Here is a 214,375-nt window from a genome sequence, read left to right as displayed (position 1 = left end):
TGGTGTCTGTGGCACGGGCGGCGACCAGTTGCCGGCAACGCCCCACACCGCACCCGCGCCCCCACAGCGCGTGCTTCGGGCTACCCATTGCCGGTCCGATCTTCTATGGTGACCTGATCCGGTTCGCATGCGGCGAACTCGATAAATCCATGATATCAAAGGCTTAAGGCTCGGATCGAAGCCTTTGGAGGGCGGTTTGACGCGGTATATTTCGACCAGGGGTGAGGCCCCGGTGCTTGGCTTCTGCGATGTGATGCTGACCGGGCTTGCCCGGGACGGTGGGCTCTACGTGCCCGAGACCTGGCCGCAGCTGTCGCACGAGACCATCGCCGGCTTCTTCGGCCGTCCCTATTGGGAGGTCGCGGTCGAGATCGTCAGGCCGTTTGTCGCCGGCGAGATTTCCGACGCCGAGCTCGGCCGCATGGCGAATGAGGCCTATGCCACGTTCCGCCATCCCGCGGTGGTGCCGCTCGATCAGGCCGGCCCGAACCAGTTCCTGCTCGAGCTGTTCCACGGGCCGACGCTGGCGTTCAAGGACGTCGCGATGCAGCTGATCTCGCGGCTGATGGATCACGTGCTGGCCAAGCGCGCGCAGCGTACCACCATCGTGGTCGCAACCTCGGGCGATACCGGGGGCGCCGCGGTCGAAGCGTTTGCCAATCTCGACAATGTCGACCTCGTCGTGCTGTTCCCGAACGGCCGCATCTCCGAGGTGCAGCGCCGCATGATGACGACGACCGGCGCTGCCAACGTCCATGCGCTGGCGATCGAAGGCACGTTCGACGATTGCCAGGCGCTGGTGAAGGAGATGTTCAACAACCATCGCTTCCGTGATGCGGTGGCGCTGTCCGGCGTCAACTCGATCAACTGGGCGCGTATCGTGGCGCAGGTGGTCTATTATTTCACCTCGGCGGTGGCGCTCGGCGCGCCGCAGCGCACGGTCGACTTCACGGTGCCGACCGGCAATTTCGGCGACATCTTCGCCGGCTATGTGGCGAAGCGCATGGGGCTGCCGATCCGCTGGCTGCGGATTGCCGCCAACGTCAACGACATCCTGCCGCGCACGCTGAAGACCGGCAATTACGAGGTGCGCGAGGTGCACGCCACGGCGTCGCCCTCGATGGACATCCAGGTGTCCTCGAATTTCGAGCGGCTGCTGTTCGAGGCGAGCGGCCGCGACGCCGATCAGGTCCGCCGCCTGATGGCCTCGCTGAAGCAGTCCGGCCGCTTCGTACTCCCGGATGCGACGCTGGCCGCGGTGCGCCGCGATTTCGATGCCGGCCGCGCCGACGAGACCGAGACGGCGGCGGCGATCCGCGCCGCCTGGCGCGAGGCCGGCGATCTGGTCGATCCGCATACCGCGGTGGCGCTCGCGGTCGCCGACCGCGACACCTCGGACTCCAAGATCCCGAACATCGTGCTGTCGACCGCGCATGCGGCCAAATTCCCCGACGCGGTCGAGGCCGCCTGCGGCGTGCGTCCGCAGCTGCCGGCCTGGCTCGGCGGGTTGATGACGAAATCCGAACACATGACGGTCATGAAGAATGATTCCGCGGAGGTCGAGCGCTTCGTGTTGTCGGTCAGCCGTGCCGCCAAGCAGGGAGTTGCCTGATGAGCGTTGAAATCACCAAGCTGCCGAGCGGTCTGACCATCGTCACCGACACCATGCCGCATCTGGAAACCGCGGCGCTTGGGGTCTGGGCCGGGGTCGGCGGGCGCGACGAGAAGCCGAACGAGCACGGCATCTCGCATCTGCTCGAACACATGGCGTTCAAGGGCACCGCGCGGCGCTCCTCACGCGAGATCGTCGAGGAGATCGAGGCGGTCGGCGGCGACCTCAATGCCGGCACCTCGACCGAGACCACCGCCTATTATGCACGGGTGATGAAGGCCGACGTGCCGCTGGCGCTCGACGTGCTCTCCGACATCCTCGCCAATCCGTCCTTCGTGCCGGACGAGCTCGAGCGCGAGAAGAGCGTCATCGTGCAGGAGATCGGCGCGGCGCAGGATACGCCCGACGACGTCGTGTTCGAGCACCTCAACGAGCTCTGCTACCCGGACCAGCCGATGGGGCGCTCGCTGCTCGGCACCGCCAAGACGCTGAAGGCCTTCAACCGCGACACGCTGCGCGGCTATCTCTCGACGCATTACCGCGCCCCGGACATGGTGGTGGCCGCCGCCGGCGCCGTCGATCACAAGCGGGTCGTCGAGGACGTGGCGCAGAAATTCGCGAGCTTCGACCCCACACCGGCGCCGAAGCCGCAGCCGGCGATGTTCGGCAAGGGCGGCTCGAAGGTCGTGCACCGCGATCTCGAGCAGGCGCATCTGACGCTGGCGCTCGAAGGCGTGCCGCAGACCGACCTGTCGCTGTTCTCGCTGCAGGTCTTCACCAACACGCTCGGCGGCGGGATGTCGTCGCGGCTGTTCCAGGAGGTGCGCGAGAAGCGCGGGCTGTGCTACTCGATCTACACCTTCCACGCCCCCTACACCGACACCGGCTTCTTCGGCCTCTACACCGGCACCGATCCCGCTGACGCGCCGGAGATGATGGAAGTCATCGTCGACGTCATCAATGACGCCGTGGAAACCCTGACCGAGGCCGAGGTGGCGCGCGCCAAGGCGCAGATGAAGGCCGGGCTGTTGATGGCCTTGGAAAGCTGTTCATCCCGGGCCGAACAGCTGGCACGCCATGTGCTGGCCTATGGCCGGCCGCAGACGGTGGAAGAACTGGTGGCGCGGATCGACGCGGTCAGCGTCGAATCGAGCCGCAACGCCGCCCGCGCGTTGCTGTCGCGCAGCCGACCCGCCGTTGTTGCCCTCGGCAGCGGAAGGGGTCTGGACACGGCGGTGTCTTTTGCGGAAGGATTGACGAAGTCGAAGGCAAAGACGCTGCTGCATTAGAAGTTACCTCTCCCCGCCTGCGGGGAGAGGTCGGATTGCGAAGCAATCCGGGTGAGGGGGTACAGGTCCCCGACAATCGGCTCGCTCGTGGAAGCAGCCCCTCACCCCGACCCTCTCCCCGCAAGGGCGGGGCGAGGGGGAAGTGAGCGGGGGAGTGTTGGGCCATGGCCCTGTTTCGTTTGCCGTCTGGTGGACCCGCTGCACTGATGCCGCGCGGTCACGGGCTGTTGCTGCGTGCGCCGCAAATGTCGGATTTCCCGCAATGGGCGCAATTGCGCGAGTTCAGCCGCGCCTATCTCACCCCATGGGAGCCGATCTGGCCCTCCGACGACCTGACCCGCGCCGGCTTCCGCCGCAGGCTGCGCCGCTACAGCGAGGATATCGCCGCCGACCGCTCCTATCCGTTCATCATCTTCCGCGAATCGGACGGGGTGATGATCGGCGGGATCACGCTCGCCAATGTCCGCCGCGGAATCGTGCAGGCCGGCACGATCGGCTATTGGGTCGGCCTGCCGCACGCCCATCGCGGCTACATGACGACGGCGCTGCGGGTGCTGCTGCCCTCGCTGTTCGGCGAGCTCAATCTGCATCGCATCGAGGCGGCCTGCATCCCCTCCAATGCGTCGTCGATCCGCGTGCTGGAGAAGTGCGGCTTCACCCGAGAGGGTCTGGCGCGGCGCTATCTCTGCATCAACGGGATCTGGCAGGACCATTTGCTGTTCGGCCTGTTGCACGAGGATTTCCGCGGCTGAATCGCAAGCCTGCCGGCTGATGGCCGGCGCCGCCCGGCGCCTTCCAGATGCTTTGCCAGATGCCTTGTTACATGCCCTTCACATGCCTTGGGTTCGCCGCCATTGGCTTGCTATAACGCCCGCGAAACGGGAACTCGGTTTGGAGATTTGAGGATATCGATGGGTGACAGGGTGATCAGGTTCGCGCTCGCGGCAGCGGTATCGATCGGTCTCGGCGCCACCCTGCTACCCTCGGCAGGCTCGGCGCAGTCGCTGAGCGATCGCTTCAAGAGCCTGTTCGGCGGCGGCTCGTCGGATTCGAAGCCGGCGACCCCGGCGGCGCCGCAGCAGCTGAACGACGCCGACGCCGAGTTGACCTGCCCGCCGGTGCAGATCCGCTCCGGGGCCTCGACCTATTCGGTGGCCGCGAACGGCAAGGAGGCGGTCGGCAACGACGTCAAGTTCCTGGCCTCGATCACGCGGACGGCGCGGCAGTGCAACCTGAATGGCGGCGTGATCACCGCCAAGATCGGGATCCAGGGACGGATCATCGTCGGTCCCCAGGGCGCGCCGCCGACCGTTCAGGTGCCGCTGCGCGTCGCCGTGGTGCTGGGCGGCGTCGGCGAGAAGACCATCGCGACCAAGGCCTACACGACCACGGTGCAGATGGACGACAGCGGCAGCGTGCCGTTCAGCCTGGTCGCCGAGGATGTCGTCTATCCGGCGCCGTCGCCGGCCGACAACGACAATTACATCTTCTATATCGGCTTCGATCCGCAGGCCCTGAAGCCGGAACCGAAGCCGCGCGCGCCGCACAAGAAGAAGTAGCAGCAGAGCGTTTTCCAGCGAACTGGGTAGCGGTTCGCGTGAAGACAACGCGTCGAAACAAGAGCGCCCGGCGCGGCGCGGACAGACTTGAACAAAGAAAAAGGCCGACGCGATGATCTCGCGCCGGCCTTTTTTTGGAAGCAGTTGTGCTCGCGTCAGTTCAGCTTGGAGCGGACCTCGGCGATGCCCTTGCCGACGAGGTCGTCGGCAACCGAGCCCTTGACCGACTGCGACAGGATGGTCGAGGCGGCGGTCACGGCGGCGTTGGCCGCGGCGGCGCGGACGTCGGCCACGGCCTGAGCCTCGGCCTGAGCGATCTTGCTCTCGGCGGTCTTGGTCCGCCGGGCGACAAAATCTTCCATCTTGGTCTTGGCTTCAGCCGCGATCCGCTCGGCTTCGGCCTTGGCGTTGGAGATGATGTCCTGGGCCTCGCGCTCCGCGCTGGCGCGGCGCGCCTTGTACTCGCCGAGCAGCTTGTTGGCCTCGTCCTTCAGACGGCGGGCGTCCTCCAGCTCGGCCTTGATGCGCTCGGCACGATGATCGAGCGCCGTCAGCAGGGTGCGATGGACGCCGAGATAGCCGAACACGACCAGCAGAATGACGAAGGCAATCGCAACCCAGGTTTCCGGTTCGTAAAACATCGTCTATCCCTTCAGCGACGCGTCGACGGCGCTGTTGACCGCATTCGCGTCCGGCGTGACGCCGGCGAGTTGCTGGACGATGGCGCCGGCCGCATCCGCCGCGATGCCGCGGACGTTGCTCATGGCGTTGGTCCTCGTCGTTGCGATCTGCTTCTCGGCGTCGGCGAGCTTGGCCGCCAGTTTCTCTTCCAGCGCCTTGCGCTCGACTTCCGAGGCCGCGTTCAGCTTCTCGCGGGTCTCGTTGCCGATCGCCTGCGCGTTGGCGCGCGCATTCGCCAGCTCGGTCTCATAGGCCTTCAGCGCCGCGTCGGACTCGTCCTTCAGCTTCTGCGCCTCGGCCAGATCGCCCTCGATCTTGTTCTGACGTGCATCGATCGTCCCGCCGACGCGCGGCAGTGCGATACGCGACACGATCAGGTAGAGCGCGACAAATGCAATCGCCAGCGACACCAGCTGCGAGGCGTAGTTGGACGAATCGAACGGCGGAAAGGTTCCGCCGTGATGTCCGCCTTCGGCCTCGGTGTGGGCGCCGGCCGCCTGGCCTTTTGCCTCGCCATGACTCTCAGCCATGGAGTTCTCCTGTTGCTGTCATGCGCGCCGCCCTTGGAACGATCCTCGGGCGGCGCGAAGGAAGTGCCGCTCAGAGCGGAACGAACAGCAGGAGCAGCGCGATCAGCAGCGAGAAGATGCCGAGCGCTTCGGTCACGGCGAAGCCGAAGATCAGGTTGCCGAACTGGCCCTGAGCGGCCGAGGGGTTACGCACCGCAGCGGCGAGGTAGTTGCCGAAGATGATGCCCACGCCGACGCCCGCACCGCCCATGCCGATGCACGCGATGCCCGCGCCGATAAGTTTTGCTGCTGCCGGTTCCATTTGTAGCTCCTTGAGAAAGATAGACAGATTGGTGGGTGGAGATTCCCCGGACCGCTTAGTGTCCCGGATGAATGGCGTCGTTGAGGTAGATGCAGGTCAGGATCGCGAACACGTAGGCCTGCAGGAACGCGACCAGCAGTTCGAGGGCGTACAGCGCAATCGTGAGCGCCAGCGGCAGCACGCCGCCGACCCAGCCGAGCGCGCCCAGCGAGAAGCCGAGCATCGCGACGAAGCCCGCGAACACCTTGAGCGCGATGTGGCCGGCCAGCATGTTGGCGAACAGACGAACGCTGTGCGAGACCGGCCGCAGGAAGAACGACAGGACCTCGATGAACATGACCAGCGGCAGGATGTAGATCGGAACGCCGGAGGGGACGAAGATCTTGAAGAATTTCAGACCGTTCTTGTAGAGGCCGTAGAACAGCACGGTGAAGAACACCAGCAGCGCAAGGGCTGCGGTCACGATCAGGTGGCTCGAGATCGTGAAGGTGTAGGGGATCACACCGACGAGGTTCGAGACGCAGAGGAACATGAAGATCGAGAAGATCAGCGGGAAGAACTTCATGCCTTCCGAGCCGGCCGTGCTGCGAATCGTGGTGGCGACGAACTCGTAGGAGATCTCGGCGACCGACTGCAGCCGTCCGGGAACCAGGTCCCGGCCGCTCGCCAGCATCAGCAGCGCAATCAGGAGCACCGCGATGAACATGTAGAGCGACGAATTGGTGAAGGCGATCGTGTGATTGCCGATGTGGCCGAGCGTGAAGAGGGGCTCGATATTGAACTGGTGGATCGGGTCGATTTTCATCCGCGCGGCTCTTGGTCCACCGGCCATCGTGCCGGTAATCGAATTTCAAATGTCGTGACTTCCCGCCAGCGCTCAGCGCTTGCCCGAGGCCACGCCTGCGGACCTCACCACGTTGACCACGCCGGCGACGAAGCCGAGCAGCGTTAACACGATGAAGCCGAATGGCGACGTCGACAGCAAACGGTCGAACCCCCAGCCAATCGCCGCTCCGACGGCAACGCCCGCGATCAGCTCCGAGGAAAGACGAAAACCGAGCGCCATCGCCGAAGCTCTGGCGGCACTGTCCCCGCTTTCAGTACCGGATTGATCAGTCTTGCTCCTGCGGCTGTCGCGAATTTCTGACAACCGATGATCGAGACTTCCGAGCCTTGCGGAAAGCGCAGCTTCGTCAGGAGGCGATTGATCGCGACTTCCATCTGCGCCGTGGTTGGTGTTCTCAGCCATGCTGCAAACACTAACCGATGCCGCGGATGATGGAAATTGCGCCCCGTCCCCGTCAAAAGCCGCGCGGACCATACTTACCGCGTCTAATCAAGTCAAGATTGCGTCGTAACCAGTTATTGCATTGATTCTGTTGGATTTATTTGGAGATATTCAAGGTCAGAGTGACGCAGTGTTCGCAGTGCAACAGCTTGTATGCTTTGAAGCGATGTTGCGTGGCTTTTCCCGCTCTGCTGGGATCATCGAAAGTCGTCGTCCCTCGTGCACTCAAGGTTCCGCATGGCGCGCCAAATCGACTACTACTTCTCGCTGCAATCGCCGTGGGCCTATATCGGCCACAAGCCCTTCACGCGGCTCGTAAGCACTTACGATCTCAAGGTAAATTACCGGCCCGTGCTGCTGGTCGATCTGTTCTCGGAGACCGGCGGGCTGCCGCTCGCCAAGCGTCATCCGGTGCGGCAGCGCTATCGGCTGATCGAGCTGCAGCGCTGGCGCGACAAGCGCGGACTGAATTTTCACCTGCAGCCGGCCAACTGGCCGTTCAACGGGCGCCTCGCCGATGGCGTCGTGATCGCGATGCTCGAAGCCGGGCTCGACCCCGAGCCGTTTCTGCAACGTGCCTATCCGGCAGTCTGGGAGCAGCAGCTCAACCTTGCCGATCCGGCAACGCTGGTGAAGCTCGCCGACGATGCAGGTCTGCCGGGCCGGCAGCTGGTGGAGCGCTCGGGCAGTGACGCTATCAGCGCGGCCTATGAGCAGAATCGGCAGAATGCATTGGACGCCGGCGTGTTCGGCTCGCCCGGATATGTGCTCGATGGCGAAGTGTTCTGGGGCCAGGACCGGATCGAATTGCTCGAGGATGCGTTGAAGTCAGGCCGCAAGCCCTATAGCTCTGTAGTTTAGGGGCAGGAATCAGGTTGAGGCGGAGCAAGCCCATGCCCATCGCGATGTCGTCCTCGAAATTGTCGATCGCAATTGCTGCCATCCTGATCTCGAGCGGTGCGGCATTGGCGCAAACCGCGCCCGATACCGAGAACGGCCGCTACGCGCTGTCGCCGGCCGGCGATGGCTTCCTGCGGCTCGACACCCGCACCGGCGCGGTGTCGACCTGCACCAATTCCAGCGCCGGCTGGGCCTGCTACATGGTGCCCGACGAGCGCGCTGCGCTGGATGCAGAGATCGGGCGCCTGCAGGCCGACAATGACAAATTGAAAGGCGAACTCGCCGCGCGCGCACCGTCGGCCAAGACCGACGAGGCGTTGCCGAAATCGGATCAACTGAAGAAGCCGGAGCCCAAGGTCGCCGAGGGCGAGCGCAAGATCGAGATCCCGCTGCCGAGCGACCGCGACATGGATCGCATGATGTCGTTCGTCGAGCGCGCCTGGCGGCGGCTGATCGAGATGGCCAACCGCGTGCAGCGCGACGTCAACGGCGGCAAGATTTAATCTTGTACTGGCGCTGTTACCACAGCGTCGTCCCGGCGAAAGCCGGGACCCATACGCCGCGGCTTCTCGATTTCGATGGCTCGGAGTTGATGTTTCGCCTAACCAATGAACATCGGTGGTTATGGGTCCCGGCCTTCGCCGGGACGACGTACAGAGAAAGCATAGATGACCTCACCGAAAACTATCACGCGCTCGGCGCCATCCTTCGTCGCGGCAACCAGCATCGTCTCATCGCGCTTGACCGTCGAAACGTCGGGCGCCGGCTTCACCGACATCACGCGCGAGGTCGCCAAATTCCTGCGCGAGGTGCGCGCCGGCGAGGGCGCGGTCACGCTGTTCATCCGTCACACCTCGGCCTCGCTGACGATCCAGGAGAATGCCGATCCGACCGTGCTGGCCGATCTGATGACGGCGCTCGATCGCACAGCGCCGGAAGACGGCGGCTGGCGTCACGACACCGAAGGTCCCGACGACATGCCGGCGCATATCAAGACCATGCTGACGGCGACCTCGCTGCAAGTCCCCGTGCTCGATGGCGAGATGGCGCTCGGCACCTGGCAGGGCATCTATCTGATCGAGCATCGCGCCAGGGCGCACCTGCGCGAGATCGTGCTGCAATTCATCGGCGCCGTGCGCTGACGCGTTCGAACAGCAAACAAAATGACATCGGCCGCGGATCGCTCCGCGGCCGATGCATTTTGAGCGAGGCGTCGACTGGTCAGGTCTTGGTGATGTCGACGTCCTTGGTTTCCGGGATGAACAGCGCGCCGACCACGACGGTGATTGCCGCGAAGATGACCGGATACCAGAGACCGGAGTAGATATCGCCGGTCGAGGCGGTGATCGCGAACGCGGTCGCCGGGAGCAGGCCGCCGAACCAGCCGTTGCCGATATGATAGGGCAGCGACATCGAGGTGTAGCGGATGCGGGTCGGGAACAGTTCGACCAGCATGGCGGCGATCGGGCCGTAGACCATGGTGACGTAGATCACCAGGATGAACAGCAGCCCGATGATCGCGGCCACTTGCGGACGGAAGATGTCGAACGGGTTCGACATCTTCACGATGCCGGCGTCACCCGCCTTCGGATAGCCCGCCGCCTGCACCGCCGCCAGGATGGCGGGGTTCGACGTCTTGGCGTCCGTGTACGGCACCTCCTTGTCGTTGACCGTGATCTTCACGGGCGAGCCGGCCGGGCCCGGCACGGTGGTGTACTTCACGGACGACTGGGCGAGGAAGGCGCGGGCGGTGTCGCAAGGCGCCGAGAAGACGCGGGTGCCGACCGGGTTGAACAGATCGCCGCAGCCGGCGGGATCGGCCACGACCTGCACCTTGATCGTCTCATAGGCCTTTTCCAGCGCCGGGTTGGCGTTGGTCGTGATCATCTTGAAGATCGGGAACAGGGTGAGTGCGCCGATCAGGCAGCCGGCCAGGATGATCGGCTTACGGCCGATCTTGTCCGACAGCGCGCCGAACACCAGGAAGAAGCCGGTGCCGAGCAGCAGCGACCAGGCGATCAGGAGGTTGGCGGTGTAGCCGTCCACCTTCAGGATCGATTGCAGGAAGAACAGCGCGTAGAACTGGCCCGTGTACCAGATCACCGCCTGGCCCATGGTGAGGCCGAGCAAGGCGAGGATCACGATCTTGGCGTTGCTCCAGGTCGCGAAGGCCTCGGTCAGCGGCGCCTTGGAGGTCTTGCCTTCCTCCTTCATCCGCTGGAACACCGGCGATTCGTTCAGTCGCAGACGGATCCAGACCGAGATGCCGAGCAGCAGCACCGACACCAGGAACGGAATACGCCAGCCCCAATCGGCGAAGTCCTTCTCGCCGGTGAAGGTTCGGGTGAACAGGATCACCAGCAGCGACAGGAACAATCCCAGGGTTGCCGTGGTCTGGATGAAGGAGGTGTAGTAGCCGCGCTTGCCCTGTGGCGCATGCTCGGCGACGTAGGTCGCTGCACCGCCATACTCGCCGCCGAGCGCGAGACCCTGCAGCAGGCGGAGCGAGATCAGGATGATCGGCGCGGCGATGCCGATGGTCTTGGCGCTGGGCAACAGACCGACGATGAAGGTCGACATGCCCATGATCAGGATGGTGACGAGGAAGGTGTATTTGCGGCCGACGATGTCGCCGACCCGGCCGAACACGATCGCGCCGAACGGACGAACCAGGAAGCCCGCGGCGAACGCCAGCAACGCGAAGATGTCGCGGGTCGCCGGCGGGTAGTCGGAGAAGAATTGTGCGCCGATGATGCCGGCCAGCGAACCGTAGAGGTAGAAGTCGTACCACTCGAACACGGTGCCGAGCGACGATGCGAGGATGACGAAACGCTCATCCTTCGTCATGCCGGCGGGCCGCGCCGAGGTTGCAGTCATTGTGGACATCTGGATAGCTCCCCCCGAATTATTGCTGATGCTCGCCCCCGGCAGGCGGGTTAGGCCCGAATGAGCCTTAGGCTTAAATTGAGGGTAACATCGCAGTGAAACCGGCCCCAATAAGACTTTTGGCTTTTGCACGCTTGAACTTATCTTTGGAGGCGAGAGCTGGATGGAACGCCCCGGCGTGCGTCTATTGCGGCGCACAAGCTCGGCCGGTTAACTGCGTTGGCATCTGGTATTTTCGAGCCCTTGCGTGATACTGCCGCGCGGGCGACAACCGAACGGCGCGGGCTTGCCCGCTTGTGGGACTGAGATGACTGCTGCTGCCAATACTCATCTTGTCATCGCCGACGACCATCCGCTGTTCCGCGATGCGTTGCGTCAGGCGGTGTCGAGCGTCGTGAGTTCGGCCACGATCAGCGAGGCCGGATCGTTCGAGGACCTGACTGCGCTCCTGGAGCGGGACTCCGAGGTCGACCTGATCCTGCTCGACTTGAGCATGCCGGGGATCAGCGGCTTTTCCGGCCTGATCTATCTGCGGGCGCAATATCCGGCCATCCCGGTGGTCATCGTCTCCGCCAGCGACGATGCCGGAACCATCCGCCGTTCGCTCGACTTCGGCGCCTCCGGTTTCATCCCCAAGCGCTTCGGCGTCGAGACGCTGCGGGATGCCATCATGAAGGTGATGGAGGGCGACGTCTGGGTTCCGCCGGACACCGATCTGTCGGCGGCCGGCGATCCCGACATGACGCGGCTGCGCGACCGTCTGGTCACGCTGACCCCGCAGCAGGTGCGGGTGCTGATGATGCTGTCCGAGGGGTTGCTCAACAAGCAGATCGCCTACGAGCTCGGCGTCTCCGAAGCGACCATCAAGGCCCATGTCTCCGCCATCCTGCAGAAGCTCGGCGTTGAAAGCCGAACCCAAGCCGTGATCGCCGCCGCCAAGATCGCCGGCGGCCAATGGCGCCAGGGCACGCCGTCGACTTAGTCCCGGGCAACTCCAGCTGCGATTGCCGGGCTCGAATCACGGCATTGCGAGCCAACGGGTGGCGCGCATGCGCGCCCGATGGCAGGCGTCCGCGAAGCCGTCCGGCTCTCCACTCAAAGTGCGCGTTGGTCGAAAACCGAGTATCCTGCCCGGCATCGGCCCGTGAGAGGCCGTGTGCTTTGGGGAGAACGCCATGATCTCTGCAATTCGTGTCGCCGGATTGTCTCTGGCCGCCGTAATCCTTCTCGGTGCCAGCGCCTTCAACTGCGCTCAGGCCAAGCCGTTGATGATCGTCGGCTTGGACGAGAAGCTGTTGTGGGACGACGACGGCAAGCCAGTGCTGTCAGCGCCCGGCAAGGATCAAGTGCTGATCGTCGATCTCGCCGATCCCGAGAACCCGAAGATTGCGGCTTCTCTTCCATTGAAGAACTCAGTGGTCGGCCCCCCGGTCAACGTCGCTATCGATCCGACGGGAACAGTGGCGCTGGTCGCGGATTCGGTCGACGTGGTGAAAGAGGGCGACGCTCTTAAGCAGGTGCCGGACAACAAGATTTATGTGATCGATCTCAAGGTGACCCCGCCCAAGCTCGCAGCGACCGTTACTGGCGGAAAGCAGCCGTCAGGGTTGAGCTTCAGTCCCGATGGCAAGATGGCGTTGGTTGCCAACCGCGGGGACAATTCGATCAGCGTACTTTCGGTCAACGGCACTGACGTCAAGATCACCGACACGATATCGATGCCTGACAGTGTCGCGCACGTCGCGTTCGCGCCAGACGGCAAGCACGCGCTGGTCGCGCGTTTTCCCGCGCACAAGATATCGGTGCTCGATATCGCCGGCGACAAAGTTACCTACACCAAGATAGACCTGCCGACCGGCCAATGGCCTTACAACGTCGCAGTGACCCCGAACGGCAAGATCGCGTTGACGTCGGACAATGGCAACGCAGGCGCGTCGGACGGCAGCGTCGACACGACCAGCGTCATCGATCTCGAAGCGAAGCCGCCGCGCATCATCGATCGCGTGGTGGTCGGCGATGGACCAGAAGGGCTTGCCGTCAGCCCGAGGGGGGATCTCGCAGTCTCGGTGATCCTGCGCGGCTCGAACATGAAGAATGCGTTCTTCCATGAGAAGAACGGCAGCGTCTCGATCTTGAAGATCGACGGCAAGAAAGTGAGTAAGACCGGTGATATCGAGGTCGGCGGACTGCCTGAGGCTGCGGTCTTCACCCCCGACGGAAACTACATCCTGGTCGGCAACTATCTCAGCCAGGACTTCTCGATCCTCAAGGTCGACGGCACAAACGTCACCGACACAGGCAAGCGCTTTCAGGTGCCTGGGCACCCGGCGTCGGCCAGAATGGGACCGAACTGAGCCGACGCTTGGTGACCGCCACAGGCCGCCTGCTCCCGCCGGAGGCGACGCAGGGTCTTCGCGGCGCCAGTTCAACCTGATCGCATCGCGCTTTTGAGCGAGACGCGCGCCCGGATCACGCCGCTACTCCGCCGCCACCATCTGCTGCGTCCGCCACTGTCCGAGCAAAGCGCGCAGCGAGGCGGGTTTGACCGGCTTGTTGAGCACGGCGATGTTTTCCTCGCGCGCGGCGGCGCGCACCGCGGGGCTGCGATCGGCGGTGATCAGGATCGCCGGGATGCCGTCGCCGAAGCGGCGGCGGATCTCGCGGATCGCGGCGACGCCGTTGCCGCGATCGAGATGATAGTCGACCAGGACGCCGGTGACGCGGCCGCCGGCGGCCTCGATCGCACTGATCGCGCCTTCGGCATCGAGCACCGCGATCACCTCGGCGTCCCACGCCGTCAGCAGCGTCTTCATGCCGTCGAGGATGGCGGGGTCGTTCTCGATGCAGACGATCAGCGAGCCGCTCATCGGCGTCTTCGACAGCGGCGTGGCGCTGGTGACGGCCGCGGTATGGTTGACCGCGGTCGCGACCGGCACGGTGACCGAGAACGCCGAGCCGCCGCTGACATTGGCCGAGATCGCGATGCGGTGGTTGAGCACGCGCGCCAGCCGTTCGACGATCGATAGTCCAAGACCGAGGCCGCGGGCGATCCGGGCGCCCTGCTCGAGGCGATGGAACTCCTTGAAGATCTCGCCGCGCTTCTGCACGGGGATGCCGACGCCGGTATCGAAGATGCTGATCTGCAGCGCGTCGCCGCGGCGGCGGCAGCCGATCAGCACGCGGCCGCGCGGGGTATATTTGATCGCGTTGGAGATGAAGTTCTGCAGCAGCCGCCGCAGCAGCGAGCGATCGGATTCGACCGGCAGCGAGCAGGCCACGAAGCGCAGATCGAGGCCCTTGTCGCGGGCGATCGGCATGAACTCGATCTCCAGCGAGCGCATCAAATCGGCCATCCGGAAGCTCGTGATCGCCGGCGTCATGGCGCCGGCGTCGAGCCGGGAAATGTCGAGCAGCGCGCCGAGGATGTCCTCGATCGCCTCGAGCGAGTCGTCGATGTTCTCGACCAGGCGCGAATCCTCGCCGCCGTTCTGGCGCTCGACCAGGCTCGTGACGTAGAGGCGCGCCGCATTGAGCGGTTGCAGGATGTCGTGGCTTGCCGCCGCCAGGAAGCGCGTCTTGGAGGCATTGGCGTCTTCGGCGATGCCCTTGGCGAGCGCGAGCTCCGAGTTCAGCCGGGTCAGCTCCTCGGTGCGGTCGCGCACCCGCTTTTCCAGCGTCGCATTGGCGCGCTCCAGCGCCTCGGCGGCCTCGAAGCTCGGCGTCACATCGGAGAAGGTGATGACGAGCCCGCCGCCCGGCATGCGGTTGGCGCGGACCTCGATCACCAAATGGCGGTCGGTGAAGCGTTCCAGATAGGGCTCGCCCTCGGTGGTGTAGGCGCGCAGCCGCAATTGCAGCAGGTTGTCGCTGTCGCCGGCCGGCGGCGGGCTGATCGCGCCCATGAATTCCAGGATCTCGGGCAAGGGTATGCCGAGCTGCACCAGATGCGGCGGCAGGGCGAGCAATTCGGAGAACTGGCGGTTGGAGCAGATCAGCTGCAGATCGGCGTCGAACACCGCGATGCCCTGGCGCACGTGATTGAGCGCGGTCTGCAGGATCTCGCGGTTGAAATGCAGCGCCGCGTGGGAGTCGTCGAGCAGCTTGAGCGCGGCCTTGGCCGACACCGTGCGCCGCTGCAGCAGCAGCGACATCACGAGGCGCGAGGACGCCGCCCCGATCGAGGAGGCGATCAGCCGCTCGGCGTGCTGCAGCAGCTCGAAATCGGCCGGCGCCGACGCCAGCAGCACGACGTTGCGGTCGACGGCGAACGCGGCGAACGCCTCGCGGGTGCGGTCGGGGCCGAGATATTGCGTCACCGTGCTCTCGATGTCCTGCACCGTCACCGTGGTGCGCCAGCGCCGGAAGCTCGGCGCGATCGGGGCCAATGCGTTGGGCACGAACACGTCGGCCTGCAACAGCTCGATGGAAGACGGCGCGCGCGCCAGCGAGAACAGCACATAGGTGAGGATGTTGAGCGCAAGGCTCCACAGCACGCCGTGCAGCAGCGGCGGCAAATCGGCACCGAACAGCGCCTGCGGCCGCAGCGCCTCGATCCCGAACGGCCCGTGTTGCAGCAGCATCAGGCCGGCGGTCGAGTTTTCCAGGAAACTCGGGATGAACAGCGTGTAGAGCCACATCGCGAAGCCGACCAGCATGCCCGCCATCGCGCCGCGCGCGGTGGCCCTGCGCCAGAACAGGCCGCCGAAGAAGGCCGGCGCGAGCTGGGTGATCGCGGCAAAGGACAATAGGCCGATCGCGACCAGCTGGGTGTTGCCGAGCGCGCGATAATAGAAATACGCCATCACCATGATGGCGAAGATCGAGAAGCGGCGCGCCTTCAGGAGGAAATCGCCGAAATCCTTCTGGCCGATGCGGGCGTCGTCGCTGCGCGGCAGCACCAGCGGCAGCACGATGTCGTTGGAAACCATGATCGAGAGCGCGACGCATTCGACGATCACCATCGCGGTCGCCGCCGACAGACCGCCGACGAACACCGCAAGGCTGAGCAATTGCGAATTGCCTTCGATCGGCAGCGCCAGCACGAACATGTCGGCATCGACGGCGCCGAACGGGAAGATGACGAGGCCTGCGATCGCGATCGGGATCACGAACACGTTGATGGCGATGAGGTAGAGCGGGAACAGCCAGCGGGCTCTTGTGACTTCGGCGGGCGTCGAATTCTCGACCACGCTGACATGGAACTGGCGCGGCAGCAGCATCACCGCGCAGAACGACAGCAGCGTCATGATCAGGAAGTTGCCGATCGACGGCACATATTCGATCGCGCGCACCGCCTCCGGCGTCTTCAGGGCGCGCTCGTAGAGCTCGACCGGGGAGAACATCCAGAACGTGACGAAGGCGCCGGCGGCGATGAAGGCGACCAGCTTGACGATGGACTCGGCGGCGATCGCCAGGATCAGCCCGTGCTGGTGCTCGGTCGCGTCGGTGTGGCGGGTGCCGAACAGCACCGCGAACACCGCCATCGCCAGTGTCACCATCAGCGCGATGTCGCCGAGCACTGGGATTTTCGAGAATGCCTGATCCTCGCTCAGGATGGTTTCCAGCGATGAGGCCATCGCCTTGAGCTGCAGCGCGATGTAGGGCACCGAGCCGATGATCGCGATCAGCGCCACGGTGGCGGCGACCGCCTGACTCTTGCCGTAGCGGGCGGCGATGAAGTCGGCGATCGAAGTGATGTTCTGCGACTTGGCGAGCGCGATGACGCGGCGGAGCAGCGGCGTGCACAGCCCGACCATCACGATCGGGCCGACATAGATCGCCAGGAAGTCGACGCTGGTGCGGGTGGCGAAGCCGACCGAGCCGAAGAAGGTCCAGGAGGTGCAGTAGATCGCGAGCGACAGCGGATAGATCCAGTGGCTGGCGCGGCCGCGCTCGCCCGCCGACATCCGGTCGCCGCGGCTGGCAATGAAGAACAACAATCCGATGTAGGCGAACGCCGTGGCGATGACGCCCCAGTCGTGCAGCATTGCTGCTTATCTCCTGTCCCGGCCGCTGGGAGGGCCGGGTCTCAGGATTATAACGCAAAGGGCCGGCCGCGCGATGCACGGCCGGCCCAAATTCGGGACCCGTAACGGATAGGGTTACTCGGCGGCCAGCGACTTCTGGTGCAGCGGCAGGCCGAGCCGGTCCCAGACCTGGAGCAGGGCCTCGGCCAGCCCGTCGATCAGGCCGTCGTCATGGTAGGGCGAGGGCGTGATGCGCAGCCGCTCGGTGCCCTTGGCGACCGTCGGATAGTTGATCGGCTGGATGTAGATGCCATGGTCCTCGAGCAGCAGGTCGGAGGCCCGCTTGCACTTCTCGGGGTCGCCGACGAACAGCGGCACGATATGGGTGTCGCTCGACATCACGGGCAGGCCGGCTGCGGTCAGGATCGCCTTGGTGCGCGCGGCGCGGTCCTGGTGGCGCTCGCGCTCCCAGTTCGAGGTCTTGAGGTGGCGGATCGCAGCCGTCGCGGCCGAGCAGATCGCCGGCGGCAGCGCGGTCGTGAAGATGAAGCCCGGCGCGTAGGACCGCACCGCGTCGATGACCTCGGCCTTGCCCGCGATGTAGCCGCCGAGGCAGCCGAACGCCTTGGCGAGCGTGCCCTCGACGATATCGACCCGGTGCATCACGCCGTCGCGCTCGGCAATGCCGCCGCCGCGCGGGCCGTACATGCCGACCGCATGCACCTCGTCGACATAGGTCATGGCGCCGCATTTCTCGGCGAGATCGCAGATCTTGCCGAGTGGCGCGACGTCGCCGTCCATCGAATAGAGGCTCTCGCAGACGATCAGCTTCGGCCGGTCGGGGCCGGCGGCGATCAACAACTCTTCGAGATGCGCGACGTCGTTGTGGCGGAAGATCTGGCGTTCGCAACCGGCCTGCCGCACGCCCTCGATCATCGAATTGTGGTTCAGGGCGTCCGACAGGATCAGGCAGTTCGGAATCAGCTTGGCGAGCGTCGAGATGCCGGTCTGGTTCGAGACATAGCCCGAGGTGAACAGCAGCGAGGCTTGCTTGCCGTGGAGGTCGGCGAGCTCGGCCTCGAGCTGCACCAGCGGGTGATGGGTGCCCGCGATGTTGCGGGTGCCGCCGGCGCCGGTGCCGACCCGGGTCGCGGTCTCGACCATGGCGCCGACCACCTTGGGGTGCTGGCCCATGCCGAGATAGTCGTTGGAGCACCAGATCACGACGTTGCGGCTGCCCTTCGGCGAATGCCAGGTCGCGTGCGGGAAGCGTCCCGCGATCCGTTCGAGGTCGGCGAAAACCCGGTAGCGCCGCTCGTCATGCAGGCGGTTGAGGGCGGAATTGAAAAACTGGCTGTAATCCATCGGCAAACCCAGAAAGCGGAACCTGACCGGAATAGCTGCTTCTTCTTAGAGCTTTTCCAGCTCTAATGTCCATGCACTGACCCACATCTGGGCATGCGTCGCAGTTGGGCAAATTGCCCTAGGTCGGCGCTTTTCGGTTCGTTTTTGCGCAAATCGACCCGGGCGGCATCGCCGCCCGGGCGCTTCAGGTGGTCCTGAAGCGCAGCATGCCGTCGTCGTGCATCTGGGCCGTCAGGCGGCCCTCGACCAGCATGTAATTGACATGGGCGACCAATTCGCCGGCGGCAAATCCCATCTGGTGCTCGTCCAGCACGTGCTTGTGGAACACCACCGGCACCAGCTCCTTGGAGGTCTGCGGCACCTCGCGGCAGGCCTCGGCGATCAGCCGGCAGCGCTCCTCATGGTGATCGGCGAGCTGCTTGATCCGGGTCTTCAGCCCGTAGAACGGCACGCCATGTCCGGGCAGCACCATCACGTCGTAGGGCAAAGTTGTGGTCAGGCTGGCCAGCGAGGCCAGATATTCGCCGAGCGAGTTCTGCTCGGGCTCGACCGCCCAGACGCTGACATTGGGCGAGATCTTGCTCAGCACCTGGTCGGCGGACAGGAACAGCTTGTCGGCCGCGCAATACAGCATCACCTGGTCGAGCGCGTGTCCGCCGCCGGTGATCACCTTGAAGCGCCTTGTGCCGATTACGACCTCGTCGCCATGGGTCAGGCGGTGATAGGACGGCGGCAGCACCGACACCCGCTTCAGATAATCCTGGCCGCGGCCGAGCAGCTTCTCGGTGAGGTCCTCGTCCATGCCGTGGCGGCGGAAGAACAGCCGCTGCGCGTTGCGCCGCTCCTCGGTGCCGCGGTTCTGGTGATAGACCGATTGCAGGTATTCCACCTGCGACATGAACAGCGGGCAGTCGAAGCGCTCGGTGATCCAGCCGGCGAGACCGACATGGTCGGGATGCGAGTGCGTCACGATCAACCTGTTGACCTTGACGTGCTTCAGCGGCCCGTCGAACAGCGTGGTCCACGCCGCGATCGATTCCTCGTTGCCGAAGCCGGCATCCACCATGGTCCAGCCGTCGCCGTCGGCGAGCAGATAGATGTTCACGTGGTTGAGGCGGAACGGCAGCTTCAGCCGCGCCCACAGCACGCCGGGGGCCACCTCCACGACCTGGTCGTGGCCGGGATGATTTTCCCAGGGGTATCGCAGTGCCTCCGCCGAGGAGGGAAGGCTGTCGGTCTTCTTGTCCATGCTACGGGCTTAGCGGCACATTGCCCGCCGCGCCAGCCGAAAATCAGATGGCCGTCCGGAGAATGGGGCGGCGTGAGCCCGAATTCCGTAGCCCGGATCAACCCGAACAAATCCCACGAATGGAGGTCGTCATTCCGGGGCGATGCGTCAGCATCGAACCCGGAATCTCGAGATTCCGGGTTCGGTCCTGCGGACCGCCCCGGAATGACGTGGACTTCCTACGCCGCCCGGATGTTCGACAGGAAACCGTCGATCTCCGAGCGCAGCACGTCGGCCTCGCGGCGCAGCGCGTCGGAGGCGCTCAGCACCTCGCCGGCCGCGGCGCCGGCCTCGGCCGAGGCGGTCGAGACGCCGACGATGTTGCTCGACACCTCGCTGGTGCCACCGGCGGCGTGCTGGATGTTCCGGGCGATCTCGCGGGTCGCCGCGCCCTGCTCCTCGACGGCGGCGGCGATCGCGGTGGTGACGTCGTTGATCTCGCCGATCGTGCTCGAGATGTTGCGGATCGCGGAGACCGCCGTGGTGGTGACCTCCTGCATGCTGACGATCTGCTGGCGGATCTCCTCGGTCGCCTTGGCGGTCTGGCTCGCGAGGTTCTTCACCTCGGAGGCGACGACGGCAAAGCCGCGGCCGGCTTCGCCGGCGCGCGCCGCCTCGATGGTGGCGTTGAGCGCGAGCAGATTGGTCTGCGAGGCGATGGTCTGGATCAGGTCGACCACGACGCTGATCCGCGCGGCGTTGTCGGCAAGGCCCTGCATGGTGGCGTCGGTGGCGCTGGCTTCCTCCACCGCCTTGCGGGCGATCTCCGCCGAGGTAACGACCTGGCGGCCGATCTCCTGGATCGAGGACGACAGCTCCTCGGTGCCGGCCGACACGGTCTGCACGTTGACCGAGGTCTCCTCGGCGGCCGAAGCCACCGCGTTGACCAGGGCGCTCGACTGGTCGGCGGTCGCCGACATGCTCTGCGCAGTCGACTGCATCGAGTTTGCCGCGGTCTGCAGGCTGCCGAGCGCGTCGCGAACCGTCGATTCGAAGGTCGTGATCTGCGTCTCCATGCGCGAGGCGCGCTCCGCCTTGGCGGTGCGGTCCTTGTTCTGGTTTTCGGTGAGCTCGCGGCTCTCGATCATGCTTTCGCGGAACACCTGCAGCGCGTCGGCCATGACGGCGATCTCGTCGCGCTGGCGGCTCTGCGGGATCTCGGTGTCGAGGTCGCCGTCGGACAACAGCTGCATCGAGCGCTGCAGGCCGCGGATGCGGCGCAGGATGTTGCGCCCGACATAGAGCCAGACGAACAGGAACGAGCCGACCAAGGTCAGCGCGCCGAGGCCGATCATGACCGTGGTCGCGAGCGAGATCTGCTGCCGCGCCTGGAAGGTCGAGGCGTCGGTGTCCTTCTGCACCGCGTCGACCAGCTGCTGGACGCTGATGCCGAGCCCGACATTGAGCTTGCGGGTCTCCTCCAGGATGGTCTGGCCGTAATCGATCGAGTCGAGCTCCTTCTGGCGGACCTTGAACACCCCGGTCTTGCCTTCGCCCAGCACGAGCAGCTTCGAGGCGGTGTCGCGCACGGCGACGATCGCCGGATTGTTCGGCAAATCGTCGAGGTTGGACTTGATGCGTTCGCGGCCCTTCTTGAACTCCGCCTCGATCGCATCGAGCGTCTCGCTGGAATTGGCCGACAGCGCCGCGGTCATGTCGGCGGCCATCAGATTGCCGATCGACAGCACGTTGCTGATCTGGCCGACGGTGCGGGCGGCTTCGGTGGCGTCGTCAGCCGAGACCTCGGCCGAGGCGAGGATCGCGTTGAGTCGGGTCTGCGCGTCCAGCATCGCCGGACCGGCGGCCGAGACGAACGACCCCTGCGCCTTGCGCAGCGCGTTGTACTGCTTGTCGCGCAGCGCGCCGACCTCGAGCCGCTCGCGCGCCGCCGAGATCAGGCTCTTGGTCGCCTCGTCGGTGTTCTTGACGTTTTCCTGCAGCGCGCTGACGACGGATTTGTCGGCGCCGAGTTCGATGATCTCGCCAAGCTTGGCATTGGTCTGCTGCGCGACCTCCTGCACCTTCTTGGTGCGATCGTTCAGTGCATCCTCGCTCTGCACGGCAAGCAGGCCGGGACCCTGGGCTGCGAGCGAGGCGCTCTGCGCGGACAGTTGCAGGCTCGCGGCGAGCCGCGGAATGTCGCGGCCGGAGAGATCGCTCATGGTGCCGCCGAGCTGATGCAGCACGATGCCGGCGCCTGCGCTGATCACGAGCGCCATGCCCGCGATGACCGCGAATGCTGCGAACAGGCTGCCCCTGACGCCCATCTGCGGCAGGTGGATACGCTTGAGATTTGGTTTGCCCAGCTTGAACCGAAACGCCATTGCCCCGTGTCCCCCTGGCCCACTACCCCCGGGCCACTACTCTTGGATGTTTCCCCGGCGCGGGAGTATCGGTGCGGCGGGTTAACAAAATCGCGAAAATTGCGACAATCTGCTGGATTTTTCAGGGCTTCTGCGCACAGGCTTGGTTCGCTGTGCGGAATTGGTGCACGCGATCGGATGCAAAAAAGGCCGGCGCGAGCCGGCCTTTCCACTATTGGTTGTGATGGGTAATTCTCAATAGCGGCCGTAGGCGGGGCCGCCAAGGTTGCCGAGATTGAAGCGGTAGTTGAGGCCGGCCTTCACCGTGTGCTCGTCATTGTGGAAGCTGCCGACCGGCACCAGCGCGCCCGGCGCGGTGAAGCGGCTGTCGCCGAAGTCGTAGTACTGGTACTCGACCTTGGCCGACCAGTTCGGCGCGAACATGTATTCGGCGCCGCCGCCGATGGTCCAGCCGTTGCTGTGGTTGTCGCTGAGCGCGAAGCCGATCGGCGCGCCGCCTGATGTCACCGTTTCGTTGTTGTCGGAATAGGCGTAGCCGCCCTTCACGTAGATCAGGCCCGGGCCCCAGGTGTAGCCGACGCGGCCGGTGATCGAGCCGATGCCGCGCTGGTTGTTGTTGTAGACGTAGCCGCCCGGGAAGATCGCGTTGAGCTGGTGGCCGCCGAGCCAGGAATACTGGCCTTCGACGCCGATCACCCACATCGGCGACAGCTGCCAGTCGTAGCCGGCCTGCACGCCGCCCATGAAGCGGGCGTCGGAATTGGTCAGCGCGAGGCCGTTGAAGGAGTTGTTGCTGCCCGAGAACGCGCCGCCGAGATGGCCGCCGAGATAGAAGCCGGTCCAGTTGTAGAGCGGCGCGGCGTAAACAGGCGCGGGCGCCTTCTGGTAATAGCCACGGGAGCCGAGATCGGCAGCCTGGGCGGTCGCGCCAAAGGCAGCGAGGGCAGCCGCTGCGGCTGCGGTTGCGAGCAGGAACTTCTTCATAAGGCAGTCTCCGGACAAGTCATGAGGCGCAGCGTGAGTGGCGCCATCCATGGCCGAGGGGTTAGACCGCATTTGAATAAAATTTCCCACCGAAAGGCGGCTTGGAGCGTTAAATCGCACCCTTCGCGGTGAAACGTTTTGTTGTGCCTAACGAACGCTTAAGCGGGAATGACAAGAGGGTTAACGCGGCGCGCGCGGCATGGCTCTCCCGTTAACCAAGCCGCGTCTGCCGATCGAGACGCTGGCTAAGGCCTGATGAGATTAGGTTGAGCTGGAACGGCATCGAAAGTTCACCTCTCCCTTGGGAGAGGTCGATTTGCGCAGCAAATCGGGTGAGGGGTTGCGGTCTATCGAGAGAGCAAGAGCCCTCGCCCGGATTGCTGCGCAATCCGACCTCTCCCCACCGGGGAGAGGTGAAGCAAGACCGCGCGAAGCCTATTCGACCAAAACTCATCCCGCTTTAGTCGAGCCGCCTGCGCACGTCGTCGCGGATCTGCTCGCGGAACGCCTGGCGCCGCGCGGCGCGTTCCTTGACCGGCACGTCGTGGCGATCGAACACGTCGAACTTCTCCAGGATCGGATAGTGCTCGCTGGCCATCGCCAGCACGCTCAGCAGGCCGGCGACCTTCGGGGTCGGGCCGGTGACCTCCCACCTGCGGAGCATTTCGGCACCGCCGGCACCCGGCAGTCCGCACAGTTTCGCCATGTCCGCCGCCGTCAGCTTGCGGCCGAGCGCCTCGCCGAGATGTTCGCGCAATTTCCTCAGTTCTGGGCCGGTCACTCTCGGGTCCGCTCCGCGACGAAGGTGTGTGAAGTGAGTCACATGATGTGTTCGAGGTGCGGTCTATACGCCACGCATGCGACTTCTAGAAGGAAACCATCATGCACGGCATCATCGAGAGCCTCAGCCCCGAACACGGACACATCGATTGGAAATGGGTCGGCAGTGTGTTCGCGTTCTATATCGTGCTGGTGATCGGCGGCGTGGGCCTGCTGCTCGGGTATTGATTCATGCGACGCGCGGAAGCGCTCGTTGACGGCAGCCGTCATTTGAGAAGATCCTGGTGCTGCCAGACAGGATTGAACTGTCGACCTCTCCATTACCAATGGAGTGCTCTACCACTGAGCTACGGCAGCATGCCCGGGAAAAATTGAATCGGCCCCATGGGGCCCGTCCAAGCGGGCGGTTCTTGCCACAGGCCTCCCCTTCGCGCAAGCGAAACAGCGCCCCTCCTGCCGGGCAAATCGGCAGAAATCACGTTCCGTGCCGGTGATTTCGACCAATTCGGCCGATTTCGGCCCGATTGGGGTTCCCGACCGTAATGGAATGCGACCGTCCGCCTGCGGCCGAATCATGTCGTGGTGCGCAACTGGCCGACCGGGCAGGGTGCGCGGGCGGCCGCCATTGTCTATGCTTAGCGCGCGCAAAGGCGTCGGCGGTTCGAGAGTTCAGCAATGACGAGTGATCGGGACAGAGGCGGCGGGCAGGCCGGAGCCCGCCTGAAGGATTCGCGGCAGGATCGCCTCAAGCTGGCGCTGCGCGAAAACCTGAAGCGGCGAAAATCCCAGGCGCGCGGTCGCGAGGATGTGGCTTCCGAACCGGCCGACGGCTCGCTAGATCACGCCTCGCCGGATGACGCCGGCGGAAACGAGCCGGGCAAAGTGACGGGTTAAAGCCGCGGTTCTGATCCAATGAGAACTTCGGCATGGCGCAGGTGATGAGGGTACGTCGTTCCGGGGCGCGAAGCGAACCTCAGGTGCGCAATCGCGCACCGGGGAACCTCGAGATTCCGGGTTCGCGCTTCGCACGCCCCGGAATGACGAACGTCAAGGTGAGCAAAGGAAACGGGTCGCCGACATGGCTGCAATCGATGAGACGACGATCAATCGCCTGAACGCAACCGCCTACGCCTTCCCGCGCCATGAACAGACCTTTCCGACCCTGACGGTGCCTGAGATCGAGCGGATGCGCCGCTTCGGCGAGCCGCGGTCATACAAGGATGGCGAGGCGCTGTTCGAGACCGGCGCGCCTGGTCCCGGCATGTTCGTGGTGCTGTCGGGCAGCGTCGCGATCACCCAGCGCGACGGCCTCGGCCGTGTCACGCCGATCATCGACCAGGGGCCGGGCCAGTTTCTCGCCGAGATCGGCCAACTCTCCGGCCGCGCCGCGCTGGTCGACGGCCATGCCGAAGGTGCGGTCGAGACATTGCTGCTGCCGCCCGACCGGCTGCGCGCGCTCTTGGTCGCCGAGGCGGACCTCGGCGAGCGCATCATGCGCGCGCTGATCCTGCGCCGCGTCAGCCTGATCCAGGGCGGCGCCGGCGGACCGGTGCTGATCGGCTCGGCGTCGGTCGGCAACATGGCGCCGCTGCAGAATTTCCTGGCACGCAACGGCCAGCCGCATCACGTGCTCGATCCCGAGGCCGACACCGATGCCGCCGACCTCGTCGCGCGCTATTCTCCGACGCGCGCCGAATTGCCGCTGGTGGTCTGCCCCAACGGCACGGTGCTGCGCAATCCCTCCGAGACCGCGCTTGCGATGGCGCTCGGCATGATCGGCAGCCACGCGGAAGACAGGCTCTATGATGTCGCCGTCGTCGGCAGCGGCCCGGCCGGGCTCGCCACCGCGGTCTATGCGGCCTCCGAAGGGCTGTCGGTTGCGGTGTTCGATTCCCGCGCTTTCGGCGGCCAGGCCGGCGCCAGCGCGCGGATCGAAAACTATCTGGGCTTCCCGACCGGAATCTCCGGGCAGGCGCTTGCCGGGCGCGCCTTCAACCAGGCGCAGAAATTCGGCGCCGAGATGCTGATCCCGGTCTCCGTCAAATCGCTCGACTGTTCGAAGGCTTCGGGCGCGTTCAAGCTCGCCACCGGATGCGGGCACACGCTGCGCGCCAAGTCGGTGGTGGTGGCGAGCGGCGCGCGCTATCGGAGGCCGGCGATCGACCATCTCGAGCGCTATGAGGGCCGCGGCGTCTGGTACTGGGCCTCGCCGATCGAGGCGCGGCTCTGCGCCCAGCAGGATGTCGTATTGGTCGGCGGCGGCAATTCCGCGGGCCAGGCCGCGGTGTTCCTGTCGGCGCATGCCCGCAGGGTCAACATGATGATCCGCGGCGGTGGGCTCGGGGCCAGCATGTCGCGCTATCTGATCGAGCGCATCGAGGCGACGCCGAACATCGAATTGATGTTCAACACCGAGGTGATCGGGCTCGAAGGTGCGGAGACGCTGGAGCGGGTGCGCTGGCGCAGCCGGCTCGCCCCCGACGAGTTCACGATGGATATCCGCAATCTCTTCCTGTTCGTCGGCGCCGATCCGGCCACCGGCTGGCTCGAGGGCTGCGGGGTGCAGGTCGACCGCGGCGGCTTCGTCAAGACCGGCGTGCAGAACGGCGAGGGCGCGCCCGCCGTGCCGCTGCTCGAGACCACGGTGCCCGGCGTGTTCGCGGTCGGCGACGTCCGCTCCGGATCAGTCAAGCGCGTCGGCGGCGCGATCGGCGAGGGCGCGCAGGTCGTCGCCGCCCTGCACGGCTATCTCGCCGATGCCGGCAGCCCGACGCTGTAGGCAGATGGATGCAGACGAGATCTATCTCCGTCATCCTGAGGAGCCGCGCAGCGGCGTCTCGAAGGATGAATCGGCCACAGTGCGGGCCGTGCATCCTTCGAGGCTCGCAAGAGCTCGCACCTCAGGATGACGGGTCAAAAGAGACGTAAAGAGGCCAAAATGACAAAAGGCTGCACCCATATCGCCGGCATCCAGGACGTCACGCCGAGCGCGCGCGGCTGCGAGGAATGCCTGAAGAGCGGCAGCCGCTGGCTGCATTTGCGGATCTGCCGGACCTGCGGCCACGTCGGCTGCTGCGACGACTCGCCGAACCGGCATGCGACGGCGCATTTTCACGCCACCGGCCATCCCGTGATCGAGGGCTACGATCCGCCGGAAGGCTGGGGCTGGTGCTATGTCGACGAGGTGCTGTTCGACCTGTCGAAGCGCGAGACGCCGCATGACGGGCCGATCCCGCGCTATTATTGATTCAAGTTCTCACGACACGCACGTGCTTCTGCGCGCAGCACCGGCGCCAAATCTTTCGGCAAGTGTCGGCATGATTTTCATGAGATGTCGCTCGTCCTGCCATCGAACCATGTAGCAATTTTCAAAGACGCATCGTAACGTAGTGCGGGTTCTCAACGGGGGAGTGCGCTACATGACGACGTTGGTGCTTGTGCACGTCATTATCAGCCTGATTGCAATCATCGCCGGTGTGATCGTGATGTTCGGCCTGCTCGGCTCGCGCGCGATGCCCGGACTGACTGCGATCTTCCTCGTCTTCACGATCCTGACCAGCGCCACCGGCTTCGTGATCCCGCCACTGATCACCGAGAAGGTGCTGCCGTCCCAGATCATCGGCGGCCTCTCGCTGGTGCTGCTCGCGATCGCCTGCATCGCGCTGTATGCGATGCAGCTCAAGGGCGCGTGGCGCCCGATCTATATCGTGACCGCGATGGTCTCGCTCTATCTCAACGTCTTCGTGCTGGTCATCCAGAGCTTCCTCAAGATACCCGCATTGCAGGCGCTGGCGCCGGCAGTGCCGCCGAACCCGCCGTCCGGGCCGGTGTTCGGGGCGGTGCAGGGCATCGTGCTGGTGTTCTTCGTCGTGATGATCATCGGCGCCTGGCGCCGCTTCAGGCCGGTCAATTTCGCCTGATCCTCCTTGTCATTCCGGGGCGACGCGCAGCGTCGAACCCGGAATCTCGCAATCCAAACTTCTGGATTCCGGGTTCACGCTTCGCGTGCCCCGGAATGACGTTTCAACAAGAGGAGCAATCAAATGCCCACCATCACCACCAAAGACGGCGTCGATATCTTCTACAAGGATTGGGGCTCGGGTCAGCCGATCGTGTTCAGCCATGGCTGGCCGCTGTCGTCGGACGACTGGGACGCGCAGATGCTGTTCTTCGTGGGTCACGGCTTCCGCGTCATCGCCCACGACCGCCGCGGCCATGGCCGCTCGGCCCAGGTCGCCGACGGCCATGACATGGACCACTATGCCGACGACCTCGCTTCCGTCACCGCGCATCTCGACCTCAAGAATGCCGTTCACGTCGGCCATTCCACCGGCGGCGGCGAGGTCGTGCACTACATCGCCCGCCACGGCGAGAGCCGGGTGGCGAAGGCGGCGATCATCGCGGCCGTGCCGCCTTTGATGGTGCAGACGCCTGCCAATCCCGGCGGCCTGCCGAAATCGGTGTTCGACGGCCTGCAGGCCCAGGTCGCGGCCAACCGCTCGCAATTCTACCGCGATCTGCCGGCCGGCCCGTTCTACGGCTACAACCGGCCCGGCGCGAAACCGTCGGAAGCCGCGATCCAGAACTGGTGGCGGCAGGGCATGATGGGCGGCGCGAAAGCGCATTACGACGGCATCGTCGCGTTCTCGCAGACCGACTTCACCGAGGACCTGAAGAAGATCAACGTGCCGGTGCTGGTGATGCATGGCGACGACGACCAGATCGTGCCCTACGCCGATTCCGGTCCGCTCTCGGCCAAGCTTCTGAAGAACGGCACGCTGAAGACCTACAAGGGCTTTCCGCACGGCATGCCGACGACGGAAGCCGAGACGATCAACGCGGACCTGCTGGCGTTCATCAAGGGCTGAGGGGCTGGCGCTGCGCGTCGTACGGCTTGTCTCAACGCCGCGCAGCTTTGCTGATGCCTAAGTGAGGAAGCCACCAGCGGCAGGGTTCCCTCCCCCCTTGCGGGGGAGGGTTAGGGAGAGGGGTGGCCACTCGGCGCGCTCTCTCGAAATGCCCTTCGATGATCGGTTGCGAGGCCGATCGCTTCGTCCCGCATCTCGCCCGGGGGCTTACCCCTCTCCCCGGCCCCCGCTACGCAAGTCGGGCCTGCCCGACTTGCGCAATTTACAATGCGCAACCGGGGTAAACCCCGGTTGCGTGGGGGAGGGAGCCTGACGAGCGTGCTCACCTGACGAAGAGTGCCAATGCGCATATGTTCGATCGGGGTCACGCCGCCGTCGTCGGCTCCTTTGCATGGGGTTGTTTTCGATATTTTGCTCGTGCGCGGCCGGTTCCCCCGAGCGGCATTTCCTCGCGGTCGCGTGGTACCTCTGGCTGCCGAACGCGTTATAACCACCATCATGTCCCCACCCGCGCCGCTGAAACTGATCGCCCTCGACGCCGATGACCTCGCGGTGATCTCCGCCCATGTGCAGGACGCCCGCGTCCAGCCCGCCGACATCATCTGGCGCCAGGACGAGAAGCGCCTCGTGGTCGGCCTGAACCGGCTCGACTGGGAACAGACCCTGTCCGGCGGCACCTGCTCGCGGCGGCTGATCGCCGCGCTCAGGTTCGACCGGGTGCTGGCATGCAAGTCGCGCAATATCGACCTCGAAGCCCCGGAAGCGGCCCTGGAGCTGCTCGGGATCGAGTTCTATGCCTCCGACCCGCCCGGCGGCAGCGCGCTGCTGATGTTCGGCCATGGCGGGGCGCTGCGGCTCGATGTCGAGTGCCTGGAGTGCGAATTGACCGATCTCGGGGAGGATGATCTCGGGGTGGCGACGGCTTGATTGGCACGTCATTCCGGGGCGCGAAGCGAACCCGGAATCTCGAGATTCCGGGTCTGGTCCTTCGGACCATCCCGGAATGACAATCCCCAAGGGTTGACGGCCATTATCCGCCGCGCCATTGAGCAGGGACCCAGAGTCCTCTTCAGAAAGCCGCCATGCCCGTTCGCCTGGACCGACAGAGCGCCGATTTTGACCAGCGTTTCCGCGACTTCCTGGCGGCCAAGCGCGAGGTATCGGCGGACGTCGAGCGCGCCACCCGCGCCATTGTCGACGACGTGGCGGCCCGCGGCGACGCGGCGCTGCTCGAGGCGACCAAGAAGTTCGACCGGCTCGATATCGACGCCGCCGGCCTGCGCATCACCGCCGCCGAGATCGACGCTGCGGTCGCGGCCTGCGACCCCAAGACCGTCGAGGCGCTGAAATTCGCGCGCGACCGGATCGAGACCTTCCATCGCCGCCAGCTGCCCAAGGACGAGCGCTTCACCGATGCCGCAGGCGTCGAGCTCGGCTGGCGCTGGAGCGCAGTCGATGCGGTCGGGCTTTACGTGCCCGGCGGCACCGCGGCCTATCCGTCCTCTGTGCTGATGAATGCGGTGCCGGCCAAGGTCGCCGGCGTACCGCGGGTGGTGATGGTGGTGCCGGCCCCGGACGGCAAGCTCAACCCGCTGGTGCTCGCGGCCGCCCATCTCGGCGGTGTCTCCGAGATCTACCGTGTCGGTGGCGCCCAGGCGGTCGCGGCCCTAGCCTATGGCACCGCGTCGATCGCGCCAGTGGCCAAGATCGTCGGGCCCGGCAACGCCTATGTCGCCGCGGCCAAGCGGCTGGTGTTCGGCAAGGTCGGCATCGACATGATCGCCGGCCCCTCCGAGGTGCTGGTCATCGCAGACGACACCGGCAATGCCGACTGGATCGCGGCCGATCTGCTGGCGCAGGCCGAGCACGACGTCAGCGCGCAATCGATCCTGATCACCGATAGCGCGCGGCTCGCCGCCGATGTCGAACGCGCGGTCGAGGCGCAGCTTGCGACGCTGCCGCGTGCGGCGATAGCGCGCGCCTCGTGGGATGATTTCGGCGCCGTCATCAAGGTGGCGAAGCTCGACGACGCGGTCGAGCTCGCCAATGCGATCGCGGCCGAGCATCTCGAGATCATGACCGCGGATGCCGAGGGCCTGTCGAAGAAGGTCCGCAACGCCGGCGCGATTTTCCTCGGGGCCCATACCCCGGAGGCGATCGGCGACTATGTCGGCGGCTCCAACCACGTGCTGCCCACCGCGCGCTCGGCCCGGTTCTCTTCCGGCCTCGGGGTGCTTGACTTCATGAAGCGAACCTCGATCCTGCGGTGCGGGCCGGATCAGCTTCGTGCGCTCGGGCCCGCCGCGATGACGCTCGGTCAGGCCGAGGGTCTCGATGCCCATTCACGTTCCGTCGGATTGCGCCTCAACCTCTCATGAACAAGCCACCAGACGACGAGGATTCCAACAATCGCATCGTCGCGGTGACGCTCGACGAGGAATCGATCGGCCGTTCCGGGCCCGACATCGAGCATGAGCGCGCGATCGCGATCTACGATCTGGTCGAGCAGAACCTGTTCGCGCCCGAAGGCGCCGAGGCCGGGCCCTACACCCTGCATATCGCGATCACCGGCAACCGGCTGATGTTCGATATCAGGAAAGAGGACGGCACGCCGGTCGTCGCGCATCTGTTGTCGCTGACGCCGTTCCGCCGCGTCGTGAAGGACTACTTCATGATCTGCGACAGCTATTACCAGGCGATCCGGACCGCGACGCCGGACAAGATCGAGGCCATCGACATGGGCCGCCGCGGCATCCACGACGAGGGCTCGCGCACGCTGCAGGAGCGGCTCAAGGGCAAGGTGCGCGTCGATTTCGAGACCGCGCGGCGGCTGTTCACGCTGATCACCGTCCTTCATTGGAAAGGCGAGGGCGCATGATCCCGCTTATCCTTACTTCGCCAGACGACGGGGGCGTACCCCGGTCGAAAAAAGCCTGATCGCATGGCAGCGCCAAGCGCGCGCACCCCGCAGGCCGTGCTGTTCGCATGCGCCCACAATGCCGTGCGCTCGCCGATGGCCGAAAGCCTGCTGCAGCACATGTTTCCGCGAGGCCTCTATGTCCGCTCCGCCGGCGTCAGGAAGGGCGAGCTCGATCCGTTCGCGGTCTCGGTCATGGCCGAGTTCGGCCAGGACATTTCCGGGCACAAGCCGCAAACCTTCGAGGAACTCGAGGATTGGGAGGGGCTGAACTTCGACCTCATCATCACGCTGTCGCCGGAAGCGCATCACAAGGCGCTGGATCTGACCAGGACGCTCGCCGCCGATGTCGAGTACTGGCCGACACACGACCCGACCGGCACCAGCGGCAATCGCGAGCAGAAGCTCGCCGCCTATCGCGAGGTCTGCGACGGCCTGTTGATGCGGATCCGCCGCCGCTTTGCCAAGGCCGCGGCGAACCTGTGAAGCGAAGAGGCGGCGTGTTCCGATTCGCAGGACGGCCCCTTGTCGCCAGACTGACAAACAGCTGTGCTTATGGGGCCTTGTCTCCAAGCGGGAGCGCGATTCGCAGCCGGTTCCAAGGTTGTGCATCCATGCCCCATCCGATAGGTTCCGCCCGCGTCCGTCCCCCCGATTCAGCCCAAAAGCCCGCATGCTAGGCCGTCCCAAATTCGTTCTTGCTTCCGGTTCGCCGCGGCGGCTGGCCCTGCTCAACCAGGCCGGTATCGAGCCCGACGCGCTGCGCCCGGCCGATGTCGACGAGACCCCGCGGCGGGGCGAGTTGCCGCGCGCCTGCGCCAATCGCCTGGCGCGCGCGAAGGCGGACGCGGCGCTGAAGTCGGTGCAACTCGACGACGATCTGCGCGGCTCCTTCATCATTTCCGCCGACACCGTGGTGGCGGTCGGCCGCCGCATCCTGCCCAAGGCCAATCTGGTCGACGAGGCCGCGCAGTGCCTGCGGCTGCTGTCGGGCCGCAACCACCGCGTCTACACCGCGATCTGCGTGGTGACGCCGCGCGAAGCGTTCCGCCAGCGCCTGGTCGAGACCCGCGTGCGCTTCAAGCGGCTTAGCGAGGACGACATCCAGGCCTATATCGGCTCCGGCGAATGGCGCGGCAAAGCCGGCGGCTACGCCGTGCAGGGCATCGCCGGATCGTTCGTGGTCAAGATGGTCGGCTCCTACACCAACGTGGTCGGCCTGCCGCTCTACGAGACCGTGACCCTGCTCGGCGGCGAAGGCTTTCCGATCCGCCATGGCTGGCTCAACGCCGTCGCGGTGTGAGGCCGATTAGGATCGATGGCGGTAGCCGCATCGACAGTGCACCTCTCCCGTTGTGGGAGAGGTCGGAATTCAAGCGACAGCTTGAATTCCGGGTGAGGGGTCTGTCTCTGCGGATAGAGACCCCTCATCCGTCGCGCATTTCATGCGCGCCACCTTCGCAATTGCCAGATGATGTACGCTAAACCCCAGCCATGACCGACCAACCCCAATCCCCGGCCACCCCGCGCGCCTGCCCGATCTGCGGCAAGCCGGTCGAGCAGGCCTTCCGCCCGTTCTGTTCGTCCCGCTGCCGCGACGTCGACCTCAACCGCTGGCTGACCGGCCGCTACGTCGTTCCCGGCCGCGAGGACGACGAGGAGGACCCGGAATAGCCAAGATTTCCCAACAAGTTGGGGAAACTTCGGAATGCGGGCCGCGCCCGGCGAAGCGTTTCGCGAAGCCGGGTGGACACAGCGCTCCGACCTCTCTATAAACCGCCCGCTCGCTTCGGCCTTTTCGGTCCTGCGGGTATGCCCAGGTAGCTCAGTTGGTAGAGCATGCGACTGAAAATCGCAGTGTCGGTGGTTCGATCCCGCCCCTGGGCACCAAAACTACGCTTTTTTGTGCGCCAGACTACGATTTTGCGCGATAGCGTCGATAAGCGCCTGGCAGAGGATCAATTTGTGCACGTAGGAGTAGCGCTCGGGGCCAGCCTACGGCGAAAAATTCTGCGGACTATAGTGACGACAAAAAACATTTTCGGGGGTTCGATTCGCTCCCCCGCACCAAGCGTGACCCCCTACTATTGAAAGTGGGTTTCGCGCTGTAGCGGTCTCCTGACACGAACCCCCGCCGCTTGCAGGCTAGACTAGGCGCTGGCGTGGCTGGAGACAGGCGATGCGGCGCTAGACCAGCCGCAATCATGAACTGTTTGATTTAGGTCAAATCCGAAGTCGCGCACAGGCCAAGGCTTCGGTCGGGTGGCCCATCCATTGGTGCGGCATCGCCTAACCAATGCACGGGCACCCTGACTCAGGAGGAACGCCATGCTTCGATGTCTTCTCGCTGCTCTGGCAGCGCTCGTTCTTATCACCGTGAGCTTCATTCCCGATGACGCCTTCGCTCGCCGCGGCGGTGGTGGGGGATTCCGTGGCGGCGGCGGATTTCACGGCGGGGGCATGCGCGCCGGAGGTTTCCACGGCGGCGGCATGCGCGCCGCCCACGTGCACGGTGGCGGATATCGCGTTGCCGGAGGCCGATATGGCGTCGCTGGCCGCGGTTATGGATATCGTCCCATACCGGGTCGCCCGGTAGCGCGTGCGGCAGTCCGCAGAGGGGTTTACCGCGGAGCAGCCTATGGCGCGGCGGCAGCCGGAGCCTACGGCTACTATGGCGGCTACTACAACAGCGGCTGCTATCGAGACGCCAACGGCTATCGGGTCTGCCCGCAGCAGTATCCGTATTGACGCGGGCGGCGAGCGGACCGGTGTACCGTCGTTACAGTCGCCCGCTCTCCGATCCGCCGCTCTTTCTCGGTGTGGGCCAAGCTGCAAAATGGTCCGCGAATGCCGCGAGGTGCGCCTGCAATTCAGTATGCAGTTTGCGCCAAAAGGCGCGTTGCAAAAATGCCGGAGCCTACGTGGACGGTCACTTGCACCGGGCTGTGCGAGCCCGGGGGCACCACATAGAGCGTCATGGCGAATATTGCGTAGATGAATACAAGCAACGCGCCAACAAACCATGCCGAGCGCCCGCTGTTGGTGATAAAGCAGGACGTGACGGTGGCGATCATGACCATGGTCACTGCGCCCGGCCAGAACTGCAAGTCCATTGGTTTCGGACCGACAACGTAGCTTAGGAGCACCAATACCGGCGCAACAAACAGAGCAATCTGAGAAGCGCTTCCGAGCGCAATGCTGACGCTCATGTCGAGGCGGTCCTTGCGCGCCGCAGAAAACGCAACCGCCATTTCCGCCGCAGCACCCACAAGCGCGACTATGATGAAACCGACAAAAGCCGGGCTCAATCCCAAGGTCTCTCCTGCTTTCTGCACCGAACTCACGAATATCTCGCTCACCAAAGCAACTAGCACCGTGACCACTATAAGCGTGCCGACCGCCAGTCCGATCGGCCAACGAGCGTCGCCCGCCTCGCCATGTTCCTCGCTTCCGAACAACTCCTTGTGTGTCTTGAGTGAGAACAGCAGGCCCAGTCCATAGGCACATATCAGCAATACGGCGAGGCCTGTACTGAGCTTCTGGGCCATCACTTCGCCTCGTGCCAGATCAAGGTTGGCAACCGCTGCTGGTGCGAGAAGCGCAATCGTGGCCATCAACAGCAGCGCTGCGTACAGCCGCCCGCCGGCGCGATTGTACTCCTGAACATGATGCCGAAGCCCACCGAGCAGAAATGATGCGCCGAGCATAAAGAGCGAGTTGGTCACGATGGCGCCAGCGATGGATGCCTTGACCAACATGTATTCACCGGCATGAAGCGCGGCGATCGCGATGATTAACTCGGTCAGGTTTCCTAACGTCGCGTTGAGCAAGCCGCCGATCGCATCGCCCGTCTTTTCCGCGACGGTCTCGGTCGCGTGGCTAAGAAGGGCCGCCAATGGCACAATGGCCAAAACAGCGAGTACAAACAGGGCTGTGTGGGCGGACGGGGCTGCATGTTCGGCTACCAGCACGATGGGCACGAAAACGAGCATCCAAAGCAGTGGGTTGTGCCGGATTTCCTTGAGCAGAAGGTTCATCGTGTTGCCCCGTCGAAAGCAGATCGACAGCACCTTCTGAACGCAATGGTCCGCTCGATATTGATTTAGCTCAATCCGACGCCGACCCGCTGGTCATGGCTTAAGCCGGACCGGACCTCATCCGAGCACTTCGCTCGTTGCCGGCCAAGCCACCCGCGGCATTTGGTGAGCAGCGGCCCGGTTCACGCGGTTGGATGGCGCATATGCGCACTATTCTTGGTAAATAGGTGACTAGCTGGTGACCGAACAGAAGGAGGCCGTTGCCATGCACCTTCACACCTATCGGGACAAAAGCCACTCCAGACATTTCAATCTTAGCGGCGGAAGCAGCCACCTGTGGACGATTGACTTGGTCACGGTGACAGGCGAGGCCGTGCTTGCAGTGGGCCTCGCCGGCGCCCTCGTGGCGCTGTGGGTCCACTAGCGGAGCGCGTCTATCCTCGGAGCCCGCATGGCCATAGGTGATCGGTCCTCGACCTCGTCGGTTTGCTCGGTCAAACCAACGACGCGCAATTATTGATCGCCCGTGCTCTCGGCCGGAACCGGGCGCATTTGCTCGTAGGCGTCGTCGAGAAAGTGGTCGAAACTCTCGATTCGGATGAGACCCAGCCGGGGATATTCCATATCGGTGACAGTGTAGAGTGCGACGGCCAGCGTGCCGGCAAAAATCGTCATGTGAATCCAGCTGCGCCCCGCGCCCGCTGCCATCCCAAAACCTGCGAGGAGGGAACAGGCCAGACCAAGCCCAAACAACATGAAGAAGATGATCTGCGGCGGATGCTTTTCCGCTGCGCCGGCGCGCTGACGGGCGACCTCGAAGAGGCTGTTCAGCGCGGGAAGCGACAACCCGCATGCGGGACGGTAGTTCGGTTGCGGGCAGGCCGCCACCGCCGCGTTCCATAGCTGGTTCTTGAGTTCGACGAGCCTGCTTTCCTGCTGGTCGGAAAAATCCTCGGCTCGTTGCAGCAGCAGGAAATCATGCGGCATTCGATAGAGATCGATGCGGGCACGAAGATACTCCTTGAGAAGGCTCTGCAGGTTGCGCGCATCGTCGCCGCCGAAAAGGGCAAGCCTGTCATATGCCGTGGTGGCCGCCGTCGCTTCCTGAATGACCAGTTGTCGCCGGTCGTCGAACCGCTGTAACGCTCCGGAGATGGTGAAAGCCAACAGCAAACCCATCAGGCCGAATATCGCGCCTTCTACGGTTGCCAATCCTCCCACGCCGTCAACGCCGTTTTGCTTGCGATAGCGCGAGCCGAGGTGTCGTCCTAACCGGAGCGCAAGGAGCGCGCCGACGAAAAACAGGGCGGCAATGGCTACGGCGAACAGCAGGAAGACCATGGCCGATCCACATCGAAAGCGAAGCGACAGCGGTTGCGAAATCGATTGTCGCCGGGAATGCCTTCGGAGAGCGGGGGATTGGCGCTCAACCAGTCAAACAGTCGCCTTGCCTTTGCGCAAGCCCTTGACATAGGTCAAGCCAGCGGAACCGACCACGTTGTTGAGCCGCGCGAAAGGGAGCTAGGCGTTTGGTCTCGCCAACTTTAGCGCCAAACGAACGGTTTGCGGGTCGTGCCGCGTGATGGGCACGAAGCCGGCCTTGCTGAAGACCTTCAGCATCGCCGCGTTCTCCGGCAGAACGTCCGCAACGAGTTCCTCGAGGCCGGCCTGCCGTGCGATCCTGGCCAGGTGGCCCATCAATAAAGAGCCGATGCCGCGACCTTGCCATGCATCAACCACGACGAATGCCATTTCGGCGCGTCCCGCTTCAAAGACGACATAGCGCCCGCCGCCGACGATCACGGGGCGACTATGCTCCGTCACTACCGCGACAAGCGCGACATGTTGCTTGAAGTCGACGTTCATGAAGAACGTGCGCTCTTTCTCGGAAAAGTCCCGCTTCGCCACAAAAAATCGTCGATACCGCGACTCCAGGCTGGTGCGCTCGACCGCGGCCAGCATGTCGGCCTCATCTTCTGGCCGAAGCGCCCGGATGTTCACGACTGTACCGTCGCGGAGCGGTTCCGTTTCAGCGTAGTGGGCGGCATTTGGCATGCGCAGCGTTTCTCGTGTTGGCTGATCAGCGTCATGTCGCGTTGCCATTGATCGTCAGCGCTTGACTTAGATCAAAGCCCGTTCTCGCGGTGCACATTCAATGGCTCCCGACGCGGAAATCGGAGCATGGCGATGGACAGGACAACGCTGTCGGGCGATCCGGTATCGGGACTGGTGGCGTCCGCCGTGGAATACATGACGGATGCCGGCCAGCGGAGCGTGCTGTTTCTCGACATTCTACGCCAGCGCGGCGACCAATATCGTGAGCATGTGGCGCAAACTGCTCCGCACGTCCTGAGTTATGCTGCCGAACTGATCATGGACGGTCGCAAGCTCGATGATCCCGTCAACTACGCGCTGGTGCGGATTATCCCTCCCAAGGGCGTCGAGATCGATCTGAAGCGACGACCGTTCGTCGTCGTCGATCCGCGCGCCGGCCACGGTCCCGGTATCGGCGGCTTCAAGGCGGATAGTGAGATCGGCGTCGCCATGAAGGCCGGTCATCCCTGCTACTTCATCGGCTTCTTGCCGGAGCCAATGCCGGGCCAGACCATCGAGCGCATTGCACGGGCAGAAGCGCTATTCCTTGAAAAGGTCATTGCTCTCCATCCGGATGCAAACGGCAAACCCTGTGTCATCGGAAACTGTCAGGCCGGTTGGGCGGTGATGATCCTTGCGTCATTGCGGCCCGAGCTGTTTGGTCCCGTGATTGTGGCGGGAGCGCCGCTGGCCTATTGGGCTGGCGTGCACGGCAAATACCCGATGCGATATTCGGGCGGCCTGCTGGGTGGGAGCTGGCTGACGGCACTCGCTGGCGATCTAGGTGGCGGAAAGTTCGATGGAGCCTGGCTCGTCCAGAACTTCGAGAACCAGAATCCGTCCAACACGCTGTGGACCAAGCAGTACAACGTCTTCTCCAAGGTCGATACGGAGGCGGACCGCTACCTCGAGTTCGAGCGTTGGTGGGGAGGCCACGTCAACCTCAACGCGGAGGAGATCCAGTTCATCGTCGACGAGCTCTTTATCGGCAACAATCTCGCCGCTGGCCGTATCAAGATGTCGGACGGTGAAAGAGTCGACCTGCGCAACATCAGATCGCCAATCGTCGTTTTCTGCTCCAAGGGCGACAATATTACCCCGCCGCAGCAGGCGCTGGACTGGATCCTCGATCTCTACGCCGATGTCGACGAGATCAGGGCCTATGGACAGACGATCGTCTACACGGTCCACGAGACCGTCGGCCACCTCGGCATTTTCGTGTCGGGCGGCGTGGCCAAGAAAGAACACGCGGAGTTTTCCAGCAACATCGACCTGATCGATGTGCTCCCACCCGGCCTCTATGAGGCGACGTTTGAGGCCAAGGGCGCCGAGACGGCAAATGCCGACCTGGCTTTGGGGCAATGGGTGATGCGCTGCGAGGCCCGGACCCTTGACGACCTCAGGGCCATGGGAGGTAACTCGCCGGACGATGAGCGGCGGTTCGAAGCTGCAAAGCGGGTCTCCGAGATCAATCTTGCCGCCTACCGCAAGTTCGTCCAGCCTCTGATCAAGCGCATGGTGACGCCTGAATTGGCCGACTGGATGCGAAACGCCCATCCGCTGCGAGCGCAGTACGAGGCATTCAGCAGCCAGAATCCGTTCATGACCGCCGTCAAGGCGGCCGCCGAACACGTCCGGGACCAACGCAAGCCCGCAAGTTCGAACAATCCGTTCCTGGCGTTCCAGGAAAACATCTCTAACCAGATCGTCCACGCGCTCGACAGCTGGCGCGATTCTCAGGAAGCGCTCAGCGAGGCGGTCTTCCTTGCCGTCTATGGCTCGCCTGCGTTGCAGGCCGCGGTTGGCGTCGATCCGCGTTCGACCCCGTCGCGAAGACAGGAGATGTCAACCGAGTACCGGGGGCGGCTGGAGGCGAGGATCGCGGAGCTGACGTCGCGGGTCGGTGAGGGGGGGCTTCGCGAGGCGGCGATCCGCGCGCTTCTCTATGTCGGTTCGGCGCGCGGCATGGTGGACGAGCGCAGCCTGGAAGCGTTGCGCCAGGTCCGTCGCAACGTACCCGGCAAGCCTCTGACGCTTGCCGAATTCAAAATGCTGGTTCGCGAGCAATTCTTCATGCTTCTCCTGGATCGCGAAGCCGCGCTGGCCGCGATCCCGACACTGCTTCCAGACAATATGAACGACCGGCGGACGGCCTTCGCCGCGATACGCGATGTGCTGTCGGCCAGCACCGCGATTTCGGGTGAGGTGGCCAGCCGATTGAACCGGATCGCCGAGCTGTTCGGTCTGGATGAGAGAGAGGCCGTGGAGAAAGCGTCGAATGTCGCCCCTTTCGACCCCAAGGCAAAGGCGTCGTGACCCGATCTGAGAGTATCCGGAGTGGTGGCACCATGAATGTCATGTCATCCGAGTCGAGCGGTACGGCTCACACCAAGTACGACCGACTGATCGCCGCAGCCAAGGCTGTTCCCCCGGTGCCTACCATTGTGGTTCACCCCTGCGACGAGACGTCGTTGCGCGGCGTCGTGGATAGTGCGCAGGCCGATATCATCAAGCCGCTCTTGGTCGGGCCTGAAGCGAAGATCAAGGCGACCGCGAGCAAGCATGGCCTCGACATTGCCGGCCTCGAGATCGTCGACGAGCCGCACAGCGAGGCCGCGGCCGCCAAGGGTGTCGCGTTGATCCATGCTGCCCGGGGCGAGATGTTGATGAAGGGCAGTCTGCACACCGACGAACTTATGCGGAACGTCACGGCGAAGTCGGTTGGGCTTCGAACCGATCGGCGCATTAGCCACGTTTTCGTGATGGACGTGCCAGCCTACGCCGATACGCTGTTCATCACAGATGCCGCCATCAACATTTTCCCCGATCTGGATGGCAAGCGCGACATCATCCAGAACGCCATCGATCTCTATACCCAAGCCGGCTTTGGAACGCTGCCGCGGGTGGCAATCCTGTCGGCAGTTGAGACCGTGACGTCCAAGATTCCATCGACCATCGAGGCGGCCGCTCTCTGCAAAATGGCCGACCGCGGCCAGATCACCGGCGGTGTGCTTGATGGTCCGCTCGCGTTCGACAATGCCATCGACGTGGAAGCGGCGCGGATCAAGGGCATAAAGTCCGAGGTCGCGGGAAGGGCGCAGATCCTGCTCGTTCCCGACCTCGAGGCCGGCAATATGCTGGCGAAGAATCTGGCTTACTTCGCCAAGGCCGATAGCGCCGGCATCGTGCTCGGGGCCCGGGTTCCGATCGTGCTGACGTCGCGCGCCGATTCACCGAGGGCCAGGATGGCGTCGTGCGCGGTCGCGGCGCTCTATGCCGACGCGCGCCGCCGGCGCGCTCCAACCGTCGCGTGATCGCCATGGACACGATCCTCGTCGTCAATGCCGGTTCGTCCAGCGTAAAATTTCAAATCTTTGCGGTCGACGGGGAGGCCAGGCTGCAACGCCAGATCAAGGGCCAGATGGATGGGATCGGCAGCCGTCCGCGGCTGCGCGCCGCCGCGACCAATGGGGATCCGCTGGCGGACCGAGCCTATCCGATCGAGCGCGTTCCGGACGTGACGGCAGCTCTCGAAGTTGCGGGTATCTGGCTGAAGGACGAGCTTCGCATCAATCCGATCGCGGTCGGACATCGCGTCGTTCATGGCGGTCCCGAGTACGACCGCCCGGTGCGGATCGACCACGGCGTCGTGGCGCGCCTCGAGAAATTTGTGCCATTGGCGCCGCTCCATCAGCCCTACAATCTGGCTCCGATCCGATCACTGTTGACAAATCGTCCGGATCTTCCGCAAGTGGCCTGCTTCGATACCGCATTCCACCGTACGCACGGTGCCTTGGCGGACCACTACGCGGTCCCATTCCTGCTCTATGCCGAGGGCGTGCGGCGTTACGGATTTCACGGGCTCTCGTATGAGTACATTGCCAAAACCTTGAGGCAGGTGGCCCCTGAGGTTGCGAATGGCCGTGTCATCGTCGCACATCTCGGCAACGGCGCCTCGATGTGTGCGATGAAGGACGGGCGCAGCGTCGAAAGCACGATGGGGTTTACGGCGCTCGACGGCCTTCCGATGGGCACGCGGCCAGGACAGATCGATCCAGGCGTTGTGCTCTACCTCATCGCTCGAAAGGGCATGTCGGCCGCCGACGTGCAGACCTTTCTCTATCGCGATTGCGGACTAAAGGGGATGTCCGGCATCAGCAATGACATGCGGGAGTTGCTGGCGAGCGAGGATCCGCATGCGATCCTGGCGATCGAATATTTCGTCCATCGGATCGGCCTGCACGCCGGCATGCTCGCGGCGGCGCTTCAGGGCATCGACGCCTTCGTGTTCACAGCCGGCATTGGCGAGAACTCGGCCGGCATTCGTGCGCGGATCGGGGAGAAGCTGTCGTGGCTCGGCGTTGAGCTCGATGCAGCTGAGAACGCTCGCCATGCCAGATTGATATCGCGCCCTGGCAGCCGCATTCCCGTCTATGTCGTGCCGACCGACGAGGAATTGATGATTGCGCAGCACACCGTGGTGCTGCTGATGAATGGTCAACCGTCCAGTCCCAACCGCGAGAGGGCATCATGATCCCCCAGTTTCCGGAAACCAAGGTCGCATTGAAGGGCAAGAAGGGCCTGATCGTGGGCATCGCCAATGATCAGTCGATTGCCTGGGGCTGCGCGAGGGCGTTTCGCGCGCTCGGCGCGGATCTGGCCGTGACCTATCTGAACGACCGCGCCAGAAAGCATGTCGAGCCGCTCGCGCAGGCGCTGGAGGCCCCGATCTTCTTGCCGCTGGACGTCATGGTGGAAGGGCAGATGGAACAGGTTTTCGAGCGGATCTCGAAGGAGTGGGGTCAGCTTGACTTCCTGCTTCATTCGATCGCGTTCGCGCCGAAGGAGGCCTTGCACGGACGTGTCGTCGACGTCGGCCGCGAGGGCTTTTCGAAGACGATGGAGGTCTCGTGCTGGTCGTTCATGCGCATGGCGCATCTGGCCGAGCCACTGATGAAGAACGGCGGAACGATGTTCACCATGACTTACTACGGCAGCCAGATGGTGGTCGAGAATTACAATGTGATGGGGGTGGCCAAGGCTGCGCTTGAGGCCGCCGTCCGCTACATCGCCGCGGAGCTGGGCCCGAAAGGCATCCGCGTTCACGCGATCTCGCCGGGACCGCTCGCGACACGCGCTGCGTCGGGCATCCCCGAATTCGATGAGCTGATGGACAGGGCCCAGTCCAAGGCGCCGGCGCGCAGCCTTGTCAGCATCGATGACGTTGGGAACGCGACGGCGTTCCTGGCGCTGGATGGCGCCAAGCTGATCACCGGGAGCGTCATGTATATCGACGGCGGCTATCACATCATCGATTGACGGTCGTGGCGACCGGCCGGCGTCAGCGGTAGTGCAGTGCGATCAACTCCGCGACGCAGGCGGGACGCGTGCCGCCTTCGATCTGGATGACGAGGTGGTAGTTCACGCGCAGACCGTCCGGCGGAACGTCCTCCGCTTCCGCAACCGTGACGCGCGCCCGCAGCCTTGATCCGGCCGGCACCGGCGCCAGATAGCGAATCCGGTCGGCCCCGTAATTGAGGGTGTTTCGCAGGCCCTTGAGCCCGACCACGGATCGGATGAACATTGGTGCGAGGCTGAGGGAGAGCAGGCCATGCGCGATGGTCCTCCCTCCGGGAAGCTCGGCCTTGGCGCGCTCCTGGTCGACGTGGATCCACTGCTCGTCGCATGTCGCGTCGGCAAACCGGTTGATGCGATCTTGCGTCACTTCAATCCAGTCGCTGACGCCGATCTCAGTCCCGATAGCGGATTTGATGTCATTGAAGTCGTTGAATATCCGCATGGCTCTGTCCTGATCAAAGCTTCATTTCGGGAACGGTACCCGGAATTGTCAGATCTGCCTCGGTGACCGCCATGACTTCGGCAACGCTGACGCCCGGAGCGGTCTCCATCAGGGTCGCCTTGCCGCCGGCGAAGCCAATCACCGCCAAATCAGTTACGACGAGGTCGACCGGACGCGTCGACGTCAGTGGCAGCGAGCATTTGGCGACGATCTTCGATTTGCCCTTGGCGGCATGCTGCATGGCGACGATGACCCGCCTGGCGCCGCTCACGAGGTCCATCGCTCCGCCCATGCCGGGCACCATCTTGCCAGGGATCATCCAGTTGGCGAGATGTCCGTCCGCATCGACCTGCAGGCCACCGAGCACCGTCACATCGACATGGCCGCCGCGGATCAGCCCAAATGACATTGCGCTGTCGAAGGTCGCGGCGCCCGGCAGCGCACTGATCGGACGTCCGCCGGCGTCGGTCAGCAGGGGATGCGCCATGCCTTGCTCGGGGATGGGGCCGGTGCCGATCAATCCATTCTCCGACTGAAAGAACACCTTGAGATCGGCCGGAACATAGTTGGCAACCAGCGTCGGAATTCCGATACCCAGATTGACAAGGTCGCCGCTGTGAAGCTCTCGCGCGACGCGCCGGGCGATGATGATCTGCGGATCCATGGTTCACCCGTTCGCAATGAGGTAGTCGACAAGGGGCGCCGGCGTCACGACGTGGTCGGGTGCGATGACACCGACTGGCACGATATGCTCGGCTGTCACAATGACGGTCTCGGCCGCCATGGCCATGACCGGGTTGAAATTGCGGGCGGTCAGCGCGTAGGTCAGATTGCCGAGATAGTCGGCGAGGAAGGCATGGACCAGTGCGAATTGCGCCCGCAGTGCGGTTTCCAGCAGGAATGATTTTCCATCCACTTCGATCAACCGTTTGCCGTCTGCGACCAGCGTGCCGACGCCGGTCGGCGTGAGCACGCCGCCCAGACCGCAACCGCCGGCGCGTATGCGCTCGACGAAGGTGCCCTGCGGAATGAGATCGACGGCGATCTGGTTGGCCAGCATTTGCTGCTGAGCTTTCGGATTGAGGCCGATATGCGTGGCGGTCAGGCGCGAGACAAGCGCAGCATCGAACAGCTTGCCGACTCCCTTGCCCGGCGTGGCCGCGTCATTGCTGATCAATGTCAGGCCGGTCTTCTGCTGGCGGACCACTTCGTCGAGCAGACGTTCCGGGGTGCCTACGCCCATGAAGCCGCCGACCATGATGCTGGCCCCGGACGGGATCATCGCAACGGCTTCCTCGACGGAAACTGGATTCATGATGGACACTCCGAACGACGTAGTGCAGCCGATCAACCATTGACTCCGGTTTGCCGCCGACTCTTGATCTGCGTCAAAGCGTCCGGTCATCCCGCGTGCGGGCTGGCGATACCTATGCCTTCGAGTGTTTCAGCCCACAGTCTGCGAACATCGGCGTGGCGCCTCTCGAGAGCCGAGCTGATTGCCGGACGGAACGGCGCCAGTTGCGGTCCCTTCAGAAAGACGATTTGGGCCTGCAGAAGCCGGCCGCTTTCGAATTCGACGCGGCGAAGGGCCGTGACGAAGGCATCATGAGCATTAGCCTCGACCGGAAGCAGGGCCGCGGGCCGTACGCCGGCGTGCACGGCATGCGCGAGAGTGGCCAGATCCGCCGGCAGTGCCAGCGACCGATCCGTGATCCCGTCGACAGCCGCCGGGAGCCAGGCCATTTCCCAAAGCGCGGTCAGGTAACCCAGCGCGGCATCCGGTACCCATGATGTGGCGCGCTGCAGCAGCGATACGAATTCGGCCTCCCGATAAAGCTGCGCGTTCAGCTCGATTTGCCAGGCGGCCTCCAGCCTGATCGGCAATGCCAGCGCATACTGCCGTGCCAGGGCTCCATGGGCCGAGATCAGGAATGCGGCCACGCGCGTCTGCTGCTGCGGTGGCACGCGGCCGTCGGACGTAAGTGGTCCGAGGAATTCGCTCATGGTGCCACTCTCGGGGTGGGAATGGCACGCAAATGATCGTATCCGGGAGGAAACTCCGCCAGCGCGCCGCCGGGCTCTTCGGGAGCGATCCAGATTGACTGGTTGCCGTGCCAGCGGCCTGCCAGCACGTCCTCCGCAAAACGCGCGAGCAGATCCGCCGTGAGGGCGGATTTCTCCAGGGTGAAGGCGTGATAGCCCCTTGGTATGATGACCAGCGAACTATTCGGGATCTGGACGCGGAGCGTTTCGTGCAGGGCGCGCGGCGTCAAGAAGTCGAACTCGCCGTTCAGGATCATGGTCGGAACCTTGATCGCGCCCAGATGTGGTGTCAGCGGGCGAAAGTCGAGGAAGGATTCCATCAGGTTCTGCAGGGCATAGAGGTCGTTGACGAGCCATCCCTGCCGTTTCACCTGGTCGAGCTTTTCGAGCAGCGGCTCGAGCCACGCATCGGAAAGGTTCATGGGCAGGAGCAGATCCTGAAGATACCCGGTACCGCCCAGGATCAGGCCCGTTCGCATGGCGTTGCCGAGCAGAAGAAGTTGGGGAGAGAGCTCGGCAAAGCAGCTCATCGGCACGAGGCCGGCGAGCCGCCCGCTGTGGGCGATTCCGTAGCGTAGCGCGATCAGGCCGCCGAAGCTGATCCCGCTCAGGAAGATCGGGCCATCGCCGAGCTTGTCGATGAGCAGGCCCAGCGCCGCGACCTGGTCGTCCTGACTGATGAAGAGCGCGGGCTTGTCCGAAGCGCCCTGGCCAAGAAGGTCGAATGTAGCGACACGAAAGCGTCGCGCAGTCAGTTTGTCCCGGTAGACGCTCCACAGCTCGGCATATTGTGTCAGTCCGTTGACGAGAACATAGGCGGGTGCGTCCGCCGGCCCGTCGAGCTCATAACGTATCCGATATGAGCCGTGATTGAGGAAGGGCATTGCGGCAACCCGGCGGGTGGTTGAGCTATCGCGATCCTCGGCGCCCGCGATCAAAATCCCTTGAGCTAGATCAAAGCGCCTCCCGTCGACCTGCCTAGCCTTCCGGCGAAACACCTCAGGAGGAAGCCGCCATGGCCGGTAGAAGCGCCATCAAGCATTGCGTCGTCAGCCTGATCGTCCTGCTGGTTGGTACCAGCCTCGCGGTCGCGCAGCCGTTCACGCGCCGCTCGTCGCAGATGCAGCATGATGGGCTGAAGAAGACCGTTGAGATCGCGAACTTCCGCATTGGCGGCAAGTACGATCTCTCTGATCCCTCGAAATGGGAGAATGGCGGCGAGGGCGGCGTCACTCTTGAATCGCTCGGCGCCGGCAAATTGCACACAGCCTATATCGCGATCGGCAATCCGCGGCGCAACGCCGCAGGCGAGATCATCAATGCGGTCGTGATCAATTCCTACTACTCCGGCGACGCCACCGACATGTATGAGCAATGGGTCAAGGGTGCTGCCCTGTCCGGCGGCGTCCCGATCATTGGGCCGGGGCGCCCGATCGACACCGACCGCTATTACGTGATCATGGTCGATCCGCTCGGCACTTGGGGCGCCAGCAAGCCATCCGATGGTCTCGGGATCAAGTTTCCGCAGTACAGCTATTTTGACATGGTGCAGGCGAATTACCGCATGCTGCGCGACGAGCTGAAGGTCGCTCGCGTGGCGCTTGTCACCGGCGTCTCGATGGGCGGCACCCAGACCTATGTCTGGGGCGTCATGCATCCGGAGTTCATCGGCGCCCTGATGCCGATCGGCGGGACGACCCAATCCGACGCCGAGGATCCGGTTGGTAACTGGACGTTCCAGTTAATGACGGCGGCCATCCAGGCCGATCCGGTGTGGCAATCAACCAAGGGTGACTACTACGGTCTCCCCAAGGAGAAGCACCCCGTGCCGGGCCTTGCGTTCGGTTGGTCGGTGCTCGGCCTGACCGGCTACGATTTCGCATATCGCACGACGCAGAGCTTCGCGTCAGTCCAGCCGGAAGTATTCTACTGGGACCCGCCGAACGAGAAAGCAGGGTTGAACGTCACCAACCGTGCCAAGCTCTATGATGCCGTTGATCTGGTCTGGCGCAACCGCGTCGGTGAAACCTACAACATCAATCCCTATCTCGGCCGCATTCAGGCTCGCACCCTGGTGATGCATATCACCAACGACCTCTGGCTGAACTTCAAGCTGGCCGAGCGCGCGGTCGACCGGGTGCCGGGAGCCGATCTGATCGCCGAGGAAAGCCCCGTCGCCCATTACGGCGTGTTTCCGATCATCAATCACCGCAAGAACGATCCCAAATTCGTCGCTTTCATGGACGACGTCGCGAGCCTCGATCGGGCGCAGCAATATGTCGACAAGAACTACCGCGTACCCGGAGTAGCCGCGAATATCGATCCGACGAAGTCGTTCTGGAAGACTTATGTGACCTATCCCTACCCGGTCAAATACGCGACCGCGAAGGACAAGCGCGGTAACGCCTGGCAGATCGGCTACATGGATGAATATTCCGGGACCGACAAGGATCCCAAGGTGCTGGTGATCATCCATGGCAAGGGGGCTTTCGGCGGGCATTACGGCAACATCATGCAGTATGCCTTGCGCAGCGGCCTGCGCGTGATCGTGCCCGACCTGCCGCACTATGGCATGTCGGGCCCCGGCAATCTCGACAAGAGCCCGGCGCGCACCATGCAGGACATGCGCGAAGTCATCTACGACCTCGTCGTCAATCAGCTTGGCGTCAAGACGGCGTATTACCTCGGCCACTCGCTTGGTGGTCAGTTCGTGATGGGTTACGCCCTGACATGGCCAGATGCCGTACAGGGCCTCGCGCTCGAAGCGCCTTCCGGTCTGGAGGAATATCCACGCGACATCACGATCGCCAAGGACAAGAAGGCGCGGCTCTTCGATCCGGTTTTTGATCATGATTTCGACAAGTGGAAGCAGACCTGGGACCAGACCGGAATCCTGGCGGCGGAGATCGCTCGTCCCGAGCAGGCCATCCGTGATTTCTTCTTTTTCAAGAAGCGCGATCCGGAAACCGGTGCCGTGACGGCAGCCAAGAGCGGTTATTTCTTCCGGGACAGCGAATATGCCCGCTTCCACACGGAGCAGCGCGTCGGGCTGACCAAGGGTAACCCCAAGGAGCTCGAGCAGTGGTGCAACGTCTTCATCTACGACATCTATACGATCGGGGCGGAGGTTCAGCAGGACGACCCGAAGAACCTCTACGAGCGGCTCACCCAGATTAAGGCACCGATCTTCCTAGCCTTCGGAGACAAGGAGCCGTTTATCCCGACGCCCGCGTTCAACGGACTGACGGACCTCGGACGTGATGTCATCACGCCGTTCATGACGCGCATGAACAATGCCGGAAACCGGCCGATCCTCAAGATCTATCCGGAGACCGGGCATTTCATCCATACCGACAATCCGGTGGAATTCCCGGTCGACGTGGTGGAGTTTGTGAACAACGGAACGGTCGACACCAGCTCGCCGCTTGGCACGGATCGCATGATCAAGGGGGCGGTAGTTTCCGCGTTGCCGGTAGCGCCGACGCCAGCTGGCGCAGCACCGACGGCCGGACTGAACAAATAGGTAGCGGTCATGTCCTGGGTGCAGGCGGGCGAGGTGCAGCTTGGTTGGCGGGAATGGGGAGAGGGCGACATCACCGTCGTCTTCATCCATGGCAATCTCGCCAGCAAGGACTGGATCGAGCTCGCAGCTCCGCTGTTTCCGAGAGGCCTGCGGGTGATCGGAATCGACTGGCGCGGCTGCGGGGACAGCGACCGACCAGTACCCACGGGCGATTATTCCAACTACTCCATGCAGCAGCATGCGCAAGACATGCTTTCGGCGCTCGATGCCCTCGACATCAGGTTTTGTCATCTGGCGACGCACTCGACCGGAGGGATCATCGCCGCGCGGATGCTCCTGATGCAGCCGGAGCGGTTCGGGCGGGTGTTCGCGCTGGACCCCGTCACTCCGCTCGGCATGTCGTTTAATGCCGATCAGATCGGGCTCTTTCGCGGCATGATGGCGAGCAAGGACTTGACTCGGGCGGTGATGGCGACTGCGGCATCCTCTCTCTTCGTGCCCGACAGTCTTGCGCCGACCGCGGTCCCCCAATTCCGCGATGGAATTGCCGATATTCAGGCGCTGTTCGAGAAGATCCTGCAGCAGACCTTTTCGGTTTCCGAAGGCGTGTGGATCGGGACACCGGTCAATCTCACGCGTGAGCACGAAAGTGGAGAGCTTGGGCGGCGTATGGGGGAGTTGCGCCATCCGCATCTGGTGCTATGGGGCGAATGGGATGGATGGATCGCGCCCAGCGATCTGAAGACGATGGCTGCCGAGATGCCGGACTGCCGGTTCGTGGTGGTGCCAGGCGTGGGGCATTCGATGAATCTCGAATTGCCGGCACTTTATGCTGGATATTTTGGAGCGTGGTTCGGCGGGCTTGCAGGATAGTCGGCATCCGGCGGACTGTCCGAACAGCACATTGCTCGGCGAGCGTTCGGATGGCCTGCGAGCGGGATGTGAAAAGCAACCGGATGTGATCATCTCTCACATGATCAGAGCGTAGAGCAGCGCGGCGGCAACTATCGCCAGCCAGATCAGCGAGAGACGAAAATACAGTAAGTCACGTTCCATGCGAGCGAAATTAGGTCGCTCAGCTGACGCGGTCCTTACATGAATACAACGATGGCCGCGATAATGATGGGACTAAGCCCCAGCATCACGAGCCACGCTTGATAGACTAATTCCTTTGCCATGGTGCAGCCCCGCGGCAGAGCACGAATTTTATTCTGGAATTCTCGACCGAACCAGCGCAGTTTGTGCCAAGAACATGTCTGGATATTTCCGAAATGGGCGGCGAGGCTGGAGCTGGACCTCTATCGAGGCAGGAGCTTGAGGCAGACCGGCGGCAATCTTTGGCCGGTGTACGGCCCTCAGCCTTGGGGAAGGAGGCCTTTGTTCCGGATGAGTGTCTGGGGTCTGGGAGTGTTCGCGCTCGCGTGTCTGGCGCAACACGCGGACGCGTTGCCGCTGACGCCGTTTCGTCACGAAGCCCAGGCACAACGGCACTGTCCCGGCGTCACGGTCGTATGGCTCGATTTTCGAAAGGCGCGCTACTATCTGAAGGGGCAGAAGCAATACGCGACGGGGTTCGACGGCAGCTTCGTCTGCAGACATGAAGCCCGCGCCAGCGGTTATCGACGTTCGCTGCTGGGACTTCGCTGATGGCGCGAAGGCGGGACCGCTTCGCTTCATGCGCTGAGGGGCCTCGCTTGATCTGGATCAAGCCGGATGTGGGGAGGCGGCGGCTACGCTGACGACGTGCTTGCTGACCCTCAACAGAAGGCGCGCTCTTGCGAACGCTGCGGCAGCTCGAGGCCGGTGACGAGTTGATCCAGCTCGTAATCCGGCTTGGCCTGCTGGCGCTGCTGATCTACTGGTCATTCGTTCTTATCGAACCATTCGTGCCGATCCTGGCCTGGAGCGTGGTTCTTGCCGTCGCGCTCTATCCTGTTTTCACCCGGCTTTCGCGCGCGCTAGGCGGCCGTCCCAAGGTCGCTGCGGCGCTTCTGACCGTCATCAGCCTCGGCATCGTCATGGGGGCAGCTGCGTGGCTCGGAGTTGGAGCCGTGGATGGGGTGAAAGATATCGCCGACCAGTTGAGTGCCGGAAGCATCGTCGTTCCGTCTCCGCCGGCTCAGGTCAAGGGGTGGCTCTTGATCGGCGCGCCGCTGTACGAGCTATGGGATCGAGCGTCGACCAATCTGCGGGCCGTGTTGCAGGAGGTCGTTCCGCATTTGAAGCCGCTGGCGGGGACCCTGTTTGCCTTCGCGGGCAACGCCGGCGTAGGAACGCTGAAGTTTCTGGTTGCTGTCGCGCTGGCGGGTTTTCTGTTTCCGAACGGATCGAGGCTCGCCGCCGCTTGCCGGGAATTCCTCTCCCACATTGTGCCCGACCGGAGCGAGCACTTCCTAGATATGGCCGGGGCGACCATACGCGCTGTCGCCCAAGGCGTCATCGGCGTGGCGGTCCTGCAGTCCCTGCTGGCGGGGGTCGGCTTCAAGCTGGCGGGAATTCCGAGCGCGGGCCTGTTGGCGTTCATCGTGATGCTGCTCGCCATTGTGCAGATCGGAGCAGCGATCGTTCTGCTTCCCGTCATCGTCTGGCTCTGGTCGACGAAGGATTTTGCAACGGCGCTGGTTCTAACGCTTTTTTTCCTGGTGGTCGGCGTCCTCGATAATGTGCTCAAGCCGCTCGTGATGGGACGAGGCCTCACCACGCCCACTCTCGTCATCTTCGTCGGCGTGATCGGCGGCACGCTTGCGCATGGCATCGTCGGACTGTTCGTCGGCCCGATCATCCTGGCCGTCGCCTGGGAGCTGATGCTGGCGTGGATGCGGGACCCCGCACGCCTGTCCGGGACATGATCGATGGTGCTTCAACTCCTCATGGGGGGGGCGGTGAGTGCGATCAACATCGCGATCCATTCGCTGATAACCGTCGTCGTGATCGGAGCCTTACGGACCTCTGTTCTTACTGCGGCGGCGCGGGTAGGGCTGCAGCTCGCCGGTGTAATGGTCGCGACCGCCCTGGCGTTGATGCTGGCCCACACCGTGGAGATTGCAGTGTGGGCACTGGCCTACTGGGTGCTTCGCGCCGCGCCTCCCGGTAGCGATCTGCTCTACTTCGCGTTCGTGAACTATACGACGCTCGGCTACGGCGACGTCACGCCGGTGAAGGCGTGGCTCCTGATTGGACCGATGGCGGCGATGAACGGCATCTTGCTGTTCGGCTGGTCAACCGCCGTCCTGTTCGAGGTGCTGCAAAAGACGATCGAACGGCAAACGTCGCTCGTGAAGTCCCCCTAGATCGGGAATCTGGTTTCAGGTGTCCAGCTTTGCCAACTGGTCGCGGTCAACCAGCATGATCTCGCGCTGGTTCGAGCCGAGAAAGTCGAGCGCACCGTAGGCGTGCAGCTTGGACAGGGCACGCGACACGGTTTCCAGCGTCAACCCGAGGTAATCGGCGATGTCGCGACGACACATCGGCAAGGCGACCACGTCAGCCCCCTTCAACCGGCGGTCCATTTCTAGCAGGAAAGCGGCGACCCGCTCCAGCGCCGTCTTGCGGCCCAGAAGCAGCATGTGATCTTCGGCGTGCTGAAGGTTGTTGGTCGTCATGATCAGGAGGTTGTGGGCGAAGGCGGGGTCGGAATGCGCGACGCGCTCGAGACTCAATCGCCTCGTCAGGTGTACCGTGGTGTCCACGACGGCCTCGGCGGTAAAGCGATGAACATCATCATTCTCCAGACCGAAAATGTCCCCGACAAGATGGAAGGCGCCGATTTGGCGGCGCCCGTCGGACAGGAGCTTGTAGCTGCGGACGGCGCCGGAAACGACCTGGTAGACGTACTCCGCCGGTTCCCTCTCGCCGTAGATCTCTGTGCCCCTCCTGTAGTTGAATTGGCTGGTGGAAAAGCTGGCGTGGCTGGTGTTCGGAGTGCCGAGGATGTCTGGGGCGAGAATGCCCGGGGGGAGGCTCGGGCTGGCGTTGACGCGAACAAACATGGGCCAACTCCCTATGCGCGGTAGATTGAGGGCGTCCGCTGCGGCTCGATACCGGGTACGCGCCGTCATCTACGGCAAGCCAACCTTACGTTGCTATTGGCCTTGAGGTCATTGTCCCAAAGGACAGGATATGGATGGTGAAGTTGTGCACCCTATGATGCATACCGCCGTGCGGTTGTTTTCAATTTTCGTCGCGGCGGTCCGATGATAAGCTTGCTGCCGCCACGTCTGCTGGCCGAACGCTATGCACAAGCCAATCTCGCTCCCTGGACTGATCATCTGGTCGGTAGCGTTGCTTTGGCCGGTGAGTCTCCGAGCCCAGCTGGCATGTCTGCATTCCATGTCGGTGTCGGACCAGTCCGAGCGGCGCGGTTCGGTTTACCATCGGCTGTCGTCGGGATTGCGGGTCGAGGTGGTGACCTCAGATCTAGAGCCCGGTGGAATCGGCGTCGTCGTTCTTGTCCCGACCTTAATCGGTTCGGAAGCGGCAAAGCGGCCATTTGGAGCCCCTCCTGATGAACGGCCAGAAGGCGTTCCGTCATCGATCGTCGACCTCGTGAAGCCGATCTTCAACGGGTCACGAATGCAGGGTTGGAACGTCGCGGAATCCGGCCCGCCTGCTGATAGAGAGATCCGCCCTGGCGAACCGTCGTTATTCGAAGAGTATCGGTGGAAGGCAATCGCGCTTGCCGCCGCGCTGCTGATCCAGGCCGTGCTGATCGCGTTTATGCTCCACGAGCGGCAGATGCGGCACAGGGCGGAGGTGGAGTCGCGAAGGCGTATGTCCGAACTTGCCCTTGTCAATCGACAGGCAACGGCGGGGGAGCTTTCCTCGTCGATTGCACATGAGCTCAATCAACCGCTTGGTTCGATCCTGACCAACGCCGAGTCGGCAGAGTTGATTCTGCGCTCGGCAACGCCTGACCTGGAGGAGGTGAAGGAGATCATTTACGACATCAAGCGCGATGATCTACGCGCAAGTGAAGTGATCCGGCGGATGCGGAGCCTCTTGAAACGCACTCCTTTTGAAACAAAGGAGGTCGATCTCAACCAGACCATGCGCGAGGCATTCGAATTCGTGTCGCTTCAGGCCTCTGCTCGTAACGTCGCGTTCTATGTGCAAACCTTCCCGGCTCCACTCCAGGTCAAGGGCGACCCGGTGCAGTTACAGCAGGTTATCCTCAACCTTGTTGTAAACAGTATGGATGCGATGGCGAAGATGCCCTACGGACGCACGATTATCGGTCGCACCGAAGTCAATGGGGGCACGTCGGCCGTAATGTCGATTTCGGATTCGGGGCCCGGGATTCCGCAGGACAAGTTGAATGAAATTTTCGATCCGTTCTACACTACGAAGGAGCAGGGCATGGGAATCGGATTGTCCATCGCTCGGACAATTGTGCTGGCTCATAACGGACAGATCTGGGCAGAGAATCAGTCGGGCGGGGGAGCCGTATTCCATCTTTCCCTGCCACTCGTGGTCTAGGAGGGAATTTTCATTGAGTGTGGGCGCAACTTCTTCGGGGAATGTATCGCCTGAAGAAACGCGGGTGTTGACCTTGAGCCGAACAATGCTTGATCTTGGACGAACGCAGTTTTTTTAGTCAGTGTTCTGCGGTCATCCTTCAACGTCGGATCGGCCGCCCTCCTTTTTGCTGCCAGCCGAGCAGGAGAGACAGTTGCCCGGCTACGTCCATGTGGTTGACGACGATACTTCGTTTCGAACGGCGATCGAGCGACGGCTCAAGCTCGCCGGCTATGATGTCGTGACCTATGCATCGGCCCAGGATTTGCTGGATCGGCTACCGAACAATCACCTGTCGGGATGTATTCTGCTTGACGTTCGCATCCCCGGCCTGAGCGGACCGGAGCTTCAAAGCCGCTTGATTGAGCTGGGTTCGACGCTTCCGATCGTGTTTCTGACCGGGCACGCCGATACCGCGACTACCGTGAAAGCGATCAAGGCGGGCGCCGAGGATTTTTTGACCAAGCCGGTCGCATCGGAGCTGCTGATCGATGCGATCGAGCGTGCCATGGCCCGTCAGACGGTCGCACTTAGTCAACGTCGCAAGCTCGACACGCTGCACGCCCTTGTTTCGACGTTGACTCCGCGGGAGCATCAGGTGTTCGAGCTCATTGTGCGTGGCAAGATTAACAAGCAGATCGCTTACGAGCTTGGAACGACCGAACGTACTGTGAAGGCGCATCGCCATCAGGTAATGGAAAAGATGCAGGTGCAGTCCCTGGCAGAACTGGTCTCGATCGCGGAGCGACTTGGCGTGCTCGATCCAGCGGCGCCACGCCGTTGATACCGGTCGTCGTTGCTTAAAGTCTCGTTTCCTGTCCAAAGGGACAATATGCAAGCGTTTTGACAGGGCGTACGTCAAAAGCAGCCGTGGACCACGGGGAGGGGCGACTGGTCGATGGAATTCGCCCGAAGTGATTGATCCGCAGGTCCAGCCTTGCGGTGTCGGATCAGCATAGAAGCTGGAAAGTAGCCGAGGCTGACCACCTTGCCGCCGCCGCGTCTCGTTTTCGTCGTAGACGACAATCCTTCGATGCTCAGAGGCATCAAGCGACTGCTGAGAGAGCACGGCTTTGCGTCTGAGCTGTTCGAGACCGGCTCGGCTTTGCTGAGACATGATGATTTCCGCAGCGCGGTCTGTCTTATCCTCGATATAAACCTCAGCGATGGCTCTGGCATCGAGCTGCGACATTGCCTCGCGGATCGCGGGGTCAACCTGCCTGTTATTTACATTACCGGGAACGACAATCATGCAACCCGCATGGCGGCGCTGGAGTCGGGATGCATTGCTTATCTGACCAAGCCGTTCCCGGCGCAGGCGCTCATCGAGCCGATTGAGCGGGTCCTGGCGTCATCGTCGTAGTCTGCACACTGCGCGGTCATTCGTCGACGGCCTGATCGAGCGTTTGCGTCGGGGTGCCGTGCCGCACTGCTCCGAACCGCTCGAGCGGTATCGACGTCGTCACCGACAGGATATTGGAGTCGACAACCTCCAGCGCCAGCGCTCGTCCAGACTCCATTTCCGTGACCAGCTTGGGATCGGCGGGGAGGGCCGCGATGCACGCATTGGTGAGGCACCAGGTGTAGGGGATACGGTAGGACTCCTTTTGGTCGACCGAAAGCGTCACACCTGCCTGCAGATACATCCCGACAGGTACGAAGAGCTGTAGCCGCGCGCCGCCGTCCACGCGTTCAATGAGGTCGACGCGGACCGCCGTTTGACCGGTGTCGAACGTGCCGGTTATGCTGGTCCTGCAAAGCATTTTTGCTCCGGCTGCCTTAACGCAGACCTTGCGCCAGTCACCGTATTTGATTTCGCGAGGCGTACGTTCGCCGCGCGTGGGGACTTCAGCTGGGTCCGTCTTGGCGGCATTGCCCGGTGAGGGAGCCTGCTGACCTTGAGCAAGGCTGCAATTGGCGGTCAGCAGCAGGAGTACAGCGAAGGTCGATCCGACAGCGGGCAGGTACTGCGGACGTCGGGAGCGGTACGGGATGCTCATGGTTGCTCCTCCTGGCATGGCTGGACTCTCTACCGAGGTCCGTCCAGAAACCGTTCGACCAGCGGCGACCAGATTGGGATGGCATCAGCAGAGCCAATCAGGAAGTGCCCTTCGTTGCCGAACGGTGGCAGAAGATGATATTCAGCGCGGCCTCCGGCGGCAGTGAAAGCCTCATGCATGCGTTTGGACAATGCCGGGCCGAAGAACGTGTCGTTTTCGATATAGATCCACAGCATGGGAATGCGCGACGTGCGGCCGAACTCAGCGGTGGCTGCGACCAGCTTGTCCGGCGCGCAATTGTTGTTGGGCTTGCCATCGACGCGGCCGCCGCGGCCCGCCGCGAAGGTGATGATGGCCTTGACCTGCGCGGGGTTGAGGCTGGACAGCGCGATCGAGGCCCAGCCACCGGCGGATTGTCCGACCACGATGACGTCCCTCGGCACGATCTGCTTTTCAGCTGCCATATAGTCGATGATCCACAGATCGACCTGCGCTACGGCGAGCCCCGGATCGAGAAAGTTGGGGTTCGTGCACTTGCCGACCTTGGAGAAGAACGGGCCGTAGAGCCCGCGCTCGGCGATGTCGATTGCCGCGGCGCCATATCCCGTGCCGACCGGCGCCACCACGAGATATCCGCGCCGCGCAAACCACATCGCTGCATCGCGAAATTCGACCAGCGGAAAGAAACTCCGCTCCTTCGGATTGAGCGAGACGCCGTGGTTCATGATCGCCAGCGGGAAGGGGCCCTTGCCAACTGGCCGAACCAGATAGGCGAACATCGGAAGCGGCAAGGGCAGCGCCCAGATTTCCTCCTGGATAAGCGGAGCGTTCCCCCGATCATCCGCGCGTGACGGTCCAATCGAGTTCAACAGAAGCGCCAGTAAGGTGACTGCGAGAATTTGGAAGCTTTGCTTGCGCACATCGCGGCACCGCCGATCTTTGCCCTCAACCAGCCGAGTAACGTAGAGGCCGGTGTCCAGAGCGGTGGAAATGGTTCGCCTGACGATGCCCATGGTCACGTTCCCCGCAACACGATTGCGTAGCGACGGAGTCCCGAGAAACCGTGCGGCGGCTTGATCCAGATCAAGCCCAACGGACTTCGAGGGGCGGCTTATGACCGGATGCAGGACCTGCACCACCCGACATCGCTCACATGAGCTCTCTGGATATCGCCGGCCACCAGCCGGTCCGCCGCGACGAGGCGGTGCAGGTCGCGCTCCTGCTGGCATTTGCCGGCGGCTATCTCGACGCCTACACTTGGATGATTCACGGCGTGATGGCGAACGCGCAGACGGCCAACCTCGTCCTGCTGTGGGTACACAGCACAGCGGGCCGTTGGCAGGAGGCGCTCCACTTCGTGCCACCGATCGTCGCGTTCACGATCGGCGTCGTGGTCGCGTCGTGGCTGCGTCATGCCGCTGGGGATCGGGCGAGCATGATCAGCATACTGGTCGAGATCGCGCTGCTGGTGACAGTCAGTGTCCTGCACAATCGGCTGCCCGACCTGGCAGGGACGCTTGGCATCTCATTCGTTGCCGCCATACAGGCTGCGATCTTCACCAAGGTCGAGGGCGCCGTCTACAGTTCGGTGATGATCACCGGAAACTTGCGCCAGGCGATCGAAGGCCTCTTCGCCGCGGCCGCCGGAGGCGGTCAGCCGCGGATGCTCCGTCGCTCGGGTATCTTTGCCAGCGTGTGCGTTGCGTTCGGGGTGGGAGCGGCCATCGGTGCCTTTGCGACGAAGGGGATGCCCAACGTGGCACTCGGCCTTCCCGTGGTCGCGCTGTTGGTCGTGCTGTTGCGCTGCGAGGCCAGGGGCGAAGCTTGACCTAAATCAAGCCGCATTGGTGCGACTGGCGCCAAGGGAGCGTTCGGCCAACGCACAGACGGCGGACATGAGCCTATCCCTGCAGCACGGAAGCTGGCTTCGGTTGTTTCCTCCGGCGACCTGGCTTGCCGAATATCAAGCGTCGTGTCTCAGCTCAGACGCGATCGCGGGCGTCACGCTTGCCGCGTACGCGATCCCGGTGTCGCTGGCCTATGCCGGTCTTGCAGGCCTGCCGCCGCAGGTTGGCATCTACGGGTACCTGCTCGGCGGCGCTGGCTATGCCTTGCTTGGCTCGTCCCGCCAGCTCGCGGTTGGGCCGACATCGGCGATCTCGCTGATGATCGCTGGAGCAGTCGGAGCCTTGGGCGGCGGCGATCCGGTGCGCTACGGGCAGATCGCGAGCCTTGTTGCTTTCTCCGTTGCGGTGCTTTGCCTGCTCGCCTGGCTGTTCAGGTTGAGCCTGCTGGTGCGGTTGATCAGCGACAGCATTCTCGTCGGCTTCAAGGCGGGGGCAGGGCTCACGATTATCATGAGCCAGTTGCCGGGCTTGTTCGGTGTTGCGGGCGGAGGACATCAATTCTTTGATCGGGCGATCCGGCTCGCCGGGCAGCTTGGCGATACCAAGCCGCTCGTGTTGGTCATCGGTCTTGTCGCAATCCTGCTGCTGCTCGTCGGCGAACGGCGGCTGCCGGGAAAGCCCGTCGGCCTTGTTGTGGTGGCCCTGTCGATCCTGGTCGCATCAATTGCTGGCCTGACGGCGCTCGGCGTGCCCGTGACCGGTGAGATCCCGAAGGGGTTGCCGGCCCTCGCGCCGCCGCGCTTTGGTTTGCTCGAGTTCGACGAGCTGTTTCCGGTTGCCGCCGGGTGTCTGGTGCTGGCCTATGTCGAAGGGGTCTCGGCCGCCCGGAGCTTTGCGACCAAACACGGTTACGCGCTCGACGTCAGGCAGGAATTCCTCGGACTGGGCGCCGCAAATCTGGCCGTTGCGTTCGGTCACGGCTATCCAGTCGCGGGCGGCCTGTCGCAATCCGCGGTGAACGACTCGGCTGCGGCGCGCACGCCGCTGTCGCTGGTCTTCTGCTCCGTCACCCTTTCGTTGTGCCTCCTGTTTTTCACCGGCCTTCTCACCAACCTGCCGAAGGCTGTTCTGTCAGCCGTTGTGTTCGCCGCGGTGTACAGGTTGGTCGATATCGGCGCCTTGATGCGGATGTGGCGGATCAGCCGGATCGACTTCTATGCGGCAAGTATCGCCCTGGTTTCGGTGTTGTTCCTCGGCATTCTCGAGGGCGTCCTGCTGGCCGCGCTTGCCTCCATCTTCCTGCTCTTGCTCCGTGCTTCCCAGCCCAACGTTGCTTTCCTCGGCCGCCTTCCGGGCAGTGGGCGCTATTCGGACCGGGCCCGGCACGAGGGTGTCGAGCCCCTGGTCGGCATCATCGCCTTCCGTCCCGAGACTTCGCTCCTCTATGTCAACGCGGAAACCATTCTGGATAGCGTCCTCGCGGCATTGAGGTCATCGCCTGACGTTCGGCTGGTCGTCTGCGATCTCTCGGCGTCGCCTTTCATCGACCTGGCGGGCTCTCAGATGCTGCGCGACCTTCATGCCGAACTGGCGTCCCGCTGCGTCACATTCTGCATCGTTGGCGCCCATGCACAGCTGCGCGAGGTCTTGAAGGCCGACGGCCTCGCGGACAAGACCGACAGCAACGAGTGGATGCGGACGCTCGATAGCGTGCTGAGCGACAGAAAGCCGCCGGCTGAGGGTTGATTGCGGTTCATTCCGCCGCTTCGAGCTTGCCGCGGCTTGACTTGGATCAAGGAGACCGCGTGAGGCGGCCGCACCATCGGCGCAATCAAAAGGAGCGGGAGACCGACCATGCCCATCACCGAACCGACACAGCAGCGCATCGATCAGTTCTTCTCCGGACCGGGCGGACGAGCCGACGACTGGCGGGATCTGCTTGATGCTGCCAAGGCCTGGAGCAAGGGAGGGGATCGCGCCAAGTATGACGCGGCGTTGTCGGGGCTCGCAATCACGGAAGAGTATCACGGCTATCCTGGCGCTCATCTTATGGCTGCCCTGAAGGAAGCCGCCGCGGTCGGCGACGCTGCCAAGTCGCTGGCGCTCGCGACGCGGATCGTGCAGGCGCTGCAGACGAAGTCGTTTCGGCAGCATGCGGGCGACTGGAATGCCGAGGACGAGGGTGATGGTGACGTCCCCGATCTGCTTCCGCCGACTTTTGGCCAGCCCGCGGCACGCCGTCCGTACTTCGAGACACTGATCGTGACAGGCGTGCCGGCCAAGAATTGGCCGGCGCTCGCGGCGGAGTGGCGCAGGCTACGGCGCCCGGTCGATGCATTCATCTATGAGCCGGTCATCGTCGGCAGCCTTGAGGACGCCTTCTGCGCGGCCATGCTCAACCCCAATATCGCGGCGGTGGTGATCAATGAGGGCTTCGGCTGGCGCTCGCGACAAGATGCGCCCGTGCTTCGTGCCATGACGGCCGCCATGGGGCTCAACGAAGAATCCGACGCCTCAGCGCTGCGTCTGGCTCACATCCTGAAGCGGGTCCGCCCGGAGCTTGATCTGTACCTGATGTCCAATCGCGACGTCGAAAGCATGGCCGGTGATCCCGAGGCTGACGTGGTGCGACGTGTGTTCTACTCAGTCGAGGATATCCTGGAGTTGCACCTCTCGATCCTGGAAGGCGTGCAGGACCGATTCGACACGCCGTTCTTCGACAATCTGAAGAAATACGCACAACGGCCGATCGGCACCTTCCACGCGCTGCCGATCGCGCGCGGCAAATCCGTCTTCAAGTCGGACTGGATCCGCGACATGGGCGAATTCTACGGCCTGAATCTGTTCCTGGCCGAGAGCAGCGCAACCACGGGCGGTCTCGACAGTCTGCTGGAGCCGACCGGCACCATCAAGAAAGCGCAGGAGAAGGCGGCGAGGGCGCTCGGCGCCGATCGCGTCTTCTTCGTCACCAATGGCACCTCGACCTCGAACAAGATGGCCGTGCAGGCCCTCCTGGCGCCCGGCGACATCGCGATCGTCGATCGCAACTGCCACAAGTCGCATCACTACGGGATGGTGCTGGCCGGCGCGCAGCCGCTTTACGTCGAAGCGTTCCCGATGACCGAGTATTCGATGTACGGCGCAGTGCCGCTGAAGACGATCAAGCAGGCACTCCTGAGTGCGAAGGCGGATGGCCGGCTCGACCGGGTCAAGATGATCGATCTGACCAACTGCACCTTCGACGGTCACATCTACAACACGCGACGGGTGATGGAGGAATGCCTTGCGATCAAGCCGGACCTGATCTTCCTCTGGGACGAGGCCTGGTTCGGCTTTGCACGATTTTCGCCGTTCCTGCGACGACGCACCGCGATGGGGGCTGCCAACGAGATCGAAGCGTGGATGCGCGATCCGAAATCGGTCGCGGCGTACGAGAAGCAGCAGGCCGAACTCGGCAAGAACCCTTCCGACGAGGTGCTGCTCAAGACCAGGCTGATCCCCGATCCGCGCAAGATCCGGCTGCGCGTCTATCAGACCAACTCCACGCACAAGTCGATGTCGGCGATCCGCCAGGGCTCCATGCTGTCGGTCAAGGACGTCGAATTCCATACGGTGGAGGCGCAGTTCAAGGAGGCCGTCTTCACCCACGCCTCAACCAGTCCGAACCAGCAGCTCATCGCCAGCCTCGACGTGTCGCGACGACAGATGGAGCTGGAGGGTTACGGTCTCGTGGCCAACGCCATGGAGATCGCATTCGCCATCCGGCAGGCCGTCAACAACAATCCGCTGATTTCCAGGTATTTCCGGGTGCTCGGTGCCGATGCCATGGTGCCCGCGCAATATCGCCAGAGCGGCTTCGTCGACTACCTGACGCCCGGCATGAATTGGGCGGCCGCATTGAAGAGCCTGGACGAGGACGAATTCTGCCTCGATCCGACGCGCATGACGCTGGTTTGCGGCACCGCCGGCTTCGACGGCACGCAGTTCAAGGGGCTGTTGGCCAGCCGCTACAACATTCAGGTCAACAAGACCTCGCGCAACTCGGTCCTGATCCAGTCGAATATCAACAACACGCGCAGCGACGTCGCCCATCTCGTGCGAGTGCTGGCGGAGATCGCCGGTGAGGTCGATCGTAGCCTGGCCCAGGGCGGCGCCAATGCCAGGGTCGGCTTCGAGGCACGCGTCGGCAGCCTGATGAAGAATGTGCCCGACCTGCCGAATTTCTCGCATTTCCATCCGAGCTATCGCGGTGACGCCGGCTCCAGGACCAATGAAGGTGACATTCGCGGCGGCTTCTATTCGGCCTATGACGCAGCCGGATGCGAATACATCCGGCTCAACGACCCGGAGATCGACCGTCGCCTGAAGAACGGTCCGGACCTCGTCTCCGCGAACTTCGTGATCCCGTATCCGCCTGGCTTCCCGATCATGGTGCCGGGACAGGTCGTCACCCAGGAGACCATCGACTTCATGCGCAAGCTCGATGTGAAGGAGATCCACGGTTACGACGCAACCGAAGGCCTGAAGCTCGTCAGGACCGAGGCATTGGCGAGAATGGGCAAGCCCAAAGCCGCCGCCGCGCCAGAGTTCAAGGCGGCGTCGTGAGCCGCGGGAGGGGACAGTCATGAAAAGCTTCTTCACGTTCCTGCAGCAGAATCCGTATCTGCTGCTGTTCTTCGTCGTTGGCCTCGCCGTTTGGATCGGCCGAGCCAGCGTCAAGGGCTACGGGCTCGGCATGGTGGCAGGCGCCATCGTGGTGGGTGCCGGTGTTTCGGTTCTGGCGTCGACCTATGGCGTGAAGCTCGAGTTGAACAATTTCGCCAAGAGCCTGTTCTACTATCTGTTCATGTATGGCGTCGGCCTCCGGGTCGGACCGTCCTTCATCAACAGTTTGAAGGGCGACGGTCTGAAATTCTTTGTCCTCGCGCTGGTGTCGAGTGTGCTCGGACTCACGCTCGTCGTGATCGGTGCGAAGTTGTTCCAGTTGCCGGTCGGCGCGGCCGGCGGCATGCTGGCGGGTTCGCAGACCATGTCGGCTGCGATCGGGTCGGCGGAGCAGGCGGTCACATCAGGCGTCGTGAAGTTGCCCGAAGGCATGAAGCCCGAGGAGGCATCCGGCATGATCGCGTTGTCCTACGGCATCACCTACATCTGGGGCACCGTCGGCATCATCCTGATCTGCAAATATCTGCCGCGGTGGTGGGGGGTCGACGCCAGGGCGGCGGCGAAAAAGTACGAGGAAGAGTTCGGCGTCAAGGATCTCGAAGGCGGCGGGCTAACAGGCTATCGCCAATTCGGATTGCGTGCTTACCGGCTCGAAAGCCCCGGGACAATCGGGAAGAGCATTGCCGACTTCCGCAAGACGGATCCCGAATACCGGATCGTCAATGTGCTGCGTGGCGGGCAGCAGATGGGTGCGGATACGGACTTGGTGCTGCAGAAGGGCGACATTATTGCGCTCGGCGGCGCGATCGAGCACCTGACCGAGAAAATGGGCCTCATCGGCCCCGAGGTTGCCGATGCGAAGGCGCTTAACATTCCACTCGATCAGGCCGAGATTCTTGTCACCAACAAGGAGGTCGTTGGGCGGACCTTCGAGTCGTTCCGCGGGGAGGCGGTCGCGGGTCAACTTCAGGTCACCAAGGTCGAACGTGGTGGCGTGACGATCCCGGCCGGTCTCAAGACCGAGTTGCAGCGGATGGACATCGTCTCGGTAGTTGGCCTGAAGTCCGCCGTCAGCGAGCTCGGGGAGATGTGGGGACGCATCGCGCGGACCAACACCTCGACGGACCTGCTCACGCTCGCCGCGGGAATGATTCTCGGCTTCCTGATCGGCCTGATCGAATTCCCGGCGTTCGGCGCCAAGGTCGGGCTTGGCAATGCCGGTGGCCTGCTGCTGTCGGGTGTGATCGTCTCCTCGGTCGTTTCGCGCCTGCGCTTCTTCGGCAATACGCCGAACGCTGCGCGCAACGTGCTGGAGGATCTCGGCCTCGTCGTCTTTGTGGCCATTGTCGGCGTCAATGCTGGTGCGGGACTGCTGTCGCAGTTGACCGGTGCGATTGCGCTGAAGATCTTCATCGCCGGCTTCATTGCCTGCACGATCCCTCCCTTCATCGTCTGGGCGATAGGCTTCCATATCTTCAAGATCAACCCTGCGGTGCTGATGGGTGGCGTCGCCGGCGCGCGGTCGCATTCCGGCCCATGCCGCGAGGCCGCGGTCGAGATCCAGAGTTCCGTGCCCTGGATCGGATTCCCGGTCGGCTACGCCGTGTCAGGAATCTTGCTCACCATCTTCGGCTATTTCGCGATGTTGCTCGCGCAATAGGCGCTGCACCCTGGTCCGCGGAGAAAACATCATGAAGGGTCGTCTACTTGTTGCACTGGTTGCGTCGGTGCTGGGAGTGGCTGGATTTGGCGCGAGGTCGCAGGCCGAAGTCGGATCGGTCGGCGTGATCTTCACCAAGGGTGGCTTCGTGATCGGCGTCGGGGGCGGCGAAGGTGTGCTGACTCTCCGCGGCAGGCACTACCCTTTCACGGTGTCGGGTATGAGCGTCGGATTCACGATCGGCGCCTCGACCACCAAGCTCGTTGGACACGCCTACAATCTGAGGGGACCAGCGTCGATTGAAGGCTCCTACACCGTCGCCGGTGCCGGTGGTGCGATCGCAGCCGGTGCGGGAGGCGTGCAGTTGGTGAACGCCAACGGCGTGATCCTGCAGCTCAGTGGCCCCAAGGTCGGCGCCGAACTGTCGGCCGCTGTGGGCGGGGTCACGATACGGTTGAAGCAGTAGTGAGATGGCGACCAGGCCGCGCCATCACGCGGTCAGTCTCGTCAGTATCTCTCGGCAACCGACTTCATCCCGCGCAGGCTGGTCTGATCGTTATAGCGGCCCTTGCTGGACCGCTTGGGGAGCCTGATCTTGTCGCGCTTCACGCGTCCGTACGGAATGGTGCTCAGGATATGTGAAATACAGTTGAGGCGCGCCCGCCGCTTGTCGTCGGAGCGGATGATGTACCAGGGTGCATGCTTTGAGTTGGTTGTCTTGAACATCAGGTCGCGGGCCCGGGAGTAGTCGTACCAGCGCCGGTAGGATTCCGTGTCCATCGGACTGAGCTTCCATTGTCGCAACGGGTCATCGATCCGCGCGTTGAAACGGCGCTCCTGCTCCTCCATCCCGACCTCGAGCCAGAGCTTGATCAGGATGATGCCGCCCTCGATGATGTATTGCTCCATCTGTGGACAAAGCGAGAGGAACCGCTTGTGCTCCGCCGACGTGCAGAATCCCATCACATATTCGACCCCGGCACGGTTATACCAGCTGCGATCGAAAATGACGATTTCGCCGGCTGCCGGGAATTGTTGCATGTAGCGCTGGATGAAGAGCTGCGACTTCTCGCGATCGGAAGGCGCGGGAAGGGCAACCACGCGGAATACGCGCGGACTGACCTTCTCGGAGAGCGCCTTGATTGTGCCCCCCTTGCCTGCGGCGTCGCGGCCCTCAAACAGGATGATCACGCGCAGCTTGTGCGCCTTCACCCACTCCTGGAGATGGCAGAGCTGGACCTGCAGCTTTTGCAGTTCCTTCTCGTATACCTTGCGCTTCATCTTCTCCGTCGATGCGTCTTTGGCCATGTTCGCCTTGCCCACATTCAAACTGGACTAACAAACTGGACTAATCGCCCCAGGCGAAGATGACGGCGATATCGCCGGGTACACCGCCGGGAAAATCGATGATCTGGTAGCGGATGCGATAGCCGCGCGGCTGCAGGTAATCCGTCCAGAGCTGGTAGATCTCCTTCGGAATCCCGGTCAGGGTTGTCTGCCAACCCGGCTCCATATGATTGATGGCGCGTCCCTTGTCGGTGCAGAGCGTGTTCGGGAAGCGGTAGACTTGAACCTCGGTCAGTCCATTGCGCACCGCACGCTGGATCACGGTCGACGCGAGCTTGATCTTTTCTGGCTCGGTGAGTCCCGACGGCTTGCTCAGCCGTTCGATCAAGGCTTGTTTCTCGACTTCTGCCGCCGCCGCGCGGCGGGCGTATTCCTCGGCCTTCTCTGCTTCCTTGAGCGCAACCTCTTTCTGGATCTCGCGCGCATTTGGGATCAGATCATCGATCTTGTCTGGCATAGCATGGGCCTCCTGGGACCGATTTTTCGCCGAGGCTAGGATCGGATCACTACGCATCCTTGATCCAGATCAAATCTCCTCCGATCGGCGGCTCGCACTGTACCGTCGAGCCGCACGTGGGCTCGAGATCGACGGGGAGAGAAAGCTTGAGCGAGCAGCTTCATCCGCTGGCGCCGCATCATCTGCCGTTTTATCTTGCGCCGCCGGCGAGCGAGACGGACGTCTTAATGGTGGCGATGGGCATTTTCCTGGTCGTCACCGTCCTTTACGTCGGAAATCTCTATTGGCGTCTTCACAGCCTGCCCGAGCGGATGGCGCACAAGTCGGAGAAGCTGCAATTCGAGATCGTCGCCATTCTCGGTCTGATCTCGTTGTTTACGCATATCCATGCGTTCTGGGTGGCGGGATTGCTACTTGCCCTGATCGATATTCCGGATTTCGGGACGCCCTTGCGCAGCATTGCAGGGTCCGTGGAGAAAATCGCCGATGCCTCTGAGGCCAATGCGACGACAGATGAGACGACGAGTGACAAGGCAGAACCGCCGATCGCCAAAGAACCGGGCGTGAAGGAGACTGACATACCCAAGCGCGAGGCGCACGGCCATGTTTGAGCTGATCCTCTGTTCGCTGCTTACGATCCTCCCTGACTATCTCTTTCGCCGCTATGTCCAAGGCAAGCGCTTCGGCAAGGAGATCACGTTCTACTCGGTCTGGTACGAGCTGCGGTGGGGTATCACCGGCTGCCTGATGCTCACGGTCGCGCTGATTACGACGATCTTCTATTTCCATCCTTCGACGACCAGCGCCGCACTGTTTTACCGTACCATCCCGATCCTTCCCGAAGGGTCGGGCCGGGTCGCTGAGGTCAACATTGGATATAGCGCGCCGGTAACCAAGGGTGAGGTGATCTTCCGGCTGGACAGTTCAAAGCAGACAGCCGCCCTGGAGACCGCCAAGCGCAAGATTGCCGAAGTGGACGCCCAATTGGTGGCGGCCGAGGCCGACGTCGTGAAGTCGGAGGCGCAAATCCAGGAGGCCAAGAGCGCATACCAGCAGGCCAAAGACGAACTTGACGTGAAGAGGGATCTGCAACGCCGGAATCCCGGTATTGTGCCGCAGCGTGACATCGAGAAGCTGCAGGTCCTGGTCGATCAACGGCAGGCCGGCATCGATGCCGCGACCGCCGTCAAGCAATCGGCAACGCTGCGTGTTTCGACGCTGTTGCCGGCAGAGAAAGCCAGCGCCGAGGCGGCGCTTGCGCAGGCACAGGTCGATCTCGATAAGACCGTGATCCGGGCCGGCGTCAACGGGCGCGTCGAGCAGTTCTTTCTGCGGGTCGGTGATGTCGTCAATCCACTGATGCGTCCGGCGGGAGTCCTGATTCCGGAGGGCGCAGGGCAGCAGGCGCTCCAGGCGGGCTTCGGCCAGATCGAGGCTCAAGTCCTGAAGGCGGGGATGGTTGCCGAGGCGGCCTGCATCTCAAAGCCATGGGTGATCATCCCGATGGTCATCACCTCGGTTCAGGACTACATCGCCGCCGGTCAGTTCCGCGGCGGAGAGCAGTTGATTGAAGCCCAGAACATCGCGCGGCCGGGCACAATCCTGGTGTTTCTCGAGCCGCTGTACAAGGGGGGCCTGGACGGGGTGACGGCGGGCAGCTCCTGCATCGTCAATGCTTACACGAGCAACCACGAAATCATCTCAGCCAAAGACACCGGCACCGGGCAGGCGTTTGTGTTGCACGCGATCGATGCCGTCGGGCTGGTGCATGCTCTGCTGCTTCGGATCCAGGCGCTGCTACTGCCGATCAAAACCCTGGTCTTGAGCGGCCATTGACCGAACGCAAAATGCCATATGGAGCTTCGGATGAAAGTGTATGCCGGGATTTGTGCATTTGTCGCCTTGATCCTGGCACTACCCGAGAGCGCGCATGCATTCGATCTTACCGGTGCCTGGGCTACCAGCGCGGAACAGTGCGGCAAGGTGTTCGCACGCAAGGGCAGGGCGAACCAGGTTGCGTTCACGAACTTCTCTGGCGTCTATGGTGGCGGCTTCATCGCGGAGCCCAACCGTCTTCGCGGCAAGTTCGAGAATTGCGTGATAAAGTCGCGGAAGGACGACGGCCAGACCATCAATATCGTCGTCGGTTGCGCTTCAGGCATCATGTTGTCCAATGTTCAGTTCTTCCTCAAGACCGTCGACGACGACACCATCACCCGGCAATTCCCGGGCATTGAGGGGATGGAGGTTACGTATCACCGCTGCAAGATCTAGAGACGGACGCGGTCTCCATTGGGGCCTAGTTTGCTAATCCCCGTGCGCGCACCGGTCGAAGTCAAACCGTTCGGGTGAGACGCCATGGATCCGGTCCGATGGCCGCTACCGCTGCGGATCACCCTGGTTGCCGGGCTGGTGCTCCTGCTCGGTGGCGCCGGCATTCTTGGATATCGGTGGTATGGCCGTCCGACGACGCTGACGGTTGCCGCGGGATCGCTCGACGGCGAGGCAACCAAGCTGGTGTCCGCGATTGCCGGGAGGCTCGCCGAATCGGGGGCGCCGGTCCGTCTCAAGCTGGTTCAGACCCCGGGCGCACTTGAGTCGGCCGACCTGTTTGCGTCCGGCAAGGTCGACCTTGCGGTCGTGCGCGGCGACGTCGGCGATCTTTCGCAAGCGCGCGCCGTCGCGGTGCTGGCGCATGCAGTCGTATTATTGGTAGCCCCGCCTAGGACTGCAATATCGGATGTGACGGAATTGAAGCGCTCCACGATCGGCGTGATCGGCGGTGACGCCAACAGGAAGCTTATCAAGGTCCTGACCGACGAATACGACCTGACGCGGGCGGGCGTAACGTTCAAGGCTCTCGCTCCGGCCGATGCGAGGCGAGCTCTCGACGCAAAGGACGTGCGCGCGATCCTGTTGGTGACACCGCTGACGGAAAAGTATCTCTCGCTGTTGCGCGATCTGTTCCCGCACAACGCGCGAACCGGCCCGGCGCTGATCGCCGTGGAGTCTGCGGGGGCGATCGCGGAAAAAGAGCGCGCATATGAAAGCTTCAACGTGCCGAAAGGAACTCTGCGCGGCTCGCCAGCGACTCCTGCTGAGGATCTGACCACGCTCAGGACGTCATTCTATCTGGTGGCCCAGGAGAAGCTCGGCGCCGATCTGATGGGTGACCTGGCGCAGTCCGTGATGAATGCGCGCAGGGATTTGCTCGCGGAGTTACCCATGCTGGCGCAGATCGCGGCGCCTGACACCGCCGCTGACGCTTTCGTGCCGGTGCATCCGGGAGCGGCCGGGTTCTACGACGGCACGCGGGAAAGCTTTCTCGACAAGTGGGGCAACGCGATCTTTCTCGCGCCGATGATCGCCGGCGGGCTGGCTTCGGTGCTGGCGGCGGCGTGGAAGTACATTCGTCCCGTGAAGCCGCAGACCAGGGAGGAGGCGCTCGATGCGCTCTACGCGCTTGGGCCTCGTATCAGGGTAACCAGGCACGCGTCGGATCTGGACGAGATCGAGTGCGAAATCGATCGGCTGCTTCGAACCCAGCGAAGCCGTGCGATCGCGGGCGACCGCACCGTTACGGCGGTGAACATTGCCGCCCATCGTCTGGAGAACCTGATCCATGACCGCCGTGTCCATCTTGCGGCGCAGCAAGTCAGCACTTTCGGCAGCTGAGACAGCGCAACTTTCCTTGATCTCGATCAATGGGGAGCGATGGCCGCAATCGATGCTGGCGCCCGTTGATGTCGATGGAGGTCGCGATGTTTCGTTCGGGCAAGATCCGGCTCGCGCTTGTGTTGCTGTCGGCGATGTCGGCTGCCGTAGTCGCTCAAACCACCAACAATCCTCCGGCACAGACCGCGCAGCCGCCGCAACCATCCAATCAAGCGCAACCGGCTGACCAACTGCTGAAGCCCGAGCAGCTTGAGGCGCTGGTGGCGCCGATTGCGCTCTATCCCGACGCGTTGTTGGCGAACGTGCTGGCGGCTTCGAGCTATCCGCTCGAGGTCGTCCAGGCCGACCGCTGGCTCAGCGCGCGCAAGAACCTCAAGGGCGACGCGCTCAAGGCCGAGGTCGACAAGCAGTCCTGGGACGACAGTGTGAAGGCGTTGGCCGGCACCGCCGCGGTGCTTTCGATGATGAGCGACAAGCTCGACTGGACCAAGAACCTTGGTGACGCCGTGCTCGCACAGCAAGCCGATGTCATGGACGCGATCCAGCGGTTGCGCGCCAAGGCGCAGGCCAACAACAAGCTGGTGACGACCAAGCAACAGAAGGTCAGCGTCCAGACCCAGGAGAACAAGCAAGTGATCGTCATCGAGCAGACCGACCCGGACACGATGTACGTGCCCTATTACGATCCGGCGACGGTCTACGGCGCGTGGCCTTACGCGGAATATCCACCCTACTATTTCGGCTACCCGTCCTATATCGGCGCCGGCGTGATCGCGGCGGGCGTTGCTTTCGGGACCGCTTGGGCGATCGGGCGCTGGGGCAATTACTGGGGCGGTGGCTTCAACTGGGGCAATCGCAATCTCTACGTCAACCACTACAATCGAACGACCAACATCGGAAACAGCTGGCAGCACAATTCCGTGCATCGCCAAGGTGTCCGCTACAACAACACCAACGTCCAGCAGCGCTTCGGCAACAACAATCTGAAAGCCGGTGCGGGAAATCGGATGGATTTCCGCGGCCGCGACGGCCAGCAGGTGCTGCGTCCCGGGCAGGAACGGCCGGGTGGCGGCGATCGTGTCGGCACGGGTGACCGTGGCGGCGAGCGAGCCGCCTCGCGTGATCGGCCCGGTGGTGACCGCACCAATCGTCCAAGCACCGCGGACCGCGCCAAAGCTGGCGATGCTGGCAATCGCGCCAAGACCGCTGACCGCAGCCGTAACGCGGCGGGCGGTGGCGGCGGTCGCGACAATGCATTCAGGAACGTGTCGGCCGGCCGGGCGGCCAACCTCGCATCCGCCCGCGGGCAGATGAGCATGGGCGGACGGGGCGGTGGCGGGTTCGCCGGCGGCGGTGGATTCGCCGGCCGCGGTGGCGGGGGATTCCATGGTGGTGGCTTCCGTGGTGGAGGAGGCGGAGGCTTCCGCGGCGGTGGCGGCGGCAGGCGCTCGGACATCGCGCTAAAGCACGACATCGTCCTGCTCGGCCATCTCGCCAACGGCCTCGGCTATTACCGCTTCAGCTATCTCGGCAGCAGCAAGGCCTATGTCGGCGTGATTGCGCAGCAGGTCGCGCAAGTGATGCCGCAAGCCGTCACGCGCGGCAGCGACGGCTATCTCAGGGTCTATTACGACAGGCTCGGCCTCAAGTTCAGCACCTATCGCGAGTGGCTCGCCGCCGGTGCGCAAATCCCGGCCGGATCGGAGGTGTCGCGATGAGGAGCTTTCCGATGTCTCGATTGAACCATATTGCGTTCGTCAGCGTCGCGACGGCGGCGAGCCTGGCGGTGCTGATCTCCTCAGCTCAGGCGCAACAGGCCTATCAAAGTCCCGAAGACGCCGCCACAGCGCTGGCCGCTGCGGTCAAGACCGGCGAGAAGCGCGCGATCCTGAAGGTGCTGGGCCGCGATGCCGAAGACATCATCGCATCAGGTGATGAAGTCGACGATGCCAGGACCCGCGAGGCCTTCCTGTCCACCTACGATACCAAGCACTCGATCAAGGCGGAAGGCAACAAGAAGGCCACGCTCATCCTCGGTGAGGAGGACTTCCCGTTTCCGATCCCTTTGGTGAACAGCAGGAACGGCTGGGAATTCGATGCGGCCGCGGGTCGCCGCGAGATCCTCTATCGCCGCATCGGCCGCAACGAGCTCGACACCATCCAGAGCTGCCTGGCCTATGTCGATGCCCAGAATGAATATGCGGACAAGGACCGTACCGGCGAGGGACCTGGCGTCTATGCGCAGCGCATCGTCAGCAGCCCCGGCAAGAAGGACGGTCTATTCTGGCGCGATGATCAGGACCCGAGCCCGCTCGGCGAATTTGCGGCGCAGGCGGCCGGCGAAGGCTACAAGGTCGGAGCGGAAGCCGCGCCGTATCACGGCTACTACTACCGGATCCTGCGAGCGCAGGGGTCGGACGCACCCGGCGGCGCCTTGAACTATGTCGTAAAGGGCAAGATGATCGGCGGCTTTGCGCTGATCGCCTATCCGGCGGAGTACGGCAACTCAGGCGTCATGACCTTCTTGGTCAATCACGCCGGCACCGTCTACCAGAAGGATCTCGGCCCGCGCACCGAGTTCCTCGCAAATCGCATCATCGTGTTCGACCCGGACCAGACCTGGAAGAAGGTCGACGTGACCGCTCCTTGAGAGAACGGAACGACAGCCATGTTGAAGTTCATGCTCCGTATCGCGCTGCTCTCGTTGTTCGCGTTGGCGTATTCGCCTCCTTCGTTTGCGCAAGCGATGGGGCACGTTCAAGTCAAGTTTGTGAAGGCGGCCCTATTGATCGGCGGGGGCGGGGGAAGTGGCGTCCTGATCTTTCGAGGACGGCACTATCCCTTTGTCGTGTCCGGCTTCAGCCTTGGCGTATCAGCCGGCGCCTCAGCGACCTGGCTGGAAGGCACCGCATCAGGCATAAAGGATGTGAACGATTTCGTCGGCAGCTATACCGCTGTCGGTGGCGGCGGAGCCTGGGTCGGCGGAGCAGGCGGCATCAGTTTGCGGAATGAACACGGGGTGGTGCTCAATCTGAAGGGACCAAAAGCGGGACTGGAGTTTGCCGCTAACGTTAGTGGCCTCTCGATCTCGCTCAAGTGACTCCGTTGCGACAACGCCGATCAGGCCGGTGGGCTCGCTTCGAGATTACCCGATCAGAGGCAGCGTCACAGAGAAGATGGCGCCTCCGTGGGATTGGTTGTGCGCTGTTATGGTCCCGCCATGCGCCTCCACAATGGTTCGCGCGATAGACAAGCCCATGCCCATTCCGGCGGGCTTCATCGAAAAGAACGGCTCGAATATTTGTTGCAAGTGTTCAGCGGCGATCCCCGGACCCGTATCCGATGTCGAGAATGCCGCGCGATGATCGGAGCGCCAGGTTCGGATGGTGATGATCCGCTCCCGAATGGGCTTGTCTGCGGTGGCGTCGAGCGCGTTGACGATGAGATTTAAAAGGACCTGCTGGAGCTGCGTACGATCGCCATTCACCGGAAGGGGCACCTGAGCCGTCGATCCACGCAGTTGGACGTCCCGGGCGATCGCTAGGCTGGAAACAAAGTCCAACGTTTCGGAAACCACGTCATTGAGATCAAGCGGCTTGATGTCGATCGGAGTCTTCTTCATCAAGCTCCGCACGTGCTGGATGACTTTTCCCGCTCGTTCGTCGTCCCGGCGGATATCGGAAGCGATCTGGAGTAGCTCGCCGATATCTGGCGAAGGTGATGCAAGCATTTTCTCCATCGACTCGGCATTGACCAGGATAGCGCCAAGGGGCTGGTTGAGCTCGTGAGCGATAGAGGCCGTCAATTCGCCGGCCGTCGAGTAGCGGTTTACATGTGCAAGCTCACTCATGCGCTGTCGTAGCTGAATCTCTGCGGAGAGACGTCCTCGTCTCTCGTAAAGCAGAACGGTAATCAGGACCGCCTGCAGGAAGATCGCCAAGAATAGCGCGAGAACCTGCCACCGATACAAATCCCAAGTGCTTGGCGGACGAAAGAGTATTTCGCTGCCCGGAGGCAGCCGGCTTTCAGGAATGCCCCAGCGCTTCAGCTCGCGCCAATCATACTTTGCCGGGCCATATTGCAGAACCGGCGTTCTGATCTCTCCGGCCTTGGTACCCCCAAGTATCCGGGCCGCCACGTCGGCGGCTGCTGTCGAACCCTGTTCGACCGACGTCATCGGTCCGCCCACAATTTCACCCGCGAAGAATGCGTCGTCGTGGGAGAAAATTGGCGCATTGGCCACGGCATGAAGGCGCTTTAGAGCTCGCTCGCCTTCGTGAACTGCGCCGGTTACGTCAATCTGAGGCTGGATCCAAAAGATCGCGCTATCCCTGGGAAGCGTTGCCGCGCGCCTTAGAATTTCCTCGAACGAGAGGTCGTTCCAGAACAGGAGATTGACCCGATCCTTCAGCGGCCCGAGCCGGCTCTGGATCTCTTGGACCCAAAATTGCTCGTTCGGCGAGTTCCCGATGACGACAGCTATGGTTTGTGTCTTTGGCAGCACCTGAAGGATATTTCCAAACAGGGCCGAGATATCGATCCAAACGGGCACCACGGCATCATTGGCGCCAAGTCGCGTTTCTTGGATACGCCGCGCGTCGATGGCGGCGAGCAGCATCGGCGTAGCGGGAAATAGCCCGGCTCGATGCCGCTGTGCAAAGCCAGCGGCCGGTGCTCCAAACGCCACGATCAAGTCAGGAGGGTTATTTAAGTAGAGCGCGTTGAGATACTCAGCAAGTTGCCTCTCGGCGCTCTCACTATCCGGCGCGATTGCTACGGGAAAGGTTTGCACGACGGTCGGTAGAGGCGACTGCCGTTCCAGCTCCTGGCGGAACGCCTTTAGATATTCGCTCCAAGGCTTGAAATTCTGCCCATTCGATTGGAGCACGATGATGTGCTTCGGCTTATCCGCCGCGGTGGCGAGCGATCCTGTGAGGATCACGGCGAAAACAATCAGGACCTTTAACGCCGAGTGCAATTTCCTGAATTCCGTCTCTGAAGCAGCTTATGGCAGCGCGGCGACACCTTCTGATTAGGTGTCAGATCATACTGCTCCAGATCGATGTAGCGGCCTCTGCGATTTTGCGTAGAAGCCATCGATTTTCTGCACCGTAGTTTTGCGGGGATCCTTTGGCGCGCGCAGGGCAGATCCTCAAAGCGCCAGGAAAATCTGCGATTGAATCACGCGACGGCTGCGCGTCAGTCGAGATCAGAAGCGATTGTCGAGATCCGCTAAGAATCGATCCGCTTCCAGCACGTGAGCACCGGCGTCGACGACCATCACATGAGCCTGCCACGGATTGAATTGAGCAACCTAGCCTGATGATAGGTGAGTCAACGCTGCGCGCCTCCCTTGATCAGCATCAGCGTCTTGGGATCGAGCCAGTGGTCGATCCGATCAGCCCAATGCTGCATCAGCTTCGTGCGCGAGCCGATCAGCGCGAGCGGTCCGTGCTTCTTGTAGAGACCTTCTACGGTAGAGTTATCGAGATGCGCGGGCTGCAGCTCGACGACATCGCCACCCCATGCCTTGGCGTCTTTGGTGAGACGGCGTCGAGGAGGTGGTCCGGAATCCGTGGGCACAATGATCAGTCTTGGTGTCAATGCCAAGCAGCCGCAAGCGCTTGTTGAGCGTGTTGTTTGATAGCGGCGCGTCGTTCGAGCAGCAAAACGCGTACCGGCGATGGCCGGTCAGATTCTGAACGCTGCGCAGGATTGCGAGCCGGGCAAAACGTAGCTTTAGAACGTGGGGTCGGAGGACGGATGCCACCTCGAGGAACATGGCGCGCGAAGCTTGAGCTGCTCTACGTCGGACGCGAAAAACGGACGAAAAAACGTGGGTTAGATCGCTACCTGAACCGAATGTCGGTATCGGTGGTTGCGCCTCCAGGATTTGAGCCCAGCCAGGGCCCGAACAAGCTGCAGCTTCCGGCAGGCCGCAACGATGCTTCCCAGCGAGCTAGGCCGGCCAATAACAAGATAGAGCTGTTTCGCGATAGCAAACCTCCGGCAGCATGCCAGGCGCTCACGCCACCATATTAAGGACAAACAGCGCTTCCTCGTGTCGGTGGTTGCGTATGTTTCCCTCCCTGGGCACCAAACTTACGCTTTTCCACGCTAGAATACGATCTTGCACGATTGCGTTCGCAGATGATCTGCTTGAAGAGCGCTCGCGGATTTCTCTCCCCGGATCGATATCGAGAGCCTGTCGACTAGACCCGCAATGCTGCGACCGACAAAGCCGGCCGGCGCTCGCTGCAGCATCCGCGCCGAAAAAGGCCGCGATTAGTCTGAACGGCTAGTCCCAACCAAGTCCAAGACATCGGCCCCGGCGGTCAACTCTTGCGCTTGACGACCTTCTTCGTGCTGCGGTCGTTCGGGGCCGCTGCGCAACAGGCTGTTGCGTCAGCCGCGACCGGATTGCAGAGCTCGGGATGTCCGTCGCAACAGTCGTTCACCAGGGAGGCGATCAATGACCGCATGCCCTCGACGTTTGAGCGGTAGCGCTTCAATTCGCCTTAGGGGCCGGGCGGCGCGGAACGATCGTCATCGGAGTGAACTCATAGACGGCTTGGCCATCCTGGTTGTACATCGTCCATTTCATATTCACCGTACCCTGCTGCTTGCTCTTCGAAGGGTTAAGGCTTTCGACCTCTCCTTCCAAGCGCAGCACATCGCCGGGACGTACTGGCGCCAGCCAGCGCAAGCCGCCTCCAATTCCGATGATCGGATGATCACCGAAAGGGCGGCTTTCCACCAACAACCTCATTGCAAGTGAGGCCGTGTGCCATCCGGATGCCGCAAGGCTCTTGAAGAAGGTTCTGCTGGCCGCTTCTTCATCCAGATGCATCGGCTGCGGGTCAAATTCGGCCGCGAAGCGCTTGATTTCTGAAGCGGTGATCTGAGCTTCACCCGACTTGAACTGCATTCCGACGGAAAGATCATCAACCCACGCAATCGCCGTCATGGGCTTCTCCTTCCTACGGCCTGGATCACTTGCGCCAATCCGCCGTAGCTGTGCGCTAGTTCCGCTGCGCGGTCCAGTAGCCCGAACAGCGCGCGGATCCCGAATGGCCACTCCACGTGCCACGGCCGGAACTGCTTGCGAGCCTGCCCGAACCGGAGGCGTACTTGTCGTGCACGGTCACGGAAGCGCGGACAGCGCCCGAGCGTGCCACATAACCGCTGAACCGCACAAGATTTGGATGCGTGACGATTCCGTTGCTGATGTTGACAGCGAAGTTGTAGGTCGGATCGCATGCGCCTCTCTGCGTCACGAACAGGAGGTCCCAGGATCCGTCATAGGCCGAGCCGGCTTGCGCGACAGTAGTCAGGGCAAGGCAGCCCGCGATGGTAGCGGAAAACAAGAGCGGCTTTATCATCGTCGTTCTCCAAGGCGTTAGTAAGTGTTGGTCATGTACCAATGTTCAGTGCTGCATCTGAAGGTTCATAAGCTCGGGATGCCCCATCATCATGTTCTCGTTCAGATTGGCCATGATCACGAGCGACCCTGCCAGGACCAGGAATACGATGAGCACGCCAAACGCGAGCGCCAGAACGTTGTGGCTGCTGTCCGGTCCGGTCGTGATATGAAGAAAGAATACGAGGTGAACGCCCATTTGTGCGATGGCGAGAACGGTGAGTCCGGCCGGTACGCCAGGTGCCCAGATCGCTGAGGTGTTTGCCACCCAGAAGGACGTGACCGTCAAGATCACAGCCAGCAGCAAACCGAGCGTGTACACGAGAAAGCCGGAGGTTGCATTCTGCTCCGAGGCCGGGATTTTCGGCCTGTCTCCCGGTGCAACATCCCAACGCATTTCAGTCATGGAAGGACTCCCATCAGATAGACAACGGTGAAAATAAGAACCCAGATGATGTCGAGCGCGTGCCAGAACAGGGAGAAGCAGTGCAGGCGGCGCAACACGACGTCCTGAAAACCTCTCAGTGACAGCTGAACCATCATGAGAACCAGCCATGCCAGTCCGACCGTCACGTGCAGCCCGTGACTGCCGACCAGCGTAAAGAATGCGGAAAGAAACGCGCTGCGTTCGGGCGTCGCTCCCAAGGCAATCATGCCCTGGAACTCGTTGAGCTCGAGAGCAAGAAATGCCGCTCCCAGAAGGAACGTCACCACGGCGCCAAGGAAGGTCGCGAGATAACGCTGCGAGTTGATGGCCAAGGACATCATTCCACAGCTGTAGCTGGAGAGCAGGAGAAGGGCAGTCTCCATTGCGACGTTACGCTGGTCAAACAGCTGAGCACCGGTGAGGCCACCTGCGCTCGCCTTTGCAAGCACGGCGTAGCCCGCAAACAGCGCCGAGAACATCACGATGTCACTCAGCAGGAAGATCCAGAACCCAAAGCCGGCGATAATCCGCTTGGGTGCGGGACCCGCCTCGCTGATATCAAGCAGTTCGCCATGGCGGACCGCATCCATCTCAACTGCGACATTCATAGCGAAACCTCCACCGGGTGCGCGCGATCGAACAGAGCGACCTCATCTGCGGGGATCTCGACTTCGTCCTTCGTGCGGAACATGAAGGCGAGCAATGTCGCGACCGCGCCGAGAACTCCGAAGCCTGCCATCCACCAGATATGCCAGATCAGAGCGAAGCCGGTGACCACTGCGAAGAACGCGGTCACGAAGCCGACAGGACTGTTCTTGGGCACTTCGATCGACCGGTACGCGTGCTGCTGCACGGGCAACTCCTGCTTCGCAAGCACGCGCTGCTTGTGCGCCCAGAAAGCATCAAGCCCATCAACACGTGGCAGGACCGCAAAATTCCAGGCCGGAGGCGGTGATGCCGTGGACCATTCCAGAGTGCGGCCGTTCCAGGGATCGCCCGTCGTGTCGCGCAGTTGCTCACGGTGGCGAATGGACACCACGATCTGGACGATCTGACATATGATTCCGGCAAAAATCACGATTGCGCCTACCTCGGCGACCAACAACCATGGTTGCCAGGCGAGAACATCGGAGTGCTGCAGGCGGCGGGGCATACCCATCAGCCCTGTCACGTAGAGCGGCATGAAAGCGAGGTGGAAGCCGATGAACCAGCACCAGAACGCCGCCTTGCCCCAGCGCTCATCCAGCTTGAAGCCGAATGCCTTGGGAAACCAGTAATTGTAGCCGGCTATCGCCCCGAACAGGACGCCCGGGATGATGACGTGATGGAAATGGGCAACCAGGAAAACACTGTTGTGGACCTGCCAATCGACCGCCGGCAACGCCAACAGCACGCCGGTCAAGCCGCCGAACACGAACGTCACCATGAAGCCGATCGTCCACAACACTGGCACCGTGAACCGGACTCGACCGCCGTACATTGTGAACAACCAATTGAAGACTTTGACGCCCGTCGGCACACCGATGATCATGCTAGTGATGCCGAAGAAGGCATTGACACTCGCGCTGGCACCCATCGTGAAGAAATGATGCAGCCAGACCGTGTAGGACAGTACGCAGATCGCCATCGTGGCGAGCACCATCGAGCGATAGCCGAATAGCGATTTACCCGAAAACGTGGCGGCGACCTCGGAATAGACGCCAAATGCAGGCAGGACCAGGATATAGACTTCGGGGTGGCCCCAAACCCAGAACAGGTTCACATACATCATCGCGTTGCCGCCGGCGTCCACCGTAAAGAAGTGAAAGCCGAGATAGCGATCGAGAAGAAGCATCGCGAAAAGCGCGGTGAGCACCGGGAAAGCCGCTACCATCAGTAGGTTCGAAGCGAGCGCCGTCCAGCAGAAGACCGGCATGCGCATGTAACTCATGCCGGGCGCCCGTATCTTCAGAATTGTGGTGACGAAATTGACGCCGCTCAACAAGGTCCCGACGCCGGAGATCTGCAGCGACCAGAGATAGTAGTCGACGCCGACTCCGGGCGAGAATTGCAGTTCGCTAAGCGGCGGATAGGCGAACCAGCCGGTCTTCGCGAATTCGCCTATGGCGAGTGATAGATTCGTGAGAAGAACACCGGACGCGGTGAGCCAGAAGCTGATCGAGTTCATCGTAGGGAACGCGACGTCGCGGGCGCCGAGTTGCAGCGGCACGACAAAGTTCATGAGCCCGATCACAAGCGGCATAGCCACGAAGAAGATCATGATAGTGCCGTGTGCGGAAAAGATTTGGTCGAAATGCTCCGGCGGCAGGTACCCTTGCGCTCCACCGGCGGCGATCCCCTGCTGCGTGCGCATCATGATCCCATCCGCGAAACCCCGCAGCAGCATGACCAGCGCTAGGACGATATACATGACGCCGATGCGCTTGTGGTCGACCGAGGTGATCCACTCTCGCCACAGGTAGCGTACGTAACCCCTCAACGTGACCCATGAAAGGACGGAGACGATGGCGACGACCATCACGCCTACCGTGCCCATGACAATTGGCTGATCGAAAGGAACAGCACTCCAGTCCAGCTTGCCAAGTAAAGTCATCGCTCTGCCCTCATCGATGTGGGATAGCTACGGCACAAAGCATCGTCGGATTGGGTTGAGGACATCCGGATGCTGTCAAACAGACCAGCCGCGACCGAGTGATAGGTGAACGGCGTCACGGCAGCGCTCGGCCTGGCGAGATCGGCATAGGTCTTCAAATCCAGCACCAGTCCAGCGCTGCTGGTCGAAGAGACCCACTGCGCAAAGCGTTCGGAAGGCGTCGCGTCGACTTTGAAGTGCATATCCGCGAAGCCGTCGCCGCTGAAATTTGCGGACAAGCCGCGATACGTTCCAGCGTAATCGGCTCGCATGTTGAGCCGCGTTACCATTCCGGCCATGGTGTAGATTTGGCCGGCGAGCTGCGGCACGAAGAAGCTGTTCATGACGCCCGAGGATGTCAGCTCGAAGCTGACCGGCGTGCCAACCGGAATCGTCAGGTGATTGACGCTCGCAACACCTAGCTCCGGATAGATGAACAGCCATTTCCAGTCGAGCGAGACGGCTTGAACCTTGATAGCTTTCGTCGAAGAAGCAATCGGCTTCGGCGGATCGAGGTCATATGAACTAACCCAGGCGACGGTGCCGACCAGGAGCACCGTCATCAGCGGAACCGACCAGACGAGTAACTCGATACGACCGGAATAGGTGAAATCTGGCCGATAGTGCGCTCGCTCGTTCGATGCGCGGAACCAGAAGGCAACGCCAAGCGTCGCGATCACCACCGGGATCACGATCGCTAGCATGATGCCGGTCGCGTTGATCAGAATTTGCCGTTCGGCTAACGCGATGGGACCCTTCGGATTGAGCACGCCTTCAGTGCAGCCACCGAGTAGCGAGGCGCCGATCAGGACCGAAGCAAGAAGAATGGATCGCATGCTAGACCTCTCGCGTGTTGAGCTTGATTAGGCAGCTTCCGCTGTCAGCGGTGCAGGGCAGGGCATCGGCGTGGGCCCATCCGATGTTGCGGTCAGTGCGCGGGCCTACGTCCCCAAATTCAATCGGTCGCTGTGACTGGTCAGGATTGCAGCAAACAGCGCGAACAAATAGAAAATGGAAAACAGGAACAGCCTGTGAGCATCGCGACGATCGGCTCCAATGCTCCTGTTCAACCGAAGTGCGAACAGGAAGAGAAGTGCGCCGCTGATTGTGGCGATCACGCCATAGATCGCACCTGCAAACCCGAGCACCCAGGGCAGCTCCGAAGCGAGAACGAGGAGGCTGCTATAGATCAGGATCTGACGCGTTGTTGCCGCCCGTCCCGCGACGACCGGCAGCATGGGAACGCCGGCACGGGCATAATCATCGCTGCGATTGAGCGCGAGAGCCCAGAAGTGGGGTGGTGTCCAAAGGAAGATGATGAGGAAAAGCGTCGTCGGCTCGAGCCCCGCGTGCCCGGTCGCCGCCACCCACCCGATCACAGGTGGCAGCGCGCCGGCTGCTCCGCCGATGACAATGTTCTGGGATGTGCTCCGTTTCAGCCACGCCGTGTACACGGCGACATAGAAGACGATCGTGCAGGCCAGCAGCGCAGCTGCAGCGAGGTTTGTTGCTAACGCGAGAGCTGTGACTGCGACAACGCCGAGGACGAGGCCAAAGACAAGCGCCTCGAGCTTCGAGACCTTGCCGCGGGGAATCGGCCGCATCGCGGTACGCGCCATGACCGCATCGATGTCGGCGTCGTACCACATGTTCAGTGCACCGGCGGCGCCGGCGCCGGCTGCGATCGCGAGAATTGCAATGAAGCCAGGGAGTGGATCGAGGCCGGTCGGCGCGATCGTCAATCCGATCACCGCGGTGAACACCGCGAGCCCCATGACACGCGGCTTTGTTAAACTGACAAAATGGGACATCCGTGCGATCCGGTCGGACCGTGAAGACAACCTAAGGCGAGATACCGAAACCGAGATGTTGTTCATGACGGGATCCTCGATCAGAAGCGCTTTGTGACGTCATTGCGACCCGGTCGCGAGGTCTCGCGGCTTTCCCGATATGCGTGACCGAGATACGTCGCGCCGGTCCTGCGCTGTTCGCGGGTCGGTATGCGGTGGCGATCGGAGCACCTCGACGGTCGCGGTGGCTCCGGCAACAAGCTCGCTTCGTGCGGCGGTGTCGAGCGCGATCCGGACTGGAACGCGTTGCGCCAAGCGTACCCAATTGAAGGTAGGATTGACGTTGGCAAGCAAGGTCGAGCCGGCGCTGCGATCGCGGTCTTCGATGCCAGCCGCGACGCTTTCCACGCTCCCGCGCAGCACGTGGTCGCTGCCCAGCAGTCGAACATGGACCGCATCGCCGAGATGGATGCGGGGCAGCTTGGTCTCCTCAAAATAGCCCTCGACTCGTAGCGTGCTGGAATCGAGCAGCGCCATGACGCCCTTGCCAGTCGTGAGATAGGTTCCCGGGCGTAGCTCCATGTTGGTGACGACGCCACTGACGGAGGCGCGCACCTCGCTGCGCTCAAGATTGAGCTTGGCCAGGCCGAGGTCGGCGACGGCTTGGTCATGGGCGGCCTGAGCTTCGCCCTGAGCCGCGATCACCTGATCCAGCCGCTGCTTGGAAACTACCACGTCGGGCGTCAGCGCGCTGTAGCGCTTCAAATCCGCGGTGGCCTCGTCGAGCTGGGCATTCTTACCAAGCAACACCGCCTCAGCTTGCTTCAACGCGATCTCATATCGCGCACGGTCGATTCGGAACAGCACGTCGCCGCGGTTGACTAGCTGATTGTCCTTGACAAGCACCTCTGTCACGAAGCCGGATACGTCGGGCGCAACTGGGACGACGTCAGCCCTTACATGGCCGTCGCGGGTCCATGGCTCGTTCATATAATAGTCCCAGAGCTTGTAGCTCGCCCAAGTCGCGACCAGAAGCAGGAGTATGGTGAGGGAGACGTGGCGGGCCGCATTCAGAACGGGTTTCATGAGACGAGCTCCCTGCAGGCGAAAATGAGGCTGGCGATCACACAGATGTAGAGCGCAAAATTGAACAGCTCGGGGTGCCAGACGTAGCGATAGAGACCGACGCGTACGAAAAGAATGCTGGCCATGCGCATCAAGATGTAGGCAACGACACCCCACAGCAGGAAGCTGGGGAGGATGATGCCAAACAGATCAACTTCGTATCTCATGCGGCTACGCTCCCGTGCTCTGATGTGCGCCGCTGATAGGACATCGAGGTAGGAAACAGGCCGTCGCGAATTCCGGAAAGGCCAATCAGCGCATCGTTGCGGCTCTTGCTCGCGGGCTCCCGCAACGTTGAGGCGATTACTTTGTCAAGCCGGTCGATCAGCTCCTCCGGCAACCGCCCCGCTGTATGTGCCCGGGAAGCCGATGCAAGTCGGTCGAACAGCATGTCGATGCCGGCCAGGGCTGCGCTCGAGAGACCAAGGCTCGCGTGCCTAACGTCGATGATGTTGAGCGCCGTTCGAAGCTGGCGAAGGTTCGCTGCGTCGCTTCGAGCATCTGCCGGAATCACAGCGATGCGTGCGGCAAGCAGCGCGAGACGGTGCTGCATGAGACTTCTGATCTCGGCACGATCCAGCGACGAGCTGCCCACGGCGACCGCGGCAAGCGTGCGCCAGTTGCTCCGCACCAGGCGGTTTGCAATCCAGGCCGCGCCCAGCATGCGAACGATGCCGCACGTTGTGGCCGTGAGCGCGACACCTACCATGAGTGATATGCTGGAGTTGGCGAAGGCACCGAAGTCTGCCGCGTAGGACGACTGCAGGGCCAACTGCACCGACGTGAAGATGGCAAGCCAGGATCCGGCGGATGCGGTCGCCGGCCGCGCTGCCAACCAACCGAACAGCACGTAAGCTGGCGCGAGCGCGACGACCAGCATCTCGAAGGTCGTGATCCTCGGCAATACCCCGAATGTGTAGATCGTGGTGATCGCAATGACGATAACGATTACGCCGAAGAACTTGCGGAATGCCGGCAGGGGATCGTCCAAGCCTGCGAGAAACGACCCTACGAGAGCCGCGAACAGCGCCGCCGATGCCCCATCGGTCCAGCCGGTGGCGATCCAGAATGCGCAGCAGGCGAGAACAGAAAGCGCAGTCGCCGCTGCGGCCCATGACGCGAGCCCGTGGTCGCGGTGCCGGGTGGAGGGGGCCGAAAGATCAAGCGTCACGGCAAGCGCAAGCGAGGTGGGATCGCGTCCATCTGCAATTGCGTCGCGCAGCCGGCGGCAATCCTGCATGATGTCAATGAGATGATGTAGCCGGATGACGAGGCTGGCCGTTGATATCTCGACCCCGTCCGCATCTGCGCCAAGCGGCGGTTGAATTTCGTCGAGCGCCGCGCGCAATCCGTCGGCCTCGTGTCCGTGCTGATCGTCGTTCGCGAGCCAGGTTGCAGTTCTGATGCTGACCTCGACGATGGCTGTCGGAACACGAACATGAGCGTTGAGCGTGTTCTTGCGAGCCTCGATTGATGCGAGCAGCGGAAGCAACAACAGCATCCGTTGCCAAAGCAATTCCAAGCCACGCACGGTATTCGCGGATGTCACGGTCTCGAAGCCGAGATGCCGGCTCAGCTGGTCGATCTCTGCCGCCGTAGCGGCGAGGCGCATGCGTTCGCCGTCGCGCTCCTGATCGCTGCCCTGGCCAGTGAGGACTTCCACGGCGAGCTGGCGCGTGTTGGCGAGCCATGCCTCCGCGCGGTGCGCAATCGCGTCCGTGACGGTGCGCGGCAGCACGATCCTCGATGCGATGCTCGCACAGGTGATGCCGAGCAGGATTTCCTGCACGCGGGCGGTGACGATATCGAAGGTCAACTCGGGCGTCGAAATGATTGGGAAGCCGAGCAGGGCGACGGTGTAGCCGGATAGCATGAAGACGTAGCTGCGCGGGGTGCCGTCAAGCAGCGAGAGGTACAAGCAAATGCCAACCCAGAGTGCTATGCTGAGGCTGAGCAGTTCCGGGGCATCGACGAGGTTAGGAACCAGGATTATAGTAGTCGTCGCGCCAATCAGGGTTCCCAGAATGCGATAGACTGCTTTTGAGGCGGTCGCCCCCGTCAACTCGTTAGAGGCGATGTAGACAGACGCCATTGCCCAGTAGGGACGCGGCATGTCCAGCAAGAGTGCGATCGAGAGCGCCGCCATGGCCGCCGCAAACGTTCTTACCGCGAAGACGGAAGCGGAATGTCGCGACAAGAATGAGGAAAACTGCGTCATGGCAGCGCGCAACGGCAATGGCCGCAAGCAAACTTGTTCTCCCAGCCAATTGCTCTATGAGCCGCTGCGAAACGAACGGAATGCGGACTGCATTTCGGTGGCGAGCAGATCGGGCTGCTCCCACGCCGCGAAGTGAAGGCGCCGGTGACGCGCGTAGCGCGTTCGCGACTCCGCGGCGTTGTCATGCGCACTGCCAAGCCGAACGTTTTGGGAAAGAACGTGCCGAGGCTGACATTGCTCATCATGTCGTCTCCAGCGCAGCTTCTGTCGTGTTGATGGGATCGATCTGCAGGTTGTCCGGTGCAGGAACGGAAGGCGCTTGCGCCGGCTGCGGTCGCGAGCGCCGCGGCATGGCCTTGCGCATGCCTCGCAGACGTCGCGATGCGACAACCCGATTCGCACGCCGCTCGCGCGCGCTAAGGGGAAATACGACGAGAAAGGAGGAAAAGTGCGACCCGAAGCCGTATTCGACCCGACCCCCAAGATTGCTGGCCAGGCCGTCCACCATCTGAAGGCCGCCCGCTGGCCGCAAGCGATCCGCGCGCGATCCGTTGTCAGCGACGATGCAACTGACGACCCCGCCGACGACCGAGAGCTTGATCTTGATCGCACCATCCCGGCCTTCGAAATGTGCGTGCCGCGCGGCGTTGGTCACGAGTTCATGGACGGCCAAAGCGAGACGCCAGCAGCGCTCCGTCTCGAGTGGCAACTTGTCGGCGCTTAGCACGAGACGAATCCCGATCGGCTCGAGCGAGGATCGGCTCAGGCCGACAGCGAGCTTGCGGATGGATTCGGCGGCGTCGACCAGTCCGTGGCGATCCGGCATCGCCAGCTCGCGATGAATCTCGGCATGGTGCTCAAGCAGTTCGATAACGCCTGCAAGCGCGAGCTTGACGGCAGGGTTGTCAGTGCGCAGCACCGAGGCGGAGATTGTATTGATCGTCGAGACGAGGCCGCCGCTGATGCGGTGGGTGAGCGCACGCAGCAGCGTCTGGTCGTCAAATTCGTGAGCAAGTGCTTTGGTGGGCACGCGGGCCTCCTTGGCATTCGGTGGACTGGGCAGGTTTCCGGTCTGGCTCATTTTATGGAGAAACCGGCCTCCGATGACTTTTGCTCGGAGTGCCCTGATGTTGTCATTGCTTGCTGTCGACGCCGGACGGCGGACGGCGCTGCCGCCCTGCGAAGCGCGCCGATCGACGGCAGGCGGTTGCTCAAGAGCGCCACTAGGCCGAAAAATACTCCGAGGAGCGTCGCGAGGGTTTGAAGGTTGGTCAGGTTCACGGGTTCGTCTCCATTACTGATCGATAATCGAATGCGATGCGCGCCCGATCTCCCACGACGCGCGCATCGTTCCTTGCCGATGAAGATATCGATCAATTCCGCCGATCGCCTTGCGTCGACTGCCGTCGTTTTGTCATTCGTTGCTGAAGGTGGGGGGATTGCGATCTTAAGCACCACGAAAGGATCGAAGTAGGCTGCCGGATATCGGTCAGCGACAATGCCGGATGTTGCGATCCAGAGTCGCGGCGGTCCTTATCTGGCGCCATATCGGCCCCTGAATGGGCGGATGGATCCCATGGTTACGGTAATGCCGAAATTGATCCGAATCGCATTGACAGCGGCCACCACGCCCACAGAAAGGGCGCTGCCGTCATCCGACAATCGCGACGGATAGCAGTCAGTGCCGCTCGGCAGAACGCGCCGAAGCGCCGACAGCAGCGAATGACAAAGTCACAGCATCCCACGAAAAGACATGGCGAGCCTATGTGCGGCTAATAATCGCGCACACCCAATATCTCGACACGTTGAACGCAGATCCCGATTCCGTGGAGCGGTCTAGGCCAGGCACATCTCGGGCCCTCCACCAAACCTCCAAAAGGAAGTTAAAATGTTGCTTCATCTGCCAATCGCAATCGCAGCTCTGGTTTCGCCGATTACAGTTTCCGACACGGCTCCGCCAGCATTCGACATTGCAAGAGAGTGCCGTCTCGAAGGCGAATCGATCGAGGCGCCTGATCGATGCTCAAAGGACGAAGCTGATGCGCTCCGACAACTTCAAGCGGAGTGGATGGAGTTTGTCGCCGCCGACAAGACGACTTGCTTAGGTACGATGGTTGGCAGTTTCGCAAGCTATGTCGAACTGTTGACCTGTCTGGAAAACGCAAGGGATGTTCGTGGCGAGGAGAAGATTCCGCGAGGTCCGGTTACCAACCGAAAATTGCAGTCGAGTCGTTAGTGACAAGCTGAGTGAGAGCCGGAAAATTGGCCGATTTCTTTTGTACGGCTAATTTCTCGAGCCAGAGAGCCGTTCGCCAAGCGCCTGCGATATTTGCGCACGGTCGGCCCGTTCTATGGCTTCTTCGGGCTTGGTATCTCTATGTATTTCGCCTCCCAAGGCGCGGGCAGATTGAGTTGGCCGCTAATCGGCAGCCTGGTCCGAATGATCGTTGCCGTTGGCGGCGGATGGATCGTGCTGCGCGTGACGGGATCGACATCGTTGCTGCTCGTCGGCTACGCGGGCGGCATGCTCCTCTATAGCGCCATCATTGCTTCGTCGGTTGCAGCCGGCACCTGGTTTCGGTCCGATGACGGCAAGAAATTGAGCCGGCCGGATCTGTCGTCAGCCTCTTCGGATTGTTAGGGAATGCGGTGGCCCTGCCGACCATCAGGTCATCCTCACCGAATTAGGTCAGCGAACGACGCGGCGTTCGGGCCGGTGCCCGTTCCGATGACGACGACCGTGCTCTCGCTCGACTTGATGGTTCTCTCGGCGGCGAGACTGTCCAAGGCGACGGTGCCGCTCGCGCTGGTGGGCGCCGCGAAAAGACCTTGCCGCGCCAGCCGGCACAACGGCTCACGTGTCCGGGCGACGCGGAATGATCGTCATTGGAGTAAACTCATAAACGGCTTGGCCATCCTGGTTGTACATCGTCCACTTCATGTTCACCGTACCCTGCGGCTTGGTCTTCGATGGCGTGAGGCTTTCGACCTCGCCTTCCAGACGCAGGACGTCGCCAGGACGCACTGGGGCCAGCCAGCGTACACCGCCCCCAATCCCGATGATCGGATGATCACCGAAAGGGCGACTCGACCAATAACCTCATTGCAATTGAAGCCGTGTGCCATCCAGATGCCGCAAGGCCCTTGAAGAATGTCTTGCTGGCGGCTTCTTCATCCAGATGCATCGGCTGCGGGTCGAATTCGGCTGCAAAGCGCTTGATGTCCGGTGCCGTGATTTGGGTCTCGCCACTCTCGAAGCGCATTCCCACGACAAGGTCGTCAAACCACGCTATCGTCATGGCTGCTCCCCGTTTTGACTGTGACCTATACTCAGAAATGGTGTCATCGAAACGTCCTTCAGGATTCTTCGGACCTCCGCGTCCAGACTTCCGATCGGTGCGGATGGTCCCGCGGCGTTACTTCTCGAACATAGTCGCTGCGCTTCCACTCCGGAGCGAGCGATCTTACACCATTGCGGAGCCGAAACTGACCAGGCGCCTGACCCGTCGCCTTCGTGAAGGCTCTGGTGAAATTGGCTTGGCTGGAGAAGCTGAGCGCCAGCGCGATGTCCACCAGCGATCGGTCGCCCTTCGATAGGAGGCCTTTCGCGCGCTCGAGGCGTCTGCCACTGACATAGCGGTGAGGTGACTGCCCCGTCGCCTTCTTGAACGCCCGCGAAAAATGGTACCTGCTCAAGCAGGCGACCGAGGCCATGTTATCAATCGTGAGCTTGCCTTCCAGGTTCGCTTCTACGTGTTCCAGCACACGGAACAATCTGCGTCGGTCCAGCCCTTCTCTAGTGATCCACGACGAAGACTGAGCGGGAGATGGTCCCGTATGCTTTTGAATTAGCCTCGCCGTCATACTCGTAGCCAGAGAGTCGACTAGCAGATCGCCGGCCGAGGTTTGTGCTTGAAGTTCGGACGCAACGGCATGTGCGATTTCCGCCAAAAGCGGATCTTCGAAGGCCAGCTCATATCTCAGGGCCCCGGTGTCTGCCTCATCGATTTTGATGCCGAGGTTATTCGGTGTGAACTGGCTCAAGGGAAGATGAATATGCAGCACTTCAGCCATGTCTGCGTCAATATCGACTACACCTTCCTGCAAGTCAGGAGGAGACAACCAGATTGTATCTCTGCTTGAGATTCTTCGATCTTCGATGCTTGCAGTCCGCCGCGTGACGAACGATTCGTTGCCCCGGAGATCGACGCAGATCTCGACCCCCGACTGCGAACCCCTCCAAGGGATGATGGCTTTCGCATGATTCCGCAACTCGGCCGAGATTCCGGACCAGCCTCGACCTGCGGACGACAGCAACAGCCCCTCGGAACCATATCTCTCCGAGACGGATGGATCAGCCAGTTCTCCGTGGCGTTGCTCCCGCACCACTTTCAACGCCGGCTTCTTCAAGATTGAATCGTTACGATCGATTCTTGTTTGCCGGGCCGATCTTTGTGGAGCAGGCAATGGTTCAAGTCGCCCACGTTCTTGCGCCTGCCGACACGTTCTTGAAGTCGGACCAACCTGATTCTGCAGGCCGCAAACCGGGAACGGCCGAATGCTTACATTCGCGCTCATGCGACATACCCCGAAATGCCGTCCCATAACAACTTCAGTGCCGTCACGATGAGCAATCCGTAGCAGGTACGATAGATCTGGCGCTGATCCAGTACGCCGTGCAGCCGCCAGCCCAGCCACACGCCGGCGGGGATCGCGAGCAGGCAGATCGCCATCAACTTCCACACGCCCATCGTCGGCTTCACCAGCAACAGCCACGGCACTGCCTTGGTCGCGTTGCCGACCGTGAAGAACAGGCTGGTCGTCCCTGCGTAAATCTCCTTGGTGAGTCCGAGGGGCAGAAGATACATCGCCAGTGGAGGGCCACCCGAGTGCGCCACCATGGTGGTCACCCCTGATGCGAAGCCGGCCGTGATCGCCTTCGACGTGGAACGCGGTCGTATGTTGATCTTCCCGCCGCCGGCGAACCAAATTCCAACGAAGATCAGCGTCGTCACTGCCATCACGATCGCAATCGCGCGGTGGTCGAGAAAGCGGAATACCAGGTAGCCGCACGCGATGCCGACCACGAGACCCGGCAGCAGCAAAGCAAGATCCGGCTTCGACCAGGTCGACGGCTTCCAGAAGAACAGCGCAAACAGGTCCATCGCAATGAACAGCGGCGCGAGCAGGCCGCCCGCCGTGACCGGATCCATCACAATCGACAACAGCGGAATGCCGACGATGGAAAAGCCGCCGCCGAAGGCACCCTTCATGAAGCAGATCAGGAAGACGCCGGCGAAGGCGACGGCAATCGTTGTGGCGCTCAGGTCGACTGGGGAGGATATCATCATGACACCTGCTCCCGCTCCGAACGGGCGACGAGACCGTGGACAGCCGCTTCGATCTGGGGCCGTCCGAGCCCGATACCCTGCAGTGCACGGTCGTCGAGCTGGCAAAGCGTCGCAATGGCGGCTCGGCGGATGAAATGGCTCACGACGGCGTCGCAGCAATTGCCGAGAAGTTGAGCCCAGGTACCCGGCGTCTTCGTGACGCCACACGGGGCGATTTTTGAAATGATTGCAGACATTTCGGGCCTCCAATGGGTGGCTGCGGGCAATGCTGCACCGTCGCGACGAACGCTCTTTCGAGCGGTCCGCGTGCTCATCACCGGCAGAAATCTTCGCTAAATCCGTTACAATCGGCTTGACGCGGTCAGAATGACCCGAGACATTGCTCGGTGCAATGTTTACATTGACATCGATTCAATAAACATTGATCTCGGTGCAATCATGTCGAGGTTCGAATATCTGAGGCTGGCGGATGCGATTGCGGGGGAAATCGCCGACGGCACCCTCAAACCGGGCGATCGGCTGCCGCCCCAGCGCAATTTTGCGTATGACCGCAAAATCGCGGTCTCGACGGCTGGCCGGGTCTATGCAGAGCTCCTGCGCCGCGGACTTGTCGTCGGTGAAGTCGGCCGCGGCACCTTCATCTCAGGCGACGCCAAACGCGGCGCCGCAGCGTCAAGTGAGCCGCGCGGCATCCGGATCGATCTCGAGTTCAACTATCCGATGCGTCCCGAGCAGACTGTGCTCGTTGCAAAAAGTCTGGACGGATTGGAGAAACCTGCGGCGCTCGATGAGGCATTGAGGTGGGCGACCAGTGTTGGAACACCGGCGCTGCGAAGCGTAGCAGCCGCCCATCTGACACAGAACGGATGGTCCCCGTCTCCCGAACAACTTGCGTTCGCGGGTAACGGGCGGCAGAGCATTGCCGCGGCGCTCGCGGCCGTCGTTCCCACGGGCGGCCGCTGCGGCGTTGAGGCGTTGACCTATCCCTTCATCAAGGGCATCGCAGCCAGGCTCGGTATTTCACTTGTGCCGCTCGCGATGGATGAAGACGGCCTGCGGCCAGATTCGGTGCAAAAGGCGCATCGTGAGGCCCATCTCTCGGCCATCTACATCCAGCCGGCCATTCAAAATCCTTTGGGTATGACGATGCCAGCGTCGCGGCGCGCCGACATCCTTCGCGTCGTTGAAAAGCTCGCGCTTCCGATCATCGAGGACAATGTCTACGGGTTCTTCGATGACCAAGCCCCACTTGCTGCGCTTGCCCCGGATTCCTGCATCGTCATCGATAGCCTGTCCAAGAGAGTCGCGCCGGGGCTAACCGTGGGGTTCATCGTGTCGCCGCAGCGACTGCGCGAGAGCGTGATGGCCTCGGTGCGTTCCGGTGGCTGGACCGCATCAGGGTTTGCGTTCGCGGCCGCGCAGCGGTTGATGGGCGACGGCACAGTTGCCGAACTGACGAGACTGAGGCGCCTGGACGCGCGCGCGCGTCAGAAACTGGCGATCGGTCGTCTTTCGGGCTTCGAAATCCAAACCAATGAAAAGTGCTTTCATCTGTGGTTGACGTTGCCGGCGCACTGGCGCTCGCAGAGTTTCGTGGCGGCAGCGGCCAGACGGGACATTGCGTTGACGCCTTCAACGTCCTTCGCCGTGACAGCCGGTCATGCGCCGAACGCCGTCAGACTGGCGCTCGCGGCTCCGACTATGGATCAGCTCGATAGCGGCCTCAGCACGCTGGCCGCGATGCTGAGCACTAACGAGGTCGATTTCGATACGACCGAATGAGCGAGGCATGCTGAGCGGGCCGGTTTCGGCTTTGCTCTGCCAACGCTTAGGTCGGGTACGGCATAAATCAATTTGTGATTGGCGCTGAACGATCGCGCTCCAACTGCACGTCAGTCGTCGGCCCGGGCCCGCGGCTGGGCCTTCCGGTCACTAAAACCTCCTTCGATCGACAGCACTAAAGGAAAAAGCGACAGCACGCGGTGCAAAGCGCGCGAACGGTTCTGCTCCTATCTTCAACGCCATCAATTGGAAAAATTCTGAAAGGACAGGAGCACCAAATGAGCCACATTCTCCCCAGCGGCGGCGGCAAGGCCTTGATCAATGTTGACGATACGGCCTTGCTGTTGCTCGACCATCAAGCTGGCTTGCTTCAGACCGTGAAGGACATCACCGTCGCTGAGCTGCGGGCTAATGTCATCGCACTAGCCCGGATCGCGACCCTTCTGAAGATTCCGGTCATCACGACGGCGTCCGTGCCGGAGGGACCGAACGGCCCGCTGATGCCGGAGATCGCCGAGCACGCGCCGCATGCGGTCTATGTCTCGCGCCATGGCCAAGTTAACGCCTGGGACAACGATGCCTATGTCGAGGCCGTTCGCGCGACCGGTAAGAAAACGCTGATCATGGCCGGTGTCTGGACCAGCGTCTGCGTGATGTTCCCCGCGCTGGATGCGAAGGCGGCAGGCTTCAACGTCTATGCGGTGATGGACGCCTCCGGCGACCCCACGGAGTTCGTTTCGCGCACAACGCTCGCGCGCTTCATCCAGGGCGGGATCGTGCCGACCTCGACCAACGCGACCATCTCCGAGCTGCATCGCACGTGGGCGCGGCCCGAAGCGGCGGAGATCGCCGACATCTACACCGTGGCCACCCCGAACTACAGGGCAGTCATGGAGAGCTACGACAACGCAAAGCGCATCGGTTCGTCGGAGAAGCAAGCGGCCTGACGCAGCCTTGCAACGCATCAGATATGTCGCCGGCGCTGCGAGCCGCCGGCGATAAACCTCGAAGCCGGAAAGCGTCATGAAAACCTACGTCTTGTCTCTCGCTGCCGGCGTTCTCATCGGAGTCATCTACAGCCTTCTGAACGTGCGCTCGCCGGCACCGCCGCTGGTGGCGTTGGTAGGACTGCTCGGCATTCTCGTTGGTGAGCAGGCAATCCCGATCGGCAAGCAGATGATGACAGGCTCGGCGCTGTCAGCTGCCTGGCGTCGGGCGAAATGTGCGCCACACATCTTTGGAATGCTGCTGGGCCACGCGGCTGGCAGTGAGCCGTCAACCGTCAAGACTACGGACAAGATCTCATGAGCGCTCCCGATATCATCCTCCATCGCGGACTCTTCGCCACGCTCGACCGCGGCAATCCCGCGGCCACCGCCGTCGCGATCAAGGATGGCGTGTTCACGGCCGTTGGTCACGACAGCGACGTGATGAAGCTGGCCGTCCCCTCGACCAGAGTCATCGATCTCAAGGGACGCCGCGCGCTGCCCGGCCTCATCGACAATCATCTCCACATCATCCGCGGCGGTCTGAACTTCAACATGGAGCTGCGTTGGGATGGCGTGCGCTCGCTCGCAGACGCAATGGCGATGTTGAAGCGGCAAGTGGCGATCACGCCACCACCGCAGTGGGTACGCGTTATCGGTGGCTTCACGGAGCATCAGTTCGTGGAGAAGCGTCTGCCAACCATCGATGAGCTCAATGCGGCCGCGCCCGACACGCCGGTCTTCATCCTGCATCTCTACGACCGCGCCATCCTCAACGCTGCAGCGCTACGTGCGGTCGGCTACACGAAAGATACCCCGGAGCCTCCTGGTGGCGAGATCACGCGCGACGCCAAGGGTAATCCGACCGGACTGCTGCTTGCTAAACCGAACGCCAACATTCTCTACGCGACGCTGGCCAAAGGTCCGAAGCTGCCGTTCGACTACCAGGTCAATTCGACGCGGCACTTCATGCGCGAGCTGAACCGGCTTGGCGTCACCGGCGCGATCGACGCAGGCGGCGGCTTCCAGAATTACCCGGACGATTATGCCGTGATCCAGAAGCTGTCTGACGAAGGGAACCTTACGATTCGCCTTGCCTACAATCTGTTTACGCAGAAGCCGAAGGGCGAGAAGGAGGACTTCCTGAACTGGACCAGCACCTCGAAATACAAGCAAGGCACCGATTATTTCCGTCACAACGGCGCCGGCGAGATGCTGGTGTTCTCGGCCGCCGATTTCGAGGATTTCCGCGTAGCGCGGCCCGACATGCCGCCGGAAATGGAAGGCGAGCTCGAGGACGTCGTGCGTGTGCTGGTACAGAACAAATGGCCGTGGCGGCTGCACGCGACTTACGACGAGACGATCTCACGCGCGCTCAACGTGTTCGAGAAAGTGAACCAGGACACGCCACTGGAAGGCCTGCATTGGTTCTTCGATCACGCCGAGACGATTTCGGATCGGTCGATCGATCGCATTGCCGCGCTTGGCGGCGGCGTCGCGGTGCAGCATCGAATGGCCTATCAGGGCGAATATTTCGTCGAGCGCTATGGTGCTCGGGCCGCGGAAGCAACGCCGCCGGTGAAAAAGATCCTCGACAAGGGTGTCAAGGTGTCCGCCGGCACCGATGCTACGCGCGTCGCCTCCTACAACCCCTGGGTTTCGCTGTCCTGGCTGGTCACGGGCAGGACGGTAGCCGGACTTCGCATTACGCCGCAGCGCAATTGCCTCGATCGCGAGACGGCACTGCGCATGTGGACGGAAAACGTCACCTGGTTCTCCAATGAGGAAGGTAAGAAGGGCCGTATACAGGTCGGTCAGTTCGCGGACCTGATCGTCCCCGATCGCGACTACTTCTCCTGCGCGGAGGACGAGATTGCCGATATCACCAGCGAGTTGACGATCGTCGGCGGCAAGATCGTTTTTGGCGCACGGGATTTCGCTCCCCTCGACAAGGCCGCGCCGCCGCCGGCGATGCCGGACTGGTCGCCGGTGCGGAGCTTCGGCGGCTACGGTGCCTGGGCGGAGAAGGGCCCGGCGCGGGCGGCCAGGATCGAGGCAACCACATTCTGCGGCTGCGCCAACAGTTGCGGCGTCCATGGGCATGATCACGCGCGAGCCTGGTCGAGCCGGGTCCCCGTTGCAGATCTCAAGAGCTTCTGGGGCGCGCTCGGCTGCGCCTGCTGGGCGGTGTGACCATGAGCTGGCTCGATGCGCTCAATGCAACATTGACGTCCTGGCTGGCGCCGGTTTTCTCAACCCCTACGCTGCGCTGGATCGCCACGCTTCTCCTTTGCGGTGCCTATCTGCAGGGCGGACTGACCAAAGCGTTCAATTTCGGCGCCGCGCTCGCCGAGATGAAACAGTTCGGCCTAAGGCCGGCTGCGCCACTCGCGATTGCCGTCATCATGCTGGAGATCGGCGCATCGCTCCTGGTTATGAGCGGCCTCTTTTGTTGGGCCGGCGCGCTCTTGCTGGGAGCATTCACCTTGTTCGCGACCTTTCTGGCCAACCGATTCTGGGATGCGCCACTGCCTAAACGCTATGAAACGGAGAACTCGTTCTTCGAGCATCTTGGTCTGGTCGGAGGTTTTCTTCTGGTCGCAGCGTATGATTTGCACGGGTAGCCGGTGATCGCGTGGTGTTACGATGGAAGAGCTGATCCAACCGACGGCGGTCGATATAGCGCAGCCAACCGTGACGTTTTCGCAGCGTCACCTTCACATGCTGCTGCTCGGCTTCGGCTTTGCGACCGGTATGGAGTTCTATACCGCCGACAGCGTCAATCTTGTGCTTACCGACATCACGGGCAGCTTTGGTGTCTCCGGCGATGAAGCGAGCTGGAGTCTCACCATCTATAGCTCGGCGCTTTTCATGGGCGTGCCGGTTTGCGTCTGGCTCGCCGGCTATATCGGCCACAGGAGCTACATCATCGGCTCCATCCTGCTGTTTGCAGCGGCTTCGATTGCCAGCGTCACCGCCTATAGTTTTCAGACCTTGCTGGTCGCACGCGCCTTCCAAGGGCTTGCGGGAGCAGGCCTCGTAGTCTGGTGGCGCGGGAGCGTATACATGCTGCTGCCCAAGCCGCAGCGCAGTGAAGCCTTGATGCGCGTCTCCACCATGCTTTATCTGTCGAGCGCGTTAGGCATGTTGTTTGCTGGCTACATCACCGATGAGTTCAGTTGGCGGTTGATCTGCGTTCCCAACCTCATCTATGCCGCGGTGGCGATCGCGGTACTGCTGAGATATTTTCCCGATTTGCCGGTGCAGCGGTCGCATGGGCCAACCGATTGGGCAGGCATCGTCCTGATCGCCGTGACGCTGGTCTCGTTGCAGATCATTCTGAGCCGCGGCCACATCGACAACTGGTTCGGATCGCCACGCATCCGCGTGCTGGCCTGGCTCGGCGGCACGGCGCTGGCCCTGTTCGCGATCTGGCAGACCAGCCCACGCAATCGCGCGCCCTTGCTCCGCCTCGAGCTCTTGCTCGACCGTTATGTGCTGTCATCCGCGCTGATTGGCGTGTTTACCGGGATGATCCTGTCGGGCAGCCTTTACATGCTGCCCGAGTTCCTGCGCAACGTAGCCTCGCAGCCGCTCAGCGCGACGCAGACCGGGCGGGTGATGGCGGTGTATGCGCTGACGGCGGCGGCAGTGCGTCCGTTGATCGTTAGCGTCGTCGCCCGCTTCGGGCAGCGCAAGGCGATTTGTGGCGCGCTCCTCTGCCTGATCGCATCGATGCTCCTGATCAACCGCTTCCTCACCAGGGACACGCCGGTTTCCTACTTTTATCTTCCGCTTATGCTCTATGCACTTTGCGTCTCAGCGCTATTGCCTTCGGTCGGCAGCGGCACCGTCGCGCGGATCGAGCAGCACAAGCTGCTTGACGGTGTTTCGCTCTATATGACCTTCCGCCAGTTCGGCGCGGCGCTCGGCGTCGCTGTGCTTACCATCCTGGTGGAGCAGCGCGAGACGCTGCATTCCTCGCGCTTGTTCGATCATCTGAGGGCCTCGAGCCAGGTCGTACGGGAATGGATGACCACGGCCTCGAACACCGTCACCGTGCGCGGCGGCTACTCGGTGATCAGAAGCCATGAGATCGCCACCAAATTGCTTGCCGAAGTCGGGGGCCGCGAGGCAGCGACGCTCGCCTATGCGGACGCCTTCCTGTTCATGGCGCTGATTGGGGTCATTACACTCTGCCTCGTGCCGCTGATCCCGCCGACGCCCGTCGTACCTAAGAAATGAGCCGCATGACAGCAAGCGGAGACCGATTGCCATGACTGACCAAACAACCCTGAGGGAGGCGTCGTCGCCGCCAGTGCCATGGGCCGGCAAACCGGCGGAGCAAAAGCAGGCCGTTGCGCATGACCTGCACTCGCCGCGGCGCGCCCTCGTCGTCGGTGCCACCCTCCTCATCGCGGCGGTGATTGGGTTCTGTTTCTATGTGCCGGAGCTGTGGCAGGTCTCGACCGACGATGCTTATGTCAACGCGCATGTAGTGTCAGTCATGTCCAAGGTTGCCGCCTATGTTTCCAAGCTGCATGTCAACGACAATTCCAAGGCCGCGCAAGACGATCTGCTGCTTGAACTCGATCCGCGCGATTTCGTGGTTGCTGTGGAGATGGCGAACGCCGATCTGAAGAGCGCACAGGCGAACGCCGCGAATATCGAGGCGCAGATCCGCGAGCAGCATGCGATTGTCGCAGAGAGCCAATCGGCCGTTGACGGCGACCGAGCCACGCTCGATTTCGCGCAGCAGCAGCTCGATCGCTACCAGTCGCTGGCGACTTCCGGCTCGGGCACCGTCCAGCGCCTGCAGCAGGCCGAATCCGATGTAGGGCAGCACCGCGCCACGCTGCAGCATGACCTGGCGGCGCTCGATGCGGCCCGCGCCCACGAGGCGGTGCTAGAAACACAATTGGTCCAAGCAAAGGCTGCAACGGAACGGCAGCGGGCAGCGTTCGCCCAGGCTCAGCTCAACCTTTCCTACACCAGCATTCGTGCCAGCGATGCCGGCACTGTTGCTAACAAGACAGTGGAAGTCGGCAATTATGTGCAGCCGGGACAGGTACTGTTCTCAATCGTGCCCGACGAACTTTACATCACCGCCAATTACAAGGAGACGGAACTGACGAATGTCCGTCCTGGCCAGCGGGCAACTGTCCGAGTGGACGCCTTCCCAGGCCTGCGCCTTGAGGGACGCGTCGACAGCATTCAACGGGGCACGGGCGCGCAGTTCGCGCTGCTGCCCCCGGAGAATGCAACCGGTAATTTTGTCAAGGTCGTGCAGCGCGTGCCGGTCAAGATCACTTTCATTGATCCGGGCGAGGCGCTGCGCTGGATCTCTCCGGGCATGTCGGTGGAAGCGAAAATCTACACCGCTACGCCTCCCGCGTATCTTGGTATTCTCGACCGCTAATAACGGTCTAATGTTCCCGCCAGAAGCTCACATAACTGCGAGCGGCACGCTGAGCGATTTGGTCGTTGGCCATACCCCGAGTTGGTCCGAAGCGGTAATCTCCCGTCAACGTCGGCGCAACGTATGGCTCGCGCGGAATGACAAATGCCATTCGGTCAGCCATTGGTGATCGGAGCGAATCCGAAGGTTGACCCATCATTCCGTGGAATTTTAGAAGGTAGATGTGGGTGGCTAGTGCCCAGTGCGTCCAGAATATCGGCTGCAAAAATGCCGGCGCTTGTTAGTGCAAACAATGCCACCAGCATCTTCGGCGAGGCGATGCGAAATGCCGGGGGCACGACTCCAACTACCTAGGCGTCAAGATCAAGCGGGGATGGTAGGAGGCGCTGGCGAGAGGCTCGCCTTTCGCTGGTCTCGGCGACTTACTGGCGACGTCGGCTCGAAGTGAACGAAGCCTGTGCCCACTGCGAAGGAATTACTGCTTGGGCGCCACTGCGCAGCGCATCGATAGTATGGGCGACGAAAATGCCAACGCTCAATATTGTCAGACGCGCTATCATCATTTTCTCGAAACCTTAATTTGACCGGCGATGCTCGGTCGCAGGAAGGTGAAGCTTGGAGTTGACGTGCTGTCTTGTCGCGGATGAGCCGCTTCGGCGACTAACAGCCATGAATGGGCAGGAATGAACACCACGCGTTCGGGCCACTTGTGTTCGGAGCGGATCCGTAGATTGACCTGCTCGTTCGGTGGAACTTCAGAATGTGAATGTTCAACCGGAGCCGGAAGACACCAGTCGGCGGCAAACAGCGCCAAAAGAAGGACGCTCCCTACCCAAACAAAGTATTGACGTATCGGCATGGCAGTAACCTAAGGCAGCGATGATCCACTCGTACTTCTCCGCGCCTGGCGGCTCTCGCTTCACAAACTGGAGCATAGCGAACGCGTCCGGCAGCTGGCTTTGCATTGCGTGCCGTCGGTGTGTCTTTCGTTGCTGAGCGCAAACCGGGAAAGATCTACGTCGCTATCGAGAGGACCGGGTTGACGCTGACATTGTCGGATGGTGAGGTCCTATGTCGCGATCCGAACTGTCGACGGTATTGACCGGGCGCTAGACCCGTCGCCTGCTTGAAGGCGCGCGCAAAATTAGCTTGGCTGGAAAAGCTTAGAGAAAGCGCAATGTCGATCAGCGAGCGATTGCCGCTTATCAACATTGCTTTCGCGTGCTCAAGACGTTTGGCACTGACGTAACTATGCGGCGATTGCCCGACGGACTGTCTGAAGGCCCGTGCGAAATGGTATCGGCTCAGACACGCAATCGATGCCATGTCTTCAACGCAGAGATCGCCTTCCAGGTTTGCTTCTATGTAGTCAAGGACACGAAAGAGCCTGCGCCGATCGAGCCCTCCTCTTGCGTGAAGCGCACAGGACTGGGCGATTGGCGTACTAACGTGCTTTTGAATCAGTCTTGCCGCCATGCTGTTGGTCAGAGACTCGACCAACAGCTTGCCGGCAGATGTTTCGGACTTCAGTTCCGTCGCAATAGCGTGTGCCATCTCGCCAAAAAGTGGATCTTCGAAAGCGGCTTCGTATGTCAGCGCGCCGAGCGATGAAGCATCGATGTCGATACCGAGCTTGCTGGGCGAGAACTGGCTCGGCGAGACATAGAGATGCAGGATGCCCGGCAGGTCTTCGGCGATATCGATCGAGCCTTCGCGCCAACCAGGGGGAGAAAGCCAAATAGTACTGCGGGCCGTCACAATGCAGTCTTCGATGCCTGAGGCCTGTCGCGTGATGCGCGATTTCCTGCCGTGTACGTCGAGGCAAATATGGGTGTCGAATTGCGGGCCCTTCCACGGGATCACGCCCTTGCCATGGCTGCGCAGCTCGGCTGTCAGGCCGGACCAGCCACGATATGCCGAGGATAGCAGTAGCTTCGAGGGACCATGCTTCTCCCAAAAGTCGCCACAGTATGATGGCGCCTCATTTTGGCTCAACATAGCTGCGTCTCCTTGATTTTCCTTCGTAAATCTAGTTTGTATGGATTGTCTGCAGGTAGGGACGGCGCTGCCCTGAACAATTGATCCGGGGAAGCCAAACAATTGGCTTGGGAACGCCACACGCAATGGTGAACAAGCGTACGACCTCGTCGACCTGGATGCGCGGTGTCGCCAACACGCTTTTCGCGCAGGGGCTAGACGTGGCTACGTTGTTCGCGCAAGCCGGACTTCGCATTGAGAATCTGGAGCATGTCGAGTTTCGCTGGCCGACCGAAGGGATCAGCAAGCTTTGGATGATTGCCGCCGAACGCTCAGGCAATCCGGACATCGGGCTGTCCAGTCCGTACGCGCGGCCCAACCACTTTGGCCTCGTTGGCTATGCCATGATGTCGAGCCCGGACCTGGAGACGGGCCTAGCGCGGGCGATCCGCTACAACAGTGTTGTCAGCGATGCTATGATGATCACGCTCGACCCGGGAAAGGGCGGCAAGTGGGCGCGTGTGGAGCTGTTTGGTGGCGAATGTCCGATCCCCCGCCAACGCAACGATTATTTGCTTCTGACCGTCCTGACCTTTTGCCGCTTGATGCTTGGCCGGCCGCCGCAGCTCTTGGCTGCGGCCTTCAGGCACCACCAGCCGAGCTCGCTTGCCGCCTACAATGAAGCCTTCAATGCGCCCCTGCAGTTCGAAGCGCCTTTCAACGGTTTGCTGATCTCCAGGGAAGATCTTGCGAGCAAACTTCCGACCGCCGCCCCCGAACTGGCCGACTTTCACGACCGCATGGCCGAGCAGGCGCTGCGCAGTCTGGAGCACGCCGACGTCAGCCATCGCGCGCGCCAGGCAGTCGCGTGCCGTTTGCTGGACGGAGCGCCGTTGCGCTCGACCATTGCCGCGGCGCTGAACATGAGCGATCACACGTTCCAGCGCCGCCTCACGAGCGAGGGCACCTCGTTCACCAAGCTTGTCGACGAAACGCGGCGTGAGCTCGTACAACAACATCTCGCTGATAGACGGCTGAGCTCCGCCGAGATTGCTTATCTGCTGGGCTATGCCGACCAAAGCACCTTTTTTCGCGCCACCCATCGTTGGTTCGGCGAGTCACCTGGCGAATACCGCGCGCGTGTGACGGCGGGGCCAAGAGCGGCAGATCGTTGAGTCACGCGGCGACTAGAGCCTGATTGCCGTTGAGTGTCTTTCACAAGCGCTGCCTTCAAGTAAGCAGCGAAGGTCCTGCCAAATTCTTCGCCGGCTAGGCGCTCTTTCGCGGCCTTTCACCAGCAGCAAATGAAAAAGGGAAGGCACGCGAAGCGAAGACCGCGAGCGCTCGCTTCCGAGCCGCTGCGATCGCTGTCGCCGGGGGAGGCGCTTTCGATGGTGGCATCAATTTACGGGATCGCCGCCGCTGTCTTCAGCAACGAATGACACAAACAGCAGCACACCAAGAGAAGCTTTCGGCGCAACGCTTCGGTACTTCCATCGCAATACGATAGTCCGAGAATCAAGGCGTGTGGAATTCCCCGCTTGTCACGGAACTTACATCTCGGTCGAACAAGGAGCCATCATGCCGATCACCGCCACGCCAACAACCTTGGCACAAAAGCAGCTGCCGGCGCCGAACAGCGACTTCTACTCGATTTATGAAACCTTGAACGCCGAGGAACTCGCGACAGTGCGAAGGATCCGCGAGTTCATGGAGGAGAAGGTCGCGCCCGTTATCACTAAATACTGGGTTGACGACGCGTTTCCCTTCGAGCTGTTGCCGGCGGTGAAGCAGTTGGGCATCGGTGGGATCGGCCTGCAAGGCTACGGCTGCGCCGGTGGAAGCCAGGCACTGGTGGGCTTTAGCCAAATGGAAATCGCCCGGGTCGATCCTTCGTTCGCGACTTTCGTGGACGTTCACAGTCACTTGGCAATGGGCTCCATTTATCTCAACGGCTCGGAAGAGCAGAAGCGGAAATGGCTGCCGCCGATGGCGCGGTTTGAGAAGATCGGCTGTTTCGGCATGACCGAGCCGCTCGTCGGTTCGGGTGCCGGCGGCGGTATGCTTACTACGGCGAAGCGCGAGGACGACACCTGGATCCTCAACGGCGAGAAGCGTTGGATCGGGAATGCGCCGTGGTGCGATATTTCCATCATCTGGGCGAAGGATGTCGCCGACGGCCAGGTCAAGGGCTTCATCGTCGAGAACAAGACGACGCCCGGCTTCTCTGTCGAGAAGATCGAGAACAAAATCTCCCTAAAGGTCGTCCAGAACGGTCACATCACGTTGAAGAATGTTCGGGTGCCAGAAGAAAATCGCCTCCAGAATGCCAAGTCGTTCCGCGACGCCGCGAACGTCTTGAAGATGACCCGTTACACTGTTGCGTGGATGGCGACCGGCTGCGCGATGGGTGCCTACGAGGCCGCCCTCAAATATTCCCAGGAACGTTCGCAGTTCGGGAAACCGATCGGCTCATTCCAGTTGGTGCAGGATCTGCTCGCCAAGATGATCGCCAACATCACGGCTTCGCAGTGCCTAATCGTCCGCGAAGCGGAGTTGAACGATGCAGGCAAGTTGACGGGCGCCCGTGCATCAGTCGGCAAGGCGTTTTGCACGGCCAAGTGCCGCGAGACTGTCGCTTGGGCCCGCGAGATTCTCGGCGGCAACGGCATTGTGGCTGATTACAAGGTCGCCCGCTTCTTTGCGGATGCTGAACCGCTGTACACGTACGAAGGCACCTATCAGATGCAGAATCTGATTCTCGGTAAGGCCATCACGGGCTTCAGCGCCTACGTGTGACGCAGCGTGGGCCGGCTTTTTTGCTGGCTCGCCCCTTTTCAGAACAGGAGAGATGAACATGGCCTCGTCGCCAGCTGCACTCGTGCCTTCGTCCTTGGCCAAATCGGTCACTTCGCCAGCAACGCTGACGCTGGCGAATGTTGCGTACGAAAAGAAGGGCGCCGTCGCTTACGTGACGGTCAATCGGCCGAAGGTGCTCAATGCACTCAGCCGGGCGACGTGGGCAGATCTGCGGACTGCGTTTGAAGATGCGCGGGATGACGCAGCGGTACGCGGTGTCATTTTGACGGGCGCCGGCGACAAGGCATTCGTAGCGGGCGCCGATATCAGTGAGCTTGCGCAGGCTACGGTGCTTGAAGCGGAACGATTTGCTCGTTTCGGTCTGGAGGTCCTTGATCTGATCGAGAACCTCGGCAAACCGGTCATCGCAGCGATCAATGGCTTTGCTCTTGGAGGTGGCTGCGAGTTGGCGATGGCCTGCACTGGCAGAATTGCGGTGGATCGCGCGAAGTTCGGGCAGCCTGAAGTCAAGCTCGGTGTCATGCCAGGTGGTGGCGGAACGCAGCGTCTACCGAGGTTGGTCGGCAAGGGTCGCGCCCTGATGCTCATTCTGTCGGGAGAGATAATCAGTGCACAGGAGGCCTGGCGCATCGGGCTCGTGAACGAAATCGTTCCGGCGCCGGAGTTGATCGAACGCGCCGAGGCGATCCTGCAGAGCTTCGCATCCAACGCACCGATCGCCGTCAAGCTCTCGCTTGAAGCGGTGAACAAGGGTTTGGAGACAAGCCAGAGCGAAGGCCTGCTTCTTGAGGCTGCCTATTTCGCACTTTGCGCCGCAACCGAGGACAAAGATGAGGGCACGTCCGCCTTTCTTGAAAAGCGCGTGCCGTGGTTCCGCGGGCAGTGAAGAACAGCTCTCCGCTTGTGAAAATCCAGGAATCACCAATGACAAACGACAGCATCTTGTCCGGCCTAAAGGTCTTAGACTTTGCAAGTTACATCGCGGGTCCCAGCGCCGCAGTGATCTTGTCTGACTTTGGAGCGGAGGTTGTCAAAGTGGAGCCACCCGGTGGCGATCCCTGGCGAATGGGGAACAATAGCCCGCCGGAGCCACAAGCAAACGACGCATATCAGTGGCACCTGGCGAACCGCAACAAGCGCGGCATCACGCTCAATCTCAAATCGCCGAGCGCTCGCCCGGTTCTCGAGCGGCTTGTCCGATGGGCCGACGTCCTGATTGTCAATACGCCACATCCCGCGCGGAAGCGATTAGAGCTCGAATACGACGATGTTGTTCAGTGGAATCCGCGCCTGATCTATGCGGACCTCACTGGCTTCGGTGAGAAGGGGCCCGACGCTGATCACCCTGGCTTCGACATCACGTCGTATTGGGCCAGGAGTGGTCTGCTATCCCTGACACGCGATGCCGGCGCGCCTCCGACCTGGCCCGTCGGTGGTAGCGGTGACAATGCGACCGCTGTCGGCCTGTATTCGGCGATCTTGCTGGCGCTTTACCAGCGTGAGCGCAACGGCAGGGGGGCTTACGTCACCACCTCGCTGCTTGCCGAAGGCGTCTGGTCAGCGAGTGTTCCAATCCAGGCCGCGCTTTGCGACGCGGACTTCTTTGTGCATGACCGAAGCCGGCCCGCGAATGCAGTCAAGAATGTGTATCGCGCCTCTGACGGCATTTGGTTCGTTCTCGTTGCCGCAACCAATAAGCTGCCAGTCCTGGCGAAAGCGATCGATCGGATGGATCTTTTGACGGACCCGCGATTCTCCGATCCGGCCAAGCTCCTGCAGAACATGCCGCAGCTGACCGCAATTCTCGACAAAGTATTCGCGTCGCGGCCGATGGCGCACTGGGATGCGGCCTTCAATGACGCACACATCACTTTCGGTGCTGTGAGACAGCCACAGGAAGTCATCAACGATCCGCAGTTGCGGTTGAATGACATCATCGTGCCGCTCGAAGGGGCGGGCGGGAAGCTGACCTCCACAATCAGCAGTCCGATTCAGGTTCATGGAGCCGTCAAAGTACCGGCGAAACGCGCCCCTGAACTTGGTGAGCACAATGAAGAGGTTCTCAAACAGCTCGGGTTTAGCCTGGCCGAGATCGACAGCCTGCGCGCGAGTGGAGCGGTACCGCAAGCTGGTGGCTAACCGGGGGTACCAACGAATCGAGGACCTAAGCTGGAGATTGTCCATGAAGACGGAAACCATTGCCATCCAAGACCGGCCAAGTTCTGCAGCAGGCACCATGACTCCGCGCTTGTTCGTTCTGGAGACATCTGATGGGCAGATCTTCTCGGTCAATCCCGACGGATCCGACAAGAAGGTCATTGTAACAGGTTGCCCGATGCCAGACGGAATCGTGGTCGATGCTGGTGCCGGTCACATTTATTGGACCAACATGGGCGAGTTCAAGCAAAACGATGGCTCGATAGAGCGGGTGGGGCTCGATGGGAAGAACCGCACGATCATCGTGCCTAAAGGCGACACCTTCACGCCCAAGCAGCTCAAACTCGATCTGAGGAATGGCAAGATCTATTGGTGCGATCGCGAGGGAATGCGCGTGATGCGCTGCAATCTCGATGGCTCAACGGTCGAGACGTTGGTTGACACAAGCGGAGGCGACGCTCGCCCCGGTCATGACGCAACGAAGTGGTGTGTGGGAATTGCCGTCGATACCGACCGCGGCCAAATGTACTGGACCCAGAAGGGGTCCGACAATGCTGGAGCCGGTCGCATCCTTCGCGCGAACATCGAAACGCCGACAGGCGAGAATGCGGCCAATCGTAGCGACGTCGAAGTTCTCTACGAGGGATTACCCGAGCCCATCGATCTTGAATTAAATATCGCGAAGCGACTGATCTATTGGACCGACCGAGGCGATCCGCCGCGAGGGAATACGGTCAATCGCGCTCCGATGGACGCGGCTCCCAAAGAGAGGCCCTCGCCCGACATCCTGTTTACGCACTTGATGGAAGGAATTGGAATAGCCGTCGACTACGCGAACGGCCGCATGTTCGTGACCGATCTCGCCGGTTCCATCTATTGCGTAAAGATGGATGGCTCCGGAGAAAAACTCCCCGTCCTCACGCACCAGGGCAACCTCACCGGGGTCGCCTACGCAGAGCTGCCCAACAGGAGCTGAACCATGTCGTACAACAAACCAATCCGCCGAGTTGCCATCGTCGGCGCCGGAGTCATCGGTGCCAGCTGGGCGGCTCAATATCTCGCTCACGGGCTCGACGTCGTCGCCACCGATCCCGCTCCCGGTGCGGAAGCCAATTTGCGCAAGTACGTCGACGAAGCGTGGCCGCACCTCGTCCAGATCGGTCTGTCCCAAGGCGCCTCGCGCGATCGGCTGAGCTTTACGGCGAACATGAAGGACGCTTTGTCGCATGCCGATTTCGTCCAGGAAAACGGACCGGAGCGGCCCGATTTCAAGATGAAGCTGTTCGCAGAGATCGACGATGCGACTCCGATCGACTCAATAATAGCTTCGAGCTCGTCCGGGATCACTGCGAGCGTCATTCAGACAAACTGCGCACATCCGGAGCGTGTTGTCATCGGACATCCGTTCAATCCTCCGCATATCGTTCCGTTGGTCGAAGTCGTCGGCGGAAAACGTACGTCGTCGGAGGCAGTTCAGCGAGCTATGACCTTCTATACTTCGATCGGCAAGAAGCCGATTCATTTGAAAAAGGAGCTTCGCGGTCACGTGGCCAATCGGTTTCAAGCCGCGCTCTACCGGGAGATGCTTTACGTCATTCAGGAAGGCGTCGTCAGCGTCGAGGAGGCTGATGCAGCTGTTTCCTATGGACCAGGTCTTCGCTGGGGAGTGATGGGCCAAAATCTGCAGTGGCACCTCGGCGGCGGCGCGGGTGGGATCAAGCACTGGATGGACCACTTGCTGAATCCTACTGCGGAAATGATGAATGCGCTCGGAACTCCGGACATCACGCCCGAGCTGAGGCAGGAAATCATCGATGGGGTGACACGCGAGGCAGCCGGACGCTCGGTTGATCAGCTCGCGCAGCACGAAAACCAAGTGATCGTCGGGCTCATGCGTCTGCGAGGCATGCATGCCAACCAGGAATTGGAAGGAAACGGTGAAAAATGAAGCGGTTACCTATAATGTTGGTTAGCGCAGTGCTCGCCTCAAATTTGGCTGCAAGTGAGGCGCTTGGCCAGAATTACGACAACGTCGGGCGTTTCGAATCGGACAGCCAAGTCATTGGCGATGGCCGTAGCGTTCGAAAAGATGAGGGACTGCGCTATGGTCCGAGGGACGATTTCGGTGCAAGCCAACCTGAATATGACGTCCAGGATGGCCGCAAGCCTCGCTGCTATTTTCCAGACGAGTGGCCCGAGAGGCCGCCTTGGCCGCCGTTTTGCGATTGAGCATCTGACCGGCAGCCGTCTGTAGCTCTCAGCTTGAATCGGCTCCACTGATTTCTCATCGGCGGTGCTCGCACGCACCGAACGTCGGTACCGCGTGTCTATGGTTCTCAGATTTGAGAGAGGTCAATGCCCGCAGTTCGGACAATTTCGATCGCGACCAGAGCCTATGGCCGCCAAGAGATGTGGAGAGCCAATTTTCTGGAGCGAGCGAAGCACTATCATTTTGCGGCAGCGATGAGCCAAAGCCCTTACGAAATTGAACGCTTCTGCGAGATAGCGGAGATGTTTGAGTTGATGGCTCGCGGGATCCAGCCTGGTCGATTGGATTCTGGTTTCGCATTCAAGAGATGGAGAAGAAGCCGATCCGGCTTTGGAAGGTCGACCAAGGCACTCATGGCGTGGCTGCGTGGCTTCGTCGGAGCGACGAGAGATCGATTCACTGCGCTGCGGGAGCTCGTTCCAAGGCGGAAAGAGAATCACTCATCACGGATGGCCTAGAGCCCACCAACGGCCGCGGGCCGGAAACTGGCTCGGCGTTGGCTGTGAAAGCTGCCAAAAACCCCGATCGCCTTCAGCCCATTTCGCAAGGGAAATCTACGGAGATGGTGGAAGCGGGCCTCTCCCAAGTATTTCGACAACAACAACTCATGGGGGACGACCGAGGCTGTCGAGCGAATGAATGTATCCAATCTTGAAGCGCTTTAGGGCGATCGGCGAGCGGCGGCATCCATTCTGTTCGTGGCTTCATATCAAGCGAGCTTTATCACCGGACCTGTCCTGCCGATCGCCGGCGATGATCTCGGCTATGAGATTGTGGGTAGTCCGCCGATGAATCAGGAGAACACTATGGCAGTCCCTTGTATCATTACCGTTGCAATCACCGGTTCGCTTCCAACCAAAGCTGACAATGCTGCCGTCCCGATCACGATCGCTGAGCAGATCGAATCGACGCAGGAGGCCTTTGAAGCGGGCGCAACGCTTGCGCATTGTCACGTGCGGGACGATGCTGGCAAGCCAACGTCAGATCCCGAACGGTTCGGACGCCTACTGGAAGGTGTCAGAAGGCATTGCCCCGGTATGATCGTGCAACTTTCCACCGGAGGCCGATCGGGCTCCGGGCGCGAGCGCGGTGGTATGCTGCCGCTCAGGGCCGACATGGCGTCCCTCTCGACAGGATCGTGCAATTTCCCTACGCGCGTTTACGAGAACGCGCCGGAACTCGTCGAATGGCTGGCGTCAGAGATGCTGGCTTATGAAGTGAAGCCGGAGATCGAGGCGTTTGATCTCTCGATGATCTTCCAGGCTGTCGCAATGCAGAAGCAGGGCAAGATCAAGGGGCCATTGCATGTCCAATTCGTGATGGGCGTGAAGAATGCTATGCCCGTCGACCGGGAGACGTTTGAGTTCTATGTGAAAACGCTGAAGCGCCTGGCGCCTGACGCGACCTGGACGGGCGCGGGTATCGGGAAGGACCAGATCACGCTCAACGCATGGTCACTCGAACTGGGCGGTCATTGTAGGACCGGGCTTGAGGACAATGTGCGACTAGATCGCGAGCGGCTTGCACCTTCGAACGCCGCGCTCGTCAAGCGAGTCGTCGACCTTTGCGATCGCTACGGGCGACGTCCAGCAACCGTGCAAGAAGCGCGCAAGTTGCTGACGCTCGCGGCGTGATTTCGCCGGCGGATAATTATTCCTTTGCTGAGGCATGTTGGCTCCCAACGCGGATGCAGGATGTTCGAGAGCGACCGTCCGGCGGAGAATGTCTCGAGCCAACTTCTAGCTAAGGCCAGCGCCGAGGCTTGGCACTGTTGGGCTGCTTGCTTCGCGCGACTCGCAACCGGCGTGCCCACTGACCCAGGGCTTCGAGATGCTTTCCCTGCCGCTACAGCGTTCGAAAGGGTGTTGAATCAAGCAAGGGCGTAGGGAAGCTCGATTGCTCACCGATCGCTGCACTGCTGCATTAAGTCGTCTCTAAACACCCGTTAGACGAACCCGCATGACATGCGATTACATTCCGAAAGGGGCGGCCGGTCCTCGGGGGGAAAGGACCGGCCGCGGGGAAGCCCGGCGAGGGACCAAGGGTAGACATGCGCCGGGGACCCAAACTGCGTTTCAGCAAATCTTGACAGATGCGGACGCGTCGCGAGCCATTTTTGGCGCCGGGCCACGCACGGAGATACGGGTGATAGCCATCGCGGTAAGATCGCTCACTCGTCTAGCGACGTTCACCGACCTGCAGACCGACACTGTCCGCGTAATATTGCGTGCATGCCTACTTCAATGCGGCTTGCCAAGTACGAAGGTGAACGGGATCACGAAAAGCTCATCACCTTGGCTGTCGCTGACATGCAAGACCCAGTCACGCCAATCCTCGAGGCTCCGCTCGTTGGTGAAGGATTGGACGAGGCGAGTCGCATGGTCACGCGCTTCAGCGAGATCCTTCACGACGGCACCGTGGTGATCGAGGAAAACCTTCTTCGTATTGGAGCGGTGAAAATATACCTGGGTCATGTCCAATCTCCCGCCTTGGCATCGGCGGCAGCGCGAGCCGCTGCCTTAGCCGCATCAGCGTGCGAAGCGTTCTCTGCTCGGTGGTTGTACAGGTCGGCAAGGGCTTTCAGTTGGTCCGCTACCGCTCGATTGGTCATGGTGCTGGCGGAGTGGAGCAAAGTCTGCGCCGCTTTTCGATATTCATTTCCTCGTCGTGAGATCTGCAACGTCATGATAAACCTCCGTCGGTCGGCGAATGGCGAGATCAATTCGCCGTGGGTTCCTGTTATGCAGAAGTTTTTCGGTCGCGGCTTTGCTCTGGTTGCCGTGATGTTTTCATGGGTTGCTGTCGATGGCGGTCGGTCGGGACCGCGTTTAGCGGGATCCTTCGCGTACGTTGCCGGCGACACTGCGACATTTCGGCGGGCCCGAGTCGCCTTGAAAATTGAGTGACGTCGCCCACGCTCCTGGGCCGGTTAACAAACCCGCATCGTCATCAGAGAGTTCGCAGCTCTGCCTCCGGCAATTGTGTGCGACGGGCTCCGCTTTGGCCAATTCGATTGCGTGAACGTGGTTGGCATTTCGAGACCTCACCACCGCCACGGTCGGCTTTAGTACGAGCGAGGAGACTATTGTCGTGTTTGCCTCCGCAGTCGCCAGCAATGAATGACAAAACCACGGCACGGGATGCAAAACTTCCTGCCGACAGCCTCGCTATGTTCGATGCGATGGAACAAGACGCCTGCCACAGTCGCAGGCCGCGCAACGAATGGAGATCCGAGATGGCCACCGCTACCGCGCCGAAGCCTGCAAAACAGCTTCCGCTGCCGAATAGCGACTTCTTTCAATTCGCTGAGATGCTACCTGACCAGGAGCTCGCGATCGTAAAGAAGGTACGCGCATTCATGGAGACGAAAGTCGCGCCCATCATCAACAAGCACTGGGTCGAGGACTCCTTTCCGTTCGAGCTCCTCCCGTCTTACAAGGAGTTGGGCATCGCTGGTGTCGGAATGAATGGCTATGGCTGCCCGGGCGGAAGTCCCTTGATGGTCGGCTTGGTCGCATTGGAGATCGCGCGAACCGACGTTTCGTTTTGTACCTTCCATGGCGTCCATACCGGTCTTGCGATGAGTTCCATCTACCTCGCCGGCACGGAAGAGCAAAAGCAGAAGTGGCTGCCGCCGATGGCGCGCATGGAAAAGATCGGCTGCTTCGCGCTGACCGAGCCGCTGGTGGGCTCGGGAGCCGGTGGTGGTCTCACGACCACGGCGAAACGCGATGGCGACACCTGGATTCTCAATGGCAAGAAGCGCTGGATCGGCAACGCTCCCTGGTGCGACATCTCGATCGTCTGGGCGCGCGACGTGGCTGATAACCAGGTCAAGGGCTTCATCGTCGCGAACAAGACGACACCCGGGTTTAGCGTCGAGAAGATACAGAACAAGCTCGCGCTGAAGGTGGTGCAGAATGGCCAGATCACGATGACCGACTGCCGCGTCCCAGATGCGAACCGTCTTCAGGGAGGCAAGGGAACGTTTCGCGATGCTGCATTGGTACTGCGAGGCACCCGGCATGGCGTCGGCTGGGAAATCACCGGTGCCCAGATGGGCGCCTACGAAAATGCCCTCAAGTACGCCCAGGAGCGCTTGCAGTTCGGTAAGCCGATCGGATCGTTCCAGCTCATTCAGGAGCTTCTGGCGAAGATGTTAGCCAACATCGTAGCCTGCCAAGGCATGCTGGTCCGCTCGGTGCAACTGGAAACCGAAGGCAAGCTGACGGATGCGCAGGCGGCGATCGTCAAGGCGTTCAGCACAGCCAAGGCCCGAGAAACCGTTGCTTGGGCCCGTGAGGTGCTCGGCGGCAACGGGATTCTGGTCGACTACAACGTGGCGCGCTTCTTTGCCGACACCGAGGCGATCTACTCCTACGAAGGCACCTACCAGATCCAAAACCTGATTGTCGGCAAGGCGATCACCGGGCTCAGCGCCTTCGTTTGATGTTCGCGGCTGGGCCGGCACTGAGCTACCGGCTCACCCCCTCAACCTGGACCAAGGTCGCTGGGCCATTCGAAGGGCCAGCGAAGATCACGGGTCAACTCAGGAGTCAGTCATGCCAGACGAAAACATCTTCTCCGGACTGAAGGTCGCGGATCTGTCGAGCTTCATCGCAGGACCCAGCGCCGCCGTGATCCTCTCCGACTTCGGCGCCGACGTCATCAAGGTCGAGCCGCCGCACGGCGATCCGTGGCGGCATGCGAACAAGACGCCGATTCAACCGCAGTCCGAGGATCCGTATCAGTGGCACCTTGCCAATCGTAATAAGCGCAGCATTGCGCTCGATCTCAAGTCACCGGGCGCACAGCAGGTTATCTTCGAGCTCGCCAACTGGGCCGACGTTTTCATCGTCAACACGCCGCACCATGCGCGCAAGAAGTTGAAGCTCGAATACGATGACGTCGCTGGGTGGAACCCGCGCCTGATCTACGCCGATCTCACCGGATTTGGTGAGAGGGGACCGGACGCCAACTTGCCAGGCTTCGACATCACGTCCTATTGGGCACGCAGCGGTCTGCTGTCGTTGACGCGCGACGCCGGTGCGCCGCCCACCTGGCCGGTAAGCGGCAGCGGCGATAATGCGACAGCCGTTGGCCTCTATTCGGCGATCGTGACTGCGCTCTATCGACGCGAACGGACTGGCAAAGGCTCTTATGTGACCACGTCGCTGTTGGCCGAAGGTGTGTGGGCCGCGAGTGTGTCGATTCAGGGCGCGTTGGCTGGGGCCAAATTTCCCCCGATGCACGACCGCACGCATCCCGCCAACGCCGCGATGAATGTCTATCGTGCCGCTGATGGCACCTGGTTCGTGCTCATCGTCACCCCTGACAAATTCGCGGCGGTCGCAAACGCCATCGGCCGACCGGATCTCTTGACCGATCCGCGCTTTTCCGAACCGGCGCAGCTTCTGGCGAACATGACGCAGCTCACGGCCGTCTTCGACGAAGTATTCGGCGCCCAAGCGATGCCACACTGGCACTCGGTCTTTGCCGGCGTCAACGTCACATTCGGAGAGGTCCGCGGACCACAGGAAGTGATCAACGATCCGCAACTGACCGAAAACGAGATCGTGGTTCCGATCGAAGGCGCGGGTGACAACGTCAGCTCAACGATCAGCAGTCCGATCCAGGTGCACGGCGTCGCGAAGGTTCTGGCTCAGCGCGCGCCCGGCCTGGGCGAGCACACTGAAGAGATCCTCGGTGAGCTGGGCTTCGACGCCAGGAGCATCGAGAGCCTGCGCGAGGACGGTGCCATCCCCCAAGCAGAAAAACGCATACCGCAGACGCTTCGCCAAAGCTGAAGAAGCCACATCATGAGCGCGGCGACCAAGTAGGTCGTCAGCGGCCCCACAAACGCGCGCACCAGGCGCGACTGCAAACACGAAAGGATATCCCATGACCGTACTCCAGGCTGAAAAGACAACGGTCTCATCGGGCGCGGCGCACTCTGGGCGACTGTTCCTGCTCGAACTCAATGCCGGACGGATTCATTCGATGAATGCCGACGGATCGGATCGGAAGGTGATCGTCACGGATTGCCAATTTCCTGACGGCATCGCGGTCGATGCTGCCGCTGGCAACATTTACTGGACCAATATGGGCGTTCCCAGCTTGAACGACGGGTCGATCGAGCGCGCCGACCTCGATGGAACGAACCGCAAGGTCATCGTTGCGCCCGGAGGTACGTACACGCCGAAGCAGCTGCATCTCGATAAGCCGAGCGGTAAACTCTACTGGGGCGATCGCGAAGGAATGCGCGTAATGCGCGCCAACCTCGATGGCTCTCAGATCGAAACGCTCGTGGAGACCGGACGAGGCGATCTCGACCGTCGTGACCAGGCCCGATGGTGCGTCGGCGTAACCATCGACCCTGTGCGTCAGCAGATCTACTGGACCCAAAAAGGTCCGACTAAGGGAAACAGAGGTCGCCTTTGCCGTGCGGGAATCGAGATCCCCAGGGGTCAGACCGGCGCAAACCGATCGGACATTGAACTATTGCTCGATCATCTGCCGGAGCCGATCGACCTCGAGTTAGATATCGGCAGGCGTACGCTTTACTGGACCGACCGTGGCGACCCGCCTCGCGGAAACACAGTAAGTCGCGCGTCGATCGACGCAAAAGTTCTATCGGCGGAGATCGTCGTCAAACATCTGATGGAAGGAATCGGCCTTTCGCTCGATCTCTGGCGTGACCGGATGTTTGTGACCGATTTTGCCGGATCGCTGTACTCCGCCCGCCTGGACGGGTCAGAGGAGCGCACCATTCTCGCGGCCCAGGGCAACCTCACCGGCGTCGCTTACGCAGAAGTCTAAAGCTCGATCGCAGGAGAATTGATCATGTCGAACACCAAGACAATCCGCCGCGTCGCTGTCATCGGCACCGGCGTGATCGGCGCCAGCTGGAGCGCGTTGTTTCTCGCAAAGGGACTGCAGGTCGTCGCGACCGATATCGCGCCTGACGCAGAAATCGCCCTGAGGAAGTTCGTGAAAGCCGCTTGGCCGGCGCTGGAACGGCTGGGTCTCTCGCCCGGCGCATCGCAATCGAACCTGACGTTCACTGCTGACTTCGCAAAAGCACTGGCGGACGCTGACCTCGTCCAGGAGAACGGGCCAGAGCGGCTTGACTTCAAGCAAAAGCTCTATGGCCAGCTCGACGAACTGCTGCCGCCCGACGTGATCATCGCGTCGAGTTCGTCGGGACTCAAGATGAGCGACATTCAATCGGGCGCCGCGTCACATCCGGAGCGCTGTGTCATCGGCCACCCCTTCAATCCGCCGCACTTGATCCCCCTGGTCGAGGTCGTCGGCGGGACCAAGACCTCCGAAGAGACGATCCTGCGCACGATCGAGTTCTACAAGTCGATCGGAAAGAAGGCAGTACGCCTCAACAAGGAAATGCCGGGTCACGTCGCCAACCGGCTGCAGAGCGCCTTGGCGCGCGAGGTCTATTACCTCGTCGCCGAAGATGTACTCAGCGCCGCCGATGTTGACGACGCCCTTTCCTGGGGACCGGGTCTGCGCTGGGGCATCATGGGCAACATGATACTCAATCATCTCGGCGGCGGCCCTGGCGGCATCGAGCACTTCTTTCACCAATTTGCCGGCCCGATGAGTAGTTCGTGGAAGGCCCTTGGCGCACCGGTGCTTACTCCGGAGATCCAGAAGAAGCTCATCGACGGCGTGCATGCCGAAGTCGGCTCGCGTACCATCGAGGAACTTGAGGCCGAGAGGGACGAAATCTTGCTCGGGCTCCTGCAGTTGCGCACGAAACAGCTTGAGACGGTGTCCGCCCCCAAACTGGCAGCCGATCTCCCGACCAACCGCCTACGTAAGGAGGCATGAAAATGCCTGGCATCCATCACGTGACGGCTATTGCCGGTGATCCGGCCAAGAACTTCAACTTTTATACGCGAGATCTCGGCCTGCGATTTGTCAAGAAGACGGTCAATTTCGACGATCCTTCGACCTATCACTTCTACTTCGGTGATGCGACCGGAAGTCCAGGCACCATTCTAACCTTTTTCGTCTGGCCGAAAGCGGTAGCAGGTTCGCGAGGCGGCGGAGAGGTCCATCAGACCGCTTTTCGCGTACCGGTATCATCGCTCGACTACTGGACGAAGCGGCTTGCTGAAAGGGGAGTCGCTTGCCAAGCCATGGAGACACGCTTCAGCGAGCGGATCCTGCCGTTCTCTGACCCGGACGGAATGCGTCTCATGCTCGTCGGGGTCGTCGGCGCCGAAAGCGAGCCCGCCTGGAACAATGACGATATTCCCCAGGAACATGCGATCCGTGGTTTCCATGGCGCGACACTTGTGCTCGATAGCACTGAAAAGACAGGCGCGATATTGACCGATGTTCTTGGCTTTCGCGAGGTAGGTCGCGAAGGAACGCTGATCCGGTTCGCTGCGTCGGGCGAATCGAAGGGCTGTCTGATCGACCTCCAGGAGAAAAAGGGAATCGCACGAGGTCATCAGGGGCTCGGCTCGGTGCATCACATCGCCTTTCGCGCGGTGAATGATGCGGAGCAGGCTGTGATGGTGGGCAAGCTGATATCGGGACATCAAAGACACCCGACAGAGCAGAAGGATCGCAACTATTTCCGCTCGATCTATTTCCGTGAGCCCGGCGGTGTTCTGTTCGAAATAGCAACTGATATTCCGGGGTTCGCCGTCGATGAATCGGTCGAGACGCTTGGACGCAATTTGAAGCTCCCGAGTTTTCTCGAGGCGCGGCGTAGTGAGATCGAAAGAGTGTTGCCCGCCCTCGAAGCGTAGACAAGACGGTCAATACCGCAAACCAGTCGGGCAACTGGCGCCGAGTGGTCAGGACTCTTAATTCAGAGTTCGGCGGAATATGGCAGGATCCACCTAGTCGAGACGACCAGGACGTTCTTGTTCCTGAATTCATCGAAATCGTACTTCTTGGGTATCTTCTGGCGCCTCGATTGCGCGACGCAGAGGCGTCGCTGCTGGAGCCTACACCACTTTGCACGCGCTTTCAGGCAGGCCACCGGGCAAACGCCGCATCGTTTCGTCAGCGTTAGGCGCCTTGAGCGCGCGAAAGCTCTTTTGACAAGCTGCGAACGCTCGATAGTCGACATTGCGCTTTCGCTCGGCTCCTCCAGCCAAGCCAATTTTAAGCGGGCCTTCCGGCAGGCGACAGGTCATGCACCGGACCAATATCGCCAGGCGGTTAGATCTCAACTGTACGAAGTGACGGGCTCCTTTTCCGATCTCGAGCTTTAGCAGGAGGCTGACACTGACGCCTCCGTTGCGCTTCGCGCGTTACAGACCAAAACACCACGAAATGCGATGGAGCGCTGCGACGGTTCTGGCATCTTCCTAACTACCGGAATTAGAATCTGGTCGCGCGAGGCTGCTTTTCGGGCAATCGTGATCAAGCGCTACGGACCCGGGCGATAGAGTTGAGGTCGCATGTGCGCGTTCCACGCCGCACGTTGCGAGTGGTATTCGCGCTGTGGGGCTGACAGCAAGAAGTGACAAAGCGTCATCAATCCAGGCAAAGCCGCCGCTCGTCAAACCACGTACTACTCGCAGTGGGTCCACTCATCCGACCCTCATTCACTCACTTATGGAGAACATCGATGTCGAATCTCAAAAATCTCTCGATGCTGTTGCTGGCGGTCACCACGATCTCGGCTCCGGCAATGGCTCGCGAGAGCCGAGCGGTCGCGCAGCAGACCGTGCCGAGCGTCCGATCGCTCGCGCAGCAGACGACGCGAAGCGCTGTGTACGTCCCGGACGCGGATACTGAAGGGCGCGTATGTGTGCCGGCTCCGCGTGTTGGTGCATTTGCCACCGCGCCGTGGAGCGACAGCAACATTCCCTGCGAGCCGTGATTGGCAATTGATTGGTCGTAGGGTCAATCGAGACGTGAAAAACAGCCGGACGTCCAATCTGATGTCCGGCTGTTTTGCGAAGCGACAAATTGCATTCAGGGAGACTGGAGATCACCTAGCAGACGCCCTATCCCAGCGGCCGCACGCGACGGCCAGACGAATGATTTTGATCAAGATAGCAGGACGATCCCTTACGCGCGTTTCCGCATTGACACCACATTTCCATCACGCCGCGGTACCAGGGACACAACTGCCGCCCTTGCAAGGTCTTCCAAGGCGGTCGCAATGTATTTCGCGTAATGCCGCTCGATCATTTTGACCGAGGTGTTGTGCAATTTGGCAACCTGTTGGATGGGCAAGCCCTTTCGGAGACCGCGCACGATGCTCGAGTGCCGCAAAGCATAGGGGATCACCTCCGGCATACCGGCGCGCTCGCGAATGGCCTTCCAAGGACGTGCAAGTTCGGCTCTTTTCCACGGACCGCGTTCAGACTTCTTCCACGCGATACCTCCCGGCTCCTGTTCATGGATCCACCGCTCGAAAAGAGGTGCATCGCTTGGCCGCCCGACGATTGCGGGTGAAAGCACCTCAATCACGTCGTCACCCACTGGAACCGGGTCTGAGCCGCTGTTGCCGCCACGCCCTTTGTAGGAACCCGGCAGCATCAGACGCCGTGCAGAAACCTGGGCGTCGCCTACGCGCATTCGCCTGACCTGGGCATACCGCGCGCCCGTCGCGGCCAGACATACGATGATCCGATATAGATCGCCATCGAATCCTTGCTCCTGATCGACTTCACACGCAGCCTGAAGGATCGCGCCAACTTTCTCATCCGTGAGAATCTGGTTATCCCGAGCGACCGACAGGTCATCATCATCGATCCGCTCGGCTTTAAAGCCGGCCTTCACAATGGCGAGGAACGCCGGGTTTAGTTTCTTCCGATCTGCGGAAAGCCGCGGCCACGCGGCATTTAGTGCAGCCTTGAGGTCATTGACGAACCGCTGCTTGGTAGTGACCTTTAAGTCCGCCGGTAAACCCTCACGCCAAACTATCAAGTCGGCTTCATTCAAGGCATGCAGATGCACCGATGCGAGAGGAGCAGCGTCCATAGCTTCCTGATTGCCGCGCTTTTCCTGACCAAGGAGGTAGCGCCGAAGCTTCGTACCGGCGTCGGATTGGACGTCGCGACCTGTTCGGCGTCTTTCTCGAGCATCTCGATCCTTGACGTAGGCTTCTACGGCCGATCGCACGGTGGGCGCCGGGCCCGCCGCCTGTGCCGCGGCTTCTGTTCTGGCTCGAGCTACCGCCTCCCGAGCCGTTCTGACGGCCTGTTCAAAGGTTAGAATTCCGTCGGCGGGCCTGTCATTGATGTCATTGGTGATGCCAATTGGCGCCTGTTTGTAATTGCCGCCTTCGTGGTGATTGCGCCAGCGGACAAGCCAAACGCCACCCCGTTTTCCTTTGCGATAGCCCAGATGCGCTTCGGCATCGAGGCGACGCCAATGCACGCCAAGCTCCCCCACCGTGCCAAGCGCTCACGCCACCATACGAAGGACAAACAGCGGTTCTTCGTGTCGGTGGTTGCGTTTGATTCCCTCCCTGGGCGCCACGCTTCGCCCTTGCGGGCTACGCGTGGCGGAGCCGCGCAAGATGACGATGGCGAAGCGTGTCCGGCGTAGCTTGAGCGAAGCGAAAGCGAAGACGGACTTCTCGGTCCCTTAGGCTCCATCCACCTCACGGCAGATTGGCCCGTAGCTTGGATGAACTGATGGCTCGCGCATCGGTGGACTCCGCTACCTACCGATAGTCCTTGTTGTCGATCGCCTTGCCTCCGTCTCCGCCGGTCGGCATGCATTCGACCTGCACGAGGTCGGGATAGAGCTCCCAGGATCGCACCAGGAATTTCCGGCGGACACCGTAGGAGGTGATGACGCAGCGGTTCAGCACCGGGCTGACGGCGGCGGCGACGTAACCGGGATAGAACAGCGAACCGTGGTGGAGGATGCTCCAGAGCTCGTTGAACCAGGTCGAGCGCACCCGGAAGGTCACGGTGTTCTGCTCGGTGCAGGGCAGCGTCTCGCAGCCATAGACCTCGTGGACCTCGAGGCCTTCGGTCTGCGAACCGGAGAGGTTCTGCGAATTGGACAGATACAGCTGCTCATCGTGCCGCACCGTGGCCAGGTACCAGGGCAGGGTCGCCGCGACCGTCACCGCGCCATAGACGAGGTAGCAGACGGCGATCGTCGCCAGGATCATGACGCCGCCGCGCGCCTTGCTGAATTCCGGATCGCCATAGGCGTCCTTGGCGTAGACGCAGCGCGCCCAGAGCGAGCGGTAGCCGGCGAATGTCCATCGCACGAAGCGGTAGAGCCGCCAGGTGACCGGCGCGATCAGCGTCAGGTAGATCCATCCGCAGGAGCGGACGAACTGCGACCAAAACCGGCCGAGCACGGTCAGGTCGCGATGGGCGCGCCCGAGCTCGGACTGGTCGTAGGACTTCTTGGCCTCGTAGGCCTTGGTCTTGAAGTCGGACAGCGTCTTGTCGATGCCGTCCAGCAACGCGTTGGCGTCGTCATGCGGCTTTTCGGTCATGGGGGATCCAGCTCGACGTGAAATGGCGGCTCGTCGCATCGAAGCCGATGTCGAGCGTGCCGGTGAAGGCGGGGTCCGCCATCGTCTTGTCGACGATCATGGCCTCGATGCGTTTGATCCGCCCCGGCAGGCCGCGGGCGCCGATCTCGGGCGAATAGGTCTTGTCGCAGAACTCGCGCAGCTCGGCCTCCGGGAAGCGCACCTCGATCGATTGCGCCGCGTAGAAGGCGTTGATGCGCGAGATTTCGCGGAACACGATCTTCTCGATCGTGTCCATGTTGAGCTTGTGGAACAGGATGATGTTCTCGCGTCCCTCGAAGCGGTTCAGGAATTCGGTCCGGAACGCCTTCTTCAGGTCGCGGATGGTGAGCTCATAGGCTTCTTCCTGGCTCAGATCGCCGGGACCGGGGCCGACCCGCAGCGCATGATCCGCACCGATATTGGTGGTCATCGGCATCACCACATCGCCGAACTCGACCTTGCGGCCGAGATTGTCGCGGCAACGCCCGTCGTCGAGGATGTTGAGGCAGATGTTGAAGATGTCGGGGTGAGCTTTCTCGATTTCGTCCCACAGCATGACCTGATACGGATTGGCCCGCACCGAATTGGTCATCTCGCCGCCGGCCGCGAAGCCGTCATAGCCCGGAGGCGCGCCAATCAGCTTGGTGACGTCGTTCTTCTCCATGAACTCGCCCATGTCGTAGCGGTTCAACGCCTTGTCGGTGTCGAACAGCGCTTCCGCCAGCCCCTTGGCGACCTCGGTCTTGCCGACGCCGCTGGCGCCGCAGAACAGGAACGGCAGCGGCCGGTCGGTGCGCCGCCCCCGCCGCCAGACCTTGACCGCGCGATCGACGTGGTCGAGCACGTCGTCCTGACCGAACACGCGCCGCTTCAGCGAGCCGTGCAGGTTGAGCAGCTTGACGGCGTCGTTCTGCTTGAGCTTGGAGGCATCGATGCCGGAGATCAGCGAGAACTCGTCGATCACCATGTCAGCGGTGAACAGCAGCCGGTCGTTGATCTCCTTGGTGACGGCCTTGTACCTCACCCGGTTCTCGTCGACGGCCGCCTGGGTCCGCGCGATGTCGCCGCGCAGCTGGAGAATCTCGGGCGTCGCATAGCCGGACGCCCTGGCGATCAGGTCGAAGTCGGCATCGCCGGCGGAGGCCTTGCCGGCGGGCTCGTCGAGGTGCCGCTTTTTCTCCTCGTCCTCGAGGGTGCGCAGTTGCGCCTCCATATGCGCGATCGACTTCTCGCCCTCGCGTTGCGCCGCGTAGTAGCCCTTGATCCTGGCCTGGTATTCCGCGAACTCGGCCTTGTGGCGCGCGATCGCGGCGCGCACGGCGGCGGCCTTTGCTTCGCTGCCGGGCGGGGCTCCGCTGGCGGTGAGACGCGCCAGCTCCGCCTCGAGCTCCGCGAGCAGCGGCGGCGTCGAATGCGCCCGCAGCAGATAGCGCGCCATGCCGCGATCGAGCAGGGTGCGGGTGCGGGCGGGCTGCGCCGCGGTGAGCCCGGTGTCGAGCGAGCGATACTTGCTCGTCATGTCGATGGCGGCCTTGACCGCCGCCGGATCGATCCGGACCTCGTAGCTCTCTTCGAGATCTTTCGCGCCGTGCAACGCGATCTCCTCGAGCTCGGCGCCGGCCGGCTCGGTCAGATCCATCAGCGTGAAATGATCGCGGAAATCGGAATGGCACTTGAGGACCTGGGTCAGGTCGGCCTCGCGCACCTCGAGGAAGACCTGCGTCTTCTTCGCCTTCACCATCGCCGTCAACGCGTTGACGATGTGCATCAGCCCGCTGTTGCGCAGCGCGTCGATCAGATCGAGCGTATCCTCGACAATCAGGACGCTGTCGGGGGTGCGGTTCAGGATGGCGAAGATCGCCTTGAACTGCTTGACGATGGCGTCGTTGTCGCCGAGCCCGAACAGGCCGTCGGTGTCGAGCCAGAACAGCCGCTTGTTGACGATGTCGAACGGCGCGTCGGCGTCGGCCTTGCGGGCCTGCAGAGCCAGCGCCAGCGTAGTGATGCCGACGCCGCTCGGGCCGGAGACGATCACGCTGTTGGCTTCCATCCGCGTGAGGATAGTGCACAGTTCCTCGAACTTCTCCGCGCGGCCAACCAGCTTGAAGTTCTTCCGGTTGGCGAGCATGTCGCTGCCGGCGATCAGAAAATTGTCGGCCATGGGGATGTCCATCGGTCAGGCTGCACGCGGGAAGGCCCGGACCGGCATTGCCGGTCCGGGAAGCAAGCTCAGATCTGCCCGAACGTGATCTCCTTGTCGTCGACCGGCTTCGGCGCCGCCGCAGCCGCCGACGCGCCGGGTTCCTTGGCGTCCATGCCGATGCTCTCCTGCAATCGCGCGCGGACCGTGGCGGTGACATCGCTGAGCTCGCCGAGCCGGCTCTGGATGTTGGAGAGCCCGTCTTCGCGCAGCTTGTTGGCGGCCTGCAGCGATTCGGCGATGTTCGACATCGACTCGACCTTCTCCATGATCCGCTTGGAGGCCTCGTCGACCTGCAGCGCCTGACGGATCACCTCCTTGTTGGCGACATCGTCGGTCACCGCATTCATCGCCCGCATCGAATCGCGCACGCTCTCCGAGGCTTCGTTGAGCGCCGAGTTGTTGAGCGCCTGGATCGTGGTGTTCAGGCTGGTGGCGACGCTGGCGATGCCGTCGCTGGAGAGCTCGCGCAAATTGACGTTCTGCTTGCCGAGGGCGTCGTGGAACGTGTTGGCGTCGACCGCGTCCTTTTCGAGATCGGCGACGGTCTTCTTGGTGCCGCGCCCGCTGTCCAGCAGCGCGGTGACGTGGCGCTCGAAATCGTTCTTCTTCCGCTCGCGCTCGAGGCGGGCAAGGGTATCCTCGCCCTCGCGCGCGGTCGACAGCGCCTGCACCTTCTCCTTGTTCGCCGCGGAGGCGAGGTCGATGCCCTTGTCGAGGATCGCGACCACCGTGATCATCTGCGAGTTGATCTTGACCAGCTTATCGGCCTGCCCCTCGATCCCGCCGAGCTCGTCGCGCAGCTCCGAGACCGTGACCTGCGACTTGTCGATGTAGTCGAGCGCGGCCTTGATGATGCCCTCGACGCGCTTGACGTGCTCCGGGCCGGAGATGTCGAGCATCTTGCGGACCTGGTCCTTCTCGGCCTTGAACTTGCCCTGCTTGGCGTCGTGCTCTGCCTTCTCCGTGATGATCGCCTGCGCCTTGTCGCGAGAGGTCTTCAGAGTTTCGATCAGCTTGGCGATCAAGAGCTCCTTGGCCGCGATTTCGGCCTGGGCGGATTTCTTGATGCCGCCGAACAGGCCGGTCTGCGTCTTCAGCTTGGCGATGTCGCGCTCGAGCATCTCCTTGTCGGAGGTCGCCTGCCGCGCCTGGGATTCGACCTCCGAGGTACGGCGGTCCCAATCGGCCTCACGCTTGCGATCCTCCTCGATCTCCGCGAAGGTATCCAGCACGACGTTGTCGCCGGCGGTACGCAGCGTGTAGAGCGCATCGAGATTGTCGACCAGCGGCCGGATCATCTCGCGGAAGTCCAGCACGCCCTTGTTCATGTCCGCGAAGGTCTGCTTCATCTTGGCGAAGACAGACGTCGACGACAGCTCGATCAGCTTGCGTTGCATCAGCGTGCGCTGCTGCGCCAGATATTCCTTGTAGGCCTCGAGCTGCTTGACCGAAGCCTTGCACTCTTCGGCAAGGTCCGGCGAGAGCAGGGCGCCGATCTGGCGGCTGCGCTCCTCCGGCGTGACTTCGGGATTGAAGACGATCTTGGCCACGGGATTGGCGGTGATGTCGACAGGCGCGGCCTGCGTTGCCTGCTTCGGCGCCATCCGCGCCTTGATGGCCTCGTTGACGGCGGTCGATTCCGCGAGTTTCGGGGATGCAGAGGTAGACATTGCAGTCGTCTCCAGGTGGGGCGACTCCGAAACGGAGCCGCATGTGCAGCGCGGGCGTTCAGGCCGCGTTGCGGGAAATCGTGCTTGGGCAGCTCACATGAAAATTCCGGCCGGCGCGGAAGCTAGATGCGACTCCTCAGTCGCACAACCATAGGGAGGTGCAATTAGAACGTTTAACCAAACGAAGTCGCAACATTGTGTACGCATCGTTTTATGATTGCTGAGAGTTTCAGCCCGGCGGGAAGCTCATTGTTGATGGCTGCTTTGTCGCTTCATGCCCGGTCTGGTTCGATTGAATCGTCGTGGGCCTGTTCTGGATTGATGCAAGGGGCTTGGCATCGGACGCTAAAGGAAATGCGCCCTCTGGTTGACGCGCGCAAGGCGCACACGGCGATTTGAACTCTCAACCCGTAGTACCCCTCAGATTCCATGAATGCCAAGGGTTTAACTATTTGAATTGTTGCCTGAAATTCCGCTGGCTTGGAGCGATCCTGCACGGTTCCTGCCCCCGCAGTGCCAAACCCTAGAGCCGATTCCTTCTCGGCTGGATCCGGTACGCTTCGCGCTCGATGCCGGCGGCCACCAGCGGCGCCTTGTCGGCGGCGATCGGCGGGGAGAACACGAAGCCCTGCACCAGGTCGCAATCGAGCCCGCCGAGCACGTCGACCTCGGCCGGCAACTCGGCGCCCTCCGCCACGACGGTCATGCCGAGCCCATGCGACAGCGCGATGATGCCGCCGAGCAGTTTGCGCTTCTCCGGCGCGGTGGAAATGCCGTCCACGAAGGCGCGGTCCACCTTCAGGCAGTCGAAGGGCAGGCGCGTCAGATAGCCGAGCGAGGAATAGCCCGACCCGAAATCATCCAGCGCCAGCCGGGCGCCCAGATCGGAGAGCGCCGTCAGCGTGCGGCTGATCCGCTGCTCGGTATGATCCACGAACAGGCTTTCGGTCAGCTCCAGGCAGAGCAGCTCCGCCGGGAAGCCGGTCTCCGCCAGCGCGGCCGCGACGGCCGTTTCGAAATCCACGTTCCAGATCTGCGCCGGCGAGACATTGACCGAGACGGTGCGCGGCGGCAGCCCGGCATCCAGCCAGGCGCGGCACTGCCGGCAGGCCTCGCGCAGCACCCACAGGCCGAGATCGACGATGAGCCCGGAGCTTTCGGCGATCGGGATGAACTCCGCCGGCGAGATCGGCCCGCGCTCGGGATGGGTCCAGCGCAGCAGTGCCTCGAAGCCGGTGACGCGGCCGGTCCGCAGGTCGAGCTGCGGCTGGTAATGGGCCTCCAGCGTGCCGGCCTCCACGGCGTGGCGCAGATGCCGGCCGAGATCGAGCCTTTGATCGACCGCCTGGGCATAGACCGGCTCGAACAGCTGGGCCCGGCCCCGCCCGGCCTCCTTGGCCATGTAGAGCGCGAGGTCCGCGTTGCGCACGGCCGTCTCGGCCGTCGCGCCATGCTCCGGCAGGCGGGCGATGCCGATGGTGGCGCCGACGACGGCCTCGCCCTCGGTGAGATCGACCGGGACCGACAGCCTGCCGATCAGCCGGTTGGCAAGCCCGGTCAGCGCGGCGTCGGACATGCTGCGTCCCTCCGCCAGCACGGCGAACTCGTCGCCGCCGAGCCGGGCGATCAAGGCGCGCGGCCCCAGATCCTGCCGCAGCGCCGCCGCCACCTGGATCAGCAATTTGTCGCCGGCGGCATGGCCGAGGGAATCATTGACCTCCTTGAAGCGATCGAGATCGATCAGCAGCAGCGCGCCGCCCCGGCCTTCCACGGTGCAGCCCTCGATCATCGCGGCGAGCTGGCGAGTGAACAGCGCGCGATTGGCAAGCCCGGTCAACGGGTCGCTGTAGGCGAGCTGCTCGAGCTGGCGCTCGGCCTCCTTGCGCTCGGTGACGTCCTGCACGGTGCCGATGATGCCGATGACCTTGTCGTGGGCGACCTCCGCCTTGCAGATGACGGCCAGATCGCGGGCGGTGCCGTCGGCGTGCAGGATGCGCAGGTCCGTGGCCTCGGTCGTGCGGGTGCGGAGCACCCGTTTCTGCACCTCGCGGAAGCGATCGGCATCGCCGCCCAGGAAACGTGGCGTGATGTTCTCATCGGTCGGCGCAAACGTGTCGGGGTCGAAGCCGAGCAGCTGATAGAGCTCGGGCGCCCAGGTGGTGCGGCCGGTGTCGAGCCGGTAGCTCCAGGTGCCGATCTTGCCGAGCCGGTGGGCTTCCTCCAGTGCCCGCGTGCGCTGGTCGAGCAACGCCTTGGCCGCCCTGAGCTGGGTGATGTCGCTGGCCGTGCCGCGATAGCCGAGAAAGCTGCCGTCGTCGGCGTAGATCGGCTTGCCGCTGGTGCAGATGCTGACGCGCGACCCGTCCTTGCCGATCAACGTATAGATGAAGTCACGAAAAGGGCGATGGGCCTCCATGTCGGCCCGGTGCTGCGCCATGCCCTCCGCGTCCTCGGCCGCATAAGCCAGCTCCCAGCGTGCCTTCCCGCCGGAGGCCACTGTCTGGAAGGCCGCATTGCCGGGAAGCGATTTGGGATAGGGCAGCAACCGATGGTCGGGGGCGCTTTCCCAGCACCAGTCCGAGGCGGTAGAGACAAAATCAGCCAGCCGTTGCTCGCTCTCGGCCAGGCGGCGCAGCGCGGAGGTTTCCTCCGTGACGTCGCGGACAATGCCGGACACGCGCCGGACCTGACCGCCCGCGTCGAATTCCGGCTCGCCCTGCACCACGCAGTCGAGCACGCTGCCGTCGGACCTGCGCAGCCGCGTCTGCACCGCATAGGGCTGCCCCTCCGCCCAACAGGCTGCGTAATGCGCCTCCAGAACCTTCCGGCTTTCGGGCAAATAGCGCTCGCGCACCGTGGCGATGGGGATGAAGCCGTCGACCGTCTTGAATTCGTAGAACGAGGCGAATTCGGGCGATATCCAGACATCGGTCGCGGTGGCACTGTGCGATTCCCAGTACCCCATGCGGGCCATCCTGATGGCGCACCGCAGCGACCGTTCCTCATTCCAGCGTCGACGCGCTACCCGCGTGAGGGCCTGCCCTTGCGGCAGTTTACGAGCGGCCATCGGTCCCCAACCAAAACGCCAGCGTACAATTTACGCGGCAAACTCGTTAGCATATCGCACGACAACCTTGGAGCGATGCAGGTCACAGTCGGGGGAGCTTCCGCAGATTTGGTATAGTATCGGTGAATCCTGCAACCGGCATTAGGTACGCGAGGAACTTAACCTGGATGAAACTCTTTGTTGCCGCGGTAGCTCAATGCCTTGCTCAAGGCCTTGGCATCCCGCGCACGAAGGACGCTTGAAAAATGACCAGGAGATTCAAGGTCGGCGATCACGTCAGCTGGAATTCCGAGGCCGGCCACGTCTCGGGCACCATCATCAGGGTTCACACGCGTGATTTCGATTACAAGGGGCACATGCACCGCGCCTCGGAGGCCGATCCGCAATACGAGATCAAGAGCGACAAGACCGATCATGTCGCGGCCCACAAGGGCAGCGCGCTGCATCCTGCGTAGCAGAGGCGCGCGTGGCGCTTCCGTTCTTCACGATAGGTCATTCGAACCGCAGTCTCGAGGATTTCATCGCCGTCCTCACCGCGGCCGGCATCGACCGTGTCGTCGACATCAGGACGGTGCCGCGCTCGCGCACCAATCCGCAGTTCAACAAGGACACGCTTCCCGGTTCGCTTGAGGCCGTCGGTATCTCGTATGAGCATCTGGCCGATCTCGGCGGGCTGCGCGGCAAGGCGCGCAGCGTGCCGCCTTCGGTCAATGGCTTCTGGAGCAACGAGAGCTTTCACAACTACGCGGACTATGCGCTGTCGCCGCAGTTTCACGCAGGCCTGCAGCATTTGCGCGACGAGGGTCACGGTCAGCGCTGCGCGATGATGTGCTCCGAAGCGGTGTGGTGGCGCTGCCACCGCCGCATCGTCTCCGACTATCTGATCGCGGCCGGAGAGAGCGTCGTCCACATCATGGGGGAGGGGCGGCTCGAGCCCGCCCGGCTCACTGACGGCGCCGTCGTGCAGAGCGATGGGACGGTGGTCTATCCGGCGACGGGGCAACTGGATCTATAAGAGGTGGCGACGCTTGCAGCCGGTAAGGCATGATCGGGAAAAGCGTTTGCGCTTGCAAAATTGCGCCACGTCGTATCGTGTCAATGACGCAACTGATCGATGAGAACGCAGGATGGCATTGACCCAATTCGCTGGTGTGTTGTTGTGCTCTCTCTGCAGCTTTCCTGGCTTGGTGCTCGCATGCGATATCGATGCGGCGAATAGGTCAACCAAGTCGATTCAGGAAGAGCTGTCGGCAGGACGGATTGAACGAATTGACGTCCGTCGAATTCCGGATGATCTCAACACCTTTATCGGTGTCAGGCGCGAGGAGTTTCGAAAGTATCCCCACGCACACGGCTCGATTGTCATAACGGAGCAGCGCCAGCTGGAATTGGAGCGAGTTCTGAAGAGATTGAACCCGGCCGAACTGTCTGATCCACCGGACCTCCGATGGGAGATTGTGTTTCTTGATCAGTCAGGAAGCAGCGTCCATTCGATATTCCTAGACAAATGGAACATCGGGATGACCGGACGTCGGGGATTCATCGATGGAAATTTGTGCAAATTTCGATCCTCTCTGATCAGCTGGATTGATGGACAACTTCCAAGCACCGCATGGTCCGATGTGGCGCCAGCACAATCCGCGCAGCAAGATGGGAGTTGAGGAATATGCGAAAGCCTCGAGTTGGTCGGATGCGCGGCTACCATCAACTGGATGCAAGATGAGCAACCGGGTGGATTGAGTTGGGAACGGAATCACCGGGAGATGAAACGGCCCAAACGGTATCTCCGACAGCGGCGATCGCAACGCGCTAGACGAGACGTGCAGCATGGCGCTGCGCGCCTCACTCCACGCTGCGCTTCCAGTAGCCGGTGCCGAGCTTGCCGGTGATCACGGCGGTCGCGTAGTGGACTTCGTAGGTGCTGGCATCAAGCCATGACGACCGCGCATCCGAGTGTCATTTTCGGCGGCCGGCTCGGCTCCTACAAATATCTCGACATGCACCAGGCGATCGGCGCCGCGCTGAAGACGTTCGAGCACGAGGTCGAGCCGTTCTTCACGCAAGGAGATATGCGCCTGCGTGAAACGGCCGCGCGCCGCCGCGCCTTGTCGCCCCTGCCGGCGTGATCTAATCCTGCCGGCGCGGGCCGCGAACCACATAACAATCGCCCGCGGTCCCCGGTGAGGAAACAATGCGAAAGATCGTCATTGCCGCGGCTGCCGCCGCCACGTGTCTTGCTTGCAACATCGCCCATGCCGCGCCGCCGCTTCCGGAAGCTTCGGCGCACCAGGCCGGTTTCTCGGACCAGGGGCTGGCGCGGCTCGACGACTTCTTCGCGCGCGAGATCGCGGCCAAGCGCGTGCCCGGCGCCGTGGTGGCGATCGCGCGTGACGGCAAGCTCGTGCACTACAAGGCCTATGGCCAGCTCGATCCGGTCAAGGGCACGGCGATGCCGATCGATGCCGTGTTCGCGCTGGCCTCGATGACCAAGCCGATGGCGGCGGTCGCAGGCCTCACGCTGATGGAGCAGGGACGGTTGCCGCTGCAGGCGAAGGTCGCCGAGTATTATCCGGCATTCGCCGACATGAAGGTCGGCGCGCAGCAGGCCGACGGCTCGTTGACGATGGAGCCGCAGGCGCGGCCGATCTTCATCCACGATCTCTATCGCCACACCTCCGGCCTGATGTATGGCGGCCGACCCGACAGCGCGAGCGCGCTGGCCCGGCTCTATCCCGACGGCACCGCGCCGGCAGTCGAAGGCGACACGGCGGCCTTCATCGACCGCATCAGCAAGCTGCCGCTGGTGCATCAGCCCGGCACCGAGTTCGAATACGGCTTCTCGATCGACGTGCTCGGCGCCGTCGTCGAGAAGGTTTCCGGCCAGCGGCTCGGCGACTATCTTGCCGCCAATGTCTGGAAGCCGCTCGGCATGAAGGAGGCGACGTTCCACCCGAGCGATGCCCAGCGTGCGCGGCTGGCACGGCCGTTCCCCAACGATCCGCTGACCGGCAAGCCGCAAGCGATCAAGCTGCTCGATACGCCGACCAGGTTCGATTGCGGCGGCGCCTGTTCGTTCGCCACCGTCGGCGATTATGTCCGCTTCGGACAGATGCTGCTCAATGGCGGCGAGCTCGACGGCAAGCGCATCCTCAGTCCGCAAACTGTGCATCACATGACGTCGAACCATCTCGGGACCGAGATCAAGAACAACGTCGCCGCGGTCGAGCCGCATCGCGCAGGATTCGGCTTCGGGTTGGCGGTCGCGGTGCGTACCAGTGAAGGGCTGTCGTCGGTGCCGGGCAATCCCGGCGAGTTCACCTGGAACGGCGCCTATGGCACGCAGTTCTTCTGCGATCCGAAGGAGCGCCTCGTCGTGGTGGTCGGAACCGCAGCGCCCGGCGAGCTGCGCAAATATTATCGCGAGAATGTGCAGGACATCGTCTACGGCGCGATGGTGAAATAAGCCGCCTCGCTGCGACGCCGGTCATCAACACCTGCGGAACAGCAAAAGGCCCGTCGCTCAACTCGAGCGACGGGCCTCACATTGGGGGTCACCACTGTCGATAGTAGGGGCCGGTCAGCGTGCCGTTGTTGTTCCCTTCAGGGCCAACATCGCCCTGCGTCGAGCTCGGCGTCGGATGATTGCTGCCATTCATCGTGCCATAGCCGTACCAGCCCGGTTCCACCTGGTTGTACATCACATACGGCTGGGCACCGTAGCGCGGGCCGCCATAGTACCGTGTGCTGGGGCTGCCATACGGATAATAGCCCTGCGCGAACGCACCCGCCGTCGTTGCGATCAGCGACGCCGCGGCCAGAGCCAGAATCTTGGTGTTCCGTTGCATTCATACACTCCTTGCTGGTGTCGCCACCAACGACCGCCGCGGACCAGCGTTCCTGATCCGCCATGCAGCTGACGAAGGGGAATTTGCACGGAGCTGGGATCAGGATTTGGTGAAGTGCCTTGCGCTGTGAGATTGGCGCGCCGGCTCTGCCCGGTCGCATGCATTCGCTGGATCGCTATGCTTTTCCAGCTATAACGGTCCACAGCAAGCTGCGCCCGAGCTGGGCGGTTCGTAAAAGGAAGCCCGCCGACCGGGGCGGGCAAGGTCTCAGGGAGGAACACGCTCTGACAAGGGAGCGTGCAACCAGTCTCCTCGATTCGAGTGCGGCTGCGAAGATCGTATAACTACTGTCATCAGGGCCGGCATTATGCGAATGCTGCTGCGGGCCGCGGCCGGCCGGCAAGGCAATAACAACGCGCAATAACCGGCGCGAATAACAGGGGAAGTTCATGAGCACGTCTGGAGTTTTTGCCCGCGTCGTCGCGGCGATCGGGGCCGGCGCCGTGGCGTGGCGGCGGATGCAGGGCGCGCAGCCCGCGCCCGCCTGGGGCAGCGCGCCGCAGATTCCGGCGGCGAAATCGCAGGGCGCGATCCCGACGCTGAAGATGCCGACCGCCAGGGGCTGGGACAAGGGCCAGCTTCCGACCGCAGCGCCCGGGCTCAAGGTCAACGCCTTCGCGGCCGGGCTCGATCATCCGCGCTGGATCAACGTGCTGCCGAACGGCGATGTCCTGATCGCGGAGGCAACGCAGATCGCAGGCACACCGCGCAGCGTGTTCCACTATGCGATGCAGGCGACGATGCGCCGTGCCGCAGCGCTCGGCGTCAGCGCCAACCGCATCACGCTGCTGCGCGACCGCGACGGCGACGGGGTCGCCGAGAGCCGCGGTGCCTTCATGGAGGGATTGCGCCAGCCGTTCGGCATGGCGTTGATCGGCGACACCTTCTATGTCGGCAACACCGACGGCGTGGTCGCCTTTCCCTACACCGCGGGCGCCGATCGCATCACGGCGGAGGGACGCAAGCTCGTCACCTTCAAGCCCGACGGGCACTGGACGCGCAGCCTGCTGCCGAGCGCCGACGGCAAGCAGCTCTATGCCGGGGTCGGCTCGCTCAGCAACATCGCCGAGAACGGTATGGCGGTCGAGCAAGGCCGCGCCGCGATCTATGAGCTCGATCTCGTCGCCGGCACCAGCCGCATCTTCGCGGGCGGCCTGCGCAATCCGGTCGGGCTCGCATGGGAGCCGACCACGAATGTGCTGTGGACCGTCGTCAATGAGCGCGACGGCATCGGCGACGAGACGCCGCCGGACTATCTGACCTCGGTGCGCGACGGCGGCTTCTATGGCTGGCCCTATTGCTACTGGGGACAGACGGTGGACGATCGCGTGCCGCAGGACGCGGCGATGGTGGCCAAGGCGATCCAGCCGGATTATGCGCTCGGCGGCCACACCGCCTCGCTCGGCCTGTGCTGGATGCCCAAGGGTACGCTGCCCGGTTTCCCCGACGGCATGGTGATCGGCCAGCACGGCTCGTGGAATCGCTCGACGCTGTCGGGCTACAAGGTGGTGTTCGTGCCGTTCGAGAGCGGCCGTCCCTCCGGTCCGGCGCGCGACATCCTGTCGGGCTTTCTCGCGCCCGACGAGAAGGTCTCCTACGGCCGCCCGGTCGGCGTCGCGATCGGTCCTGATCGCTCGCTGCTGGTGGCCGACGACGTCGGCAACGTGATCTGGCGCGTCACGGGCGCGTAGCCCTTCAACGCGGCCTGCCGATCGACTGCATGAAGTTGCGATCGGCCTCCGGCAGCGCGTCGGTCCAGGCCGGCTCGTCGCCGATCCGGCGCTACGGCGCTAAAAGGTAACGGCCGCTGACAGATTTCGCGGCGGGGGAAGGGGACAACAACCCCTCCAGGCCCGATCGCTCGGAAGCGCATAAAACCGGAATGAATTCCATAGCGGTTCTCAACCATGCCCCTTGAGCTTTCTTCAACTTCCCCGGCCGATGCTTGGTTGGCTGCAGGGATCGACAAGGAGCTTGAGCATGCCGGCCAAGGCGCGAACGACCGCACGAACGACCGCAAGCAACGCCGCCGCGCAATCGCGCGAGGATATCCTGAACGCGCGGGCCATCAGCACGCTGGGCGCCGGCGTCGTCAACGCGATGAGCGCGATCGGCGCCGCCGTCATCAAGAAGCACAAGCCGTCGCTCGGCAAGAGTCCGGATTGGTTCTGGCACATGTTCGCGAAATGCGAGGCCAAGGCCGCGCGCGTCGCCGAGCAGGCCGCGCGCGATCCGCAAGCCTGCGGCGATGCCACCTTCATCGAGGTCTATGCCGCGCAATTGCCGAAGCTGATGACGGCGGCACTCGAGAGCCACGAGAAGGCGCTCAAGGTGAAGTGACGCGGCGTTCAAGAAGGAGAGCGTGATAACGGCGGTCGTCCCGTTATCGTTCCCTCGACCTCTCGAATGCACCGCCGCAGCAGGGCTGCCATGCAGCTGAAACCGCGACCCGCCGCCGTTCGTAATGGTGGCGGAAGCCCGCGCCCGCGGGCTTCGGATTTTTTCAATCCGGGACGTTCGATGGTGAAGCACCTTATCTCCGATGAAGAGCAGTGTGACGCGTGCAACGGGACAGGCTTTCCGAAGGTCAGGCAGCCGAGCGAGCCGGGACGGAAAATCTATCCCGAGCCTTGCAAGAAATGCGGCGGCAAGGGGCGGATCAGGAGGGCGACGTGGGGCAAGTGACGACGTAGAGCAATCAGTCTTGTAGGGCGGGTTAGGCGAAGCCGTAACCCGCCATGGCTCCATTGCGCAGTGTTGCGGCGGGTTACGCGGAGCCTTTCATCGGGCCGCGCTTTGCGCGGACCCGGTGGCTAACCCGTCCTACGCTGCTGCGATCGCGGACGGCGACCGCGTGTGACACGCGTCACGGCGGCCACGCGCGCCGCACGCCATTGATAGCGCCATGAACGGGCGGTGCCCCGTCAATCATGGAGCTGAAAATGACGTCCACCCTTGCAATCAGCACTTCCGATGACGGCCTTGCTCTGGTACCGGAGCACGATCAGGCCGCCGCGTCTCTCGTCCCCGCCGCTCTGCCGCAGCGCCAGTTCTGGGAGACCGAGCACACCCGGCCGGACTTCCAGCCGTCCAACGATGCTGCGCCCGAGCTTGTCGCGGCGACCGCGAATTATCTCGGCGAATGCATGCGGCATCCCTATCTGCCGGTGGCGGAGATCCGTGCGCGGCAGTTCGCCCGCATCAAGGAGCTGGTCGAGCTCGCCTACCGCGACATTCCGGTCTACCGCGCCAAGTACGATGCAGCCGGCTTCAAGCCGGAGCATCTGCGCGACTACGACGACATCCAGAAGATCCCGGTCATCACCAAGCCTGAGCTGGTCGCGGCCTTCCCGGACCAGTGCGTCAACAAGAAGTACAAGCCGGAACACCTGTTTCCGACCCGCTCGTCGGGCTCGTCCGGCCAGACCCTGTTGATCCGCGTCGACTATGACGCCGTCATCACCGACACCATCCAGGGCGTCCGCCAGTTCGCGATGCAGAGCGGCGGCAATTACCGCGCCGAGGACCTGCTCGCCCATGTCTATACCGTGCCGTGGTGGTTCGATTCGATCGGCGGTGACTATCCGACCGCGTTCATCTCGAACCTGATCCCGCCGGCCCGCGTCGCCCAGCATCTGCGCTATCTCGGGCCGAAGATCCTGTCGCTCTATCCGTCGAGCCTCGATGCACTGATGCCGCATGTCGACGAGTTCCGTTCTTCGCTCAATCTCGCGGTGACGCATTCGGAATACTCCTCGCGCGCCGCGCGTCAGGAATGGTCGCGCCAGCTCGGCGTGCCCGTGCTCGACGAATACTCCTCCGAGGAGGCGACGCGGATCGCGCTCGAAATGCCCGATGGCCAGTATCACGTCTGCGAGGACACCGTGCATCTCGACGTGCTCGATCCCGTCACGATGGAGCCGCAGGCTCCCGGCCAGTCCGGCATCGCCGTGATCACCAACCTGCTCAACGAGGCGATGCCGTTCATCCGCTACGTGCAGGGCGACTACATCACCCAGCCGGCGAATCCTGCGCCGTCGGATATCAACTGGTCGCAGATCGCCAGCATTGACGGCCGGCTCAACGACGCCTTCGTCAACCGCGATGGCCGTAAGGTGCCGGCCGGCAGCATCCTCGATGCGACCTATCGCTGGATGTTCGACTGCAACCTGCATCTGGCGCAGTTCGAGATCGTGCAGCGTGGCGTCGATCTGGTCGAGGCGCGCGTCGTGCTCGGCCAGGATACGCCGCTGTGCCGGCTGCACAGCTCGGTCGCGCATCTGGAAGACCTGCTCGCAGCGTGCCTCGAGCATCCGGTCCGGGTGCAGGCCAACGCGCTGCTGGCGTTTCCGCCCAAGGTCGGCAAGCGCCGCCCGATCCGCCGCGAGTTCGATTAATAGCGGCAACAGGGGTGCGTGCCATGACACAGTCACTGAACCGCATCGCCGCGATGACGGCGCGCTATTACTACATCCTGCGCTCGTCATCGCTGCGGCTGCTCGAGATCATCTACTGGCCGGCGATGCAGATGCTGGTGTGGGGTTTCCTCTACACCTACCTCTATGACAGCAAATCGGCGATGGCTTCCACCGCCGGCCTGCTGCTCGGCGCGGTCCTGCTCTGGGACGTGCTGTTTCGCGGCCAGCTCGGCTTCACCTTCACCTTCCTGGAGGAGATCTGGTCGCGCAACCTCGCCAATCTGATGATGAGCCCGTTGCAGCCGTTCGAGCTCGCGGCCTCGCTGATGCTGATGAGCCTGATCCGGCTGGTGATCGGCACGCTGCCGGTGATGCTGCTGACATTCGTGCTGTTCGGCTTCAACGTCTTCGCGATGGGGCCGGGGCTGATCGTGTTCTTCCTCAACCTGGTGCTGACGAGTTGGGCGATCGGGCTCGTGGTCGCAGGCCTCGTGATCCGGCAAGGCTTTGGCGCCGAAAGCCTCGCCTATTCGATCATGATCGTGCTGCTTCCGTTGTGCTGTGTCTACTATCCGGTCGCGGCGCTGCCGCTCTGGCTGCATCCGGTCGCCTGGTCGCTGACGCCGACCTATGTGTTCGAGGGCATGCGCGCCGTGCTGCTCGACGGCACCTTCCGCACTGATTTGATGATCGAATGCCTCGCGCTCAATGCCGTCTATCTCGGCATGGGCTTCACCACATTCGTCGCCTTGCTGCAGAGCGCCCGCCACAAGGGCGGCCTGCTCACGATGGGCGAGTAAGGGGAGACATCCATGAGCCGCATCGAACGCTTTTTGCCCCGCCGGCATCTGACACCAGTGTCGGCAAACACCACGCCCGCGCAGGACAACGCGTCGGTCCGCCTGGATACCGAGGACGCACCCGCGATCGCGGTCGAGCGCCTCTGCAAACAGTACCGCACCCATTGGGCGGTCGACGATGTCAACTTCATCGTGCCGAAGGGCTGGACGGTCGGCCTGCTCGGCGGCAACGGCGCCGGCAAGACCACCACCATCGCCATGATCATGGGCCTCGTGGTGCCAAGCTTCGGCCGCGCCATGGTGCTCGGCCACGACATGGCGACCGAGCGACACAAGGTGCTCAGCCGGATGAATTTCGAAAGCCCCTATGTCGCGTTGCCGGGCCGGCTCACCGTGCGCCAGAACCTGATGGTGTTCGGGCGGCTGTATGGCGTCGCCAACCTCAAGGCGCGGATCGAGGAGCTGATTGAGGATTTCGAGCTCGGCGACGTGCTCGACCGCGTCACCGGGCGGCTCTCCGCCGGCCAGAAGACCCGCGTCGCAGTGGCGAAGGCGCTGATCAACGATCCCGAGGTGCTGCTGCTCGACGAGCCGACGGCCTCGCTCGACCCCGACCGCGCCGCGTGGGTACGCAGCCGGCTGCGCGCCTATCAGAAGCGCCGCGGCGCCACCGTCCTGCTGTCCTCGCACAACATGACCGAGGTCGAGCAGCTCTGCGACTTCGTCGTGATCATGAGCCACGGCCGCGTCGTCGCGATGGGGCGTCCAGGCGAACTCGCCGAGCGCTTCAAGTGCCGGGACCTCGACGAGGTCTTCATCTATCTGGCGAGGGTCGCGTGATGTCCTTATCTGGTTCTCCGAACGACAGACCGGTTGCGATCCGCAGGGAACGCCGTTCGGACGTGGCGGCGCGAGAGAGTCTGCTCGACGACGCATTCGGTTCCGGCCGCTTCGCCAAGACCTCGGAGCGGCTGCGCGAGGGCCGCAAGCCTGCGCGCGGCCTCGCGTTTGTCGCGCGCCGCGGCGGCTGCCTGATCGGCACATTGCGGCTGTGGCCGGTCGTGACCGGTACCGGTCATGACTGCCTGCTGCTCGGCCCACTTGCGGTGGCGGAGGAGGCGCGATGCCTCGGCATCGGCGCCGCGCTGATGCGCCAGGCGTTGCAGCGGGCCAATCTGCTCGGTCATCGCGCCGTCATCCTGGTCGGCGACGCCGCCTATTACGACCGCTTCGGCTTTTCGGCCGAGCGGACTGCCGCGCTCCGCATGCCCGGCCCCTACGACCGTCAGCGCCTGCTGGGCTGCGAGCTGGTGCCGGGCGCGCTGAGCGGGGCTGGTGGCCTGATTGTTCCAGCCAGCCCTCGGCCATCGCGGTTGTCCGGATTGATGGACCGGATTGCCGGCAGCCAGGCCCCGATCGGGCAGCCGGCCTGATCCGGCACCTTTTCCGCCATGGGAGGCCTTTTCCGTCATGGGAAGGCCTTTTCCGTCATGGGAAGGCTCTGGGGGCATGGCGATTTGGCCGGTCTTGGCGTAAAGCAGCGCCAAATCGTCATGCGGCTGTGCCGCCTGCCGGGTACGCAGCCTCAGGTCGTCCCGCTCGACGTTCTGCGCCCGGATCAATCAAGGTTTCCCATCTCGTGCCCTTTCCGACCACAAGTTCGCCGCTCGCCCGCGCCCTGGCTGAGCGCAACTACGAACAGCCGACCCCCGTTCAGCTCGCCGTGCTCGCGGACGACGCCGTCGGCCGTGACCTTCTGGTTTCCGCCCAAACCGGCTCGGGCAAGACCGTTGCCTACGGATTGGCCATGGCGAAGGACCTGCTCGGCGACAGCGAGCGGTTCGAGCCGGCCGGCGCACCGCTGGCGCTGATCGTGGCGCCGACGCGCGAGCTCGCCTTGCAGGTTCAGCGCGAGCTGGCATGGCTCTACGAACATGCTGACGCACGCGTCGTCTCCTGCGTCGGCGGCATGGACCCGCGCCGCGAGCAACGCGAGCTTGCGGCAGGCGCCCACATCGTGGTCGGCACGCCCGGCCGGCTCTGCGACCATCTGCGGCGCGGCCGTCTCGACATTTCGGGATTGCGCGTCGTCGTGCTCGACGAGGCCGATGAGATGCTCAATCTCGGCTTCCGCGAGGATATGGAGTTCATCCTCGAAACCACGCCCGACACCCGCCGCACCCTGCTGTTCTCGGCGACGTTTCCGCGCGGCATCGTCGCGCTGGCCAAGCAGTATCAGCACCAGGCGTTCCGGATCGAGGTCGCGGGCGACGAGGGCGGTCACGCCGACATCGAGTACCGTGCCATCCGGGTCGCTGCCGACGACGTCGAGCACGCGGTCGTCAACGTGCTGCGCTTCCATGAGGCGCCGAGCGCGCTAGTGTTCTGCAACACAAGGGAAGCCGTCAGGCATTTGCAGGCGGCGCTGCTGGAGCGCGGCTTCTCGGTGGCCGCGCTGTCGGGCGAGATGACCCAGAACGAGCGGACCCAGGCGCTGCAGGCGTTGCGCGATGGGCGGTCGCGGGTTTGCGTCGCGACCGACGTCGCGGCGCGCGGCATCGATCTGCCGAGCCTCGATCTCGTGATTCATGCCGATCTGCCGAAAGACCCGGAGGTCATGCAGCATCGCTCCGGCCGCACCGGCCGTGCCGGCCGCAAGGGCGTCAGCATCCTGCTGGTGCCGCCGGCACGGCGGCGGCGCGCCGAATTGCTGCTTGATCTCGCCGGCATCGATATTGTCTGGGGCACCGCGCCGCAGGCCGACGAGATCCGCAAGCTCGACCATGAGCGCCTGCTCAAGGATGCCGTGTTCTCCGAAGAGGCGACATCGGACGATCTGGCCCTCGCGCAGGCCTTGCTTGCCGAACGTTCGCCTGAGGCGATCGCCGCGGCGCTGGCCCGGCTCTATCGCGCGCGGCTGCCGGCGCCCGAGGACATTCTCGATCCCGGCGAGGGCCGGGGCCGCGACCGCGGCGATCGCGCCTCGCGCCGTGAGGAGCGTGCCGCCGGGCCGCGAGCGAAGACCGGCAAGTCTCCGCGTCACGGCATGGAGGAAGCCACGGTCTGGTTCCGCGCCGCGATCGGGCGCCGCAAGAATGCCGAAGCCCGCTGGCTGCTGCCGATGATCTGCCGCCGCGGCGGCATCGACAAGCGCGACATCGGCGCCATCAAGATCATGGATACCACCACCGAGTTCGAGATCGCCGCGCGGGTCGCCGAGTCCTTTGCCGTCAAGATCAACCGTCCGGACAAGGAAGACAGCATCCGCATCGAGCCGCTGGCGGACGCTGCGCAGGGCGAGGCGCGTGTGGAGAAGCCGGCGCGCAGGCCCAGGCCCGATCCCAGGCCCGATTCTTGGCGCGGTCGGGACGACGGCGGGCACCGCCCGCCGCGCAGTGACGAGCCGCGTGATGATGCTGCAGCAAAGCGCCGCGGCAAGCCGGATCGCGAGGCCAAAGCTTTTTCGAGGGAAGGTGCGAGCGGTTCGCGCGAAGACCACGCCTCAAAGCGGGAATCCGGAGCCCCGTTCCGATTCGATCGAAACGAAAAGGGTGCGAGGCCGACATCGGGCGATGAGCCCAGGTTCGGCAAGAAAAAGAAGCACCGAGGCAAGGCCGGACACACGCAGTGGCCGGACGTGTCGGCCGCAAAACCAAAGTTCGGCAAGAAGCCTAAGAAGAAGCGGCGCGGCTGAGCTGCCCTTGGTGTCACACTAAGTGAGGTGAGCAAGCTGCTCGGGCTCCCTCCCCCCTTGCGGGGGAGGGCGGGGAGAGGGGTGGCCACGGGCGAGATCATCGATGTGAGGTCAGCTCGTGCGATTTCGGCTGCGTGTGTTGCTCACTTCGACTGAGTGGAGAGAGCTTGCCGTGTGGCACCCCTCTCCCCAACCCTCCCCCGCAAGGGGGGAGGGAGCCCTTCCGTCAGTGCGTCCCTTACAACTGCGATGCACTGAGTTGTCCGACGGGCAGCTCGGCAAAACGCGTCGTCAACTCTTCGCGACGATGATGTGCTACGCCACCAGCGCGATCTTCGGCACAGTGGCGAGCACCGACTGGTTGCGGCCGTTGGCCTTGGCGGCGTAGAGCGCCTTGTCGGCGGCTTCGATCAGGTCGGACCATTGCTGGCCGGCGAGCGGCCGCATGCTGGCGACGCCGATGCTGACCGTGGTGATCAGCTCGCCCTCGCACCATTGCTGGACCTTGCCACGGATGGTCTCCGCGAGGTTGAAGGCCTCGAGCGCGGTCATGTTGGGCAGCAGCACGGCGAATTCCTCGCCGCCGAAGCGCGCCGGGCAATCGCCGGCGCGGCGCACCGCATCCGAAATGCAGATCGCGATTCCGACCAGCACCTGGTCGCCGGCCTGATGCCCATAGGTGTCGTTATAGGCCTTGAAATGATCGGCATCGATCATCAACAGCGCAACCGGCTGGCCGTAGCGGCTGGCGCGACGCCACTCGCGGTCGATCTCGGCATCGAACTTGCGCCGGTTCTTCAGGCCGGTGAGGGCGTCGGTGGTCGCCATCTCCTCGAGCCTGTCCTCGGCGTCGCCGCGGCGGACGATCTCGCGCGCCAGCACCAGCGCCGCGCTGAGCACGAACAGGATCAGAAAGCCCATGATCGCGCCGATCCGGATCGCCTCGGTGCGCCAGAGATTGAAGACGGCCTCGAGCGGCTTGCCGACCACGACGTAAAGCGGCCCGCTGCCGCTGCGCCGGACATAGAGACGCGCCGTGTCGTCGACCGGTCCCTTGCCGGAGAACGCACCGCCGATCTTCAGGTTCTCGGATTTCCATTCCAACTGGTCGGCGAGGTTCTTGCCGATCACGTCGAGATCGAACGGCGTCCGCATGATGATGGTGCGGTCGTTGCGCAGCACGGTGATGGTGTCGCCCGGCACGAGGTTCAGCCGCCCGAACAGATCGTGGAAATAGCTGAAGCGGATTGAGCCGACCACGACGCCGAGAAAGCGGCCGTCCTCGCCGACGATGCGCCGGCTCAGCACGATGGCGTAGGCGCCGCGATGCAGCATCGGCCGGCTGATATACAGCCCGGTGTCGGGACGGTCGCGCTGGACGGTGAAATACTCCTCGTCGCTGCGGTTCTCCGGCTGCGGATCGAGGCTCGCCGCGTCGATGGTCAGATCGCCTTTGCTGTCGAACACCTGGATTGCGCCGAAATGCTTTGCGGTCGCGGCGTGGTCGAACAGGATCAGTTGGCGCAGTTCCTTGCTGACATTGCGGATCTCCGGCATTTCCAGATTGCTGGCGACCGCCCGCAGCGACAGGTCGTAGAGCTCGATGTTGCGGCTGATGTCGGCCTCGATGCCTGACGCCAGGTTTTCCAGGGTGCGGCGGGCGAGCTGCTCCTCGCCGCGGCGCATGTCGAACATCACACCGGCGCAGACCGCGGAGAAGCCGAGGACAGTCGCAACCGACGCAACGACCAGCAGCTTGGCCGATAGCCGCCAGCGCCGCCTTGCGTCGTGTCCGCGTCGAAATTGCATGTCCCGCTCCAAAGCGCCGTCATGCAACGGGAAATCTTGTTGTCGCCTTAAATGGCGACAGCGGCCGCCGAATGGGTTAACGGGTGGTTGCTGGAACCCTGAGCCTTGAGGATGACGTGAACGACTACGACGCGCTGCGAGATTATCTGAAGAAGCAGCATCTGCCCGAATTCGTGCTGACCTTCGAGCAGATCGAGGAGATCATCGACGCGTCGCTGCCGCGCGCCGCGCAGCGCGCGTCGTGGTGGGAAACCCTGCGCAGTCCGCAGGAGAAGATGCCGCAGCGGGAAGCCTGCCTCGAGGCCGGCTACATCGCGACGCGCCAGGCCGACGGCAAGAGCGTCAAGTTCAAGCGCATGCCGAAGCCGCGCTGACGCGCGAAGCGTAGCACGCCCTGGGTCGTCATCGCCCGCGAAAGCGGGCGATCCAGTATTCCAGAGACGTCAAAGTAATACGGATAAGCCGCGGCGTACTGGATACTCCGCTTTCGCGGAGTATGACATCTGTGAGCAGGGGAGGCAGCGTGCCTTCGCGAAGGCCTAAAGCCTGATGAGATTAGGTTGAGCTGGAACGGCGTCGAAGGTTCACCTCTCCCCAACGGGGAGAGGTGAACCGAGACCGCGCCAAACCGATTCAACCAAAACTCATCCCGCCTTAGCTCGCGGCTTCCAGCCGTTCCTCGGTGAGCAGGCGCGTGGCGGCGTCGGCGTCCATCGGCTCGCCGAAGGCAAAGCCCTGCGCGTATTCGCAGCCGAGCTGGTAGAGCTCGACGGCGTCGGAGTCTGTCTCGGCGCCTTCCGCGACCACCTCCATGCCGAGATCGTGCGCCAGCGCGATGATCGATTTCAGGATCACCGGGCGGGTGCCACGGCTCGTGGTGCGGACGAAGGACTGGTCGATCTTGATGGTGTCGAACGGGAAGCGCTGCAGATAGGACAGCGAGGAGTGGCCGGTGCCGAAATCGTCGAGCGACAGTCCGGTGCCGAGCTCGCGGATCCGCGCCAGCATCTGTGCGGCGTGCTCCGGGTTCTCCATCACAAGCGATTCCGTCAGCTCCAGCTTCAGCGTGCCGCGCGCCACGGTGGAGCGCGACAGCACGGTGCGGATGTCGTGGATCAGATCGTGGCGCAGCAATTGCCGCGACGACACGTTGACCGAGGCGAAGATCGGCTCGCGCGCGCGCATCGCGCGCTGCCACACCGCGAGCTGCCGTGCGGTCTGGTCCATCACGAACATGCCGAGATCGACGATCAGGCCGGTCTCCTCGGCAACGTTGATGAACTCCGACGGCGACATCCGGCCGAGCTTGGGATGGTCCCAGCGCGCCAGCGCCTCGAAGCCGGCGATCGCGCGATCTTCCAGCCGCACGATCGGCTGGTACAGGATCGTGATCTCCTGCCGCTCGATGGCGCGGCGCAGGTCGCTCTCCAGCGTCAGGCGGTCGGTCTTCCGCGCCCGCATCGCCGGCTTGTAGACGTCGATGCGGTCGCCGCCGATCCGCTTCGAATGATACATCGCAAGCTCGGCGTCCTTGATGATCTCGTCGGTCAGCGGCGCCGCCGGATCGGATAGCGCAAGGCCGATCGAGGCGGTCAGGAAGATCTCGCGGTCGTTGAAGGCGATCGGCGCACGGATGGTCTTGCGGATGGTCTCGGCGAAATTGGTGATCCGCGCCGGGTCCTGCTCCGACAGCAGGATCAGGCCGAACTGGTCGCCGGCCATCCGCGCCAGCGTGTCCTGCGGCTTGAGAATGCGGGTGAGGCGGCGCGCCAGCGTCAGCAGGATGGAATCGCCGACCGCGATCCCGACGGAATCGTTGACCTGCTTGAAGCGGTCGAGGTCGATCACCATCAAGGTCGGCCGCAGGTTCGGCATGGTCTTGGCGAGGTTCGCCACCGCGCCGAGGCGGTCCATGAACAGCCGGCGGTTCGGCAGGCCGGTCAGATTGTCATGAACGGAGTCATGCAGCATCCGCTCTTCGGAGTTCTTGAACTCGGTAACGTCGGTGAGGGTACCGACCACGCGCGAGACCTCGCCGTCGGAGCCGACCACCGGCCGCGCCTTCAGCGCGAACCACATGAAGTGGCCGTCGGGCGTGCGCAGCCGGAAATCCTGCACCAGGCGGCCGCGGCGCTGGTCGAGCACGCTGTCGAGCGCGGCGCGGAAGCGGTCCTGGTCGAGCGGGTGCAGCACTTCGAGCCATTTCGCCGCCGGGCCTTCCAGCGTGCCGCGCTTGAGGCCGAGCAGGGCCTCGGTCTCTGGGCTGGTGAACACCTTGTCGGCGGAGACGTCCCAGTCCCAGATCAGGTCGCCGGAGCCGGTCAGCGCCAGCGCGCGGCGCTCGACATCGGAGACAACGCCGGTGGTGGCGCCGCCGCCGGCGAAGGCGTGCTGCATCACCGTAAAGCCGATCAGCATCACGATCAGCACCAGGCCGCCGAGCAGCGCCGGGCCGACGATATCGTTGGTGACGGAACCCGCGACCGTCATGCCGGCTGCGACCACCCAGACCACCAGCAGGAACCAGGTCGGGATCAGCAGCACCGCACGGTCGAAGCCGTGGGTCGAGAGATAGACGATCAGCGCGAAGCCGGCGAAGGCGATCATCACGAGCGACATCCGCGCGATGCCGGAGGCGACCGCGGGATCGAACAGCGCCAGCGCCACCAGCGAGCCGAGGAAGACGAGCCAGCCGATCGTGATGTGCGAGTAGCGGACGTGCCAGCGACTGAGATTGAGATAGGCGAACAGGAACACCAACAGTGTCGCCGCGAGGATCGCCTCGCCCGCCGCACGCCAGACGCGCTCGGCGTTGTTCGACATGTCGAGCACCTTGCCCCAGAAGCCGAAGTCGACGCCGATATAGACCAGCACCGCCCAAGCCAGCGCCGCGGCGGCCGGGAACATGATGCTGCCCTTGACCACAAACAAGATCGTGAGCACGAGCGCGAGCAGGCCGGAGATGCCGATCACGATGCCCTGGTACAGCGTGAACGAGTTGACCTTGTCCTTGTAGGCGTCGGGTTCCCACAGATAGAGCTGCGGCAGCTTGTCGGTGCGCAGCTCCGCGACATAGGTGACGACGGCGCCGGGATCGAGCGTGATGCGGAACACGTCGGCGGTCGGGCTCTCCTGCCGCTCCGGACGATCGCCGACCGACGGCGTGATGGTCGCGATGCGCGACAGGCCGAGGTCGGGCCACAACAGGCCTGACGACACGATGCGATAATGCGGCGCGACGATCAGGCGGTCGAGCTGGTCGTCGGTGTTGTTGGCGAGCGCGAACACCACCCAGTTCTGGCCGCCTTCGCGGGCGCGAACTTCGATGCGGCGCACGATGCCGTCGGTTCCCGGCGCGGTGGAGACCTGGATGCGGTCGGTTTCACTACGTTGGTGGTCGAGAACCGCCGTCAAATCGATCGCCGGCGCATCGCTGCGCACGCTGACGGCGTCGATCGCATACGCGTCAGGCGCAGCGGCAAACATCATGAGGCCCAGCGCCAGTAGCGCAAGGCACCTGATCAGACGCAATGTCAGTACTCCGCGATCGACAAACTGACCGGGCCCGGCGACCGGCCCGGAGGTGGCGCGATAAATGACACGAAAGCGAAGGAAATCAAAGGGTTTCCGCCCCTGCTTCCGTTGCGAGAGTTAAACCACCAACACAATTTTGCCAATATGTTCGCTGGTCTCCATGCGGCGGTGCGCGTCGGCGGCCTTTTCCAGCGGGAATGTGCTGTCCATCAGCGGTTTGACGCGGCCTTCGCGCAGCAGCGGCAGCACCTTTGCCTCGATCGCCGCGACCATCGCCGCCTTGTCCGCATTACTACGGGGGCGCAGGGTCGAGCCGGTGTGGTGCAGCCGCTTGACCATCAGCTTGGCGAAATTGGCTGACGCCTTCGGTGTTCCCGACAGGAACGCGATCTGGACGATGCGGCCCTCGACGGCGGCGGCGTCATAGTTCCGGTCGATATAGTCGCCGCCCACCATGTCGAGGATGACGTTGGCGCCATTGCCGCCGGTCGCCTTCTTCACCGCCTCGACGAAATCCTCGGTCTTGTAATTGACCGCGTGATCGGCGCCGAGCTTGAGGCAGGCATCGGCCTTGTCCTGCGAGCCGACGGTGACGATCACCTTGGCGCCGAACGCCTTGGCGAGTTGGATCGCCATCGTGCCGATGCCCGACGAGCCGCCGTGAATCAGCAGCGTCTCGCCGGCCTGCAGGGCGCCGCGCTCGAACACGTTGTGCCAGACGGTCATCAGCGTTTCCGGAATGGCGCCGGCTTCCTGCATCGACAGTGAGGGCGGCACGGTCATCGCCTGCGCGTCCTGCGCGATGCAATATTGCGCGTAGCCGCCACCGGCGACGAGCGACATCACCTTGTCGCCGATCTTGTGCTTGGCGCCTTCGCCGAGCGCGACCACTTCGCCCGCGATCTCGAGGCCGGGCAGGTCGCTCGCGCCGGGCGGCGGCGGATAGGAGCCGGAGCGCTGCGCGACGTCGGGACGGTTGACGCCGGCGGCCGCGACCTTGACCAGGATCTCGCCGGCCTTCGGCACCGGCAATGCGCGGGTCTCCGGCACCAGCACCTCCGGGCCACCGGGCTTGCTGATGGCGACGACGGTCATTTGCGCGGGCAGGTTTGTCATGGCTAGTCCCTGGTCAGAGAAGAGGATTGGCGGATGGCATACCGCCTTTTCCAGCGAAGCGAAACGCCATTACGCCCCGAACCGCCTCGTCAGATGGTCGGCTTTTTCAGAGCTGATTTTCTCGACCAGCGGGCCGAGCCTTGCGACCGGCGTGCCTGCTCCATCGTCCAGCAGCGGGAGCAGTGGGCCATTGGGCCATCGCGGCACGGCCTCGTTGCGGCCGAACGCGCCGAGCACGCGCTCGGACAAGCTTGGCACGATGCTCCACGCCAGCGTGGCGCAGAGCGCGACAAGGTTGAGGCCTGTGCGCGTGACGACCGCCGCACGATCAGGATCGGACTTGATCGCCGTCCACGGTGCGGCGTGTTGCAGGTAAGCGTTCGCAACGTCCCAGATCGCGCGGGTCGCAGCCCCAGCGGCGCGAAACTCAAGCGCCGTGTGGTGACGATGCAGCGCTGCGATGCGCTGTTCCAGATCAAGCGCGAGCTTTCGCTCGGCGTCGCCGGGCGCGCCTCCTTCAGGGATGCGCCCGTCGAATGCGCGATGCGCAAAACTGATGATGCGGTTGGCGAGATTGCCGAAGATATCGGCGAGGTCCTTGTTCACGTCGGCGACGAATCTGGTGACGCTGAAATCAGCGTCGGCGCTTTCGGGTGCGTTGGCGATCAGCCACCAGCGCCAGAGATCGGCCGGCAACTCCTCAAGCGCGGCGTCGGTGAAGATGCCGCGCTTCCGGCTGGTCGAGAACTTGCCGCCCTCGTAATTCAGCCAGTGGAATCCCTTGATCACGTCGGCGGTCTTCCACGGCTCGCCGGAGCCGAGCAGCGTCGCCGGAAAGCTCACGGTGTGGAACGGGATGTTGTCCTTGCCGAGAAACTGGATGTAGCTGACCTCATCGGCTTGCCACCACCATTGCCGCCAGTCGCGGCCCGCTGCTACATCCGCCCATTCCTGCGTCGCCGCGATGTAGCCGATCGGCGCATCGAACCAGACATAGAACACCTTGCCGTCAAAGCCCTCGCGCGGCACCGCGATGCCCCAGGCGAGATCGCGCGTGATGCAGCGATCGCGCAAATCGGCATTGAGCCAGCTCTTCGCCGTCGACACCACGAAGGGCGGCCATCCGCTGCGGCTGTCGATCCATGCGCCGATCTTCTCCACGAGTTGCGACTGGCGCAGGAATAGATGACGGCTCGCGCGGATCTCGAGCGCACGGTCGCCTGACAGCGCCGAGCGCGGCTCAATCAGCTCCGGCGGATCGAGCAGCGTGCCGCAATGGTCGCATTGATCGCCGCGCGCGGATCCATCGCCGCAATGCGGGCAGGTGCCGAGCACGTAGCGATCGGGCAGGAAGCGCCGGTCGGCCGGCGAGAACACCTGGCGCGAGGTGCGCTCTTCGATGAATCCGGCTGCGTCGAGCCGACGATAGAAGTGCTGCGTCAGTGCATGATTATGCGGCGAGCTGGTGCGGCCGAAATGATCAAAGGACAGGCCAAAGCGCCGGTAGATGTCGGCCTGGACGGCGTGCTGTGCGTCGCAGAACGCGCGGACGTCCTGTCCCGCCTCGATCGCACCGAGCTCGGCCGGTGTGCCGTGCTCGTCGGTCGCGCAGATGAACAGCACGTCGTCGCCGATTTGCCGGCGGAAGCGGGCGTGGACGTCGGCGGGCAGCAGCGAGCCGACGAGGTTGCCGAGATGCTTGACGCCGTTGACGTAAGGCAGCGCGCTGGTGATGAGAATTCTGGTCATGGGTTGAGGTCTTTCGCGTTCGGTGATGCCGACCCCGACAATCAAATCGGAAAATCAAAAAGCCCTCCCGCATGATCGGAAGGGCTTGGGGTCGGCTCATGCCTGGCGCGCAGGCGCACTATCCCGTCCGGTCAGACTCCTTGCGGTCGGGCCGGGGCATTCGCGTCAGATGTTGCGCACACACGAAAGTCACTGCAAAATTCTCCTTGTATCGAAATCTAACATCTCTGGACGCATGGCGCCAGATCACATCGCCGGGAGGACACATGCCGATTGAGGATGAGGACCGGCCGCGGAAGAAGATCAGCCACGAGATCGGACAGGATCTCTCGCTGCTGTCGGTCGAGGAATTGACCGAGCGCATCGCGCTGCTCACCGCCGAAGTCGATCGCTTGAAGGAGGCGATGACGAAGAAGCGCGCGTCGAAGGATGCCGCGAACGCGTTCTTCAAGTCGTAGCCAGCTACATCACAACAGGTCGTAGCCCGGATGAAGCCAACGGGTCGCGCGAATGCGCGCCCGATGACAGGCTCCGCGCAATCCGGGGGCCGCCCCTTCGTCTTGCACCAATCCCGGATTTCGCTGCGCTCCTTCCGGGCTACGCATCGGCGTGCCTGCCCCTGTCCCAAACTAGGTCAATGGCCGACATGGCAAACAAAGCCTGAAGAAAACCGTTCATTTACGATCGGTTAAGCTTTCTCGATTATGACTGCATTGTCCTCGTTTGGACACCGAGTGGCTCCTGTCCACTCTGTTTGACGCCTCCCTGTTATCAACTTCAAAAGCCGCCGGAAACGGCGGCTCTTTTTTGTTGCGTCCGCGGCTGGAAACCATAAATCCGGTTGCGGCTGGACTCTTCGGCGCGCCCGCGCAATGATTTGTTCATCATAAGCTGGCGCGTGAGATGCCAGCGGGCGTTACGATGGTGTGAGGGCGTTAACCATGGCCGATCGTTCCCAGAACGAAGCCGGGCTTGTGCTGTTCAGTGAACGGCTGACCAATTCTGCGGCATTCGGCGTGCTGTTCCGGGAAGGCATGGACCTGGTCGAGCAGACCGCCGCCTATCTCGACGGCGACGGACGTGCCGAGGCCAAGGCGCTGGAACGGTCCGTGAGCCTGACCTATGCCACCGAAAGCATGCGCCTGACCACGCGGCTGATGCAGCTCGCGTCCTGGCTGCTGCTGCACCGCGCAGTCAAGGAAGGCGAGATGACGCTGACCCAGGCCAATCGCGAGAAGACCAAGGTGAAGCTGTCGGCCGCCGATCCCGGCCCGGCCGACATGGTCGTGAAGCTTCCCGAGCAATTGCAGCAACTGATCGCCCGCTCGATGGACCTGCAGGCGCGCGTCCGCCGCCTCGACACCACGATCCATGCGCCGGCACCGGATCGCTCCTCGATCGGCAACCCCCTGGTGCCGCAGCTCAACCGGCTCAAGGCGGCGTTCGAGCAGTAAGGTCGGCGCCGAGAGGCATCGCTAGCGCAATCAGCTCCGCCCTGCCGGAGACCATCATTGGACACCTTTTTTCTCGCCTGGATCATACTCGGATGGTTGGTCTTCGGGTGGACCCTGCTGCGGATGATCTGGGCTGCGTACCTGGCCGGCGATCTTAGTCCTTCCTCGTATTTCGGCGGCACCTTCTTGCTCGCTGACTACAACCGTAAACACTTCCGCATTCTTCTTTGCGCCTTCGGCTGGTGCATGTTTGGTGCTATTTTCTACAATGTCCTTCAACCCACAGCGCCTCCAGAACCGCGGGGCGTGCATGTCGGAAAATAACGGGCTTACAGCGTGTTCTCTCCGCGAAAGTCACTCATAGCCGCAGCTTCTTCGGTACTGCTTGTCGTAGCCGCAATTGATAGTGCCGGCGGCCAGACGGCGAGCCGCCGGGAGCCCCAAACGCCTCCCAAGACGCCCGCGGAAATGGCCCAGGCGATTGCTCGTTCTATCGATGCGATGGCTCACGTGCATGAAGCGAAGGTGCCAAATCCGGCGACCGTGCCGATCGCCTTCCAATCTGCAACGGCGCACGACAACGTCGTCGATGTGCATTACAGGGCCAATGATGCAGGAATGCTTCCTCGCAACAAGGCCGAAGGCGATGAGGAGCGACTTCGATTTGCCGGCAGGTTTTGCTTTGATCGCCGCGTATCGCTGTTTCAAAAGAATGGAGTGGTGATCCATCGAGTCCTTTTCGCACCCGATAACAGCGCCCCCTTCGAGTTCACGATCGATCAATCGACATGCGCCGCGCTGATCGAGGACGCCAAAGCGCGCGCCGACGCCGCCAAGCGAGCAGCAGGGCCGGCGCCGAATTCGCTGACCGAGCCGAAGCCCGTGCACACCTTGACCATTCGGCCGGAGCCCGCCGAGCAGAAATAATTCAATCGGCATCGAGCAGCAGCTGACCAGTTCATGCCCTGGTCCGCCGCGTCGATCGGCTCTGATCCATGATGCTGCGCAGCCGTATCGCCGCCGCGTCCAACTCGTCCGGTTCGAACCCGCCGAAGCCCAGCATGAGGCCCGACCGTGGCTCACTCTTGTACATCGGCGAGATCGGCCGCACGACGATGCCGTCGGCGAGCGCGACCTTCGCTAGTTGCACGTCGTCGAAGCGCGGCGGCAGCCACAGCAGCAGATGCATGCCCTGGTCGCTCGGCTGCAGCGTGACGTCATCGGGCATGTGCCGTGCGAGGGCTGCGATCAATGTCGCGCGGCGCGCGGCGTAGACGCCGCGAATCCGCCGGATATGCGCTTCGAACAGGCCCTCGCGCATATAGGCCGCCAGCACATGCTGGTCGGTGGTCGGCGAATGCCGGTCGAGCAGTGCGCGTGCGCCGGCGAAGGCGTCGATCAATGGCGCGGGCGCCACGACGTAGCCGAGCCGCAGCGAGGGAAACAGCACCTTGCTCAGCGTACCCAGATAGATCACGCGTGACGGCGCGAGACCTTGCATCGACGGGAATGGATGCCCCGCGTAGCGCAGCTCGCTGTCGTAATCGTCCTCGACGATCCAGGCATCGCGGCGCTGCGCCCACGCCACCAGTGCGTTGCGGCGGGCCATGCTCATCGGCATGCCCAGCGGATATTGATGCGAGGGCGTCACGAATGCCGCGCGCGCATCGGGACATGCCGCGGTCGCGGCATCGACGTCGATGCCTTGCGCATCGACGCCAACGCGCGTGGTGACGAGGTCGAGATCGTCGAGCACGGCAGTCATGCCGGGATAAGCGGGATCCTCGGCCCACACACGATCGCCCGATGACAGCAGCACGCGGCCGGAGAGATAGAGACCCTGTTGCGTGCCGGCGGTGATCACGACCTGTTCGGGCTCGCAATGCACCGCGCGGGATTTGCGCACGTAGTCGGCGATCGCCTGCCGCAGTTCCATCAGTCCGCGCGGATCGCCATAGCTCGCAGGCGCCGCCGCGCGCGATGCGCGCACCCGGTTGCCGAGCCGGCGCCAATTGTCGTCGGGGGCGACCGCGCCACCGGGGACCGCGATCGCAAACGGGATTTCGGGCATCGGCGTGAAGGCTTCCACCACTTTGGCAAGCCGCGCCGCGCGGGCAGGCAGCTGGATCAGCGCGGATTTTCTCGGGCTGCGATCGACGGCGACAGGCTGTGCTTGTTCGGCAAGCGTAGGCGCCACCCGGGTGCCGGCACCGACCTGCGATTCCAGATAGCCCTCGGCCTGCAACTGCTCGAAGGCTTCCGCGACGGTGCCGCGCGCAACACCGAGCGAGGCCGACAGCGCGCGCGTCGACGGCAGGAATTCCCCGGCCTTCAATTCGCCGCTCGCAATGGCGGCGCGCAGGGCCTGCGCGATCTGGCGTCCAACCTGTCCGGCGGCGCGGTCGACCGCGCCGAGCGAAGGGATGCTGATCGTGGCGCGCAGGCGGGGCATAGTGGACCAATCACTATGATCGAAAGTGGCTCTTATCATAGGCCACTTCGGCGCTATGGTGCGAGCAGCAATTGATGAGGTCGACCAAGAGGTTCGCGATGTACCTGCCGCCGCATTTCAAGTTGGAAGAGCTCGGCCCGATCCACGCCGCGATGCGGGCCTCGAAGCTCGCAACGCTGGTTACCGCGACCGCGGACGGCCTGATTGGCACGCCGCTGCCGTTGATCCTCAATGAAAACGAGGGCGACTACGGCACGCTGTACGGCCACGTCGCGCGGCCCAATCCGCAGTGGAAGCTGCCTGCTGTGGGCGAAGCGATGGCGATCTTCATGGGGCCCGACGCCTATGTAACGCCATCCTGGTATGTGACCAAGGCCGAGCACGGCAAGGTGGTGCCGACCTGGAATTACGTCGCGGTCCACGCCTATGGCTCGGCCGAGTTCTTCGAGGATGTCGACCGCCTGCTTGACATCGTGACCCGGCTGACCAGGCTGCACGAGAGTTCGCGCAAGGAGGTCTGGCAGGTCAGCGACGCGCCGGATGATTTCATCAAGGCGCAGCTGCGCGGCATCGTCGGCTTCCGGATGCCGATCACCCGGATCGACGCCAAGAAGAAGATGAGTCAGAACCGCAAGCTCGAGGATCGCGCCGGCGTCATCGCGGGTCTCGGCGAAAGCGACAATCCGGTCGACCGTGCGGTTGCGGCGATGATTCCGGCGAACTAGAGAATGATGAGATGAGATCAAGCGGCGATGGCGCTGCGCTCCCTCGCCCCGTTCTTACGGGGAGAGGGTTGGGGTGAGGGGCTGTCTCCGCGTATACGGTGATAGCTGAGTTTGCGGAGGCTTCCCCTCACCCGGAACGCATCTTGCGATGCGTTCCGACCTCTCCCCGCACGCGGGGCGAGGTGAAGCGGCGTCCGCTGCTTGTATAGTCATCTCGCTCCAGTCGGAATCTCCTGATGGAATTGTACCTCGCCTTCGCGATCACCACCGCGACCTTTGCGCTGATCCCGGGGCCAGCCATGCTCTATGCCGCGGCCCGCACGCTCGCGGGCGGCCGGCGCGCGGGGCTGATGGCCTCGCTCGGGCTGCATCTCGGCGGCTACGTCCATGTCGTCGCCGCGGCCGCCGGCCTCGCTCTGCTGTTTCATGCGGTGCCGCCGCTGTTCACCGCGATGAAACTCGCCGGTGCGGCCTATCTGGTCTGGCTCGGGCTGTCGCTGTTCCGCGATCGAGATAACACGGAGCGTCCCAAGCTTGCGCCGCTCTCCGCAGAGCGCGCCTTTGCGCAAAGCATCGTCGTCGAGGTGCTCAATCCGAAGACCGCAATCTTCTTCCTCGCGTTCCTGCCGCAGTTCGTCGATGCGACGGCGAGCCTGCCGGTCTGGGCCCAGCTGTTCCTGCTCGGCGCAACAGTCAATTTGACCTTCTCGGCGGTCGATATCGTCTGCGTGTTCTTCGCCAGCGCCGTGATGTCGAAGCTGCAGCGCTCCCGGAGGTCGCAGCGGATCATGCAGCGGATCGGCGGCAGCATTCTGGTCGCGCTCGGCGCGCGGCTGGCGTTCGGGGATCGTTAGGGGTAGGCGGTCCACCGGCCATTGCCCGTTTTTCGCGAGAACGCGAAGTTGTATCCCAACCTCAACTGTCATCGCCCGGCCGAGTGTTTAGACCGGAGACATAGCTGACACCTGTTCCGACACATCACTGACAGGTTCGCCATTGGTCAAGTCGATTGATGCGACCTGCCAGCTTGCGAAGAAGATTCCGTAGGTTCCGTCGCGATCGAGCGGTCTGATCGCAAGGCGCCCGCCAAAAACAAAAACGCCCCCGCGAGGGAGGCGTTTTGCGTGATCGAAAGGACGATCCCGAAGCGGACTTTAGTCCTTCTTGAGGAAGCCCGAAAACTTCTTCTGGAAGCGCGAGACGCGGCCGCCGCGGTCCATCAGCTGCTGGGTACCGCCGGTCCAGGCCGGGTGCGACTTGGGGTCGATGTCGAGGTTCAGCGTGTCGCCTTCCTTGCCCCAGGTGGAGCGGGTCAGGTACTCGGTGCCGTCGGTCATGACGACCTTAATCGTATGATAATTCGGATGAATATCGGCTTTCATGACAGTTCCTTCGGCGCGCTGGCGCCCATCTCAAGACATCTCAGTACGGGATTTGGGCGGCTCTATAACCCATGGAGCCCCCCAAAACAAGCCAGGAAAGGGCTTAAGCCCATCACCGGATTGGGACTTTACCGGATTTGCCAGCCGGGGGTCGGCGGGCCTATGTGGGGGGCGATAGAACCGGTCTAAGAATAATGAGCGTAGCCGAACAGTTTGAGACCCCTCGCGGCGCCCCCGAGCCTCCGCGTGACGCGCTGCTCGATGAGGAAGCCTTCATCGAGAGCCAGATCACGGAGCCGGCGAAGAGCCGTGCCCGCTTGCGGCCGTTGTTGGCGCTCGCGCCCTATGTGGCGCGCTACAAGGGGCGGGCGATCCTTGCGCTGATTTCGCTGACGATTGCGGCGATCACGACGCTGATCGTGCCGGTCGCGGTGCGGCGGATGATCGACCTCGGCTTCACGCCCGAGGGCATCGCGATGATCAACAGCTATTTCAGCGTGATGATCGCGGTCGTCGCGGTGCTCGCCGGTGCCAGCGCCTCGCGCTACTACCTCGTGATGACGATCGGCGAAAGCATCGTCGCCGATCTCCGGCGCGACGTGTTCGCGCATCTGATTTCGCTGTCGCCCTCGTTCTTCGATTCCGCACGGTCGGGCGAACTGGTATCGCGGCTCACCGCCGATACCACCCAGATCAAGTCCGCGGTCGGCGCGTCGGTGTCGATCGCGCTGCGCAATCTGATGCTGTTCTTCGGCGCCGCCGCGATGATGGTGATCACGAGCCCAAGATTGTCCGGCTTCGTGCTGCTGGCGATTCCGATCATCGTGATTCCGCTGGTCGCGTTCGGCCGTTGGGTGCGCCGGCTGTCGCGCACCGCCCAGGACACGCTGGCCGATGCCAGCGCTTATGCGTCCGAGCTGGTCAACGCGATCCGCACCGTGCAGGCCTATACCGGCGAACGGCTCGCTAGGACGCGTTTTGCCGGCGAAGTGGAGCAGGCCTATCAGGCCGCGCGCAGCTCGACCAAGGCGCGCGCCGTGCTGACGCTAATCGTCATCTTCATCGTGTTCGCCAGCGTCGTCGTGATCCTGTGGGTCGGCTCGCACGACGTGCTGGTCGGAACCATTAGCCCGGGCCGGCTCGGCCAGTTCATTCTCTATACCGCCTTCGCGGCCAGCGGCCTCGGCCAGCTCAGCGAGGTCTGGGGCGAGGTTTCGGCCGCGTCGGGCGCTGCCGAGCGGCTGTTCGAGATCCTGCGCGTCAGGCCGCAGATTGCGGCTCCCGCTTCGCCGCGCGCACTGCCGCAGCCGGCGCGCGGCGATGTCGGCTTCGACGATGTCAGCTTCGCCTATCCGACCCGGCCCAACGCGCTCGCGGTCGACGGCGTGTCGCTGAAGGTCGGCTCGGGCGAGAAGGTCGCGATCGTCGGCCCCTCCGGCGCCGGCAAGAGCACGCTGTTTCATCTCTTGCTGCGCTTCTACGATCCGAAATCGGGCACCATCTCGCTCGACGGCGTGCCGATCCGGCAGGCCGATCCGGCCGATGTGCGGGCGCAGATCGCGCTGGTACCGCAGGATTCCGTGGTGTTCGCGGCTTCGGCCCGCGAGAATATCCGGTTCGGCCGGCCCGACGCCACCGATGCCGAGGTCGAGCGCGCCGCCGATCTCGCGCATGCCACCGAGTTCCTGCGCCGCCTGCCTGAAGGCTTCGACGCCCAGCTCGGCGAGCGCGGCGTCACGCTATCAGGCGGCCAGCGCCAGCGCATCGCGATCGCGCGCGCGATCCTGCGCGATGCGCCGCTGCTGCTGCTGGATGAAGCGACCTCGGCGCTCGACGCCGAGAGCGAGACGCTGGTGCAGACCGCGCTTGAGGAATTGATGCGCCACCGCACCACGCTGGTCATCGCGCATCGGCTGGCGACCGTGCTGTCCTGCGACCGCATCCTGGTGATGGACCAGGGCAAGATCGTCGAACAGGGCACGCACGCCGAGTTGGTCGCCGCGGGCGGCCTCTATGCGCGGCTGGCGCGCCTGCAGTTCGAAGGGATTTGAACGGGCTGTCCGGGGTACATGTTCCGCGCTTCAGACGCTGCTACGGATAGCAGTGGTCCTTCGCCGCGACGTCGAATCCGACGGCTAGATCCTGTTCGAGCATTTGGGTCTGAACGATGCTCCTGAACTTTGCCGCCTTTGCAATAGGGCTGCCCGGGGGCGCGCCGTCCGGCGGCGGCATATGCGGCTGCATCAGGCTTCGTGTCATCGCCATTCTGCCGGCATTTGCCTTGCACGCATCGCTGGCTGCGGTGATGGCGGGAATCGCATCCATCCGGGTCTGGTAAATATCGAAGAAATCGCGGGCATCGCGGTCGAATACCGCCATCGAGTTCGGTACGGACGCCAGGTTTGAGCCGAACGAGGCGACGCAGGCTTCCTTGGGCTGTTCCGCGCCCTTATCCGCAATCACGACGGCAACCATGGGCCACTGCTGGTCCTCGATCGTCAATGTGTATTTCTCGGACGCAATCGGATGCGCGGCGTCGGCGAGAGCCTTGTGGTCTGCAGCATTCGCGGCATTGAGGCCGTTGAAGATGAAGGAATCCGCGAACGAGAGCGGCGAAGATCCCGGCAGGGCGCGAACCTCCAGAACCTTCTGATTGCCGTTGCTGCCATCGGAGATGGTGCATTGCAGGTGCTGCGCCCCTGCTTTTGCGAGGCCGGCGGCCTGCATCGTGAGGATGACGAGGACTTGGATGGACACGGTTCTCATTGGGCGAGCCCGCCTGCAATCATGGGGATCGGCGGCGGCGTGAAGCGGATGACCGGGCAGAACTCCGTTGGCCCGTCGTCAATGGTCGGCACATTGTCTGCTCCGATGAAGTCCTCGACGATCTTGGGTGAGAGCCCCTGCGGCGGCGCCAGATATTCCGCCTCGTTCCGAAGCTTCCGGAAGTGATGGATGACGACCTTGAAGAACCTCTGGTCGTAGATGTCGCGATCCCGCTGCGGGTTGCCCTTCTTCCATGCGAGGGCAAAGGCGTGCCAGGGCAAGCAGCCTGACGGCGGGCAGCTGTCGTTGAACTCCGGCGGCGTGATGTTGAGGACACGGCCGATCTTGAGCTTGCGCGGCGACGGCGCGTCGCCGATGCACACAACGTTGCTCGCATCAGTTAGCGTGGCCGGCATGCTGAAGTTCAGGGCAAACCATCCGTCGGCGGAAGCCTCCGCCGCGATGAGGCCGCTGTTGACGAGGTCGGAAACCGGCCGGGCAGGCGTGTCGCCGATCTTCAACTGGAGGTCCTTGATGACCTCGTTCGGATCGAGGCCGACGACGACGCTGTCCAACTGCGACAGCGTGGCATTTGCGGTCGTGAGCGATGATTTGACGAACGCGGGCGCTACCGAAGGCGCCTTGTCCTGAAATGCCGTCGCCACGACATCGGTCGGCTTTTCGGTCGTGGCGGTGCTGGTCGCCCAGGCCTTCGCCTCCAGCCTGACGATATCGCCGTTCCTCACATTGGACGTGCAAAAGCTCGGGACGAATTGCGGCTTGGCGTCGATCGCACAGGTTCGCGTCAGATTGGTGCCGCGGATGTCCTCGTCGATCTCCGCTTTGATGATGGCGGCCTTGGTCAGATACACCAGGTCGAGCCGGTCACCCGCGGCGAGCGGCGTGTCCAGATCAGGTTGGCCCGTGGTCGGGGGCGCGTGGGGCTCCCAGGTCGCCGTCCATGCTCCGTCGGTGACGGCGGCGGCGCGGAAGTCGTTGAGTTGCTTGCGGGTCAGGCGCTTGATCGCGAGATCGCGGGACCACGCTTTGAACTTCGTTGTTTGGCCGAGAAACCTGTTGAGATAGGTGATGTTGCCGTCGGTCTTGATGTCGACGTCGGCATCGAGCGCTTTCAGCAATTGACGCGGCGTAACCGGCTGGCCGGCTGCATCCTTTGCAGGATAATAGGTGGTGTTGTCGGTCGTATTGTCGACCACCCGCACACCCACCGCCGTGCTCTTCAGCTGAGCCAGCCTGTCGGTGACGGAAATTTCCGTGGTGGCGTCGCTTTTCAGATATTTGATACTGTTGATCTGCAGCGAAAACACCGAGCCGTTGGCGAGCAGGTCCTTGATCAGCGCCGTCGGCCGCGACTCCACGTAGATGACGTAACGGAACGGTTCGCCGGTTGCGCTGATGGGGCTGATGGTGAGCTTGGTCGCACCGGCGACGGCCGCGGGGGGCGAGCCTGGTACCGAAGACGTGTTGACCCCGATGACGCCGTTCATGATCGTCTGCTCGTTCGACCTGAAGGGGTCCGAGCTGATGATCGAGAAATTGATATCGGACAGAATAATCGAGTAGTTCTCGTAATTGGTGATGGTTATTTCGGCGGTCAGGAAGCCGTCGTTCTCGCCCAGCGAGGCTTTCTGAAACTCCTCGCTGGACAAGACCTGGCCCGCGGAACTGGTCGCGGTGATGATGGCGTCCAGCCGCTGATGATTCTCCCAGACGTTCTTTCGCTCATCGGTCGTATCGGTCTTGACGCTGCCGCCAAATCCGACCTTGAAGTCCTTGGAAAGGCTCAGCTTCAAATCGAATCCGAGGTTCGACGCGGTTTTTTCGGTCAACGTACTCGTCGAACGGAAGTCGTAGTCGAACGTGCTCTTTCGTTCGTTCTTGTAGTCGACGCTCCTTGTCGAGGTGACCTTGAACGTGCTGTCAGTGCTCAATCGGTATCGAAGACCCGCTTCGATGTGACCGATCGAGACGGCTAGCCGCGGCAGGTCCTTGGTGTCGAGCGGAGTCAGGGCTTCTGCCCTCGCCGTCGAAACAAAGCAGAAAAACATCAAGACAAAAAAAGCGCCGGACGATACCGCCCTGTTCATTATGCGGCCCTTGGAAACAACCTTTGCGGGTGGCATGATCTCATTTTGGCGAACGCCGTCAAGGGTCGGCGGATTTCGTTCGTGCAAAACCTGAGATTATCGCCGACTTTCTTATTGCGAACTCGCAAGGAAATATTCCAGGGGGACACATTCAATGGCTGTATTTGTCGCGCTCAACCATCAGAACGATGCTTTGCAGGTCAATATCACCATGACCGACGGTGCCGCGAGCGGCACCTGGGTTCGCGAGGACACGTCGTCGGCGACCCTCGATTTCGACAACGGGGTATTCCTCCAAACGATCTATAGCGGTCATCCTACTGGAGACAGATCGCTATTAAACAATGACCGCGAGCCGCTGCTCGTTCTGAGGAACTTCGTCGAGGGCACGAATAGCGGCGAGGTCGTGTTCGCGATCGAAGGAGGCCCGGGGACTTTCGGGACCGAGCCGGCGCGGTGGACGAGACTGGAAGGATAGTCGCAGGCCTGTTGGCGCGCGGGTGGCGGTCATCGTTCAAGGAGGCGGCCGCCACACCACGCGCCGCTAAGGCCGTTTATTCGAATCCCATGAGATCGTCCGCAAGCTCCCCTCGAAAACCTATTGCCGCGCAATGATAGTCACGCCGCGCCATGGATCGGCGCGCGGGGTATCTTTTGATGGGCAGTGACGGAGCGACCGAGCCGCAGGGCAAACTGCTCTGCGCCTGGCAACTCGCCGTGCTGCGTTTCGCAGTGACGCTCGACAATGCCGAACGGATGCATGTGCTCGCCGTGGCCCGTGAGCTCGATCGGATCGGCGGTGACTACGCGTTCCAATTCTTCCGCAGAACGACTGCGGAACTCTGCCATGCCATTACCGGCAGCGATGCGAAGGCCGAGGCCATGGTCCGGCGCTTCGAGGCGCAGATCGACAATCTCCGGCTGCGGCGCGCGCTCGAGCTGGCGGTTCGGCAGGACCGGCCCCCGCCGAAGCTCGTGGCGACCCGGAGAGGCCACACCCCAATCTCTGGCGGCGGCTGGCGCCGCGCCGCGCCGCCGGGACGTAACGAAGCTCGCTGCCACACCCGTCATCCCGCGCAAAGGCTTCGCCTCTGTCGCTGAAGATGCGAGCCTTGCAGCACACTTGCGCTGCTGGGCGAGCCTCGAAGGATGCACGGCCCCGCTGGTGGCCGTCGATCCTTCGAGGGCCGCTGAACAAGCAGCCAGCTCAGGATAACGGAGGAAGAGGGCATCAGCCGAGACCACGTTGATCCTGCGCCGCGATGGATGCGATGCATTTTTGTCTCTTGGCCCCGCGGCAGACCGGTCGTAAGCGTCTATGAAAGCGGCTGGCCGGGGGCACGGCCTTGGACAATTCGGGGAGCGGCGAGATGGGTGGCTTGGTGATCAGCGGCGGCCGGGTGGTGGATCCGGCCAGCGGGATGGATGCGGTCGGCGATGTCGCTGTCGTCGACGGCAAGATCGCCGCTGTCGGCACCGGGCTCGGCGGCGCGGAGCGGCAGATTGATGCCACCGGGCTCGTGGTGGCGCCGGGCTTCATCGACCTGCACGCGCATGGCCAGACCATTCCCGCCGATCGCATGCAGGCGTTCGACGGGGTGACGACGTCACTCGACCTCGAGGCCGGCGTGCTGCCGGTCGCATCCTGGTACAAGCGCCAGGCCGAGAAGGGGCGGGTGCTGAACTACGGCGCCGCGGCGAACTGGGCGTTCGCGCGGATCGGCGCGATGACCGGCTCGAATTCGGAAAGCTCGCTGGAATCGTTCGGTGCAGCGATGCGCGATCGCCGCTGGATCGAGAATGTGGCGACCGAGGGCGAAGTCGGCGGCATCCTCGAGCGTCTTGCCAATGGGTTGAATGAGGGCGGCATCGGCATCGGCATTCTCAACGCCTATGCGCCGGGCGCTGGCGTGCAGGAATTGACTGCGGTATGCCAGCTCGCCGCCGACCATGCGGTGCCGACCTTCACCCACGTCGCCTACATGTCGCGCATCGACCCCGAGAGCGCGGCCGAGGCCTATATCCGCCTGATCGGCTATGCCGGGGCCACCGGCGCGCACATGCACATCTGCCACTTCAACTCGTCGAGCAAGACCGACATCGAACGCTGCGTCGCGCTGATCGCGAAAGCGCAGGCGCAGGGCCTGCCGATCACGGTGGAGGCTTATCCTTATGGTACCGGCTCGACGGTGCTGGCGGCGACCTTCTTCAGCGACCCGAAGTTCGAGGAGCGCAACGGCCTCGGCTATGATTCGGTGCAGCGCGTCACCGACGGGCATCGTTTCGGCAGCCGTGAGGAGTTGCTGGCGGCGCAGGCCGCCGAGCCCTCGACGCTGGTGCTGTGGCATGTGCTCGATATCGAGAACAACGCGCATCACCGCGACCTGCTCGACATGGCGGTGCTGTATCCGGGCGGTGCGATCGCGTCCGACGCGATGCCGTGGACGCTGTCGGATGGCCGCCCCTACACCGGCGACGCCTGGCCGCTGCCGGACGATGCCACCTCGCATCCGCGTTCGGCTGGCTGCTTCACCCGCTTCATCCGCGAATGGGTACGCGAGCGCCGGAAGGTGTCGCTGCTCGAGGGCATCCGCAAATGCGCGCTGATCCCGGCGGAGATCCTGTCGGCAAGCACGCCGGCGATGCGCGCCAAGGGCAGGCTGCAGGCGGGCGCCGACGCCGATGTCGTGGTGTTCGACTTCGAGACGCTGAGCGACCGCGCGACCTTCTCGGCGATGAACCGCCCGGCGGAAGGCGTACGCCACCTCGTGGTCAGCGGCCAGCCGCTGATCAATGATGGTGTCCTCGACGTCGCGGCACGTCCCGGCCGGCCGGTGCGCCGGCCCGTCACCGGAGGCTGAGGTGCCGGTCCCGATCCTGCTGGTCGCGGGTTTCCTCGGGGCGGGCAAGACCACGGTCGTCAACCATCTGCTGGCGCATGCGCAAGGCAAGCGCATCGCAGCCGTGGTCAACGATTTCGGCGCGATCAATATCGACGCGGAGCTGATCGCCGGCGCCAGCGATGGCGTGGTCAGCCTGAGCAATGGCTGCATCTGCTGCACGCTGGAGGGCGATCTGCTGCGCACGCTCGCGACGCTGTTGCGGCGTGATCCGCGTCCCGAATTCATCGTGATCGAGACCAGCGGCATCGCCGATCCCGCCGACATCGTCCGCAACCTGATGGATCCCGTGATCTGGAAGGAGGCGCCGCTGGAGACGGTGCTGTGCGTGGTCGACGCGACGCAGCCGGTGGCCGCGCTCGATGACGCGCTGCTGCGCTCGCAGCTGCGGGCGGCCGATGTGGTGGCGCTGAGCAAGGTTGATCTCGCCGATGCAGCCGCATGCGCCGCGATCCGCGATGCGGTGCGAACCGTGCGTCCGGCGGCCGTGGTGGTCGATGCCCTGCATGGCGAGGTGCCGGCCGCGCTGCTGTTTCCGGCGGATCTCGATCAGGCGCCGGCACCGCGCGAGACCGCGCCGCGACGGCCGGCGACCGATCGGTTCGAGACGCTGAGCTGGACCTCGGAGCGGCCGGTGCGCTTGCCGCGCCTGCAGCAGGCGATCGGCAGGCTGGCGCCGAAGCTGGCGCGGGCGAAGGGATTGTTCGAGACCGTCGAGCAGCCCGGCCGGCTGACGGTATTTCAGCTCGCTGGCGGACGCGCGACGCTTGCTACCGGAGGTGCGCCGGCGCCCGGTGTGCCGCGCACGCGGCTAGTGTTCATCGCCGAGATGGGCGTGCTGTCGCGCGCCGAGATTGACGCGGTGATGCAGGGATGTGTCGACGGCTAATGAGATGAAGCGAGTTTTCCCGTCACCCTGAGGAGCGCGTAGCGCGTCTCGAAGGGTGCACGGCCCGGCCGGTGGCCGTTGATCCTTCGAGACGCCGCTTTGCGGCTCCTTAGGATGACGGGGATGAAAAAGACCCAGCGTCGCCGCAGATGTCGCTGTGTCCCGTTCGCAGCACCATCGCGCAAAGCATGCGTGCGACAATCACATCGAATTGACAGCCCTGCGTCCACCACCTATCGTTTTTCGCGACGGTTCCCTTCGGGGATCAAAAGGGAATGCGGTGCGAGAGTACTCTCAACGCCGCAGCTGTCCCCGCAACTGTAAACGGCGAGCCTTTCGTCAATTTGCCACTGGGCTATTCAGCTCGGGAAGGCGTCGACAGGCGATGACCCGTGAGCCAGGAGACCTGCCGTCAGTCGTGGTCACACGCGAGCACATCGGGCGGGGGCGTCCTGGTGGGATCGGAGCACTGCCTTTTGGGCAATGCGCCAGTCCGCGTTCGCGGTGACGTGCCACGTTACCGCGAGTCGTTTCATGTCCTCGTCTTCTTCCGTTGCGCGCAACTGGCGCCTCGGTCTCGTCTGCTCCCTCTCATCATTGTTGCTGCCGGCCGAGGCCTCGGCACAAACAGCTCCACCCACCACGCTCGATCCGATCGAGGTCGCGCCTTCCGCATCCGCGAAGCCCAAACCCGCCGCGCGAAGCAGCAACACCGCGGCGGCGCGGCAACGCGCCAGGCCGGCAACGGCAGCCGTAGCGCCCGGCGCGCCGCGTGCCGCAGCGTCGGGCGCATCGGGGCCGGCATCGCCGACACTCAATGCCACAACGCAGGGCGGCACCGGCAGCCGCCTCAATCTGACGCCGCTGCAGACGCCGGCCAGCGTCGAGATCATCACGGCGCAGACGATCGCCGAACGCGGCCAGCATAATGTGCTCGATGCCGTCACCCAGAACGCGGCCGGCTTCATCGCAACGCCGGCGCCCGGCAATGGCGGCCTGTCGTTCAGCACTCGCGGCTTTGCCGGCAGCAACTCGGTGATGACACTCTATGACGGCACGCGCTTCTATATCGGCTCCGGCACGCTGACGTTCCCCTATGACACCTGGTCGACGCAACGCATCGAGGTGCTGCGCGGCCCGGCCTCGGTGCTGTACGGCGAAGGTGCGATCGGCGGCGTCATCAACGTCGTTCCGAAGAAGCCGCAGAATACGCCGTACAACGAGGCCGAGGTCTCGCTCGACAGCAACATGACGCGGCGGCTGTCGGTCGACAGCACCGGCCCGATCAATCCCAATGTGTCGTACCGCATCAACGCCACCGGCAACATGTCGGACGGTTGGGTCGATCGCGACAAGACCTCGAATGCGGTGGTCTCCGCCGCCGTGCGGGTGCAGGCGTCGGAAAATCTCGCCTTCACGCTGTCCGAGGACTACGGCGATCGCAGCCCGTCGCGTTATTTCGGCACGCCGCTGATCAACGGCGCGATCCAGGATGCGCTGCGCTTCAAGAACTACAACGCATCCGACAGCGCGATCCGCTACCAGGACAGCTGGACCCAGTTCAAGACCGAGTGGGATGTCGCCGACGGCGTCAAGATCAACAACACGCTGTACTACCTGACCAGCGAACGGCACTGGCGCGACATCGAGAACTACACCTTCAACCCGAAGACCCAGCTGATCGATCGCTCCAGCTATATCGAGATCTTCCACGACCAGAAGCAGTCCGGCAATCGGATGGATGCGACGTTCAGCGGTCACATCTTCGGGCTCGCGAACCAGTTCGTTGCCGGCTTCGACGTCAATCACATCGAGTTCTTCCACACCAACAACTCACCCTATGGTGGCGCATCGTCGGTGAATCCGTACGTGTTCGATCCCGGATCGTTCTTCGCGACCACGACGGCGACCACGCCGGGCTTCAATTCGATCGTCAATCAATACGCGCTGTTTGCCGAAGACCGGCTGAAGCTGACCGATCAATTGTCGCTGGTTACCGGCGTCCGATACGATCGTCCCGAGATCGATCGCACCGACTACAAGACGCCGGGCAACAGTTTCGAAACCACGCTGTCGGGTACCAGCTGGCGCACCGGCCTTGTGTACGAGCCGATCAAGAACCTCGCCTTCTACGGCCAGTATGCCGTCGGCGTCGACCCGGTCGGCAATCTGATCTCGTTGTCCACCTCGCAGAAGAACTTCCAGCTCTCCACCGGTAAGCAGACCGAGGTCGGCATCAAGCAGTCGTTCCTTGGCGGACGCGGCGAGTGGACGCTGGCAGGCTATGAGATCGTCAAGAACAATCTGCTCATCGCCGATCCCGGCAATCCCGGCTTCTCGCTCCAGGTCGGCCAGCAATCATCGCGCGGCGTCGAGGCGTCGGTCGGGCTCGCGCTCGACTACGGCTGGCGCGTCGACGCCAATCTTGCGTTGCTGCGCGCCAAATACGACAACAACAGCCAGCTGGTCGGCGGCAAGATCGTCAGCTATGCTGGCAATGTCCCGGTCAACGTGCCGCAGCAGGTCTCCAACGTCTGGCTGACTTGGGATTTCGCACCCAACTGGTCGGTTTATGGCGGCGTGCAGATCGTCGGCGCGATGTACTCCGATCTCGCCAATACCCAGAGGCGGCCGGGCTACAATGTGGTCAATGGCGGCATCCGATGGAAGCCGGACGACCGCACGACGGTTGCCTTCCGTGTCTACAATCTGTTCGACCAGGCCTACGCGGTGACTTCGAACGGGACAGGGCAATGGCTGCTGGGCATGCCGCGTACCGCGGAACTGTCCGTCAACGTGAAGTTCTGATCATGCGCAAGGCTCTGATCCGGCGAGGGCGGCGATGGCTCTATGTCGTCCATCGCTGGATCGGCATTGCGACGTGTCTCTTGTTCGCGATGTGGTTCATCTCCGGCCTCGTCATGATGTACGTGGCGTTTCCGCGCCTCACTGACGGCGAGCGCCTCGCTGCGCTCCCCGTCATCCTCTGGAACAAGGTGCAGGTCGCGCCTGACCGCGCGATGGCGATTGCGGGCGCAGAGCATTATCCGCGCGATCTGCGGCTCTCGATGATGGACGACGTTCCGGTCTATCGCGTGACCGGCTGGAAGGGAGCTGCCGTCACCATTTCCGCAATCGACGGCCGCGTGATCGACGGCATCGCGCCGGATCAGGCGCTGGCGATTGCCGCCCATCATCCGCACGCGGTGCGGCCGCAGCTGCTCGATACGGTGACGCGCGATCAATGGTCGGTCACGGCGCGGTTCGATGCGCTGCGGCCGCTTTATCTGATCGGCCTTGGTGATGCCGACGGCACCGAGCTCTACGTCTCCTCGCGCAGCGGCGAGATTGCGCTCGACACCACGCGGCGCGAGCGCATCTGGAATTGGCTCGGCTCGATCCCGCACTGGATCTATCCGACCGTGCTGCGCAAGGACGGGCCGCTGTGGCGGGACGTGGTGCTGTGGATCTCGGGCATCTGCCTCGTCGTCGCGGTCACCGGATTCTGGATCGGCATCCTCCGCCTGCGGCTGACGCGCCGTTACGCGAGCGGCGCCGTCTCGCCCTATCGCGGCTGGATGGCCTGGCACCACATCGCCGGTCTGATCGGCGGCATCTTCGTCTTCACCTGGATGTTCAGCGGCTGGTTGTCGCTCAATCCTGGCGGCGCGTTCTCCGGCCGCGGGATCACGCGCGAGATCGCGGTCGGTTACAGCGGCCACGATACGCCCGATATCGCGGCTGGCTTGCAGTCGCTGCCGTCGGTATCAGCCGTGGAGGCGCGCTTCGTCTGGATCGGCGGACGCCCCCTGATGCTGCTCGACGACAGCGATAGCCGTCGTAGCCTCGCCGATCCCGTGACCGGCGCACCCGTGACTCTCTCGCGTGACGAGGTCGTTGCTGCGGCGCGGGGCGCGATGCCGAGCGCTGCGATGACATCGGTGCGAGAGCTCGATGAACCGGACGCCTACTGGTACACGCTGCACCAGCTGCGCGAGCTTCCCGTGCTGCGCATTGGCTTCGACGATCCCGCCCACACCTGGCTGCACATCTCTCCCGTCACCGCCGAGATGCTTGACCGCAGCGACGACAGCCGCCGGTCCTATCGCTGGCTGTTCAACGCCCTGCACAGTCTCGACTTCCCGCTGTTGCTGCGCATCTGGCCGGCGCGCGACGTCGTGGTGTGGCTGCTGTCGGTGGTCGGCACGGTCGTCTCGATCAGCGGTATCGTGATCGGATGGCGCCGGCTGCGGCGGCGGAAGGTGCGATCCATGCTTGCCGCGCGTGTTAGCAGATTGTCATAATCTCTTTCCAGTGTGGTTCGCACCGGCACCGGCAGCCTCGAATTGCTTGCTGGAGGCAGTTTCAGCGAAGCAACTCCGTACGGCGTCTATACGGCCGGCACGCAGGCCGCCCCGGCGACCTCGTCGCGCCGCTTGGCACCATCGATGCGGGCGAAGCCGGCATCCGCGTCTTGGGCAACGTCAACCTCGCGGCGCTGCAGGTGGTCAACGCCGCCAACATCCAGGTGCAGGGCACCTCCACCGGCGTTCCGACAGTGCAGGGCCGCCCGTTGGTGCGCTGACGTCAGCGTCGAACACCAGCGCCGCGAGCCAGCAGGCCGCGCCGCCACCGCCGAAGACCAACGACCAGCCCTCGATCATCATCGTCGAAATCATGGGCAACGGTGGCGGCGGTGGCGAGACCCAGCCGGAGGAAACGCCGGAGCAGAAGCGCAAGCGGAGTGAGAAGCAGACCTACAACGAGAACAGCGCCTTCCAGGTCATCGGGCTCGGCGACGCGGCGGGCACGTCCGGGAGGTGATGACGAGGGGTCGGGAAGCAGCGGCGGCGCGGTGCAAATCTCGCTGTCGCCGGCACGCAACGGCTCGCGCGCAGCGCGGGCTTGCGATCGGTGATTACTTGACCGTCAGGTGCACGTCCGGCGCCAGCCGCTCCGGGACCCATTCCAGTGCAAACCGCTGGCCGGCAATGATCTCATAGGTCGAGAGTTTCGATGCGACTGCATCGCGGAACCTGAGATAGGCGTCACGCTGCCGCCCGCCGGCGCGGGCCGCCGCCAGATTGAGCCATTTGTAGGCCAGCACAAAATCGGTCGGGACGCCGTGGCCCTTGTCATAGATCAGGCCGAGCTGGGCTTGCGCGAACGGATCGCCCTGCACGGCGCCGCGATAATAGAGGTCGGCGGCAGCGGCGTAGGCCTGCGGGACGCCGAAGCCGTGCTCATACATGAAGCCGAGCAAGCCGAGCGCTCTTGGGTTGCCGCGCTCGGCGGCGGGCGCGAGCTCCTGAGCCGCCCTGACATAGTCGCCGCGATGGAAGGCGGCTGCGCCGCGCGCGACGCCGTCGGCGCTCGCGACTGATGCGGTCATCGCCCAAAGCGCGACGGCAAGCGAGGCGCAGAGCGACTTGCGCGATATGAAAAGGCTGCGTGCGCGCATGCCCGGCTCAGTGATAGCTGGTGGTGATCGGCGCATTGGTCGTTGTCGTGGCGATGCTGCCGCGCAATTTCGAGCGAAGCTCCTCGGCCACGGTCTGGGCGTCGGAACCGTTGCGGATGATCTGCGGGCGGATGAAGATGATCAGCTCGGTGCGCTGGGTGCCGTTGCTCTGATGCCCGAAGGCATCGCCGAGGCCGGGGATCTGGTCGAGCACCGGAAGCGCGTTGCGGGCGCCGCTCTGCTGTTCGCTGATCAGGCCCGCCAGCAGCACGGTCTGGCCGTTGGCGACCGAAATCTGGCTCTTGACCCGCCGCTCCGACACTGTCGGCGTCAGGTTCACCGTGCTGCTTTGCGGAACGTTGCTGATCTCCTGCTCGATATCGAGCCGCACGGTGCCGTTGACGCTGACGCGCGGCGAGACCTTCAGGATGATGCCGGTGTTGCGATAGTCGATGGTGTTGACCACCGTGTTGCTCGTGGTCAGCACCGTTGCGCTGCCGGTCGACACCGGGACGACGTCGCCGACCTGCAGGGTCGCGACCTGGTTGTTGATCACGACCAGCGACGGATTGGAGAGCACCTTGACGCTGGTGACCGCATGCAGCGCGTCCAGGATGAAGCTCGGCTGCGTCTCGGATCCGACCAGGAAGTTGAAGCCCGGGAAGGCCCGGTTGATGAAGGCGTTGGTGACCGAGCCGGCGACGGAGGCGACGCCGGTGGTCGCGTCCGTGGTGGTGGCGGGCGCCGTGGTGGCCTGGGTGCCCGTGAACGAGCCCATGTTCGGCTTCAGGCCCAGGCTCCGGCTGGTGAGATAGGTCTGCACGCCATAGGACAGGGTGTTGTTGAGCGTGACCTCGGCGATCGTCGCGTCGATCGCGACCTGGAGCTGCGGCTCGTCGATCTGCACCAGCGTCGCCTCGATGATGCGATAATTGGCCTGGTCGGCATAGATCAGCAGGTTGTTGTTCACGACATCGGGCGTGATCCGGACGTCCTGCATGACGGGCTGGCCGTTGCCGGAGCCCGACGCGCCGCGTCCGGCATCCAGCGCGGCATTGTTGCCCTGGCCTTGATTGTTGGGATTGTTGGACTGTCCACCGGCGCCAAAACCCTGGCCGAGGCCCTGGCCCGTCCCCGACGTGCCGCGCGAGGCGAAGCCGTTCATGCCTGAATTCGCGCCGTTGTTGTTGTTGAGCGACAGACGGTCGGCGACGCTTGAGGTCGACGAGGTGCCGGAGCCGGGCGCGAGCTGGCTGTCGGCGCTGTCGAGCAAATTGCCGGACGAGCCGCCGAGGAACATGTCGGTCAGCACCCGCGCGATCTGGCGCGCATCGCCGTATTTGACGCGGTAGACATGGACCGAGGTGCGCGCGGTGTCGTTGCGGTCGAGGCGCTTGATCCAGGTCGCAGCCGTGTGCAGCATCTCAGGCTTCTTGGTCACCACCAGCACCGCGTTGAGGCGCTGGATCGGCATGAACTTGATGACGTTCTGGCTGAGGCCGTTCTCGCCGGAATCGACGATCTTCTCCAGCTCGGCAATGACCGGCGCGGGCGACCCGCTCGAGATCGGGAAGATGCCGACGGACTGGCCGCGCATCCAGTCGACGTCGAAGCTGAGCACGGTGTCGACCGCGGTGCGGCGCTCGGCGCCGGTGCCCTGAATCAGAAGCAGATTGCGCGTCGTGTCGGCACGGACCGAGCCGGCCCGGGTGGCGAAGCTGTCGGTCAGCTTCAGCAGGGTCTGGGCCGATACATATTGCAGGGGGACCACCGAGATGCCGAAGCCGGCTTCGGGATTGGCTGCCGCGGCATCGACACGGCCGCCGCCGACGGCGTCGCCGAGCGGCGTCAGGCGGTAGCCGGCCGTATCCTTCAGCAGCACCACGCCGCTCAGGCGGAGCGCGTTTTCAAGCACGAAGACCATGTCGGATTTCGGCACCGGGCGGACCGACACCAGGCTCACCGTGCCCTGCACCCGCGGGTCGATGGTGTAGCCGACATGCAGGATATCGCCGAGCACGACCTTGGCGACGGTCGCGACCGGCGTGCTCTCGAAATTCAGGTCGAAGCCGTTGCCGTTTGCGGCCGGCTGCGGCCGGGCATCCGCGATGCCGGTCACTTCGCTTCCGTCGTACATCGCCGCGCGCACGCTGCCGCTCTGGCTGCTGCCCGTCGCCGCCAGCGCGCTGACCGGTTGCGGCTGGCGCTGCGCCAGATCCAGCGAGCGCACCTTGTCGGTGACGTCGAGCTGCGACGCGTCGACGCTCTCGCCGACCGTCGCGGAATTGCAGGACGCCAGCAACCCCAATGACGTCAAGGCAAAAATGGCTGCGAGGCCGCCACGGATCGTCGGGCAGCGGCCCACTTTGCCTACGCGTTGCATGAAGGCCCTTCGCTCTGACTAACTGAATTTCGATTGCTTGCGACGATCGGTCCTACCCCGGCAGGACTCTTAGCGATCGAACATGACAGAAATAAATTGGTTACATGATTGTCGTTCGCGGCCTGCCCATCGCATCGCACCAAACTTGCGCAGCCGACGGCCATCGTGTCCGCGATGCCACGTCAAGGTTTCTTGAGCGGGGCGGGCGATGCGACTTCGCACAGCTGTCACACTTCGGATCGATAACCGCAGAACCGCCGGGAGCCGAGCGCGACGGGCACGTAGCGGACCTTGGCACGGACTGATCCGGGATAGTGTGGCGGGATATAAGGAATGGCCAACGACCTGTCCGTTCGGTTCGTGGATTATCTCCGTCAGAACAATCACCTGACGCCGATCGACGGAGCGGCCGACCGGACCGGGCCGGGGGCCGATGTCAGGCAGCTGAAGCTGTGGGAGGTCACCAGCCTCTCGCCGACCGAATTCGCAGACGAGGCCGCGCGCTTCTTCGCGCTGGGCCGTCTGACGCTCCAGGATATGACCTCGGCCGAGCCGCTGGTCGGCTCGTTCTCGCCGCGCTTCCTGCGCGAGACCATGGTCTATCCGTGCCGGGCGGCCGACGGGACCATTATTCTCGCGGTGGTCGATCCGACCGACCAGGCGACGCTGCGGGCGGCGCAGATCGTGCTCGGCGCCGGCATCGATGTGAAGGTGGCCTCGTCTGAAGACGTCGCCATCGCGCTGAACAACTCCTCCAGCGCCGAGGAGGTCGAGGCCGCCGATGCGACGGCGGCGCCCCGGGAAGACGACATCGAGAGCCTGCGCGATCTTGCCAGCGGCGCCCCGGTGGTGCGCGCGGTCAACGATCTGATCGAGAAGGCTGTCGAGCTTCGCGCCAGCGACATCCATATCGAGCCGTTCTCCGCCGGCCTCATGGTTCGCTTACGCATCGATGGCCTGCTGCGGCCGGTTGCGGCGCTGTCGGGCGTGCTGCCGCAGGCGGTGGTCTCCCGTATCAAGATCATCGCCAATCTCAACATCGCCGAGCGGCGCCTGCCGCAGGACGGTGCGGCACGGCTGCGGGCTGGGCGCACCGACATCGATATCCGCGTCGCGATCATGCCGACGCAGCATGGCGAGTCCGCCGTCATCCGCATCCTGCCCAAGGATCGCGGCCTGCTGGTGGTCGAAAAGCTCGGCTTCTCCGCGCCCGACGAGGGCAAGCTGCGGCGGCTCTTGAAGCTGCCGCATGGCATGGTCGTGATCACCGGGCCGACCGGCAGCGGCAAGACCACGACGCTGGCGACGATTCTGTCGATCCTCAATGAGCCCAGCCGCAAGATTCTGACCATCGAGGACCCGGTCGAATATGAGATTCCCGGCGTCAACCAGTCCCAGATCAAGCCAGCGATCGGCCTGACCTTCGCCACCGCGCTGCGGTCCTTCGTTCGCCAGGACCCTGATGTGATCATGGTCGGCGAAATCCGCGATTCCGAGACCGCGCACGTCGCGGTGCATGCCGCGCTGACCGGGCATCTGGTGCTGACGACGCTGCACACCGAGACTGCGGCAGCGGCGGTGCCGCGCCTGCTCGACCTCGGGGTCGAAGGCTATCTGCTGCGTTCGGTGTTGCGCGGGGTGATCGCGCAACGCCTGGTCCGGCAATTGTGCGAGCGCTGTAAGACGGCGCGGCCGCTGGTCGCTGCCGACTTCACCGAGGACCCTCGGCTCGCCGCGCTCGGCTTCCGCGCCGAGGAGATCATCCAGGAGCCATGCGGCTGCGAGCGCTGCGGCGGCACCGGCTATCGCGGCCGTCTCGGCGTGTTCGAACTGCTCGAACTATCCAACGAACTGCGTGAACTGATCGGAGAGCGAACCGACGGGCTGAAGATCGATACGATGGCGATCCGGGCGGGCATGACCACAATGCTCGATGACGGGGTCGCCAAATGCCGCGCCGGATTGACCTCGCCCGCCGAGATCCTCCGCGTTGCAACGGTGCGGTGACGCCGTGCCGAATTATCGCTATCGTGCTTTGACCCAGGCCGGCGAGATCGTGAACGGCACGATCTCCGCCCCGACCGCGGCCGAGGTGGCGCGGCGGATCGAATATCTCAAGCTGCTGCCGATCGAGACCACCGAGGACAAGCGCGCATCCAGTGCAGCCGGCGGCCGTAGCTTGTTCGGCGGGCCGAGTGGCGCCGAGGTCACCACGTTCACGCGCGATCTCGCGCTGCTGCTCAAGGCCGGCGCGCGCCTCGACGATGCGCTGGAGCTTTTGTCCGGCGATGCCGATGTCGGCCGGATGCGCCCGGTGGTGGCCAAGATCCGCGCGGCGCTGCTCACCGGCGAGAGCTTTGCCGATGCGGTGGCGGATCATCCAATCCTGTTCCAACCGATGTACATCGCCCTGGTCCGGGTCGGCGAAATCTCCGGCACGCTCGATTCCGTGCTGGAGATGCTCGGCACCGAGCGCGCGCGGTCCGAGCAGATGCGGCGCAAGCTGACCGACGCCATGCAGTATCCGGCGTTTGTGCTGGTCGCTGCATCCGGCGTGATGCTGTTCTTCCTGCTGTTCGTGCTGCCGCAGTTCTCGACCGTGCTCGGCGATTTCGGCGGCAAGTCGGACACCGCGCTCGCCAGCTTCATCGCACTGTCGGATTTCCTGCGCGCCAACGCCACGGCGGCAAGCCTGATCAGCGCGGCGACGATCGCGCTCGCATGGTGGCTGCTGCGGCAGGCGCGGGTGCGCGCCGCGCTGGTCAATGGCATTTCGCGGCTGCCGGGCATCAGCAGCGCCTTCCAGTTCTATCGCGCCAGCCTGTTCTGCCGCAATCTCGGCGTCCTGCTCGGCAGCGGCGTTAACCTCACGGCTGCGCTGCGCATCCTCGTCGACATCATGGCGGTGACCGGCAGCGAGGCGAACTGGACCGCGGCCGCGGACCGTGTCCGTCATGGCGGAAAATTATCCGAAGCACTCGCGGTGGCGGACAGCCTGCCGCCGATGGCGGTCCGCATGCTGCGGCTCGGCGAAGAGACCGGGCAGTTGCCGGTGCTGGCCGGGCGGGTGGCGGAATTCTACGAAGCTAAATTGCAGCGCAGCCTGGACCGTGTCGTCGGCATCGTCGGTCCGCTGGCGATCATCACGATCAGCACCGTGGTCGGCGGGCTGATCGTCTCGGTCATGACGGCGCTGCTCTCGGTCACGCAGCTAGTCGGTTAAAGCAGAGGTCATCGGTCATGATATCGCGCAACAGCATCATCGAAGCATTTTCCACGCGGGCGGGACGCGATCGCGCCCAACCGCAACAGCCAAGGCGTTCGGGCGAGGCGGGCTTCACCCTGGTCGAGATGCTGGTGGTGATCGCGATCATCGGCCTCATCATGGGGCTGATCGGGCCGCGCGTGCTCAACTATCTCAGCGAGTCCAAGGTCAAGACCGCGCGCATTCAGCTGCAAAGCTTCTCCAGCGCGCTCGACCTGTTCTATCTCGACGCCGGGCGCTTCCCGTCCACGGCGGAGGGGCTCGCCGCGCTGGTCCGGCGCACGCCCGGGGTCGCGGCCTGGAACGGCCCGTATCTGAAGGGCGGCAATGTGCCGAACGATCCCTGGAATCACCCCTATCTCTATCGCTCGCCCGGCGAGCACGGACCTTATGACATCGTCTCCTACGGTTCTGACGGCCAGGAGGGTGGCAGCGGTACCTCGGCCGATATCTCGCTCGAGAAGACCACGGCCGCCAACACCGACCAATAAGGATGCATGGCAAGCATGAATGAGGCGGCGCAGCGCGGTTTCACCCTGCTCGAGATGGTGTGCGTGCTCGCCATCATCGCGCTGCTGGCGGCCGTGCTGCTTCCGTTCATTCCGCGCCAGACCTCGCGGTCGCGCCTGCAGGCCTATGCGCTGCAGACCGCGACGCTGCTGAAGGCCGATCGGAACGCCGCCATCGAGCGCAGCATCAGCGTAGCGACGCTGGTCGACGCGCCGAGCCGCGTGATCCATTCGGGGGCATCGCGCATGACGGTGCGGATTCCCGATGACGTGCGGTTCGATGCAGTGTTGCCGCAGAGCTGTCAGCGCCGCGCGGCCCTGTCTACCATCCGCTTCTTCGCCAATGGCGGTTCCTGCGGCGGCTCCATCGCGCTGACGCGGCTCGATGCTGGCTATGAGGTCCGCGTCAACTGGCTCACCGGAAGGGTTGAAATCGTTGCCCGCGACGTCGCCGCCAACTGACCGCGCTGATGCGGGGTTCACCATCATCGAAGTGCTGGTGGCGCTGGCGCTGGTGGCTGTCTCGATCGTTGCGATCGGCGCCGTCATGGGCGTCAAGACGCGCGGCGTCCGGGCCATGGAGCAGCACGTGGCGCTGATGCAGGCGGTGCGCACATTGATGACGGTCGGCATTCCGCCGCGTGCGGAACTGCAGCCGGGTACGTCGACCGGGCAGGCGGAGGGTTATCGCTGGAGCATCGATGTCAGTCCGCTCGGCGGCGACTGGACGGTGCCCGAAGGCAATGTGCCGTGGGCCCCGGAGCTGGTGCGGATTCGCGTCAAGTCTCCAGGCGGGGCGCTGTCCGACATTCGTACCGTGCGCCTGATGCCGAGGTCGGCGCAATGATCGCCCCAAGGACGGCACAGCGAACCCACGAGCGCGGCTTCACGCTGATCGAGATGATCGTTGCGCTCGCGCTGATGGGGCTGTTGCTGTCGGCCCTTGCCGGCATCACGGGGGAATGGCTGCCGAGCTGGAACCGGGGACTCGACCGGATCCAGCGCAGCGAATTGATCGGGATCGCGCTGGAGCGGATCGGCGCCGATCTTGCCGCGGCGGAGTTCGTCGCCGCCAACCGCGACACCCACAAGCCGCTGTTCGACGGATCGGAATTGTCGGTCACGTTCGTGCGGACCTCGGTCGGGCCGAATGCCGGGCCGGGGCTCGACGTGGTGCATCTCGGCGAGGTCAGGGATCGCGGCGAGTTCGTCACGGTTCGCTCGCAGGCGCGCTTCACGCCGCTGGCCGACGGGGTGTCGCTGTCGGAACAGGTGCATCTCGGCAGCCCCGTGGTGCTGCTGCGTGCGCCCTACCGGTTGTCCTTCGCTTATGCCGGTGCAGACCGCGCCTGGAAGAGCGCGTGGAAGGATGCCGACCGGCTGCCGGCGATGATCCGGTTGACCGTTCGTGACGCGGCGAGCCAGCGCGTCCTGTCGGTCTCGACGATCGCGCCGGTCCATGTCCAGATTCCGAGCGACTGCACCAAGCCGGACGGCAATTGCGGCGACAAGGGTGGCGCCAACGTTCCGACCGATCAGGGGAAGACGTGATGGGCCCGCCCGGCAATAGCGGTCGATCGCCGGCCGACCGCGGCTTCGTCATCGTTGCGGTGCTCTGGATCCTGCTGGCGCTGTCGTCGCTGGCGATCATCTTCTCGGCCTATCTTGCCGCATCGGCGCGCGCATTGGCGGCGAGCGACGTATCGTTGCAGACCGAGGCACTGGTCTCGGCCGGGCTCGAGCTCACCGCCTATCAGCTGACGCTGACGGATGAGAAGACGCGGCCGCAATACGGAGCGTTTCATTTCGGGCTGGATGATGCCAGCGTCAACGTAGGCTTCACGTCGGAAGCCGGCCGCGTCGACCTGAACTACGCGTCGAAGGAGATGCTGATCGGCCTCTTCGTTGTGCTCGGCGCGCAGAAGGATGCCGCCAGCGAATATGCCGACCGGATCGTCGGCTGGCGGACCCGGCCTGCGCCGGGCAGCGAGAATGTCGAGGCCGCGCGCTACAACGCGCTGGGCTATTCGCCGCGGCAGGGGCTGTTCACCCATGTCAACGAGCTGGCGCTGGTCGCCGGCATCCCCGAGGCCCTTGTCGATCGGGTGCTGCCGTTCGTGACGGTATTCAACGGCAGTCCGGATGTCGATCCGAAAATCGCCGCGCCGGAAGTCGTGCTGGCGATGGATAAGGTATCGGGCAAAGCACAGGACGGTTTCGGGGCGAGTGCTCTTGGATCGAATGTCCTCGGCTCGAATGCTCCCGGCTCGAATGCTGCCGCGCCGAACGGCCTCTCCGGTGCATCGCAGGCCCCGAACCCGCAAAGTGCGGCTTCGACCGCGCAGAGCCCCTGCTACCGGATCGCGATCTCGATCCGATTTCGCAATGGCCACCGCACCACGTCTGAAGCGGTGATCGCGCTCGGCGACCAGGTCGAGCCTTATCGTGTGTTGTCCTGGCAGAACGACCTTGAACCGAGAAACCCGGTTCTGTTGCGCGGGAGAGGGTGATGGCAATGCTTGCCGAAGCACGGCAATGGTTCGAGCAATGGATCGGCGCGGTCGCAACTGCGGTTGACGGCGTCGCGGGCAAGTTCATGCGCCGGCGCAGCGTCGAGTTCGACGAGAATGGCGATGGCACGTTCACCGCCCGTCTCGCGGTGTCGAAGGATGGCTCGCCCCTGACGCCGGCCTCGTTCCGGCTCGATCACGACGCGCCGCAGCCTCCGCTGCCGGCGGACTGGAGGACGGCCCTCGATGGCAGCCGCATCGAGGTGCGTCTGCGATCGGATCATGTCGTCAGCCGCGTGCTCGATTTCCCGAGCCAGGCAAGCGACTTCCTCGACGGGATGATCCGTGCGCAGGTCGACCGGCTGACGCCATGGACCGCCGCCGATGCAGTCTTCGGCTGGGGCTCGCCGCAGCCGATCTCCAACGACCGCATCGAAGTCGCGTTCAGCGCCACCGCGGCGGCCAAGGTCGATCCGTTGATCCGGATGGCCAGGATGCTCGGCGCCGCCTCCATTGCGGTCACGGCGCCGGCGGTCGGCAGCGACGGTGCCCCGCAGCAGGTGACGCTGCTCGACCGATCGCTGCGCGGCCTTGCCGGACCCGCGGTTCCGCAGCTGCTGCGCATCGCCCTGGCCTCGACCGCCGCCGCGGCCGCGGTCTGCCTGTTGCTCAACATCTATGTCGGCGGATGGCTGCAATCAGAGCAGGAGGATCTGCAACACCGCATCTCGCAGCGCCGTGCCGCGCTGCGTCTCGATGCCAATGGCGATACGTCCGGTCTCGGCCTGCTGGCCAAGCGCAAGCAGACGACGCCGTCCAGCGTCATGGTCCTGGAAGCAATCTCGCGCGTGTTGCCCGACACGACTTATGTGACGGAGCTGCGCATCGAGGGCAACAAGGTGCAAGTGGTGGGGCTGACCCAGGATGCGCCGTCGCTGATCCGGCTGCTGGAGCAGTCGCCGCAATTCACCCGCGCGACGTTCTTCGCGCCGACGACCCGCGCCGCGAATGAATCGGCGGAGCGGTTCCACGTCGAGGCCAATATCTCTGCTTATTTTGGGTCCGGCTCATGAGCGCAGCATCCCGATCGCTGACCGCGGTCAGCACCTCGCCACTGGTCGCGACTGCGAGCTACCTCGGCCTGTTCGTGCTGCTGCTCTTTGTCGTCATCTCCTCGCTCTCGGACATCATCGGCCTGCGCAGCGATGTCGCGGCGTCGGCCGGGATGCTGGAGCAGCTGGAGGGACGATCGAAGGCGAAGACCGCGCCCGGAGAGGCGGCCATGCCGACCGGCTCCGCCCATCTCGAAGGAGCGACCGTCACGGTCGCCGGCGCCACTCTGCTGCAGCGGGTGTCGGGCGCGGTGATCAAGGCCGGCGGCAATGTGCTGTCGACGCAGCTCGACGTGCCCAACGCGCCGGCCAAGGCCGGCTTCATCAGCATGGTCGCGAGCAGCGAGATCGAGCAGGCGCAATTGCAGCAGGTGCTCTACGATCTCGAAGCCGGCATGCCGTTCCTGTTCATCGACCAACTGGTGGTGCAACCGGTCGCCGACGAAGCCGCCAAGGGCGGCGATCCCGGCAAACTGCGCGTGCTGCTCGGCGTCTCCGGACAATGGCGAGGAGCCAAATGATGCGACGCTATGCTGCGATCATTGTGCTGCTCGCGATGTCGGCTCAAGCCGCATCGGCCGCCGTGCCTGACCGGTCCGGCGATGCGCTGGATGCCGGGCTGCTCGACGAAACCCGTCTGGGTGGACCGGTGCTGAGTTCGCCGCCGGCCTCCGAGCCGGTGACGTCGGTCCGCGTGGCCCCTGCGCCGGCGCCGACACCCCGGCCGCTCAGTGCCAATCCGCTGTGGGGCATCCCGCTCACCACACTGTCCAACACCCGCGACCGCCCGGTGTTCTCGCCGTCGCGGCGGCCTCCACCTGTCGTCGTTGCAGAACCGGAGGCCAGCAAGCCGCCGCCACCGCCGCGCAAGGTCGCGACCGAGCCGCCGCCGCTGTCGCTGGTCGGCACGATCTCCGGAGATGATGAAAGCTTCGGGATCTTTCTCGATCAATCGAACAAGACTGCGCTGCGGCTCAAGATCGGCGACGATTTCCAGGGCTGGAAGCTGCTAACCATCAAGGCGCGCGAAGCCACGATGGAGAAAGACGAGCACGCAGCGGTGCTCACATTGCCGCAGCCCGGCGGTGATGAGAGCGGCGAGGCCCGCCTCGTTCCGGTCAGCACCGAGCGGAAGCCATTGGCGGCGCGGATCCAGAGGTGATTGCGCTGCTAGCTCAACGCGAGCCAGCTCTGAAGGGCCGGCGTCAGGAGAAGCCCGAGCGCTAGAAACGGGCCGAACGGAATCGACGTCTGACGCTTCATCTCGTGCCCTGCGAGTTGCAGGCCGCCGGCCACACCAAGTGCCGCGAGCGCCGCGATCAGCAGCAGGGTCGGAATCCCCGACGCGCCGACCCAGATCGCCGCTGCTGCAAGAAACTTGACGTCGCCAAGTCCCATCCCGTCCACGTGCCGTAGCGCAAAGTAAAGCCCCTGCAACAGCCAGAACACGAAGCCGACGAGAGCGGCGATCGCCATCGCACTGAAGGTGGCCGTTGCACCTTCAGTGACAACCACGTTTGCAAGCCCGAGCGCTGCGATCGCAAGATTCAGCCAGTCGGGAATGATGCCGTGACGAAGATCGATCAGCGCAACGCTGCAGCAGAGCACGCAAAGCGTGCCGTAAGATGCAATGAAATAAAGAACTTCGTGGTCGATCTGCATGGTGACGGGACAAGCGTGACGCGTGAACACACTGTGTTGCAACAACTCGCGCGCGTTGAACAGTGCATTTTCACCGATCGGCAGCCGCATGATGCGCTTGCGGGATTGTGATCGTCATCGCCGATGATGAAACAGAAAAGATGCGACAAAAAGTCTGCGCTGTCACAAATCCGCATAGGATACCGACAATAGTTCGCTCCGCTATGTGCCACGAGCCCTTCGCGGCAGATGAGTGGGTTGACTATGTACAAGATGCGAGTGGCGGCGTGCCTGGCTTTGCTGGCAGCGTCGGCAGGCGTGCGCGCCGCGAATGCGGGCGCTCTCGAGGACGGCGCCGAGCGTTATCGGCCGTATCTGATCGAGGGCGTTGGCAGCGCGCTGGCGGGCGCGCGTGCGTTGCGCGAGCGCGCCGCTGCCGCGGATTTGCCCGGTGCAAAGAAGGCCTGGTTGTCGGCGCGCGCCGGCTGGGAGCGCTCGGAAGTGTTTACCGCGGGCTTCGTGCCCGAGCTCGATGCGCAGATCGACGCCTGGCCGAACGCGGACAGCGGGTTTCATGCCATCGAGGCAAAATTGTTCGGCGCTGCCAGCACCGATGTTGCCGCCGATGCGACCGGCCTCGTCGAGCATCTGAATGATCTTCACGGCAAGCTCAAGGACATCAAGCTGACGCCGCAGGGGCTGCTGGACGGCACGGTGCGGCTCGCCTACGAAGTCGGCGAGAGCAAGGCCGATGGCGGCGAGTCGCGCATCAGCGGCACCTCGCTGGATGATATGCGCAACAATATCGCCGGCATCGACTTCGCCTATCGCACGATCTTCTCTGCCGCGCTCAACACGGTGGATGGCAAGCTCGACGAGATGGTGACGAACCGCATCGAGCGGCTGCAGGCGATCGTCGCCACGCCCGACCTGCCTCACGTCAATATCGCCGATCTGCGCCAGACCAGCGAGGAGCTGGTCGTCGCGTTGCAGAGCGCCTCGGCAAAGCTCGGGCTGCAGCGCCCGACCCTGGAGGCGCAGGCGCGATGACATCGCTTCACCGGCGTCTGGCCGCGCTGCTCTCCGGCGTCGTCGCCCTTGCGCTGCTCGGGCGCGCGGCGGCGTTTCCGGTCGACGGCGACAAGACCGTGCTGCCGGTCGCGACCGAGCTGAACGAGGATGCGCTCGACAAGCCGCGCGAGGTGTTCCAGTCGGAGCGGACCGGAGCCAAGTCGTATCTGGTCAACCTCGGCGATCTCGCCTTCAATTCGCCCGGGTTGCTCGGCGAGGTGGCGCGGCAGGCCGGCGTGAGCTGCGGCACCTGCCACGTCAATGGCGCCAACAACGCAAAATTCTTCATGCCAAAGATGTCGAGCCGGCCCGGCACGTTCGACACCACCGGTCCGCTGTTCAATCCGAAGGCCAACAATCTGGCGTTCGATCCGGTGCGGATTCCGAGCCTGCGCGGCGCGCGCTACCTTGCGCCCTACGGCGCCGACGGCCGGTTCGCCTCGCTGCGCGACTTCGTCCACAACGTCATCACCAATGAATTCGCAGGGCCCGAGCCGTCGCCGGCAACGCTCGATGCGATCGTGGCCTATCTTCACGACATCGACTTCCTGCCCAATCCGAGCCTCGGTCCCGCCGGGCGGCTGGCCGGCAAGATCACCGACGCGGAGCGCCGCGGCGAAGCGCTGTTCGCAAAACCGTTCCCGCACGATCCTGCGCTGAGCTGCGCGGGGTGCCACGTCCCGTCGTCCGGCTTTGTCGATCACCGGCAGCACGATGTCGGCTCGGGCGGATTGTTCAAGACGCCGACGCTGCGCAACGCCGACTTCAATGCACCGTACTTCCACGACGGCCGGTTCGATAATTACAACCAGGTGGTCGACTATTTCGACCGGACCTTTCAGCTCGACCTCTCGGCGCAGGACAAGGGCGACCTCGTCGCCTACCTTACGGCCGTCGGCGATGGCGTGCAGCCTTATGAGCGCGACGGCGCCGGTGCGACGCTGAAGGAGATCAATGATTTTTCGACGGTGCTCGCGACCGCGATTCCTGCCGGCGACAAGGACGTTGTCGCGCTGGCGGTCGATACGATCGGCCGCGAGCTGCGCGAATTGACCGAGCAATATCCCGATCGCAAGAACACCAGCGTGTCGGGCGGCGAGCAGCAGCGCGTGCTTGCGCGCAACGGGCTCAAGGAGCTCGTGCTGACGCTGCGGCGGATCGAGATGGCCGTTGCAGCGGGACGCAATGCGGACGCTGCGACCGAGTTCAGGAATTATCGCAACCTGATGGCTGCTGCGGTGCCTGCGCTGTTGGCCAGCGCCGAGCCGTGGTCGCTGTTCAATCAAGGCGTGCATGACCGGCATTACGCTGCACTTCGCGAGGTGATGCGATCCAGGCATGTTTCGCACTGATTGACTTGTATTGTAGTGCAGTCGCGCAACGCGCCGTTGCGTGGATTGCTTCGTCAATTGTCGATCTTCGGTTGAAGAGTCGAATCGTGGAGATGCGTCGCGCGGCGGCAGGTGTCTTCACAGAAAATCTTTGAACGTTTCGAAATTTCTCGCGCGCTTTCACGTAAGCGAAAAGCATGCGTCATACTGTCGCACTAAGCAGGGCGTGTTGCTAACCGCAAACACCCTGAGGTCGACAATGAGTTTGAATTACAAAAAGCACTGGCGAACCAGCACCGCGCTCTGCATCGCGTCATCGGTGCTCGTCGCAACAGCCGCATATGCCGCTCACTATCCGGGCGGTCGCAGTGATTGGGACAAGCGTTCGCATCACAATCACCAGGCGCACGAAGAGGGCGATCGTGCGAAGCATGAGAACCATGGCCATCATGGCGACGGCGATCACGGCGTGAAGACCGCTTCGCCGATCAAGCACGTCATTATCCTGATTGGTGAGAACCGCGGTCTCGATCACACCTTCGGTATCTACAAGCCCAAGGGCAAGGGCCAGACCATCTCCAACCTGTTGTCGAAGGGCATCGTCAACGAGGACGGAACGCCGGGGCCGAACTTCGCGCAGGCGCAGCAGGCCTCGGTCGCCGGCCAACCGCTGTACTACATCGGTGCGCCGGCTATCTCGAAGTCGCCCTACAACGCGACCAACTTGATGCCGCAGCCGAACACCAACGGCACGCCGACGGCGCAGAGCGACACCGCGCCCCCGTTCAAGACGATCACTGAGGCCGGCGTCGAGAAGGACATGGATCCGGCCGATCTCGACATCCTCACCACCGGCTTCAGCGGCCTGCCGACCGGTGTGCTGGATACCCGCGTTCCCGGCGCCGGCGGTCTGAACGGACCGTTCCCGCTGCAGGGTGAGCAGATCAGCGACGACGATTACACGGGCGACTCGACCCATCGCTTCTATCAGGATTGGCAGCAGGAAGACTGCAGCGCCGCCAACGCCACCAAGAAGAACAATTCGGGCTGCCTGAACGACCTGTTCCCGTTCGTGATGGCAACCTATTCGGCGTCGAACAAGAGCATGGCCAACTCGATGGGCTTCTACAACGCCCAGCAGGGTCAGGCCCCGGTCCTGAAGATGCTCGCCGACCGCTTCACCCTGAGCGACAATTTCCACCAGTCGTTCCACGGCGGCACCGGCGCGAACCACTTCATGCTCGGCACCGGCGACGCGGCCTTCTGGAGCGACGGCAAGGGCAACCCGGTGACGCCGCCGGCGAACCTGATCGCCAACCCGAACCCGGTCACGGGCTCGGTCAACCGCTACACCGTCGACGGCAACTGGAGCAACTGCTCGGACGTGTTCCAGCCCGGCGTGAAGCCGATCGTCACCTATCTCAACAATCTGCCGTACGCGGCGGAGCCGAACTGCAAGCCCAACCACTACTACATGCTCAACAACGTCAATCCGGGCTATCTGCCGAACGGCGCGCTGTCGGGCGGCAACAACGTTCCGCCGTCGTCGGTTCGCACGATCGGCGATGCGCTGATGGAGAAGAACATCTCCTGGGCGTTCTACGGTGGCGCGTTCAACGACGCCGTGGCGCTCGCCAATGCCGCGGTTGCTGCCAATCCGTCGAACCCCAACCTCAGCGCCGCTGCGCTCGCCGATCCGGCGCACGCTCTCGGTGTTGCCTACTGCCAGATCTGCAATCCGTTCCAGTATGCGACCTCGATCATGGCCAACCCGGCCGTGCGTCAGGCTCACATGAAGGACACTGCCGATCTGATCACGGCGATCCAGAACAACACGCTGCCCGCGGTGTCGTTCGGCAAGCCGGACGGTCTACTCGACGGTCACCCGCAGAGCTCGAAGGTTGACCTGTTCGAGGCCTATGTCCTGAACGTGCTCAACGCGCTGGAGAACAATCCGGAGCTGAAGGCTGACACCGCGGTCTTCATCACCTGGGACGAGGCCGGCGGCTACTGGGACTCCGGTTACCAGCAGTCGATCGACTTCTTCGGCGACGGACCGCGCATTCCGACCCTGATCCTCTCGCCCTATTCGACGGGCGGCAAGGTCAACCACAACTACGCCGACCACGTTTCGCTGCTGAAGTTCATCGAACGCAACTGGGGCCTCCAGCCGCTCACGAACCGCAGCCGCGACAACCTGCCGAACCCGAGCTACTCGAAGAACAACGAGTACGTCCCGACCAACAGCCCGGCGCTGTCTGACCTGTTCGACGCGTTCGACTTCAGCAAGCCGGTCAATTTGTCCTACACCGAGTGATCGAGCTCTCGTCCAGGACGAGGTCTTGAATCCATCCAAGGCCGGCGCCGATCGAACCGTTGGTTCGGTCGGCGCCGTCACGTTTTGCCTGCCCATCAGCCCAACGACCGGGGATATGCGATGACGCGCGACGAAAAGACATGCAAGGGACGCACGCGCGCGGTGGCCTGCCTGCTCGCCGTCGCAATCCTGGCTGATGCGTCGATGCCGGCCACGGCGCAACAGTTTTCCGCCGACCTCGTCGCGCGGAAGGACGATACGGCAACGGTCATGGGAACGCTGCGGGTCTCGGGCCGAAAAGCGCGCATCGAGACCACCGCGCTGCCCGACGGCTTCTTCCTGCTCGATGCGGCCAGACCCGCCGCCTATTTCGTCCGGCCGGCCGCACACGTCTACATGAATGCGATGCAATCGAGCCCGCTCACCCAGCTGTTCGTGCCGGTCGATCCCGACGATCCGTGCCGGCAATGGCTGTCGATGGCGCAGCTATCCGCGCCGGTCGATCTCGCGACCTGGCGCTGCCAGCACGATGGACAGGAAGCAATCGCGGGACGCAGCACCGAAATCTATCGAATCACCGGACCGTCCGGTTTGAGCTTTACCGGCTGGATCGACCGCGCGCGCAGCTTTCCGGTGCAGATCAAGACCGTGGACGGGACGGTGATATCAGCCGATCACATCCGGGACGAGCCTCAGCCGGCGCAAAGCTTCGAAATCCCCGCAGGTCTGCGCAAGTTCGATCCGCAAGCGCTGATCCGCCGGATCCAGCAGAGCGACGTGTGGGTCGAGCCGCCGGCCTCGCAGTGATGGCCGTGCGCTACTGCGATTGCCCGCTCGTGACCGGCAGCATCCGGCCGAGCGCCGTGTAGTGGGCTTGATGCACATTGCTATTGAACAGCGACCACGGCTCGGCCTTCTTTAGCGCAACGGGAACGTCGAAATTCACCAGCTGGGCGAATTTGCGATATTCCGTCATCGCTTCGTCGATATGACCGGCCGCGACTTCGAGGTCGATGCGGCGCAGCGTGAGGACGAGGTCCTTGAGGATCGCGCGTGCCGCCAGCCGCTCGTCCTTGCCGCCGATCGAGGTGTTCCTGATGTCGGGGATGTGCTCGGTCAGCTCGCGCAGCTCGGCGCCGACCCCGGTCACGGCCAGCGACACCACTGCGGTATCGGCGGCCGGGATCGCGGTCTCGAGCACGCTCGACAACTCCAGCACTTCCTTCATCCGGAGCACGACGCCGTCCTTGTCGAACGGACGTTCGCCGTCGCCGACCGCATTCAGATAGGCGACGAGGTCCTGCACGTCCTGGCTCGACAATTCGAGGTCGAACACACGGTCGAAATGCTCGACCACCTGCTCATACGTGTCGTAGCGGCCGTCGTGGAAGTACGGCGCATTGAAATTAGCGTTCAGCAGGGTCGGGGTCTTCACCAGCCCGCCCGATCCGACGTCGTGACGCACCTGGTCGTTGAAGGTTCCGGCCGGAAGATGGCACCCGGCACAGCTCAACTCGGCCTGCTTCGGGAATGGCTTGAAGAACAGCGCCTCGCCACGACGCTCGGCCACGCTCGCCTGCGCGCCAAGCCTGCCGCCGGGCGCAATCTTCGGATTGGGGAGGAAGTCGATGTCGTTGATATAGGCGACGAGGCCGTCCAGAACCTCGTCGCTTGGCCGCGGCCCGGAAAACTCGTTGACGATGACATTATAGACGAACTCACGCAGCGAGGTGATGCGCCCGTCATGGCCGTAGGGTGCGAGGAAGCGGGCACCTCGCAGGCTCGGGATCCTGACCGGATCGAGGATGCTGTTGAACGTCTTCGCGTTGAAGACGAGGCTCGTGGTGTCGAAGGTGCCGGGGCGGGAGGATACGCCTGGAACGAACAGTTTCGGGTTCGATGCGCCGTTGACGTGGCAGGTACCGCAGCTCATCTCGGCCTGGCGGGCCTTGCCGCCGAGGATGGAAGGGGAGTTGAAAGCGAGATCGCCGAGATTGACCAGATAGGACTTCCGCCCGCCCATCGCCTCGGAATGAAAGAGCTCGCGCGGCCGCGCCAGCGCGTCCTCGGATAATTCAGTGCCGGCCGGCAGCACGGTCTGATCGCCGCCGAGCGGAAACGCCAACGCTTGCAATGGCAGCAAGGCAACCACGAGCGCCAGCAATGCGGTCCGTGCCGGTGTGACGCCGCCGCGAACGGCAGATGCCGCACGACATTTTCCGGAGCCGGACGCCAGAATATCCCAAGCCATTGCGAGAAAACGCCCCTTGTCACAATGCATATGCGCCGCCGTAGGTCGGAAGATGTCACGGAGGTGACAGTTTCCTGTCGGCAGGATCAATGACCATCTGTTTGGATAGACGACTGTTGATTGCGGTTTGATGACGATCGATCAACGAGCCGCAGGCTGGGCTGTCTGTGACAGAAAGAAAAATTATCGGCGTGTGCGGGTCTTTTCACGCGTTTGTGCGCGCGTCGAAAAACAGTCATCCCAGCGAAATGTGTTTTGCATAGCGTGTAACTCCATTTCTATTTCTTTCTGAAATCAGGAGAGCACTATGCGGCTTTGGGGAGCCATTCCGGCGCTCGCAGTTGTTGCTGGCGCCGTTGCCATCTCACCGATGGCAAACGCCGAGAATTTGGTCGAAAAGATCGTTGATGAGTTCAAGCACGAGGTGCGGGACGAGCTGCGTGAGCTGCGCGACCGTGGCCATGAAGGCGTGCATCAGTACAAGCACATCGTCGTCATCTATCAGGAAAACCACAGCTTCGATAACCTCTACGGGCATTGGGGCGATGTCGGCCGTGACCACATCAATGGCACCTCCGATGCCGATCAGGCCCATACGCTACAGGTTCGGCAGGACAACCAGACCGTCTATGCCTGCCTGTTGCAGAATGACGTCAACCTGACCTCGCCGTCGCCGCAGCCGACGACCTGCACCGACAATACGGGCTCGGTCGCGATCCTGAGCGCGTTCAAGAACAAGCCGTTCGAGATCAACGACTTCATCCCGACCTCGGCGACCACCTGTCCGAAGCCGCTCGGCACCTTCGCACCGCACGGCTTCCTCAATGGCACCGGCGCGCCCGGCGGCTGCACCGAGGACATCGTGCATCGCTTCTACAGCGAGCAGTATCAGCTCAACGGTGGCCGGCAGAACCGCTACATGACCGGCAGCGACGCTGCGGGCCTGGTGATGGGCTACTACGACACCAAGAAGCTGCCGATCTACGGCTATCTGCATAGCCACGGCGCGCCGAACTACGTCATCGCCGACAGCTTTTTCCAGGGCGCGTTCGGCGGTTCGTTCCTCAACCACCAGTTCCTGGTCGCGGCGGCGGCGCCGCAGTTCGTCGGCGCCTTGAACGACGGCAGCGCCAATGACTTCCACTCGATCGTCGACGCCAACGGCATGCCGACCAGCACGCCGCTCTATGCGCCGGTCTCGACCGTGAAGGACGCTCAGCTGACGGCGAAGTGCAACCAGACCGGCCTGCCGGCCGGCCTCGCCTGCGGCGATTACGCGGTCAACACCACGCAGCCGACCTATCAGCCCTATTCTCCGGGCACCCCGGACATCAAGCGCCTGCCGCCGCTGCACACGCCGAACATCGGCGATCGGCTGTCGGCCAAGCATGTTGACTGGGCCTGGTATTCGGGCGGCTGGTCGAACGCCAACGGTGACGTCGGCGCTTCCGGCTGGACCAACGGCAACGGCACGACCTGCACCGATCCGAACCATAACTCCAATGCGGTGTTCCCGAACTGCCCCGACGTGGACTTCCAGTTCCACCATCAGGCGCTCAACTACTTCGCCAATTACGCGCCGGGAACGCAGGCCCGCAGGGATCACCTGAAGGACGAGGCGGAGTTCATCCAGGCGGCCAAGAACGGCCGGCTCAAGCAGGTCAGCTTCATCAAGCCGATCGGCGAGGAGAACGAGCATCCGGGCTACACCAGCGAGTCCGAAGGCAGCCAGCATCTCGTCGATCTCGTCAAGGCGATCGTCGAAGGGCCGGATGGCAAGGACACGCTGATCGTCATCACCTATGACGAGTTCGGTGGCCAGTGGGACCACGTCCCGCCGCCGCCGTTCAACCGTCATGGTGCCGAGGCCAAGGCTGCGGACCAGTGGGGCCCGGGTACCCGCATTCCGGCGCTGCTGATCGCCAAGCGCTTCAACAAGTCGGGCGTCGCGCATGAGGACTTCGACACCACGTCGATCCTCAGGATGCTCGAGAAGCGCTTCGACCTCGATCCGCTGGTGACGCGCCCGGTGCGCAGCCTCTCGGCGGCGCTGAAGGCCGGCGAAGGCTGGCACTGATACGAGAGATCATCCTGGCCCGCGCCAATAGCTGACGCGGGCCAGGACTTTCACCAGGCTTCAGGGCCCTTACAGGATCAGATCATGCTGCATATGCGTGACTTGATCTGAAATGACGCTGCCGGCCATTGCCGCAATTTCCGGACTGGGCGCTAATATCGGCGCAGGCGCCCCGGTCGTGGCGCCCTGAATATCGACCTGAAGGCCGGTCGTGGCCGAATGGCCGTCCTTGTCAACGGCGGACACATCGAACAGAAGATCCGTGCTCGGAAGACTCGTCTTCTCGTCGTACGTGATGTTGTTGACCGTGAAGGTGGGGTGGCCGGCTTCCGCTCGATCATAGTCGATCTGGACCTGATTGAACGCCTTTCCGACGTAGAGCGTGTATGTCTGCGTCGTGTTGTCGAAGGTGTAGGTATTGATCAACGACGTGTTCGACGTTTCCTGTACCACGATGCCGGCGCAGCCGCTGGATGGTTTGGGAACACAGATGCTGAAGTCGTGAACGCAGGTGCTGCCATCGAGTACCTTGAAGGTCAGGGTAGCAGTGCCGCAATCCTGCCAGTGTGCGAGAGTGAAATCGACCTGCGACTGTTTCTCGGTGAATGCGAGATTCAACTGCTCGGAGGGGCCGATTTGCTGGCCATCATCGCCGACCGAGATGCCATCGCTCGATGCCATGACATCGAGGGGATGACCGGCGCAGTCAGAGCCTGTGACAACGAGTTGTGCGTCCGGAGCCGTGAGTTGCGGCGAGCCGCCGTTCGAGGCCCCGAAATCGGAGCCGGTCACGGTGACGTCCTTCAACTGCTCGACCTTCTCGAAATCAAAGCAGTAGGTGCCGTCCGGATTGATCAGGAGTGCAAAGAGGGGATCGCACAGCGCACCGCCTGAATCCGTACGGTAGGCATCCAGTTCGACGCCGCCACCAGCCGGATGGGTCGAATAGTAGAAAGTGTAGTCATCGCCGTGTCCGGTGACATGCACCGAGGTGACACCGTCGCCGAGGCTTGAGGTCGCCAGGTCATATCCCGTGCTGCCGACCTCGCCGTCGTGGATGGCGACGTGCATTGCGGCCTCACCATCCGCGCCGAAATTGACATCGTAGGTGCCGGCCGCGGCCTGATTGTCGTGAGCGGCGATGACGGTGACCGGGAAGCCACCAATTGTCGGACTGTCTTCCGCAATCGACAGCTGCTTACCGAGATCAATACTCGCGCTCTGGAAGTCGCCGTCCTTGTCCGTGATCGTTGCAGTCAGGTCTATAATGCCGGCCGCAAGCGACACGCCTGCGGCGTCGTCGGGACTGGTGCAAAACGGCTCCTCCACCGCCCGATACTCGGTGAAGGTCACAAGCCCCGTAGCCGGATCGAGCGCGATGGTGAACGCCAGTGTGCCGTTGGTGTTGCCGACATGACCTTCGATGGTGTTGCCGTTTAGAACCAGCACGTCGGCGCAGCCGGTGTGCGAGTCGATCAGGCCCGACGGGGTGCCGTTGCCGCCGGCGATCGTCAACGCGTAGCAGATGGTCGCGCCGTCGGCGCCTTGAACCGAGGTGAACGCCGTCGAGAAATCGGCCGACGTCGTCGTCAGCGCTGCATTCGGCGCCGAGCCCGCGATGTGATCGTCCAGCGCCGTTGCCGTCAGATGCGACTCGCTCAACAACAGCGATGGCGCGGTCCCGCTCGTCTTGATGCTGGGACCGTCGTCGGTGATGGTCAGCTGCTTGCCAAGGTCGAGGCTCGCGCTCTGGAAGTCACCGTCGTTGTCCGTAATCGTCGCAGTCAGGCCCACGATGCCGGTCGCAAGCGACACGCCTTCGCCGCTGTCCGGGCTCGTGCCAAACGGCTGCTTCACTGCCCGATACTCGGTGAAAGTCACAAGCCCCGTGGCCGGATCGAGCGAGATGGTGAACGCCAGCGTGCCGTTCGTCGTGCCGACATGACCCTCGATGGTGTTGCCGTTCAGAACCAGCACGTCGGCGCAGCCGGTGTGCGAGTCGATCAGGCCCGACGCGGTGCCGTTGCCGCCGGTGATCGTCAGCGCATAGCGGATGGTCGCGCCATCAGCGCCTTGAACCGAGGTGAACGCCGTCGAGAAGTCGGCGGCTGTCGTGGTCAGCGCCGTGTCCGGCGCCGAGCCCGCGATGTGGTCGTCGAGTGTCGTCGCGGTCAGATGCTTCTCGCTCAATGTCAACGATGGCGTTATGCCGCTCGCCTTGATGCTCGGACCGTCGTCCGTGATCGTGAGCTGCTTGCCAAGATCAATGCTCGCGCTCCGGAAGTCTGCGTCCCTGTCCGTGATCGTCGCCACCAGGCTTACAAGGCCGGCGTTCAACGCCACAGGCTCCCCGCTGTCCGGATTGGTGCCGAGCGGGTTCTTCACCGCGCGGTACTCGGTGAAGGTCACTCGTCCGGTGACCGGATCGAGCGCGATGGTGAACGCCAGCGTGCCGGTGGCCGTACCGACATGGCCTTCGATGCTGTTGCCATTCAGAACCAATATGTCGGCGAGGCCGGTGTGGGAGTCGATCAGGCCCGACGCGGTACCGCTGCCGCCCGCGATCGTCAGCGCGTAGCTGATCGTCGCACCATCCGCGCCTTGGACCGAGTTGAATGCCGTCGAGAAGTCGGCGGAGGTCGTCGTCAGCGCTGCATCGGGTGCAGAGCCGGCGATGTTGTCGTCCAGCAGCGTCGCCGTCAGATGCGCCTCAGCCAGCGTCAGCGAGGGAGATGTTCCGTTTGTGCTGATGCTTGGGTCATCTTCGATGAAGGTCAACCTGCTGCCGAGATCGAGGGTCACATCCTGGGATAAGCCGTCCTTCACCACGGTCGCAATCAGGGTTACGATCCCGGTCGCCAGTGACACGGCTTCGTTGTCGTCGGTGTTGGTGCCAGGAGGCGCCATCGCCGACCGGTACTCGGTGAAGATCACGTACCCCGTGACTGGATCGAGCGTGATGGTGAATGCCAGCGTGCCGTCAGCCGCGCCGACGTGGCCTTCAACGGTGTTGCTGTTCAGAACCAGCACGTCGGCGAGGCCGGTGTGCGAGTCGATCACCCCCGACGCCATGCTGTTGCCGCCGGTGATTGTCAGTGCGTAGCTGACTGTCGCGCCCGCTGCGTCCTGCGGGTTGGCGAATTTTACCGAGAAGTCCCCTGATACGGTCGTCAGCGCGACATTCGGCGCGGAGCCCGCGATGTTGTCGTCCAGCGCCGTCGCCGTCAGATGCGTCGCGCTCAATGTCAGTGACGGCGCCGCTCCGAAGGTCAGCTTGGGCGGCGTCGGTGGCGGCTTGAAAGTGATGATGAACTGGGGGATGACCGTCGGCAGCGGTCCGAGCTGGTATGGCGTCTGCGCAGGGTCAGGCTCGGTAAAGTTGATCGGTTGCAGCAGCGGCGAGCCTTGGTAGGTAGGCGTGCTGGAGCCTTTTGATCCCGATCCCCTCTCCAGATTGGCGAGCGTCTCCTGTTGCGCGTCGCGCAATTCCTCCATGTGAGCAGGGCTGTTCGTGAGATGGTTCACGCTGACCGAAGACCCTCGCTTGGTCAGGATGATCGTCTCCCCGGGATCGTCGACGATGATGTGCCGTGGGATCGCCTCCTTGGTCACCAACTCGAACACGCCGTGGTGGAGGTCCTTGTAGGTGATGGTATCGTCGTCCAGCAGTGTGACGTTCGGCTCCGCAGCCCGCGCGCTCTCCAGCAGCGAGTAGGTCAGCGCGGCGAACGACAGCAAGCCGAGGCCGCTGGTCCTGACGGTGCCAACGGGCGTGTCCGCGGTCAGGACGTCCGACCCGGCCAGCCGGCTGCCGATCAGGCGGAAGATGCTTCTGGCTTTCGCGAACAGTCCCGGCCGCAAGCTGCTGATCGAATTCTGGGTCAGATCGCCCAATGCCAGCCGGGTGCCTGCCGGCAGGTGGAGCATTGCACCGTCGATCAAGCGGATGTCGACCCGTCCGCCGGCCGCGACCTCGATGACGTCACCCTGGCAAACCGGATCGCCGGCCACGACTGAAAGGGCGATGTCGCGCGCACGCATAATGGTGCCGCAACCGATCACCGTATCAACAACGCCAATCACCCGGGGCAGCCGGCCTAAATCGGCCGACCCCGCGCCCCCGAACGCTACGCCGGACGCGACTAACATTGACTTTTCGCCTGCTGAACGGCTCAGGCGGTAGGTGCTGCCGTAGTTTTCTTGGTCTGGCTTGCGCGCTGTACGCGGTGAAAAGACCCCGCACCCGCAGCCATAGGCTCGCCCGCCGAAACGTCCTGATTGAAACTAAATTCGGTAGTGAAAATCGGCTTCCAATGCAGCGGAGAGCCATCGCGGAGCCGACAGAACCGCTGTCGATTATCGCAAGTGCACCCCCACTAAATTTAGTGTATATTTACCAAGTGGATTGTCCACCTATTAATTTTTAATCGAACGACACCAGGCCCTTAGGCCTGTTTTGCGGCAACTCGTTCGGCAGTAGAGGTCCTGCGGTCCCGGCCCGGCGGTCAAAATCACCATCGCGCCGCGACACGACAAGGTCTTCTCAACGGAGGGGATCGTGCGTAACCATTTGATTGTTCAATTGCTTGAAAGTTTCGTTTTGGCGCTCGTGACCTTGGCGCCTGGTCCGATGCTGGCGCAAACCGAGCGGGCTCAACCCGCGGTTCAAAATTCCCCGGCGAGCTTCATCGGGACAGTCGTGACCGCCACTGGCTCGGTCACGATTGAGCATCCAAGTGCGGTCGTGCAGGCTGCCCTGTCCGATCAACCGCCGCAGGCGAAGGTTGGCGACCGCGTCTATCTGGGTGACGTGGTGCAGACCGGGGCCGACGGGCGGGTCGGGATCAACTTCACCGACGGCACCTCGTTCAATCTGTCGAGCAACGCCAAGATGGCGATGACCGAGTTCGTGTACGACCCGAACGGCAAGTCGAATTCGACCTTGTTCAAACTGGCCAATGGAACGTTCACCTTCGTTGCCGGCAACATTGCGAAGACCGGCGACATGAAGATCGACACTCCCGCCGCGACGATGGGAATTCGAGGCACCACGCCACGTATCGAAATTTCCGACGATGGTACGGTGAGGTTCGCGACGCTCGTGGAAGAGGGCAAGAGCAAGTTGATCAGGAAGCCCGCGACACGCGCAGTGCCGCAATCCGAGCAGAACCTCCACCACAGGTTCAATCCGAACATTTGCCGAGGGTGCTAGGCGAGCAGGGCGTCAGTCTTGAGCGGCTACTCACGGATATCGGCGACGATTGCGTCGTCAACACCGGAGCCCGACATGAATCCTCGCGCAGGTTCCGGTGGAAGTGGCGGCCTCGCGGCGCTTTTCATCCTGCTGCTGCTCACACCGTCGGTCGGTGCGCAGAGCCCGACGCAGAGGAACAACTACCTGCGGAATATCGAGCTGTGCAGCGGCCTCGACCACACGCCGGCCGACGCTCGCATCGTCGCGTGCACGGCGCTGATCGATGCGGGAGAGGACATGACGCCGGCCGGCCTTGCGATCGCCTACAACAACCGTGGCAATGCCTACACCGGCAAGGGAGACTATGACCGCGCGATCCGGGATTTTGATCGATCCATCGAGCTCAATCCAACCTACACCAAGCCGTTCAACAACCGCGGCGTGGCCTATTTCAGGAAGCACGACTACGATCGCGCGACCGATGCGTTCGATCAGGCCATCCGGCTCAACCCGAACTACGGCGAAGCCTTTGCCAACCGCGCCGGCGCCTATCTGAAGAAAAATGACTATGCCCGCGCAGTGCAGGATTACGATCAGGCCATTCGCCTCGAGCCCAATCTGGACGGCGTGTGGAACGGACGCTGCTGGAGCCGGGCCATCCTCGGCAAGCTGCAGGAGGCGCTGGAAGATTGCAACAAGGCGCTGCAATCGGGGTCGGCCAACGCCGCGACCTACGACTCGCGCGGCCTGATCTATCTGAAGACCGGCGAGCTCGGCGCGGCGATCGACGACTATAGCTCCGCGCTTCGCATTGATCCGAAGCTGGCAAGCGCACTCTATGGACGTGGGCTGGCGAAGCTGAAGCAGGGCGACAAGGCCGCCGGCGATGCCGACATCGCGGCGGCCAAGGCGATCCAGGGCAGCATCAGCGACGACTTCAAACGTTACGGCGTGCAATAGACACGCTTGCTGCGGGCCGGCTAGTCGATGATCTCGACCGTTGCCGAACGGCCGGCGACCAGTGCGATGCGATCGGGCAGATGATCGAGCGCAATGCGCACCGGGACGCGCTGTGCAAGCCGGACCCAGCTGAAGGTCGGATTGACGTTTGCTAGCAGGTTCGCGCCGTCGGTGCGGTCGCGGTCCGCGATGCCGGCCGCAATGCTCTCGACGTGTCCGGTGAGCCGGACCGGCTCGCCCATCAGCCGCACCTGCGCCTTGTCGCCGACGCGAATGCGCGCGAGCTTGGTCTCCTCGAAATAGCCCTCGACATGCAGCGTATCGGTATCGACCAGCGCCATCACGCCCTTGCCTGCGGTAACGTAGGCGCCGGGCCGCAGGTCCATATTGGTGATGGTGCCGTTGACAGATGCATGCACCTCGCTGCGATCGAGGTTGAGCTGCGCCACGGCGCGATCGGCGACCGCCTGGTCGTAAGCGGCCTTGGCCTGCAGCTGCGTCGCCAGCACCTGCTCCTGCTTCTGCTGCGACACCGCATCGGTGGTCAGCGAACTGTAGCGTTTGAGATCGGATTCGGCCTGATCCAGCGTGGCGCGATGGCCGGCGACCGCAGCGTCAGCCTGTTGCAACGCCAGGGCAAAGCGCGCGCGATCGATCCGGAACAGGATATCGCCGCGATGCACTTGCTGATTGTCCTTGACCAGCACGTCGGTGACGAAGCCGGACACGTCGGGAGCAACCTGAACCACGTCGGCGCGGACCCTGCCGTCGCGGGTCCATGGCGATTCCATATAGTAGATCCAGAGCGCGCGGCCGACGGCCAGCGCAGCGACGAGCGCGATCGCGGTCAGCGCGACCCGGCCGAGCCAGGCGAAATTCCCCTTCATGGCAGAAACTCCGAAAAATAGACGACGACGCCAAGCAGGCATACGTACAGGGCGAAATTGAACAGCGCGCGATGCCAGACCAGCCGGTAGAGCCCGAAGCGCTGCATGATCCGGCTCACCACCGCGCTCAGCGCATAGGCAACGATGAGCCACAGCAGCAGCGCCGGGACCAGGACACCATAGATGTCGAGCTCATATCTCATGCAGCAAAACTCTCCTCGGGCTGCGATCGATACGCAGGCGCATCCGGAAACAGGCCGCGGCGGATGCCGACGAGGCCGAGCAATGCATCGTCCCGCGCGCGCTCATTTGGGTCCTTGACGACCGCGGTCACCGTCGCATCGATGCGTGACAGCAATTCGGCCGGCATCGCCTGGTCCGCATGGGCGCGAAACGCCGCCGCGAGGTCGTCCAGCATGTCGTCGATGGCCCGCACGGTCGATGCGGCGAGGCCGTAGCGCGCCCGCCTGAGGTCGATGATGTTGAGCCCGATGCGCAGCTGGACCAGGCTGTCGGCATCGCGGCGATCGCTCTCCGAGATGAAGGCGATGCGCTGCACCAACAGTCCGAGCCGATGCAGCATCAGGCCGGCAAACTGCGCGCGATCGCCGCGGCCGCGCCGTTCGGCGGCGATCGCGAGCGTCTGCCAGCTCGACATCATCAGGCGCTTGGCAATCCATTCGGCGCCGACGCCGCGCGCGACCCGCGTCACGATCTCGGCGATGACGACGCCGAGGAAGAAGGCGACCGACGTGTTGGCAAAGCTGGCGAAATCCGCGTTGTAGGTCGATTGCAGCGCGAGCAGCGTCGCGGTGTTGGCGGCGAGCGCCATGCCGATCGGCGCGGTTTTCGGCCGCGCGATCAGGAAGCCGTACAACAGGAAGGTCGGCGCCAGCGCGGCGATCAGGACCTCGATATGGGAGATGCCCGGCACCAGTGCGAACTGATAGATCGCGACCACGACGATCGCGACCAGCGAAAACAGGCCGAAGGCCCGGATGCTGCGCGCCGGTTCATCCTGCGCCGCGAAGAAGGAGCAGGCGACCGCCGCCATCATCGGCGCCGAGGCGCCATCGGCCCAGCCGGTGCCAATCCACAGGCCGCAGCAGATCAGGATCGCCGCCGCCGCCCCGGCGGCCGACCACAGCGCCATGCCGTGGTCGCGATGACGGACCGGCGCGGCGCCCGCCTCCGGGTGGAATGCCAGCGGGACGGTGGAGATATCCTGGCCCGCCGCGATCGCATCGCCGATCGCGCGGCAGTCGGCCGAGATGTCGACAAGCTCGCGCAGCCGCAGCAGCAGGCTGATGGTGATGATGCGCTCCCGCGGCACGAGGCCGTCGAGCGCGGGTTGCCGCTCGGCGATCGCGGCGCGGATCATTTCGCCGGATTGCCGCGGGCGATCCTCGTCCACGATCCATGCGGCGAGGTCGCCGATCAGCCGCCGCAGTTCCGGTTGCCTTTGCAGCGCCGCTTCGCCGAGCGCGGCCAGCCGGTCTTCGATCGAGGTGACGATCGGCAGCAGCATCAACATGCGCAGCCGGACCTCACCGAGGCCGCGCACGGTGCCGGCGTCGGCCAGCCGGTCGTAAGCGAGATGGGTCGCCAGCGTATCGATCTCGACGATGTCGGTCGCAAGGTGGAGGCGTTGGGCCCGTCGCGCCTCGCTGGTCCCGCGATCAAGCAGCACGTCGCGGGACAGGCGGCGCGCATCCGCCAGCCAGCTCCTGATGCGGCCGCCGACCGCGGGCGCGACGCTGCGCGGAAACACCACCGTCGACACCAGGCTGGCACAGATGATCCCGAGCGAGATTTCCTCGACCCGCGCCAGTGCGACATCGAAGATGCTGCCCGGGTCGGCCACCGATGGAAAGCCGATCAGCGCGACGGTGTATCCCCCCAGCATGAAGATATAGCTGCGCGGCGTGCCGTCGAGCAGCGCCAGATAAAGGCAGAGGCCGACCCAGAGCGCGATCGCAAGGCACAATAGCTCCGGCGCGTTGATCAGGTTCGGCACCAGGGCGACAGTCATGCTCGCGCCGACCAGGGTGCCGATCACGCGGAAGAGCGCCTTCGAGCTGGTCGCGCCGGCAAGCGGCTGTGACGTGATGTAGACCGTCGCCATTGCCCAATAGGGGCGCGGCAGATCGATCGCCAATGCGATGACAAGCGCCAGCATCGACGCGGCGAACGTCTTCAACGCGAAGACGAGGTCCGCGTGGCGGACCAGGAACGGCTCTTCCGCGCGCATGACTATCTCGCCTCTGCAGCAGTCTTGTCTGCAGCAGTCTTGCCATGAACACTCTTGGCGTCCTGCAGGCGGCTCGCGCGCTGCTCGATGCGCTGGAGCGTCTCGAAGGTTACCGCAAGTTCCTCGCTGCCGATATCCTTCAGCAGGCTTGCGCGCACGCGGCGCAGCACCCGGTTGGTCTCCTCGACCTTGGCTTCGCCTGAAACCGTGAGATGCAGCGTCTTGGCGCGCCGGTCGGTCGGGTCCTCGCGGCGCTCGACCAGACCTTCGGATTCGAGCAGATCGATCAGCCGGACCAGCGAAGGCCCCTCGATCCCCAATTCGTCGGCGAGCACGCCCTGGCGCACGTTCTCGCCCTGCCGCGACAGCACCAGCAGCGGGATCGCCGTGGCGTAGGACAGGCCGTGATCGGACAGCGCCTGATCCGACTCGCGACGCCAGATGCGGGCGAGCCTGGTGATCAGGCGGCCGATCTCGGCGTGGATATGGGATTGCGACGGAGGCATCGGGAATTAGATAGGATACAAACTATTAGGATGCAATGATATACCGCCGAACATCGCGGATGATCACGCATATGCGATCACGGAGGATGTCAGAATTCCTGCACCGTCGACCGGAAGACGATCCAGAGTGCGACCGACACAAGCCCCAATCCGCCGAGCACCAGGAAGACCGGACCGTAGCCGACCCATTGCGCGATCCAGCCGCCGAGCGCAGGGCTGAGCGAGGCGCCGATGCCCTGAACGGTAATGACCGCGCCTTGCCCGAGATTGACGCGGCCGGTTCCGTTCAGTGATCGCGCGACCATTCCCGGCACGGCCACGCTTTGCAGGCCGGCGCCGATGCCGTCGAGGATCTGTACCGGCAGGACGCCCCACCAGCCAGAGAGGAAGAAGGCAAGTACGCCGCGCACCGGTAGCGCCAGAAACGACAGCAGCAGGACCGACCAATAGTTGCGGCGCTCGGCTGCGCGCATCCCCGCGATCGACGCGAGGACCATCACCGCCTGCGCCACCACGATCGTGGTCGCGACGAAACTCGGACCGTTGGCATGATTGCCTGCGACGGCGGCAAGGCCGTAGAGCGGTACGATCGACGCGTTGCCGAGGTGGAACGCGGCCAGTGCGACGGCGAGCACCAGCAGCGGCTTGTGCTTGACCAGCACGGAGAAGCCGCTGGGCTGGCTGTCCGGATCCTCTTCCTTACCGCGTGCTGCGTGGTGATCGATGCTGCCGGGCGGGATCATCAGGACGCAAGCAATCGTAATCGCGCCGAACAGGGCGGCGAGCACGAACACTGCCACATAGCCGTATTGCCAGCCGAGATACCCCGATGCCGCGGCGCCAACCATGTTGCCGGCGTGGTTGAAGGCCTGGTTGCGGCCGTTCTGCCGGTTGAAGCCGCGCTGTCTGACGATGCCGAGCGTGATGCCGGTGACCGCCGGCACGATCGCCGCGCCCGCGATCGAGGTCGCAACCTGGGACAGCGCGACGGCCCAGAAGCTTTGCGACATCAGGATGACGGCCGATGCCACCACCACCGCGACGCCTGGCACGATCACCCATGCCCGCTTGTGGTTCGTCGTATCGATGCAGCCGCCGATCGGTGTCGTGATCAGCATGCCTGCGACGTTGCCGAGCGTTAGCGGTCCCGATCAGGCCGCTGGTCCAGCCATGCAGCTGAAGGAAGACCCCGACGAACGGTCCAATCCCGGACTGCATGTCTGCCATGAAGAAGTTCACAGCCAGCAGCGGCCACAGGCGCGCAGGCGCAGAAGACGTTTTCGCTTTGCGATCGGGCATGTTCCATGAACGCGCGGGACCGCGGAACGAAGCGGTGGTGGACGGATATTTTTGCGCAACCGGCAGTGCCGCGATACGCATGGCGGCCGTCGGCACGATTCTCGAAACGGAGATCGTGGCTGGCACCCTTGCGGCCCGGCTAGCGCCGGTCCGTGCCTATCACACCAGCATGTAGGCGACGACGATGATCACGAGCGCGATGATCGCCGACGTGAACATCATGCCGTAGGAACGTGCCCGCCTTTCCTGGGGCGTCTCAATTGTGTTTGCCGGCGCTGGTTCGGCCGGGCCTTCTCGGACCATGATTGGCGTCCTGTTCATCACAACTCGAGTCCGACGCCGCCGACGCAGCTTCGTTCCTAATCGGTGCCGGAGCCGGGCCGGTTGCGCGTAGGAACCTCGCTCCGAACCGGTCGTTGGCCGGTCGTCCGCAAGACATATCGGCGCAACGGCACGTGACGCAGCACCGTCTTGCGCAAGGAGGACATGATGGGTTTGGCTCAATACGCGGTGATCGCGGCCGGCGAGGAATGGGGCGTTCTGCACGATGGCAATCTCAATGCCGGATACGCCACCAAGGAAGCTGCATTCGAGGCGGCAGCTGCCGCCGCGGCGCTGGCGATCAGGCTGGGACATGAAGTTCATGTCAGCGTGCCCGGACGCGAAGAAGGTGAGGCGGCGCTCACGAAGCAGCCGGCATAGCTCGACAATTGCGGCTTGTATTCGGTCGCACCTGAGTTCGGTGAACGTCCGCGCCGCCTTATGGATCGAGCTCAGTATCCCAGTAGAGATAGTCGAGCCAGCTCTCGTGCAGATAGTTCGGCGGGAACAGCCGGCCGTTGCGGTGGAGCTGATGCACGGTGGGCGCGTAGGGCGTCTGCTTCGGAAACATCTTGGCCTGCTGCGGCGTCAGATTGCCCTTGCGCAGATTGCAGGGCGAGCAGGCGGCGACGACGTTCTCCCAGGTGGTCTGGCCACCCTTGCTGCGCGGAATGATGTGATCGAAGGTGAGGTCGTCTGGCGACAGACAATACTGACAGGAGAAGCGGTCGCGCAGGAAGACGTTGAACCGGGTGAAGGCGGGGTGGGTGGTCGGCTTGACGAAGGATTTCAGGGATACGACGCTAGGCAACTGGATTTCGAAGGAAGGACTTCGTACCGCCCGGTCGTAATATTCGACGATGTTGACACGATCGAGGAACACCGCCTTGATCGCGTCCTGCCAGGACCAGAGCGACAGCGGGTAATAACTCAGCGGCCGGAAGTCCGCATTCAAGACCAGCACCGGCCAACCGCCTTGCGAGACATGTGCGTTCAAATAACGCTCCTGACTCCCACCAGCTGCGAAGCAGCATGCACTCACATACTACAGGCAGCGTGACGGGATTGTGAAGAGCAATGAGCAGCTTATCCGCCGTCCCCTGCCATGTTCCTGCCCCGATTGCCTCCTGCCCGCGGGGCCCGTAAAGGGAGCCGCAAGCCCCTCGGCCAGTGACGGACCCCTGCCGATGACCACGACCACAAGCTATCTCGAGGCACCGCGCCGCTTGCGCGCATTCGTTCGTGCGCACGAGACGAGCCTCGTGGTGCTGGCGGTGCTGATCGGCGCCATTGGCGGCCTCGTGGTGGCGGTGATGAGCAGCCTCGTCACGGTGCTGCATTCGGTGCTGTTCAATCTGCCGCTGGGCGAGCGGCTGTCGAGCCAGCCCAGCATCGATCCTGTGCGCGCGCTCGTGGTTCCCACGGTCGGCGGACTGGTGCTCGGTATAGCGTTCCTGCTGCTGCTGAGGGTCCGCCCGGCCCGGGAAATCGACCCGATCGAGGCCAACGCGCTTTATGGCGGCCGGATGTCGTTCCGCGGCAGCGTGATCGTGGCGCTGCAGACGATCTGGTCGAGCGGCGTCGGCGGCTCGGTTGGGCTCGAGGCCGGCTACACCCAGCTGTCCAGCGGCCTCGCCGCGTCGCTCGGCCGCGGCTTCCACCTCCGCCGCAACGACCAGCGAATCATGGTCGGCTGCGGCGCGGCGGCGGCGATCGCCGGGGCCTTCAGCGCGCCGCTCGCGGGCGCGTTCTACGCTTTCGAACTTGTGATCGGCGGTTACACGCCGGCGAGCCTGACTCCGGTCGGCGTGGCGGCCGTGACCGGCTATTTCGTCGCCCATGCCTTCGAGCCGCTGCCGCTCGGGGTCGGCGTCGGAACCGTCGGCGACGTGCTCGGGCGGGATCTTGCGATTGCCGCGCTGCTCGGCATGGTCGCCGCTTTGACCGGGATCGCGATCATGCGCGGGGTGACGCTGTGCGAGGCGCTGCTCACCAAGACCCGGCTCTGGCAGCCGCTGCGGCCGGCGCTCGGCGGGCTTGCGGTCGGGGCGATGGCGCTGCTGACGCCGCAGGTGATGTCGTCGGGCCATGGCGCGTTGCGCTTCGCCGGCATCGTGGCGATGCCGCTCGCCTTCATCGCCGGCGTGTTCGCGCTGAAGGCGCTCGCTTCGATCGTGTCGCTCGGCTCCGGCTTCCGCGGCGGATTGTTCTTCGCCACGCTGTTCATGGGCGCGCTCGGCGGTCGGCTGTTCGCCGCCGGCGTCGACATCGTGTGGCCTGGGCTCGATCTCGATCCCAACGCCTATGCCGTGATCGGCATGAGCGCGCTGTCGGCCTCGGTGATCGGCGGTCCCCTCACGATGTCGTTCATCGCGCTGGAATCCACCGGTAATCTCTGGCTCACCACCGCGGTGCTGGTCGCGGTGATCATCTCGACCACGATCACCCGCGAGCTGTTCGGCTATTCGTTCGCGACCTGGCGGCTGCATCTGCGCGGCGAGACCATCCGCAGCGCCGCCGATATCGGCTGGATCCGCGATCTCACGGTCGGCAAGATGATGCGGCAGGACATGACGACCGTGAACGCGGCGATGCCGATCGAGGCGTTCCGCGAGGAATTCCCGCCGGGCTCGAAGACCCAGGTGGTCGCGGTCGACGGCGAGGGACGTTATGCCGGGCTCGCGCTGGTCGCCGAAGCGCACGCGCCGGATCTCGAGAAGGACAAGGGGCTTGTCGCCATCCTGCGCTACGCCGACGTGGTGCTGCATCCCGGCATGAACGTCCAGGAGGCGATCGCGGTGTTCGACGCGGCCGAAGCGGAATCGCTCGCGGTGGTCGAGAGCGAAGGCGACCGGCGGCCGATCGGCCTGCTCACCGAAGCGCACGCGATGCGGCGCTACGCGGAAGAATCCGAGCAGCGCCGCCGCGAGGTGATCGGGGAGATTTGATTTCGGCAGGTGAAGGACCGCGTGACCGTCGTTGCGCGGCGCGCCGTCAGTCCCGTCATCCCCGCGCAAAGGCTTCGCCTTTGTCGCTGGAGGAGCGCGTAGCGCGTCTCGAAGGATGCACGGCCACCGGCCGGGCCGTCGACCCTTCGAGACGCGCTACGCGCTCCTCAGGGTGACGGTGACAAGGTGGTGCGTCTGGTTTCGATGCGGTGCGGCTACCCCGTCATCTTCTCCAGCTTCTGCAGGCACCGCGTCACGCGCACTGCGGCCGGCATTTCGGTGTCCGGAAAGCTGGTCTTCCAGTCGGTAACGCCGACCTCGCCGACATAGATGTCGCCGCGCGAATCCAATGCGATGCCGTGCGGCGCCAGGAATTTGCCGGTCTCGACGCCGGGGCCGTGCTCGCCGCCGAGGCGGGCGATGCGCTTGCCGGTGCGATCCACGATCGACAGCCGCGGGCCGAGATTGGGCACCTTGCGGTTGACGGCCATGCCGGGGCCGAGCTCGCCGATCACGAAATTCGGCTGGTTGCCGCCCCCGCAGCAGCACAGCGCGCAGGGCCGGTGCAGATTGTTCCACTGCGTCTCGTACTTGCCGTTGCCGTCGAACACCTGGACGCGGTGGTTCTCGCGATCGGCGACATAGACGAAGCCGTCGGCATCGGTCGCGATGTTGTGCACGATGTTGAACTGGCCGGGATCGGTGCCGGGCTCGCCCCAGGTTTTGAGCAGCCTGCCGTCCGGCGTGTATTTGTGGACGCAGGCATTGCCGTAACCGTCCGAGACATAGATCTCGCCCTTTGGCGACAGCGCGGTATGGGTGCAGCGATGGAACGGCTCGCCGCTCATGAACGGCGCCGGCTTGTTCGGGATGCCGATCGTCAGCAGCACCTTGCCGTCGGTCGAGCACTTGCGCACGGTGTGGTCGCCGTCGTCCGTGCAATAGAGATTGTCGTCGGCGTCGATGTGCAGGCCGTGGGCGCGGGCGAACACTCCTTCGCCAAAACTCCGGATGAAGTTCCCCTCGCGGTCGAGCACCACCATCGGATGGTCGCCGCGGTTGAAGACATAGACGCGGTCCTTGCTGTCGACCGCGACGGACGCGACATCGGTCAGGCTCCAGCCGTCCGGCAGTTTCGCGAAGTTCTCGACGACGCGATAGCGGTGCTCGCCGGTGCCGAGGATGGTTGGCATGAGGTCTCTCCTCTCGGATGTCGTTCCGGGGCGCGGAGCGAACCCGGAACCTCGAGATTCCGGGTTCGATGCTGCGCATCGCCCCGGAATGACGGTGGCGAGTTATGAAAGCCTCGCCACCGGCCCGACGTCGCGCGGCAGCAGGCCTTCCTCGATCGCCTTGATCTGCAGCGCGAGGTAGCGCGAGTTAATCCGGCATTGCGCGAGGCTGCCGGCGATGAACCACAGGCCGGGCTGCGGCGTGCGGGTGTACATGTTGCGCAGCTCCTGGCCGTCGCCAAAGCCCCAGATCGGGCCGACGCGCGCCGCCATCGCCGCGCCGAACAGTCTCTTCACCAGTTCTTCCTGCGGCCGGTAGCCGGTCGCGAGCACGATGAGGTCGGCCTGCACCGTCTCGCCGTTCTTCAGCCGCGCGCCCTCGCTCACGAAGGTCTCGATGTCGGAAAACTGCTTCAGCGCGACTGCGCCGCTTGCGACGAGATCGGAGCAGCCGACGTTGAAGTAGTAGCCGCCGCCGCGGGTGAGGTATTTGAACTGCCAGCCGGTGCCGCCATCGCCGAAATCGAGCTTGAAGCCCTTGCGCGCGAGACCCTCGAGCAGCTTCTTGTCGAGCTCCTTCGACTGCTCGGTCATCAGCACGTGACTGCGCTTGGCGAGCGTGAGCGGCATCGAGGTCGCGATCAGGTCGTTGTCCTCGAGCGAGCCTTCATTATAGGCGGCATAGGCCAGCTGCGCCGACGGCTCGATATTGGTGATCAGCGTCGAGGAGCGTTGCACCAGCGTGACCTCGGCGCCGGAGGAGTGCAGGTCCTGCGCGATGTCGTGGCCGCTGTTGCCGGTGCCGATCACCAGCGCGCGCTTGCCGGTCCAGCTCTCGCCGTCCTCGTAGCGGCTGGAATGCATGACCTTGCCGGAAAAATTCTGCAAGCCGGGGATGTCGGGCAGATTGGGGATGCCGCTGACGCCGGTCGCCATCACGACGTGGCGCGGCCGCATGGTCCGTGTCGTGCCGTCGGCACGGCGCAGCTCGACGCTCCAGCGTCCTTGTGCATCGTCATAGCTGCCGCCCAAAAATTCCGTGCCGGTCCAGAAGTTCAGCTCCATGGCATCGACATAGGATTCGAACCAGTTGGCGAGCTTGTCCTTCGGGATGTAGGTCGGCCAGTTCGGCGGGAACGGCATGTAGGGCAGATGATTGACCTGCACCTGATTGTGCAGGGTCAACGCGTGATAGCGCTTGCGCCAATTGTCGCCGACCCGCGCCTCGCGGTCGACGATCAGCGCGTCGAGCTTGAGCTGTTGCAGCCGGGCGGCGATCGCAAGCCCGGCCTGTCCGCCGCCGACCACAAGCACATCGGGATCGCGGCCGGCATACTCGCTGGACGCCTTGCGCAGGTCGAGCCAATTCGGGCCGCGGAAGTCGCGGGAATAGGCCTGTCCACGCGGCCGCGTCTGGCCTTGCTGCTCCTCAAAACCCCTGAGCTCCTCGAGCGCGGTCAGCAAGGTCCAGGCCTTCAGCCGGTCGTCGTCGGCGGCATCGGGGATCAGTCGCACGATGCCGTGGCCGCGGCCCGTGGCCGTCTCGAACTTGAAGATCGCCTCGATCGAACTGGTGCCGGCGCGCGTCACCCGGCGCGGCGCCGCGCGCTCGGCATCGATGCGGAAGTCGTATGGGGCACTGCGGCGGGCATGCGCGGGCAGTTCCTCAATGATTGCGAAGGCGCGGTTGACGGTCTGGATGTTCCAGCTCAGCGCCAGCACGTCGCGCCAGTAGCTGTCGGGGTGGAACAGCGGCTTCAGCAGCACATCGTCGGGGCTGGCCAGCGCATCCTCGAACTGCACAAGCCAGTTGTCGGCGGCGACCGAAATATCGTCCGTCTTGTCGAGCATCGGGCGTTTCCCGTCATCGGCCGCCCTTGGTCAGTTTTTTGGCGGCGTTCCCATTGCCGCAAAGCCTATACCCATTCGCGAGGCCGCAGAAAGGGCGCGACGGGATAGCGCCTATTCGGCCAGCGATAGGATCAAGCCCTGGTCCGGCGGCACGCGGCCCTGCAGGGTATCGAGATAGGCCTCGCGCACCGCGGCCGGGCCGCGCCGCTCGACGACATCGAGCCAATCGGGCAGATGCGGCGCGAGCTCGGTCCATGCGGCGCCAAAGCGCTGATCGATGCCGCCGGGCCCCCATTCCTTGGCGCGCTTGCGGATCTGGTCCGGCGCGAAGAACCACACCGGCTTGGCGCCGGGCAGCGTCGGCTCGTCCGGCTCGCTCGCGCGGTGCGTCAGCCCGACCCGGCCGGAATACACCATCTGATCGCCGAAGTGCCGGTGCAGGGCCTCGCGCAGCGCGCTGTTGCCGGCCATGTCGACATAGGCCACAGGCTCGGCTGGCGGGATCGCGGTGACCTGGTCATAGGTGACGACCTCGTCATAGCAACCGAGCGAGCTGACGAAATCGACATTGCTCTTGGAGGTCAGCCCGATCACCCGGATACCCCGTTTGTGCAGGAGATGGGCGAGCCCGAACGCGGTCTTGCTCGAGGCCGATGACAGGATAACGCGACGCGCGCCGTAGAACGCATTCTCGGCGAGGAAATCGTCGACCAGGAACGACAGCATGAACAGCGGCAGCAGCAGCGCGCGGAAATCGCCCTGCCGGTCGGCATAGGTCGGATCGCCGGAGACGCGGGCATAGGCGTTGTAGACCGGCGAGACCTCCTGCCGGTGCGCGGCGCCGTCGCGCAGGCCGCGCTTGCTGACATCGGCCGCCTCGATCACCAGATGCGTTGCCATCGGGAAATAGCCGAACAGCGTCTCGCCGGCGGCGATAGCAGCATGCTTGGAGGCCAGCACCTCGCCAAACCCCCACACCGGGATGATGCCGTAGCCCTCGGGCGCCGGGAACAGCTGCCAGTATTTCAGCTGCTCGCCGATCACGGCATAGGTGATGTTGTTGGCGGTGAAGGCGAAGCGGGTCACCTTCACCAGCAGCGCGTCGGCCGGCAGCGCCGCGGCATCGGGCAACTGCGTCTCGATCACCTTGCATTGCTGCAGGTCGTTGCGGATGACGATGAAGTCGGTCGAGTTCATGGCGATGATCCATGCTTAGGATGCCGGCATCGTTGCGTCGATTGCCGGCCGTTTGCAACAGCAACTAAGTTTCAAACGCCGTTCGCTTCACCGTCATATCGTTCAGCTCAACTGTCCTTCGCGATAGAGGTCGCGCAGCTTGCGCTTGAAGATCTTGCCGGTGGCCTCGCGCGGCAGCGCGTCCATGAAGCGGATGTCGCGCGGCACCTTGAAATTTGCGAGCTTGCCGCGCAGAAAATCCTGGATCGCCGCCACCGACAGCGTGCTGCCCGCCTCCGGCTCGACGCAGGCGAACAACCGTTCGCCATATTCGTCGTCGGGAACGCCGAACACCGCGCAGTCGCGCACGCCGTCCATGCCGATCAGGGTGTTCTCGATCTCGGCGGGATAGATGTTGACGCCGCCCGAGATCACCATGTCGCGCTTGCGGTCGCACAGGAACAGGTAGCCGTCGGCGTCGAGATAGCCGACATCGCCGACGCTGATCAGGCCGCCGCGGTCGGCCTCGGCGCGCGCCTTGGCGTTGCCGTGGTAATCGAAATCCGACGTCGCGGTCTGGCGCATGAAGATCTCACCGGGCTCGCCGACGTCGCACTCCGTCCCGTCGGGCCGGAAGGTCTTGACGATGCCGCCCTCGATGGCGCGGCCGACGGTGCCGGGCTTGGCCAGCGCCTCGGCTGAGGAATGCCAGACCGGGATGCCGGTCTCGGTCGAGCCGAGATATTCGTTGATCACAGGTCCCCACCACTCGATCATCGCGCGCTTGACGTCGACCGGGCAGGGCGCCGCGCCGTGCACGATGAAGCGCAACGACGACAAATCGTAGCGGCGGCGCGTCTCCTCGGGCAGGCGCAGCAGCCGCACGAACATGGTCGGCACCATGTGCATATGGGTGACGCGGTGGCGCTCGATCAGTTGCAGCAGATCCTCGGGATCGAACCGTGGCTCGAGCACGATCGCGCAGCCGCTGCGGAACGCGAGCATGCCGTAGGAGTGCGGCGCCGAATGGTACATCGGGCCGTTCATCAGGATCACCTGGCCCTCGTTCGGTTTGACGCCGTAGGTGAGGGCGCCGACGCGGGCGGCCGCCGCCTGCTGCTCGGGCCGCATCGGCTTGCGCTTGACGCCCTTCGGCAGTCCTGTCGTGCCCGAGGTGTAGAACATCGGCGCGGCGCCAATCGGTGCGTCGGCCAGCGGTGGATGCGTGTCGCGCCAGATGTCCCAGTCGGTCATGCCGTCAGGCACCGTCGTGAGCGCCGGCGTCACGCCATAGGCGGCGGCGATCTCCGGCGGCGTCGTCACGACCAGCAGCTTGATCGCAGGCGGCAACCCGTCGCGGATCTGCGGCAGCAGGTCGGCGTGGCAGACCAGCGTGTCGGCGCCGCTGTCGGTGAGGATGTAGGCGACCTCGTCGGCTTTCAGATGCCAGTTGATCGGCACCACCGGGCTGCCGAGCGCGGCCGAGGCCGCGACCACCTCGAACAGCGCGAAGTCATTGCGCAGCATCATGCCGACCGGCTTGCCGCCCTGCACGCCGAGGGCGCGCAAGCCGGTGGCCGCCCGCGCGATGCGGGCGTGAATGTCGCCGTAGCTGATCTGTCGGTCGCCGCTGATGATCATACCGGTCTCTCCAGGCGGTCGACCAGCGTCAGGCGCTGGCCCGAAGGAAATCGCTGCGGGCTTCGGTGTACTCCGCCTTCAGCCGCGCCACCAGTTCGGCGACCGGCGGGGCGTCGACGATCTGGCCGATGCCCTGGCCCGAGCCCCAGATGTCGCGCCAGGCCTTGGCCTTGGTGTTGCCGCCGGAGCCGAAATTCATCTTGGACTTGTCGGCGACCGGCAGGTTGGCGGGATCGAGACCCGCCGCCGCGATCGACGGTCCGAGATAATTGCCGTGCACGCCCGTGAACAGGTTGGAGTAGACGATATCGTGGGCGGCAAACTCGGTCAGCGCCTGCTTGTACCTGATGTCGGCATTGGCTTCCTCGGTGGCGATGAAGCGGGTGCCGATATAGGCGAGGTCGGCGCCGAGCGCGAGGGCGGACGCGATGCTCCAGCCGTCCGAGATCGCGCCCGACAGCAGGATCGTGCCCTTGAACCATTGCTTGACCTCGCGCACCAGCGCGAATGGCGACAGCGTGCCGGCATGGCCGCCGGCGCCGGCGCAGACCAGGATCAATCCGTCGACGCCCTGCTCGGCGGCCTTGCGCGCGTGCTTCACATTGATGACGTCGTGGAACACCACGCCGCCATAGGAATGCGCGGCCTCGACGATCTCGGACGGCGGGCGCAGCGAGGTGATGATGATCGGCACCTTGTGCTTCACGCAGGTCTCCATGTCGCGCATCAGGCGATCGTTGGAGGCGTGGCAGATCTGGTTGACCGCGTAGGGCGCGACCTTCTTCTCCGGATGCAGCGCCTGGTACTCGCCGAGCTCGTTCTCGATTTGGGTCAGCCATTCGCCGAGCTTCTCGGCCGGGCGGGCGTTCAGCGCCGGAAATGAGCCGACGACGCCGGCCTTGCACTGCGCGATCACGAGCTCGGGCCCGGAGACGATGAACAGCGGGGAGCCGACGACCGGCAGTTCAAGCTTGTTGGCGAGCGAAGCAGGCAGCGACATTCTTCGGATCCTCCATGGGTGGACCGCCCGGCCGGCAGCCGGAGCGGATCGCGATGTGTTGTGATGGCCGGAGCGGCGGCTCTCCTGGCGCGCCGCAATATAAGGCTGGACCGCCGCGTCTTGGCGTTCAATATTGAACGGCTGATCGGCCAGATATGAACTAGGCGCAGGCGGGTGGCGCATGGACTGGGAGCTTTGCAAGACATTCGTCGCGGTGGCGGAGACGCGGAGCCTCGCCGGCGCGGCGCGGCGGCTGCGCATCAGCCATCCCACCGTCGGCCGCAACGTCGCGGCGCTGGAGAAGCAGCTCGGCACCCGGCTGTTCGCCCGTTCCAATGACGGTTTGTCGCTGACGTCGCATGGCCGCAAGTTCCGTGAACATGCCGAAGCGATGGCCGCCGCGGCGCTGCGCGCGGAGGCGGCCGCCTCCGCCACCGGCGAGCAGGCGCGCGGCGTGGTGAAGCTGTCGATCGGCGCGACGCTGGCGGCGCATTGGCTGATGCCGCGGCTCGGGCCGTTCCTGCGCGATCACGCCAATATCCAGCTCGAGATCATCACCCACCCGTTTCCGGCCAGCGTTCGGCGGCGCGAGGCCGACGTCGTGCTGCGCCCGGTCGATGCCGGGGACGAGAACCTGATCGGGCGCAAGATCGGCCGGCTCGGTGCCGGCTTCTATGCGTCGCGGCTCTACGCGGTCGGACGCAAGCTTCCGGAGCGGCCGGACGAATGGCGGGGGCACAGCGTGATCGGCTTTGCCGATCAGGCCTCGAATGCGCGTCTGGCGCGCTGGAGCGATGTCGTCACCCGGCAGGGCACGTTGGTGATGCGTTGCTCCTCGCAGAGCGACATGCTGGCGGCGGCGCGCGCCGGGCTTGGGATTTGCGCGCTGTCCTGCCTGGTCGGCGCCGACTATCCCGATCTGGTACGAGTCGCGCCGCAAAAGCTCTCGAGCCTCTCCGACCTCTGGCTGCTCGCGCATCCCGATCTGGTCGAGCTTCCGTCGGTGCGCGCCGTGATCGGCTTCGTCACCGATTGCGCGCGCGAGGACCGTGTCAGGCTGCGCGGATAGAACGCATGCTCATAAATACGAGATGTCTGTTTTTGGAAAATAAAGCGGCCACGCGATCTGACCAAAGGGATGCCGCCTTGTGACCCTGACCGGACCTTCGCGCGGCGCTGATCGCCGCCGATCGCGTGAATGTGGCTGAAGGACAGCGCAAGGTTCATCGCCAGCGCGATCAGCGCGAGCCACGAACCATATTGTCCCGAAACAGACGTATCCGAAAAAGCCGTCACATGCCCCGTCGGCCAGACAGCAATCCTGGCCGAGCCGCCGGTCGGGTCAATGAAAAGTCCGCAACAGCTTGGTTCGCCTTTAGATTCCACGCCGTGTTCCGACTTGCGAGTCGTATTGGATCGTGGTCGTGGGGGATCCTTCCGCTTAGATTTTGGACCGAATGATCTGACCCCGATGCACAAAGCCGCGATGAAGCTCGACGTCGTCCAGCGGCCATGGAACCCGCCGCCACCAGCCGCTTGCCCCGCGGCTTCGTCAGGAGAAAAACGTGCGAAATGGAACAGCGGTGCCGGTGGGAGAGTTTCAAGAGGGTCTGCGTCTGTGTCAAAGTCTGCCGCCGATCCGACGTGCCATCGAGAGAGGAACTTGGCGCAGTTCTTTCCCGAGGACGCATGCCCTCCAACGCAACATTCACAGGAGACCAAGGCCATGGCGGAGCCCCAGCATCTGACCCAAGCACAGCACCCTCATCATCATGGCCCAGGCTGTGGCCATACCGCTGTGCGCCACGGTGACCATATTGACTATCTCCACGACGGCCATCTTCACCATGCGCACGGCGATGACACCGATGAGCACGTGATCGAGGTGAGTGAGATCAATCCAGATCGATGCACGCCCAAGAGCGAGCCCAAGGGCCATGAGGCTGGCCATGTCCACGGCGTGGGCTGCGGGCACGAGGCCGTTCCGCATGGTGACCATATCGACTACCTGGTGGACGGCCGACTGCACCACCAGCATGGCGACCACTGCGACGATCATGGTCCGCTTGAAGTCGTCGCACAGTGAAAGTTCCCGACCGATCTCGTGCGGTGGAGACAGGCGTTACCCAGGAGGAGACCCTATGCCGAGCTTCGGGTGGCCTCGCTGCAGGGCGGGGCGATTGTGCGTTGAAGTGACTCTCTGGCCGCCCATCGCCCTAACACGGATGAACGGTCACCTTTCCTGATCCTCAATCGTTCGCCAATGAGTGCATGTGCTTTTCCGACGAGAGGCGTTTGCTGCGCCTCCCCAAATCGGCGACGAGAATGACTGCCCTCGTGCAGTCAGTCGTCGCTTCGATCTCGCCCGCCCGCAAAGGGGCCGCTCCCGGCGCTCTGGCGAGCGGACGATCGCTTGGCCGCCGCGCAGGACTGGAACGTCTGGTTCTGGACCCATAGCGGGCATTGGGCGCACTCAATGGAAGTGCGCTCGAAGCCGCTTCCTATCCTATCCGATGGTGGGTTGAGCCGTTATGATGTCCTCTCCTCGGCTTGGGGCAGGCCAAGGCGCAGACTCATTCCAGCGTCGCCAACACTTCGGATGTTGAAGGAGCACGGTCATGGTCAGCATCAAGGAACGCATCCACAAGAGTAAGGAGCCACTGGGGGGGTATTTGTGCCTCATCCCTTCCCCCGTTGTAACGCAAGCACTCGCAGCGGCCGGTGCCGATTGGCTGGTCGTAGATCAGGAGCATGGATCTATTAGCATCGAAAATGTACATGCCATGATTGCTGCAACCGCGGGCACAGCCTGCTCACCGTGGGTTCGCGTTGCAAAGCGCGACGAAGCGTTCGTCAAACCGGCTCTCGATGCCGGTGCAGAGGGCATCATGTTCCCATTAATCCGGACGGCGGAAGATGCTGCCGAATGTGTGGCACTGACAAAATATCCGCCGAATGGACGCCGCGGTTGGGGCCCCTTCATTGCACACTCGCGCTGGGACGTCGAGTTGCTCGACTATCTTCCCAAGCGCGGCCACGAGACCGTGTGCGGTCTCTTGATCGAGACCAGAGCCGCCGTCGATAACATTGAAGATATCTGCAGGGTTGAGGGAGTTGACTACATGATCATCGCAACGTTCGATCTCTCGACCGAACTTGGTGTCTCCGGCAAATTCGACGCACCGATTCTCTTGGATGCGGTCAAGCATGCCGAGAATGAAATTCTCAAAGCCGGAATCGCTCTTGGTGCTGCGGCGCTCACACGTGAGCAGACCCAATCCAACCTCAGTCGAGGTCATCGAATTCTGGTGTATGGGTTCGACGTCATGATGCTGAAAGCGCACGTGCGACAAGCGGCAGGTTGGTCGCAGTCATAATGGATTCTGCTTGTCCGCTTGTGGCCAGTTGCTGACCTCCGGGGCCATCGCCGAAATGTCCGAGTCCGAGAGTACAGCGGACACCCGGTCCCGAGGCTCGGATGTCGCACTT

General features: G+C 63.2%; 199 protein-coding genes, 2 tRNA genes, 2 pseudogenes and 1 riboswitch. Of the genes and pseudogenes, 122 read left to right on the top strand and 81 right to left on the bottom strand.

Features of this window, described 5'->3' with window-relative positions; genetic code table 11:
• The first annotated feature begins 196 nt into the window (after nucleotides 1-196).
• The 4 genes from thrC to QDT69_RS26320 all read left to right on the top strand — a co-directional run bounded on the left by thrC (nucleotide 197) and on the right by QDT69_RS26320 (nucleotide 4,460).
• Nucleotides 197-1,612, top strand: coding sequence for a threonine synthase (gene thrC / locus QDT69_RS26335; protein ID WP_279709391.1), 1,416 nt, complete (start codon nucleotides 197-199; stop codon nucleotides 1,610-1,612).
• A complete protein-coding gene (locus tag QDT69_RS26330) occupies nucleotides 1,612-2,901 on the top strand; it encodes a pitrilysin family protein (protein ID WP_279709390.1) in 1,290 nt (429 codons plus the stop codon). The genes thrC and QDT69_RS26330 overlap by 1 nt, the downstream gene beginning before the upstream one ends.
• A 164-nt stretch (nucleotides 2,902-3,065) precedes the next feature.
• Nucleotides 3,066-3,653: a GNAT family protein gene (locus QDT69_RS26325; RefSeq protein WP_021076543.1), complete on the top strand. Its 588-nt coding sequence runs from the start codon at nucleotides 3,066-3,068 to the stop codon at nucleotides 3,651-3,653.
• 159 nt (nucleotides 3,654-3,812) lie between these two features.
• A complete protein-coding gene (locus QDT69_RS26320) occupies nucleotides 3,813-4,460 on the top strand; it encodes a hypothetical protein (protein WP_279709389.1) in 648 nt (215 codons plus the stop codon).
• Between the two features lie 155 nt (nucleotides 4,461-4,615).
• Here QDT69_RS26320 and QDT69_RS26315 read toward each other — a convergent pair whose 3' ends face one another.
• The 5 genes from QDT69_RS26315 to QDT69_RS26295 all read right to left on the bottom strand — a co-directional run bounded on the left by QDT69_RS26315 (nucleotide 4,616) and on the right by QDT69_RS26295 (nucleotide 7,221).
• Nucleotides 4,616-5,101 carry an ATP F0F1 synthase subunit B gene (locus tag QDT69_RS26315; RefSeq protein ID WP_074129611.1) on the bottom strand — a complete coding sequence of 162 codons (486 nt, stop codon included), beginning with the start codon at nucleotides 5,099-5,101 and terminating at the stop codon, nucleotides 4,616-4,618.
• A 3-nt stretch (nucleotides 5,102-5,104) separates the two neighbouring features.
• Nucleotides 5,105-5,671 carry a F0F1 ATP synthase subunit B gene (locus QDT69_RS26310; RefSeq protein WP_279709388.1) on the bottom strand — a complete coding sequence of 189 codons (567 nt, stop codon included), beginning with the start codon at nucleotides 5,669-5,671 and terminating at the stop codon, nucleotides 5,105-5,107.
• Nucleotides 5,672-5,741: 70 nt separating this feature from the next.
• Entirely contained in the window at nucleotides 5,742-5,972 is a 231-nt protein-coding gene (locus QDT69_RS26305; protein ID WP_016847054.1) for a F0F1 ATP synthase subunit C, read from the bottom strand.
• 55 nt (nucleotides 5,973-6,027) lie between these two features.
• Entirely contained in the window at nucleotides 6,028-6,777 is a 750-nt protein-coding gene (locus QDT69_RS26300; RefSeq protein WP_074129613.1) for a F0F1 ATP synthase subunit A, read from the bottom strand.
• A 72-nt stretch (nucleotides 6,778-6,849) separates the two neighbouring features.
• Nucleotides 6,850-7,221 carry an AtpZ/AtpI family protein gene (locus tag QDT69_RS26295; protein WP_279709385.1) on the bottom strand — a complete coding sequence of 124 codons (372 nt, stop codon included), beginning with the start codon at nucleotides 7,219-7,221 and terminating at the stop codon, nucleotides 6,850-6,852.
• A 276-nt stretch (nucleotides 7,222-7,497) separates the two neighbouring features.
• Here QDT69_RS26295 and QDT69_RS26290 point away from each other — a divergent pair, with 276 nt between their 5' ends.
• The 3 genes from QDT69_RS26290 to QDT69_RS26280 all read left to right on the top strand — a co-directional run bounded on the left by QDT69_RS26290 (nucleotide 7,498) and on the right by QDT69_RS26280 (nucleotide 9,302).
• A complete protein-coding gene (locus tag QDT69_RS26290; RefSeq protein ID WP_279709384.1) occupies nucleotides 7,498-8,121 on the top strand; it encodes a 2-hydroxychromene-2-carboxylate isomerase in 624 nt (207 codons plus the stop codon).
• 32 nt (nucleotides 8,122-8,153) lie between these two features.
• Entirely contained in the window at nucleotides 8,154-8,663 is a 510-nt protein-coding gene (locus tag QDT69_RS26285) for a hypothetical protein (RefSeq protein WP_279709383.1), read from the top strand.
• 165 nt (nucleotides 8,664-8,828) lie between these two features.
• A complete protein-coding gene (locus QDT69_RS26280) occupies nucleotides 8,829-9,302 on the top strand; it encodes a secondary thiamine-phosphate synthase enzyme YjbQ (RefSeq protein WP_279709382.1) in 474 nt (157 codons plus the stop codon).
• Nucleotides 9,303-9,381: 79 nt separating this feature from the next.
• Here the strand turns inward: QDT69_RS26280 and QDT69_RS26275 are convergent, their stop codons facing one another.
• Nucleotides 9,382-11,046 carry an MFS transporter gene (locus tag QDT69_RS26275; RefSeq protein ID WP_279709380.1) on the bottom strand — a complete coding sequence of 555 codons (1,665 nt, stop codon included), beginning with the start codon at nucleotides 11,044-11,046 and terminating at the stop codon, nucleotides 9,382-9,384.
• Nucleotides 11,047-11,353: 307 nt separating this feature from the next.
• On the opposite strand from QDT69_RS26275, the gene QDT69_RS26270 reads away from it, so the two are divergent.
• Complete coding sequence (locus tag QDT69_RS26270; RefSeq protein WP_146988348.1) at nucleotides 11,354-12,028, top strand: response regulator transcription factor; 675 nt, start codon at nucleotides 11,354-11,356, stop codon at nucleotides 12,026-12,028.
• Nucleotides 12,029-12,221: 193 nt separating this feature from the next.
• On the top strand, nucleotides 12,222-13,400 hold the full coding sequence (locus QDT69_RS26265; RefSeq protein ID WP_279709379.1) for a YncE family protein: 1,179 nt from the start codon (nucleotides 12,222-12,224) through the stop codon (nucleotides 13,398-13,400).
• 123 nt (nucleotides 13,401-13,523) lie between these two features.
• Here the strand turns inward: QDT69_RS26265 and QDT69_RS26260 are convergent, their stop codons facing one another.
• From QDT69_RS26260 to QDT69_RS26235, 6 genes are all read right to left on the bottom strand, one after another.
• Nucleotides 13,524-17,033: a PAS domain-containing hybrid sensor histidine kinase/response regulator gene (locus QDT69_RS26260; protein WP_279709378.1), complete on the bottom strand. Its 3,510-nt coding sequence runs from the start codon at nucleotides 17,031-17,033 to the stop codon at nucleotides 13,524-13,526.
• Between the two features lie 114 nt (nucleotides 17,034-17,147).
• The gene (hemA, locus tag QDT69_RS26255) at nucleotides 17,148-18,377 is read right to left on the bottom strand and encodes a 5-aminolevulinate synthase (RefSeq protein WP_279709377.1); all 1,230 of its coding nucleotides are present in this window, start codon (nucleotides 18,375-18,377) and stop codon (nucleotides 17,148-17,150) included.
• 184 nt (nucleotides 18,378-18,561) lie between these two features.
• Complete coding sequence (locus QDT69_RS26250) at nucleotides 18,562-19,626, bottom strand: MBL fold metallo-hydrolase (protein ID WP_050424224.1); 1,065 nt, start codon at nucleotides 19,624-19,626, stop codon at nucleotides 18,562-18,564.
• Nucleotides 19,627-19,844: 218 nt separating this feature from the next.
• Nucleotides 19,845-21,989 (bottom strand): HAMP domain-containing methyl-accepting chemotaxis protein, encoded by a 2,145-nt coding sequence (locus tag QDT69_RS26245; RefSeq protein WP_279709376.1) that lies wholly within the window; start codon nucleotides 21,987-21,989, stop codon nucleotides 19,845-19,847.
• 234 nt (nucleotides 21,990-22,223) lie between these two features.
• Nucleotides 22,224-22,973, bottom strand: a complete 750-nt coding sequence (locus tag QDT69_RS26240; protein ID WP_279709375.1) for an outer membrane beta-barrel protein — start codon at nucleotides 22,971-22,973, stop codon at nucleotides 22,224-22,226.
• 460 nt (nucleotides 22,974-23,433) lie between these two features.
• A complete protein-coding gene (locus tag QDT69_RS26235; RefSeq protein ID WP_279709374.1) occupies nucleotides 23,434-23,754 on the bottom strand; it encodes a hypothetical protein in 321 nt (106 codons plus the stop codon).
• A gap of 101 nt (nucleotides 23,755-23,855) precedes the next feature.
• Between QDT69_RS26235 and QDT69_RS26230 the strand changes: the two genes are divergently transcribed.
• On the top strand, nucleotides 23,856-23,981 hold the full coding sequence (locus QDT69_RS26230; protein ID WP_279709373.1) for a hypothetical protein: 126 nt from the start codon (nucleotides 23,856-23,858) through the stop codon (nucleotides 23,979-23,981).
• A gap of 54 nt (nucleotides 23,982-24,035) precedes the next feature.
• On the opposite strand, the gene QDT69_RS26225 is transcribed toward QDT69_RS26230, so the two are convergent.
• A tRNA-Thr gene (locus QDT69_RS26225) sits at nucleotides 24,036-24,110 on the bottom strand.
• Between the two features lie 318 nt (nucleotides 24,111-24,428).
• Between QDT69_RS26225 and QDT69_RS26220 the strand changes: the two genes are divergently transcribed.
• The 13 genes from QDT69_RS26220 (at nucleotide 24,429) to QDT69_RS26160 (ending at nucleotide 34,286) form a co-directional block, all read left to right on the top strand.
• Entirely contained in the window at nucleotides 24,429-24,647 is a 219-nt protein-coding gene (locus QDT69_RS26220; protein WP_279709372.1) for a hypothetical protein, read from the top strand.
• 184 nt (nucleotides 24,648-24,831) lie between these two features.
• On the top strand, nucleotides 24,832-26,532 hold the full coding sequence (locus QDT69_RS26215; protein ID WP_279709371.1) for a cyclic nucleotide-binding domain-containing thioredoxin-disulfide reductase: 1,701 nt from the start codon (nucleotides 24,832-24,834) through the stop codon (nucleotides 26,530-26,532).
• 159 nt (nucleotides 26,533-26,691) lie between these two features.
• Nucleotides 26,692-27,000, top strand: coding sequence for a UBP-type zinc finger domain-containing protein (locus QDT69_RS26210; RefSeq protein ID WP_279709370.1), 309 nt, complete (start codon nucleotides 26,692-26,694; stop codon nucleotides 26,998-27,000).
• Between the two features lie 172 nt (nucleotides 27,001-27,172).
• Complete coding sequence (locus QDT69_RS26205) at nucleotides 27,173-27,673, top strand: hypothetical protein (RefSeq protein WP_279709369.1); 501 nt, start codon at nucleotides 27,173-27,175, stop codon at nucleotides 27,671-27,673.
• 123 nt (nucleotides 27,674-27,796) lie between these two features.
• Nucleotides 27,797-28,621: an alpha/beta hydrolase gene (locus tag QDT69_RS26200; RefSeq protein WP_279709368.1), complete on the top strand. Its 825-nt coding sequence runs from the start codon at nucleotides 27,797-27,799 to the stop codon at nucleotides 28,619-28,621.
• 498 nt (nucleotides 28,622-29,119) lie between these two features.
• The gene (locus tag QDT69_RS26195) at nucleotides 29,120-29,548 is read left to right on the top strand and encodes a DUF2948 family protein (protein ID WP_279709367.1); all 429 of its coding nucleotides are present in this window, start codon (nucleotides 29,120-29,122) and stop codon (nucleotides 29,546-29,548) included.
• A gap of 155 nt (nucleotides 29,549-29,703) precedes the next feature.
• Nucleotides 29,704-30,999, top strand: coding sequence for a histidinol dehydrogenase (hisD, locus tag QDT69_RS26190; RefSeq protein ID WP_279709366.1), 1,296 nt, complete (start codon nucleotides 29,704-29,706; stop codon nucleotides 30,997-30,999).
• Nucleotides 30,996-31,499: a UPF0262 family protein gene (locus QDT69_RS26185; protein ID WP_279709365.1), complete on the top strand. Its 504-nt coding sequence runs from the start codon at nucleotides 30,996-30,998 to the stop codon at nucleotides 31,497-31,499. Before hisD ends, QDT69_RS26185 begins: the two co-directional genes overlap by 4 nt.
• Nucleotides 31,500-31,562: 63 nt before the next feature.
• Entirely contained in the window at nucleotides 31,563-32,024 is a 462-nt protein-coding gene (locus QDT69_RS26180; RefSeq protein WP_279709364.1) for a low molecular weight phosphatase family protein, read from the top strand.
• 187 nt (nucleotides 32,025-32,211) lie between these two features.
• The gene (locus QDT69_RS26175) at nucleotides 32,212-32,841 is read left to right on the top strand and encodes a Maf-like protein (protein WP_050423304.1); all 630 of its coding nucleotides are present in this window, start codon (nucleotides 32,212-32,214) and stop codon (nucleotides 32,839-32,841) included.
• Between the two features lie 191 nt (nucleotides 32,842-33,032).
• Nucleotides 33,033-33,212 (top strand): DNA gyrase inhibitor YacG, encoded by a 180-nt coding sequence (gene yacG / locus QDT69_RS26170; protein WP_279709363.1) that lies wholly within the window; start codon nucleotides 33,033-33,035, stop codon nucleotides 33,210-33,212.
• A gap of 140 nt (nucleotides 33,213-33,352) precedes the next feature.
• Nucleotides 33,353-33,428, top strand: a tRNA-Phe gene (locus tag QDT69_RS26165).
• A gap of 438 nt (nucleotides 33,429-33,866) precedes the next feature.
• The gene (locus tag QDT69_RS26160) at nucleotides 33,867-34,286 is read left to right on the top strand and encodes a hypothetical protein (protein ID WP_279709362.1); all 420 of its coding nucleotides are present in this window, start codon (nucleotides 33,867-33,869) and stop codon (nucleotides 34,284-34,286) included.
• A 122-nt stretch (nucleotides 34,287-34,408) separates the two neighbouring features.
• Here QDT69_RS26160 and cax read toward each other — a convergent pair whose 3' ends face one another.
• A complete protein-coding gene (cax, locus tag QDT69_RS26155) occupies nucleotides 34,409-35,575 on the bottom strand; it encodes a calcium/proton exchanger (protein WP_279709361.1) in 1,167 nt (388 codons plus the stop codon).
• 238 nt (nucleotides 35,576-35,813) lie between these two features.
• Here cax and QDT69_RS26150 point away from each other — a divergent pair, with 238 nt between their 5' ends.
• Nucleotides 35,814-35,999 (top strand): hypothetical protein, encoded by a 186-nt coding sequence (locus QDT69_RS26150; protein WP_279709360.1) that lies wholly within the window; start codon nucleotides 35,814-35,816, stop codon nucleotides 35,997-35,999.
• Nucleotides 36,000-36,088: 89 nt separating this feature from the next.
• On the opposite strand, the gene QDT69_RS26145 is transcribed toward QDT69_RS26150, so the two are convergent.
• Both QDT69_RS26145 and QDT69_RS26140 read right to left on the bottom strand, forming a co-directional pair.
• Nucleotides 36,089-36,916 (bottom strand): hypothetical protein, encoded by an 828-nt coding sequence (locus QDT69_RS26145; RefSeq protein WP_279709359.1) that lies wholly within the window; start codon nucleotides 36,914-36,916, stop codon nucleotides 36,089-36,091.
• Nucleotides 36,917-37,096: 180 nt separating this feature from the next.
• Nucleotides 37,097-37,630, bottom strand: coding sequence for a GNAT family N-acetyltransferase (locus QDT69_RS26140; RefSeq protein WP_050423336.1), 534 nt, complete (start codon nucleotides 37,628-37,630; stop codon nucleotides 37,097-37,099).
• Between the two features lie 126 nt (nucleotides 37,631-37,756).
• Between QDT69_RS26140 and QDT69_RS26135 the strand changes: the two genes are divergently transcribed.
• Genes QDT69_RS26135 through fabI form a run of 4 tightly spaced genes read left to right on the top strand, consistent with a single transcriptional unit; the run spans nucleotide 37,757 to nucleotide 42,988 of the window.
• Complete coding sequence (locus QDT69_RS26135; protein ID WP_279709358.1) at nucleotides 37,757-39,985, top strand: DUF3141 domain-containing protein; 2,229 nt, start codon at nucleotides 37,757-37,759, stop codon at nucleotides 39,983-39,985.
• 41 nt (nucleotides 39,986-40,026) lie between these two features.
• Nucleotides 40,027-40,983, top strand: a complete 957-nt coding sequence (locus QDT69_RS26130; protein ID WP_279709404.1) for a phosphate acetyltransferase — start codon at nucleotides 40,027-40,029, stop codon at nucleotides 40,981-40,983.
• Nucleotides 40,984-40,988: 5 nt separating this feature from the next.
• On the top strand, nucleotides 40,989-42,203 hold the full coding sequence (locus QDT69_RS26125; protein ID WP_279709357.1) for an acetate/propionate family kinase: 1,215 nt from the start codon (nucleotides 40,989-40,991) through the stop codon (nucleotides 42,201-42,203).
• A complete protein-coding gene (fabI, locus tag QDT69_RS26120) occupies nucleotides 42,200-42,988 on the top strand; it encodes an enoyl-ACP reductase FabI (protein WP_279709356.1) in 789 nt (262 codons plus the stop codon). Before QDT69_RS26125 ends, fabI begins: the two co-directional genes overlap by 4 nt.
• A 22-nt stretch (nucleotides 42,989-43,010) precedes the next feature.
• On the opposite strand, the gene QDT69_RS26115 is transcribed toward fabI, so the two are convergent.
• From QDT69_RS26115 to QDT69_RS26095, 5 genes are all read right to left on the bottom strand, one after another.
• Entirely contained in the window at nucleotides 43,011-43,469 is a 459-nt protein-coding gene (locus tag QDT69_RS26115) for a MaoC family dehydratase (RefSeq protein ID WP_279709355.1), read from the bottom strand.
• Between the two features lie 13 nt (nucleotides 43,470-43,482).
• Nucleotides 43,483-44,133 carry a 3-oxoacid CoA-transferase subunit B gene (locus tag QDT69_RS26110; RefSeq protein WP_050423340.1) on the bottom strand — a complete coding sequence of 217 codons (651 nt, stop codon included), beginning with the start codon at nucleotides 44,131-44,133 and terminating at the stop codon, nucleotides 43,483-43,485.
• A 3-nt stretch (nucleotides 44,134-44,136) separates the two neighbouring features.
• Complete coding sequence (locus QDT69_RS26105; RefSeq protein WP_279709403.1) at nucleotides 44,137-44,784, bottom strand: CoA transferase subunit A; 648 nt, start codon at nucleotides 44,782-44,784, stop codon at nucleotides 44,137-44,139.
• A gap of 86 nt (nucleotides 44,785-44,870) precedes the next feature.
• A complete protein-coding gene (locus QDT69_RS26100) occupies nucleotides 44,871-45,473 on the bottom strand; it encodes a hypothetical protein (protein ID WP_279709354.1) in 603 nt (200 codons plus the stop codon).
• Nucleotides 45,470-46,396: an alpha/beta hydrolase gene (locus tag QDT69_RS26095; RefSeq protein ID WP_279709353.1), complete on the bottom strand. Its 927-nt coding sequence runs from the start codon at nucleotides 46,394-46,396 to the stop codon at nucleotides 45,470-45,472. The genes QDT69_RS26100 and QDT69_RS26095 overlap by 4 nt, the downstream gene beginning before the upstream one ends.
• A 131-nt stretch (nucleotides 46,397-46,527) precedes the next feature.
• Here QDT69_RS26095 and QDT69_RS26090 point away from each other — a divergent pair, with 131 nt between their 5' ends.
• From QDT69_RS26090 to QDT69_RS26070, 5 genes are all read left to right on the top strand, one after another.
• Nucleotides 46,528-49,035, top strand: coding sequence for an alpha/beta hydrolase (locus QDT69_RS26090; RefSeq protein ID WP_279709352.1), 2,508 nt, complete (start codon nucleotides 46,528-46,530; stop codon nucleotides 49,033-49,035).
• 9 nt (nucleotides 49,036-49,044) lie between these two features.
• On the top strand, nucleotides 49,045-49,908 hold the full coding sequence (locus QDT69_RS26085; RefSeq protein ID WP_279709351.1) for an alpha/beta hydrolase: 864 nt from the start codon (nucleotides 49,045-49,047) through the stop codon (nucleotides 49,906-49,908).
• Nucleotides 49,909-50,421: 513 nt separating this feature from the next.
• On the top strand, nucleotides 50,422-50,682 hold the full coding sequence (locus QDT69_RS26080; protein ID WP_279709402.1) for a hypothetical protein: 261 nt from the start codon (nucleotides 50,422-50,424) through the stop codon (nucleotides 50,680-50,682).
• 128 nt (nucleotides 50,683-50,810) lie between these two features.
• Complete coding sequence (locus tag QDT69_RS26075) at nucleotides 50,811-51,884, top strand: AI-2E family transporter (protein ID WP_279709350.1); 1,074 nt, start codon at nucleotides 50,811-50,813, stop codon at nucleotides 51,882-51,884.
• Between the two features lie 3 nt (nucleotides 51,885-51,887).
• Nucleotides 51,888-52,325 (top strand): potassium channel family protein, encoded by a 438-nt coding sequence (locus QDT69_RS26070; RefSeq protein ID WP_279709349.1) that lies wholly within the window; start codon nucleotides 51,888-51,890, stop codon nucleotides 52,323-52,325.
• A gap of 15 nt (nucleotides 52,326-52,340) precedes the next feature.
• Here the strand turns inward: QDT69_RS26070 and QDT69_RS26065 are convergent, their stop codons facing one another.
• Complete coding sequence (locus tag QDT69_RS26065) at nucleotides 52,341-53,024, bottom strand: helix-turn-helix domain-containing protein (protein WP_279709348.1); 684 nt, start codon at nucleotides 53,022-53,024, stop codon at nucleotides 52,341-52,343.
• 340 nt (nucleotides 53,025-53,364) lie between these two features.
• Here QDT69_RS26065 and QDT69_RS26060 point away from each other — a divergent pair, with 340 nt between their 5' ends.
• From QDT69_RS26060 to QDT69_RS26050, 3 genes are all read left to right on the top strand, one after another.
• Nucleotides 53,365-54,510, top strand: a complete 1,146-nt coding sequence (locus QDT69_RS26060; protein WP_279709347.1) for a HAMP domain-containing sensor histidine kinase — start codon at nucleotides 53,365-53,367, stop codon at nucleotides 54,508-54,510.
• A 193-nt stretch (nucleotides 54,511-54,703) separates the two neighbouring features.
• Nucleotides 54,704-55,333, top strand: a complete 630-nt coding sequence (locus QDT69_RS26055) for a response regulator (protein WP_279709346.1) — start codon at nucleotides 54,704-54,706, stop codon at nucleotides 55,331-55,333.
• Nucleotides 55,334-55,537: 204 nt separating this feature from the next.
• Nucleotides 55,538-55,912 carry a response regulator gene (locus QDT69_RS26050; RefSeq protein ID WP_279709345.1) on the top strand — a complete coding sequence of 125 codons (375 nt, stop codon included), beginning with the start codon at nucleotides 55,538-55,540 and terminating at the stop codon, nucleotides 55,910-55,912.
• 16 nt (nucleotides 55,913-55,928) lie between these two features.
• On the opposite strand, the gene QDT69_RS26045 is transcribed toward QDT69_RS26050, so the two are convergent.
• Both QDT69_RS26045 and QDT69_RS26040 read right to left on the bottom strand, forming a co-directional pair.
• A complete protein-coding gene (locus QDT69_RS26045; RefSeq protein ID WP_279709344.1) occupies nucleotides 55,929-56,549 on the bottom strand; it encodes an invasion associated locus B family protein in 621 nt (206 codons plus the stop codon).
• Between the two features lie 29 nt (nucleotides 56,550-56,578).
• Entirely contained in the window at nucleotides 56,579-57,562 is a 984-nt protein-coding gene (locus tag QDT69_RS26040; protein ID WP_279709343.1) for a dienelactone hydrolase family protein, read from the bottom strand.
• A 140-nt stretch (nucleotides 57,563-57,702) separates the two neighbouring features.
• Here QDT69_RS26040 and QDT69_RS26035 point away from each other — a divergent pair, with 140 nt between their 5' ends.
• The 5 genes from QDT69_RS26035 (at nucleotide 57,703) to QDT69_RS26015 (ending at nucleotide 65,187) form a co-directional block, all read left to right on the top strand.
• Nucleotides 57,703-58,377 (top strand): YoaK family protein, encoded by a 675-nt coding sequence (locus tag QDT69_RS26035; protein ID WP_279709341.1) that lies wholly within the window; start codon nucleotides 57,703-57,705, stop codon nucleotides 58,375-58,377.
• Nucleotides 58,378-58,444: 67 nt separating this feature from the next.
• A complete protein-coding gene (locus tag QDT69_RS26030; protein ID WP_279709340.1) occupies nucleotides 58,445-60,142 on the top strand; it encodes a SulP family inorganic anion transporter in 1,698 nt (565 codons plus the stop codon).
• A gap of 108 nt (nucleotides 60,143-60,250) precedes the next feature.
• Complete coding sequence (locus QDT69_RS26025) at nucleotides 60,251-63,001, top strand: decarboxylase (protein ID WP_279709339.1); 2,751 nt, start codon at nucleotides 60,251-60,253, stop codon at nucleotides 62,999-63,001.
• Nucleotides 63,002-63,020: 19 nt separating this feature from the next.
• Nucleotides 63,021-64,721 (top strand): transporter, encoded by a 1,701-nt coding sequence (locus QDT69_RS26020; RefSeq protein WP_279709338.1) that lies wholly within the window; start codon nucleotides 63,021-63,023, stop codon nucleotides 64,719-64,721.
• A gap of 31 nt (nucleotides 64,722-64,752) precedes the next feature.
• Complete coding sequence (locus tag QDT69_RS26015; RefSeq protein ID WP_279709337.1) at nucleotides 64,753-65,187, top strand: hypothetical protein; 435 nt, start codon at nucleotides 64,753-64,755, stop codon at nucleotides 65,185-65,187.
• 41 nt (nucleotides 65,188-65,228) lie between these two features.
• Here the strand turns inward: QDT69_RS26015 and ppk2 are convergent, their stop codons facing one another.
• Both ppk2 and QDT69_RS26005 read right to left on the bottom strand, forming a co-directional pair.
• Complete coding sequence (gene ppk2 / locus QDT69_RS26010) at nucleotides 65,229-66,029, bottom strand: polyphosphate kinase 2 (protein WP_279709336.1); 801 nt, start codon at nucleotides 66,027-66,029, stop codon at nucleotides 65,229-65,231.
• A 40-nt stretch (nucleotides 66,030-66,069) separates the two neighbouring features.
• The gene (locus tag QDT69_RS26005; RefSeq protein ID WP_279709401.1) at nucleotides 66,070-66,525 is read right to left on the bottom strand and encodes a hypothetical protein; all 456 of its coding nucleotides are present in this window, start codon (nucleotides 66,523-66,525) and stop codon (nucleotides 66,070-66,072) included.
• Nucleotides 66,526-66,671: 146 nt separating this feature from the next.
• Between QDT69_RS26005 and QDT69_RS26000 the strand changes: the two genes are divergently transcribed.
• The 7 genes from QDT69_RS26000 (at nucleotide 66,672) to QDT69_RS25970 (ending at nucleotide 73,300) form a co-directional block, all read left to right on the top strand.
• A complete protein-coding gene (locus tag QDT69_RS26000) occupies nucleotides 66,672-67,136 on the top strand; it encodes a hypothetical protein (protein WP_279709335.1) in 465 nt (154 codons plus the stop codon).
• Nucleotides 67,129-68,361 carry a biotin/lipoyl-binding protein gene (locus QDT69_RS25995; RefSeq protein ID WP_279709334.1) on the top strand — a complete coding sequence of 411 codons (1,233 nt, stop codon included), beginning with the start codon at nucleotides 67,129-67,131 and terminating at the stop codon, nucleotides 68,359-68,361. Before QDT69_RS26000 ends, QDT69_RS25995 begins: the two co-directional genes overlap by 8 nt.
• 30 nt (nucleotides 68,362-68,391) lie before the next feature.
• Nucleotides 68,392-68,799 (top strand): hypothetical protein, encoded by a 408-nt coding sequence (locus QDT69_RS25990; RefSeq protein ID WP_279709333.1) that lies wholly within the window; start codon nucleotides 68,392-68,394, stop codon nucleotides 68,797-68,799.
• Between the two features lie 243 nt (nucleotides 68,800-69,042).
• Nucleotides 69,043-70,200, top strand: coding sequence for a TAXI family TRAP transporter solute-binding subunit (locus QDT69_RS25985; RefSeq protein WP_347952061.1), 1,158 nt, complete (start codon nucleotides 69,043-69,045; stop codon nucleotides 70,198-70,200).
• Between the two features lie 86 nt (nucleotides 70,201-70,286).
• Complete coding sequence (locus QDT69_RS25980; protein WP_279709400.1) at nucleotides 70,287-71,918, top strand: DUF3300 domain-containing protein; 1,632 nt, start codon at nucleotides 70,287-70,289, stop codon at nucleotides 71,916-71,918.
• An 11-nt stretch (nucleotides 71,919-71,929) separates the two neighbouring features.
• The gene (locus QDT69_RS25975; RefSeq protein WP_279709331.1) at nucleotides 71,930-72,850 is read left to right on the top strand and encodes a DUF2950 domain-containing protein; all 921 of its coding nucleotides are present in this window, start codon (nucleotides 71,930-71,932) and stop codon (nucleotides 72,848-72,850) included.
• Between the two features lie 18 nt (nucleotides 72,851-72,868).
• Nucleotides 72,869-73,300: a hypothetical protein gene (locus tag QDT69_RS25970; RefSeq protein WP_279709329.1), complete on the top strand. Its 432-nt coding sequence runs from the start codon at nucleotides 72,869-72,871 to the stop codon at nucleotides 73,298-73,300.
• 45 nt (nucleotides 73,301-73,345) lie between these two features.
• Here the strand turns inward: QDT69_RS25970 and QDT69_RS25965 are convergent, their stop codons facing one another.
• From QDT69_RS25965 to QDT69_RS25910, 12 genes are all read right to left on the bottom strand, one after another.
• Entirely contained in the window at nucleotides 73,346-75,178 is a 1,833-nt protein-coding gene (locus tag QDT69_RS25965; protein ID WP_279709328.1) for an ATP-binding protein, read from the bottom strand.
• A 356-nt stretch (nucleotides 75,179-75,534) separates the two neighbouring features.
• Complete coding sequence (locus QDT69_RS25960; protein ID WP_279709327.1) at nucleotides 75,535-75,783, bottom strand: hypothetical protein; 249 nt, start codon at nucleotides 75,781-75,783, stop codon at nucleotides 75,535-75,537.
• Nucleotides 75,784-76,708: 925 nt separating this feature from the next.
• Nucleotides 76,709-77,167, bottom strand: a complete 459-nt coding sequence (locus QDT69_RS25955) for a MaoC family dehydratase (protein WP_279709325.1) — start codon at nucleotides 77,165-77,167, stop codon at nucleotides 76,709-76,711.
• A gap of 55 nt (nucleotides 77,168-77,222) precedes the next feature.
• The gene (locus QDT69_RS25950) at nucleotides 77,223-77,582 is read right to left on the bottom strand and encodes a hypothetical protein (protein ID WP_279709324.1); all 360 of its coding nucleotides are present in this window, start codon (nucleotides 77,580-77,582) and stop codon (nucleotides 77,223-77,225) included.
• A gap of 45 nt (nucleotides 77,583-77,627) precedes the next feature.
• Complete coding sequence (gene cyoD, locus QDT69_RS25945; RefSeq protein ID WP_279709323.1) at nucleotides 77,628-78,026, bottom strand: cytochrome o ubiquinol oxidase subunit IV; 399 nt, start codon at nucleotides 78,024-78,026, stop codon at nucleotides 77,628-77,630.
• On the bottom strand, nucleotides 78,023-78,655 hold the full coding sequence (locus QDT69_RS25940) for a cytochrome (ubi)quinol oxidase subunit III (RefSeq protein WP_279709322.1): 633 nt from the start codon (nucleotides 78,653-78,655) through the stop codon (nucleotides 78,023-78,025). Before QDT69_RS25940 ends, cyoD begins: the two co-directional genes overlap by 4 nt.
• Nucleotides 78,652-80,640 carry a cytochrome o ubiquinol oxidase subunit I gene (gene cyoB, locus QDT69_RS25935; protein WP_279709321.1) on the bottom strand — a complete coding sequence of 663 codons (1,989 nt, stop codon included), beginning with the start codon at nucleotides 80,638-80,640 and terminating at the stop codon, nucleotides 78,652-78,654. The genes QDT69_RS25940 and cyoB overlap by 4 nt, the downstream gene beginning before the upstream one ends.
• On the bottom strand, nucleotides 80,637-81,515 hold the full coding sequence (gene cyoA, locus QDT69_RS25930; protein WP_279709320.1) for a ubiquinol oxidase subunit II: 879 nt from the start codon (nucleotides 81,513-81,515) through the stop codon (nucleotides 80,637-80,639). Before cyoA ends, cyoB begins: the two co-directional genes overlap by 4 nt.
• 105 nt (nucleotides 81,516-81,620) lie before the next feature.
• The gene (locus tag QDT69_RS25925) at nucleotides 81,621-82,556 is read right to left on the bottom strand and encodes a heme o synthase (RefSeq protein WP_279709318.1); all 936 of its coding nucleotides are present in this window, start codon (nucleotides 82,554-82,556) and stop codon (nucleotides 81,621-81,623) included.
• 33 nt (nucleotides 82,557-82,589) lie between these two features.
• The gene (locus QDT69_RS25920) at nucleotides 82,590-83,555 is read right to left on the bottom strand and encodes an HlyD family secretion protein (protein WP_279709317.1); all 966 of its coding nucleotides are present in this window, start codon (nucleotides 83,553-83,555) and stop codon (nucleotides 82,590-82,592) included.
• Nucleotides 83,552-83,761, bottom strand: a complete 210-nt coding sequence (locus QDT69_RS25915) for a DUF1656 domain-containing protein (RefSeq protein ID WP_279709316.1) — start codon at nucleotides 83,759-83,761, stop codon at nucleotides 83,552-83,554. Before QDT69_RS25915 ends, QDT69_RS25920 begins: the two co-directional genes overlap by 4 nt.
• Complete coding sequence (locus tag QDT69_RS25910) at nucleotides 83,758-85,740, bottom strand: FUSC family protein (protein WP_279709314.1); 1,983 nt, start codon at nucleotides 85,738-85,740, stop codon at nucleotides 83,758-83,760. The genes QDT69_RS25915 and QDT69_RS25910 overlap by 4 nt, the downstream gene beginning before the upstream one ends.
• On the opposite strand from QDT69_RS25910, the gene QDT69_RS25905 reads away from it, so the two are divergent.
• Entirely contained in the window at nucleotides 85,739-85,948 is a 210-nt protein-coding gene (locus tag QDT69_RS25905; RefSeq protein WP_279709313.1) for a hypothetical protein, read from the top strand. The genes QDT69_RS25910 and QDT69_RS25905 overlap by 2 nt on opposite strands.
• A gap of 105 nt (nucleotides 85,949-86,053) precedes the next feature.
• Here the strand turns inward: QDT69_RS25905 and QDT69_RS25900 are convergent, their stop codons facing one another.
• Together QDT69_RS25900 and QDT69_RS25895 are read right to left on the bottom strand one after the other, a co-directional pair.
• Complete coding sequence (locus tag QDT69_RS25900) at nucleotides 86,054-86,842, bottom strand: sensor histidine kinase (protein ID WP_279709312.1); 789 nt, start codon at nucleotides 86,840-86,842, stop codon at nucleotides 86,054-86,056.
• Nucleotides 86,843-86,889: 47 nt separating this feature from the next.
• Nucleotides 86,890-87,270 (bottom strand): hypothetical protein, encoded by a 381-nt coding sequence (locus QDT69_RS25895; protein WP_279709311.1) that lies wholly within the window; start codon nucleotides 87,268-87,270, stop codon nucleotides 86,890-86,892.
• A 430-nt stretch (nucleotides 87,271-87,700) separates the two neighbouring features.
• On the opposite strand from QDT69_RS25895, the gene QDT69_RS25890 reads away from it, so the two are divergent.
• Together QDT69_RS25890 and QDT69_RS25885 are read left to right on the top strand one after the other, a co-directional pair.
• Nucleotides 87,701-88,048: a hypothetical protein gene (locus tag QDT69_RS25890; RefSeq protein ID WP_279709310.1), complete on the top strand. Its 348-nt coding sequence runs from the start codon at nucleotides 87,701-87,703 to the stop codon at nucleotides 88,046-88,048.
• Between the two features lie 93 nt (nucleotides 88,049-88,141).
• A complete protein-coding gene (locus QDT69_RS25885) occupies nucleotides 88,142-88,453 on the top strand; it encodes a hypothetical protein (protein ID WP_279709309.1) in 312 nt (103 codons plus the stop codon).
• 213 nt (nucleotides 88,454-88,666) lie between these two features.
• Here the strand turns inward: QDT69_RS25885 and QDT69_RS25880 are convergent.
• The 4 genes and pseudogenes from QDT69_RS25880 to QDT69_RS25865 all read right to left on the bottom strand — a co-directional run bounded on the left by QDT69_RS25880 (nucleotide 88,667) and on the right by QDT69_RS25865 (nucleotide 91,399).
• Nucleotides 88,667-89,111, bottom strand: a pseudogene (locus QDT69_RS25880) (MaoC family dehydratase).
• 58 nt (nucleotides 89,112-89,169) lie between these two features.
• The gene (locus QDT69_RS25875) at nucleotides 89,170-90,222 is read right to left on the bottom strand and encodes a helix-turn-helix domain-containing protein (RefSeq protein WP_279709308.1); all 1,053 of its coding nucleotides are present in this window, start codon (nucleotides 90,220-90,222) and stop codon (nucleotides 89,170-89,172) included.
• A 164-nt stretch (nucleotides 90,223-90,386) separates the two neighbouring features.
• Nucleotides 90,387-91,160 carry a sulfite exporter TauE/SafE family protein gene (locus tag QDT69_RS25870; protein ID WP_279709399.1) on the bottom strand — a complete coding sequence of 258 codons (774 nt, stop codon included), beginning with the start codon at nucleotides 91,158-91,160 and terminating at the stop codon, nucleotides 90,387-90,389.
• The gene (locus tag QDT69_RS25865) at nucleotides 91,160-91,399 is read right to left on the bottom strand and encodes a hypothetical protein (protein ID WP_279709307.1); all 240 of its coding nucleotides are present in this window, start codon (nucleotides 91,397-91,399) and stop codon (nucleotides 91,160-91,162) included. Before QDT69_RS25865 ends, QDT69_RS25870 begins: the two co-directional genes overlap by 1 nt.
• A gap of 202 nt (nucleotides 91,400-91,601) precedes the next feature.
• On the opposite strand from QDT69_RS25865, the gene QDT69_RS25860 reads away from it, so the two are divergent.
• The 7 genes from QDT69_RS25860 to QDT69_RS25830 all read left to right on the top strand — a co-directional run bounded on the left by QDT69_RS25860 (nucleotide 91,602) and on the right by QDT69_RS25830 (nucleotide 99,350).
• The gene (locus QDT69_RS25860; protein WP_279709398.1) at nucleotides 91,602-92,945 is read left to right on the top strand and encodes a PLP-dependent aminotransferase family protein; all 1,344 of its coding nucleotides are present in this window, start codon (nucleotides 91,602-91,604) and stop codon (nucleotides 92,943-92,945) included.
• Between the two features lie 278 nt (nucleotides 92,946-93,223).
• A complete protein-coding gene (locus tag QDT69_RS25855) occupies nucleotides 93,224-93,892 on the top strand; it encodes an isochorismatase family protein (protein WP_279709306.1) in 669 nt (222 codons plus the stop codon).
• Between the two features lie 76 nt (nucleotides 93,893-93,968).
• The gene (locus QDT69_RS25850; RefSeq protein ID WP_279709305.1) at nucleotides 93,969-94,253 is read left to right on the top strand and encodes a XapX domain-containing protein; all 285 of its coding nucleotides are present in this window, start codon (nucleotides 93,969-93,971) and stop codon (nucleotides 94,251-94,253) included.
• Nucleotides 94,250-96,124 carry an amidohydrolase gene (locus QDT69_RS25845; protein WP_279709303.1) on the top strand — a complete coding sequence of 625 codons (1,875 nt, stop codon included), beginning with the start codon at nucleotides 94,250-94,252 and terminating at the stop codon, nucleotides 96,122-96,124. The genes QDT69_RS25850 and QDT69_RS25845 overlap by 4 nt, the downstream gene beginning before the upstream one ends.
• Nucleotides 96,125-96,126: 2 nt before the next feature.
• Nucleotides 96,127-96,555, top strand: a complete 429-nt coding sequence (locus QDT69_RS25840; protein WP_279709302.1) for a DoxX family protein — start codon at nucleotides 96,127-96,129, stop codon at nucleotides 96,553-96,555.
• Between the two features lie 22 nt (nucleotides 96,556-96,577).
• On the top strand, nucleotides 96,578-98,176 hold the full coding sequence (locus QDT69_RS25835) for an MFS transporter (protein ID WP_279709300.1): 1,599 nt from the start codon (nucleotides 96,578-96,580) through the stop codon (nucleotides 98,174-98,176).
• A gap of 31 nt (nucleotides 98,177-98,207) precedes the next feature.
• Nucleotides 98,208-99,350 carry an HlyD family secretion protein gene (locus tag QDT69_RS25830; protein WP_279709298.1) on the top strand — a complete coding sequence of 381 codons (1,143 nt, stop codon included), beginning with the start codon at nucleotides 98,208-98,210 and terminating at the stop codon, nucleotides 99,348-99,350.
• Between the two features lie 559 nt (nucleotides 99,351-99,909).
• Here the strand turns inward: QDT69_RS25830 and QDT69_RS25825 are convergent.
• Nucleotides 99,910-100,209, bottom strand: coding sequence for a hypothetical protein (locus QDT69_RS25825; protein WP_279709296.1), 300 nt, complete (start codon nucleotides 100,207-100,209; stop codon nucleotides 99,910-99,912).
• Between the two features lie 155 nt (nucleotides 100,210-100,364).
• Nucleotides 100,365-101,348, bottom strand: coding sequence for a helix-turn-helix domain-containing protein (locus tag QDT69_RS25820; RefSeq protein ID WP_279709295.1), 984 nt, complete (start codon nucleotides 101,346-101,348; stop codon nucleotides 100,365-100,367).
• 125 nt (nucleotides 101,349-101,473) lie between these two features.
• Here QDT69_RS25820 and QDT69_RS25815 point away from each other — a divergent pair, with 125 nt between their 5' ends.
• The 7 genes from QDT69_RS25815 (at nucleotide 101,474) to QDT69_RS25785 (ending at nucleotide 110,207) form a co-directional block, all read left to right on the top strand.
• Nucleotides 101,474-102,502, top strand: a complete 1,029-nt coding sequence (locus QDT69_RS25815) for an AraC family transcriptional regulator (protein ID WP_279709294.1) — start codon at nucleotides 101,474-101,476, stop codon at nucleotides 102,500-102,502.
• 406 nt (nucleotides 102,503-102,908) lie between these two features.
• Nucleotides 102,909-104,126, top strand: a complete 1,218-nt coding sequence (locus QDT69_RS25810; RefSeq protein WP_279709293.1) for an acyl-CoA dehydrogenase family protein — start codon at nucleotides 102,909-102,911, stop codon at nucleotides 104,124-104,126.
• Nucleotides 104,127-104,184: 58 nt separating this feature from the next.
• Nucleotides 104,185-105,033, top strand: a complete 849-nt coding sequence (locus tag QDT69_RS25805; RefSeq protein ID WP_279709291.1) for an enoyl-CoA hydratase-related protein — start codon at nucleotides 104,185-104,187, stop codon at nucleotides 105,031-105,033.
• A 38-nt stretch (nucleotides 105,034-105,071) separates the two neighbouring features.
• Complete coding sequence (locus tag QDT69_RS25800) at nucleotides 105,072-106,286, top strand: CoA transferase (protein WP_279709290.1); 1,215 nt, start codon at nucleotides 105,072-105,074, stop codon at nucleotides 106,284-106,286.
• Between the two features lie 43 nt (nucleotides 106,287-106,329).
• On the top strand, nucleotides 106,330-107,280 hold the full coding sequence (locus tag QDT69_RS25795) for a 3-hydroxyacyl-CoA dehydrogenase (RefSeq protein ID WP_279709289.1): 951 nt from the start codon (nucleotides 106,330-106,332) through the stop codon (nucleotides 107,278-107,280).
• 3 nt (nucleotides 107,281-107,283) lie between these two features.
• Entirely contained in the window at nucleotides 107,284-108,252 is a 969-nt protein-coding gene (locus QDT69_RS25790; protein WP_279709288.1) for a 3-hydroxyacyl-CoA dehydrogenase NAD-binding domain-containing protein, read from the top strand.
• A 1,127-nt stretch (nucleotides 108,253-109,379) separates the two neighbouring features.
• Nucleotides 109,380-110,207, top strand: a complete 828-nt coding sequence (locus QDT69_RS25785; RefSeq protein WP_279709397.1) for a 3-keto-5-aminohexanoate cleavage protein — start codon at nucleotides 109,380-109,382, stop codon at nucleotides 110,205-110,207.
• A 606-nt stretch (nucleotides 110,208-110,813) separates the two neighbouring features.
• On the opposite strand, the gene QDT69_RS25780 is transcribed toward QDT69_RS25785, so the two are convergent.
• A complete protein-coding gene (locus QDT69_RS25780; protein WP_279709286.1) occupies nucleotides 110,814-111,047 on the bottom strand; it encodes a hypothetical protein in 234 nt (77 codons plus the stop codon).
• Nucleotides 111,044-111,259 (bottom strand): hypothetical protein, encoded by a 216-nt coding sequence (locus tag QDT69_RS25775; RefSeq protein ID WP_279709285.1) that lies wholly within the window; start codon nucleotides 111,257-111,259, stop codon nucleotides 111,044-111,046. The genes QDT69_RS25780 and QDT69_RS25775 overlap by 4 nt, the downstream gene beginning before the upstream one ends.
• A gap of 549 nt (nucleotides 111,260-111,808) precedes the next feature.
• Between QDT69_RS25775 and QDT69_RS25770 the strand changes: the two genes are divergently transcribed.
• The 7 genes from QDT69_RS25770 (at nucleotide 111,809) to QDT69_RS25740 (ending at nucleotide 118,438) form a co-directional block, all read left to right on the top strand.
• On the top strand, nucleotides 111,809-113,023 hold the full coding sequence (locus QDT69_RS25770; RefSeq protein WP_279709283.1) for an acyl-CoA dehydrogenase family protein: 1,215 nt from the start codon (nucleotides 111,809-111,811) through the stop codon (nucleotides 113,021-113,023).
• A gap of 112 nt (nucleotides 113,024-113,135) precedes the next feature.
• Nucleotides 113,136-114,380 carry a CoA transferase gene (locus tag QDT69_RS25765; protein WP_279709282.1) on the top strand — a complete coding sequence of 415 codons (1,245 nt, stop codon included), beginning with the start codon at nucleotides 113,136-113,138 and terminating at the stop codon, nucleotides 114,378-114,380.
• A 94-nt stretch (nucleotides 114,381-114,474) separates the two neighbouring features.
• Complete coding sequence (locus QDT69_RS25760) at nucleotides 114,475-115,392, top strand: 3-hydroxyacyl-CoA dehydrogenase (RefSeq protein ID WP_279709281.1); 918 nt, start codon at nucleotides 114,475-114,477, stop codon at nucleotides 115,390-115,392.
• Nucleotides 115,393-115,416: 24 nt separating this feature from the next.
• Nucleotides 115,417-116,421 (top strand): 3-hydroxyacyl-CoA dehydrogenase NAD-binding domain-containing protein, encoded by a 1,005-nt coding sequence (locus QDT69_RS25755; protein WP_279709280.1) that lies wholly within the window; start codon nucleotides 115,417-115,419, stop codon nucleotides 116,419-116,421.
• Between the two features lie 2 nt (nucleotides 116,422-116,423).
• Nucleotides 116,424-117,353: a ring-cleaving dioxygenase gene (locus QDT69_RS25750; protein ID WP_279709279.1), complete on the top strand. Its 930-nt coding sequence runs from the start codon at nucleotides 116,424-116,426 to the stop codon at nucleotides 117,351-117,353.
• Nucleotides 117,354-117,470: 117 nt separating this feature from the next.
• Entirely contained in the window at nucleotides 117,471-117,824 is a 354-nt protein-coding gene (locus QDT69_RS25745) for a helix-turn-helix domain-containing protein (protein WP_347952060.1), read from the top strand.
• A gap of 359 nt (nucleotides 117,825-118,183) precedes the next feature.
• Entirely contained in the window at nucleotides 118,184-118,438 is a 255-nt protein-coding gene (locus tag QDT69_RS25740; RefSeq protein WP_279709276.1) for a hypothetical protein, read from the top strand.
• A 191-nt stretch (nucleotides 118,439-118,629) separates the two neighbouring features.
• Here QDT69_RS25740 and QDT69_RS25735 read toward each other — a convergent pair whose 3' ends face one another.
• From QDT69_RS25735 to QDT69_RS25715, 5 genes are all read right to left on the bottom strand, one after another.
• Nucleotides 118,630-119,946, bottom strand: coding sequence for a tyrosine-type recombinase/integrase (locus QDT69_RS25735; protein WP_279709275.1), 1,317 nt, complete (start codon nucleotides 119,944-119,946; stop codon nucleotides 118,630-118,632).
• Nucleotides 119,947-120,235: 289 nt separating this feature from the next.
• The gene (locus QDT69_RS25730) at nucleotides 120,236-121,030 is read right to left on the bottom strand and encodes a hypothetical protein (RefSeq protein WP_279709274.1); all 795 of its coding nucleotides are present in this window, start codon (nucleotides 121,028-121,030) and stop codon (nucleotides 120,236-120,238) included.
• Nucleotides 121,011-123,212 (bottom strand): AAA family ATPase, encoded by a 2,202-nt coding sequence (locus QDT69_RS25725; protein WP_279709273.1) that lies wholly within the window; start codon nucleotides 123,210-123,212, stop codon nucleotides 121,011-121,013. The genes QDT69_RS25730 and QDT69_RS25725 overlap by 20 nt, the downstream gene beginning before the upstream one ends.
• Before the next feature lie 68 nt (nucleotides 123,213-123,280).
• Nucleotides 123,281-124,924: a hypothetical protein gene (locus QDT69_RS25720; protein WP_279709272.1), complete on the bottom strand. Its 1,644-nt coding sequence runs from the start codon at nucleotides 124,922-124,924 to the stop codon at nucleotides 123,281-123,283.
• 523 nt (nucleotides 124,925-125,447) lie between these two features.
• Entirely contained in the window at nucleotides 125,448-127,889 is a 2,442-nt protein-coding gene (locus QDT69_RS25715; protein WP_279709271.1) for an EAL domain-containing protein, read from the bottom strand.
• Nucleotides 127,890-128,236: 347 nt separating this feature from the next.
• Here QDT69_RS25715 and QDT69_RS25710 point away from each other — a divergent pair, with 347 nt between their 5' ends.
• From QDT69_RS25710 to QDT69_RS25690, 5 genes are all read left to right on the top strand, one after another.
• The gene (locus QDT69_RS25710) at nucleotides 128,237-128,446 is read left to right on the top strand and encodes a DUF2945 domain-containing protein (protein ID WP_074128806.1); all 210 of its coding nucleotides are present in this window, start codon (nucleotides 128,237-128,239) and stop codon (nucleotides 128,444-128,446) included.
• Between the two features lie 11 nt (nucleotides 128,447-128,457).
• Nucleotides 128,458-129,006 carry a DUF488 domain-containing protein gene (locus QDT69_RS25705; RefSeq protein WP_279709270.1) on the top strand — a complete coding sequence of 183 codons (549 nt, stop codon included), beginning with the start codon at nucleotides 128,458-128,460 and terminating at the stop codon, nucleotides 129,004-129,006.
• Nucleotides 129,007-129,118: 112 nt separating this feature from the next.
• A complete protein-coding gene (locus tag QDT69_RS25700) occupies nucleotides 129,119-129,652 on the top strand; it encodes a hypothetical protein (protein ID WP_279709269.1) in 534 nt (177 codons plus the stop codon).
• A 273-nt stretch (nucleotides 129,653-129,925) separates the two neighbouring features.
• Nucleotides 129,926-130,117: a hypothetical protein gene (locus QDT69_RS25695; RefSeq protein WP_279709268.1), complete on the top strand. Its 192-nt coding sequence runs from the start codon at nucleotides 129,926-129,928 to the stop codon at nucleotides 130,115-130,117.
• 65 nt (nucleotides 130,118-130,182) lie between these two features.
• On the top strand, nucleotides 130,183-131,454 hold the full coding sequence (locus QDT69_RS25690; protein WP_279709267.1) for a serine hydrolase: 1,272 nt from the start codon (nucleotides 130,183-130,185) through the stop codon (nucleotides 131,452-131,454).
• An 88-nt stretch (nucleotides 131,455-131,542) separates the two neighbouring features.
• Here the strand turns inward: QDT69_RS25690 and QDT69_RS25685 are convergent, their stop codons facing one another.
• Complete coding sequence (locus QDT69_RS25685) at nucleotides 131,543-131,836, bottom strand: hypothetical protein (protein ID WP_279709266.1); 294 nt, start codon at nucleotides 131,834-131,836, stop codon at nucleotides 131,543-131,545.
• A gap of 449 nt (nucleotides 131,837-132,285) precedes the next feature.
• Between QDT69_RS25685 and QDT69_RS25680 the strand changes: the two genes are divergently transcribed.
• From QDT69_RS25680 to QDT69_RS25650, 7 genes are all read left to right on the top strand, one after another.
• Entirely contained in the window at nucleotides 132,286-133,587 is a 1,302-nt protein-coding gene (locus tag QDT69_RS25680) for a sorbosone dehydrogenase family protein (RefSeq protein ID WP_279709265.1), read from the top strand.
• Nucleotides 133,588-133,876: 289 nt separating this feature from the next.
• Nucleotides 133,877-134,236: a hypothetical protein gene (locus QDT69_RS25675; protein WP_279709264.1), complete on the top strand. Its 360-nt coding sequence runs from the start codon at nucleotides 133,877-133,879 to the stop codon at nucleotides 134,234-134,236.
• A 602-nt stretch (nucleotides 134,237-134,838) separates the two neighbouring features.
• Nucleotides 134,839-136,293 (top strand): hypothetical protein, encoded by a 1,455-nt coding sequence (locus QDT69_RS25670; RefSeq protein ID WP_279709263.1) that lies wholly within the window; start codon nucleotides 134,839-134,841, stop codon nucleotides 136,291-136,293.
• A gap of 23 nt (nucleotides 136,294-136,316) precedes the next feature.
• A complete protein-coding gene (locus QDT69_RS25665; RefSeq protein WP_279709262.1) occupies nucleotides 136,317-137,114 on the top strand; it encodes an ABC transporter permease in 798 nt (265 codons plus the stop codon).
• 12 nt (nucleotides 137,115-137,126) lie between these two features.
• Entirely contained in the window at nucleotides 137,127-137,954 is an 828-nt protein-coding gene (locus QDT69_RS25660; protein ID WP_279709261.1) for an ABC transporter ATP-binding protein, read from the top strand.
• On the top strand, nucleotides 137,954-138,547 hold the full coding sequence (locus QDT69_RS25655) for an N-acetyltransferase (RefSeq protein WP_279709260.1): 594 nt from the start codon (nucleotides 137,954-137,956) through the stop codon (nucleotides 138,545-138,547). Before QDT69_RS25660 ends, QDT69_RS25655 begins: the two co-directional genes overlap by 1 nt.
• 206 nt (nucleotides 138,548-138,753) lie before the next feature.
• Nucleotides 138,754-140,808 (top strand): DEAD/DEAH box helicase, encoded by a 2,055-nt coding sequence (locus tag QDT69_RS25650; RefSeq protein ID WP_279709259.1) that lies wholly within the window; start codon nucleotides 138,754-138,756, stop codon nucleotides 140,806-140,808.
• Nucleotides 140,809-141,123: 315 nt separating this feature from the next.
• On the opposite strand, the gene QDT69_RS25645 is transcribed toward QDT69_RS25650, so the two are convergent.
• Nucleotides 141,124-142,617 (bottom strand): sensor domain-containing diguanylate cyclase, encoded by a 1,494-nt coding sequence (locus QDT69_RS25645; RefSeq protein ID WP_279709258.1) that lies wholly within the window; start codon nucleotides 142,615-142,617, stop codon nucleotides 141,124-141,126.
• A 116-nt stretch (nucleotides 142,618-142,733) separates the two neighbouring features.
• Between QDT69_RS25645 and QDT69_RS25640 the strand changes: the two genes are divergently transcribed.
• The gene (locus tag QDT69_RS25640) at nucleotides 142,734-142,991 is read left to right on the top strand and encodes a hypothetical protein (protein WP_279709257.1); all 258 of its coding nucleotides are present in this window, start codon (nucleotides 142,734-142,736) and stop codon (nucleotides 142,989-142,991) included.
• Between the two features lie 280 nt (nucleotides 142,992-143,271).
• Here the strand turns inward: QDT69_RS25640 and QDT69_RS25635 are convergent, their stop codons facing one another.
• From QDT69_RS25635 to metG, 3 genes are all read right to left on the bottom strand, one after another.
• Nucleotides 143,272-146,148 (bottom strand): EAL domain-containing protein, encoded by a 2,877-nt coding sequence (locus QDT69_RS25635; RefSeq protein ID WP_279709256.1) that lies wholly within the window; start codon nucleotides 146,146-146,148, stop codon nucleotides 143,272-143,274.
• Nucleotides 146,149-146,268: 120 nt separating this feature from the next.
• Nucleotides 146,269-147,267: an NAD(P)H-quinone oxidoreductase gene (locus QDT69_RS25630; RefSeq protein ID WP_279709255.1), complete on the bottom strand. Its 999-nt coding sequence runs from the start codon at nucleotides 147,265-147,267 to the stop codon at nucleotides 146,269-146,271.
• Between the two features lie 69 nt (nucleotides 147,268-147,336).
• Nucleotides 147,337-149,016 carry a methionine--tRNA ligase gene (metG, locus tag QDT69_RS25625; protein WP_279709254.1) on the bottom strand — a complete coding sequence of 560 codons (1,680 nt, stop codon included), beginning with the start codon at nucleotides 149,014-149,016 and terminating at the stop codon, nucleotides 147,337-147,339.
• Between the two features lie 266 nt (nucleotides 149,017-149,282).
• Here metG and QDT69_RS25620 point away from each other — a divergent pair, with 266 nt between their 5' ends.
• From QDT69_RS25620 to QDT69_RS25605, 4 genes are all read left to right on the top strand, one after another.
• A complete protein-coding gene (locus tag QDT69_RS25620; RefSeq protein ID WP_076865389.1) occupies nucleotides 149,283-149,474 on the top strand; it encodes a DUF1192 domain-containing protein in 192 nt (63 codons plus the stop codon).
• Between the two features lie 483 nt (nucleotides 149,475-149,957).
• The gene (locus QDT69_RS25615; RefSeq protein ID WP_146988279.1) at nucleotides 149,958-150,470 is read left to right on the top strand and encodes a DUF1465 family protein; all 513 of its coding nucleotides are present in this window, start codon (nucleotides 149,958-149,960) and stop codon (nucleotides 150,468-150,470) included.
• A 57-nt stretch (nucleotides 150,471-150,527) separates the two neighbouring features.
• Nucleotides 150,528-150,794, top strand: a complete 267-nt coding sequence (locus QDT69_RS25610; protein WP_279709251.1) for a hypothetical protein — start codon at nucleotides 150,528-150,530, stop codon at nucleotides 150,792-150,794.
• A gap of 144 nt (nucleotides 150,795-150,938) precedes the next feature.
• On the top strand, nucleotides 150,939-151,397 hold the full coding sequence (locus QDT69_RS25605; protein ID WP_279709250.1) for a hypothetical protein: 459 nt from the start codon (nucleotides 150,939-150,941) through the stop codon (nucleotides 151,395-151,397).
• 31 nt (nucleotides 151,398-151,428) lie between these two features.
• Here QDT69_RS25605 and QDT69_RS25600 read toward each other — a convergent pair whose 3' ends face one another.
• Nucleotides 151,429-152,922 carry a PLP-dependent aminotransferase family protein gene (locus QDT69_RS25600; protein WP_279709249.1) on the bottom strand — a complete coding sequence of 498 codons (1,494 nt, stop codon included), beginning with the start codon at nucleotides 152,920-152,922 and terminating at the stop codon, nucleotides 151,429-151,431.
• 98 nt (nucleotides 152,923-153,020) lie between these two features.
• Between QDT69_RS25600 and QDT69_RS25595 the strand changes: the two genes are divergently transcribed.
• Nucleotides 153,021-153,647, top strand: coding sequence for an FMN-binding negative transcriptional regulator (locus QDT69_RS25595; protein WP_279709396.1), 627 nt, complete (start codon nucleotides 153,021-153,023; stop codon nucleotides 153,645-153,647).
• Nucleotides 153,648-153,883: 236 nt separating this feature from the next.
• A complete protein-coding gene (locus QDT69_RS25590) occupies nucleotides 153,884-154,501 on the top strand; it encodes a LysE family translocator (RefSeq protein WP_279709248.1) in 618 nt (205 codons plus the stop codon).
• A gap of 87 nt (nucleotides 154,502-154,588) precedes the next feature.
• On the opposite strand, the pseudogene QDT69_RS25585 reads toward QDT69_RS25590, so the two are convergent.
• Nucleotides 154,589-154,735, bottom strand: a pseudogene (locus tag QDT69_RS25585) (IS481 family transposase); the annotation flags it as partial.
• A 66-nt stretch (nucleotides 154,736-154,801) separates the two neighbouring features.
• Nucleotides 154,802-155,029 carry a 50S ribosomal protein L31 gene (rpmE, locus tag QDT69_RS25580; RefSeq protein WP_016845230.1) on the bottom strand — a complete coding sequence of 76 codons (228 nt, stop codon included), beginning with the start codon at nucleotides 155,027-155,029 and terminating at the stop codon, nucleotides 154,802-154,804.
• A 194-nt stretch (nucleotides 155,030-155,223) separates the two neighbouring features.
• Here rpmE and QDT69_RS25575 point away from each other — a divergent pair, with 194 nt between their 5' ends.
• The gene (locus tag QDT69_RS25575) at nucleotides 155,224-157,080 is read left to right on the top strand and encodes an ABC transporter ATP-binding protein/permease (protein ID WP_279709247.1); all 1,857 of its coding nucleotides are present in this window, start codon (nucleotides 155,224-155,226) and stop codon (nucleotides 157,078-157,080) included.
• Nucleotides 157,081-157,120: 40 nt separating this feature from the next.
• Here QDT69_RS25575 and QDT69_RS25570 read toward each other — a convergent pair whose 3' ends face one another.
• Together QDT69_RS25570 and QDT69_RS25565 are read right to left on the bottom strand one after the other, a co-directional pair.
• Entirely contained in the window at nucleotides 157,121-157,756 is a 636-nt protein-coding gene (locus QDT69_RS25570; RefSeq protein WP_279709246.1) for a hypothetical protein, read from the bottom strand.
• A 35-nt stretch (nucleotides 157,757-157,791) separates the two neighbouring features.
• The gene (locus tag QDT69_RS25565) at nucleotides 157,792-159,747 is read right to left on the bottom strand and encodes a hypothetical protein (RefSeq protein ID WP_279709245.1); all 1,956 of its coding nucleotides are present in this window, start codon (nucleotides 159,745-159,747) and stop codon (nucleotides 157,792-157,794) included.
• A 310-nt stretch (nucleotides 159,748-160,057) separates the two neighbouring features.
• Here QDT69_RS25565 and QDT69_RS25560 point away from each other — a divergent pair, with 310 nt between their 5' ends.
• From QDT69_RS25560 to QDT69_RS25525, 8 genes are all read left to right on the top strand, one after another.
• Complete coding sequence (locus QDT69_RS25560) at nucleotides 160,058-160,381, top strand: hypothetical protein (RefSeq protein WP_279709244.1); 324 nt, start codon at nucleotides 160,058-160,060, stop codon at nucleotides 160,379-160,381.
• 179 nt (nucleotides 160,382-160,560) lie between these two features.
• A complete protein-coding gene (locus tag QDT69_RS25555; RefSeq protein WP_279709243.1) occupies nucleotides 160,561-161,004 on the top strand; it encodes a hypothetical protein in 444 nt (147 codons plus the stop codon).
• 269 nt (nucleotides 161,005-161,273) lie between these two features.
• Complete coding sequence (locus QDT69_RS25550) at nucleotides 161,274-162,764, top strand: amidohydrolase family protein (RefSeq protein WP_279709242.1); 1,491 nt, start codon at nucleotides 161,274-161,276, stop codon at nucleotides 162,762-162,764.
• A 1-nt stretch (nucleotide 162,765) separates the two neighbouring features.
• The gene (locus QDT69_RS25545) at nucleotides 162,766-163,692 is read left to right on the top strand and encodes a GTP-binding protein (RefSeq protein ID WP_279709241.1); all 927 of its coding nucleotides are present in this window, start codon (nucleotides 162,766-162,768) and stop codon (nucleotides 163,690-163,692) included.
• Between the two features lie 232 nt (nucleotides 163,693-163,924).
• A riboswitch (cobalamin riboswitch) is annotated at nucleotides 163,925-164,121 on the top strand.
• Nucleotides 164,122-164,226: 105 nt separating this feature from the next.
• A complete protein-coding gene (locus QDT69_RS25540) occupies nucleotides 164,227-166,500 on the top strand; it encodes a TonB-dependent siderophore receptor (RefSeq protein ID WP_279709240.1) in 2,274 nt (757 codons plus the stop codon).
• 2 nt (nucleotides 166,501-166,502) lie between these two features.
• Nucleotides 166,503-167,996: a PepSY domain-containing protein gene (locus QDT69_RS25535; protein WP_279709239.1), complete on the top strand. Its 1,494-nt coding sequence runs from the start codon at nucleotides 166,503-166,505 to the stop codon at nucleotides 167,994-167,996.
• On the top strand, nucleotides 167,987-168,277 hold the full coding sequence (locus QDT69_RS25530) for a filamentous haemagglutinin family protein (RefSeq protein WP_347952062.1): 291 nt from the start codon (nucleotides 167,987-167,989) through the stop codon (nucleotides 168,275-168,277). Before QDT69_RS25535 ends, QDT69_RS25530 begins: the two co-directional genes overlap by 10 nt.
• 92 nt (nucleotides 168,278-168,369) lie before the next feature.
• Nucleotides 168,370-168,516 (top strand): hypothetical protein, encoded by a 147-nt coding sequence (locus tag QDT69_RS25525; protein ID WP_279709238.1) that lies wholly within the window; start codon nucleotides 168,370-168,372, stop codon nucleotides 168,514-168,516.
• 94 nt (nucleotides 168,517-168,610) lie between these two features.
• Here the strand turns inward: QDT69_RS25525 and QDT69_RS25520 are convergent, their stop codons facing one another.
• Together QDT69_RS25520 and gspD are read right to left on the bottom strand one after the other, a co-directional pair.
• The gene (locus QDT69_RS25520; RefSeq protein ID WP_279709394.1) at nucleotides 168,611-169,084 is read right to left on the bottom strand and encodes a tetratricopeptide repeat protein; all 474 of its coding nucleotides are present in this window, start codon (nucleotides 169,082-169,084) and stop codon (nucleotides 168,611-168,613) included.
• Between the two features lie 76 nt (nucleotides 169,085-169,160).
• Nucleotides 169,161-171,536: a type II secretion system secretin GspD gene (gene gspD / locus QDT69_RS25515; RefSeq protein WP_279709237.1), complete on the bottom strand. Its 2,376-nt coding sequence runs from the start codon at nucleotides 171,534-171,536 to the stop codon at nucleotides 169,161-169,163.
• 333 nt (nucleotides 171,537-171,869) lie between these two features.
• On the opposite strand from gspD, the gene QDT69_RS25510 reads away from it, so the two are divergent.
• The 10 genes from QDT69_RS25510 to QDT69_RS25465 are packed head-to-tail and all read left to right on the top strand — an operon-like array spanning nucleotide 171,870 to nucleotide 180,094.
• Nucleotides 171,870-173,543, top strand: coding sequence for a GspE/PulE family protein (locus QDT69_RS25510; RefSeq protein ID WP_279709236.1), 1,674 nt, complete (start codon nucleotides 171,870-171,872; stop codon nucleotides 173,541-173,543).
• A 4-nt stretch (nucleotides 173,544-173,547) separates the two neighbouring features.
• Nucleotides 173,548-174,759, top strand: a complete 1,212-nt coding sequence (locus QDT69_RS25505) for a type II secretion system F family protein (protein ID WP_279709235.1) — start codon at nucleotides 173,548-173,550, stop codon at nucleotides 174,757-174,759.
• Between the two features lie 17 nt (nucleotides 174,760-174,776).
• Nucleotides 174,777-175,292 carry a type II secretion system major pseudopilin GspG gene (gene gspG, locus QDT69_RS25500; protein ID WP_279709234.1) on the top strand — a complete coding sequence of 172 codons (516 nt, stop codon included), beginning with the start codon at nucleotides 174,777-174,779 and terminating at the stop codon, nucleotides 175,290-175,292.
• Between the two features lie 15 nt (nucleotides 175,293-175,307).
• The gene (locus QDT69_RS25495; protein ID WP_279709393.1) at nucleotides 175,308-175,772 is read left to right on the top strand and encodes a type II secretion system protein; all 465 of its coding nucleotides are present in this window, start codon (nucleotides 175,308-175,310) and stop codon (nucleotides 175,770-175,772) included.
• Nucleotides 175,747-176,157, top strand: a complete 411-nt coding sequence (locus QDT69_RS25490; protein ID WP_279709233.1) for a prepilin-type N-terminal cleavage/methylation domain-containing protein — start codon at nucleotides 175,747-175,749, stop codon at nucleotides 176,155-176,157. Before QDT69_RS25495 ends, QDT69_RS25490 begins: the two co-directional genes overlap by 26 nt.
• Nucleotides 176,154-176,861, top strand: coding sequence for a type II secretion system protein (locus QDT69_RS25485; protein ID WP_279709232.1), 708 nt, complete (start codon nucleotides 176,154-176,156; stop codon nucleotides 176,859-176,861). The genes QDT69_RS25490 and QDT69_RS25485 overlap by 4 nt, the downstream gene beginning before the upstream one ends.
• Nucleotides 176,861-177,820, top strand: coding sequence for a type II secretion system protein GspK (locus tag QDT69_RS25480; RefSeq protein ID WP_279709231.1), 960 nt, complete (start codon nucleotides 176,861-176,863; stop codon nucleotides 177,818-177,820). Before QDT69_RS25485 ends, QDT69_RS25480 begins: the two co-directional genes overlap by 1 nt.
• Complete coding sequence (locus QDT69_RS25475; RefSeq protein ID WP_279709230.1) at nucleotides 177,820-178,893, top strand: PilN domain-containing protein; 1,074 nt, start codon at nucleotides 177,820-177,822, stop codon at nucleotides 178,891-178,893. The genes QDT69_RS25480 and QDT69_RS25475 overlap by 1 nt, the downstream gene beginning before the upstream one ends.
• On the top strand, nucleotides 178,890-179,453 hold the full coding sequence (gene gspM / locus QDT69_RS25470) for a type II secretion system protein GspM (protein ID WP_279709229.1): 564 nt from the start codon (nucleotides 178,890-178,892) through the stop codon (nucleotides 179,451-179,453). Before QDT69_RS25475 ends, gspM begins: the two co-directional genes overlap by 4 nt.
• On the top strand, nucleotides 179,453-180,094 hold the full coding sequence (locus tag QDT69_RS25465) for a hypothetical protein (protein WP_279709228.1): 642 nt from the start codon (nucleotides 179,453-179,455) through the stop codon (nucleotides 180,092-180,094). Before gspM ends, QDT69_RS25465 begins: the two co-directional genes overlap by 1 nt.
• An 8-nt stretch (nucleotides 180,095-180,102) precedes the next feature.
• On the opposite strand, the gene QDT69_RS25460 is transcribed toward QDT69_RS25465, so the two are convergent.
• On the bottom strand, nucleotides 180,103-180,684 hold the full coding sequence (locus QDT69_RS25460) for an A24 family peptidase (RefSeq protein ID WP_279709227.1): 582 nt from the start codon (nucleotides 180,682-180,684) through the stop codon (nucleotides 180,103-180,105).
• Nucleotides 180,685-180,837: 153 nt separating this feature from the next.
• Between QDT69_RS25460 and QDT69_RS25455 the strand changes: the two genes are divergently transcribed.
• The 4 genes from QDT69_RS25455 to QDT69_RS25440 all read left to right on the top strand — a co-directional run bounded on the left by QDT69_RS25455 (nucleotide 180,838) and on the right by QDT69_RS25440 (nucleotide 186,099).
• The gene (locus QDT69_RS25455) at nucleotides 180,838-181,623 is read left to right on the top strand and encodes an EfeM/EfeO family lipoprotein (RefSeq protein ID WP_279709226.1); all 786 of its coding nucleotides are present in this window, start codon (nucleotides 180,838-180,840) and stop codon (nucleotides 181,621-181,623) included.
• Nucleotides 181,620-182,996: a cytochrome c peroxidase gene (locus QDT69_RS25450; protein WP_279709225.1), complete on the top strand. Its 1,377-nt coding sequence runs from the start codon at nucleotides 181,620-181,622 to the stop codon at nucleotides 182,994-182,996. Before QDT69_RS25455 ends, QDT69_RS25450 begins: the two co-directional genes overlap by 4 nt.
• Before the next feature lie 238 nt (nucleotides 182,997-183,234).
• The gene (locus tag QDT69_RS25445) at nucleotides 183,235-185,292 is read left to right on the top strand and encodes an alkaline phosphatase family protein (protein WP_279709224.1); all 2,058 of its coding nucleotides are present in this window, start codon (nucleotides 183,235-183,237) and stop codon (nucleotides 185,290-185,292) included.
• Between the two features lie 120 nt (nucleotides 185,293-185,412).
• Nucleotides 185,413-186,099 carry a hypothetical protein gene (locus tag QDT69_RS25440; RefSeq protein ID WP_279709223.1) on the top strand — a complete coding sequence of 229 codons (687 nt, stop codon included), beginning with the start codon at nucleotides 185,413-185,415 and terminating at the stop codon, nucleotides 186,097-186,099.
• 10 nt (nucleotides 186,100-186,109) lie between these two features.
• On the opposite strand, the gene QDT69_RS25435 is transcribed toward QDT69_RS25440, so the two are convergent.
• The gene (locus QDT69_RS25435) at nucleotides 186,110-187,543 is read right to left on the bottom strand and encodes a cytochrome c peroxidase (RefSeq protein ID WP_279709222.1); all 1,434 of its coding nucleotides are present in this window, start codon (nucleotides 187,541-187,543) and stop codon (nucleotides 186,110-186,112) included.
• A gap of 307 nt (nucleotides 187,544-187,850) precedes the next feature.
• Between QDT69_RS25435 and QDT69_RS25430 the strand changes: the two genes are divergently transcribed.
• Nucleotides 187,851-189,620, top strand: a complete 1,770-nt coding sequence (locus tag QDT69_RS25430; RefSeq protein ID WP_279709221.1) for an alkaline phosphatase family protein — start codon at nucleotides 187,851-187,853, stop codon at nucleotides 189,618-189,620.
• 69 nt (nucleotides 189,621-189,689) lie between these two features.
• Here QDT69_RS25430 and QDT69_RS25425 read toward each other — a convergent pair whose 3' ends face one another.
• Nucleotides 189,690-193,769 (bottom strand): DUF5801 repeats-in-toxin domain-containing protein, encoded by a 4,080-nt coding sequence (locus QDT69_RS25425; protein ID WP_279709220.1) that lies wholly within the window; start codon nucleotides 193,767-193,769, stop codon nucleotides 189,690-189,692.
• Nucleotides 193,770-194,319: 550 nt separating this feature from the next.
• Between QDT69_RS25425 and QDT69_RS25420 the strand changes: the two genes are divergently transcribed.
• Together QDT69_RS25420 and QDT69_RS25415 are read left to right on the top strand one after the other, a co-directional pair.
• Nucleotides 194,320-194,832, top strand: coding sequence for a FecR family protein (locus QDT69_RS25420; RefSeq protein ID WP_279709219.1), 513 nt, complete (start codon nucleotides 194,320-194,322; stop codon nucleotides 194,830-194,832).
• 75 nt (nucleotides 194,833-194,907) lie between these two features.
• Nucleotides 194,908-195,774 (top strand): tetratricopeptide repeat protein, encoded by an 867-nt coding sequence (locus tag QDT69_RS25415; RefSeq protein ID WP_279709218.1) that lies wholly within the window; start codon nucleotides 194,908-194,910, stop codon nucleotides 195,772-195,774.
• 20 nt (nucleotides 195,775-195,794) lie between these two features.
• Here the strand turns inward: QDT69_RS25415 and QDT69_RS25410 are convergent, their stop codons facing one another.
• The 5 genes from QDT69_RS25410 to QDT69_RS25390 form a co-directional block, all read right to left on the bottom strand.
• Nucleotides 195,795-196,661: an HlyD family secretion protein gene (locus tag QDT69_RS25410; protein ID WP_279709217.1), complete on the bottom strand. Its 867-nt coding sequence runs from the start codon at nucleotides 196,659-196,661 to the stop codon at nucleotides 195,795-195,797.
• Entirely contained in the window at nucleotides 196,658-196,864 is a 207-nt protein-coding gene (locus QDT69_RS25405) for a DUF1656 domain-containing protein (RefSeq protein WP_146988225.1), read from the bottom strand. The genes QDT69_RS25410 and QDT69_RS25405 overlap by 4 nt, the downstream gene beginning before the upstream one ends.
• Nucleotides 196,861-198,912, bottom strand: coding sequence for an FUSC family protein (locus QDT69_RS25400; RefSeq protein ID WP_279709216.1), 2,052 nt, complete (start codon nucleotides 198,910-198,912; stop codon nucleotides 196,861-196,863). The genes QDT69_RS25405 and QDT69_RS25400 overlap by 4 nt, the downstream gene beginning before the upstream one ends.
• 2 nt (nucleotides 198,913-198,914) lie before the next feature.
• On the bottom strand, nucleotides 198,915-199,418 hold the full coding sequence (locus QDT69_RS25395; RefSeq protein WP_279709215.1) for a MarR family transcriptional regulator: 504 nt from the start codon (nucleotides 199,416-199,418) through the stop codon (nucleotides 198,915-198,917).
• 89 nt (nucleotides 199,419-199,507) lie between these two features.
• Nucleotides 199,508-200,536, bottom strand: a complete 1,029-nt coding sequence (locus tag QDT69_RS25390; protein WP_279709214.1) for an MFS transporter — start codon at nucleotides 200,534-200,536, stop codon at nucleotides 199,508-199,510.
• A gap of 107 nt (nucleotides 200,537-200,643) precedes the next feature.
• On the opposite strand from QDT69_RS25390, the gene QDT69_RS25385 reads away from it, so the two are divergent.
• On the top strand, nucleotides 200,644-200,892 hold the full coding sequence (locus QDT69_RS25385) for a hypothetical protein (RefSeq protein ID WP_279709213.1): 249 nt from the start codon (nucleotides 200,644-200,646) through the stop codon (nucleotides 200,890-200,892).
• Here the strand turns inward: QDT69_RS25385 and QDT69_RS25380 are convergent.
• A complete protein-coding gene (locus tag QDT69_RS25380) occupies nucleotides 200,877-201,020 on the bottom strand; it encodes a hypothetical protein (RefSeq protein ID WP_279709212.1) in 144 nt (47 codons plus the stop codon). The genes QDT69_RS25385 and QDT69_RS25380 overlap by 16 nt on opposite strands.
• A 186-nt stretch (nucleotides 201,021-201,206) precedes the next feature.
• Here QDT69_RS25380 and QDT69_RS25375 point away from each other — a divergent pair, with 186 nt between their 5' ends.
• Nucleotides 201,207-201,419, top strand: a complete 213-nt coding sequence (locus QDT69_RS25375; RefSeq protein ID WP_279709211.1) for a hypothetical protein — start codon at nucleotides 201,207-201,209, stop codon at nucleotides 201,417-201,419.
• Nucleotides 201,420-201,477: 58 nt separating this feature from the next.
• Here the strand turns inward: QDT69_RS25375 and QDT69_RS25370 are convergent, their stop codons facing one another.
• Nucleotides 201,478-202,035, bottom strand: a complete 558-nt coding sequence (locus QDT69_RS25370; RefSeq protein ID WP_024584725.1) for an HNH endonuclease — start codon at nucleotides 202,033-202,035, stop codon at nucleotides 201,478-201,480.
• Between the two features lie 190 nt (nucleotides 202,036-202,225).
• On the opposite strand from QDT69_RS25370, the gene QDT69_RS25365 reads away from it, so the two are divergent.
• Complete coding sequence (locus tag QDT69_RS25365) at nucleotides 202,226-203,986, top strand: chloride channel protein (RefSeq protein ID WP_279709210.1); 1,761 nt, start codon at nucleotides 202,226-202,228, stop codon at nucleotides 203,984-203,986.
• 215 nt (nucleotides 203,987-204,201) lie between these two features.
• On the opposite strand, the gene QDT69_RS25360 is transcribed toward QDT69_RS25365, so the two are convergent.
• The 5 genes from QDT69_RS25360 to QDT69_RS25340 all read right to left on the bottom strand — a co-directional run bounded on the left by QDT69_RS25360 (nucleotide 204,202) and on the right by QDT69_RS25340 (nucleotide 210,886).
• The gene (locus tag QDT69_RS25360) at nucleotides 204,202-205,179 is read right to left on the bottom strand and encodes a peptidyl-alpha-hydroxyglycine alpha-amidating lyase family protein (RefSeq protein ID WP_279709208.1); all 978 of its coding nucleotides are present in this window, start codon (nucleotides 205,177-205,179) and stop codon (nucleotides 204,202-204,204) included.
• Between the two features lie 102 nt (nucleotides 205,180-205,281).
• Nucleotides 205,282-207,069 carry an NAD(P)/FAD-dependent oxidoreductase gene (locus QDT69_RS25355; RefSeq protein ID WP_279709207.1) on the bottom strand — a complete coding sequence of 596 codons (1,788 nt, stop codon included), beginning with the start codon at nucleotides 207,067-207,069 and terminating at the stop codon, nucleotides 205,282-205,284.
• Nucleotides 207,070-207,180: 111 nt separating this feature from the next.
• On the bottom strand, nucleotides 207,181-208,266 hold the full coding sequence (locus QDT69_RS25350) for a DUF2855 family protein (RefSeq protein ID WP_279709206.1): 1,086 nt from the start codon (nucleotides 208,264-208,266) through the stop codon (nucleotides 207,181-207,183).
• Between the two features lie 102 nt (nucleotides 208,267-208,368).
• Nucleotides 208,369-209,937 carry an acyl-CoA synthetase gene (locus QDT69_RS25345; RefSeq protein ID WP_279709392.1) on the bottom strand — a complete coding sequence of 523 codons (1,569 nt, stop codon included), beginning with the start codon at nucleotides 209,935-209,937 and terminating at the stop codon, nucleotides 208,369-208,371.
• Nucleotides 209,915-210,886 carry a nitronate monooxygenase family protein gene (locus QDT69_RS25340; protein WP_279709205.1) on the bottom strand — a complete coding sequence of 324 codons (972 nt, stop codon included), beginning with the start codon at nucleotides 210,884-210,886 and terminating at the stop codon, nucleotides 209,915-209,917. The genes QDT69_RS25345 and QDT69_RS25340 overlap by 23 nt, the downstream gene beginning before the upstream one ends.
• Before the next feature lie 181 nt (nucleotides 210,887-211,067).
• Here QDT69_RS25340 and QDT69_RS25335 point away from each other — a divergent pair, with 181 nt between their 5' ends.
• Entirely contained in the window at nucleotides 211,068-211,955 is an 888-nt protein-coding gene (locus QDT69_RS25335) for a LysR family transcriptional regulator (RefSeq protein WP_279709204.1), read from the top strand.
• Nucleotides 211,956-212,594: 639 nt separating this feature from the next.
• Here QDT69_RS25335 and QDT69_RS25330 read toward each other — a convergent pair.
• Nucleotides 212,595-212,945, bottom strand: coding sequence for a hypothetical protein (locus QDT69_RS25330; RefSeq protein ID WP_279709203.1), 351 nt, complete (start codon nucleotides 212,943-212,945; stop codon nucleotides 212,595-212,597).
• 559 nt (nucleotides 212,946-213,504) lie between these two features.
• On the opposite strand from QDT69_RS25330, the gene QDT69_RS25325 reads away from it, so the two are divergent.
• A complete protein-coding gene (locus QDT69_RS25325) occupies nucleotides 213,505-214,263 on the top strand; it encodes an aldolase/citrate lyase family protein (RefSeq protein ID WP_279709202.1) in 759 nt (252 codons plus the stop codon).
• Nucleotides 214,264-214,375: the final 112 nt, after the last annotated feature.

The sequence above is a fragment of the Bradyrhizobium sp. CER78 genome (assembly GCF_029846235.1).
GTDB lineage: Bacteria > Pseudomonadota > Alphaproteobacteria > Rhizobiales > Xanthobacteraceae > Bradyrhizobium.
Note: the sequence above shows the minus strand (reverse complement) of the source record. Positions and strands in the feature narration are given on the sequence as shown.

Coding starts and splice junctions, on each gene's coding strand:
- QDT69_RS26330 (WP_279709390.1), top strand. CDS start 1,612: ATGAGCGTTGAAATCACCAAGCTGCCGAGCGGTCTGACCATCGTCACC.
- QDT69_RS26325 (WP_021076543.1), top strand. CDS start 3,066: ATGGCCCTGTTTCGTTTGCCGTCTGGTGGACCCGCTGCACTGATGCCG.
- QDT69_RS26320 (WP_279709389.1), top strand. CDS start 3,813: ATGGGTGACAGGGTGATCAGGTTCGCGCTCGCGGCAGCGGTATCGATC.
- QDT69_RS26315 (WP_074129611.1), bottom strand. CDS start 5,101: ATGTTTTACGAACCGGAAACCTGGGTTGCGATTGCCTTCGTCATTCTG.
- QDT69_RS26310 (WP_279709388.1), bottom strand. CDS start 5,671: ATGGCTGAGAGTCATGGCGAGGCAAAAGGCCAGGCGGCCGGCGCCCAC.
- QDT69_RS26305 (WP_016847054.1), bottom strand. CDS start 5,972: ATGGAACCGGCAGCAGCAAAACTTATCGGCGCGGGCATCGCGTGCATC.
- QDT69_RS26300 (WP_074129613.1), bottom strand. CDS start 6,777: ATGAAAATCGACCCGATCCACCAGTTCAATATCGAGCCCCTCTTCACG.
- QDT69_RS26295 (WP_279709385.1), bottom strand. CDS start 7,221: ATGGCTGAGAACACCAACCACGGCGCAGATGGAAGTCGCGATCAATCG.
- QDT69_RS26290 (WP_279709384.1), top strand. CDS start 7,498: ATGGCGCGCCAAATCGACTACTACTTCTCGCTGCAATCGCCGTGGGCC.
- QDT69_RS26285 (WP_279709383.1), top strand. CDS start 8,154: ATGCCCATCGCGATGTCGTCCTCGAAATTGTCGATCGCAATTGCTGCC.
- QDT69_RS26280 (WP_279709382.1), top strand. CDS start 8,829: ATGACCTCACCGAAAACTATCACGCGCTCGGCGCCATCCTTCGTCGCG.
- QDT69_RS26275 (WP_279709380.1), bottom strand. CDS start 11,046: ATGTCCACAATGACTGCAACCTCGGCGCGGCCCGCCGGCATGACGAAG.
- QDT69_RS26270 (WP_146988348.1), top strand. CDS start 11,354: ATGACTGCTGCTGCCAATACTCATCTTGTCATCGCCGACGACCATCCG.
- QDT69_RS26265 (WP_279709379.1), top strand. CDS start 12,222: ATGATCTCTGCAATTCGTGTCGCCGGATTGTCTCTGGCCGCCGTAATC.
- QDT69_RS26260 (WP_279709378.1), bottom strand. CDS start 17,033: ATGCTGCACGACTGGGGCGTCATCGCCACGGCGTTCGCCTACATCGGA.
- hemA (WP_279709377.1), bottom strand. CDS start 18,377: ATGGATTACAGCCAGTTTTTCAATTCCGCCCTCAACCGCCTGCATGAC.
- QDT69_RS26250 (WP_050424224.1), bottom strand. CDS start 19,626: ATGGACAAGAAGACCGACAGCCTTCCCTCCTCGGCGGAGGCACTGCGA.
- QDT69_RS26245 (WP_279709376.1), bottom strand. CDS start 21,989: ATGGCGTTTCGGTTCAAGCTGGGCAAACCAAATCTCAAGCGTATCCAC.
- QDT69_RS26240 (WP_279709375.1), bottom strand. CDS start 22,973: ATGAAGAAGTTCCTGCTCGCAACCGCAGCCGCAGCGGCTGCCCTCGCT.
- QDT69_RS26230 (WP_279709373.1), top strand. CDS start 23,856: ATGCACGGCATCATCGAGAGCCTCAGCCCCGAACACGGACACATCGAT.
- QDT69_RS26220 (WP_279709372.1), top strand. CDS start 24,429: ATGACGAGTGATCGGGACAGAGGCGGCGGGCAGGCCGGAGCCCGCCTG.
- QDT69_RS26215 (WP_279709371.1), top strand. CDS start 24,832: ATGGCTGCAATCGATGAGACGACGATCAATCGCCTGAACGCAACCGCC.
- QDT69_RS26210 (WP_279709370.1), top strand. CDS start 26,692: ATGACAAAAGGCTGCACCCATATCGCCGGCATCCAGGACGTCACGCCG.
- QDT69_RS26205 (WP_279709369.1), top strand. CDS start 27,173: ATGACGACGTTGGTGCTTGTGCACGTCATTATCAGCCTGATTGCAATC.
- QDT69_RS26200 (WP_279709368.1), top strand. CDS start 27,797: ATGCCCACCATCACCACCAAAGACGGCGTCGATATCTTCTACAAGGAT.
- QDT69_RS26195 (WP_279709367.1), top strand. CDS start 29,120: ATGTCCCCACCCGCGCCGCTGAAACTGATCGCCCTCGACGCCGATGAC.
- hisD (WP_279709366.1), top strand. CDS start 29,704: ATGCCCGTTCGCCTGGACCGACAGAGCGCCGATTTTGACCAGCGTTTC.
- QDT69_RS26185 (WP_279709365.1), top strand. CDS start 30,996: ATGAACAAGCCACCAGACGACGAGGATTCCAACAATCGCATCGTCGCG.
- QDT69_RS26180 (WP_279709364.1), top strand. CDS start 31,563: ATGGCAGCGCCAAGCGCGCGCACCCCGCAGGCCGTGCTGTTCGCATGC.
- QDT69_RS26175 (WP_050423304.1), top strand. CDS start 32,212: ATGCTAGGCCGTCCCAAATTCGTTCTTGCTTCCGGTTCGCCGCGGCGG.
- yacG (WP_279709363.1), top strand. CDS start 33,033: ATGACCGACCAACCCCAATCCCCGGCCACCCCGCGCGCCTGCCCGATC.
- QDT69_RS26160 (WP_279709362.1), top strand. CDS start 33,867: ATGCTTCGATGTCTTCTCGCTGCTCTGGCAGCGCTCGTTCTTATCACC.
- cax (WP_279709361.1), bottom strand. CDS start 35,575: ATGAACCTTCTGCTCAAGGAAATCCGGCACAACCCACTGCTTTGGATG.
- QDT69_RS26145 (WP_279709359.1), bottom strand. CDS start 36,916: ATGGTCTTCCTGCTGTTCGCCGTAGCCATTGCCGCCCTGTTTTTCGTC.
- QDT69_RS26140 (WP_050423336.1), bottom strand. CDS start 37,630: ATGCCAAATGCCGCCCACTACGCTGAAACGGAACCGCTCCGCGACGGT.
- QDT69_RS26135 (WP_279709358.1), top strand. CDS start 37,757: ATGGCGATGGACAGGACAACGCTGTCGGGCGATCCGGTATCGGGACTG.
- QDT69_RS26130 (WP_279709404.1), top strand. CDS start 40,027: ATGTCATCCGAGTCGAGCGGTACGGCTCACACCAAGTACGACCGACTG.
- QDT69_RS26125 (WP_279709357.1), top strand. CDS start 40,989: ATGGACACGATCCTCGTCGTCAATGCCGGTTCGTCCAGCGTAAAATTT.
- fabI (WP_279709356.1), top strand. CDS start 42,200: ATGATCCCCCAGTTTCCGGAAACCAAGGTCGCATTGAAGGGCAAGAAG.
- QDT69_RS26115 (WP_279709355.1), bottom strand. CDS start 43,469: ATGCGGATATTCAACGACTTCAATGACATCAAATCCGCTATCGGGACT.
- QDT69_RS26110 (WP_050423340.1), bottom strand. CDS start 44,133: ATGGATCCGCAGATCATCATCGCCCGGCGCGTCGCGCGAGAGCTTCAC.
- QDT69_RS26105 (WP_279709403.1), bottom strand. CDS start 44,784: ATGAATCCAGTTTCCGTCGAGGAAGCCGTTGCGATGATCCCGTCCGGG.
- QDT69_RS26100 (WP_279709354.1), bottom strand. CDS start 45,473: ATGAGCGAATTCCTCGGACCACTTACGTCCGACGGCCGCGTGCCACCG.
- QDT69_RS26095 (WP_279709353.1), bottom strand. CDS start 46,396: ATGCCCTTCCTCAATCACGGCTCATATCGGATACGTTATGAGCTCGAC.
- QDT69_RS26090 (WP_279709352.1), top strand. CDS start 46,528: ATGGCCGGTAGAAGCGCCATCAAGCATTGCGTCGTCAGCCTGATCGTC.
- QDT69_RS26085 (WP_279709351.1), top strand. CDS start 49,045: ATGTCCTGGGTGCAGGCGGGCGAGGTGCAGCTTGGTTGGCGGGAATGG.
- QDT69_RS26080 (WP_279709402.1), top strand. CDS start 50,422: ATGAGTGTCTGGGGTCTGGGAGTGTTCGCGCTCGCGTGTCTGGCGCAA.
- QDT69_RS26070 (WP_279709349.1), top strand. CDS start 51,888: ATGGTGCTTCAACTCCTCATGGGGGGGGCGGTGAGTGCGATCAACATC.
- QDT69_RS26065 (WP_279709348.1), bottom strand. CDS start 53,024: ATGTTTGTTCGCGTCAACGCCAGCCCGAGCCTCCCCCCGGGCATTCTC.
- QDT69_RS26060 (WP_279709347.1), top strand. CDS start 53,365: ATGTCGGTGTCGGACCAGTCCGAGCGGCGCGGTTCGGTTTACCATCGG.
- QDT69_RS26045 (WP_279709344.1), bottom strand. CDS start 56,549: ATGAGCATCCCGTACCGCTCCCGACGTCCGCAGTACCTGCCCGCTGTC.
- QDT69_RS26040 (WP_279709343.1), bottom strand. CDS start 57,562: ATGGGCATCGTCAGGCGAACCATTTCCACCGCTCTGGACACCGGCCTC.
- QDT69_RS26035 (WP_279709341.1), top strand. CDS start 57,703: ATGAGCTCTCTGGATATCGCCGGCCACCAGCCGGTCCGCCGCGACGAG.
- QDT69_RS26030 (WP_279709340.1), top strand. CDS start 58,445: ATGAGCCTATCCCTGCAGCACGGAAGCTGGCTTCGGTTGTTTCCTCCG.
- QDT69_RS26025 (WP_279709339.1), top strand. CDS start 60,251: ATGCCCATCACCGAACCGACACAGCAGCGCATCGATCAGTTCTTCTCC.
- QDT69_RS26020 (WP_279709338.1), top strand. CDS start 63,021: ATGAAAAGCTTCTTCACGTTCCTGCAGCAGAATCCGTATCTGCTGCTG.
- QDT69_RS26015 (WP_279709337.1), top strand. CDS start 64,753: ATGAAGGGTCGTCTACTTGTTGCACTGGTTGCGTCGGTGCTGGGAGTG.
- ppk2 (WP_279709336.1), bottom strand. CDS start 66,029: ATGGCCAAAGACGCATCGACGGAGAAGATGAAGCGCAAGGTATACGAG.
- QDT69_RS26005 (WP_279709401.1), bottom strand. CDS start 66,525: ATGCCAGACAAGATCGATGATCTGATCCCAAATGCGCGCGAGATCCAG.
- QDT69_RS25995 (WP_279709334.1), top strand. CDS start 67,129: ATGTTTGAGCTGATCCTCTGTTCGCTGCTTACGATCCTCCCTGACTAT.
- QDT69_RS25990 (WP_279709333.1), top strand. CDS start 68,392: ATGAAAGTGTATGCCGGGATTTGTGCATTTGTCGCCTTGATCCTGGCA.
- QDT69_RS25980 (WP_279709400.1), top strand. CDS start 70,287: ATGTTTCGTTCGGGCAAGATCCGGCTCGCGCTTGTGTTGCTGTCGGCG.
- QDT69_RS25975 (WP_279709331.1), top strand. CDS start 71,930: ATGTCTCGATTGAACCATATTGCGTTCGTCAGCGTCGCGACGGCGGCG.
- QDT69_RS25970 (WP_279709329.1), top strand. CDS start 72,869: ATGTTGAAGTTCATGCTCCGTATCGCGCTGCTCTCGTTGTTCGCGTTG.
- QDT69_RS25955 (WP_279709325.1), bottom strand. CDS start 77,167: ATGACGGCGATTGCGTGGGTTGATGATCTTTCCGTCGGAATGCAGTTC.
- QDT69_RS25950 (WP_279709324.1), bottom strand. CDS start 77,582: ATGATAAAGCCGCTCTTGTTTTCCGCTACCATCGCGGGCTGCCTTGCC.
- cyoD (WP_279709323.1), bottom strand. CDS start 78,026: ATGACTGAAATGCGTTGGGATGTTGCACCGGGAGACAGGCCGAAAATC.
- QDT69_RS25940 (WP_279709322.1), bottom strand. CDS start 78,655: ATGAATGTCGCAGTTGAGATGGATGCGGTCCGCCATGGCGAACTGCTT.
- cyoB (WP_279709321.1), bottom strand. CDS start 80,640: ATGACTTTACTTGGCAAGCTGGACTGGAGTGCTGTTCCTTTCGATCAG.
- cyoA (WP_279709320.1), bottom strand. CDS start 81,515: ATGCGATCCATTCTTCTTGCTTCGGTCCTGATCGGCGCCTCGCTACTC.
- QDT69_RS25925 (WP_279709318.1), bottom strand. CDS start 82,556: ATGAACAACATCTCGGTTTCGGTATCTCGCCTTAGGTTGTCTTCACGG.
- QDT69_RS25920 (WP_279709317.1), bottom strand. CDS start 83,555: ATGAAACCCGTTCTGAATGCGGCCCGCCACGTCTCCCTCACCATACTC.
- QDT69_RS25915 (WP_279709316.1), bottom strand. CDS start 83,761: ATGAGATACGAAGTTGATCTGTTTGGCATCATCCTCCCCAGCTTCCTG.
- QDT69_RS25905 (WP_279709313.1), top strand. CDS start 85,739: ATGGCCGCCGCAAACGTTCTTACCGCGAAGACGGAAGCGGAATGTCGC.
- QDT69_RS25910 (WP_279709314.1), bottom strand. CDS start 85,740: ATGGCGGCGCTCTCGATCGCACTCTTGCTGGACATGCCGCGTCCCTAC.
- QDT69_RS25890 (WP_279709310.1), top strand. CDS start 87,701: ATGTTGCTTCATCTGCCAATCGCAATCGCAGCTCTGGTTTCGCCGATT.
- QDT69_RS25870 (WP_279709399.1), bottom strand. CDS start 91,160: ATGATATCCTCCCCAGTCGACCTGAGCGCCACAACGATTGCCGTCGCC.
- QDT69_RS25865 (WP_279709307.1), bottom strand. CDS start 91,399: ATGTCTGCAATCATTTCAAAAATCGCCCCGTGTGGCGTCACGAAGACG.
- QDT69_RS25860 (WP_279709398.1), top strand. CDS start 91,602: ATGTCGAGGTTCGAATATCTGAGGCTGGCGGATGCGATTGCGGGGGAA.
- QDT69_RS25855 (WP_279709306.1), top strand. CDS start 93,224: ATGAGCCACATTCTCCCCAGCGGCGGCGGCAAGGCCTTGATCAATGTT.
- QDT69_RS25850 (WP_279709305.1), top strand. CDS start 93,969: ATGAAAACCTACGTCTTGTCTCTCGCTGCCGGCGTTCTCATCGGAGTC.
- QDT69_RS25845 (WP_279709303.1), top strand. CDS start 94,250: ATGAGCGCTCCCGATATCATCCTCCATCGCGGACTCTTCGCCACGCTC.
- QDT69_RS25840 (WP_279709302.1), top strand. CDS start 96,127: ATGAGCTGGCTCGATGCGCTCAATGCAACATTGACGTCCTGGCTGGCG.
- QDT69_RS25835 (WP_279709300.1), top strand. CDS start 96,578: ATGGAAGAGCTGATCCAACCGACGGCGGTCGATATAGCGCAGCCAACC.
- QDT69_RS25830 (WP_279709298.1), top strand. CDS start 98,208: ATGACTGACCAAACAACCCTGAGGGAGGCGTCGTCGCCGCCAGTGCCA.
- QDT69_RS25825 (WP_279709296.1), bottom strand. CDS start 100,209: ATGCCGATACGTCAATACTTTGTTTGGGTAGGGAGCGTCCTTCTTTTG.
- QDT69_RS25820 (WP_279709295.1), bottom strand. CDS start 101,348: ATGTTGAGCCAAAATGAGGCGCCATCATACTGTGGCGACTTTTGGGAG.
- QDT69_RS25815 (WP_279709294.1), top strand. CDS start 101,474: ATGGTGAACAAGCGTACGACCTCGTCGACCTGGATGCGCGGTGTCGCC.
- QDT69_RS25810 (WP_279709293.1), top strand. CDS start 102,909: ATGCCGATCACCGCCACGCCAACAACCTTGGCACAAAAGCAGCTGCCG.
- QDT69_RS25805 (WP_279709291.1), top strand. CDS start 104,185: ATGGCCTCGTCGCCAGCTGCACTCGTGCCTTCGTCCTTGGCCAAATCG.
- QDT69_RS25800 (WP_279709290.1), top strand. CDS start 105,072: ATGACAAACGACAGCATCTTGTCCGGCCTAAAGGTCTTAGACTTTGCA.
- QDT69_RS25795 (WP_279709289.1), top strand. CDS start 106,330: ATGAAGACGGAAACCATTGCCATCCAAGACCGGCCAAGTTCTGCAGCA.
- QDT69_RS25790 (WP_279709288.1), top strand. CDS start 107,284: ATGTCGTACAACAAACCAATCCGCCGAGTTGCCATCGTCGGCGCCGGA.
- QDT69_RS25785 (WP_279709397.1), top strand. CDS start 109,380: ATGGCAGTCCCTTGTATCATTACCGTTGCAATCACCGGTTCGCTTCCA.
- QDT69_RS25780 (WP_279709286.1), bottom strand. CDS start 111,047: ATGACCCAGGTATATTTTCACCGCTCCAATACGAAGAAGGTTTTCCTC.
- QDT69_RS25775 (WP_279709285.1), bottom strand. CDS start 111,259: ATGACGTTGCAGATCTCACGACGAGGAAATGAATATCGAAAAGCGGCG.
- QDT69_RS25770 (WP_279709283.1), top strand. CDS start 111,809: ATGGCCACCGCTACCGCGCCGAAGCCTGCAAAACAGCTTCCGCTGCCG.
- QDT69_RS25765 (WP_279709282.1), top strand. CDS start 113,136: ATGCCAGACGAAAACATCTTCTCCGGACTGAAGGTCGCGGATCTGTCG.
- QDT69_RS25760 (WP_279709281.1), top strand. CDS start 114,475: ATGACCGTACTCCAGGCTGAAAAGACAACGGTCTCATCGGGCGCGGCG.
- QDT69_RS25755 (WP_279709280.1), top strand. CDS start 115,417: ATGTCGAACACCAAGACAATCCGCCGCGTCGCTGTCATCGGCACCGGC.
- QDT69_RS25750 (WP_279709279.1), top strand. CDS start 116,424: ATGCCTGGCATCCATCACGTGACGGCTATTGCCGGTGATCCGGCCAAG.
- QDT69_RS25740 (WP_279709276.1), top strand. CDS start 118,184: ATGTCGAATCTCAAAAATCTCTCGATGCTGTTGCTGGCGGTCACCACG.
- QDT69_RS25730 (WP_279709274.1), bottom strand. CDS start 121,030: ATGACCGAAAAGCCGCATGACGACGCCAACGCGTTGCTGGACGGCATC.
- QDT69_RS25725 (WP_279709273.1), bottom strand. CDS start 123,212: ATGGCCGACAATTTTCTGATCGCCGGCAGCGACATGCTCGCCAACCGG.
- QDT69_RS25720 (WP_279709272.1), bottom strand. CDS start 124,924: ATGTCTACCTCTGCATCCCCGAAACTCGCGGAATCGACCGCCGTCAAC.
- QDT69_RS25715 (WP_279709271.1), bottom strand. CDS start 127,889: ATGGGGTACTGGGAATCGCACAGTGCCACCGCGACCGATGTCTGGATA.
- QDT69_RS25710 (WP_074128806.1), top strand. CDS start 128,237: ATGACCAGGAGATTCAAGGTCGGCGATCACGTCAGCTGGAATTCCGAG.
- QDT69_RS25700 (WP_279709269.1), top strand. CDS start 129,119: ATGGCATTGACCCAATTCGCTGGTGTGTTGTTGTGCTCTCTCTGCAGC.
- QDT69_RS25695 (WP_279709268.1), top strand. CDS start 129,926: ATGACGACCGCGCATCCGAGTGTCATTTTCGGCGGCCGGCTCGGCTCC.
- QDT69_RS25690 (WP_279709267.1), top strand. CDS start 130,183: ATGCGAAAGATCGTCATTGCCGCGGCTGCCGCCGCCACGTGTCTTGCT.
- QDT69_RS25685 (WP_279709266.1), bottom strand. CDS start 131,836: ATGCAACGGAACACCAAGATTCTGGCTCTGGCCGCGGCGTCGCTGATC.
- QDT69_RS25680 (WP_279709265.1), top strand. CDS start 132,286: ATGAGCACGTCTGGAGTTTTTGCCCGCGTCGTCGCGGCGATCGGGGCC.
- QDT69_RS25675 (WP_279709264.1), top strand. CDS start 133,877: ATGCCGGCCAAGGCGCGAACGACCGCACGAACGACCGCAAGCAACGCC.
- QDT69_RS25670 (WP_279709263.1), top strand. CDS start 134,839: ATGACGTCCACCCTTGCAATCAGCACTTCCGATGACGGCCTTGCTCTG.
- QDT69_RS25665 (WP_279709262.1), top strand. CDS start 136,317: ATGACACAGTCACTGAACCGCATCGCCGCGATGACGGCGCGCTATTAC.
- QDT69_RS25660 (WP_279709261.1), top strand. CDS start 137,127: ATGAGCCGCATCGAACGCTTTTTGCCCCGCCGGCATCTGACACCAGTG.
- QDT69_RS25655 (WP_279709260.1), top strand. CDS start 137,954: ATGTCCTTATCTGGTTCTCCGAACGACAGACCGGTTGCGATCCGCAGG.
- QDT69_RS25645 (WP_279709258.1), bottom strand. CDS start 142,617: ATGCAATTTCGACGCGGACACGACGCAAGGCGGCGCTGGCGGCTATCG.
- QDT69_RS25630 (WP_279709255.1), bottom strand. CDS start 147,267: ATGACAAACCTGCCCGCGCAAATGACCGTCGTCGCCATCAGCAAGCCC.
- metG (WP_279709254.1), bottom strand. CDS start 149,016: ATGACCAGAATTCTCATCACCAGCGCGCTGCCTTACGTCAACGGCGTC.
- QDT69_RS25620 (WP_076865389.1), top strand. CDS start 149,283: ATGCCGATTGAGGATGAGGACCGGCCGCGGAAGAAGATCAGCCACGAG.
- QDT69_RS25615 (WP_146988279.1), top strand. CDS start 149,958: ATGGCCGATCGTTCCCAGAACGAAGCCGGGCTTGTGCTGTTCAGTGAA.
- QDT69_RS25605 (WP_279709250.1), top strand. CDS start 150,939: ATGGCCCAGGCGATTGCTCGTTCTATCGATGCGATGGCTCACGTGCAT.
- QDT69_RS25600 (WP_279709249.1), bottom strand. CDS start 152,922: ATGCCCCGCCTGCGCGCCACGATCAGCATCCCTTCGCTCGGCGCGGTC.
- QDT69_RS25595 (WP_279709396.1), top strand. CDS start 153,021: ATGTACCTGCCGCCGCATTTCAAGTTGGAAGAGCTCGGCCCGATCCAC.
- QDT69_RS25590 (WP_279709248.1), top strand. CDS start 153,884: ATGGAATTGTACCTCGCCTTCGCGATCACCACCGCGACCTTTGCGCTG.
- rpmE (WP_016845230.1), bottom strand. CDS start 155,029: ATGAAAGCCGATATTCATCCGAATTATCATACGATTAAGGTCGTCATG.
- QDT69_RS25575 (WP_279709247.1), top strand. CDS start 155,224: ATGAGCGTAGCCGAACAGTTTGAGACCCCTCGCGGCGCCCCCGAGCCT.
- QDT69_RS25570 (WP_279709246.1), bottom strand. CDS start 157,756: ATGCAGGCCGCCGGCCTCGCAAAAGCAGGGGCGCAGCACCTGCAATGC.
- QDT69_RS25560 (WP_279709244.1), top strand. CDS start 160,058: ATGGCTGTATTTGTCGCGCTCAACCATCAGAACGATGCTTTGCAGGTC.
- QDT69_RS25555 (WP_279709243.1), top strand. CDS start 160,561: ATGGGCAGTGACGGAGCGACCGAGCCGCAGGGCAAACTGCTCTGCGCC.
- QDT69_RS25550 (WP_279709242.1), top strand. CDS start 161,274: ATGGGTGGCTTGGTGATCAGCGGCGGCCGGGTGGTGGATCCGGCCAGC.
- QDT69_RS25540 (WP_279709240.1), top strand. CDS start 164,227: ATGTCCTCGTCTTCTTCCGTTGCGCGCAACTGGCGCCTCGGTCTCGTC.
- QDT69_RS25535 (WP_279709239.1), top strand. CDS start 166,503: ATGCGCAAGGCTCTGATCCGGCGAGGGCGGCGATGGCTCTATGTCGTC.
- QDT69_RS25525 (WP_279709238.1), top strand. CDS start 168,370: ATGGGCAACGGTGGCGGCGGTGGCGAGACCCAGCCGGAGGAAACGCCG.
- QDT69_RS25520 (WP_279709394.1), bottom strand. CDS start 169,084: ATGACCGCATCAGTCGCGAGCGCCGACGGCGTCGCGCGCGGCGCAGCC.
- gspD (WP_279709237.1), bottom strand. CDS start 171,536: ATGCAACGCGTAGGCAAAGTGGGCCGCTGCCCGACGATCCGTGGCGGC.
- QDT69_RS25510 (WP_279709236.1), top strand. CDS start 171,870: ATGGCCAACGACCTGTCCGTTCGGTTCGTGGATTATCTCCGTCAGAAC.
- gspG (WP_279709234.1), top strand. CDS start 174,777: ATGATATCGCGCAACAGCATCATCGAAGCATTTTCCACGCGGGCGGGA.
- QDT69_RS25495 (WP_279709393.1), top strand. CDS start 175,308: ATGAATGAGGCGGCGCAGCGCGGTTTCACCCTGCTCGAGATGGTGTGC.
- QDT69_RS25485 (WP_279709232.1), top strand. CDS start 176,154: ATGATCGCCCCAAGGACGGCACAGCGAACCCACGAGCGCGGCTTCACG.
- QDT69_RS25480 (WP_279709231.1), top strand. CDS start 176,861: ATGGGCCCGCCCGGCAATAGCGGTCGATCGCCGGCCGACCGCGGCTTC.
- QDT69_RS25475 (WP_279709230.1), top strand. CDS start 177,820: ATGGCAATGCTTGCCGAAGCACGGCAATGGTTCGAGCAATGGATCGGC.
- gspM (WP_279709229.1), top strand. CDS start 178,890: ATGAGCGCAGCATCCCGATCGCTGACCGCGGTCAGCACCTCGCCACTG.
- QDT69_RS25465 (WP_279709228.1), top strand. CDS start 179,453: ATGCGACGCTATGCTGCGATCATTGTGCTGCTCGCGATGTCGGCTCAA.
- QDT69_RS25460 (WP_279709227.1), bottom strand. CDS start 180,684: ATGCGGCTGCCGATCGGTGAAAATGCACTGTTCAACGCGCGCGAGTTG.
- QDT69_RS25455 (WP_279709226.1), top strand. CDS start 180,838: ATGTACAAGATGCGAGTGGCGGCGTGCCTGGCTTTGCTGGCAGCGTCG.
- QDT69_RS25450 (WP_279709225.1), top strand. CDS start 181,620: ATGACATCGCTTCACCGGCGTCTGGCCGCGCTGCTCTCCGGCGTCGTC.
- QDT69_RS25445 (WP_279709224.1), top strand. CDS start 183,235: ATGAGTTTGAATTACAAAAAGCACTGGCGAACCAGCACCGCGCTCTGC.
- QDT69_RS25440 (WP_279709223.1), top strand. CDS start 185,413: ATGACGCGCGACGAAAAGACATGCAAGGGACGCACGCGCGCGGTGGCC.
- QDT69_RS25435 (WP_279709222.1), bottom strand. CDS start 187,543: ATGGCTTGGGATATTCTGGCGTCCGGCTCCGGAAAATGTCGTGCGGCA.
- QDT69_RS25430 (WP_279709221.1), top strand. CDS start 187,851: ATGCGGCTTTGGGGAGCCATTCCGGCGCTCGCAGTTGTTGCTGGCGCC.
- QDT69_RS25425 (WP_279709220.1), bottom strand. CDS start 193,769: ATGTTAGTCGCGTCCGGCGTAGCGTTCGGGGGCGCGGGGTCGGCCGAT.
- QDT69_RS25415 (WP_279709218.1), top strand. CDS start 194,908: ATGAATCCTCGCGCAGGTTCCGGTGGAAGTGGCGGCCTCGCGGCGCTT.
- QDT69_RS25410 (WP_279709217.1), bottom strand. CDS start 196,661: ATGAAGGGGAATTTCGCCTGGCTCGGCCGGGTCGCGCTGACCGCGATC.
- QDT69_RS25405 (WP_146988225.1), bottom strand. CDS start 196,864: ATGAGATATGAGCTCGACATCTATGGTGTCCTGGTCCCGGCGCTGCTG.
- QDT69_RS25400 (WP_279709216.1), bottom strand. CDS start 198,912: ATGCGCGCGGAAGAGCCGTTCCTGGTCCGCCACGCGGACCTCGTCTTC.
- QDT69_RS25395 (WP_279709215.1), bottom strand. CDS start 199,418: ATGCCTCCGTCGCAATCCCATATCCACGCCGAGATCGGCCGCCTGATC.
- QDT69_RS25390 (WP_279709214.1), bottom strand. CDS start 200,536: ATGCTGATCACGACACCGATCGGCGGCTGCATCGATACGACGAACCAC.
- QDT69_RS25385 (WP_279709213.1), top strand. CDS start 200,644: ATGAAGAAGTTCACAGCCAGCAGCGGCCACAGGCGCGCAGGCGCAGAA.
- QDT69_RS25380 (WP_279709212.1), bottom strand. CDS start 201,020: ATGGTCCGAGAAGGCCCGGCCGAACCAGCGCCGGCAAACACAATTGAG.
- QDT69_RS25375 (WP_279709211.1), top strand. CDS start 201,207: ATGGGTTTGGCTCAATACGCGGTGATCGCGGCCGGCGAGGAATGGGGC.
- QDT69_RS25365 (WP_279709210.1), top strand. CDS start 202,226: ATGACCACGACCACAAGCTATCTCGAGGCACCGCGCCGCTTGCGCGCA.
- QDT69_RS25360 (WP_279709208.1), bottom strand. CDS start 205,179: ATGCCAACCATCCTCGGCACCGGCGAGCACCGCTATCGCGTCGTCGAG.
- QDT69_RS25355 (WP_279709207.1), bottom strand. CDS start 207,069: ATGCTCGACAAGACGGACGATATTTCGGTCGCCGCCGACAACTGGCTT.
- QDT69_RS25350 (WP_279709206.1), bottom strand. CDS start 208,266: ATGAACTCGACCGACTTCATCGTCATCCGCAACGACCTGCAGCAATGC.
- QDT69_RS25340 (WP_279709205.1), bottom strand. CDS start 210,886: ATGTCGCTGCCTGCTTCGCTCGCCAACAAGCTTGAACTGCCGGTCGTC.
- QDT69_RS25335 (WP_279709204.1), top strand. CDS start 211,068: ATGGACTGGGAGCTTTGCAAGACATTCGTCGCGGTGGCGGAGACGCGG.
- QDT69_RS25330 (WP_279709203.1), bottom strand. CDS start 212,945: ATGATCGTCGCAGTGGTCGCCATGCTGGTGGTGCAGTCGGCCGTCCAC.
- QDT69_RS25325 (WP_279709202.1), top strand. CDS start 213,505: ATGGTCAGCATCAAGGAACGCATCCACAAGAGTAAGGAGCCACTGGGG.